Genomic DNA, 227,488 nt, shown 5'->3' on the forward strand with positions numbered 1-227,488 from the left:
ACTGTAAATCTGACGGCTCTGCCTTCGAAGGTTCGAATCCTTCTCCCTCCACCATCATTCAGAAAACCCGGCCTTGTGCCGGGTTTTCGCTTTTCTGGCCCGTCCAATCCGTTATTCCTCTGCACTCCCAACCTTTAGCGCCATTTGCCTGTTGGCGCGTACGCAATAAAAACGGGAGGCCAGCGCCTCCCGTTGTTCAGTTCTCACCGCCATCAGAGTGTGAAGCGATAGAAAATATCCACCGCCTGTGCCACCCCGCTCATCGCCTGCAGATAGAGGCGTGGCAGCAGTTCGTAGCGCAGCTTGAACTCGGCGATGGGGCTGAACACCCCGACCCCGTACTGGAACTGAAGGCCCGGCAGCAGATAGGCCGACAGGGTCACCTGGGTGTTGTCGCCACTGCCTGCCGTATCGAGGGAGACATCGCTCATCCCGAGCGACTCGCCAATGCTCGACACCACCCCATTGGCCTGACTGACCGCCCCCGCCACCAGCAGGCCGTTGAAGCCACCATCTTCCCCGGTAGTTTGCAACCCTTTACCGCGCAGCAGGTAGGAGAGCTGTTCCGACTGCGCCATCTGCGGCTCGGAGTAGACATTGATCGCCGGCTTGCTGGCCGGGCCGGTCACCCGCACCCCGACCGTCACCTGCCCCTCGATGGTATCAGGGTCACGGTACGCCTCGATATTGAGGAAGGGGCGATCGAGTGGACCGGAGAAGAGGATCCGCCCCTCCTTGATGATCAGGTTCTGGCCATAGGCCTTGAAGCGACCATTGGTGAGCACCAGCTGACCATTGCCTGCCAGCGGCTTGCCCGGATCCTGACGAATATTGAGGCCGCCCGATACATCGGTCTTGAGCCCCATCGCCTCCAGCTTCACATCGTTGCCAAGGCGGATTGCCACCTTCATCGCCAGCGGCAGGCTGGTCTGCTTGGGTGGTGGGGGCAGGTCGTCATAAACCACGGTGACATCGTCAGAGACGGCGACCGCAGAGTCAGGCAGGCTCTTGACCAGAATGCGCGCCCAGGGAATATCCACCTGACCGGTCACCCGGGTCTCATCACCCAGCGAGACGGCGATATCGGGGGAGACCTTCACCCGTCCCATCCCCGGATACTGCGCCTCCAGCTCCTTGCCCTGAATGGTGAGGCTGCCGGTCACCGGCATCTTGGCCCAGCTGAGCCAGCCCCCCAGTGCCAGCGGCCCCTTGCCAACCAGCATGGAACCATCCAGCTCGGCCCGGTTGCCTTCAATCTTGAGGCGAGTCACCAGCTTGGTCAGGGTCACCATGTCGGAGTGGGTCTGCACCTCGCCATCGCTCAGATTGAGTTGGCCAAACAGCAGCGGCGCCACCAGAGTGCCATCAAAACGGGCATTCGCCGAGATAACCCCATGCAGGGAGCGCACCTCAGGAATGAGCGGGGCGAAGGTGTCGAGCTTGAGATCATCAAACTTGAGCTGGCCGCCGAGCAGACCGCGACCGGCTGGATCCCTGATCAGCAGCTTGGTATCGATATTGCCGATCTGCCTGGAGGCAAAGTCGAGACGAATGGCCGCCTGCTGCCGCTCGAAATCAAGGCCCAGCGCCAGCTGCTGGTAGTCGGTCTTGAGATCATCGGTGACAAAGGTGCCCGGCGTGGTACGCACCACCGCATGGAGGGTCGGCTGATTGCCGCGCCAGCTGGCCCGGCCGTCAGCAGAGAGCACCGCCTGCCAGCTAAAGTTGTCCGGCAACCAGGGACGCAACCGCTTGAGGTCAAATCCGGCCAGAGCAAACTCCAGCGAGCCTTGCGCTGCCGACACCTGGCTTCGTTTCACGCAGAGGCTGGCCCCTTGCGAACCGAGGCAGAGATCCCCCATCGCCACGCGCTGGCGCGGCAGATCCACATCCAGATCCCAGGGCGAGGCGAGATCCCAACGACGCAGCGGAGTTTTGAGCTTGAGCTCGGAGAGCGCGCCACGCCAGTGATCCCCGCGCATGCCGCCCGCCAGTTTGAGGTTGGCCGCAACCGGGTCACCTTTCATGGTCAGGGTCAGCTGATGCTGGTTGAAATCACCGCTCAGATTGAGCAGCAGCTGGCTCAGCTTGGTGGCCCCCTGGGTCAACTCGGCAACCGAGAGTGTCAGCTCGCCTGCGGGCTTGGCCCCCAGCGCGCCGTTGCCCTTGAGGGTAATGCCACCGAGATTGGTTCCTGCGTAGTAGAGTCGGCCGGCGGTCAGATCGGCTGCCACTCTGGGGGTCTGCTGGTTACCGCTTACCTTAACCTGCCCCTTGATATCCCCCTTCAGACCGGGATAGATGCCGCCGAGCTGGGGCGCATCGAGTGCCGCATCCAGCTGCCAGCGAGCGGGGGCTATGCTCCCCTTGGCCTGCAGCTGGTTGGGGCCACTTTGTAGCGAGAGGGTCGGGATCTGCCACTCCATCTTGTTGTTGCCGCGCAGCTCACCCTTGAGTGCCAGCGGATACTGGTTGAGCTTGCCATCGATCTTGAGCTTGGGCAGGTTGAGCTCCCAGTGGCCCGCCTCGTTCATCGCAAACCGGCTCTCCAGCTCTCCCGCCAGAGTCCCCTTGAGCTCGGGCAACAATTCGGCCGGATTGATCCCCTTGAACAGGGTCGTTCCCTGCCATTCGATCCCCTTGTTCCATGCGAGCTTGCCATCAAGTTTGAGCTCCCCCTTGAGGGCGTTGAGCTGCAAGGCGATTTTGCTGAGCCGATCCAGATCCCCCTTCCCTTCCAGCGCAACCTTGAAGGGAGGCACGTCGGTACCCTTGCCAGCGGTATTGAGGGCAAATTGATAGCCGGAGAGCTTGCCCTTGGCGGTCAGGCTCCCTTTATCCAGCCGATAGTTCGGCTCATCTTTGGCAGGCTTGTGCAACGGCCAGCCGAGGCTCTTCCAGTCGAGGGCCAGATCGAAGGGCAGATCCGGGTCGAGCGCGGCCAGAGATCCCTTGAGGTTGGCAGCCACCGGCCCCTTGGCGATCAGCGTCAGTGCCAACTTGCCAACCGAGCCACCCAAGGTCAGGGTCGCCTGCTCCCCTTGCAGCTCACCATCGAGCAGCCCCTTGCGAGCCTTGGCATCCAGCGTCACCGCCAGCGGATAGTCATCTCCCAGCCGAATATTGCCCTTGAGCGCCAGATCCGCCATGGCGTGGCGCAGCGACAGCTCGCGCACCTCAATGCGATCGCCGACGGCACTGGCAGAGAGCTGCAACTTGTCGATCCCCTCGACCAGCTCGCCCTGCTTGTATTGCACCCGAGTCGCGCTCACTCCTTCAAGCTGGATGGGGAATGGCAGATGGATGGCGGGCAGCACTATGGGTTCTGCCTTCGCTGCCTTGTCGTTGCTAGCTTTCGCTGTCTTGGGCGCCTTATCGCTGTCACCCTTGGCTTCGCTCTTTGCTACCGGGGAACTTGCGACCTTGCCGCTAGCCTGAGCCGGCGCCTTGGCTGAGGTGCTGGCAGGGGCATCAGCAATGGTCACACTCAGCTTGTCGAGCACCGGCCCGCGCACGATCAACCCCTTGCGATTGAGGGTGGCGCCGATATCGAGTGATCCCAGCGTCACGGCAACACCGGGTACCGCCAGATCGAGGTCAGCCACCTTGAGGCTGTCGACCTGAATTTTGAGGGGGAGCGGATGCCAGACAAAAGGCTCCGATGGCTCTTCCGGGGCAGGCTCCGAGTCGGCCACCTTCACCACCGGATGGGTCACTTCAAGAGATTTGATCCAGAGTTTACCCTGCAGCAGTTTGCCAAGATCCCAGTCGAGCACGGCGCGATCGACGGTGACATCCACCAGCTCATCCTGCCAACCCGCCCCTTCCAGAGTCCAGCCATAGCCAAGCTGACCCGCCACCAGCTCCCCCTTGAGGGAGGGCAGCGCCGCCCTGGCCTGTTGCCACAACCACTTGTTGCCCTGATGGGTGAATCCCAGCAGGCTGACGCCGATGAGCAGCAGGAAAATCAGCCCCATCAGCCAGAGAAAGATGCGTTTTACCCAGATCATAATTCAGGCCCCAATGCGAAATGCAGCCGCAAGGGCTTGTCCTCTTCCGATACCCCGACCGCCAGATCCAGCCTGACCTGACCGATGGGGGTCACCCAGCGCACACCGACACCGGTACCAATCTTCCACGGCTCGCTGTAGTCGTTGGTGGCGGTACCGCCATCCACAAACAGCGCTCCCAGCCACTTGTCGCTGAAGCGGTAGTTGTACTCCATGCTGGCGACGCTGGTGTAGCGGCCACCGGTCAGCTTGCCGTCCGAGCCGGTCGGCGAGATGGTCTCGTAGCCAAAGCCGCGCACCGTCTGATCACCACCGGTAAAGAAACGCAACGATGGCGGCACCAGCGAGAAGCTGTCGCCTATGATGGCCCCCTGCTCGGCACGCATCAGGAATCTGTGGTTATCCCCCAGAGTACGCAGCCATTTGCTGCGCCCCCACACCCGCATAAAGCTGATGTCGGAGCCCCAGGTGGGGTCGGAGAACTCCAGCGTCAGCTGCTGGCGATCCCCCCAGTCGGGCACCAGACCGCCGCGCACCCGCAGCCGCGACCAGGAGACACCGGGGATCAGCAGCAAGCTGTTCCCCTCGTCGGCGCCCTGGGTATAGATCTCGTTTTCCAGTCGGATAAAGACGTCACGGTCCCAGCTCTCCGGTCGCCGCGTCCAGCGGTGCACACCGACGGTCGTCAGGTCGGAGCGGGTATCGTTGTTGTCCTTGTACTGGTAACCGGTCTGGATCGAGTAGTAGTCCCGCAGCGGGTTGCCCACCGGGATCTGGTAGTCGAAGCTGAGCTCGGCCTCCGGCTGGGAGACCTTGGCGGTGGCAAAGAGGCGGTGGCCATAGCGGTTGACCCAGGGCTTCTCCCAGGTGGCGCTCATCCGCGGCCCCACATCGGTGGCGTAGCCGATACCGGTCTCGATCTCGTGATCGACCCGGTTGTCCAGCGTCACCGAGATAGGCACCCGATAGTTGCTCGCCTCGCTCAGCACCGGCTTGATATCGACCTGACGGAACAGCTTGGTGGAGGAGACATCCTGCGACATCTCGGCCAGACGAATGGCGAGATAGGGGTCACCGCTCTTGATGTTGATAAGCGGCCGAATAAGATGGAGCGCCTCGGGGGTGGCGTCGTAGCGGATCTCGCCAAAGTGGTAGCGATGGCCTGACTGGAAGAGGATGTAGATCTCCGCCGTCCCCTTGTCCGGGAACACCTTGACCTGACTCTTGCCCAGCTTGGCATCGAAGTAACCGCGGGCCAGCCCGAGGCTGCCCAGATCCGCCTTGATCGACTCATATTTGGCATGGTTGAGGGGGTCACCCTCTTTGAGCGGCAACTGATCGAGCAGGGCGCTGTAGACCTCGTCGCTGCCGGCATCCCCCTCCAGCAGAATATCGAGGCGCGAGACGATGACCGGTTCCCCCTTGTCCACCTCAATCATCACTTTGGACGGGGCTTTCTTGTCGCGGCTCAGGGTGATCTTGGGCTGGTAGTAGCCATACACCTGCAGCGCCTTTTGCACGCTCTCGGTGATTTTGGCGCGAGCCGGGCGGTATTGCCGCTCCTGATAGACGGGCAAGGCGTTGAGGTAGGCTTCAACGTTATCCTTGTTCTCCCCTTTCAACCCCTTGACCTGATAGGTGAGCTTGGCAGCCAGTGCGGGGGTGGCCATCAGCGACAACATAAGGCCCAACCCGAGCACCAGGAGGCTACGTCGAAGGGCTGAGCCAAAGAGCGAACTCCCTGTCAGCAGGGACGGATTGCATCCTGTCAAAGGTCAATATTCCTGAAAATTGGTTAAGATGGCGGAGCGGCTCACGGCACATCGGAAGCAGAGAAACGGAGCACCCCAGCAATTGCGAGCCCTATCCTAACATAGGCACCGGCTGGCAACAGTGCGGCACCCGTGGCAAATTCACCATATCTTTTAAGATGTTGGATACAAACCAACCATAAAAGTCATTTCCATAAAGACAAAACAGTCGGCAGCAGGCTCCCCGTCCCGCATGACGCCATCCCCATAGGGACATAATCCAATTCATGCTCCATTCTCTGCGGCCACGATAAACCGCTTGAGACACGACAGAGGTTGTCGGAAGCGCAGATGCTGGTCACGATCCTCGGCTCCACGCCGACCTCCGCCACAACTGGGATTTATGCGTGGTTAAGAAATGCTCGTTCAGGGCAATCGAATTATCCCGCTCCCCTTGCCGCCCCCCCTGCCCCACACTTGAATTCAGCAATTTAAAGGAGACACATCATGCATGCACGTAGCGAACAGATGGCTGACTATATTGCCGATCGTCTCGAGTTCATCACCTTTCTCGCCTGTTGCAGCGCCCTGCTGGCCCTGCTGACCGGCATGAGTGGCCAGCAGGCGCTGGCCTTTACCGCCCTCAACCTGCCGTTTGGTCTCGGGATCTTGCTGGCCATGGCACTGCTGGCACCGCTGCCCGCTTACTGGCGCCTGCCGGGGATCACCCTGCTGCTGGCAGCCGGCGCCCTGATGACCCTGCAACTGGGCGGCGAGTGGCTCAATCCGCTGGCCATCTGGAGCCTCTACGCCCTGCTCGGGCTGGAGATAATCTGGCAGGCACGGCCCAAAGCTGCTCTGGCGGCTGACGGACGCGGCCAATTGAGGTAACCTTGCGCCCCCGATTTGCCAACCCCAATACCCGAGGAGCGCCCGATGAAAAAAGCCTGTGCCCAGCACATTCTGGTCAAGACCGAAAAACAGTGTCTGGAGATCAAGGAGAAGATCGAAAAGGGCGCCGACTTCGGCCAGATGGCCAAGCGTTTTTCCACCTGTGCCTCTGCCAAACGCTGCGGCGATCTGGGGGAGTTCAACAAGGGGGATATGGTCAAACCCTTTGACGATGCGGTATTCAAGGGCGAGCTGCTCAAGGTACTGGGGCCGGTGCGCACCAAGTTTGGCTTCCACCTTATCAAGGTGCTCTATCGCAACTGATCCATCCCGTCATAGCGACCCAATCCCCTTCCAGCGAGGCCCGTTTGCAACGGGCCTCGCGCTGTTTTACCGTCTCCCTTGACTCATGGGCCAAAAGCCCCCTGAGCCCATACGAATTTACTAACGTTATCAGGCTATTAAGTTTATTCTTCTCGGCACGTTCCGCACTTCGAGGATGGATCCCGCGCTATGCCCAGCTTATACAGGTGGCCACTGCTGGCCTGGTTGCTCCCTTTGGCAGGGGCTCTTGGCAGCCGCTTTCATCTCTGGCCCTGGTGGCTCGGGTTCACCCTCTGCCTGCTTGGCGCCATCATCTCTCTGGTGTTGCTGGTGCGCCTGCCCTGGTGCCGCAGCCGACACGCCAATGGCTGGGGCGCCGTGCCGCTGCTGTTGCCTCTGGCCTTTGTGATACAGGCGCTGCGCGTACCGCTGGTCAACGATGTCAGTACGGATCCTTACAACCCGCCCCTGTTGCGCTGGGCCAGCGAGCTCAGAACGGCGCAGGATCTGCCGATTAATCCGGCTCCGTTGAAAGCATTTGAGGGTAAACCCGGTCCTCTCTATACCAGGGCCTCCCCAGCCGAAGTGATCACCGAGGCCCACGCCCTGATGGAGCAGCTCGGCTGGCAGGTGCGGCCAAGCCCTGATGGCCTCGATGCAGTGGCCACCACCGGCTGGTTCGGTTTTCAAGATGATGTGGCACTGCGAGTCTTTGTCGGCCCCAGCGAAACCCGCATCGATATGCGCTCCGCCTCCCGTCAGGGGCAGAGCGACCTGGGTACCAACCGGGCACGGATCGAGGATTTTCTGATCCGCCTCAACGAGCGGTTGGGTCAGGCCTACAAACCCAATTTGAAGCAATAAGAAGGTCAGCAATGCGCGTCGAGGTGAAACCCGACCGGGAATATGCCTGGTTTATCCGCCCCTTTTTCTGGCTGCAACAACGCAACTACGGTCAGGTGCTCATCCCGGGCAAGTGCTGGGGCCGCTCGCCGCGCCTGTTTGCCGCCGTCGCCACCCTCTATGGCGTCATCAACCGCAAGCGCTCTCCCATCGATCCCGTACTGCGCTCTCTGGTGACGGTGCGGGTCTCCCAGCTCAACTGGTGCCGCTTTTGTGTCGACATCAACGCCATGACCCTCATCAAGCGCGCTGGCTCCAGCGAGAAGGTGGAGGCGCTAGCCAACTGGCGCGAAAGCCCGCTTTTCGACGAGCGGGAGCGCGCCGTGCTCGACTACACCGAGGCGATGACGGGTCTCGATGGGGTCAGCGATGAGCAGGCCGCCCGCCTCAAGCCCTGGTTTGACGACGACGCCATGGTGGAACTAACCGGTCTTATCGCCTTCCAGAACATGTCGGCCAAGTTCAACGCCGCCCTCGATATCGCCCCGCAGGGATTCTGCCAACTGCCTGTGCAGCCAGTGCGTCCGCAACCGGATAGCAAGGACGCCTGATGAGAGGCTCCCGCCTGCTGCTGGTGCTGGTGATGGGCTGCCTCATCGGCGCCTTTTTCGCCTTCGACCTTGGTCACTACCTGAGCCTGCCCCAGCTGCAGGCCCGCCAGGCCGAGCTGGCCGCCCTGGTCGATCGCCATTTCGTCAGCGCCGCCCTGCTGTTCGTCGCCGTCTATGTGGTAAGCACCGCCCTCTCCCTGCCCGGTGCCAGCCTGCTCACCCTGGCCGGCAGCGCCGTGTTCGGCGTTGTCTGGGGGCTGCTGCTGGTCTCCTTTGCCAGCAGCATTGGCGCGACCCTGGCCTTTCTCAGTGCCCGCTTTCTGCTGCGCGACTGGGTCGAACGGCGCTTTGGCGACATGCTGGCCAACTTGCAGGCCGGCATGCAGAAGGAAGGGGCGCTTTATCTGCTGAGCCTGCGCCTCATCCCCATCTTCCCCTTCTTTCTGGTCAACCTGCTGATGGGGCTCACCCCCATCAGAGTCAGCACCTACTACTGGGTGAGCCAGCTTGGCATGCTACCCGGCACCTTCGTCTACGTGCTGGCAGGCAGCGAGCTTGCCAACCTCACCAGCACCGGCAATATCCTCTCCCCCGGACTGATGGTGGCACTGACCCTGCTCGGTCTGATGCCGATGCTGCTCAAGGGCCTGCAGCGGCGCCTCGCCCTGCATCGGCTGCACGCCCCCTACCGCAAGCCGACCCGCTATGACTACAACCTGCTGGTGATTGGCGCCGGAGCCGGCGGTCTCGTGACCAGCTATATCGCCGCAGCGGTGAAGGCCAAGGTGGCGCTCATCGAGAAGCACAAGATGGGCGGCGATTGCCTCAACAACGGCTGCGTCCCCTCCAAGGCGCTGATCCGAAGTGCCCGCTTTGCCGCCGAACAGCGCCGGGCCAGTGAACTGGGCTTTGGCCCAAGCCAGACCTGCGCAGATTTCGCTGCCGTGATGGAGCGGGTCGCACGCGTCATCAAGGAGGTCGAACCCCACGACTCCATCGAGCGCTATCAGGGGCTGGGGGTGGAGTGTATCGAAGGGGAGGCTCGGCTGGTCTCCCCCTGGGAGGTGGAGGTGAACGGCCAACGCCTTGCCAGCCGTCATATCGTTATCGCCACCGGCGCCCGGCCGCTGGTGCCCAGGCTGCCGGGCCTTGAACAGGTACCTTGGCTCACCTCCGACACCCTCTGGCAACTGCGCACTGCGCCGTGCCAGTTGCTGGTGCTGGGCGGCGGCCCCATCGGCTGCGAGCTGGCCCAGAGTTTTGCCCTGCTTGGGGTGCCCGTGACCCTGGTAGAGCTCTCGGGTCAGCTGCTGCCCCGCGAAGAGCAGGAGGTGGCCGAGCTGCTGGCGGAACAGCTGGCCCACGACGGCGTACGGGTGCTCACCGGCTGGCGCGCCGAGCGAGCCGACTATCTGCCTGCGGCTGAGGGAGATCTCCCCATCCGGCTGCAACTGCGTCGGGGCGACGAGACACAGGTGGTGGAAGGGGATCAACTGCTGCTGGCGCTGGGTCGGGTCGCCAATGTGAGCGGCTTCGGGCTCGAGGAGTTGGGGGTCGAGCTTGCCCCGCGCGGCACGGTGGCGGTCGATGGCTTTCTTGCCACCAACTACCCCAGCATTCTGGCAGTGGGGGACGTAGCGGGCCCTTACCAGCTCACCCATGCCGCCGCCCATCAGGGCTGGTACGCCGCGGTCAATGCCCTGTTCAGCCCGTTCAAGCGTTTTCGGGCCGACTATCGGGTCATGCCGGCCGCCATCTACACCACGCCAGAAATCGCCCGGGTCGGCCTCAACCAGAAAGAGGCCAGGGCGCAGGGCATCCCCTTCGAACTGACCCGTTTCGCGCTGGCCGAGCTGGACAGAGCCATCGCCGATGGCGAGCGTCAGGGCTTTATCGAGGTGCTCACCGTACCCGGCAAGGATCAGATCCTGGGTGCCACCATAGTGGGCACTCACGCCGGCGAGCGGATCGCCGAGTTCGTACTCGCCATGCGCCACCGTCTGGGCCTTGGCAAGATCCTCGCCACCATTCACGCCTACCCCACCCTGATGGAGGGGAACAAGTATCTGGCGGGCGAGTGGCGACGGGCCCGTCAGCCCGCCACTCTGCTGGCGCTGCTGACCCGTTATCACCGCTGGCGCCGCGGCGCCTGACAATCAGGGAAACGTTTATGCTCAAGCCATTCTCACTGCTCGGCTCACACCTCAACTCGCACCGCAGCTCTCGGCTCAAACAGCGGCTTAACGCCCTGCTGTGCACCCTGCCCCTGCTGGCCAGCGGCCCGCTGTTAGCCACCCCTGATGACAACTGGCAACAGACCCTTGAGGAGGCGAAGGGGCAGACCGTCTACTTCAACGCCTGGGGCGGCAGCCCGGAGATCAACGCTTATCTGGTGTGGGCCGGGCAGGAGCTGGCACGCGACTATCAGGTCAAGCTGGTGCAGGTGAAGGTGGATGACATCGCCCAGAGCGTCAGCCAGCTGTTGGCCAACAAGCAGGCAGGCAAGCAAACTGGCGGCCCCATCGACCTGCTCTGGGTCAACGGCGAGAACTTCAAGGCGCTCAAGGAGCAGGGGCTGCTCGGTGCCCCCTTTACCCGGGAGCTCCCCAACATGGCGCGGGTAGACAACAACCTGCCGGTGAGTGAGGACTTCACCTTGCCGGTGGAAGGGCTGGAAGCCCCCTGGGGCATCGGCCAGCTCAATCTGATGGTCGACACCGAAGAGGTCACCAGCCCCCCCACATCAGCTGCAACCCTGCTTGCGTGGGCCAAGGCCCACCCCGGCCGCTTCACCTATCCCAAGCCGCCCCAGTTTCACGGCTCCAGCTTTCTCAAGCAGATCTTGCTGGAGCTGACGCCGGATCCCGCCCCTCTCTATCGGGAGGCGACCGATGCCGAGTTCATCAGGATTACAGCCCCGCTCTGGGCCTGGCTCGATGAGCTGCATCCGGCACTCTGGCGCAAGGGCAAGCTGTTTCCGGCCAGCGCCGCCGAAACCCGCCAGCTGCTCGATGATGGCGAGCTGGCGATGGCCATCAGCTTCAACCCGCAGGAGGCGCAGAGCGCCGCCCAGATTGGCGCCCTGCCCCCCAGCATCGAGGCGGTCGCCATGGCAAAGGGGTCGCTCACCAACAGCCACTTTCTCGCCATCCCCTTCAACGCCAACGCCCGTGCGGGGGCCAAGGTGGTCGCCAACTTCCTGCTAAGCCCTGCCGCTCAGGCGCGAAAGGCCGACCCGGCGTACTGGGGTGATCCCAGCGTGCTACGCAGCGATGCCCTGCCGGACCCCGCCAAGGGACAACCGGCTCTGCGCTTCAAGGCCGTGGCAGAGCCCCACCCCAGCTGGCAGCTCAAGCTCGAAGCCGCCTGGGCCGAGCGCTACGGCCACTGATGAGCCGGTTTGGCTACGCTCCCCTCGGTTGGCGCCCCCTGTTCACCGCAGGGTGTGCTCTGGTTTTTGGCCTTCCGCTGCTGGCGGGGGGCTGGCTGCTGCTGGCTGAGGGGCTGACCCGACCTCATCTGCAATTGCTGCTGGCCCAACCGGGCCTCTGGCACTCAGCACTGCTGAGCCTATGGATTGGCGCCGCCTCGACCCTGCTCAGCCTGCTGCTGACCGCCCTGCTGCTGGCCCACAGTGACAACCGGGCCTTCGGCTGGCTGCGTCGGTTGCTCTCGCCATTGCTGGCGCTGCCCCATGTCGCCTTTGCCATCGGCTTTGCCTTTCTGCTCGCCCCCTCCGGCTGGTTGCTGCGCCTGCTCTCGCCGACCCTCACCGGATTTGAACTGCCTCCCGACTGGCAGACCCTGCGCGATCCCGCCGGACTCGGGCTCATCCTCGCCTTGACCCTCAAGGAGACCCCCTTCCTGCTGCTGATGGCACTCGGTGCGCAAGACCCCGCCAGGGTGGCACGCCAGCAGTGGCTGGGGGCGAGCCTTGGCTTTAGCGCCCCACAGATCTGGTGGCGCCTGCTGCTGCCGGCGCTGTGGCCCGCCCTGCGCCTGCCCATCTATGCGGTGGCCGCCTACGGGGTGGCGGTGGTGGATCTGGCCCAACTGCTCGGGCCCGATGCCCCCGCCCCGCTGGCCGTTCGCCTGTGGCTCTGGTATCAGGACCCGGATCTGGTCTGGCGCGGCGCCACCGCCAGCGGCGCCCTGCTGCTGCTCGCCATCACGGCGCTGCTGCTGGCCCTGCTGCGACTGCTGGAGCTGGCCCATCGAACCCTTGGCAAACCCGGCTGGCTCGATGGCAGGCGAGCAAACCCAAGCGCTCTTGGCCGCACCCTTGCCACGGGTAGCGTGGTTACCCTGATCACCATCAATCTGGCGGTGCTGGGGGCGCTGCTGCTCTGGTCACTGGCACGGCGCTGGCCCTTTCCCGCCCTCTGGCCGAGCCAGTGGAGCGGCCGTTATTGGCTCGACCTATTGCCGACTCTGTCGCCGCTGCTGGCCAGCAGCATCCTGCTGGCGCTGGCGAGCGGGGCGATAGGGCTGGCGATGGCAGTGCTGAGTCTGGAGGCACAGGCGGGCCGTCGCCCCTGGCCGCTCTGGCTCATCTGCCTGCCGCTGCTGCTGCCGCAGGCCAGCCTGCTGTTCGGCATCCGGCTCGGGGTGGACTGGTTCAGTCTCGGATGGGGGGGCGATGGCATCGGCTGGAGCTGGGTGCTCTGGAGCCAGCTGCTGTTTGTCTCTCCCTATGTCTATCTCTGCCTGCACGGCCCCTATCGCCAGTTCGATCCGCGGATCACCCAAAGCGCCCTGCTGCTGGGGGCAACCCCGTGGCGAGCCTGGTGGCAGGTCAAAGCGCCGCTGCTGGCGCGTCCGCTGCTGTTTGCCTTTGCGGTGGGGGCTGCGGTGAGCCTCGCCCAATACCTGCCGACCCTGCTGTTTGGCGCAGGCCGGGTGGTCACCATCACCACCGAGGCAGTGGCCATCGGCAGCGGCCTCAACCGGCGGCTGGCGGGCCTCTACGGCCTGCTGCAACTGCTGCTGCCGCTCGTTATCTATCTGCTGGCGCTCTGGTTGCCGGCGCAACTCAATCCGGCGCTCAAGGGGGCAGCTCACGATGAACTCTCATGATGGAAACAGCCATATGCTGAGCACCACGCCTCTTCGACTTTATCTTGATAAAAATCTGCTGCTCTCACTGCCCGCCCTGCAGGTGGCGCCGGGCGAGGTGTTGACCCTGATGGGGCCCAGCGGCTGTGGCAAGAGCTCGCTGTTGGCGGCGCTGGCGGGGGTACTGCCCGCAAGCGGCCCGATCCGGCTGGAGGGGGACGTGATCCTTGGCGAGCGCCGGCTCACCCATCTGCCGCCCCAGACGCGGCGCATCGGCATGCTGTTTCAGGATGATCTGCTGTTCGACCACCTGACGGTGGCGGAGAACCTGATGTTTGGCATGCCGGCCAGCGTGAAAGGGCACAGGGCACGGCGGGAAAAGGCGGTGGCTACGCTGGCGCAGGTGGATTTGACCAGTCAGGCGGACAAGCTGCCGGGGGCGCTCTCCGGCGGCCAGAAAGCACGCGTCAGCCTGCTGCGGGCGCTGCTGGCCGAGCCCGAGGCATTGCTGCTGGACGAGCCCTTCTCCCGCCTCGACAAGCCGCTGCGGGCCGCCTTTCGCGAACTGGTGTTCGCCCAGATCAAGGCACTGGCCATCCCCGCCATTCTGGTGACCCACGACGAAGAGGACGCGCCAGGCACCATACTCCAGCTCACCGAATCCCGTTTTTGACCGAGGAGTTCACCTTGTTTGACCGCCACCTGATCCCCGTTATCCGCAGCCCCCTCACTCGGCTCGCCAAACCGCTCTGCCGCGCCGGGGTCAGCGCCAACCAGATAAGCCTCACCGGCTTTGCCATCGGTATGCTGGCGCTGCCGCTGCTGGCCTTTGGCTGCTATCAGTGGGCGCTCGCGGCCATCCTGCTCAACCGGCTGCTGGACGGGCTCGACGGCGCCGTGGCGCGGGAGACCGGCATCACCGACTGCGGCGGCTTCCTCGACATCACGCTCGATTTCATCTTCTACGCCGCCGTGGTGCTGGGCTTTGCCCTAGCCACCCCCGCCAATGCGCTGCCCGCCGCCACCCTGCTGTTTGCCTTCATGGGCACAGGGTCGAGCTTTCTGGCGTTTGCCATCATGGCGGGCAAGCGGGGCATCGACAATCCGGTCTATCACCACAAGTCTCTCTACTATCTGGGCGGCCTCACCGAGGGGAGCGAGACCATCGCCCTGTTCGTGCTGATGTGCCTGTGGCCCGCCGCCTTCGCCCCGCTCGCCTACGGCTTTGCCCTGCTCTGCGCCATCACCACCCTGACCCGGCTCTGGAGCGGTTACCACACGCTGCGCCCCCACCAGCGCTAACCAGTGCAGCCCTCACCGAAGGGTTAATCCATCATGCGATGAATTGACGATGGGTGCAGCACACGGAACACTTGCGCCCGGATGACAATGTTTTACCATGGCGGCACTTTTATCAGTCTCCTTGAGAACCCTATGCGTCGCCTTGCCTCTCTTCTCACTCTGTCGTTGTTTCCTCTGCTCGGTGGCTGCAGCAGCACGCCGGCTGCCAAGCCCGTGGTCGTCCCCCAACCCAAGAGCGCCTTCATCAACCAGACGCCGTCGCGCAGCCCCGTTTACAGCCAGGGGGTGAGCAAAGGGGACTTCGCCAATCGCACCAATGTGGACAGATTCGTCCAGAAGATGGTCGAGAAGCACGGTTTTGACAGCGCCCAGCTGCATCAGGTACTGGCGCAGGCAGAGCGCTACGACTGGATCATCCGTCTGATGGATGCCCAGGCGCCGACCACCAGCAAACCGACCGGCCCGACCGGCGCCTGGAACCGCTACCGCGCCAAGTTCATCACTCCGGATAACGTACAGAACGGCGTCAACTTCTGGCGCGAATACGCGAGCGAACTCAATCGGGCGGAGCAGATCTACGGAGTGCCGCCCGAGATCATCGTCGGCATTATCGGGGTCGAGACCCGCTGGGGCCGGGTGATGGGCAAGACCCGCATTCTGGATGCGCTGGCCACCCTGGCGTTTGATTACCCGCGCCGCGCCGAGTTCTTCACCAGCGAACTGGAAGCCTTCCTGGTGATGACCCGCGATGAGGGAATGGACCCCACCGAACCCAAGGGCTCCTACGCCGGTGCCATGGGCTACGGCCAGTTCATGCCCTCCAGCTTCCAGCGCTATGCGGTGGACTTTGACGGCAACGGCCACACCAACCTGTGGGATCCGGTGGATGCCATCGGCAGCGTCGCCAACTACTTCAAGGCCCACGGCTGGGAGAAAGGGCAACCGGTGGCGGTGCGTGGTCAGGGCCAGCTGCCCGGCTATGAGCACGGCTTCCAGACCCGCTACCCGGTCGCCTCCCTGCGCCGCGCCGGGCTCACCCCCACCAGCAGCCTTGGCAACCACAGCGAGGCGAGCCTGCTGCGCCTCGATGTCGGCACCGGCTACCAATACTGGTACGGTCTGCCCAACTTCTACGCCATCACCCGCTACAACCACAGCACCCACTACGCCATGGCGGTGTGGCAGCTGGGGCTGGCGGTGAAGGCGGCGCGCTGACAAACCGCGATCAGCAGATAAAAAAAGGAGCCTTAACGGCTCCTTTTTTTATACCAATTACTTTATTTATTCACGGCAGATTGACCCGAAATCAGACCCCGGCCTTGGCCAGTGCCGCGGAGACGATCTGCTGGGCCTCCTGCTGGATGAGGTCGAGGTGCGCGTCGCCCTTGAAGCTCTCCATGTAGATCTTGTAGATGGACTCGGTGCCGGAGGGGCGCGCCGCGAACCAGCCGTTCTCGGTCACCACCTTGAGGCCACCAATGGCGGCATCGTTGCCCGGCGCCTTGGTCAGCTTGGCGATGATGGGCTCACCGGCCAGAGTGGAGGCTTCCACCAGCGCCGGATCCAGCTTGGAGAGCACCGCCTTCTGGGCACTGTTGGCCGGAGCGTCGATGCGGCGGTAGCTGGAGCGGCCGAACCTGGCTTCCAGCGCGTCGTAATGAGCCTGCGGATCCTTGCCGGTGACCGCCAGAATTTCCGCCGCCAGCAGCGCCAGAATGAAACCATCCTTATCGGTGGTCCAGACGGTGCCATCTTTGCGCAGGAAGGAGGCGCCTGCGCTCTCCTCGCCACCAAAGCCGAACTCGCCGCTGTAGAGGCCATCCACGAACCACTTGAAGCCGACCGGCACCTCTTTGAGGGTACGGCCAATCTCGCCGGCAACCCGGTCGATCATGGAGGAAGAGACCAGCGTCTTGCCGACGGCCGCATCGGCAGACCAGCCGGTGCGATGGGTAAACAGATACTGGATTGCCACCGCCAGATAGTGGTTCGGGTTCATCAGGCCGGACTTGGTGACGATGCCGTGACGGTCGTAGTCAGGGTCGTTGCCAAGGGCGATGTCGAACTTGTCCTTGAGCGCGATCAGGCTCGCCATGGCGAACGGGCTGGAGCAGTCCATCCGGATCTTGCCGTCTTTATCCAGGGTCATGAAGGAGAAGGTCGGGTCGACCTTGTAGTTCACCACCTCGATGTTCAGGCCGTAGGTCTTGGCGATGACGTCCCAGTAGGCGACACCGGAGCCGCCCAGCGGATCGACACCGATCTTGATACCCGCGTTCTTGATGGCATCCATGTCCAGCACGTTCTTCAGATCATCCACATAGGGGGTGACATAGTCGTGCAGGGCCACAAACGGGCTCTTGAGCGCCTCGGCGAACGGCATCCGTTTCACGCCAGCCAGACCCGCTTCCAGAATGGCGTTGGCACGGTCCTCGACCCACTTGGTGATCTCCCCTTCGGCGGGGCCACCGTGAGGCGGGTTGTACTTGAAGCCACCATCTTCCGGCGGGTTGTGGGACGGAGTGATCACCACGCCGTCAGCACGGGCAGCCGGTTTGCCTGCATTGTGGCGCAGGATGGCGTGCGAGATGACCGGGGTCGGGGTAAAGCCGAGGCCAGCCTGAATGCGGGTTTCAACGCCGTTGGCCGCCAGCACTTCGACGGCGCTGGCAAAGGCGGATTCGGACAGGGCGTGGGTATCCATGCCGACAAACAGCGGGCCAGTGATACCGGCCTGCTGGCGATACTCTACCAGGGCCTGAGTCACCGCCAGAATATGGGATTCGGTAAAGGCACTGTGCAGGGCGCTGCCGCGGTGGCCGGAGGTACCGAAGGCAACTCGCTGCTCGGGGCGGCTCATGTCCGGTTTGTTGAGGTAGTAGGCGCTGACCAGACGGGGAATGTTGGTCAGGTCGCTTAAACGGGCCGGCTGACCGGCGTGGGAATGCTGAGCCATGGCGTTTTCCTTGCGTAATGGCGGCCTTGCCTAGCAAGGCCTGAGTCTTGAAAAACCGTTAGATTGCGCCGCACACCTGAGCGATCACCTCGTCGCCGTAACCCATGCTGCTCATCAGCTGAGCCACCATGTTCTGCTTGCGACTGGTGTTGGTGTTGGTGATCACCCAGAACGGGGTTTCCGGTACCGGCTTGGGCTTGGTGGTGCTGCCACTGGCGCGCAGAGCCTCGGGATCCCGCGAGAAATAGACGCGCTTGCGCCCCTTGATTTCGGTGGCCTGGGTAAACCCGACCGGATCATCCCGGTAGAGGGTACTCAGCACCTGCATGAAACGGTTGATGGACTTCTCTTCCTGCTGCAGCTCGCCAGAATCGAGCAGGGCTTGCAGCCCCTGCGGCGCGGCAACGGCACGGGATGGTGCCGCCACGGCTGGCTCGGCAACGGCGGCTGACGCTGCCCCCTGAGCAGGCTGTTCCAGCAGACGGCGCAGGATGTCGGAGGCACTCTCACCGATGTGCCGGGTCTGGCTGGCGATATAGAAGTAGAGATCGTCATCAAGCTCGATGGTTTTCATAGGGATGCGCTGGACTCGTCGAAATTCGGATGCGGCGATTATACATAGGCAAACCCGACAGCCCAAGGGAGGGGCTGGCAGATGTACATGAATCTCATCGAGAATACGGCATAATAGCGGCCCAAGTGTGTGATCGGCCGCACTGATAGCCGATCTGAGAGGGATTTTTTAGAAAAAAAACCACACAAATTTTCCCTTCATCACACGAAATCCTTTTCTTTCCAGTGCGTTAAATCATATCGGCAACGCACTCATGACCGAACAAGGTGTCATTTTGCAACAAAAGAGCGTAGTGAACTTCAAAGAGCAGGGTCAGGGACCGGCCGTCATTCTGATCCACGGGCTGTTCGGCAGCCTCGATAACCTGGGCCTGCTGGCCCGCGCCCTCGGCGAGCACTATCGGGTCATCAGTGTCGATCTGCGCAACCACGGCGTCTCGTTTCGCAGCGACGACATGAGCTATCCGGCGCAGGCCGCCGATATACTCGCGCTGATGGATCACCTTGGGCTGGATCAGGCGGCGATAGTCGGCCACTCCATGGGGGGCAAGGTCGGGATGCAGCTTGCCAAACTGGCGCCCGCGCGGGTGAGCCGGCTGGTGGTGGCCGACATGGCGCCGGTCGCCTATCCCCACTCCCGCCACCAGAATGTGTTCGCCGGCCTCAACGCCACTCTGGCGGCTCAGCCCCAGAGCCGCAGCGACGCGGAGCGCATTCTGGCCGAACATATCGAGATCGCCGGGGTGCGCCAGTTTCTGCTCAAATCCTTCGCCAAAGGCGAGGATGGCTGGCAGTGGCGCTTCAATGTGCCTGCTCTTGAGGAGAACTACGCCAACATCATGGGCTGGCCCGAGGATGAGCGCTGCTTCGAGGGGCCAGTGCTCTTTATCAAGGGGGGGGATTCCGATTACATGCAGCCGCAATACAGCGAGGCGGCACTGGCCCAATTCCCGGCGGCAAAGGTGCGCATCATCGCCGGAACCGGCCACTGGCTACATGCGGAAAAACCGATGTTGTTCAACAAACTGGTTGTGGATTTCCTGTCCACAGGCGGTTAACAGTTCCAAATCCTTTGTGATATAGTGCGCCCGTCATAAGGAGTGTGCGCAATCCATGCTAAGTGAACATATCGACCTGATCGAAAGTTTGGGCCTCAAGTTATTCTTTGTGGCCATTTTCATATTGATTGGCCTGGCCATTCAGGACGTTCTCAAACGCGGCAACGTGCCCCGTTTCGGTCGTTTCATCGTCTGGTTGGTACTGTTTCTGGGTTGTGCAGGTTTTGTCGCCAAGGGGCTGATCGAACTGGGCTGGGAAGGCTCAGGACTAGGCTAACAATTTTCATCTGTGATGTATGGCCAAACAGCAAACTGATCGAACAACACTGGATCTGTTCGCAAACGAGAAGCGCCCCGGCAGGCCAAAGACCAACCCACTCCCCCGCGAGACCCAACTCAAGATCAACAAGCGTAACCAGCTTAAGCGCGATCGGGAGAATGGGCTGAAGCGGGTAGAGTTAAAGGTGGAGGCCGAGTTGCTGGAGCGCCTGAACCAACTTGCGTTGCAACAGAACATCAGCCGAGCCGAGCTGATCCAATCTATCCTGAAGCAACAGATTGATTCCGCCTTTGCGGTGGATATTGCAGTCTGAGCGTCAAGCATTAACACCAAATACGGGTAACTAAACACTATGGCAAGTGTAGGTCTGTTTTTTGGCAGCGATACCGGTAACACCGAAGCTGTCGCCAAGATGATCCAGAAAGAGCTGGGCAAAAATCTGATTGAAGTCCGTGACATCGCCAAGAGCAGCAAGGCCGACATCGAGAACTTCGATCTGCTGATGTTCGGCATCCCGACCTGGTACTACGGCGAAGCACAGGCCGACTGGGACGACTTCTTCCCCGATCTGGGCGAAATCGACTTCACCAACAAGCTGGTTGCCATCTTCGGTTGTGGCGACCAGGAAGACTACGCCGAGTACTTCCTCGACGCCATGGGTACCCTGCGCGACATCGTTGAAGCCAAAGGCGCCATCATCATCGGTCACTGGCCGACTGCCGGTTACGAATTCGAAGCCTCCAAGGCGCTGGTAGATGACAAGCATTTCGTCGGTCTGGGCATCGACGAAGATCGTCAGCCTGAATTGACCGCCGAGCGCGTCAAAGGCTGGTGCAAGCAGCTGCACGAAGAGATGTGCCTGGGCGAGCTGGAGTAATCTCCTCCCCCTGCTTGAAGCAACAAGGGCCCCGTCGGGGCCCTTGTTCTATCTGCAATTTGCACTTGTTCACTCTCCCCTGTGCTCGGGTTTGGCCCGTACATAGAGAGTACGTTTCACCTGCGCCACCAGCTCCCCCTGACCGTCCTGCACCGTCACCTCGAATTCGGGAAAGTACTTGATCCCCCCTTCGGTCGCCGCCACGATCTCGGCCAGCTTGCCGTCGCTCAGGTTGAATTCCGCCACCAGCTTGCCCTTGCCCGGTTTGATGTAGTTGATGCTGCCCGCCTTGTCCCAGACGTAATAACGGTTCTTGAAGTAGCCCATCAGCATCAGCGGATAGATGGGATCTGTCATGGCAAACATGCTGCCGCCAAACTGGGTGCGGTTGGCGTTCTTGTTCCACCAGCGGGATTTCAGGGTCACCCGGCAGTAGCGAAAATCATCGCTCAGGGTCTCTATCTTGATGCCGGCGCCCCAGAAGGGGGGCCAGGCATTGAGGGCGCGGCGCACCCAGGCCGCGTTGTCAAAAAGCCAATCCATGGATCTCATCCGACCAGACATATGAAAGTTACATCTTATCAACATCTGCCATCCCGGCAAGTCGATCAAGGTGATTGATTATTTCAATCCAGACCCGGATGAGTGACTAAACCCTTTGAATTTGCGGGTTTATTTTTAGGGATACAACGACCTATAATGACAGGCCAAGCGAGTTGAAGGTTGCCATTCCCGCGGCAGTCCATCAGAATAAACCCCACCTTCGAGAATGCGAATAAGTAGAATATGGCAGACAACAACCAAGCGTTAAAAAAGGCCGGGCTCAAGATCACCTTGCCCCGGGTCAAGATCCTGGAAATCCTGCAACAGCCGGACTGCCAACACACCAGTGCCGAAGATCTCTATAAACGCCTGATCGATCTGGGTGAAGAGATTGGCCTCGCCACCGTCTACCGTGTTCTCAACCAGTTTGATGATGCCGGTATCGTGACCCGCCATCACTTCGAAGGGGGCAAATCGGTATTCGAGCTGGCGACTCAGGAGCACCACGACCATCTGGTTTGCCTGGACTGCGGCAAGGTGATCGAGTTCTCCGACGAGGTGATTGAGCAGCGCCAGAGCGAGATCGCCAAAAAGCACAATATCCGTCTCACCAACCACAGCCTCTACCTCTACGGTCACTGTGCCAGCGGTGAGTGCAAGCACGACGACTGAGTCGGCTGCAACATCAGATCACGGACAGTAAAAAAGCCAGCATTAGCTGGCTTTTTTATTGTCCGAAACAGGATAGAAGCACAATGGAGGGCAGAGTCTCCCCTGCCCCACTGTATCAGCCTTCTACCTTGCCCCAGGAGTCGCGCAGGGCAACGGTGCGGTTGAACACCAGATGCTCCGGGCTTGAGAGCTTGTTGTCGGCACAGAAGTAACCTTCGCGCTCGAACTGGTAAGCCTGCTCCGGCTTGGCGTTCTTGAGCGAAGCCTCGACACGGGCACCCTCGATGATCACCAGGGATTCCGGGTTCAGGGCCGCTTCGAAGTCCTCTTCGGCGCCCGGGTTCGGCACCTTGAACAGACGGTCATAGAGACGCACTTCTGCCGGCAGGGAGTGAGTGGCGCTGACCCAGTGGATCACCCCTTTCACCTTGCGGCCATCGGCCGGATCCTTGCCCAGGGTCTCGGGGTCATAGCTGCAGTAGATGCAGGTAACCTTGCCGTCGGCATCCTTCTCGATGCGCTCGGCCTTGATGACGTAGGCATTGCGCAGACGCACTTCCTTGCCCAGCACAAGACGCTTGAACTGCTTGTTGGCTTCCTCTTTGAAGTCGGCTTCGTCGATGAAGATTTCGCGGGTGAAGTTCAACTCGCGGGTCCCCATCTCGGTGTTGCTCGGGTGAGCCGGGGCGGTCAGCACTTCATCGGCAGCCAGGTTCTCGATCACCACCTTCACCGGGTGCAGCACGGCCATGGCGCGCGGCGCATTCTCGTTGAGGTCTTCACGGATGCAGGCTTCCAGCATGCTCATCTCGACGATGTTGTCCTGCTTGGTCACGCCGATGCGCTTGCAGAACTCGCGGATGGAGGCCGGAGTGTAACCACGGCGACGCAGACCGGAGACGGTCAGCATGCGCGGGTCGTCCCAGCCATCGACGTGCTTCTCGGTCACCAGCAGGTTCAGCTTGCGCTTGGACATGACGGTGTATTCGAGGTTCAGACGAGAGAACTCGTACTGACGCGGGTGGCAATCGATGGTGATGTTGTCCAGCACCCAGTCGTACAGACGACGGTTGTCCTGGAACTCCAGAGTACAGATGGAGTGGGTGATCCCTTCCAGGGCGTCCGAGATGCAGTGAGTGAAGTCATACATCGGGTAGATGCACCACTTGTCACCGGTCTGGTGGTGATGGGCAAACTTGATGCGATAGATAACCGGATCGCGCATCACCATGAAGGGAGAAGCCATGTCGATCTTGGCGCGCAGGCAGACAGAGCCCTCGGCAAACTCGCCGTTCTTCATCTTCTCGAACAGGGCCAGGTTCTCTGCCACGCTGCGGTCACGGAACGGGCTGTTCTTGCCCGGCTCGGTCAGGGTGCCGCGGTACTCGCGCATCTGCTCGGGGGAGAGCTCGTCCACATAGGCCAGACCCTTTTCGATCAGCTCAACGGCGTAGCCGTGCAGCTTGTCGAAATAGTCGGAGGAGTAGCAGATCTCGCCGTTCCACTGGAAGCCGAGCCACTGCACGTCCTGCTTGATGGACTCAACGTACTCGATATCTTCCTTCGCCGGGTTGGTATCGTCAAAGCGCAGGTTGCACTGGCCCTGATAGTCGCGGGCGATGCCGAAGTTCAGGCAGATGGATTTGGCGTGGCCGATATGGAGATAACCGTTCGGCTCGGGCGGAAAACGGGTATGCACGCTGCTGTGCTTACCGCTGGCCAGATCTTCATCAATGATCTGACGAATAAAGTTAGTTGGGCTGTTCGCCTGACTCATGGCTCACCTCAAAAAAGCGTCACTGGCGGAAGTTGTGCCGGCTGGCACCCTCATCCCCCCGCCGTCAAGCCGGATATGATCCCTCATTACGCGCCCTGCCTCAACCTGAATTTGGCAGTTCCGGGCTATTGGCGTGCTAAAAAGCGGGTCAAAGCAGCCTCGTCACGCCGGATGTATAAAAAAGCCCCGCACAAGGCGGGGCTGAAAGTGATGAAAAACAAAACAGACAATACACACACAACAAAGGCTCACACGCACAGTCAACCTTTCCCAAATCGATAGACCATCGCCCTTGGGAAAGGCGGGTCTTGCGACCCACCTTGCGTTACGACATGTGTACTATCAGTTCAGCTCAGTGACGCGGCTGGTACGCTTGCCATCGAAGCTGGTGGTACGCAGGTAGACCTTGCCATCAACGGTCGGCTTGGCCGCGGCGTCGTAGGCAGTCCAGGTCTTGCCGTCCAGGCTGTACTGGATAGGCAGCCCCGGCAGATCCACGTTCGCTTCCAGCACACCGTTCACCACTTTGGCACCCGGTACGGAGAGGCGGTATTCAACACCGGCCTGATCCAGTTTCGGCAGGACACGCTGACCCAGCACGTTGGCGAACTGGTTCCACTCTTTGTTCAGAATGGCCTTGTTGACATGCTTGGTCTCGCCGGAGAACTCGCGACCTTTCACATAGTTCAGCTCGAAGCCACCCTTGTGCCATGCGCGCTCGGCCATGGAGAAGATACGCGGGTAAACCATGTACTCGTACTGAGCGTCGGTACGTACGGTTTCACTCCACTGCTGACCGGAGAGCCCCTTGAACTTGACCGGATCCTGGTCACCCTTGGCCACGAAGGCGTTGCCATCGCGGTCAACCGAGGTCTCGGCGTTCTGCGGCAGGTTTTCCGGGGCAAAGGCGAACACCTTGCGGGTGTCGTTGAAACGGGTTGCCCAGTAGTAGCCACGCTCAGCCGGGTGCACCTCGTTCGGGAAGTCGAAGTAGAGGTAATCCGGGTTGGAGAGGACCACTTCGTAACCCTTGTGCGCCCACTTCATCGCTTCGTTGAAGCCACCCCAGTAGAGGGTTTCCCAGAAGTTGACACGGGTGTTGTCGGTGGCGAAGTCCTTGGCGCTGTTGGCGTACTTCAGACCATCTTCCCACGCCTGCAGGGTGGAGAAGCCGTGGCCCTTGACCATCTCGCCCACTTCCTTGGCGAAGTAAACCGGCAGCTCGGCTACGTCCTTGATCTTGCCATCGTCGATCATCTTCTGGCACATCGGGGACTTGCCAAACGGCTTGTCCTGCTTGCTGGAGTCGACGTTGCCTTTCCATGCCACCAGCTCTTCTTTCTTGGTGACAGCCGGATCCTGATAACCACCGCCCTGCATGATGTTCTTCGCTTCGTCACCACCGTAGTGCCATGCGGTCAACGGCTGGCCGGCGGCCTGATGCATCTGGGCAACTTCATCCATCACCTTGGCTACGAAGGTGGCAGCACCCGGCTGGCAAGGGTTGATGAAGGACATCTTGTCGTAGAACTGGACCGAGGTGACGTTGGACGTATCGTTCGGGTCAGTCAGGCGGAACTGGTTGGCTTCGGCTTCTTTGCCTTCAGCCATCAGACGCTTGTAACGCGCTTCCATGGAGACCACGGCTGCACGGGCGTGCGCCGGCATGTTGATCTCGGGGATAACGGTCACACCGCGCGCTCTGGCATAACGCACCAGGTCGATATAGTCGGACTTGCTATAGAAGCCGGAGCCCTGGTTGTCGCTGGTCGGGCCGGAGCCCAGTTGCGGCAGCAGGCACTTGGTTTCGGAGAGATCGTGGCAACGCTGGCTACCGACCTGAGTCAGTTCCGGCAGGCCCGGGATCTCGAGACGCCAGCCTTCATCGTTGGTCAATCCTAAGTGCAGCACGTTGAGCTTCATGGCAGACATCTGGTCAACCAACTTCTTCATGGTGTCCAGGCTGCGGAAGTGGCGAGCCACGTCGGTCTGCATACCGCGGTATTCAAAGCGCGGCGCATCTTCAACGGTCATCTGGCTAACCAGCTTGTCGTTGACCCCCAAGAGGGAGATCAGGGACTGAGCACCCCAGTAGGCGCCTTCGATGTCGTGACCCTGGATAACAGTGCCTTTCTTGCCGATGGTCATGTCATAACCTTCGGCCTGCTTGAGCTTGCTGCCCAGCTTGATGGTGACCGGGTAGCCGGTGTCGGAGAGGGTAACACCCAGCTTGGTCAGTTGTGCTTTCAGGGCTTCAGCGCGATCGCTCGGCAGATCCAGGGCATTGAGCTTGATGGTGGAGAAGTCAACCTGCGGGCCAGCCTTGACCACCTGCTTCATCGGGGTCGGCAGGATCTGGTTATCGACCTTGCCAGCCGGCAGCAGAGTGCTGGTCTGGTTGGCAGCAAAACGGGTCTCGCTGTTCATCAGGATGTTCTTGTCATCCTTGATGCGCTTCCAGCCATCAGCCGGCATCGGCTTCTCGTAGGTGGTGGCATCATCGATGTTGCTCATGCTGGCCAGCACTTTCGGCTCGGCACCTTCGCTGGCGACATACCAGTTCGGCATGATGTCAGATTCGAACAGTACCCAATATTCGACCACCAGCGGTACTTCGACGGTGGCATCCTTGGCGAACCCCTGGAACTTCTCGGTTGGCGTCAAACGATAGAGGTCGCCGGTCAGGTGAGTGATGGTGAACTGGTCGTTGTCCACCCGCTGGATGCGGCGGATGGAGGAGACATAGATGCTCCAGTCCTTGGAGGTGACGTCAGCACCTGTGTTGGTCAGGTGCAGCTTGGCAACGCCACAGCTCGCCCACTCGGAGCCCAGCGCCTGGCAATCGAGCCCGGCACCGGCCCCATCGTTGGTGACCACTTCATACTTGACCACCAGATTGTTGGCGAGGGAGTCGACCACGGCTTGCTTGGCGGCATCGGCTGCCTGGACCTGGCTGACGAAAACGGTAGACATGGCAATGGCTAACAGAGAATGTTTCAAGTTCATAACTGCTGCTCTCATTTGAAGTAAAGGTTGGATTTTCTTGGCTTTTTTTATATGGGGCCCCGAGGCGGGGCCCTTAGTTATGTCAACAATGGACTTAGACTTGAGGTGAGCGAGTCGCTCGATTAACGCAGGGCTTTCATCTCACCGGCGATGATTTCGGCCAATGGGCCCAGAATCACCTGCAGGTTCTGCTCGCCGAGCTTGACCACACCGGCCGCCCCCAGGGCTTTCAGCTTGCGCTCATCGACGATGCTGCGGTCTTTCAGGGTCAGACGCAGACGAGTGATGCAGGCATCGATGGTAACCAGGTTGTCCTGACCACCCAGCACTTCCAGATACTGCTTGGCCAGTTCGGTACGGTTGGTGGACTGGGCAACAGCCGGAGCAGCAGCTTCATCATCTTCACGACCCGGGGTTTTCAGGTTCAGCTTGGCAATGACTACGCGGAACACTGTGTAGTAGAGGCCGAAGAAGACCAGACCCTGAGGGATCAGCATGTACCAGTTGGTTGCCAGCGGGTTGCGGCTGGAGAGCACCATATCCACCAGACCGGCACTGAAACCGAAACCAGCCATCCAGTGCATGGAGGCAGCGATGAACACGGAGATACCGGTCAGCACGGCGTGGATGACATACAGTACCGGAGCTACGAACATGAAGGAGAATTCGAGCGGCTCGGTTACACCGGTGAAGAAGGAGGCAAAGGCAGCAGCGATCATGATGGACGCAACTTTCTCTTTGTTCTCTTTCTTGGCGGAGTGGTAGATGGCCAGAGCGGCACCCGGCAGACCGAACATCATGATGGGGAAGAAGCCAGCCTGGTACATACCGACCACGCCTTTCACCTGATCCAGGCTCTTGCCAGCGGCCAGAGCGGCATCGATGGTAGCCTGACCACCCAGGAAGTTCGGGATGTCGTTGATACCGGCCACGTTGAACCAGAACACGGAGTTCAGGGCGTGGTGCAGACCAATCGGGATCAGCAGACGGTTGAAGAAGGCGTAGATACCGGCGCCGGTGGAGCCCAGGCTCACGATGGACTCACCGAAGGAGACCAGACCACCGTAGATTGCCGGCCATACTGCCATCAGGATGAAAGATACGACGATCATCACGACGGAGGTTACGATCGGTACCAGACGACGACCGGAGAAGAAGGAGAGAGCCTTGTGCAGCTCGACGCTGCTGAAGCGGTTGTACAGCTCAGCGGCGATAACACCACACAGGATACCGACGAACTGGTTGCTGATCTTGGCAAACGCGGCAGGAACCTGCTCCACCGGGATGCTCTTGATCTGGGCCACAGCGCCCGGGCTCAGCAGGGTGGTAACGACCAGGAAGCCGACCAGACCTGCCAGAGCAGCAGAACCGTCTTTATCCTTGGACATACCGTAAGCAACACCGACTGCGAACAGTACGGACATATTATCGATAATGGCTGCGCCCGCCTTGATCAGGAAGGCAGCCAGCGCGCTCTCACCACCCCAACCATTCGGGTCAATCCAGTAGCCAACCCCCATCAGGATCGCGGCGGCAGGCAATACCGCTACCGGCACCATCAGGGCACGGCCGATCTTTTGCAAATAACCGAGAATGTTCACGGTTCCTCTCCTTAGTTAATGTTTTTCTAGAAATTAAGTGCTTATCACGTTTGACGCATAAGCCATCAAGGCTTGATTTGCAGTCTAGGGCTTTTATTTCGCTGCGCAAATTAATAAACCGATAATCGTGATCGTTATCACCCAAACAAGATAAAGGTGGTGGATAGATGTGGCTTAGTTCGCAATCTTTATTTACGCTATAAAACAACTTAAATTCGTCTTAGCCCATTGCCACCGTCAAGCCGGTCGCAACCCGACACAGAGGTATCCATATGCGCCTGATCCCGTTGAAGTCCGCCAGCCAAGTAGGCCTGTGGTCTGCCCGTTACATCGTTGACCGTATCAATGCCTTCAAGCCGACAGCAGACCGCCCCTTCGTACTGGGCCTGCCCACCGGTGGCACTCCGCTCAATACCTACAAGCGTCTGATCGAGTTGCACAAGGCTGGCGAAGTGAGCTTCCAGAACGTGGTCACCTTCAACATGGACGAGTACGTCGGCCTGCCGGAAGATCACCCGGAGAGCTACCACAGCTTCATGCACAACAACTTCTTCAGCCACATCGACATCCGTCCCGAGAACATCAACATTCTCAACGGCAATGCCGAAGATTTGGTGGCCGAGTGCAAGCGCTACGAAGACAAGATCAAGTCCTACGGCAAGATCCACCTGTTCATGGGTGGCGTGGGCAACGACGGCCACATCGCGTTCAACGAACCGGCCTCTTCCCTCTCCTCTCGTACCCGGGTCAAGACCCTGACCGAGGATACCCGCATCGCCAACTCCCGCTTCTTCGGTGGCGACATGGAGCAGGTGCCCAAGCTGGCGCTGACCGTGGGTGTCGGTACCCTGATGGATGCGGAAGAGATCATGATCCTGGTGACCGGCCACGGCAAGGCACTGGCTCTGCAGGCCGCCGTGGAAGGCAGCGTCAACCACATGTGGACCATCTCCACCCTGCAACTGCATCCGAAAGGAATGATGGTGTGCGACGAGCCCTCCACCATGGAGCTCAAGGTCAAGACCGTTCGCTACTTCCAGCAGCTGGAAGCCGCCAACATCGGCCGTCTGTAAGGAGCGCCCATGTACGCATTGACCAACTGCACTCTCTATACCGGCAGCTGCGTGCTGACCGGTTACGGGGTGCTTATCGAGGGCGACAAGATTGTCGCCATCTCCCGCGAGGCCGAGCTGCCTGCGGGTATCGAGCAGATTGACCTCAAAGGCGCCAATCTGACCGCCGGTTTCATCGACGTGCAGCTCAACGGCTGTGGCGGCGTGATGTTCAATACCGACATCACCACCGAGACCCTGGCCACCATGCAGGCGGCCAACCTGAAATCCGGTACCACCAGCTTCCTGCCGACCCTGATCACCAGCCCGGATGCGGACATGAAGCAGGCCGTCGCCGTCACCCGTGACTACATGGCCGCCCAGCCCAACGAAGTGCTGGGTGTCCATCTGGAAGGTCCCTACACCAACCTCAAGCGCAAGGGTATCCACCCTGCCGCGCAAATCCGCCAGCCAGCGGACGAGATGATCGACTTCTTCTGCGCCAACGCGGACGCCATCGCCAAGATCACTCTGGCACCGGAGCGCAACGATCCGGCCCACGTTCGCCGTCTGGTGGATGCGGGGATCCTGGTCTCTGCCGGCCATACCGCCGCCAGTTATGACCAGGCGATGGCTGGCTTTGACAACGGCATTCGCTTTGCCACCCACCTCTACAACGCCATGACCCCGACCCTCAACGGTCGCGAGCCGGGTGTGGTGGGCGCCATTTATGACCGCAAGGATGTCTACGCTGGCGTCATCGTCGATGGCCACCATGTGCACTGGGCCAACGTGCGTCTGGCACACAAGATCCTTGGTGAGCGACTGGTGCTGGTTACCGATGCCACTGCTGCGGCAGGGGCACCGGAAGGGTTTGAGAAATTTGATTTTTGTGGCACCACCGTCTTTTTGCGCGATGGTCAGTGCATTGACGAGAATGGTACACTCGGCGGTTCCTCCCTCACCATGATTGAAGGGGTGGAGAATCTGGTCAAGCAGGTCGGATTACCGCTCGATGAAGCACTGAGAATGGCCAGCCTCTATCCCGCGCGCGCCATTGGATGGGACTCACGTCTCGGTAGTATCCAGGTCGGTAAAGTAGCCAACCTCACTGTCTTCGATCAGGACTTCACGGTCCGTGGGACCGTGGTTAACGGACACTACACACAACAGTGACATCATGACTGGCGGACAAATAGCAAACGTAGATCTTATCAAGCAGGTTAACAGTGCAGCCGTATATCGGCTCATCGACCTGCAAGGCCCCATCTCGCGGGTCAAAATTGCCGAGTTGAGTCAGCTGGCCCCGGCCAGCGTGACCAAAATAACCCGGCAACTGATCGAGCATGGCCTGATCAAGGAGACCTCTCCGCAAGCCTCCACCGGCGGGCGGCGAGCCATCTCGCTGACCACCATCAAGCATCGCTTTCAGTTTGTCTCCGCCAAGCTGGGCCGTGGCTACCTGCAGCTGAGTCTCTATGATCTCGACGGCAAGGAGCTCGACCAGCATGTCATTCAGGTGACCGAGATCGACCAGCAGCCCGTGGTCGACATGCTGCTGCGGGAAATTGGCGCCTTCATCGACGCAAACGCCGAGCGCAGCCGCAATCTCATCAGCATCGCCCTCACCATGCCGGGTCTGGTCAATCCGGAATCCGGCATGGTCATCTATACCCCCAAGTATCAGATCCGCAATCTGGGACTGGCCAAGCTGCTTGAGAACCACTTTAACCTCCCCTGCTACGTGGGCAACGACACCCGCTCGCTGGCGCTGGCCGAACACTTCTTCGGCGAGTCCCGCGACTGCATGGACTCCATTCTGGTGAGCGTCCACCAGGGCACCGGTTCCGGGATCATCACCAAGGGTCAGGTGTTCCTCGGCCAGAACCGCAACGTCGGCGAGATCGGCCATATACAGGTCGAGCCGCTCGGCAAGCGCTGCCACTGCGGCAACTTTGGCTGCCTCGAGACCATCGCCTCCAACGAAGCGATCATCGACAAGGTGAAGGAGCTTATCAGCCGCGGCCACCAGAGCTCGCTGCAGGAGAAGCACATCACCATTCAGGAGGTGTGCAAGGCGGCGCTGGCGGGGGACGAACTGGCTCGCAGCGTCATCGAGAACGTCGGCGAACATCTGGGACGGGCGGTAGCCATCACGGTCAACCTGTTCAACCCGCAAAAGGTGCTGATCGCCGGCGAAATCACCGCAGCCGAAGAGATCCTCTTCCCGGCTATCCGCCGCTGCGTAGAGCACCAGTCCCTGCCGAGCTTCCACCGTGGCCTGCCCATCGTGAAAGCACGCTTCCAGAACCAGCCGACCTATGGCGGCTTTGCATTGGTCAAGCGTGCCTTGCTGGAGGGAGACCTGCTACAGATCATCATGGAGCAGAAGTAAGGTTTATCCTTTGCAATAAAAAACGGCAGCCAGTGGCTGCCGTTTTTTATTGGGCGAATCTCGACCCCTCATTACTGACTTCTGCAGGCTTTGAAAAGATCCAGCTCCCCGTCGTAGACCTTGGTCTGCACATCCATGATCCCCAGCATCGAGTGGAACAAGTTGTCGTGGGAGAAGCGCTTGCTGCTCGCCTCCCCGGCCAGGCAGCTCATATCCAGCTGACGGGCGGCCACCATTTGCGGAGAGAGCCAGGTCAGCAGGGGGACTTTGGTCTGATCGTCCGGCGCGAACTTGTAGGGCGTGCCGTGCAGGTAAAGTCCCATGGCACCCAGCGATTCGCCGTGATCCGAGAGGTAAAGCAGGCCGGTGTTGTACTTGCTCTCCAGAGCCTTGAGCTTGTCGATCAGCTGCGCCACCACCTTGTCGGTATAGCGGATGGTGTTGTCATAGGTGTTGACCAGCTCCTCGTCGCTGCAGTTTTCAATGTCGCTACGCGGGCAGTCGGGCACGAATACCCGATCACTGGCTGGATAGCGGCGATAGTAGGTCGGGCCGTGACTCCCCATCAGGTGAAAAACCACCAGCTTGTTGCCCTTCATTCGGGCGATCTGCTGATCCAGCCCCTCCAGCAGTACCTCGTCATAACAGGCCCCCCCCTTGCAGAAGGCCGGATAATCCTTTGGCGCTATATCGATGGTCGGCACATTGCGGCATACCCCCTTGCAACCGGCATCGTTGTCCTTCCAGAGCACCGAGATCCCGGCATGCTGCAACACATCGAGCAAGCCATCCTGAGCGTTCGCCTGCTGCTCGTCATAGCCACGACGGGTCAGGTTGGAGAACATGCAGGGCACCGAAACGGCGGTGGCGGTGCCGCAGGAGCGCACATCCCGAAACGAGACGATCCCCTCCTCTTTGTCGGTAAAGCTGTTGGTCGGTTTGCCATAACCGTTGAGGGAGTAGTTTTTGCTGCGCGCCGTCTCCCCCACCACCAGAAACATCAGGGTCGGTTTATCCCCTTTGGCGACGACTTTAGCATCCGTCCCCAACGGTTGATAAGGAATGGGGGTGGCAAATACCACATCGCGGGCATATTTGTAGATGCCGTTGACATAGTTGGCCGGCACTATCTGCTTGCCCAGGATCCGGTGATTGCGGCCGATCGAGACGTAATCCTGATAGTAAAGTGCGGCAACGCCTCCCACGAACAGCAGCGAGAGGGCCAGTGCCCCAGCCCTGATGACCAGCCCCTTGTACCAGTTTTCCGGATAGCGCACCTTCAGCGACCAGAGCACCACCATGGGCAACACGCCGGTCAGCAGGAACCAGAGCACGACCGGCACATTCAGGTAGGAGGTCGCCTCGCTGTTGTTGGTCTCCACTATGTTCTGGATCATGCTGGCATCGAAGATGACGCCGTATTTGAGCATGGCGTAACTGACGATGGAGCCTGTCAGGATCAACAACGAAAAGAAGGGCTTGAGCAACCAGCGGAAGGTAAAGGGGATAAAGACGGCGTTGAGTGCGGCAAGCAGCACCAGAGGAACCGAGATAACGAAACCGGCCCGGACATGTTCCAGACCACTGATAACAGAATAAAAACGAAGAAAGAAAGGCCAGTTCAGCACCAGTGCGAAAAAGAGCACCAGCAACAAATTCACCTTCATCACACCGAGCGTGATGCGCATAGAAGACTCCTGAATGCCGGACGACAAAATAAATGGCGGGGCAACACTACCAGAAACAGTGCCGCCAGCGTAGAAGGCAAAAATTAAGCTTGAATTAAGAGATAACGCAGCGCTCCGTGCGCATCATCACAGCCTCGCATCCAGTCAACCGTTACCTTGGTTTTTTTGTTGTCTATCCATCGGATTTTGCTAGCTTGTTGGGTAGGCATTCAAGAAATGCGAGTTCATCAATGGCACTGATCGAAGCCTCTATAGAACAGCTGAGGGTTGGCCACTTTATCCATCTTCCCACCGGATGGACAAACCATCCTTTTATGTTCAATGCCTTCAAAATCAAGGATCAGCAGCAGCTGGACATCATTCGCCACCTTGATCTGAACCTGATGATGGTGGACCCCGACAAGAGCGACCTGCCGATCGAGCCGCTGTTGCGCGGCGATGTGCCAGATGCCGGCCCCGACCTCGAAGAGCAGGAGGAGCGGATCACCTCTGCCCCCCCCCCTTTTGATGAGAAAGTATTTCGCCGCTCCATGCGTGCCGCCGACAAGGCATTTGGCCAGTCGATGAGCGAGCTGCGCGACGCATTAGGCTCCCTCAACCTGAAACCCGACGAGGGGCTAGCCAATACCGCCCAGATTGTTCGCAATGCAGCCTTCCAGCTCAGTCAGCATGAAGGGCCACTCGGGCTGCACCTGATCCGCAACCCCCACACCGACATTTTGCTGCAACACAGCCTCAACGTGGCCTTTATCGCCATGCTGATGGCACGCGAGCTGGGCATGAACCCCATTGAACTGGAAGAGACCGGTCTGGCCGGACTTATCCACGATATCGGCGAGCTCAAGATACCGAGCCAGATCATCCAGAAGCGTGGGGAGCTCAGCAAGGCAGAGCAGAATTTTCTCAATATGCACCCGCAATACGGTCTAGACATGCTGACCCAGCTCAATGCCTTCGAGCCCAAGATCCGTCAGGTGGCACATCTGCATCATGAACGGCTCGACGGCAGCGGCTATCCGCTGGGGATCAAGGGAGGAGAGATACCACCGCTGGCACGTCTGATCGGACTGGTGGACTTTTATGACGAGCTGCTGCATCCGCGCAGCAGCGCCAATCCGGCGGCGCCCAGCCAAGCCATCAGCCAGCTCTACAAACTCTCCCAGAAGAAGTTCGATCAGACGCTGGTCAAGCTGCTGGTCAAGGTGCTGGGGGTTTATCCACCGGGATCGCTGGTGAAACTCTCGGACGAAACGGTGGCTCTGGTGTTGTCCACCGAACCGACCATGCCGCTCAAACCGAAAATTCTCACCTATATCAAGGGACAGCGCCCGGAAGCCGTACCGATGATCGATCTGCGCGAGGACGAGCGCACCATCACCGCCTTTATCAAGCAGGAAGAGCTGGATGAGGGGCAACGGCTCTTCTTCAATCTGACTCGACGCTTCTGTTACTACTTTGCGTTTTGAGTTATCCCCAGAAGCTGGGGATAACTCATTGGACAAACCGGAATAATTGCTCGAAGACCCGCCGAAAGGTTGTCATCTGACCATGTATAAAAAACGCCCAGCCATTGGGCCGGGCGGAGCACGCCACCTCCGTGTGGCGTATCCAGCGGATACATTCATGCTCCATCCACCAATACCAACCCCGGTGCGCTTACACAAATATCAATTTAACTTGCTGATTTAATATGGTTTTATCCAGCCGTTCTGGCAAACTGGCAGACCGTGCCGCCCCGTTCGGCAGCCAGAACAAGATCCTGATCACACTTATGCACGGGCTGGCGATTATTTCACCCGACTTATGAGGAGCGTTTTTTATGCAGTTGGTCCTCTCCTTGCTGCAGCAGATGAGCGTCAGTCTGGTGATCGCCTACCTCTTTTCCAAAAGCCCGCTGCTGCGCCCGCTTGCCAACTATTCTGTCAGACTACCCCACAAGGTACTGATATACATTATTTTTTCCAGCTTTTGCATCCTTGGCACCTATGTCGGCCTCGACATTGATGACGCCATCGCCAACACCCGGGCCGTCGGTGCCGTACTGGGCGGCTTGCTGGGTGGTCCGCTGGTGGGATTTCTGGTGGGACTGACCGGAGGTTTGCATCGCTATACTCTGGGGGGATTTACCGATCTCGCCTGCGCCATCTCCACCACCTGCGAAGGGCTCTTGGGCGGCATAGTGCACTGGCGCCTGATGCGGGCCGGCAAGATGGATGCACTGTTCGAGCCGCGCATCGCCTTCTTTACCACCCTCTATGCCGAAATCCTGCAGATGGTCATCATCCTGCTGGTGGCGACCCCGTTCGACAAATCCCTGCTGCTGGTGCGCACCATCGCCACCCCGATGATTTTGGCCAACTCCTGCGGTGCAGCGCTCTTTATCAGCATGATCCGCGATCAGCAGCAGATGTATGAGAAGTTCTCCCGGGTCTTCTCCGCCAAGGCGCTCAATATCGCCAACCGCACCGTGGGGATCATGAGTCAGGGCTTTACCCCCGAGGCGAGCCACAAGATTGCCCGGATTATTCAGGAGGAGACCGGCGTCGGCGCCGTGGCCATTACGGATACCGACAAGATCCTCGCCTTTATCGGCACCGGCGAAGATCACCACTTGCCGGGCACGCCCATCACCTCGGCTATCACCATGCGCGCCATAGAGCGCAACAAGGTGTTGTTCGCCGATGGCAACAGCCAGCCCTATCGCTGCAGCCTTTCGCCTCAATGCCAGTTGGGCTCGGTGCTGGTGATCCCGCTGCAGGGGGACAAAGGAGTGATCGGCACCATCAAGCTCTACGAGCCCAAAAAGCGGCTCTTTCTCAAAATCAACCACACCTTGGGAGAAGGGATCGCCAACCTGCTGTCACAGCAGCTGCTGGCCGGTCGGCTGGAGCAGCAGCAGCGGCTGCTGGTGCAGTCCGAACTCAAACTGATCCAGGCCCAGATCAATCCCCATTTTCTGTTCAATACCCTCAACACCATCAGCGCCATCACCCGCCAGGATCCGGGCAAGGCGCGGGATCTGCTGCTGCATTTGTCACGCTTTTTCCGCAAGAATCTCAAGCGCCAGAGCGGCCTTACCACCCTGCAGGAGGAGCAGGAACACTGCCGCTCCTATCTGGAGATCGAGCTGGCCCGCTTTGGCGATCGACTGACGGTGCAAAACGATATTCCGGCCCATCTGGCCACGCTGCAGTTGCCAAGCTTCACCCTGCAGCCCCTTATCGAAAATGCCATCAAGCACGGCATCTCCACCCTGCTGGATAAGGGGTGCCTGCATCTCTACACGGAAGAGACACAGGAGACAGTAACCATCCATGTGGAGGACAACGCCGGTGCCTGGCAGCCACGACCGGCCGGGGATGGACTGGGAATGACCATAGTGGATCGGCGCCTCAAGAGCGCCTTTGGCGAGCGCTACGGGGTGACCGTCAGCTGCGAGCCGGAACAGTGGACCCGCATCTCCGTCACCTTGCCCAAGGAGCAACCATGATCCGGACCCTGATTGTCGATGATGAACACTACGCCCGCGAAGAGCTGAAACAGCACCTTGCCTGTGATCCCGCCATCGAGATAGTGGGGGAAGCGGGCAATGCCATCGAGGCGCTGCCGCTTATTCAGCGCCTCAAGCCAGACGTGGTCTTTCTCGATATCCAGATGCCCAAGCTGAGTGGCATGGAGCTGGTCGCCATGCTCGACCCCCTGCCCCGCATCGTCTTTGTCACCGCCTTTGACGAATATGCCATTCAGGCATTTGAAGAGAACGCCTTCGACTACCTGCTCAAGCCGGTGGAACCGGCGCGGCTGGCCAAGACCCTCACCCGTCTCAAGCAAGATATCTCCCCGCAACCGGTCGAAGCGCTGGCCCCCGCCATCCGCCATATTCCCGGCTATCTGCACAACCGGGTACGGCTGCTGCCCATCGAGCAGGTGGAGTATGCCTTCTCCGATCTGGGCGGCGTCCATGTCGCCTGTCAGGGCGAACTGTTCCACACCCAGCTCACCCTCAAATCCCTGGAGGAGAAGAGCCCGCTGCTGCGCTGCCACCGCCAGTATCTCATCGCCCCCGACGCCATCTTCGAGATCCGACTGCTCGATAACCAGCTGGCGGAGATAGTCACCCCGAGCGGTGCCCGGGTACCGGTCAGCCGCCGCTACCTGAAAGAGCTGAAGGAGCAACTGGGACTGGAGTGAACCGTGGAGTGTGCGCCTGATCACAGCCGCCGACCGTTCGGCACGCCATGGCGCCGCTCATCTTTTTTCACCTGCCATTAACAGCCCAACGTCCTAGAGTGGCTGCGCACACCTAAAAATAACAATGCAGGAGCGTAGCAATGATCTGGTTCTTCCTCTGTGTCGGCTTACTTGTGGCCGGCTACTTCATATACGGCAAATTCATCGAGCGGATATTCGGCCCGAAACCAGAGCTGAAAACCCCCGCCATCACCATGGCTGACGGGGTGGACTATGTCCCCATGTCGGACAAGAAAGTCTATCTGGTTCAACTGCTCAACATCGCCGGCGTCGGCCCCATCTTTGGCCCCATTCTGGGTGCCCTCTATGGCCCGGTCGCCATGCTCTGGATCGTCTTCGGCTGCATCTTCGCCGGTGCGGTTCACGACTACTTCTCCGGCATGCTGTCGGTGCGCGCCAGAGGCGCCTCGGTACCGACCGTAGTCGGTGAGCATCTGGGCAATGCTGCCAAACACTTCATGAACCTGTTCGCCGTGGTACTGCTGATGCTGGTCGGCGTGGTGTTCGTGCTGAGTCCGGCAGGGCTGCTCGCCAACCTCACCTCCACCGATCTGGTCTACTGGATCATGGCGATTTTTGCCTACTACATCCTCGCGACCATAGTCCCCATCGACAAGATCATCGGCCGTTTCTACCCCATCTTCGGCGCCCTGCTGGTCTTCATGTCGGTCGGCCTTATCATCGGTCTGATTGTCTCCGGCAAAGGCTTCTACAACACCGGGATGGACTTCTCCAACCTGCACCCGACCGAGCTACCGCTCTGGCCGCTGCTGTTCATCACCATCGCCTGTGGCGCGGTATCCGGCTTCCACGCCACCCAGTCACCACTGATGGCGCGCTGCATGCAGAACGAGAAGTCCGGCCGCTTCATCTTCTACGGCGCCATGATCGGTGAAGGGATTATCGCCCTTATCTGGTGCACCCTGGGTCTCTCCTTCTACGACAGCACCGAAGCGCTCAACGCCACCATGGCCAACGGCGGCCCGGCGGCCGTAGTACACGAAGTCTCCACCAGCCTGCTCGGCACCGTGGGCGGCATTCTGGCCATTCTCGGTGTGGTGATCCTGCCTATCACCTCGGGCGACACCGCGTTTCGCAGTGCCCGCCTCATCGTGGCGGACTTCCTGAAGCTGACCCAGAAGCCGATGGCCAAGCGCCTGCTGATCGCCATCCCCATGTTCATCCTTGGTTTCATCATCTCCAAGGCCGAGTTCGGGGTGATCTGGCGCTACTTCGGCTGGGCCAACCAGACCACCGCCGTCATCATGCTGTGGGCCGCTGCCGCCTTCCTCATCAAAGAGGGCAAGCTGCACTGGGTCTGCACCATCCCGGCCATGTTCATGACCGCCGTGGTGTTTACCTACCTGGCCAACGCCCCCATCGGGTTCGGGCTGGAGATGGGGATCTCGACCATCATAGGTCTGGCCGCCACCACCATGATTACCGTGGCCTTCCTGGTGAAATTCCGCCAACCGCTGGTCAGCAACCCCAGCGAAGGGTGATGCCGGTATCCGGTTGTAAAAAAGGGGGCCAACAGGCCCCTTTTACATTGACAAAAAAGCCAATAAAACAACCCGTTATTCCCTTAAGCTCCTATACAGCACAAGCCCTTAAGATTCCGTGCGGCCTGACGATAAATATGTGATTTTCAATTGCTTTCCCGAATATATGAATCAATGATAAAGCTGTGCTTGAAGCCAGTGGAGGTTATGCATGTTCCTTGATTACTTTGCCCTTGGCCTGCTCGTCTTTGTCGCGCTGGTCATCTTCTACGGAGTCATCGTGATCCACGATATTCCTTACGAAATCGCCAAACATCGGAATCACCCTCATCAGGATGCCATCCATGTTGCCGGCTGGGTCAGCCTGTTTACGCTGCACGTGTTGTGGCCGTTCCTCTGGATCTGGGCCACCCTCTACCGCCCTGATCGGGGCTGGGGCTTTAACCAGCGCCTGCAAAAAGATGAAGACGATATCGCGGCCCTCAGAGAGGAGCTGGCCGAGCTGAAAGGCCGTCTCAACCATATCGAACAGCAAGAGCAACAGGGATAAATCATGGACCTGCTACTGATCCTGACCTACACGGCACTCTGCGTGGCCATCTTCAAAATCTTTCGGATCCCGCTCAACAAGTGGACTGTTCCCACCGCAGCGCTGGGTGGCGTGATCCTCATCGGCACCCTCATCATGCTGATGAACTACAACCACCCCTACTCCGAGATGGCTCGTAACTACTACCTCTCAACCCCGATTGTGCCGCTGGTCAAGGGCCGGGTGGTTGAGGTGCCGGTACAAGCCAACCAGCCGGTGAAAAAGGGTGACGTACTGTTTCGCCTTGATGACGAGCCCTTCAAGCTGAAGGTGGAAAGCCTGACTGCACGGCTCAATGCCAACAAGGATCAACTCAAGTCGATCGATGCCAGACTGCGCTCCGCCAAGCTGGATCGGGATCGCGCCAGCGACCTGATGCGCCGTGGCGTCGGCAAGCAGCGCGACCTCGACGTCACTCAGGCGAGCGTGGACGAGATCGCCGCCCAGATGGATCAGCAACGTGCCATGCTGGAAGACCTGCAGGCTCAGCTCGATGAAGCCAAATACCAGCTGGCCCAGACCGTGGTCTATGCCCCGAGCGATGGCCATGTGGTGCAGCTCGCCCTGCGTCCCGGCATGATCGCCACCCCTTTCATGTATCGTCCGGTGATGACCTTCATCCACAAGGATGAGACCGCCTATGTCGGCTGGTTCTGGCAGAACAGCATGCAGCGTCTGGCTGTGGGTGACGAGGCAGAAGTGGTGATCGACGGCATCCCCGGCAAGATCTTCAAGGGCAAGGTGACCGCCGTGATCCCGGCCATCGCCGCCGGCAACGTGCAGGCCAACGCCATGCTGCTGGATCAGACCAGCGCTATCCGCCCGGGCCGCATGCCGGTGCTCATCTCCATCACCGACCCCGAGTGGGCCAAGTATCAGGTGATTGCCGGTGCCAGCGGACAGGCCGCCGTCTATACCGAGTACTTCCACCACGTCTCGGTGATGCGCAAGGTACTGCTGCGCATGGCAAGCTGGATGAACTACATCTTCCCCTTCCACTAAGCACACAATCTATTCAACGGGCCGGCATCATGCCGGCCCGCTGTTTTTGTGGCGCCAAGACCCCTATAATGGCGCCATCCTGCCCTGCCCCGCGCCAAACCTGCATGTTCGTTCTCAGACCCTACCAGACCGACGCCGTCAACGCCGTTATCAGCCACTTTCGCAAACACCCGGATCCCGCCGTGGTAGTGCTGCCAACCGGCGCCGGCAAGAGTCTGGTGATCGCCGAACTGGCCCGCAAGGCACGCGGTCGGGTGTTGGTACTGGCCCATGTCAAGGAGCTGGTGGAGCAGAACCACGCCAAGTACGAGGCGTGGGGGCTCAAGGCCGACATCTTCGCCGCAGGGCTGGATCGCAAGGAGGCAAGCGCACAGGTGGTGTTTGGCTCGGTGCAGTCGGTAGCGCGCAATCTGGCTGCCTTCGACGGGGCGTTTTCGCTGCTCATCATCGACGAATGCCACCGGGTCTCGCTCGATGACGACAGCCAGTACCATCAGGTGATCGACCATCTCAAGGCTGCCAATCCGGCCCTCAAGATCCTCGGCCTCACCGCCACCCCCTATCGGCTCGGGCTGGGCTGGATCTACCGGCGCCACTACCACGGCATGGTCAAAAGCCACGGCGAGCGGCTGTTTGGCGACTGCGTGTTCGAGCTGCAGCTGCGCTTTATGGTCAAAAACGGCTACCTGACGCCGCCGCGCATGGTGGATGCCCCCATCGTCCACTACGACTTCAGCAAGCTGGTGCCACGGGAGAATGGCCTCTTCAGCGAGGCGGAACTCAACGGCGAGCTCAAGCGGCAGGAGCGGGTCACCCCCCATATCCTGAGTCAGGTACTGGAGTATGCCGCCGACCGGCAGGGGGTGATGATCTTCGCCGCCACTGTCGAACACGCCCGTGAAATTCACGGCCTGCTTGGCGCCCGAGGCCAACAGGCAGCCCTTATCACCGGCGAAACGCCGGGGCCGGAGCGCGATGCCCTCATCAACGCCTTCAAAGCGCGCGAGCTCAAGTTTCTGGTCAACGTGGCGGTGCTCACCACCGGCTTCGACGCCCCCCATGTCGATCTTATCGTGATGCTCAGGCCCACCGAGTCGGTCTCGCTCTATCAGCAGATCGTCGGGCGGGGCCTGCGTCTCTCGCCGGGCAAGGAGGATTGTCTGGTGCTCGACTACGCCGGCAACAACTTCAACCTGTTTGCCCCCGAAGTGGGGGAACCTCGCCCCCACGCCGGTACCGAGCCGGTGCAGGTGCCCTGCCCCGCCTGCGGCTTTGCCAACACCTTCTGGGGCAAGACCGACGAGGATGGCAAGGTGATCGAGCATTATGGCCGCCGCTGTCAGGGGCTGTTTGAAGATGACGAGGGCAACCGCGAAGAGTGCGACTACCGCTTTCGCGCCAAGATCTGCCCCGCTTGCGGCAGCGATAATGACATCGCCGCCCGTCACTGCCAGAGCTGCGATCAGCTGCTGGTCGACCCTGACGACAAGCTTAAAGAGGCGCTCAATCTCAAGGATTGCATGGTGATCCGCTGCGCCGGTCTCACCTTCACCGCAGGGCGCGGCAAACAGGGGGAGCGGCTGGAGGTGATCTATCACGATGAGGATGGTCTCACCCTCAATGAGTACTTCGGATTTCACTCCGAGGGCGCACGGCGCTTGTTTCAACAGCACTTTGTGCGTCATCATTGGCCCGCCCCGGGTCTGGAGCCCGAATTTGCCACCCTGGCGAGCGTGCTGGCGGCAGAAAGCCAGTTTCGCCATCCCGATTTCGTCATCGCCCGCAAATCGGGGCGCTTCTGGCAGATAAAAGAGAAGATTTTTGATTATGAGGGTCGCTATCGCACCGCCAACTCGCTGGCGTGATGGCCAGTGGCGACCGGCATAAATCGTATGAATTGCTTTACCACGGCCGATCATGCATCGGCGGGTGAAACAAGGTTGAATTATCAGGGCCAGTGCTATCGGTCTGGCCCCTTCGTCACATTAGAGGATGTTATGCAGCGGCTGTTGTTTGGTTTTTGTGCTCTTTTCTCTCTGGCGGCTCACGCCGCCCCGCTGACGCCCCCTCAGGGTGGCCAGTACGCCATCATAGTGCAGGGCAACAACGGCGTTGAGTTTGCCCGTCATGCGGATCAGATGATCGCCCCCGCCTCCACCATGAAGGTGCTCACCGCGCTGGCGGCCCGCCTTGAGCTTGGCGCCGACTTCCGCTTTGCCACCGACATTCAGGCCCAGCCCGGCGCCAAGCAGGGCAACGTCATCAATGGCGATATCTGGATCAACTTCGTCGGCGACCCCACCCTGTCACGGATGGATCTGCTGGCCCTGTTCAAGCAACTTGGCGTCAACCAGATCAAGGGCAACGTCTACGTCAATACCGGCGCCTACAACGGCTACGAGCGCGGTAACGGCTGGTCATGGGGGGATCAGACCCTCTGCTTCGCCGCTCCCGTCTCCTCGGTCATCATCGACAAGAACTGTGCCTACGGCACCATCACCGCCACCCAGATTGGCAAACCGGCGGTCGGCAATGTGGCCACCGGCGTGCCCATCGGCATCGGTGCAGACAACGTGGAGGTGATGAGCTATGCCGACATGGCGCGCCAGTTCTGCGCACTGGAAGTAGATATGGCCAAGGGCAACTTCTACGAACTCAAGGGCTGCATCACCCCGAACAAGGATCCGCAGGGTCTGCGCTTCGCCATCCACGACGTGGAAGCCTGGGGCTGGGACAACATCCGCTGGGCGATGGACCGTGCCGGTATCAAGCATGACGGCCTGCTGCGGGTTACCCACAAGGCACCGGACAACGCCGAGACGCTCGGCACCCACTACTCGGTCTCCCTGCCGGTGATGCTGGCCAAAATGCTGAAGAAATCGGACAACCTCTATGCCGATACCTTCCTCAAAACCGTGGGTCGCCACTACTACAACAAGCCGGGCAGCTATCGCAGCGGCACCATGGCTGTGCGCGCCATCCTGACCAAGAACGGCATCGATCTGGGCAACGCCACCCTGGCCGACGGCTCCGGCCTCTCCGCTCACAATCTCATCAGCGCCCGCCAGATGCTGTCGGTGCTGAACTTCATCCAGAAAAATGATGCCGAGCTTGGCCTTATCAAGCTGCTGCCAAGCTCACAGGTGGATGGCACTCTGGCGTGGCGGCGCAGCGTCACCGCCCCCATGATGAAGAACAAGGTGCACGCCAAGACCGGCACCATCACCGGCACCTCCAACCTGGTGGGCTTTATCGATACCGCCGGTGGCCAGCGCAAGGCGTTCGTGATGTTCCAGCGCGGCCTGTCGCAAGACCCGGCGACCCACGATCGCTACCGTGCCAGCAAGGCCCCCTGGCCCTGGACTGTGTTCGAGAAGGGGGTGCTGGAGAGCATCTACCAGCAGCAGCCGATCCAGATTGCCGACGAGAACTGAGGCAATAGAATCGCTCGAATCACGGTATCGACAATTTCAACTTTAAGTCGTGACGAGGGGGGGATATGCTGTCCCCTGCCTCTTATCAATGGCCTGACCTGACGGTTTCACACAACGGCCTCACCAACGGAGAGAAAAGATGTTTGCAGTGATTTTTGGTCGCCCCGGCTGCCCCTATTGCGTTCGTGCCAAACAGATTGCCGAGCAGCTGGTTGAACAGCGCGATGATTTCAAATTCCGCTACGTCGATATCCACGCCGAAGGCATCACCAAAGAAGATCTGGCCAAGAGCGCCGGCAAGCCGGTCAACACAGTGCCCCAGATCTTCCTGGACGAACAGCACATCGGTGGCTGCACCGATTTTGAAGCCTACGCCAAAGAGCATCTGGGCCTCTATCAGCAGTAATGCCTCTGTCGCTGGCAACAGCGCAAAAAAATCCGGCGCCATTGGCGCCGGATTTTTTATGGGGCAATCACAGGATCACGGCGTCAGCGACTGGGCAGCAAAGCGCGCAATGATGGGGTTGTGATCGGAGCTGTCGGTCGCCGGTGAACTCACCTCGACCAGATCCAGATTACGGTAGTAGAGGTGATCCAGCGGACGACCGAAAGCGGTGCGGCGCAAGTCAGGCACCGGCACGGCCTCCTGCAGACCCAGCTCTTCAACCAGCTTGCTCAGCCAGAACTGGCGTTTGTCGCTCCAGGTGTTGAAATCACCGGCCAGGATCACCGGCCCCTGATGGCGGCGCACCAGCGCGGTCAAATCGTTGAGCTGCTCGCGGAAGGTGGCCATCCCCAGTTCGAAGTTGACCGCATGGAGGTTAATCACCAGCACGCCATCAGGATCGCCCTGCAGCGGATAGAGGCTCACCAGCCCGGATTTGGGGATGCGCAGCAAAGGCTCGGGGGAGCGCACGCCACAGACGAACGCCTGCGGGGTCTTGGCTACCGTCATCACCCCGAACGAGACGCCGCCCTGAGTGAAGGCCTGCAGCTGTTGCCACTGGAAATCACCGGCGCGCAGCCAGTCAAGCATCTCGGGACGGGTGGCCGACTCTTGCAGCAGCACCAGATCCTGCCCCTTGGCGTAGCTGTCCATCCCCTCGCGCCAGTTCTTGCGCTGTCCCTTGTAGAGGTTCCAGACCGTGATGCCGAATTCACGGGGCAGCGCCGTGGTCGCCAGCGCCACCAGCGGCGGACGCTGGCAGTCGATACCCGGCACAATCCCATCGGCCGTGACCAGATGGTTCTGATCCGGCACCTCGAAACAGCCTACCAACCCCAGGGTCAGCAGGGAGGTGCCAAGAATGCGATAACTATTTTTCATCGGCTAAACCGCCCGCCTTTGCTTTGTATCTTGACCATCACAAACGTCATCAACGCCGACTAAGCTGATAGTCCCTGTTCCACTCAACCAGAAGGACGCTGTCTCATGGCGAAAGAACTTCGGTACAACGTGACGTTTTATGATCAACAAGGAAACTGTCATCAAGTGGAGCTGGCCACCGTCTACCAGATAAGACGGGACCCTCAATGCGATCTCTGTCTGTTCGACACCCTTCAGTATGTAGGGTCAGAGGAGATGCTGGAACGCATGATACGGCAAAAAACCGGGCTTGAGCAGGAAATATCCATCATCAACGCCCGGCTTATTTGATCAGGCACTCACCGGAACCGGGCGGGATTTGCCGTGTTCGTCGATGGCGACATAGGTGAAGATCCCCTCGGTCACACAGTAGCGCTGGGCGTCGTTTTCCCGCAGTACCGGCTTGACCCACACCTCCAGCTTGAGCTTCATGGAGCTGCGGCCGATCTTCATGCAGCGGCCATAGCAGCAGACCACATCGCCCACCTTGACCGGACTGTGGAAGGTCATGCCTTCGACGGATACGGTACAAATACGTCCTTTTGCCAGCTCCTTGGCCATAATGCCCCCACCTATATCCATCTGGGACATGATCCAGCCACCAAAGATGTCGCCATTGGGGTTGGTATCGGCTGGCATTGCCAGGGTTCTCAGCAACAACTCCCCATCGGGGTGACGTTTTGTATCTACCATCATTACCGCCTCTCTCTCATGGATGGCGGCATGATAGGGGGCGATCACCCCCTTGGCAAACCTCAATTGCCCGAGGCGGCGAGCTCGGCAAACCAGTGGGCCGGATCGGGCCAGCGATAGTTGAATCCCATCTGCTGGCAAATCAGCTGACCGTCGATGGGCTGAAATTCACCGGCAGGCTCGATAAAGACCGGCACAGGCAGCCCCTGCTGGCGCGCCGCAAAGGGGTAGAACTGCTCGCGGCGCGGATGCACCGGCGCGCTCAGGTTGAAGACATCCCCGTCCTTGCCCCGCTCCAGCAGCAAGATGCAAGCCGCCACCACATCGTCCAGATGGACCAGATTGACCGACTGGGCGCCACCATCGAGAGTCTTGCCCGCGAGGAAACGGCCGGGATGGCGATCCGGGCCATAAAGGCCGGAGGGGCGCACTATCATCACCGTCTCGAAACCGGCCGCCAGCACCGCCTGCTCCGCCGCCAGCATCCGCTCGCCACGGGCATGGCGCGGTTTGGGCTGCTCACCCTCTTCTTGACCCGCCCCCCATACCGAGGTGGCGCTGACAAACAGCACCCGCCGGGTGCCATTCGCTTTGGCCAACGCGCAGGCCCTTGCCACCGCTTGCGGATAGTCATCGGTCTTGCTGGGAGGTACGCAGATCACCAGACTCTCGCAGGGGATGGGCCACGCATCCGACATATGGGCAGAAATCGTCAGCGGATGGGCAGCGATCCCCTCCCCCTGCAAACGGGCCGCTTTTTCGGCGCTGCTGACCGTCACCGCCACCTGCTTGCCAGCCGCCAACAGGGCTCGCGCCAGCGGCAGCCCCAGCCACCCCGCCCCCAGAATGCCGATCGTCCCGGCGATATGTTGTTCTGTCATCGTCCCTTCTCCTGCTTGACGCTATTTGCCTCGCAGCTTACCTGCCTTGGTCGGAAAAGGAAGCCTTGGCCAACTTTCCTACAGCCTACAGATAGACAAATGCCGCCAAGACGGCGGTATCTGTCTATCTGCTAGCGACACTAGGATTTATATTCTCCCCCCCACATTGCTTCCCTCGCTCGGTCAGCCTGAGGGACAGAGAAAAGAGCAAAAACTACACTCACAGCACTTAACTCAGAAAGTTGTTAGATATTATTTAATATCGGAGGCATACAAATTGCTCTTTTTTCTGCCAACTTTAATATTTCACGTTGCAATGGCTGCCGACCAGATAATACAACAGACTGCATACAAGATAAAATAGCTAATCCATTTGCATTTTTGAGCACATCATGAATTAACTTAACTGGATATCCTTCACTATGCCTTCGAATAGGATGGATACCTGCATGTACATAAGAGTTTAAAGCTTTCCATGAATGGTCTTTGAAGCGAGAAAGTGCCTTGAATGCTTCTATAGGTGCATCCTTTGCTAGTGCATCCATCATTTGTGACATTTGTGGAATGTTTTTCGCTGCTTGTTCCGACTCTAAAGTCAATTCAACACTCAGCTTTGCTAACTGAGCATCTGAAGCGCTATATAACAACCAAATGGAACGAACTATCGATTCAAATTGCGACCTGTGAACGACAAGAGCAGAAGGTAAATAACCAAGCTCTAAAGTTACTCTTATTGAATGCCAATGTTCCAATGATAAGCTACATGCTACATCACTAGTAATAATTCTATCGGAATTGTCAAAAAGTGGGCAATCAATCACTTTACTCAATTCTTCTGCCAGCCAAGCTGACTCAACAAAAACATCCATATATTAAACATCTCCTTAAAAACAGCACTGCATTAATTTTTAACGCTTGACAATAAAACATCCAGCTGAAACGCTGAGTCGTGCCTTTTAAAATAGAAGTCGTCACTTCAATACAAAGCCATCTATTTTAGAACACACAAAAATATTTCATCGCAACTTTAAAGATACCATTCCGCATATCCGACATGAGTGTAAATCATATTTTTGCAACTAACACTGAATGTATTATTAACACAGTAGCTGAGCTCGCTGTGATATAGATAGGAATTTTTTGCTCTATGAAATCAGTGTGATTCTATTCCAATTCAACCAAGCGGGCCAATGGCCCGCTTGGTTATATTTCACTTACTTCACCATCACACCGGCGGATGGAAATGGCTGGCTTCGCGGGTGGCCATCTCCTCGTAGGTGGCCCACTTCTGCCACGCCACTTTTTGCGCCACCTGCATCAGCCGCTCGGCCTCCTCCGGATGGCTCTGGGCCAGCACCCGATAACGGGTCTCCTCCTGCCGATATTCCGCAAGGGGGATGGAGGGGCGCAGGCTGTCGAGGCTGAAGGGGTTCTGCCCCGCACTGCGCAATACCGGGTTGTAGCGCATCAACGGCCAGTGACCGGAGGCCACGGCGCGTTTCTGCTGGGTCAGGCCAAACTCCATATCGATGCCATGAGCGATACAGTGGCTGTAGGCGATGATAAGCGACGGGCCCGGATAGGCCTCAGCCTCGCGCAAGGCCTGCAGCGCCTGCTGCGGGTTGGCACCAAAGGCGATGCGGGCAACATAGACGTTGCCGTAGGAGATGGCTTGCAAGGCTACATCCTTCTTGGCCAGCGTCTTGCCCCCCGCCGCGAACTTGGCGACGGCACCGAGCGGGGTCGATTTCGACATCTGGCCGCCGGTGTTGGAGTAGACCTCGGTATCCATCACCAGCACGTTCACATCGCGCCCGGAGGCGAGCACATGATCGAGCCCCGATGAGCCGATGTCATAGGCCCAGCCATCGCCGCCGATGATCCAGACCGAGCGGCGCACCAGCTGATCGATAAGCGACAGCAGCTCGCGGGCCTTGCCGGATTTCACCTCTTCCAGCCGCTCGCGCACTTGCGCTACCCGGGTGCGCTGGGCGCGGATCTCCGACTCCAGCCGCTGCGGGACGCTAATCAGGGTATCGACCAGCTCTGGGCCCAGCTCCCCCTTCATCGCCTCAAGGGCCGCCACCGCCTGACCGTGATGCTGATCGGCGGTGAGACGAAAACCAAAGCCAAACTCGGCGTTGTCCTCAAACAGGGAGTTCGACCAGGCCGGCCCCTTCCCTTCGCCGTTCTTGGCCCACGGCGTAGTCGGCAGGTTGCCGCCGTAGATGGAGGAGCAACCGGTGGCGTTGGCCACCAGCATGCGATCGCCAAACAGCTGGGTCAGCAGCTTGAGATAGGGGGTCTCGCCACAGCCGGCGCAGGCACCGGAGAACTCGAACAGGGGTTCGAGGAACTGGGTGCCGCGCACCGTGGAGAAGTCCACCCGCTCGCGGGCAGGCCACGGCAGGCTCTCGAACCAGCGCAGTGCCTGTTTCTGGCCAGCCAGATGGGGCGCCTTGTCCATCATGGCGATGGCGCGCTCGCCTTCATGGCTCTCATCCGCTCCGGCCCGCACCGGACAAGCCTGCACGCACTGGCCACAACCGGTGCAATCTTCCGGGTAGAGCTGCAAGGTGTAGCGGCTGTCGGGGAAGCCCTTGGCGGTGACGGGCACCGACTGCGCTGCCTCGGGGGCGGTCGCCAGCCAGTCCTGATGGTAGAACTTGGCCCGCAGCGCCGCGTGGGGGCAGACAAAAACGCAGTTGCCGCACTGGATGCAGATATCCGAATGCCAAATCGGGATCTCGCGGGCGATATCCCGCTTCTCGAAGCGGCTGGTGGCAGTGGGGTAAGTGCCATCCACCGGCAGCATGGAGACCGGAATAAGATCGCCGCGCCCCGCCAGCATCTCGCCAGTAACCCGCTGCACAAACTCGCTGCCACCCGGTGCCAGTGGCAGCGGATAGTCGCTGATCTGCTCTTCACCGGCCGGGATGGCCACCTGATGGAGATGGGCCAGGGTGTCGTCCACCGCCGCGAAGTTGCGCTCGACCACCTCGGGCCCCTTGCGGGCATAGCTCTTCTCGATGCTCTCCTTGATCAGCGCAATCGCCTCATCCCGCGGCAAGATGCCAGCCAACGCGAAGAAGCAGGTCTGCATGATGGTGTTGATGCGATTGCCCATGCCGTTGCGCTCGGCCACCCGATCCCCATCGATGCAGTAGAGGCGGATATCGAGGGCGCGGATGCGGGCACGCAGCCGCTCGGGCAGCTCGGCCCAGACCCGGTCAGGCTCATAGGGAGCATTGAGCAGCAGGGTCGCCCCTTCGGCAGCATGCTCCAGCAGGTCTACCGACTCGACAAAGCCCCACTGGTGGCAGCCGATAAAGCTCGCCTGCTCGATAAGCCAGGGGGCATCGATGGGCTCGGGGCCAAAGCGCAGGTGGGAGACGGTGCGCGAGCCAGACTTCTTGGAGTCGTAGACGAAGTAGCCCTGAGCGTGGAACCCCTCCAGCTCGCCGATGATCTTGATGCTGTTCTTGTTGGCGCCCACAGTGCCGTCGGCACCGAGGCCGAAGAAGAGCGCCCGCACCCGGCTGGCGGGCTCCAGATCGCCTATGGGGTGCCATGCCAGACTGAGGCCCGACACATCATCGACAATCCCCACGGTAAAGCGCGGGCGCGGCGCATCGGATGCCAGCTCCTCGAATACCGCCGCGCACATGGCGGGGGTGAACTCTTTGGAAGAGAGGCCGTAGCGACCGCCACTGAGCCAGGGTAGCCGCTTGATAAGGCCGCGCTGCAAGCCGTCGATCAGCGCGCTCTGCACATCCAGCAGCAGCGGCTCACCGCCCGCCCCCGGCTCCTTGGTGCGATCCAGCACCGCCATGCGCCGCACGCTCTGCGGTAGCGCATCGAGCAGCGCCTGTACCGGGAAGGGGCGATAGAGGCGAATGACCAGTACCCCGGTCTTGCGATCCTGCCGGTTGAGCCAATCCACGGTGGTGCGGGCGGTGGCCGCCCCCGAGCCCATCAGCACGATGACGTCGGTGGCATCCGGTGCACCGTGGTACTCCACCAACCGGTAGTGGCGGCCGGTCAGATCGCCCAAGTTGTCCATGCACTGCTGCACCCGTGCCAGTACCGCTTCGTAGAAGGGGTTGACGCTCTCGCGGGACTGGAAGTAGGTATCCGGGTTCTGGGCGGTGCCACGCATCACCGGATGATCCGGGTTGAGGGCCCGGGCACGGTGGGCGCGCACCCAATCGTTGTCGATAAGAGCGCGAATTTCATCCCGATGCAGGGCGGTGATCTTGTTCACTTCGTGGGAGGTACGGAACCCGTCGAAGAAGTGGATAAAGGGCACCCGGCACTGCAGGGTGACGCTGTGGGCAACCAAGGCCAAGTCCTGCGCCTCCTGCACCGAGCCGGAGGCGAGCATGGCAAAGCCGGTGCTACGTGCCGCCATCACGTCCTGATGGTCGCCAAAGATCGACAGCCCCTGCGCCGCCAGCGAGCGGGCCGCCACATGGAATACCGCCGAAGTCAGTTCACCGGCGATCTTGTACATGTTGGGCAGCATCAGCATCAGCCCCTGACTGGCGGTAAAGGTGGTGGCGAGCGCCCCCGCCTGCAGGGCGCCGTGTACCGTGCCAGCCGCCCCCCCCTCACTCTGCATCTCTACCACGGTGGGGATGTTGCCCCACAGGTTGGTCTGCCCTTCTGCCGCCCAGGCATCGGCCAGTTCGGCCATGGTCGAGCTCGGGGTGATGGGATAGATGGCACACACTTCGCTCAGCTGGTACGCCACCCGGGCTGCGGCTTCGTTGCCGTCAACCATGATCAGTTCATGTTTCATTGGGACTCCTCCGGTTGGCGCAGCTCGATGGCGTGACAAGGGCACTGGTCGTGACAGGCACCGCAGCCGGTGCAGCGCTCGGCATCCACCTGATACCCCAGACCCGGCCCCAGCTTGGCGATGGCCTGCTCGGGGCAGCTGCCATAGCAGCCGTCACACTCAAAGCAGTTGCCGCAGGAGTAGCAGCGCGCAGCCTCGTAGCGGGCGGCCACCTCATCCAGCCCGCCGATGATCTCGCCAAAGTCGTCCCGCGCCGAGGGCGGTTTGACCGGCTGGCTGCTGGCCGGGGCATGGGTCTGGAACCAGAGCTGCAACTGCTCGGGCCCCACCAGCGGGTAGGAGAGCGGTTTGTGGTAGTGGCGACCGCGCAGCCAGGCATCCATATGGCGCGCCGCCTTCTTGCCGTGACCGGTGGCGATGGTGACGGTGCGCTCGGAGGGCACCATGTCGCCACCAGCAAACAGGCCCGGCACGTCCGTCATCAGGTTCTCGCCAACCTGTACCACTCCCTCCTTGTTGACCCGCACGCCGGGAATGCTCTCCAGCACCGAAAGGTCGACCTCCTGACCGAGCGCCAGAATGAGGGAGTCCGCTTCGAGGGTTTCAAACTTGCCGGTGGGCACCGGTTTGCCCTCGGCATCCAGCGCCATCACCTCCACCTCGATATTGGTGTTGTCGAGCTGGCGGATGGTGCGCAGCCAGTTGATCTTGATCCCCTCCTCCTCGGCCTCATCGGCTTCGAAGGCGTGGGCCGGCATATGGTCGCGGTCGCGGCGGTAGATGATCATCGCCTCCTCGACCCCGAGGCGGCGGGCGGTACGGGCCGCGTCCATGGCGGTATTGCCGCCGCCGTAGATGGCTACCCGCCGCCCCAGTTTGGGCGGTGGCAAGCCCTGCTCTTCGGCCAGACTGGCCTGTTCGAGGAAGCTCACCGCATCGAGGATCTTGCCCGCTTCCCGGGCTGGGATATCGACGCGCTTGGCCAGATGGGCGCCGATGGCCATAAAGACGGCGTCAAAGCCTCCCTCGTCGCGCTCGCGCAGCACATCCTCCACCTTGTGGTTGAGAGTCAGCGTCACTCCGGCCGCCACGATGCGGGACACCTCCCGATCCAGCACATCGCGGGGCAGACGATAAGCGGGAATACCAAAGCGCAGCATGCCGCCCGCCAGTGGCCCGGCTTCGCGGATCTCCACCTGATGGCCAAGCCGGTTGAGGTGCCAGGCGCAGGAGAGGCCGGAGGGGCCGGCACCGATCACCAGCACCTTCTTGCCGCTGGCAGGGGCAGGTGGCGCAGGCTGCCAACCACGGGCCAGCGCCTCGTCGCCAAGGAAACGCTCGATGGCGTGGATGGAGACGGATTCATCCACCTGCCCGCGGTTGCAGGCGCTCTCGCAGGGGTGATAGCAGACCCGGCCATGAATGGCGGGCAAGGGGTTCTCTTCGATCAGGGTCTGCCAGGCCGCTTCAAAGCGACCGGCCTGCGCCAGAGAGAGCCAGGCCTGGATATTTTCTCCGGCCGGGCAGGCGTGATTGCAGGGTGGCAGGGCCGGCCGCCAGACAGGTAGCCGGGTACGCACCGGGCCTGTTCCCGTTTTCAGGGAGAGATCCGGCAATGGGGTCATGTCCAGTTGTTTGCTCATACATTGCTTTCTTCTTTTTGTGTGACAGGCCCCACCCGATGGCGCTTGATACCGTGTAGCCGAGGCGGACGGTGGCCGGATGAGGAAGAAGCGAAAGCGTTAGAAACTGGGAACTGAGTCGATAATGGCGGCTTTTTTGTACTGATTAGCGAATCAGGATCAAAAAATGTTGCATTTAATGGGTGGTTTTAAACAGAACGTGACCGGGATAACATCTTTCCCGCTTGACTCCACTCCTTATCTCGTCAAGGTTGCGGCCAAGCGTGCAAAAACCGGATAGCCCGGTTGCCCCTCTGCGATTTTTTGCAAAAAAAACTGCATCTATCGAACCCGCATCTCTGCGCCCCGTAAAGAGATTGCCCCTCGCAGTGGGAACCGTTATGTTCCCCTTTTTCCAGGCGACTGCGCCGCTTCACAAGGATACGAAGATGCCAAGGCTAGACAGCATTCACCTATACCCCATCAAATCGACCGCCGGCATGCCTCAGGCACGCGCCCAAGTCACCCAGGAGGGGCTCGCAGGGGATCGCCGCTACATGGTGGTCAAGCCTGATGGCACCTTCATCACCGCCCGTACCCACCCCCAATTGCAGCAGGTAGTTGCAACTCCAGTTGCAGGCGGCCTGCAACTGAACTATCCGGGGTTCGAGCCTCTCGCCCTGCAAGAGTCCGATTTCAGCCGTGCCCCGCAAGCGACAGGGGTCTGGGGCGACCGCTTCACCGCCCTGCATACCACCCCAATCGCCGACAGCTGGCTGAGCCGGGTCGCTGGCGAACCGGTAGCGCTGCTTTGGCTCGGTGCAGAGTCTGACCGCTTTCGCGAGAAGACCGGCACCCGGGTCAGCTTTGCCGATGGTTATCCGCTGCTGCTGATAAGCCAGGCTTCGCTGGATGATCTCAATCTGCGCTCCGATGCGCTGCACCAGATGAGCCAGTTTCGCACCAATCTGGTGGCGAGCGGCGCCCGCCCCTTCGAGGAGGACAGCTGGGTGCGCATCCGCATCGGCGAGGTGGAGTTTCAGGTCGCCAAGCCCTGCAGCCGCTGCATCATGACCACGGTGGAAGCGGGCACCGATCGCTTCAATGCCCTCAAAGAGCCGCTGGCGACCCTCACCCGTTACCGGCGAGGCGAGGATGGCGAGGTCTACTTCGGCCAGAACCTGATCGCCCTGAACGAGGGGTGGATTGAAGCGGGTAGCGAGATCGAGGTGCTGGAGCGCAAGCGCCCTGCCCCCTACCCTGACGGCGCACCGAAAAAGCGCGAGCTGATCTGCGTGGCCCGCGAACCGCTGGCGCGGGATCTGGAGACCTTCTGGTTCGAGGCAGCCGATGGCGAGCCGCTGCCCGACTACCTGCCGGGCCAGCATCTGCCCATCAGCCTCGATATCAAAAACGAGCGGGTTCAGCGCCGCTATACCCTGAGCTCCACACCGGCTCGGCCGGAGCGCTACAGCATCAGCGTCAAGAAGGTGGGGGGCGGCCGCATCTCCCACTGGCTGCACCAGCAGATGCAGGTGGGCAACACCCTGCTGGCCGCCAACCCCGTTGGCGAGTTTCACCTGGGCCACGAGCGCAACCTCCTGTTGCTCTCCGCAGGCTCCGGCGTCACCCCCATGCTGGCGATGGCCCGTACTCTGGCCCTGCGCGGCGAGCTTGGCGATCTCCACTTCATGCACCTGTGCCGCAGCGAAGCGGATATTCCCGCCGCCAGCGAGCTGCACGCCATGGCGCAGCAGGGGATGACCCTCACCATTATCCTGAGCCAGCCGGACAGTCACTGGCAGGGGCAGAAAGGGCGGCTCGGCGATGAGCATCTCGCACTGGTCAAGGGGTTGGCCGGACGGGAGGTGTTTATCTGCGGCCCCCACGGCTTTATGGCCGATGCGGCGGCAAAAGTGGCTGCGCGCGGCGTGCCTGCCGCACGTATCAGACAGGAGAGCTTTGGCGGCGCCATTCTCTCGGTTGCCCGTGCTCATCAGCCAGTGCAACTGCGCATCGGCGAGCGGGAGTTTGCCGGCAACAATCAGGGCACCATCCTCGATCAGGCCAGCAAGCAGGGGGTAGATCTCCCCTGGAGCTGCCGCGCCGGCATCTGCGGCAGCTGCAAGCAGACGCTGGTCTCGGGCGAGGTGGCGCATCCCGACGCCCCCGCCATCAGCGCCGCCGAGCGAGCCGAGGGCAAGATCCTCACCTGCTGCGCAGTGCCGCTGACCGACCTCGTCATCGAATAAGGTGATCGAGCCGCGATAATGCGCGGACAATAAAAAACGGCTGCCGAGGCAGCCGTTTTGCTTGGTAGCAACTGGCGAGATTAACCACGCAGGGCGGCGATACGCTGCTCGATGGGCGGGTGGCTCATAAACAGCTCGCTCATGGAGCGCTTGCCGTTGATGCCAAAGGCCATCATGGAGCCTTCCAGCTGCGGCTCGGCACCGCGAGAGAGGCGCTCAAGGGCGGCGATCATCTTGTCGCGACCGGCCAGCTTGGCGGCACCGGCATCGGCGCGGAACTCACGCTGACGGCTGAACCACATGACGATGATGGAGGCGAGTACGCCAAACACCATCTCCAGCACGAACACGGTGATCATGTAGGCAAAACCGCCGGTGCTGCTGCTCTCTTCATCGTTGTTGGAGCTGAAAAAGTTGCTGATGACCCCAGCCACGATGCGGGCGAAGAACATCACGAAGGTGTTCACCACCCCCTGGATCAGGGTCAGGGTCACCATGTCGCCGTTGGCTACGTGGCTCACCTCGTGGGCCAGCACCGCTTCCGCCTCGTCGCGGCTCATGCTGTAGAGCAGGCCGGAGGAGACGGCCACCAGCGAGTCATCGCGGCGGGCACCGGTAGCAAACGCGTTCATCTCGGGAGAGTCGTAGATCCCCACTTCCGGCATCTGGATCCCGGCTTCACGGGCCTGACGGGCCACAGTGCTCACCAGCCAGTGCTCGGTCTCGTTGCGGGGTTGCTCGATCACCTGGACGCCATAGCTGCGCTTGGCCATCCACTTGGACATCAGCAAGGAGATAAAGGAACCGCCAAAACCGAACACGGCACAGAAGACCAACAGGCCGGAAATACTGGACTTGTTGATACCCAGAACCGAGAACAGGATATTGAGTACCACCCCCAGCACCAGCATGACGGCCAGGTTGGTCACCAGGAATAGTATTATTCGCTTCATATTGACTCCTTGTGAGAATAACGGACATGGCCGGGGTTCATTGAACCTCCCTATCACCATGTTATGGATGGCATTTTAGGGAGATTCGATGAATGTTCGCTGAATATGCCGTCACAGCAGTGGCGAGATATCGAGTCGGCCCTGCAGGTTAGCTTCAAACGGATTGTTTATAAAGGGAATTTCCCCCAGAAATGGCGCAGGCAACAAGCCCCTGAGAGTGTCCAGATTTTCCTGATAGTGGCTCATCGAGCTGTGCAGCCGATTAATAACCCAGCCTGCCACCGGCAGCTGATCGTTGCGAATGGCGGCAAAGGTGAGCAGGGCATGGTTGAGGCAGCCAAGCTTGGCCCCCACCACCAGAATCACCGGCATGTTCTCCTGCTTCACCCAGTCCGACAGCAGGTGCTTGCGATCCAGCGGCAGATACCAGCCCCCCGCCCCCTCGACGATGGCAAGCTCGGCCCCCGCCTGCTCAATCTTGCGCAGCCCCTCGCTCAGCCCCTGCAGGCTGATGGGCTGGCGCGCCTCGCTGGCCGCGATGTGCGGCGCAATCGGCGGCTCGTAGGCGTAGGGGTTGACCGTCTCGTAGGGCAGCGGCAGGCTCGCCGCCTCCTGCAACAGGACGGCATCGAGGTTGCGTAGCCCCTCGGGCGTGCGGGCACATCCGGCCGAGACCGGCTTGTAACCCGCGCACTTGATTCCCTGTGCGCTGAATTCCCGCAGCAGGGTGCGCGCCACCAGCGTCTTGCCTGCGTCCGTGTCGGTGCCGGTGATAAAGAATGACTTCATAATGCTCTCTCCTTGGCAGGAGAGGGCCCAACGCGCCCCTCCCCCTCATACTCTGGCTGGTTCAGCAAGGTTTGCCGAGCCGGCCCAGACAGACCCGGTAACTGGCCACCAGCTGGCCATCGGCCTGACGAAATGCTTCATACGCCTGAGCCAGCCGCTGCAATCTGGCGCGGCCGCTCAGTCCGGCCGGTGCACTGCGGGCACACTCATCATTGATCTGATTTGCCCCGATCCCCTTGAGATCGCGCAACAACTGCGGCAATTCAAGATAGGCAAGATCCCAGTTTCTGCACTCAAGCCCCGGGGCAATGGCGCCCGCCGATAACAACGCCTGCTCCAATTGTGGCAGGCCAAGGAAGCGGTTGACATGGGCTCGGCCATCTACTTGCTGCCAGGCGGCGCGCAGTTGCCAGAGCGATTCATCGAGCAGGGTGGAAAAGAAGATCTGGCCACCGGGTTTGACCACTCGCAGCAGCTCGGCGAAGGCCTGCGCTGGTCGCTCGCACCACTGCAGCGCGAGGCTGGAGAAAACCCAGTCGAACACGTTATCGGCGAAAGGGAGCTGCTCGGCATCGCCGCACACCAGTCGGGCCCCGCTGCCACGCAAGGCCGCCTGCTCCAGCATGCCGGGAGCGAGATCCAGCCCGGTCAGCCCGGCGCAGCGGGTGGCAAGATGAGGCAGGAAAAAGCCGGTGCCGCAGCCCAAATCGAGCCCGCAGCCCCGACGCTCCTCACGTACACCAGCCGCGCTCATCAGCTCGAGCAGCGCCAGCCCCACCTCCTGCTGAAAACGGGCATGGGCGTCGTAGTGACGGGCCGCCGCCCCGAAACGACGAGCGAGCTGCGCCTTGTCCACCGTTTGAAAACGCTCAGCCATGGCAAGCCTCCCCAACCGTTGCCTCTGCAGGGCAAACCCCCAAGGCATCAAGCAGGCGATCCACATCCAGCTCGCGGTGGGCTGCACTCAAAGTAATGCGCAGCCGGGCCGTACCGACCGGCACCGTGGGCGGGCGGATGGCGCTCACCCAGACGCCGCGATCCCGCAGTTGCTCGGCCAGTTGCAAAGCAGCAGAGCTCTCCCCCACCAGCAGCGGCTGGATGGGGGTGGCGCTGGCACCGAGTTGCCAACCCAGCGCCTGCGCCCCTTGCCGGAAGCGGGCGATGAGCTGACCAAGATGGGCGCGGGCCTCATCGGCGGCACGTACCAATTCGATACTCTTGCTGACTGCGCAAGCCTGCGCCGCCGGCATATGGGTGCTGTAGACATAGTGGCGGGCGAAGTTGACCAGATACTCTACCAGCTCGCGACTACCGCCAACAAAGGCACCGGCGATGCCAAGCGCCTTGCCAAAGGTGCCCATCTGGATGTGTACGCTGGCCGTGTTAACTCCCTGCGCCGCCAGGGTGCCGCGCCCCTCTGGCCCCAGCACGCCGAGACCATGGGCATCGTCGATCATCAGCCAGTTGCCGCTCCGGGCTGCCAATACCGCGAGTTCCCCCCAGGGGGCCTGATCCCCGTCCATGCTGAACACCCCTTCCGAAACAATCAGTCCGCGATTTGGCTCAAGCTGCCGTTCAAGGGCAGCCATATCGTTGTGACCAAAGCGCTTCATCTTGCAGGGGAGCTGGCTGCCCATCTCCTGCAGGGAGGCGTGGTTGAGTTTGTCCTGCCACAGCAGGTGTTCCTTGCCGAGCAGCGCTTTAAGCACCGCCTGATTGGCCGAAAAACCGCAGTTGAACAGCAGCACCGCCTCCACCCCGAGCCAATCGGCCAGGGTCTCCTCAAGCTCTTGGTGGGCACGGCTGTAACCGGTCACCAGCGGCGAGGCGCCGGCGCCCGCGCCATAGCGCTCAATCCCCGCTTTGAAGGCAGTTTTGATGGCGGGATGATCCGCCAGACCCAGATAGTCGTTGGCGGAAAAGTTGAGGTAGTCGCGCCCCGCGACCCTGAGCCGCCCGCCACTCGCCCCATCGGTCGCGATGCGGTTGCGCAGCAGGCCCGCCTGCTCGCGCTCGGCCAGCGCTGCGCCCAATGCAAAAGGGCCTGTTACTGCTGGGCCAGTCATGACCGCGCAGTCTCTGCACGGGGGCGGGTAGCGTCATAAAACATCTCGGCAGGTTCGCTCTGGCGGCTCACCTCGGCCAGCAACTCCTCTTCTTGGACCTGATCCGGCTTCTGGGCCCGCTGGGCGGGACGAATGCCGAGCCGCTTGAACAGCTGCATATCGCTGTTTTCGTCCGGGTTGGGGGTGGTCAGCAGCTTGCAGCCATAGAAGATGGAGTTGGCCCCAGCCATAAAGCACATCGCCTGCATCTGCTCGTTCATCTTCTCCCGCCCGGCGGAGAGGCGTACATGGGAGGCCGGCATCATGATCCGCGCCACGGCGATGGTGCGGATAAATTCGAACGGATCGAGGTTCTCCTGATCCTCCAGCGGCGTCCCCTTCACCTTGACCAGCATGTTGATGGGCACACTCTCCGGGTGGCGCGGCAGGTTGGCCAGCGCCATCAAGAGGCCCGCCCGATCTTTCGCCTGCTCACCCATGCCGACGATGCCACCGGAGCAGACCTTCATGCCAGCACTGCGTACATGTTCCAGCGTATCGAGCCGGTCCTGATAGGTACGGGTCGAGATGATCTCGCCGTAAAACTCCGGCGAGGTGTCGAGGTTGTGGTTGTAGTAATCAAGCCCCGCAGCCCCCAGACGCGCCGCCTGATCGGCGGTGAGCATCCCCAGCGTCATGCAGGTCTCCATCCCCAGCCCGCGCACCTCCTCGATCATCCGGATGATGTAGGGCATGTCCTTCTCTTTGGGGTTGCGCCAGGCGGCCCCCATGCAGAAACGGGACGAGCCATTGGCCTTGGCTTCGCGGGCCCGCTCCAGCACCTTCTCCACCTCCATCAGCCGCTCGGCCTCAAGGCCGGTGTGATAGCGGGCGCTCTGGGGGCAGTATTTGCAATCCTCCGGGCAGGCACCGGTCTTGATGGAGAGCAGGGTGCTCACCTGCACTTCGTTCGGGTCGAAATGAGCGCGGTGGACACTCTGGGCCTGAAACAGCAGATCGTTGAATGGCAGGGCAAACAGGGCCTGAACCTCGGCGAGCGTCCAGTCATGACGAAGGGCGTGACCGCCCGTAGTGAGAGCATTCATACATGGCTTCCGGTTGTTATTGGTGGGATCCTGCGCCCGCCATCCTTGCAAAAGGTCTTTGCAAGAGGTCCTTGCAAGAGCGTGAGCGCAAAACCCGCTGCCGAGCTCGTGCGAATAGTGATCTGCGCAGAGCCAAGTGGCTGAAATTGTTGGCTAGTGTAGAGAGCCCGCGTAGACTGTCAACACCGACCAGATCAAACCAATTGACAACAGAAGAATAAATGACCAACCAAGAATTCGACCTGCACCATGTGTGGCACCCCTACACCTCTCTCACTCACCCCCTGCCCTGCTATGAAGTGGCCAGCGCCAAGGGGGTGAAGATCACCCTCAGCGATGGCCGTGAACTGGTGGATGGCATGAGCTCCTGGTGGGCTTGCGTGCACGGCTATCAGGTGCCGGAACTGGACGCCGCCGCCACCGCCCAGCTCGGCAAGATGTCCCACGTAATGTTTGGCGGCCTGACCCACGCCCCGGCGGTCGAGCTCTGCCGCAAGCTGGGGGAGATCACTCCGAAGGGGCTGGATCGGGTCTTTCTGGCGGATTCCGGCTCGGTAGCGGTAGAAGTGGCGCTCAAGATGGCGCAGCAGTACTGGCACGCCAAAGGGACGCCCAGAGCCAAATTTGTCGCCCTGCGCAGCGGTTATCACGGCGACACCTTCGGCGCCATGAGCGTCTGCGACCCGGATGGCGGCATGCACGAGCTCTACAAAGGCTTCCTGCCGGAGCACCATTTTGTCGAAGCGCCCAGCTGTCGCTTCCACGCCGAGTGGGACGAGCAGTGCGTGGTGGAGCTAGCCACACTCATGGCGGATCATCACGAAGAGATCGCCGCCATCGTGCTCGAACCCATCGTGCAAGGCGCTGGCGGCATGCGCTTCTATCACCCCCGCTACCTGCAGTGGGTGCGCGCCCTGTGCGACGAGTTCGGCGTACTGCTCATCGCCGACGAAATCGCCACCGGCTTTGGCCGCACCGGCCAGCTGTTTGCCTGCGACTGGGCCGGCATCACTCCCGACATCATGTGTCTGGGCAAGGCGCTCACCGGCGGCTATCTCACCCTCTCGGCGACCCTCACCACCGAGCATGTCGCCTGCACCATCTGTGACGGCAAGGCGGGGGTCTTTATGCACGGCCCCACCTTTATGGGCAATCCGCTTGCCTGCGCGGTGGCCAACGCCTCCATCGAGTTGCTGCTCGCCTCGCCGTGGCAGGAGCGGGTGCGCGCCATCGAACATCAACTGCGTACCGAGCTGGTGGAATTGACTCTCAACCCGGCGGTCGCGGATGTGCGGGTGCTCGGTGCCATCGGGGTGGTGGAGATGAAGGAGCGGGTGGACGTGGCGCGCATCCAGCGCAAGTTTGTCGAACTGGGCGCCTGGATCCGCCCCTTTGGCAAGCTGGTCTACCTGATGCCCCCCTTCGTGATCACCCCCGAAGAGCTGCGGGTGTTGACCGGTGCCATCAGCCAGGCGATTGCCGAGGGCGAGTTTTAAACATCATCGCGGGCGGCCTCACCGGTCGCCCGTCTGTGGCATCCCCATTTGATATATAAAGAGGGCGAGTTTATGCACCTCACCCCCGTTCACTTGCCGGAATGTGAGCAAAACACCAGACCTGAGGCGCCAAGAGGGGTAGACTGCTGCGGTTTTACCATAAAGAAAGATTGCTCATGCGCCTCTCCATTGCTGCCAAAATCAACTTTTTCCTGCTCTTCATCTTCTCCATGGTACTGGTCTTCTCCGCCGCCTATCAGGCGGTGCGCGAGCGCGATCTCATCCTGAGCCTCATCAAGGAGCAGAGTCAGGAGCAGACCGAAGCCTACTTCGACGGCCTCAACATGCTGATGCTGACCGGCAAGATGGATGCCCGCGACACCCTGCGCGCCAAGTTTCTCGAGCACGCTCATGTGGAGGATGCCCGCATCGTCCGTGGCGAGGCGGTGAGCAAACAGTTCGGGCCGGGGCGCCCCGCAGAGCAGGGCAAGGATGACTATGACCAGCTGGCGCTGGCGGGCAAAGGGAGCCTTGAGGTGGTGCACAACGGCATGCACAGCCGGCTAGTGGTGACCCGTCCGCTGCTGGCCAAGAAGGATTTTCGCGGCACCGACTGCACCAGCTGCCATCTGGTGCCGGAGAATACCGTGCTCGGCGCCGTCCGTTTCGATTACTCCCTCGACTCCCTCTTTACCCGGGTCGAGCAGAATATCCTCACCTCGGCGCTGATCCTCACCGGCATCTTCGGGCTGGGACTGCTGCTGACTCTCTGGGTCATCCGCACCTGGATCGTCCGCCCCCTCAACCAGCTGACCCGCTCGATGGAAGAAGCCACCGATATGCATGACTTCGGCCATCGGCTGGAGGGGGACGATGGCGACGAGATTGGCCGGCTGGCGCTCGCCTACAACCAGATGCTAGACAGCGTGGAGCGCCAGCTTGGCAAGCGTCCCGCTTGCAGCAAACGGGATCATGAACAGACCCGAACTACGGGCCAACAAGAAGACTAGAGATAGTAGAAGAGCAGGCTGGCGATAAGGATAAGCAGGAGGATCGCCAGATGGACGTGCCGGGCATCCTCCCGGCGGCGATGGCGCTTGCGGCCAACAAATAGCGCCACCAGGGTCAGCAGGCAGCACCCCCACAGCCCGTGCAGCAGCCAGGGGGTAAAAACCGGATCCCATCCGGCCCGCACGCTCTCGCCGCCATAGACCAGAAAACCGTAGGCTCGCTCGGGGCGGGCGTGGTGATAAATAGAGAGCAGCACGATAAAGCCACCCCAGCAGAGCAGTACCAGCCCCTGCAACAGCCGTGTCAGCCAATCGGGCCCCTGCCGCCGATCTTTCACTCGCCTCTCCTGCCCCGCGACCCCATATCGGGTGAACCATGCCGAAAACCCCACCAGAGTCCGACATTTTTGCTTGTTTATCAAACCCGCGCGGGTAAGATTAACGGCTTAGTCTGCCATGATGGGCCAATGATTGCCCGGGCCAGACCCATAGCGCTGCAAAGAACAAGCTGGAGACAATATTTCGATGACGCACGCATCCGTAGTTGATGTGCTGACCGGTAAACATGCGGTTGGCACCACCCTGACTGTACGAGGGTGGATCCGGACTCGCCGTGATTCCAAGGCGGGGATCTCATTTTTGGCCATTTCCGATGGCTCCTGTTTCCATCCGGTACAGGCCGTCGTCCCCAATACCCTGGCCAATTACGAGAATGAAGTGCAGCGTCTGACCACAGCTTGCTCCGTGGAAGTGACTGGCGTCGTGACCGAATCTCAGGGCAGCGGTCAGGCGTTCGAACTGCAGGCTACCGAAGTCAAGGTCGTCGGCTGGGTCGAAGATCCGGACACCTACCCGATGGCCGCCAAGCGCCACAGCATCGAGTACCTGCGTGAACAGGCTCACCTGCGCCCGCGCACCAACATCGTTGGCGCCGTGACCCGGGTTCGTCACTGCCTGGCTCAGGCCATCCACCGCTTCTTCCACGAAGAGGGTTTTGTCTGGGTAGCGACCCCGCTCATCACCGCCTCTGACACCGAAGGTGCAGGCGAGATGTTCCGCGTCTCTACCCTGGATATGGAAAACCTGCCGCGCACCGACGCCGGCAAGGTGGACTACAACGAAGATTTCTTCGGCAAAGAGGCCTTCCTGACCGTATCCGGCCAGCTGAACGCCGAAACCTATGCCTGTGCCCTCTCCAAGGTCTACACCTTCGGCCCGACCTTCCGCGCCGAAAACTCCAACACCAGCCGTCACCTGGCCGAGTTCTGGATGGTGGAGCCGGAAGTGGCTTTCAACAATCTGGAAGATAACGCCGCGCTGGCCGAAGCCATGCTGAAGTACGTCTTCAACGCCGTACTGACCGAGCGCCGCGACGATCTGGAGTTCTTTGCCCAGCACGTGGACAAGGATGCCATCGGCCGTCTGGAGCGTTTCGTCTCCTCCGACTTCGCCCAGATCGACTACACCGACGCCATCGAAGTGCTGCAGAACTGCGGCAAGAAGTTCGAGTTCCCGGTCTCCTGGGGTATCGACCTCTCCTCCGAGCACGAGCGCTATCTGGCCGAGGAGCACTTCAAGTCTCCGGTAGTCGTGAAGAACTACCCGAAAGATATCAAGGCCTTCTACATGCGCCTCAACGACGACGGCAAGACCGTTGCCGCGATGGACGTACTGGCTCCGGGGATCGGCGAGATCATCGGTGGCTCACAGCGTGAAGAGCGTCTGGAGGTGCTGGATGCCCGCCTGGCCGAGATGGGCCTGAAGCAGGAAGATTACTGGTGGTATCGCGACCTGCGTCGCTACGGCACCGTGCCGCACTCCGGTTTCGGTCTGGGCTTCGAGCGTCTGGTGGTCTACGTGACAGGTATGGGCAACGTCCGCGACGTGATCCCCTTCCCGCGTACCCCGCGTACCGCCGAGTTCTGATAACGACAACCTGTCGCACAGATCTGAAAAGCCGACCTTTGGGTCGGCTTTTTTATTGCCCGCTTTATGGCGATACTCAGGATCAATCGGCACAAGGGATCTGTAGCCCATGGGATATCGCCTGCTTCTGTTACTGTTACTGCTCTCTCCCCTGCGGCTAATGGCCGAAACCGTCCGTCTGACCACGCTGGAGTGGCCCCCGTTTACCACCCAGAGCCTGCCCGATGGCGGCCTCACCGGTCATATCGTCAAGCGCGTCTTTGCCGAGGCGGGGCTGGAGGTGGAGTTCGATTTTTTCTCCTGGCAGCGGACTGTGTGGCTCGCCTCCGATCCGGCCCACGGCTATATCGGCTACTTCCCCGAATACCTGGCCGACAACCAGAGCGACAAGTGGCGCATATCCGCCAGCGTGGGGGACAGCGTGCTGGGGCTGGCGCAGAAGGCGGGCAAGCCCATCCCCTGGCAACAGCTTGAGGATCTGGTGCCCTACCGGATCGGCGTGGTGGCGGGCTACGTCAACACCAGGGAATTTGACGCCATGATGGCGAGCCAGCAGCTCCACACCTTTGCCGTGGATGGCGATCACCTCAACCTGCGCAAGCTGCAGCGCGACCGGCTCGACCTCGCCGTCATCGACCGGGATGTCTTCTATTGGCTGATCCACCACGATGACAAGCTCCATCCCGAGCAGCTCCAGTTCAATCCGAAGATCCTCGAGCACAAGAGCCTGCACATCATGTTCCGCCCCGATCAGCAGGCGCTGCAGCAGCGGGTGGACAAGGCACTGGCCAGACTCGATATCCAGAAACTGAGCGAGGAGTACCAGCGCCGCTATCTGGCCGATAAATAAGGACTCTTTCGGAATGAGCGGCAAAAGGCCGCCACTGCCGAAAAAAACATCCGAAGAGCCCCCTTTTTACCCCTCTTGTCCTCCTGTCAACCGTCCGCAACAAGTTTTCATTTGTCTCCCTTCCTCCATGCTTTTGCACCATCCCATCGGGCAAGATGCCCCTGCTTAAGGGATGGCAACCGGATGAAAAAATGATGGATTTGTTATTAGGTGGTTTTTAAGTGGTTTAATCAAAAATTCATCGAGTTATTGAAGTAACTCAATTTTTTCACTTTTGCAGGGGAGCAAAATAATAACTAACCCTTTTGGGCTAATTAAAAACAGACAATGACAATTCATGGTTCAGGCTACCCGCGGCAACATGGGTTGAATCACACGAGGTAATGGAATGATCTTGATGGAATTTTTGGTGGTACTCGGCTGCTTGCTGCTCGGTACCCGCTTTGGTGGCATGGGGCTTGGTCTCATCAGTGGTATCGGTCTCTTCCTGCTGACCTTCGTTTTCGGTCTGGTGCCGGGCGAACCGCCGGTGCAGGTAATGCTGACCATTCTGGCGGTGATCGGTTGCGCCGCCACCCTGCAGACCGCCGGCGGTCTCAACCTGATGATGCAGGTAGCCGAGCGTCTGCTGCGCCGTCACCCGCAATACATCACTATCCTGGCACCGCTCACCACCTGGACCCTCACCTTCCTGTGCGGTACCGGCCACGTGGTCTACACCATGTTCCCCATCATCGCCGACATCGCGCTGCAGAAGAACATCCGTCCCGAGCGCCCGATGGCTGTCGCCTCCGTTGCCTCCCAGATGGCCATCTGCGCCTCGCCAGTATCGGTTGCCGTGGTCTCCATGGTCTCCATTCTGGCGGCCGGCCACGGTATCGGTCAGGCCTATGGTCTGCTCGACATCCTGATGGTCGCCATCCCCTCCTCCCTGACAGGTGTCATCGTGGCGGCCCTGTGGAGCCTGCGCCGCGGCAAGGATCTGGACAAGGACGAGGAGTTCCAGGCCAAGATCCAGGATCCGGAGCAGCGCGCCTTCATCTACGGTGGTGGCGAGACCCTGCTCAACACCAAGTTCCCGAAAGAGGCCTACTGGTCTACCTGGATCTTCTTCGCCGCCATCGCTGCCGTGGTACTGCTGGGTGCCGATGAGGCGCTGCGTCCCGTCTTCACCATCAAGGACAAGACTGGCCCGCTCTCCATGAACCTGGTGATCCAGATGATGATGCTGATCGCCGGTGCCATCATCCTGATGCGCTGCAAGGTCAAGCCGGGCGAGATCGCCAACGGCGCCGTCTTCAAGGCGGGCATGGTCGCCATCTTCTCCGTATTCGGGGTTGCCTGGATGAGCGAAACCTTCTTCCAGGCTCACATGCCGCTGCTCAAAGAGACCCTGGCCCACGTGGTACAGGCCCAGCCCTGGACCTACGCCCTGGTGCTGTTCCTCATCTCCAAGCTGGTAAACAGCCAGGCCGCCGCCCTCACCGCCATCGCCCCCATGGGTCTGGCGCTGGGCGTGGAGCCGAAGCTGCTGATCGCCTTCCTGCCGGCGAGCTACGGCTACTTCGTGCTGCCGACCTACCCGAGCGACCTGGCCTGTATCGGCTTTGACCGCTCCGGCACCACCCGCATCGGCAAGTTCATCATCAACCACAGCTTCATCATTCCGGGGCTGATCGGTGTGGTGACCTCCTGCTCGCTGGGCTTTATCCTGACCAGCATCCTGCTCTGACCGGCGCTCGCTGTTCAATCACTGCCACAGGCCCCCGCACGGGGGCCTGTGCTTTTGTGGCGCACACCATACTGCTTTGCCAACCGCCCGCACTCTGGGTAGCATGGCCCCTCTTTTCTTTGCGGAATCTTCCCCATGTCTCGCGTCATCGTACTCTGGAGCGGCGGCAAGGATGCCATGCAGGCCCTCTGCCATGCCCGTGAAGCGGGCCATCAGGTGGTGGCACTGGCTACCTTTGCCCCCCCTGCCCCCCGCTTTCTGGCCCATCCCCTGTCGCAAGTACGTCGGCAGGCGGCGGCCCTCGCGCTCCCCCATCTGCTGGTCACCATAGAGGCGCCGTTCGATCTCGGTTATGAGCGGGCGCTGGCCAAGCTTAAGGAGGAGTGGCAACTCGATGGGGTAGTCACCGGCGATATCGACAGCGTGGGTGGTGCGCCTAACTGGATCCGCGAGCGCTGCCGCCCGCTTGGTCTCACCGTGCATACGCCGCTCTGGCAACTCTCCCGCGAGGCGCAGCTGGCGGATCTGCTGGCGCGCGGCATCGTCGCCCACCTCTCCTGCGTCGATACCAAAGTGTTGGCCTCCGAGTGGGTGGGACGCACGCTGGATGCGGCCACCCTCGCCGAGTTGCAGCAGCTGGCGACAAGCCAGGGCTTTGACGCCTGCGGCGAGCAGGGGGAGTACCACACCATGGTGACCGACGGCCCGGGCTTTGCGGCGCCGCTGGTGCTCGGCCACTGGCAGCTTGCCCGTCAGGAACAGCTTGCCTATCTGCTGGAGGATGAGGGTTGAGGGTGCAAGAAAAACTGCTCTGCGGGATGAATCTTCGCAGGTACGGCAGATAAAAAAACGGGAGGCGATGGCCTCCCGTTTTGCTTGTCTTTGACGCCGACCTATTTGGCCAGCTTGCCCAGCACCCGCTGCAGCAGGCGGATGCGCGGCTCGATGCTATCGAGCAGCAGGAACTCCGCCTCCGAGTGGAAACCACCGCCCATGGGGCCGAAGCCATCCAGCGATGGCACACCCGCCGCTGCGGTAAAGTTGGCATCCGAGCCGCCACCGGCCTCCAGCCAGTTGAAGGTGATCCCCTCCTCCTTGGCTGCCGCCTCCACCAGCGCCATCACGGCCTCGGTGTCGCCACTCGGGCGCATCGCAGGCTTGAAGGTCTGGCGATCCACCTCGACCCGACAGCCCGCAAGGAAGGGGTTGTTGGCCATAAAGGTGAGCCGCTCGTGCACCGCTGCCGCCTCTTCGTTGCTCCAGAAGCGCAGATCGACGATCGCCTCGGCATAGTCGGGCACCACGTTGACGCCGGTGCCGCCCTGTACCACGCCGACGTTCATGGTGGTGCCGGTCTCCATATTGACCTGCTCATTGATGGCCAGCACCCAATGAGCGAGTTCGGTGATGGCAGAAACCCCTTCGGTCAGCGCCGAACCGGCGTGGGAGGCCTTGCCGTGGAAAGTAATACGGTACTTGGCATTGCCCTTGCGGGCGCTGATGAGATCGCCGCTCGGGCGCGCCGCTTCGGCCACCAGCACGCAGCCGCTCTGCCTGGCTTTTTCCACCAGCCAATCTTTGGACCAGGGGGAGCCAATCTCCTCGTCGCAGTTGCAGCAGACCAGCACCCTGAGCCTGGCCAGCTGCGCCGGATCCATCTCTTTCAGGGCATACCAAGTGGAGAGCAGGCCGCTCTTCATGTCCGAGACGCCCGGGCCAAAGGCCTGATTGCCTTCAATCTTGAGCGGGCGCTTGGCCGCCGTCCCCTCGGGGAAGACGGTGTCCATGTGGCCCACCAGCATCACGTCGTAGTGATCGGCCCCCGGGGCATTGGTTGCCTCGAGGCAGGGGCCACACTCGGCGGCGAACTGGTGACGAGTCACCTGCCAGCCGATAGCCTCATACTTCTCGGTCATGATGTCGGCCACTTTGGCCACCCCGGCCGGGGTGCGGGTGCCGCAATCGAGGTTGATGAGCGGGGCCAGATCGGCCAGATAGGTATCGAGGGAAAACGGGCGCGTGAGGTTGGTCATTATCTTCTCCATGAAACAATCTGCGAAAAAATCAGATTGTTTTTGCAACAATGCGGAACGGCGGGCTGTCACACCCGCCTTGCCAACAGCGGTCGACCAGCCCGAACCGGGTGGCCGACCGCCCTGTAAACCACAGCTTTTACATGAACAGCAGATAGTTGAGGGTCAGCGCCGTCACCAGCGCCCCTGCCATGGGCACGCAGGTGCGCTTGACCACCACGAAGGGGGAGACCTTGGCGATGCCCGCACAGGCGATCAGCACCGCCGCAATCGGGGATACGGTGCGGCCGATACTGGAGGCGAGCTGCATCGGCAGCAGCATGGTCACAGCAGGTACGCCGAACTTGGCTGCCACGGCAGGTGCCAGGGTCGAGAAGCTGAGGAACGCCGCGTTGCCGGAGCCCATGATCACCGCTGCCACCATGATGAGGCCCACCATCACCAGGGTCATCAGGCCGCTGCCGATACCGGCATTGCTGGCTGAGTGCAGCAGGGTATCGATGGCGCCGATGGCTTTGAGGGATTCGGCAAACAGCTCGGCACAGACGATCAGCGCCACTACCGGGCCAAACACCTTGCCCATGCCGTCGAGGAAGCTGGAGAGCCCGGCGAAGGCGGTGCGCACCGAGCGGGTCCGCAGCAGCTCGCACAACATGCCGATAAAGACCGACAGCAGCATGGCCACTTCCACGCTGACGCTGATGGTGGTCACCAGCAGTTTGGAGAAGGTCATCATCAGCACGAAGGGGATGATGGGCAGCAGGGCATACCAGGTGGGCGCCGCTACCGCGTCGGTGCCCTTCTCGTCCAGCTCGGCGTGTTCGCCGCGATGCCGGGCCGGATCCCAGCCATCCTTGCGGTCACAGTGCCGCTGCCAGAAGAAGTGCAGCACCATGGTCACCAGCAGCATGGGAGCCACCAGCCAGATCTGGTAGTCAACGAAATAGCTGGTCGGATCCATGCCGGATTGGCCGGCGGAGAAGATGGCGTTGGTCTGGGTCGGGCCAATCTCGAACGCCTGGGAGGTGGCGATGACGCCACAGGCGGAGGCCGGGCTGATCCCGAGATTGCGCATCACCGGATACATGGTGACCATCAACAGCAGACCAAGGCCGGTGGCGGATGTGACGAACAGGGAGACAAAGACCGCCACCAGATAGCAGATGGAGAGCATCAGGTAGCTGGACTGAATGCCTGCCACCGGTTTGACCGCCACCCGCACCAGCGCCTGGGAGGCACCGATATGGGACATGTAGGTAGCAAAGCCGGCCACCGCCATGATGGTGAGGCCGAGGCCCGCCGCACGGTAGGAGAAGATCCCCTTGAACACTTCGAACAGATCGAACAGGGCGAAGCCGGTGCTCTTGTCAGCGGGCAGAATGGGGTGCAATCCCAGCCAGTAGGCCAGGGTGAAAATGGCCATACCGGCCAATGCCAGCACCGCCTGCGGGTTGTAATCCTTGATGATGCCGTAGACCACGGCCACCAGTACGAGCAAGACGAAGACGAGTTCCAATATTCACTCCTGATAAATTTATCGAAGAGCGAAATCTAGTGATCTGACCAGAACTTGCCTTTGATCCCCATCAATAAAGGGGCCATCACCGTCATCAGACAGCATAATATGTCGAGCAGGTAACACTTTTTCATCATTCACACTACCGAGAACCGTTTTACACGGTTTAATCGGGAATTGTGTAACGCGACTCCCCTCTTTTTTGCGTTGGATCAACATAAGACGCCCCCGAAGCGGCCAAGATGCGCATCGACAAGAGCGACCATTTCGCGCCGGAGAGAGTTATGACAAACCAAGCCACCGCAGGTGTCTCGACCTGCGATTATCAGCTGTGGGATATCCTCGTCGAGTCTGCAAAGGAACGCACCACCATTCGTTACTCCAAACTGGCCAAACTGGCCGGACTGGAGCAGCGTCAGGACGAACTGCGCACCCTGCTGCAGCGCGTTCGCATGTACTGCACCGAAAACCACCTGCCAATCCTCTCCGCCATCGTGGTGGACGATGTGGGCAAATACAGCGGCCTCTCCTCCAGTCTGCCCGACGCCCCCTGGGAGCGCGCCCGGGTTTTTGATCACCCCTGGCATCCGCTGCACTGATCCCGGCTGCCCCCGGCAGCACAGAAGATACACTCTTCTGCCTCTCCAGAGCGCGCCACCCGGCGCGTTCTGGCTATCTGGCTCCCCGCGTTTCCTCCTCTCGACCCTCCCGACGGTGCCATCAGCGTTGCCATGGGATCGCCACAATGCCAGAATCGGGCCCTTGCACTCTGTTGATTCGGATTTTCGGGCGCGGCCACGGCCAGCGCCCACAAGAGAAGGACTCCCCATGGCCACCACCCTCTATGGCATCAAGAACTGCGACACCATCAAGAAAGCCCGCAAGTGGCTGGATGAGGCCGGCATCGACTACCGCTTTCACGACCATCGCGCCGATGGCCTGAGCCCGGACGATCTCGACCGCTGGCTGGCCAAGCTCGGCTGGGAAGCGCTGCTCAACAGCCGCGGCACCACCTTCCGCGCCCTGCCGGATGAGGCCAAACAGGGGCTCGACACCGCCAAGGCGCGCGCCCTGCTGCTGGAGCACCCGGCGATGATCAAGCGCCCGCTGCTGGATCGTGACGGCGAGCTGACCCTGGGTTTCAAGGCCGATCACTACCAATCCCTCTTCTCCCGTTAAGGACAACTAAGGACAACTGATGTCGGATGTCATCGCACTGGCCAAGGATCTGATCCGCCGCCCCTCCGTTACCCCGCTGGATGAAGGGTGCCAGACCCTGATGGCGGAGCGCCTCGCCCAACTCGGTTTTGTTATCGAGCCCATGGTATTTGAAGACACCACCAACCTCTGGGCCCGTCGCGGCAGCGAGGGGCCGCTGTTCTGCTTTGCCGGTCACACCGACGTGGTGCCCGCCGGACCGCTGGACAAATGGCACACCCCGCCGTTCGAGCCGGCCATCAGGGATGGCGTGCTCTACGGCCGTGGCGCCGCCGACATGAAGGGCTCGCTGGCTGCCATGGTGGTGGCGGTCGAGCGCTTTGTGGCCGAGCATCCGGATCACACCGGGTCGATCGCCTTTCTTATCACTTCCGATGAGGAGGGACCCTTTATCAATGGCACCACCCGGGTGATCGATACCCTGGAAGCGCGCAACGAGAAGATCACCTGGTGCATCGTCGGCGAGCCCTCCTCCACCGCCGTGGTCGGGGATGTGGTGAAAAATGGCCGCCGCGGCTCCATCACCGGCGATCTGCTGGTGCGCGGGGTGCAGGGCCATGTCGCCTACCCCCATCTGGCGGACAACCCCATTCATAAAGCAGCGCCAGCGCTGGCTGAACTTGCCGCCACCGTGTGGGATGAGGGCAACGCCTACTTCCCCCCCACCAGCTTCCAGATTGCCAACATTCAGGCGGGCACCGGCGCCTCCAACGTCATTCCCGGTGAACTGCACGTCCAGTTCAACTTCCGCTTCAGTACCCAACTGACCGACCTGGATATCCGCGAGCGGGTCGAGGCGCTGCTGGATAGACACGGTCTCGATTACCAGCTGAACTGGACCCTCTCCGGCCAGCCGTTCCTCACCGACACCGGCAAACTGCTGGCGGCGGCAGTCTCTGCCATCGAGGCGGTCAATGGCCAGCAGCCAGCCCTGCTCACCACCGGCGGCACCTCGGACGGGCGCTTTATCGCCCCCACCGGCGCCGAAGTGATCGAACTCGGCCCGGTCAACGCCACCATCCACAAGGTGAACGAGTGCGTGAAGGCGGACGATCTGGATCTGCTGGCCGACATGTACCAAGGGGTGCTGGAGCGACTGCTGGCATGACGCAGGAACAGCTGATGGGGCTCGACGAGAGCCACCTTATTGTGGTGGGGCGCGGCCCCCACCGCCTGACCCCGGCTGCGGCGGCCTCCTTCAACGACATGCAGGTGGCGGCCGCCCACGCCGGTTTCAACCTGCAACCGGCGTCCAGCTGGCGCGGTTTTGATCGCCAGCTCGCCATCTGGAATGGCAAGTGGCGCGGCGAGCGGCCGCTGCTCGATGCCAACTGCCAGCCCATCGATGCCCTGCAACTGAGCGAGATAGAGCGGCTGCACGCCATCCTGCGCTGGAGCGCCCTGCCCGGCACCAGTCGCCACCACTGGGGCACCGATCTCGACATCTACGACCCGGACTGCCTGCCCGCCGACACCAAACTGGCGCTGGAACCCTGGGAGTATGAAGCCGGGGGCTGGTTTGCCGACTTGAGCGGGTGGCTCACCGACCATATGGGGGATTTCGGTTTCTTCCTGCCCTATGCCAAACCGGTCGGCGCAGGCAGCGGCGTCTCCTACGAGCCGTGGCACATCAGCTTCGCCCCCGAAGCGGGCGAGCAGCAGCTCGACCCGGCGGCGCTGGCACTTTGCCTGCAACAGGCGGATATTGAAGGCAAGGCGACCATTCTGACCAATCTGGACAAGATCCTGGCCCGTTATGTCACCTTGCCATCCACTGAATTGCCCTGCGATGAAAGGAGTAGCACATGAATCTCTGGCTCTGGATAGGGCTGCCACTGCTCTTTCTGCTCGGGCTGTTTCTCAACGCCATCAAAGACATGAAACGGCTGGAGAAGCAGTTGCCCAAATACAAGGACAAGATCCGTGAAGTGAAGGACGATGACGACGACTGAGTCGTGCCATCCGGGGAGCACCAGTGTGCTCCCTTCTCTTTTTCTGCTGTTTATCTTCTCCCCTTGCCTCTACTCCCCCGGCGTCAGGTTTCCATCTGACCATCACTGCCAACATCCCCTCTCACCCACTCTGCGGGGTCAGAAGATGGCGCGCGAGTGGTGAAAAAATGTCAAAAGATGCAAATTAATGCACGATTAAACCACACAAGGGGGTCTTAACTGCATATAATGTGCCTACTTTTCCGTTAGTCAGAAAGGAGTTCGCCCTTGGATGCAGTGACCATCAACAGTTTCTTTTTTGTCGGTGCCCTGTTGGTTGGAGCCAGTGTCCTGCTAAGTGCGCTCTCTTCCCGTCTCGGTATTCCCATTCTGGTCATCTTCCTCGCCGTCGGTATGCTGGCGGGGGAAGATGGCCCCGGCGGCATCCACTTTGCCGACTACTCCATCGCCTATCTGGTGGGCAACCTGGCGCTCGCCATCATCCTGCTCGACGGCGGCATGCGCACCCGGGTCTCCTCATTCCGGGTGGCGCTCTGGCCAGCCCTGTCGCTGGCGACGGTCGGGGTAGCCATTACGACCGGCCTGACGGGACTCGCCGCCGCCTGGCTGTTTGACCTCAACCTGATGCAGGGGATGCTGATCGGCGCCATCGTCGGCTCCACCGATGCGGCGGCGGTCTTCTCCCTGCTCGGCGGGCGCAGCCTCAACGAGCGGGTGAGCGCGACGCTGGAGATCGAGTCGGGCAGCAACGACCCCATGGCGGTCTTTCTCACCGTCACCCTGATCGAGGTGCTGGCCAGCAGCCAGCAGGATCTCAACGCCGGTTTTCTGCTGCTGCAGCTCATCAAACAGTTCGGCCTTGGTGCCGGGATCGGCCTTGCCGGTGGCTGGCTGCTGTGGCGACTCATCAACACCGCCCGCCTGGCACCGGGGCTCTATCCGCTGCTCACCGTGAGCGGCGGCCTGCTCATCTTTGCCCTCACCACGGCGGTCGGTGGCAGCGGCATCCTCGCCATCTATCTCACAGGTCTCTTGCTCGGCAACCTCTCCCTGCGCAGTCGCAGCACCACCTTGTCGGTGCTGGACGGCCTGACCTGGCTCAGCCAGATCGGCATGTTTCTGGTGCTGGGGCTGCTCGCCTCGCCCCACAAGCTGCTGCCCATCGCCCTGCCGGCGCTGGCGCTGGCGATGTGGATGATCCTGTTTGCCCGCCCCATCTCGGTCTGGATCGGGCTGCTGCCGTTCAAGAACTTCGCTCCGCGCGAACGCTGGTTTATCTCCTGGGTTGGCCTGCGCGGCGCGGTGCCCATCATTCTGGCGGTGTTCCCCATGATGGCGGGACTGCCCAACGCCCAGCTCTACTTCAACGTCGCCTTCTTCGTGGTGCTGGTCTCGCTGATTTTGCAGGGCAGCTCGCTGCCGCTGGCCTCAAAACTGGCGCGGGTGGAAGTACCGGCACCGCCGTCCCCCATCAACCGCTCGGGGCTCGAGATCGATCTCGACAGCCAATGGGAGACCTTCGTCTACCAGCTGGGGGAAGAGAAGTGGTGCATCGGCTCGCCGCTGCGGGATCTGCGCATGCCTGCGGGCACCCGGGTCAGCGCCCTGTTTCGTGGCCGCGAGCTGCTCCACCCCTCGGGCAGTACCTGCCTGCAGGCGGACGATATCCTCTGCGTCATCGGCCATGAGCGCGATCTGCCCGCCCTTGGCCAGCTCTTTAGCCAGGCGCCGGAGCAGGATCTTGGCCCGCGCTTCTTCGGTGACTTCCAGCTGGATGCCGCGGCGCGACTGGTGGATCTCGCCCCTATCTACGGGCTGGATGTGAGCGAGGTGGCGGATCAGACACTGGGCGATTTTATTGCCAGCCAGCTTGGCGATAATCTGGTAGTCGGTGACAACATCGAGTGGCAGGGCATGATCTGGACCGTGGCCGAAATGGATGAGAGCATTCCCGTCAAGATCGGGGTTCGTTTTCAGGAAGAGGATCCGGTCTAGACGACCGGCCCGTATCAAGTCCCCCAGCAAGAAGGGAGAAGAGTTATGCCATATCAGAGTTTGCAGTCCGGTCTGCTGCCCCCCTCTGCCAATCTGGGGGTGATCGAGGGCTTTTTTGGCAAGGGATGGAGCTGGCAGGCCCGTGCCCGCTACGCCCAGTGGCTGCCACGCCACGGCTACGGCTTCTATATCTACGCCCCGAAAGAGGATGGCTATCTACGCAAGCACTGGGCCCTCCCCTGGCCCGAGCTGCAGCTGGCGGATCTCTCCGAACTGGCGCGCCAGTGCCGCGCCAACGGCCTAGCCTTCGGGGTGGGCTTGAGCCCCATGGGGGCGCATCACGACTATGAGCGCAAGCGCCCGGCGCTGCTCGAGAAGGTGCGCCTCATCGATGAAGTGCTGCAACCCGACATTCTGGCAGTGCTGTTTGACGACATGAAGGGGGATACCCCGGATCTGGCCCGACACCAGCTCACCATCGCCCACGACATTGCGGCCCACAGCAAGGCGAGCCGCCTCATCTTCTGCCCCAGCTACTACTCGACCGATCCGGTGCTGGAGAAGGTGTTCGGTGCAATGCCACCGCGCTATCTGGAGGAGATTGGCGAACAGCTAGACCGCCGCTTCGAGATCTTCTGGACCGGCCCCAAGGTCTGCTCGACCGAGTATCCTGCGGTACACCTCAAGCAGGTGACCGAGCTGCTCGGCCGCAAGCCCTTCCTGTGGGACAACTACCCGGTCAACGATGGCAGCAAGGCAAGCAGCTATCTCTATCTGCGTGCCTTCGAGAACCGCACCGCCGAGCTGGCGGAGCTGCTCTCCGGCCATGCGGTCAACCCGATGAAGCAGGCGGCACTCTCCGCCCTGCCACTCGCAACCTTGCCGATGAGCTACAAGCTCGGCAAGCAGTATGATCCCGACAAGGCGCTGCACGCCTCCCTCAACGCCACCTGCGGCCCGCAGATCTCGGCGATGATTGAGGCCGACCTGCCGCTGTTTCAGGATCTGGGGCTGGCCCGGCTCACTCCCGAGCAGATTGCCGCCCTCAAGACGCGCTACCTGCCGTTTCGCGATCAGGCTTGCGTCGATGAAATCGTGCGCTGGCTGGAGGGCGAGTATGTGTTCGACCCGGACTGCCTGACCGATTAAACCGCCCCGTGGGGCTGGAAGGAGGTTGTATGGATGCACACCTGCTTTACCAGAATCTGGCGGTGATCGCCGCCTTTTTACTGCTCTACAGCCTGATCGCGGGGCGTTTCGAGTCAAAACTGGTCAACGGCCCCCTGCTCTTTCTGCTGACCGGCTGGCTGCTGGGGCCGGGAGGGCTGGAGTTGCTCTCCCTCTCCATCGACAGCGCCGGCATCAAGCTGCTGGCAGAGCTGACTCTGGTTATCGTGTTGTTCAACGATGCCGCCAACACCAACTGGCAGGTGCTGCTGGCCAACCGCCAGCTCCCCATCCGGCTGCTGCTGATCGGCCTCCCCCTCACTCTGCTCTGTGGCGCTCTGTTTGGTCACTGGCTCTTCCCTGACCTGCCACTGCTGGAGATGGCGATCCTCTCCACCATTCTCGCCCCGACCGATGCGGCGCTCGGCAAGGCGGTGGTGAGCAACCCGGCGGTACCGGCACCGGTGCGCGAAGGGCTTAATCAGGAGAGTGGCCTCAATGACGGCATCTGCGTGCCCGTATTGCTCCTGCTGCTCGCTCTTATCGCCCCCACCGAGGAACACACCGGCACCGCAGCGCTGGCCATCACCCTGATGCTGGAGGAGATCGGTATCGGTCTTTTGGTCGCCTTCGTGCTGACCGCCCTCACCGTCCGGCTGCTGAAAGTCTCCTATCTCAACGGCTGGCAACTGCCGCTCTGGCGTCAGCTCACCATGCCCGGGCTGGCCCTGCTCTGCTTTGCGCTGGCCCAGACTCTCGGTGGCAGCGGTTTTATTGCGGCCTTCGTCGGTGGCCTGCTGATGGGACGGCGCCTTGGCGAGCACAAGCACGCCTATATGGATAGCTGCGAGGGGTATGGCGATCTGCTCTCGGTGGTGATCTGGATGGTGTTTGGCGCCACCCTGATGCCCATCCTGCCGGAGCTGCTGCACTGGCAGTTCTGGCTCTATGCCGCCGCCAGCCTCACCCTGCTGCGGATGGTGCCGGTCTGGCTGAGCCTCATCGGTACCGGCCTCAAGCCGGAGCTCAAGCTCTTTATCGGCTGGTTCGGGCCGCGGGGCCTTGCCAGCATCGTCTTTGCGGTGATGGTGCTGCAAAACGAGCCGGCCCTTATCGGCCAGCGCCCCATCATCGCCACCGTGCTCTGCACCATCATATTGAGCGTCATCCTGCACGGCCTCACCGCCAACCCCTGGGTCGAGCGTTTCAAGCCCCGCTGAGCTACTCGCCCATAAAAAATGCCACCTCGCGGTGGCATTTTTCTTTGGTGGCGTGTGCCGCTGACGGCCCTTACCCGATCGCCAGCCAGACCCCTACTCCCAGCATCAGGGTACCGGCGATGCGGTTCATCAGGGTGACGTTGCCGCTCTTGGCAAGGAAGTGGCGCAGAGTACGGCCGCCGCTGGCGTAAAGCAGCAGGCAGGAGAACTCGATGACCAAAATCAGCGCCACCAGCGCGGTGATCTGCGGCGCCATCGGTCGGCTGGCCGAGATAAAAGGAGGCAGCAGGGAGATCATGAAGGCCCACCCCTTGGGGTTGGCGATGGCGGTGACAAAGCCCTGCAGCGCCAGCCCCATGGGGCTGCTCTGCTGCCCGGCCGCGAGATCGGCCGGAATGGCCATCTTCCCCTTGGCCTGCCACATCTGGATGCCGAGCCAGATGAGATAGGCACCACCCACATATTTGAAGGCGGCGAAGATAGCCGGGTAGTTGAGCATGATGGCCGCCACCCCGATCACCGAGAGCACCGATACCAACCCGACGCCGATCAGCTCCCCCCACATCATGTGCAGGGTGCGGCGCACGCCAAGACTCATCCCCAGCGTCATCGCCAGGGTCATGCACATGCCCGGGGTGACGGAGACAAAAAAGAAGGTGGGGATAAAGAGCGCCAGAATGGCCGGATCAATCCAGCTGGACACGACAAACCTCCATGGCAAAACAGGGTAGCAAACGAGGATCTGGCAGCGGTAAACGGCGCCGGAATGTTATTTGAGCAAGCCTGTCATCTTGCCCATCCTGCGCTTTTCAGACAAGAAAAAACCTTTGCTTTCAACATATTTCAGCAAGAAAAGGCTGTGACACCCCCTGTCGCGGCTGTGTAAGATAGCGCCTCCTTCATTTTCGGGGTTACGTCTCATATGTCATTGAATAATCTATCAATAAGAATTCAGGTACTGATACCGCTGCTGCTGGCCAGTCTGCTGATGATGGTGATGATTGCCATCAGCAAACAGGGGCTGGACGAAGCCATTAGTGACATAGATGAGACGACCCAGAGCGTGGTGCGCAACAAGGACGACATTGCCAAGCTGATCCACGCCACCTACCGGCTGCGCACCAGCGCCATCTACGGTCTCTACGACGCGGCCCAGTTTGCCGCCCTGCCCGCCAACCTCAACAGTGCCGAGCAGGAGATCACCACCATCCTCGGCCGTCTGGTGATCCCGGGCGCTGAGCAGGATAACCGTCAGGTGGCGGCTGCCCTGCAGGCCTATCTTGGCCACACCCGCAACAACATGCTGCCGCTGCTGACCCAAAAGCATCAGGGGGGTGGCGATGCCGCGGCGTATGAGGCCGCCCGCCTCCAGTTCCGCGAACTGGGGGAACAGCTCATCAAAGAGATCGACACCATGTCGGCCCACATCAACCAGCTGACCCAGAGCGAGCTGGCGCAGGAGCAGGCCCACTACCATGCCACCCTGCTGCGCACCCTGCTGCTCACGGCCGTCGCCCTGCTGGCTGCACTGCTGTGTGGCTGGTGGCTCTCCGGCCGTATCGTCAGCCCCATCGGCCAGCTGCAGAGCGTGATGCACGCCGTCGCGCAGGGTCGCTTCAACGTCCGCGCCAGGGTCGAGGGTGACAACGAGCTGGCCCAACTGGCCAAGGATATCAACCTCACTCTGGGGCAGCTTGGCAGCACCATCGAAACCCTGACCGGCATCAGCAACAACGTCGCCTCCGCCGCCACCGAGCTGGCCGCGGTGATGACCCAGGCTGAAGCCAACGCTCAGCAGCAGCGCGGCGAGATTGAGCAGGTCGCCTCCGCGGTGACCGAGCTCTCCAGCACGGCCGACAACGTCAACCACAACGCCGCCGTGGCCGACGAGCTGGCCCGCGATGCCAACAGCCGGGTTGAGCAGGGGCTCGCCCTGTTTGGCGAGAGCATTGCTGCCAACAGCCGGATGGCAGGCAGTCTGGAAGATGCCGCCGCCATCGTCGCTCGCCTCAAGACCCAGTCCGAGCAGATCGGCAAGGTGATTGAAGTGATTCAGGGGATCTCCGAGCAGACCAACCTGCTGGCTCTCAACGCGGCCATCGAGGCGGCCCGTGCCGGCGAAACCGGGCGCGGTTTTGCCGTCGTCGCCGACGAGGTGCGGATGCTGGCAGCCCGAACCCAGGCCTCCACCAAGGAGATCCAGGCCATCATCGAGCAGTTGCAGAGCCAGTCCCAATCCGCCAATCAGGGGGTTCAGGAGACGCTGGAGATCCTCGAGAACAACCAGCGCCTCTCCGCGCAGGTACAGGATCTGCTGAGCGGTATCACGGGGGCGGTACGCCAGATCAACGATGCCAACGCCCAGGTGGCCACCGCCGCCGAGGAGCAGTCCTGCGTCACTGCCGACATCAACCGCAACATCACCAACATCCACGAGATCGTGAGCCAGAGCTCAGCTGGTATCAGCCAGAGCGCCAGCGCCAGCCACGAACTGTCGGAGCTGGCCGAGCAGCAGCGCAAGCAGCTCTCTCACTTCCAGCTCTGACACGCGGCCTGAAAGATAAAAAGAGGCCTGCGCAGGCCTCTGGATAGCAATAAAGCCCCTTATTTTATAAATAAGGGGCTTTATTTATTCGGCCACATATCCCTTCACACACTCCCCTTACGCCTCCATACAGTGTCAATCAACACGTTTTCCCCTCCTCCGGTAACCGTCCGAACAACGCATTGCGACAGGTTTAACCACGAAGCGTGGTGCAGGAGGCAGTTGTTTTAAACGCCATTTTTTGGCAGTTGGTGCCATAAGGGGCTGGGCTGTGGGGGCAAATGTGAGTATGGTAGAGGCACGTCACTCCCCCTCACGTGAGATCATCATGAGCCTGAGATTCAAGAAACCCGCTTTTATCGCCCTGGGGCTCATTGCCCTCGTTTCCGCCACCTGGCTCGACTACTACCTGCCGGAGCACACCATCGCCACCATTACCGGGGTGGAGGTGAAGCGCACCGACAAGGATGGCCCCATCAGCCAGAAGAACCCGGCTGACGGCCCGACTACCGATGTCTACTACATCTACACCGAGCGTCCCGGCGAGAAGATCCGGGTGTTCCGCAACGAGGATACCGAGTGGGGCTGGCCCTTCTACTTCAAGTTCAACGCCGCCGACGTACAGGCCAAGGCCAAGTCGATGGAGTTTGAAAAACGGCTCGCCATCATCACCTCCTACGGCTGGCGCATCAACATGTTCTCCATGTTCCCCAACGTCACCAAGATTGAGAGCACCGAGCCTGACGCCTCCACCTGGAGCTTCTTCCGCTGGTTCTGGTTCGGCCTCTGGGCACTGGTGATGGGCAAAGCCGCCATCGCAACCTGGCGCTACTTCGATCGTCTCGAGGACGAGCTATGAGCGAGCCGAGCAAGACCCGCACCAGCTTCTACCGTCGCCTCTACGTGGCCTGGCTTATCAGCCAGGGCACGGATACGGTGCCCGCCATCATGGAGGCGACCGGCATGCCGCGTCGCACCGCGCAAGATACCCTGACGGCGCTGGCCGAACTCGATATCAGTTGCGCCTTCGAGCAGACCGAGGGGGCTCGCCACCTGCAGGGGCACTACCGCATCAGCGACTGGGGACCCATCAATCCGGCATGGATCAAGGCCCAGCTGCCTCTTATCAAGGAGACGCTGAGCTACCCCTGATCCGGGCGCTGAGCAACAAGAAAAAAGAGGGGCCAGCCAGCAAGGCTGGCCCCTCTGTTTTCAGGCCGATGGCGTGACAGGTCGCCCTACTCGGGCATGGCCGAATCCTCAAGCTCCCCGTCAGACTCGCCGCGGGTGCAGTCGATGATGGAGCGCTTGGGGTTGTTGGGATCGCGCAAAAGCAGAGGGGCTGAGCCCTCGTTGTGCTTCTGCTCGTCGCTAAACTCGCTGCCGTAGGCGTTGTGGGTCAACCGGCGGGCGTTGGCGATGGGGGTATCGACAAAGAGGGCGTGCACTTCGAAGCTGGAGGCCGGCACGATAAAACCGACCACCGGCAAGCCGTGCAGCTCCTCGTGCACCTTGTACCAGGCAAAGCCGTCACTCACCTTGTAGGGGGTGTAGTTGTTGAGCTGCAGATTGGCTGGCCGCCCGGTCTCACCGTCGATGTAGAGATCGTTAAAATCACAGGTCGCCAGCCCCTGCCACATCCGCTCGAATGGCGTCGCGCAGCCCGTCAGTTGCAACCCGGCCAGCAGCGCCAACCCTGTCTTCCACATTCCCTGCCCCTTCTTGCAAAAAGTGAATCGGCGCTCAGCCAAAGGCCCGCAGCCGCTCGACCAGCAGATCGATAAAGCCTGCCCGATCCAGCCCCAGCAACACCAGCGCATTGGCTGGTTTGCCGGAGAGACCGTAGCGGTCCACCACCGTCATCCCCACGGTATGCTCGCCCCGGGTCTCGATATCGACCCGGCACTCCACGCCATGGAACAGGGCGGGATTGAGCAACCAGGCAATGGTACAGGGGTCGTGCAGCGGCGCGCCAGCAAATCCCCACTTGGGATCCCGATGGTAGATCATGAAAAAATCGAGCAGACCGGCCACACACTGGGCCACCGGATTGGTGATGGCGCGTACCCGTTCGATATCCTCGTCCATCACCTGCGCCTCGTGGGTCACATCGAGGCCGCACATGGTGATGGGAATGCCCGACTTGAAGACCATATCGGCCGCTTCCGGGTCCACATAAATATTGAATTCCGCCGCCGGTGTCCAGTTGCCGGCCCCTGCGGCGCCCCCCATCAGCACGATGCGGGCAATCTTGCTCTTTAGCTCGGGGTGAGCCGCCAGCAGCAGGGCGATATTGGTGAGCGGGCCGGTCGGCACCAGAGTCACGGGCTCCGCGCTCTCGCGCAGAGATCTGGCCATCAGCTCGATCCCCGTCATCGCTTGCGGGGCAAAGGCGGGATCCGGCAGTTTGGGGCCATCGAGACCCGATTCGCCATGGACGTTGTCGGCGATGATAAGCTCGCGGGCCAGCGGTTTCGGCGCCCCGGCCGCCACCGGAATATCGTCCCGCCCCAGCAAGGTGAGGATGCGCAGGGCATTGTTGAGGGTCTTGTCCGGGGTCTGGTTGCCCGCGCTGGTGGTGACCGCCAGCACCTTCAGTTCAGGACTGGCCAGCGCCAGAATCAGGGCGATGGCGTCGTCGTGGCCGGGATCACAATCGAGAATAACGGGCAGTGCCATGGAGAGACTCCTTACAACATCAAAGGGAGCCCTACCTTAGCAAGCTCCCGGCGGCTGAACTCGGGAGGGGGTCACAAAACGGTTCCTGATTTTTTTCAATCAGTTACCTTCGTACTGTCACAGCCGGCCAGCAGCAGGCCGCAATGAGGGGATGGTGTGGCGAGCGTATCCGCTACGCCGATTCGCGCCTTACCTGCCACTTGGGTATGATGGCCCCCCGTTTTCTACCCGTGCCCCCTATGTCCGTTATCGTCGACACCTTTATCGCCCCACCCTGCAAGGGCGCCATCGAGATCCTGTTCGAGGATGAACACCTGCTGCTCATCAACAAGCCAAGCGGCCTGCTGAGCCTCTCGGGCAAAAATCCGCAGAACCTCGACTCGGTGCATTATCGACTGGTGCAGGATTACCCCGGCTGCACCCTGGTGCACCGCCTCGATTTTGGTACCTCAGGTCTCATGGTGGTGGCCAAAAACAAGACCATCAATGCCCTGCTCTGCCAGCAGTTCAGCCAGCGGGCGGTGAGCAAGGCCTACAGCGCCCTGCTGTGTGGCCATCTGATTGACGACGAAGGGGTTATCGACGCCCCCATCGCCAAGGATCCGGCCCTCTTTCCGCTGATGAAGATCTGCGCCGCCAGTGGCAAACCCGCCCGCTCCCGCTATCAGGTGGTTGAACGGCTGGCGCAGCAAATGCAGGGACAAACCGTGCCTTTGACCCGGGTACGACTGGTGCCGGAGACCGGCCGCACCCATCAGCTGCGCATCCACAGCCAGCTGCTGGGCCACCCCATCCTCGGTTGCGATCTCTATGGTGGCCTGCTGCCGCCCGGCTGCGAACAAGCGCCGCGGCTGATGCTCCATGCCAGCGAGCTGGATTTTGCTCATCCGGTGAGCGGCAAGCCGATGCAGATCCGCTGCGCGCCTGCGTTTTAGAGGCAATCGGTAGAGACACCCAGCGCGAGTGCGACGGGAGCAGTGGAAGGCGTGACGGGAGAGGAAAAGCGGTAAACGGCGGATAAAGATAGGGGCCGCGCTTTCGCAACGGCCCCCACCCCCCACTCTTTGTGGTGCTATCAGATCAGCTTGCGGGCAGCGCCCAGTACGATCTTGATGGCATCAGATTCGGTCTTCGCCATGGTCTCGGCGTTCGGGATCTCTTGCTGGGTACGGTTGACGATAACGCCAGCCACCATACCGGCACGCAGACCCTGGCTGGAGCACATGGTCAGCAGGGTTGCAGACTCCATCTCATAGTTCAGCACGCCCATGGCTTGCCACTCTTTCATGGAACCCTGGAAACGGCTCACGACGCGGCCGGATACGGTATCGTAACGCTCCTGACCCGGGTAGAAGGTGTCGGAGGAGGCAGTTACACCGATGTGCAGCTTGGAGCCCATCTCTTTGGCGGTGTTGACCAGCGCGGTGGTGCAGTCGAAGTCGGCAACAGCCGGGAACTCCATCGGTGCGAAGTGCAGGCTGGCACCGTCGAGGCGCACGGAGCCGGTGGTCACGATCACGTCACCCACGTTCAGGTGCGGCTGGATGGCGCCGGTGGTGCCGATGCGCAGGAAGGTGCGGATACCCAGCTGGGCCAGCTCTTCTACTGCGATGGAGGTGGACGGGCCACCGATACCGGTAGAGCAGATGATCACGGCCTTGCCGTCCATCTCGCCACGCCAGGTAGTGAATTCACGATGGCTGGCCAGGTGTACCGGGTTATCCAACAGCTCTGCGATACGCTTTACACGCTCGGGGTCACCGGGGACGATCGCCAGGGTGGCGCCTTGCAGATCCGCTTTCTTCAAACCCAAGTGAAATACATCAGACATATTGGACTCCTGGTTGCCCCCTGCCAGCATGGTCAGGACGCAAATTAAGATGATTCTTTATGATACTTTCAAGCCTTTACCCCCCTCTTCGGGGAGGCGCCAACTATGGTCGAAAGCGCTTTCCAATTCCTTGAAGCGCCTCACACTTCCACGCATTGACAACATCAAAGAGCAGGCAAAACGTTTTCTAACCTGATGAATTAATTGAAAAACGTTTTTCATGAAATCGGGATGTAACAGGGAAAGTCAAGCCCGGTTCAACGCTTAATTAATGTCCCGTGATCGCCCCCGTAAAGTTGCAAAACAGATGCTTTTGCATCCCCCGCAAGATGGTAACGTGGCAGCCAATTACCACTTAATGGCTAACTATAGGGAGTCCATCATGGCTACATTCAAGTTCTATATTCCTGCAATCAACCTGATGGGTGCCGGCTGCCTGCAAGAGGCTGCCGCCGATATCAAGGGTTACGGCTACCGCAAGGCGCTGATCGTCACCGACAAAATTCTCAACCAGATCGGCGTGGTCGCCAAGCTCACCACCCTGCTGGCTGAACATGGCATTGAAAGCGCAGTTTTCGATGAGACCAAACCCAACCCCACCACCAGCAACGTCGAAGCGGGTCTGGCAATGATCAAGGCCAACGGCTGCGACTGCGTCATCTCGCTGGGTGGCGGCTCGCCCCACGACTGTGCCAAGGGCATCGCGCTGGTGGCCGCCAACGGTGGCAACATCAAGGATTACGAAGGGGTGGATCGCTCCGCCAAGCCGCAACTGCCGCTTATCGCCATCAACACCACCGCCGGTACCGCCTCCGAGATGACCCGCTTCTGCATCATCACCGACGAAGCGCGCCACGTGAAAATGGCCATCATCGACAAGCACGTTACTCCGCTGATGTCGGTCAACGATCCCGAACTGATGTTGGCCAAGCCGGCCGGTCTGACCGCCGCCACCGGTATGGATGCCCTGACCCATGCCATCGAGGCCTATGTCTCCACCATCGCCACCCCGGTGACCGATGCCAGCGCCGTGATGGCCATCGAGCTGATCGCCAAGCACCTGCGCACCGCCGTCAACCACGGCGATGACCTGCATGCCCGCGAGCAGATGGCCTATGCCCAGTTCCTGGCCGGCATGGCCTTCAACAACGCAAGCCTGGGCTACGTGCACGCCATGGCCCACCAGCTGGGCGGCTTCTATGACCTGCCCCATGGCGTCTGCAACGCCGTGCTGCTGCCCCACGTTCAGGCGTTCAACGCCCAGGTGAGCGCAGCTCGTCTGAAGGATGTGGCCCGCTACATGGGTGTTGACGTGAGCGCCATGAGCGACGAGCAGGGCGCTGCCGCGGCCATTGCCGCCATCAAGCAGCTGGCGCTGGATGTGAAGATCCCCGCCGGTCTGGAGCAGCTCGGCGTCAAGGCCGATGACTTCGATACCCTGGCCAGCAACGCCCTGAAAGATGCCTGCGGCTTCACCAACCCGAAACAGGCGAGCCACGAAGAGATCGTCGCCATCTTCCGCGCCGCCATGTAACGGCTGCCGGATTGCCAGAAAGGGTCGCAGTGCGGCCCTTTTTATTGGCTGATGGATCAATGGCTTTTTACTTCCGTGGAGGGAGTCGGTATGATTTGCCGAGCCAAAAAAGACTGTATGGATGATCTGAACTCGTTATGCGGATGAAACACCTGATTGCCGCGGCCCTGACCGCCCTCACCCTCTCCGGTTGCAGCCTGGTCTATCGTATCGATATTCCCCAAGGCAACTATGTGGAACAAAAACAGGTCGACAAACTGCGCCAGGGGATGACCCGCGAGCAGGTCAGCTATGTACTGGGGACCCCCATGCTGCGTGACGGCTTTGACCCCAACACCTGGTACTACCTCTATGAATTCCAGCCGGGCCACGGCGACAAGGAGCGCAAAGAGCTCACCGTCACCTTCGCCAACGACAGGCTCACCACGGTAACGGGTGATTTCCCGCTGCCAGCGGCATTCCACACCCCGCTCTGATATCTCGCAAAACCGGCCTCGCGCCGGTTTTGTTTTATCCCCCGGCAAACAAGTGCAGATTGCAGAGAGCAGCCATTTGCCCGATGCTGACACTTCCTACCGGAGCGACACAGGAAGAGAATCATGAGCCGGATCCTGATTGCCGGAGCCAGCGGCCTGATTGGCCGCGAGCTGATCAAACAGTTGCCCGCCGAACACGAGCTGACCCTGCTCTGTCGCAAGCCGGGCAAGGAGGCGCACCACTGGCTGCCGGTCGATTTTGATGATCTGGCCAGCGTCACCCTGCCCCGACCGGTGGATATCGCCTTCTGCGCCCTCGGCACCACCCGCAAGGAGGCCGGTTCAGCCGAGGCGTTTCGCCGGGTCGATCTCGACTATGTGATCGCCTTTGCCGAACTGGCCCGCCGCCACGGCTGTCAGCGCCTTATCGTGGTCTCGAGCATGGGGGCCAGTGCCCGCTCACCGGCCCTCTATCCACGTACCAAGGGGGAGATGGAACAGGCCCTGCAGGCCCAATCCTGGCCGCGGCTCGCCATCGTGCGCCCCGCCATGCTACTGGGGGATAGGCAACCGCCGCGCCGCTCGGAGCAGATCTTTCAGACCATCTACCCGCTGTTTCGGCCGCTGCTGGTTGGCAAGCTCGCCCGCTGGCGCGCCATCGAGGCCAGTCAGGTGGCCCACGCCATGATTACCCTCTCCCGGCAACCCGCCGGAAGCGAGATTGTCGAGAACGAGCAGCTGCTGCACCTCTGAACGAGTCATCCCGACCACTCATCAACAAAAAGGGCAAGCCGATCGGCTTGCCCTTTTGATGCCGGCCTGTCTGATATCGACTCAAGGCCCGTCAGCTCTAGATCCCACAGCCGTTAACCGCGAATATGGTCGATAAAGGCGTCGATCTGCTCGCGGGTGCAGGCCGGATTCATAAAGACCGCCTTCTCCCCGGCGATGTAGGAGTATTTGCCGCGGGCGTCATAGTCGGAGTGGGCCACCGCCTCCACCCAGTTGGTGTAGAGCCCCACCTTGCCGCGCCCCTTGAACAGGCTGCGGTGATAGTCGGTATTGCGCTGCAGCCGCGCCTTGTAGGCAGGATCGCTGGAGCGGGCCAGCTCGAAGGCGAACTCGGCCTCCGGATCGCTCACCCACTCGGGGTTGTAGATCTTGAAGCCGACGCTCGGCCCCTGATTCTCCTGCGCCACCAGCTTGACGTTGCCAAGCTGACTCAGGCGATAGCGGAAGTAGTTGGCATTTTGCAGGCAGTGGGCCAGCACGATGCGATACCCCTCCACTCCCATGTAGTTGAGCGCCGCATAGGCACCGAACAGGCCGCTCGCGCCGCGGGAGCACTCGATGGTGGATTGCAGGTGGGTCTGACCCTGAATGTCCCGCTCGAAGTAGGAGAAGTTCTCCGGGTCGTTCTCCATCGCCTTGAGGTCATCCTGCTCCTTGATCATCACCAGACTGGAGGTGTAGGGCACATAGCCCCACTTCTGGAAGTCGACGGTAAAGGAGTCGGCATATTTGAGCTCGGCAAAGCGTGCCACGTTGCGTTCGATCCCGGCCAGGGTCGCGGCATTGATGCCAAGCGGGTTGGCGGCAAAGTCGTAATCGAGGAAGAAGATCATCGACCAGCCGATGGCGGCATCGACGTGGATATGTGGTTTGACCGCCACCTCGAACTGCTCGCAGAGGCGATTGCGCAGCTCGAACACGGGTTTCACCTGATCCACCCCGAAGGTGTCGGTGGTACCCATGGTGAGCATGATGGCGGGCACCACGTGTTTCAGGGCAAAACAGGCGGTCAGGGTGCGTTCGAGGTGGTCGAGATCGATGTCGTTGTTCTCGCCGACCTGAATGCGGATGGTCTTGTTCTCGATGTCGACCCCGAGCAGGGAGAGGTTGGTGATGTTGGAGTAGTGACCGCCCTGGGAGTTGATGATGCGGTAATCCTGATAGTGGCCAAGTCCCTTGTGCTTGGCTTCCGGCAAGCTTTTGCGAATGCCAAGCAGATAGCCGTAGAGGTTACAAAAGGTCCCCCCCTGGGTGAAGATGCCGGTGGCGCGAGCCGGGTCATAACCCGCCAGCAGCGCAATCTGGCGCACCACCTTCTTCTCCAGCTCCTCAGCCACTCCGGCATATTCGGAGTAAACCAGATTGGGGTTGGCCAGAATACCCATCTGGGCGCCATAGATAGCGGGATCCGCCGACATGGTGATGACATTCTCGACGCTGGAGGGGTTCTCCCAATCCTTCGACAGCGCGGCGGCAAACAGCAGCTCGGCCATCGGCTCGCCCGGAGTGCGCATGGTGGCGGGCACCGGCATGGTCTCGCAGAGATCGGCCAGGCGGGCGCGGCCATCTGGCCAGGCATTCAAACGGGCATCGGGAGCCAGGCCACGGGCCCGAAATTCATTGAGGGAGGCGAATCCGGGCTCGCGAAACACCGGCCAGAGATCGGGATTACGTGAGAAAAAATTGGCTTTAACGCTGGCAAACCGGTTGGCAAACAGGGGGGAGACGGCGTTGACGCCTTGGTCTTGAAGGTAAACTAAGTCACTCATTTTTATACCATTAGTACAGCAAATGTGCGGCCCTTATACTCCCGGGTCTGGTGCATCAACAGAGACAATAACTAATGGTCTGCCATACTTTTTGTTATGTTTTAGCCATGGCAAGGGGCAGAAAAAAGGCGCTTTTTATGCGCCTCTTTATATTTCGTGATCCCGATCACTTCAGCAGTTGTGCCTTCAGCGCAGCGCCGCCAGCAGCCAGTCGGCAAACTCGCTCAACGCCTCGCGACTGGCCGGGAACTCCCCCTGCCACCCTTGCAAACAGCTGGCGATCGCATCAGAGCGATAGGGACAACTCACCAGCAGTTGGGCCAGCCGATCGAAGGGTGCCGGATCCAGGGTGTCACTGAAAATCTGCGCCCGCACTATGCTCCCCTTCTCCACATCAAAATGCAGCTCCACCCCGCCCCAGCCAAAGCGCTCTTCCAGCAGATGAGTGAAGGCGGGCGCGTGGCCAAAGTTCCACTCCCAGCTGCGCTGGCGAGCGAAGGTCTCGGCAAAACCGGGCAGATCGGGCATCTGCTCCGGGGAGATGTGCTCGGGCTGCACCCGCTCGCCATAGTGTTCAAAAAAGGCGGCAGCCAGCGCGTCGCTCACCTGATGGTGGTCAATCCCCGGCAGCAGTTCGCACAGATTGGCCACCCGACCGCGTACCGAGCTGATCCCCTTGGCCGCCAGCTTCTTGGGGTCGGGGTTGAGGTAGTTGGCGAGTCGACCGAGATCAGCGTCCAGTAGCAGGGTGCCGTGGTGAAACCCGCGATCCTGGGTCTCCCTGTAAGCCGACCCCGATACCTTGCGCTCCCCGTCCGGGGTCGCCACCAGCAGGTCGTTGCGACCGGAGGCAAAGGCCTCAATCCCCAGTCGCTTGAGCCCGTCCAGCACGATAGCGGTGGAGACGCTCTTGTCATACTCCGGCTTGCCCGCCATGAAGGTGAAGCAACTGTTGCCAAGGTCGTGAAACACGGCGCCACCACCGCTGCTGCGGCGAGCCAGCGTCACCCCGTCCTCTTCCATGCGGCGGGTATTGCACTCCTTCCACGGGTTCTGGGCACGGCCAATCACCACGGTATTGGCGTTGCGCCAGAGGAACAGCACCCGTTGACGGGGATCCATCTGGCGGAAGATGCACTCCTCGACAGCGAGGTTGAAGAGGGGGTCGTGAGAATCGGAGACAAGCAGACGCAAGCGGGACATGAAACAGCCTTATCCGGAACAGGGGGGAACATCATAACACCAGAGCTCGCCAACCGGGCGACGAGGCTGATTTAACCATCAACAAACAACCGGAATACATATTTCCCTCATGTAGAAAACATCGCAGAAGTATCGCGTGATATGACGACACAGGCTGACGCTTTCCCGACAAAAAGCGGCAATTTAAACGAAGATTAGGAGGAAAAAACGGCATGATAATGGCTAAAATGCAGCCATTTTCGCAAGCCATATGACTCCGGGACGGGGCAGGCAAGTTGTGAAAACAGAGTTCGCAGGCAATTAGTGTGATGAAAAACACAAAAACAAATTCTTATACCGCTACTGCCCTGCTCCGCTAGCCTTTTTCCCCTATTGCAGGTTACAAAAAATTGTTTGACTCTAGCTCTGATACCGCCTCCCGAGAGACACCCTGTATGACGGAGCTCGAACCCTCCCCACGCTGTACGCTCTGGTTCCTGCCCATGCTGGCCAGCTGGATGTTCTCTGCGCTTGCAAGCGTGCCGCTGAAGGCCGAAGAGCAAGTCACACTCCAGCTCTCTTGGCAGCATCAGTTCCAGTTTGCCGGTTACTACGCCGCCATCGCCAAGGGCTACTACCGAGAAGCCGGGCTCAACGTCACCCTGCGCGAAGCCACGCCCCGCACCGATGTGGTCAACGCAGTGACCAGTGGTCAGGCGCAGTTTGGCATCAGCGGCAGTGACTTGCTGCTGGCCCGCGCCGCCGGCAAGCCGGTGGTGGTGCTGGCAGCCATGTTGCAGCACTCTCCCCTGCTGCTGCTGACGCTCGATCGCCCCGATATCCGCAATGCCGCCGATCTCGCCGGCAAGCGGCTGATGCTGGAACCCGGCTCCGGCGAGCTGCTCACCTATCTCAGCAAACATATTCCCGCCCGGACGTGGCAGGTCCTCCCCTACGACAACGGCGTCGAGGCGCTGCTCTCAGGCAAGGTGGATGCCATCAGTGCCTATAGCACCACGGAGCCCTTCTACCTGCAGCAAAAGGAGATCCCCTATCGGGTCTTCAGTCCCCGCAGCGCCAACAACGACTTTTACGCCGACAACCTCTTTACCTCCGAACGGGAGCTGGCGACCCGCCCCGGCCGGGTCTTTGCCTTTCGTCAGGCGAGCCTGCGCGGCTGGCGCTATGCCATGGATAATCCGGAGGAGATGATCGACTGGATCATGGAGCACTACCCTAGCGGGGCTGGACGGGAGCAACTCACCTTTGAAGCGCGCGAGACCCGCTCGCTGATGCAGCCCGACTTTGTCGAGCCGGGATACATGCAGCCGGAGCGCTGGCAGCAGATCGCCAATATCTATCGGGAGGCGGGCCTGCTCGCCTCCGACATCAGCCTCGATCGCTTTCTCTACAATCCGGCCCAGGAGCGGCTGCGCCAGCAGCGGCAGCTGCTCGACAAGAGCGTGGCCATCGCCATGCTGATCACCTTTACCCTGTTGATCCTGCTCGGCATCTTCCTCCACCTCTACCTGCGTCTGCGTCAGGAGTCGCGCGACCGCCAGCGCCTCACCCGCGAGCTGGCCCAGAGCGAGCAGCACTACCGCTTCGTGGCGGAGAACAGCGCCGACGTGATCTGGACCATGGATACCGCCAGCCTGCGCTTTCGCTACATCAGCCCAGCCATCCAGCCGCTGAGCGGTTACAACGCGAGCGAGCTGTTCGCCCTGCCGTTCAAGAAGCTGCTGCCCGATGCCGCACGCATAAAACTCAAGGAGGAGATCACCGCCACCCTCGCCGCCTGGTATCGCGGTGAACATGAGCAGACCCGCAGCGTCATTCGCACCGATCTGCGCCACAAGGATGGCCATCTGGTCGCCACCGAGACCATCACCACCCTGCATGGCAACGAGCAGGGGGAACCGGAGGCCATTCTGGGGGTAACCCGCGACATCACCGAGCGGGCGGCCCGCGAGGAGATGATGCGCCGCCTCGCCTTCTACGATCCCCTGACCGGTCTACCCAACCGCCGCCTGCTGCAGCAACGGCTGAAAGAGGCGCTGGAGCACAACGCCGACCAGCCATTGGCACTGATGTTCATCGATCTCGATCACTTCAAGCCGATCAACGACACTTTCGGCCACGAGACCGGCGATGTGCTGCTCAATATGGTGGCCAAACGGATGCGTTACTGCGTGCGGGAGCATGATCTGGTGGCACGCCTTGGCGGCGATGAATTTGTTATCCTGCTGCCCGACACCAGCGACGAGGCGCTGACCATCGCCGACCACCTCCATCACAGCCTGCGCCATCCCTTCAGGATGAACGACGAGCAGGAGCTGCGCATCTCCAGCAGTATCGGGATTGCTCTCTATCCGGAGCACGGCGAGGATGCCAAAACCCTGATGCACCACGCGGACCAGGCTATGTATCAGGCGAAAAACCGCGGCCGTGGCCGGGTCTGCCTCTATACCGCCGGGCTCGACCCCGCGCAGGGCTCGCTGGTGTGGCAAGGCAGCCACGAGTGCGGCCATCCCCGCATTGATGCCGAACATCGCCAGCTCTTTGTGCTCACCAACCGGCTGCTGGAGCGGATGAAGGATCACGAGGCTCATCCCGCCCTCTATCTGGAGAGTCTGGAGAACCTGTTCGAGATGGCGCACCACCACTTCACCTTCGAGGAGAGCCTGCTGGCCGAGCTCGATTACGCCGAGCTAGAAACCCACCGTCAGGACCATCAGCAACTGCTGCAAAAAGCGGCACAGCTGATGAACGCCGCCCGCGCAGGCACCCTCGGCAACGACGAACTGCTCAACTTCATCATTCAGGAGCTGGTCGTCGGCCATATGAGTCAGGCTGACCGGCGCTACTTTCCACTGCTGAAGGGACGCTGACTCAGCGCCCCGGCCACCTGAACGTGTGAAACGAGAAGGGCCACCCAGGTGGCCCTTCTGTCATTGTGCGCCCGGCTCGTCTGCCGTGCTCACTACTCCACGGCGCGACATCAGGCTATAGTAGAGCAGCGGGATCACCACCAGAGTGAGCAAGGTGGAGACCAGGATCCCGAAAATCAGGCTGATGGCCAGTCCGTTGAAGATGGGATCATCGAGGATAAACAGAGCCCCGATCATCGCCGCCAGCGCCGTCAGCATGATGGGTTTGGCCCGCACCTGCGCCGCTTCGATCACCGCCTGCTCGAACGCCATGCCACTCGCCCGCTGCTGCTCGATAAAGTCCACAAGCAGGATGCTGTTGCGCACGATGATCCCGGCCAGCGCAATCATCCCGATCATCGAGGTGGCGGTAAACTGGGCCCCCAGCAGGGCGTGGCCCGGCATCACCCCGATGAGGGTGAGCGGAATGGGGGCCATGATGATGAACGGCACCAGATAGGAGCGGAACTGGGCCACCACCAGCAGGTAGATGAGGATCATCCCCACCCCGTAGGCTAACCCCATGTCGCGGAAGGTCTCGTAGGTGATCTTCCACTCACCGTCCCACAACAGCGCCACCTCTCCCAACTTGTCGGGCTGCTGCACGTAATATTGGGGCTGGTCGATGTCGGCACCGGCGGCAAACATGCCGTAGAGCGGACTGTCGGTATGGCCGCCCATGTCGGCCACCACCATCACCATGGGCTGCATGTTCTTGTGCATGATATAGCCGGGGGCCACCTCATCACGGCGACTCACCAGCTCGGAGACCCGCACCAGCTGGCCGCTCTGGCTGCGCACCTTGAGGGCCAGCACACCCGCCAGATCCCGTTTGTCACCGGGAGCCAGCTCGATGCGGATCGGCACCGGATACTTGGCGCCGTGCCCCTGCAGCCAGCTGGCATCCTGATAACCCACCCCGCCATTGAGGGTGTTCACCAGATCCCCGAGATCGACCCCGAGCAGGGCCGCCTTGCTGCGATCCACCACCAGCCGCCACTTGGGCTGCGGGTCGGTCAGATAGATATCCACATCCACCAGATCCGCGGTGGCTACAAAGCGGGCCTGTACGGCGCGAGCGGCTGCCTCACGGGCGGCCTGAGTCGGGCCATAAATTTCGGCAACGATGGGTGACCAGACCGGCGGGCCGGGCGGCACCTCTACCACCTTGAGATTGCCCCCCACCGCGCTGGCGATGGCCTGCAGCGGTGCCCGCACCGATTGTGCGATCTGGTGACTGCTGCGATAGCGATCATGCTTGTCCACCAGATTGACCTGAATATCCCCCACGTTGGCACCGCTGCGGATAAAGTAGTGGCGCACCAGCCCGTTGAAGTTGATGGGGGCCGCGGTACCGGCGTAGATCTGGTAATCCTTCACCTCGGGCACCCTGGCGAGCTCCCGCCCGACCGCCAGCAGAGTGCGCTCGGTCTGCTCCAGAGTCGCCCCCTCCGGCATGTCGAGTACCAGCTGGAATTCCGACTTGTTGTCGAAGGGGAGCATCTTGAGCACGACCCACTGCACCATGGGCATGGCGGCGGCGCCCGCCACCAGCAGCAGGATGACCAGCCAGAGTTTGTGTCTCGCTCTCCTGGCGCCAGCGCCAATCAGGAAAGGGGTCATCAACCGCTGGAAGAGGCCGGCCTTGGCCTCGCCGTCGGTACCGTGCACCGAATCCTTGAGCAAATGGCTCGCCAGCCAGGGGGAGAAGATAAAGGCCACCAGCAGGGAGATGAGCATCCCCATGCTGGCATTGATGGGGATGGGGCTCATGTAGGGGCCCATCAGGCCGCTGACAAAGGCCATCGGCAGCAGGGCCGCGATCACGGTCAGGGTCGCCAGTATGGTCGGTCCCCCCACCTCGTCCACCGCCCCCGGAATAAGCTCCTTGAGCGACCCCTTACCCAAACCGCGATGGCGGTGGATGTTCTCCACCACCACGATGGCGTCATCCACCAGAATGCCGATGGAGAAGATCAGCGCAAACAGCGATACCCGGTTGAGGGTAAAGCCCCATGCCCAAGAGGCGAACAGGGTCAGTGCCAGGGTGATGACGATGGCAACGCCTACCACCAGCGCCTCGCGCCAGCCCATGCTCACCAGCACCAGCAGCACCACCGCCGTGGTGGCAAAAATCAGCTTGCCGATCAGGGTGTTGGATTTTGTCTCGGCGGTGACGCCGTAGTCACGGGTCACCGTCACCTCGACCCCGGCAGGGATAAGCCGATTCTTGAGACTCTCCACCCGCGCCTCCACCCGCTTGGCCACCTCGACCGCGTTCTGGCCCGGCTGCTTGCCAATGGCCAGGGTCACCGCCGGATAACTGACCAGCCCCTGCCCCATCCAGCTGCGCTTGGTCGGGGTCTCCTGACCCAGAGAGACCTTGGCCACATCCCCCAGATAGACCGGCTTGCCGTCGTGCAGCCCCACCACCAGCTCGCTGGCCTCCTGCTCGCTTTGCAGGAACTGCCCCACCTGCACCTTGATCTCCCGGTTATCTTGCTCGATGGCCTGTGTCGGGCCCACCTGATTGGCGGCCGCCAGCCGCTGGTTCAGCTCGCCCCAGCTGATGCCGTGGGCGCTGAGGGCCGCCGGATCCGGCATCACCCGCAACACGGCACTCTGGCTGCCCAGCGTGTAGATATTGCGGGTACCGGGAATGCGCTTGAGTTCGGTTTCCAGCTCATGGGCGACCCGGGTCAGCTCGGGAGCCCCCAGTTGCTTGCCCCCCTCTTTGCTCCATAAGGTCAAACTGACGATGGGGACATCGTCGATCCCCCGGGGTTTCACCAGCGGCTGGCCGACCCCGATCCCCTGTGGCAACCAGTCACGGTGGGAGTCGAGCTGGTTGTTGAGATCGACGATGGCCTGCTCGCGGCTTACCCCTACCTTGAACACCACCACCAGCAGGGCGCCATCGGGTTGGGAAAAAGAGTAGAGGGTATCAATTCCCTTTATCTGGGAGACCACCTGCTCGGCAGGGGTAGTGACGAGAGACTCCACCTCTGCCGGAGTGGCTCCCGGGAAAGGGATATAAACATCGGCGAAGGTGACATCAATCTGCGGCTCCTCCTCCTTGGGGGTCACCAGCACAGCAAACAGGCCGAGCAACAGCCCCACTAGCGCCAGCAGCGGGGTGATGGCCGAGCCCTGAAACAGCGCCGCCAGCCGACCGGCAGGCCCCATCCTCTCCTTGCTGCCGTTCAGCTCGCTACTCATGGGCCACCTCCTGCTGCTGCGCCCAGCCATCGGGGGCCAGCTTGTCACCGGCTTGCAGCCCGGCCAGGATCTCGCACTGCCCTTCAAAGCAATGGCCTACCCGCACCGGCGTCAGTGCCCAGCCAGCGGGCTGCTGCAGATAGACGCCGTTGAACTCCCCTTGCCGCAGCAGAGCGCGATCCGGTACTTGCAGCACCTGACGTTCACCCTGTTTGAGCTGCACCTTGAGCCACATGCCGGGCAATACCCCGGTGGTTTGCGGCGGCAAGTCGAGGCGCAACCTGAAGGTATGGCTCTGGCTGTCGGCATAGTTGAAGCGGGTTAATTTGATCGGGGTAACAGGCTTGCCATCGGGCAGCAGCACCTGCACATCCGCTGGCTGACTGGCGAGGGCGAGCGCAGATTGGGGCAGATCTACCTCCACCCGCAGCGCATCAAGGGAGAAGCCGGAGAGCAGCGGGGTGCCGGGGGCAACTGTCTCCCCCAGCTCCACCAACCGCTTGGTCACCACCCCGGCGTAGGGGGCCAGAATGCGGGTATAGCCGTAGGCCTCGCGGGCCTGAGTGAGGGCCGCATCGGCCGCATTGACCTCGGCGCGGGCGGCGCGATCAGTCGCCTGGGCACTGTCGAGCTGGGCGCGGGTGATCACCCCTTTGGTAATCAGCGCCTGAAAACGGGCAAGCTGGCGCTCTGCCTCCACCTGCTGGGCCTTGGCTCTGGCCAGTCGCGCCTCGGCCCCCGTGACGGCGGCAAACTGCTCCTTGCCGCTGATCTCGAGCAGCGGCTGTCCCGCCTGCACCTGATCGTTCACATCCACCAGCATGCGGGAGACCCGGCCGCTGGTCTGGGCCGCCACCGTCCCCTGATTGATGGCACTGACAGTGCCATCCAGCGTCAGCCAGTCGGTCACCTGACGGGGAACCAGAGTCACGGTGGCATCACCATTCGCCTCGGCAGACCATGTCATCGGAGAGACAAGAGCGGAGGTCACGGCCAGCATGGCGGCACCCAGCAAGCGGATCTGTTCCATGATATTTCTCCTTCCCCGACACCAGGGGCAATCCATTCAGGCAGAGCGGGGGTGGCAGCGCTTCTCCCGCACCTTTACCAAGACCCGATCAACAAGCAAAATCCCGGCCACCATGGCCGCTATAAACAACATTATCATGGGCTGCCCGCTGGAAATGAGACTCAGAGCAGGCCCCGGGCAGATGCCCACCAATCCCCAGCCGATGCCAAACAGCGCCGCCCCGCCGATCAGCCGGCGATCCAGCCTGGGGGCCGGTACGGCAGCGATGGGCTCCCCCAGCACACTCTGGCGACGGGGTTTCACCAGCAGAAAGTAACCCGGCATAAAGACCAGCAGGGCGCCCCCCATCACAAAGGCGAGGCTGGGATCCCAGGCCCCGGCCAGATCGAGAAAACCGGTGACCCGGGCGGGATCCATCATGCCGGAGATGGCCATCCCCAGTCCGAACAACACACCCGCAAACAAACTTGTCAGCAACTTCATGGCAATCAGCCCCTTACAGCAGATGATGAGTGACGAAGACGGTGATAAAGCCAGCCGCCATAAAGGTGAGGGTGGCGACGATGGAGCGCAGGGAGAGCCGCCCCATGCCACAGATGCCGTGGCCGCTGGTGCAGCCATTGCCAAGACGGGTACCGATGCCGACCAGCAGACCGGCCAGCAGCACTACAAGCCAGCCGGGCAAGGTGGTGAATGCGGGCATGGTGGCCCAACCCAGAGTCAGCGCCAACCAGGCGCCCGCCCCGAGCCCCAGCAGAAACAGCACCCGCCACGGTGCACGGTGTTGCAGCGCACCGGCCAGAATGCCGCTGATCCCGGCCACCCTGCCGTTGAACAACATCAGGATCAGGGCCGACAGCCCCGCCAGCATGCCACCGCCCAAAGAGAGCAGCCATTGGCTTTCCATCATCAAGATTCCTTATTTTCTGAGCGACAAAAATGGGTTTGCAACGCCCCCAGCACATCGGCGGCCGCCTCGCTCACCAGCGAGTAGTAGATCTGCTGGGAGACCTTGCGCGAACGGATCAAGCCGTAGCGCTTCAACACCGACAATTGCTGGGAGAAGGCCGACTGCCCCAGCTGGCTGTGGGCCAGCAACTCCCCGACTCCCTTCTCCCCCTCCACCAGCTGGCAGAGCACCATCAGGCGTTCAGGGTGAGCCAACGCCTTGAGCAGGGAGGCGGCGGCTGTCGCATGTCTGTTCATCTCGTCGAATTGGCTCATAGAAGTAAATTAGCAATTGCTGATATTTGTTCTATTGTATAAAACAACACTAAATTAGCAACATCTAAAATAGATAGGGAGAAAGGTTATGACAGTAGATAACGGAGTCAGAATCGTCGCGGGTTGCATGTTGCTGCTTTCGCTGATCCTTACCGCCTGGGTACATCCGGGCTTTGTCTGGTTGAGCGCCTTTGTCGGGGTCAACCTGATCCAGAGCGCCTTCACCGGTTTCTGCCCGGCAGCCATCATCCTGAGGCGACTTGGGTTTAAGTAAGCGGCTTGGGCGAAGTAGGGGTATTCCGCCCCTGCAAGCTCCAGCGCAAGATCTGGCCAGCAGCATAAAGGCGGCTCGACAACCGCAAACGGCCGTCAAGCGGTCGCGGCGAAGTGAGAGCTCAAATTTGTTTCAGGATGTTTCCGCCACTGGCTCGGGGTTTACCCTCTGCGTCAGCTCGGCTATCATTCGAGCCTCTTATCAATAGCGGAGACCATCAGTGGGCAACTCATCAAGTGACAGTTGTAGACCGGCCCTGTCAGCCGGTACCAAGGTCGCGAGCTAGCCGCAGGTCTTTCTCTGCCGCATGCTCGCAGCCCTGCGAGAAGCGGAAATCCACTCCCCTCTTCTCTTTTTACACTTGACGTCTGGCGACCATTGGCCAAAAGCCGTGGCCGTCATGCCTGCATAGTTTCTGCTTCCCACAAGGAGGCTGCTATGCGTTTTGTATCAACCAAGTCCGTTGCCAACCCGATGATGGCAACACAGGCTCATCCCCTGCTGAGCAAGCTGGGTCGTGGCTGGCTGCCACTCTGGCTGCGCGGCAAACAGCGCCAGCACCACTACCGGCTGCAGATCCGCTGCGAGGATCGCGCCGATATGGAGCAGGTGCTGGAGATGGTGAACCACACGCTGCAACCCGCCGGCCTGCAACCCATGCAGTCGATGCGGCCGGGACGCAGCGGGGGCCGGGAGCTGGTGCTCAATGTGCACTGCACACCGCCCCAGCGCCGCTATCTGGTGCAGTTTGTCCATCAGGTGGGCGTTGCACATCCGGTGCGCTGGGAGTTGCGGCCACGCAGTGATGGCAATCCCCAGCTCAACTGAGCCAACCCGTTAACCTCGGGGCTTGCCAGCCCCGTTCAATCCGAGTGAAAAAGTGCCTGCTTCTCCGTGCAAACGGGAGAGGCAGGCCCATTTGACGTGCGTGCTCATCCCCTTTGTGATGGCTTTCACCACGCGCGTCCACTCATCTGCCCGGGTTATGCCAGCACCATCTGACAGCCCGCTCATCCCGAAGGCCATCGGCAACCAAGAAGGAACAGGCCATGAAAATGTGGCAACAACTTGATCTGATCTCCCTGATCGATACCCTCGCCAGCCTGCTGCTGGCATTCGTACTGGGGGCGCTGGTCGGGCTGGAGCGTCAGTACCGCCAGCGTACCGCCGGCCTGCGTACCAACGTGCTGGTCGCCGTGGGCGCCGCGCTGTTTGTCAATCTGGCCCAGCGTATCTATGACCTCCATGGCGGCAGCTACAGCGTAGTGCACGTGGTGGCCTATATCGTCTCCGGCATCGGCTTTCTCGGCGCCGGTGTCATCATGCGCGAGTCGGGCAATATCCGCGGCATCAACACCGCCGCCACCCTCTGGGGGGTGGCCGCCGTCGGTGCCGCCTGTGGTGCCGGTCTCGCCATAGAAGCGATTCTGGGCGCCCTGTTCGTGCTCGCCGCCAATACCCTGCTGCGGCCGCTGGTCAATCAGATCAACCGGCGTCCGGTAGATAATCTCGACACCGAGGTGACCTACAAGGTGACGGCGCTCACTCCGCGCGAGCACCAGAAAGAGGTGCTGCACTGGCTCGAAGAGATGCTGGAGCAGGCCAACTACCCCCTGAGCGAGCTCGACATCGAGCCCTTTGGCGAACGGGATCTGGAGATCTCGGCGGTGCTGCTCGCCACCTCTATCGATGGCGACGAGCTCGACGCACTGATGGGCAAACTGGGTATTCATCCCCATATCAAGCAGGTGTTCTGGCGCGCCAGCACCACGGATTGAGTTGTCGATCAGAGTCATGGCTCCATCCACCAACGGCAAAAAGCCCCGCCAGCAATGGCGGGGCTTTCTCATATGGGATGGGCGAAGAGTGGCTAGCGGCGACTGCGCCAGCGCACCTTGGGGGTGATCACCTGGGCGGTCTGTGCGGGAGGACTGCCCGCTATCAGTTGCTGCATCAGCTCGAAAGCGGCGAGGGCCAGCGCCGGACAATCCTGCGCCACCGAGTCGATGCGCATGGGGATGCAGTCGAGCAGGTCGTGATCGTCGAAGGTGCACAGGCGCATGCCTGTTTCCATCAGCCCTGCCTCGTTGAGGTAGCGCAGTACCCCTTCCAGCAGGGTAAAGGAAGCGGTAAAGAGCCCCTTGGGGGGCGCTCCCAGCTCGGCCACCAACTCGGCCATCAGCTGATAACCGGAGCTCGGCTGGTAGTCACGATGGCGCACCCGGGCGGCATCGGCTTCAAAACCGGCGCGATGGAGCCCCAGCTCATAGCCCGCCAGCCGGTGACGGCTGGGGGAGAGGTCCAGCAGGCCGCCGAAGTAGTAGATATCCTCACCGCACTCGCTGGCCATATCCCGCACCAGCTCGGCGGTGGCCTTGCAGGCATCGGAGATCACCATGGGCAGGCGCGACTCGCCAATATGGCGGTCGAGCTGTACCACCGGCAGGCGGTCGTGGATGCGGGCATAGATGTCATCGCTGTGGCCGCTGGAGGCAACAATCAGCCCGTCCACCTGACGGCTGATGAGGTTGTCCACCACCCGCTGCTCAAGGGCGGGATCATCCTCGGAGCAGGCGATCAGCAGCTGGATGCCCGCCTCCCGGCAGTGCGCCTCGAGGGCGCGGGCGATGCGGGCAAAACCGAAATTGGTGAGATCGGGGATCACCAGCCCCCAGGTGTAACTGCGGGTCTCGCGCAGGGAGCGGGCATGAAAGCTCGGCAGGTAGTGACACTCCTCCGCCACCGCCTGAATGCGCTTGCGGGTATCGTCGGCAATGCGGTACTCCGCACTCTTCCCGTTGAGCACCAGACTGGCGGTCGCCTTGGACACCCCCGCCAGTTCGGCGATCTGGGCAATCGTGATCCGTTTCTTCTTCTCCACCTGGCCTCCCGGCTGACTAGAACCGGGCTATTGTACTAGGCACGCCGACAGCGGCCAGTGATTGAGGCAAATTTTGCAGCCATCATCGCCGTTACCTGATGAAAGTTGCGGCTTTTCCCCGGGGAAGTAGCGCGCCGACAGGCTGTGACGCCCCTCATCGATGAAACACTCCAGACTGGAGCGATCGCACAGCACGGTGATCCGCCCGCCAGCCCATGGGCTGCTGCGGGTCTCCCACGCTCCGCTCTGCCAGTTCTGGCGCCGCAAGATGAGGCGCCCCGGCTGCCACACCAGCTCAGCCACGGCACCGAACCAGAGGCTCCCCTCACCGCACAGATCCAGATCGAGCCAGGCCGAGTCGATGGCCAGCCCCGGAAACTCGCCAAGTGTCCCCTCGAAGCTGGTCAGTTCTCCCTTGAGCGCCGCAAGCTCCGCCACCGGCCGCTGGCAGAGCCACTCATCCTGCCAGAACAACTCCCGCGGGCAGCTCATCTGGTGGATCCAACCGTGAGCGACCGTAGGTTGGCTCATCTCGTTCTCCTCCGGCAGCCCCAGCCAACCGAACAAGAGGCGGCGCCCCTGACTGTCTCGGGTGGTTTGCGGCGCATAGAACTCGAAGCCCCGATCCAGCTCGTGGAAAGCCCCGTGCTCGAAGCGCTCGCCGTCGAAGTCACCCGCCAGCCAGCCACACTGGTAGAGGTTGCGATAATCCTCACCCACCGGGGCAATCCCCTGCGGGCAGCTGATCAGCACATGGCGCTCCCCCAGCGGGAAGAGATCCGGGCACTCCCACATATAGCCAAACTCACCCAGCCCCCCTCGCCCGCTACCGGCGATGGGGCCCACCAGCTGCCAGCTTTGCAGGGTGTCGCCACGATAGAGCAGCACTTCCCCCTTGTCATCCAGGGTGCGCGCTCCCAGCACCATCAGCCACTGTTTGCCGTCGTGCCACACCTTGGGGTCGCGCACATGGCCGCTGTAGCCTTCGGGCAGATCCAGCACAGGCCCCAGCTTGGCAAAACCACCCTCACCGTCGGCGCGGGCCAGACACTGATAGGCGGTGCGGCTGCCATCCGGGTATTTGACATTGCCGGTGTAGATAAGGGTCAGACGCCCCTGCTCGTCGCTCACCGCCGAGCCCGAATAGCAGCCGTGGCTCTCATAGGTTTCGGTGGGCAACAGCGCCACCGGCTCGTGCTGCCAATGCAGCAGGTCGGTGGAGATAACGTGCCCCCAGCTCTTGTTGCGGTGCTCGCAGCCAAGCGGGTTCCACTGGTAGAAAAGGTGGTAGCGCCCGTCGTGCTCGATAAAGCCGTTGGGATCGTTAAGCAGCCCCACCGGGGCTGCCAGATGCCAGCGGGGCCGATGGGGATCGGCCGCCGCCTTGAGCTGTCCGGCCAGCAACGACCGGACAATCTGGTTGAGAAGATCGCTTTCCTTCATCACTCCACCTTGTACTTGAGCAGGTAGGAAGCGGCGAAGGCGGCACCAAAGGCGATCACCAGCCCGATGATGTAGTGAATAAGGCTCATGGGCTGGACGATGGCCATGCCGGGAATACCGGTCAGCCCTACCGCCGTCATCCCCACCTTGGCCGCCACCACGTAGGCGCCGCCGCAGGCCCCGCCAAACAGACCGGCGAGGAAGGGTTTGATGTAGCGCAGGTTGACGCCAAAGATGGCCGCTTCCGTGATACCCAGCAGGCAGGACATGGCAGCCGGCACGGTAATGGCCTTGATCTTCACATCACGAGTCTTGAAGTAGACCGCGAGGCAAGCCCCACCCTGTGCCACGTTGGCCATGGCCCAGATGGGCAGCAGGAAGTTGACGCCAATTTGCGGATTGGCCAGCAGCCCCGCCTCGATGGCGTGGAAGCTGTGATGGATGCCGGTGATGACGATAAGCGAGTAAGTGCCGCCAAACACCAGCCCCGCCAACCAGCCCGCCTGCTCATAGAGGGCACTCAGACCGAACGAGATGCCATCCCCCAACACCCGACCCGCCGGGCCGATAAAGAGCAGCGCCACGAAGCCGGTGATGATGACGGTGAGAAACGGCGTGAGGATCAGATCCAGCGCGTCCGGAATGCGCTTGCGCAGCTGTTTCTCCAGATGGGACATAAACCAGACCGCCAACAGTACCGGGAAGACGGTGCCCTGATAGCCGATCATCGCCACATCCAGCCCGAAGAAGTCCATGGTCTTGAAGCCACCGGCCACGCCCCAGGCGTTGGTCAACGCTGGGTGGGTTAGGATGCCGCCAAGGGTCGCCCCGAGGTACGGATTGCCGCCAAACTCACGCGCCGCCGTAAAGCCGATGAGGATCGGCAGTATGATAAAGGCAGCCGAGCTGAACATGTCGAGCATCACAAACAGGGCGCTGTCGGCATTGACCCAACCGTAGGTGCGCACCATGCCGAGCAGCCCCATCAGCAGACCCGAGGCGACGATGGCCGGAATGATCGGCACGAAGATGTTGGAGAGGGTTCGCGCCAACCGCTGGGCCACGTTGAGCTTGGCCACCGCCATGTCGGTCAGCTCCGCCTTGCTGGCGGTGCCGGTACCGGTCAGCGCCACAAACTCCGCATAGACCTTGTTGACCAGACCGGTGCCGAAGATAACCTGAATTTGGCCCGCGTTGCTAAAGCACCCTTTAACCCCCTCTAGCTTGTCGATGGCGGCCTTGTTTACCTTGCTGTCATCGGCCAGCACCAACCGCAGCCGGGTGGCGCAGTGGGCAGCGCTGACGATATTCTCCTTGCCCCCGAGCAGGGGCACCAGATCCTTGGCTATCGCACTGATATTCATATTCTTCCTCTTATGACCCGCCACGCTGGCGGGCCCTTGTCACATGAGAGTAGGGGCTGTCGAGCCGGGCTTCTAGCCTCAGCTCAACGGCCGCTTGTGTCTGATCGCAAAAAGGCATCCAGTTCGGAGCGGGTCGGCAGCGCCGTCATCGCCCCCTTGGCGGTGGTGGCGAGCGCCCCGCAGCCGTGAGCCTGCGCCAGAATGGTGGGCAACTCGGCCAGCGTCGGCAGCGACGAACGCCCGGCCAGCGCCGCCAGCAGCCCGGCGACGAAGGCATCCCCCGCCCCCGTGGTGTCGAGCGGGGTCACTTTCTGCCCCACCCACTCCAGCAACTCGCTATCAAGGCGAGCCACCACCCCGGCCGCCCCTCTGGTCACCAGCACCAGCGCCGGGCCAGAGAGAGTCGCAAGCCCGGAGACCAGCTCATCCTCGCCGCTCAGCAGTTGCAGCTCCTCGATGGAGAGCTTGACCACATTCGCTTGCGCAATGGCCTGACGCACCAGCGGCAGCATCTCGGCGGGGTTACCCCACACCTCGGGGCGCAGGTTGGGGTCGAAACAGACCCGCCCGCCTGCCGCCTTGATGGCCGCCATGGCCTGCAGGCAGCTGGTGCGCACCGGTTCGTTGGCGAGCGCGATGGAGCAGGTGAGCAGCCACTGACCGGCATCGAAGCGGGGCAACTCATCCGGGGTGAGGAACTGGTCGGCACTGGGGCGCACCATAAAGGTGAAGCTGCGCTCCCCCTCGTCATCCAGTGCCACCAACACGGTAGAGGTGCGATGGTCTGGATCGAGCCGCAGCGCACCGATATCCACCCCCTCCCCGCTCAGGGTCTCGGCCATAAAGCGGCCGAACGGATCGGCACCGACCCGGCCGATAAAGGCCGCATCGCCACCCAGCCGTGCCACGCCAACCGCCACATTGGCGGGCGCGCCACCCGGACACCTGAGGTAGTGCAACGCCCCTTCCGGGATCAAGTCCACCACCGCATCCCCCATTACCCACACACGATTCGTCACCTTGCTACTCCACTGCTGCATCGGATCCACGGTCAAACCCGAACTCTGTTCTGTTGGCTGGCATTATCAGCTAAACCGTTTTAGCCAACCAACAGATCTCGGCACCGGTTGCCATTTTTGTGATCGGGATAACGAACTAGAACCAGGTTTCCATCTGCACACCAAAGTTCCACTCGCCACCGGCGGTGAAGTTGCTCTGGCCCATGGCATCGTCGCTGGCGTAATTGTCGAGCTCGGAGGACCAGTCCATCCAGCTGGCGAACACCCGTAGTTCGGGCCGCTCGAAGAATCCGGCTGTCTGCGCCTTGAAGGTGGGGGCGAAGGTGAGCTTGGTGAAGTTGCCGTTCACCGCCTGGCGTCCCTTGTAACCCTTGGGATCGAGATCCATGTACTGCCAGGCCGCCTCGTAGACCAGCTCGACGTTCTGACTCAGCACCTGCGCCACCCGGGTATTGAAGGTGAGCCAGCGGTACTCGTCCCCTTTCACGTAGCGATCCTGACTCTGCTCGGCCAGCAGGGCCGGGGCAAAACGCCAGCGCGAGTTGAGATCGGTAGCGCCAAACACGGCGACCCGCACCGCATCGGCGTCCGGCAGCAGCTCGCTGTCAGAGCCCAGCCCCTTGACCTCGGCCCCCAGCCCATGGCCGTACAGCACCGCCGCCTTGGCAAAACCGGGGTTGATGCCAAAGAAGCTCTCGCCGTGGTAGGCCAGCAGGGTGTGTGCCCCCTTGTCCGCCGCCTCGCTGCCCACCCCCTTGTCATTGATGCGGGCGTCATTGTCCTTGGCCGAGAGACCGTTCACCATCCACTGCCAGTTGCCGACGCGGTTGTTCATGGTAAGGATGTAGCTCTCGATATCGGAGAGACCACTGGCGCTGATGTCGCCGTAATCGCGGCCATAGAGAGAGAAGTTGGCCTTCCAGCTGTCGGCCAGCTGCACGTCGTAGACACCGCCGCCGGTACCGGCCAGGAACACCACGTCGGAATCGAGCCAGTGGATGTCAAAGTTGTCCCGATCAAAGCGCTTGCCCGCCCACAATACTGCATTCTTGAAGGGGCCGTCGAAGCTCGCCAGATTGCCGATCTCGGCAAACACCTGACGGGTATTGAGGCTCGAATCGCTGGCGGTCCAGTCGTTGCTGGTCTCCACCCCGTCCGCCAGCATCAGCTTGTAGCGGGCCCAGCTGCCATCCTCGAAGGTCTGGGTTTTCAGCAGGTTGGCCTCCATGTAGGTGTCATCCTCGTTGCCAAGGCGACCGACAGCCCCACCCACGGATCCTGCCGGGGTGATGTAGGGGCCGCCGCGCCCACCGTTGCCATTGCTGTTTACCAACAGGCCCGAGCGAGCGTAACCGTGAAACTCGAAGCCCTGGGCACCAGCGGTCTTCTCATCCACCTTCTGGCTGCGGTTGTCGGCCACCTGCGCCTGCTCGCTGGCCGCGCTCGCCTTCACTTCCGCCTGACTGGCACGGCTCTCTGCTGCCTCGGCTCTCGCTTCAGCCGCCTGTACCCGTGCCTCCAGCGCCGCCAGTCTGGCCTCGACACTCTCACCTGCGATACTCGCCTGCGCCGCCCACAGCGGGCTGCTCATCCCCAATCCCAGCGCTACCGCCAGCGCCAACTTGCTCTTGAACATCATCATCTTCCTCACCTGTCATCTGTGGCCCGGACGGGCGCTGTTGTTATCGACAGACGGAGCATAGCTAAACCGCTTTAGCCAACTCAATATGACAACTAAACCGTTTCAGCAACAGTGTGAGCGGGATAACATTTGTACAGCAGGAATTGGCGGGAGTTGTGAGGAGGATCCCTCATCAGGATCCACTCAATAGGGTGGATCCTGGCTAAACGGCGGGCAAAAAAAGAGCCGGCACAAGGCCGGCTCTGTTTATTCGGGTGGCTGAAATCAGCTGGTCAGATCGTCGAAGAAGCGTTTCACCCCTTCGAAGAAGCCTTCCGATTTCGGCTTGTGGGTCTTGGCAGCGGCGCCGCTGAACGACTCGTCCAGCTGGCGCAGCAGCTCTTTCTGCTGCTCGGTGAGGTTGACCGGAGTCTCGATCACCACCTTGCACATCAGATCTCCCACCTGGCCGGAGCGCACGGACTTGACGCCCTTGCCCCGCATGCGGAACATCTTGCCGGTCTGGGTTTCCGGAGTGACCTTGAGCTTGACCCGGCCATCCAGGGTCGGCACTTCGATCTCGCCGCCCAAAGCCGCAGCGGTGAAGCTGATTGGCACTTCGCAGTAGAGGTTGTTGCCGTCACGCACGAAGATCTCGTGCTCCTTGACGTGCACCTGTACGTAGAGATCCCCTGCCGGTGCCCCTGCTTCCCCCGCTTCCCCTTCACCGGAGAGACGGATGCGATCGCCGGTATCGACGCCCGCCGGAATTTTCACCGACAGGGTCTTGGTACGCTGGTAGCGACCTTCACCGTGGCACTTGCGGCACGGATCCTTGATGATCTTGCCGCGACCGTGACAGTGCGGGCACGCCTGCTGCACCGCGAAGAAGCCCTGACGCATCTGCACCTGACCGGAGCCGTGGCAGGTCGGGCAGGTCTGGGCGCTGCTGCCGGTATGGGCACCGGAGCCGTTACAGACTTCACAGTGAACCAGGGTCGGCACCTTGATCTCCTTGGAGACCCCGCGTACCGCCTCTTCCAGCGTCAGCTCCATGGTGTAGCGCAGGTCGGAACCACGGGCCGGGCCACGACGGCCACCGCCACGGCTGCCACCGAAGATGTCACCGAACACATCGCCAAAGATGTCGCCAAAGTCGGCACCACCGCCAAAGCCACCGTGGCCACCGCCACCCTGGCTCGGGTCGACACCGGCATGACCGTACTGGTCATAACGGGCGCGCAGGTTGGCATCGGTCAGGATCTCGTAGGCTTCCTTGACCTCTTTGAACTTCTCTTCGGCACCGGCATCGCCCTGGTTGCGGTCAGGGTGATACTTCATGGCCAGACGCTTGTACGCCTTCTTGATCTCGCGCTCGTCGGCATCTTTCGATACCCCCAGCACCTCGTAGAAATCGCGCTTCGACATACTCATCCTGTGGTTACGCAGACGGGCGTTGGTCACCCAACGCCCGTGAATTCATAAACTAAACCGATGGGCGAAGCCTGCTTCGCCCATCTGGGTCGGGCTTACTTCTTGTCGTCTTTCACTTCTTCGAACTCGGCGTCGACTACGTCGTCGTCAGCCTTGGCAGAAGAGGAGGACTGACCGGCGTCAGCACCGGCGGCACCTTGTGCCTGAGCCTGCTGCTGGGCAATCTCCATCAGCTTCTGGGACGCTTCCAGCAGAGCCTGCTGTTTGGCTTCGATGGCAGCCTTGTCGTCACCCTTGATGGCGGTTTCCAGCTCGCTCAGAGCGGCTTCGATCTTGGTCTTGTCGTCGGCAGGCAGGGCTTCACCGGCTTCGGTGATCTGCTTGCGTACGGAGTGGACCAGACCATCAGCCTGGTTGCGGGCATGCACCAGCTCTTCAAACTTCTTGTCCTCGGCCGCGTTGGCTTCGGCTTCGCGTACCATGCGCTCGATCTCGTCATCAGACAGACCAGAGGAGGCCTGGATGGTGATCTTCTGCTCTTTGTTGGTCTCTTTGTCTTTCGCGGAGACGTGCAGGATACCGTTGGCATCGATGTCGAAGGTCACTTCGATCTGCGGCAGACCACGCGGAGCCGGACGGATGCCTTCCAGGTTGAACTGGCCCAGAGACTTGTTGTCGCTGGCGCGCTTGCGCTCACCCTGCAGCACGTGAATGGTCACGGCAGACTGGTTGTCTTCGGCAGTGGAGAACACCTGGGACTTCTTGGTCGGGATGGTGGTGTTCTTCTCGATCAGCGCAGTCATCACGCTGCCCATGGTTTCGATACCCAGAGAGAGCGGAGTAACGTCCAGCAGCAGAACGTCGGTCTTGTCACCGGACAGTACGGCACCCTGGATGGCAGCACCCATGGCCACGGCTTCGTCCGGGTTGACGTCTTTACGCGGCTCTTTGCCAAAGAACTCGGCAACGGTCTTCTGAACCAGCGGCATACGGGTCTGACCACCAACCAGAATCACGTCGTCGATCTCGCCAACTGCCAGACCGGAGTCTTTCAGGGCAACGCGAACCGGCTCCAGAGAGTCTTTCACCATGTCTTCCACCAAGGATTCCAGCTTGGCGCGGGTCACCTTGATATTCATGTGCTTCGGACCAGTGGCATCTGCAGTGATGTACGGCAGGTTGACGTCGGTCTGCTGGGCAGAAGAGAGCTCGATCTTGGCTTTCTCGGCGGCATCTTTCAGACGCTGCAGAGCCAGCTGGTCGTTGCGCAGGTCGATGCCCTGCTCACGCTTGAACTCATCTACCAGATAGTTGATGACGCGGTTGTCGAAGTCTTCACCACCCAGGTGGGTGTTACCGTTGGTCGCCAGTACTTCGAAGGTGGTTTCGCCTTCAACTTCGTCGATCTCGATGATGGAGATATCGAAAGTACCGCCACCCAGGTCATATACGGCAACCTTGCGCTCGCCCTTGACCTTGTTCACGCCGTAAGCGAAAGCTGCTGCAGTCGGTTCGTTGATGATGCGCTTAACATCCAGACCGGCGATACGACCGGCATCCTTGGTAGCCTGACGCTGGGCGTCGTTGAAGTAGGCCGGAACAGTGATAACTGCTTCGGTTACCGGCTCGCCCAAGTAGTCTTCGGCGGTCTTCTTCATCTTTTTCAGCACTTCGGCAGAGATCTGCGGCGGTGCCATTTTCTTGCCCTTCACCTCAACCCAGGCGTCACCGTTGTCGGCCTTGGCGATGGCGTACGGCATGATTTTCAGGTCACGCTGTACTTCGTCATCTTCAAAACGACGGCCGATCAGACGCTTGATGGCGAACAGGGTGTTTTTCGGGTTGGTGATGGCCTGACGCTTGGCCGGCTGACCAACCAGGATCTCGCCATCATCGGCATAGGCAATGATGGACGGAGTAGTACGATCGCCTTCTGCGTTCTCGATCACGCGAGCAGTGTCGCCGTCCAGAATGGCAACGCAGGAGTTGGTAGTACCCAGGTCAATACCGATGATTTTACCCATTTGAGAAATCTCCAAATACTTTGAATAAACTGGCGAGGAACTCGCCTTAATGCGTTAACGGCTAGGTGGGGCCTGCCAATCTGGCTTTCAAGCTCCCGGCATCAAAATTTTTGTGCCGCCGTGGCCTTGTATCCTATATGGGGTCGCAAGCGGCCACTTCAAGCCCTGCCCCGCAAAAACCCGACCTTTTGTCGTGATCAGTCCATGACAGACCAGACAGATAAACAAAAAGCCCGCCAAGCGGCGGGCCTGGGCATCAAGTGCCGACTCAGTCAGCGGCCTTGGATACCATGACCATGGCCGGACGGATCACGCGACCGTTCAGCTCATAGCCTTTCTGCATCACGGCAATCACGGTGTTCGGCGCCACATCGGCACTCGGTACCATGCTCATCGCCTGATGGGCATTGGGGTCAAACGGCTGGTTGGTCGGATCCAGCGCAACCAGACCGAACTTGGCCACACCGCTCTGCATGGATTTGAGGGTCAGCTCGACACCTTCCACCATCGGCTTGAGGGCATCGTTCTCCTTGTCGGCGAGCTCGATGGCGCGCTCCAGGTTGTCCAGCACCGGCAGCAGTTCGGCAGCGAACTTCTCCAGGGCGAACTTGTGCGCCTTCTCCACGTCCAGCTCGGTACGACGACGCAGGTTCTCCATCTCGGCAGCGGTACGCAGGGCGCGTTCGCGCTCTTCCGCCGCCTTCTGGATGGCAGTCTCCAGCTGCTCTTCCAGTTCGGCGATACGGGCCTGCTCGGCTGTCACTTCACTGTCTACATCGGTCGGCTCGACTGGCTGGGCTTCCACTTGCTCCATCGCTTCAACCTTTTGCTCTTCGTGGTTCATGACATCTCCAGATTCCGGGGTTACTTACGAGGGCCTTGACGTCTGGCTGAGCGACCAGTGACATCAGACCGACTATGTTGGCGCTATTATGGGGATGGATCCCTGTCTTTCAAGGGGAAAAAGGCCAATCCGGGTCACGCAAACAGGACTATTGGCACTTTCCTTGCTGCATCTCTGGCAATCCAGCTCAGCTTTTAACCTGCAGCGTCAAGGAGATAGCCCTCCCCCCTCAGCGAGGGAAGCGCACGGGAGGACGTCACAAGCGTGACAAACCGCTGTATACTGCCCCAATACTCACCCAGACCCGACAGACTATGGATTCTCCGTTCAAAACCATCGCCCTGATTGGCAAGCCTCACCATGAAGGGGCCAACCAGACGCTGACCGGCCTGCATCAATACCTGACCTCACGCGGTTTCAGGGTACTGGTGGAGAGCCGGGTTGCCCAGACCCTGAGCATCCTCGATGAAAACGTCATGGATCTGGTTCAGCTCGGCCAGCAGGCCGATCTGGCCATCGTGGTCGGCGGTGACGGCAACATGCTGGGGGCGGCGCGGGTACTGTCGCGTTTCGATGTGGCGGTGATCGGGGTCAACCGGGGCAACCTTGGCTTTCTGACCGATCTCTCGCCGCAAGATTACCTGCTGCCGCTGGAGCAGGTGCTCTCCGGTCACTACAAGAGCGAACACCGCTTCCTGCTGGAAGCCTCGGTCTATCGCCACGGCGAGCGCAAGTCGAGCAATCTGGCGGTCAACGAGGCGGTACTGCACCCGGGCAAGATCGCTCACATGATCGAGTTCGAGGTCTATATCGATGGCAGCTTTATGTATAGCCAGCGCTCGGACGGCATCATAGTCGCCACTCCGACCGGCTCAACTGCCTACTCCCTGTCGGCAGGTGGCGCCATCCTCACCCCCAAGCTCAACGCCATCACGCTGGTGCCCATGTTCCCGCATACCCTGAGCAGTCGCCCCATCGTACTCGATGCCGACAGCGAAGTGCGGCTGCTGGTCTCGCCGGACAATCAGGACGATGCCATGCAGGTGAGTTGTGACGGTCAGGTGACCCTGGCGGTCCACCCGGGGGACGAGATCCTCATCAAGAAGAGCCACCACCAGCTTCATCTGGTGCATCCGCTCGACTACAGCTACTTCCACGTGCTGCGCAACAAGCTCGGCTGGGGCAGCAAGCTGTTTTAATCGGCGCTGACCGACAACGGCATTGCCACAGAGGGCGCCTGAATTGGCGCCCTTCTCTTTTCTTTTGTGGCAACGTCCCCTGCACTCTCCTATCAGTACCGCGCGCCAATAGTCAGCACAGCATTCTCATAGCTATACCGCACTGGCGCGGCTTTCCTTTGTTAAAAATGGTGGCGCCCTCTTTACTGTATATAAGACCAGTATATACTGGATGCATACACAGTAATGTTGACCTATACAGGATGAGACCATGCTGACCCAGCTGACCGTCAACAACTTCGCCATCGTCAAGTTTCTCGAACTCGATCTGCAACCGGGCATGACCTGCATCACGGGGGAAACCGGTGCCGGTAAATCCATCGCCATCGACGCCCTCGGCCTCTGTCTGGGTGAGCGGGCCGAAGCCAGCATGGTGCGACCCGATAGCGACAAAAGCGAGGTCAGCGCCCGCTTCCTGCTCGACAACAACCCGGCCGCCCGTGCCTGGCTCGCGACCAACGAGCTGGAGAACGAAGGTGAGTGCATCGTGCGACGAGTCATATCTGCCGAAGGGCGTTCGCGCAGCTATATCAATGGCGTGCCCGTCCCTCTTACCCAGCTCAAGAATCTGGGCCAGCTGCTGGTCAACGTACACGGTCAGCATGCCCACCAGATGCTGCTCAAACCCGACTACCAGCTCGCCCTGCTCGACGGCTATGCCGGCCACCATCTGCTGCTGGACGAAGTACGCCAGCACTATCAGCTGTGGCGCCAGCTGCAAAACGAGCTCAACCGGCTCAAGGCCGAGCAGCAGCAGCGCGAGGCCCGTCGCCAGCTCATCGAGTATCAGGTGCAGGAGCTGGACGAATTTGCCCTGCAGCCGGGCGAGTTTGAGGAGATCGAGGAGGAGCACCAACGGCTGGCCAACGGCACCGAACTGATGCAGGAGTGCGGCTTCTGCCTCGATCTGCTCTACGACAACGAAGAGACCACCATTGCCGGTCTGCTGCAGACCGCCGTCGACCGGGCCGAGGGGCTGGTCAGCATGGACAGCCGCCTCACGCCGGTGCTCGAGATGCTGAACGAAGCCCTGATCGGGGTGCAGGAGAGCCACAGCGAACTGCGCAGCTACCTCGATCGGCTGGAACTGGATCCCGAGCGTTTCAACGAGCTGGAGGCCCGCCTCTCCAAGGCGATCAATCTGGCCCGAAAGCATCATGTCAAACCGGCAGATCTGGCCCCGTATCATCAGGAGCTGGCCTCCGATCTTGCCCGCCTCAACTCTGATGAAGAGCGGTTAGAGGGGATGGAAGATGAGCTGGCCGAGGCCCGTCAGGCGTTTGTTCAGGCCGCTGAGGCCCTGAGCCAGAGCCGCCAGCGTTACGCCCAGGAGTTGGGTGCCAAGGTGACCAGCAGCATGCACGAACTGGCGATGCCCGATGGTCGCTTTGCCATCGAGGTGCGCCCCGATGCCCAGAGCAGCCTCTCTCCGCTGGGTATAGATCGGGTCGAATTTATGGTCACCACCAACCCGGGTCAGCCCATCCAGCCGCTTGGCAAGGTAGCTTCGGGCGGTGAACTGTCGCGTATCAGCCTTGCCATCGTGGTGATCAGCGCTCGCAAGGTCTCCACTCCGACCCTGATTTTCGATGAAGTGGATGTAGGGATCAGCGGCCCGACCGCCGCCGTGGTGGGTCGCCTGCTACGTCAGCTTGGCGAGTCGACTCAGGTGATGGTGGTCACTCACTTGCCGCAGGTAGCGGGCAATGGCCACCAGCACATGGTGGTGAGCAAGCACACCGACGGCAAGACCACCGAAACCCGGATGGATGCGCTCGATCAGAGCGCCCGGCTCAACGAACTGGCTCGCCTGCTGGGAGGGGATCAGATCACCGACATTACCCTGGCCAACGCACGCGAGCTGCTGCACCATTAATGCCCTGGCCAGCCTGATGGCAACATAACCACCGGCTGGCTCTGGCTCTGGCTCTGGCTCTGGCTCTGGCTCTGGCTCTGGCTCTGGCTCTGAAAAAGCATCCTGATTCAGCAGGGCAAATACATCCCGGCCATTTGTCAGAGCGATGAGATCACCGACCCAGATCAATAAAATGGTTGATTTGGCCAAGCAGGCAGCAACATCTGCCGGGATCGGGTTGCCTTGACGAGGGGGATTTCGCATAGTGTTGCCCCCTTTATGGGTATCCAATTGTGAGGCTTTGTCTATGATCCACGTTTTTGGCCACAAGAATCCCGACAGTGACAGTATCTGCAGCGCTCTGGTGATCGCTGACTGGCTCAATGCACAAGGCCGTCAGGCCACCCCATGGCGCCTCGGCGATCTGCGTACCGAAACCCGCTTCATTCTGGAGCAGGCTGGTGTCGCCGAGCCCGAGCTGCTGACTCAGGATCTGACCGATAAAGATGTCTGGCTGGTCGACTTCAGTGATCTGGAGCAGGGCCCAGCCACCCTCTCCCAGGCCAATGTGCAGGGTCTGGTGGATCACCACCGCCTCGGCTCCCTGATCACCCAGTCTCCGCTGGATGCCTGGATCCGTGCCGTTGGCTGCACCTGCACCATCGCTTTTGATCTGCTGAGCCAACAAGGTACCGTGACCCGTAGCCAGGCTCGTCTGATGCTGGGTGCCATCATGAGCGACACCCTCTGTCTCACCTCGCCAACCACCACCGAGCAGGACAAGATCGCCTGCGAGCGTCTTGCGCCGCTGGCCGAGGTGTCGCTGGCCGAGTTTGGTCAACAGCTGCTGATGGCGAAAACCGATCTGAGCGGCCTCACTCCTGCGCAGTTGCTGCAGCAGGATGAGAAAGCATTCCAGGCCGAAGGTCTGAACTTCATCATGAGCCAGATTGAAGTGGGCAGCGAACAGCAGCTTGCCGACCAGATCGACACTCTGCAGCAAGAGATGGCACACCGTGTTGAAGCCGAAGGGCTCGACTTCTTCGTCCTGATGGTGACCGACCTGACCGCCGCCGCCAGCCGCATCTACTTTACCCGCCACGCCAAAGTACCGGCAGAGTCCAGCTACCACCCGGGCTTTGTGAGCCGCAAGAAGCAGGGTCTGCCTTGGGTGATGGAGTTGCTGGCCAAGGCTTAAGCACGCCTATCACCAAGCCTCAGCAAAAGCCCCGCCCCTGTGCGGGGCTTTTTTATTTCACCACCGCTCGAGTCGCGACTTGCCCCCAATTGACAGGTAACACCATAACTTTGCTTACATATTTTCGGCTGTTATTTGCCATGGCTTTGCTGCACGATTGTCGCCCTATAACCCTTTCGTGTTCTGATTTCATTCAGGTGTTCAATGAAAATAAGCTCCAAGCTGAGAACCCGAGCGATCTTCACTCTGCTCGGGCTGGCACTGATCGGCTGGCTGGTATGGCCAAGCGATCCTCCCAAAGCGATCCTCAAAGCGCCGGTTACCCGGGAAGATATTGCCCAAACCGTGCTGGCCAGCGGCGTGCTGCAAGCCGTTGAACAGGTTGATGTCGGCGCTCAGGTTTCCGGCCAGGTCACCAAGCTGGCGGTCGAAGCAGGCGATCGGGTCAAGAAGGGGGATTTGCTGGCGGAGATTGATCCGCTCATCGCTCAGAACAACCTGAAAACCGCCGAGGCCGAGCTGGCAAGCAACCGCGCCCAGCTCAAGATCAAGCAGGCTCAGCTCAAGCAGTATCAGCTGGCATGGCAGCGCCAGTCACAGATGTTCAGGCAGGAGGCGAGTTCGCGCGCCGATCTGGAGAGCGCCGAAGCGCAGCTGGCCGTCACCCGGGCTGATCTGCAAAGCAGTCAGGCCAACATCGACAACGCCATCATCAAGGTGGAGCGGGCCAAAACCGAGCTCGGCTACACCAAGATCCTGGCGCCGATGGATGGCACCGTGATTACCATTGTTACCCGCCAGGGCCAGACACTGGCAGCGAGCCAGACGGTACCAACCGTGCTCAAGCTGGCCGACCTCGATACCATGACGGTCAAGGCACAGATCTCCGAAGCGGATGTCACCAAGGTGAAGGCGGGCATGCCGGTCTACTTCACCCTGATTGGCGATCCGGACACCCGCTATCAGGGGAAATTGCGCGCCGTGGAGTTAGCGCCCACCAACATCAACGATCAGGCTGCAACCGGTACCACCACCAGCAATGCGGCCGTCTACTACTACGCCCTGTTCGATGTGCCCAACCCCGACCACACCCTGCGGGTGGCAATGACCACCCAGGTGACCATAGTGCTCGGTGAGCGCAAGCAGGTGCTCACTGTGCCGCAAACCGCCCTCGGCAAGTCGCTGGGAGAGAACGAGTATGAAGTCACCGTGATCAAGGACGATGAGACGACCGAAACCCGCCATATCAAGACCGGCATGAAAGATGAAATCCGGATCGAAGTCGTGAGCGGTCTGGACGAAAAAGAGCAGGTGCAGCTCAATCACGGCGCACCTGCCGCTCAGGATGATGTGGCGGTCATGCTATGAGTGAGCCCCTGATCCAGCTAAAAGGGATCGAGCGGCGCTACCAGAGCGGCGAGCAGGAGGTGACCGTCCTCCATCCCCTTGATCTGGTTATCGAAGCCGGAGAGATGATCGCCATCGTTGGCGCCTCCGGCTCCGGCAAATCGACCCTGATGAACCTGCTGGGCTGTCTCGATCGTCCGAGTGGTGGCCAGTATCTGTTCCGGGGAGAGGATACCGCGACGCTCGATGCGCTGGCGCTCGCCCGCCTGCGCTGCCACCACTTCGGCTTTATCTTCCAGCGCTATCACCTGCTGCCCCATCTCGATGCGGCCGCCAACGTCGAGATCCCGGCCATCTATGCCGGAACCAGCCGCCATGACCGACAAGCACGGGCACGTCAGCTGCTCGGTCGTCTCGGGCTCGCCGAGCGCAGTCACCATACACCGGGACAACTCTCCGGCGGCCAGCAGCAACGGGTCAGTATTGCCCGGGCGCTGGCCAATGGTGGCGAGGTGATCCTGGCGGACGAACCGACCGGCGCGCTGGACAGCCAGAGCGGCAAGGAGGTGATGGCGATCCTCAAAGAGCTCCATCAGCAGGGGCACACCATCATTCTGGTGACCCACGACATGGAGGTGGCCAGCCACGCCGACCGGATCATCACCCTCAAGGATGGTCGGGTGCAGGAGGATAGCGGACGCAAGGTTGCCGGCAATCAACCGGTGCTCAACGTACCACCAGCCGCTGGCGAAGGGGCCAGTTATGACTGGGATCGCTATCGGGAAGCGGGGCGTATGGCGGTTCACGCCATGCTGGCCCACCGGATGCGCACCTTCCTCACCATGCTCGGCATCATCATCGGCATCGCCGCAGTGGTGAGCGTGGTCGCGCTGGGACAAGGGGCGAGAACCAAGGTGATCGACCAGATCAATGCGATGGGCACCAACACCATCGAGATATTCCCGGGCAAGGGGTGGGGTGATGAGAAGATGGCGAGCATCCAGACCCTCAACAAGGGGGATCTCGATGCTCTGCTCGGGCAGCCCTATCTGGCCGGCGCCAGTCCCGAGATTGCCAGCCCGGGCCAGCTGCGTTACCGCAACAAGACCAGCAGTGGCAGCGTGACCGGAGTGAGCAACGACTACTTCAAGGTGAAAGGAATGACGCTGGTGAGCGGACGCCTGCTCGAGTGGCAAGACATCCAGCAGCGTGCTGCCGTCGCCGTGGTGGACAAGAAGAGTATTGGCAGCCTGCTTGGCAAGGATGATCCCGTTGGCAAGGTGGTGATGGTCGGCACGCTGCCGGTGCGCATCATCGGGGTTGTCTCGCAGGAGACAGGTTTTGGCCCCTCCAGCCAGTCGGTCAATGTCTGGCTCCCCTACAGTGCGGTGATGAGCCGCCTGATTTCGCAGCATCACTTCAGCCAGCTCACCATCCGGGTTAAGGATGGCATACAGCCGGCACTGGCGGAGCAGGCGGTGATCGAGCTGTTGACCAAACGCCACGGCGTGAAGGACTTCTTCACCTTCAGCAGCGACAGCATCATCAAGTCTGTGGAGAAAACGACCGCCACCATGACCCTGATGGTCTCGGCCATCGCGCTGATCTCGCTGATCGTCGGCGGCGTCGGGGTAATGAACATCATGCTGGTGTCAGTGGTGGAGCGAACCCGCGAGATCGGCATCCGCATGGCAGTCGGTGCCCGTCAGTCCGACATATTGCAGCAATTCCTGATTGAAGCGGTGATGGTGAGTCTGCTCGGCGGGATTTGCGGGGTTGGCCTCTCCCTCGGGATCGGCATGCTCTTCTCCCTGCTGGTCGACAGCATCAAGATGCAGTTCTCGCTCTTCTCTATCCTGATGGCGTTTGGCTGCTCGTCACTCATCGGGATCCTGTTTGGTTATCTGCCAGCGCGCAACGCGGCAAGGCTCGACCCCGTGGTCGCGCTGGCGAGGGAATAACATGTACAAATTATCCTGGCTGGCCCTCTGTATCGCCCTTGGTGGCTGCAGCCAGCAGAGTACCTATCACCGGCAAGATCTCGCCATCGCTCCTGTCTGGCAGCAGGCGAACAGCGAACAGCTTGCCACCCAGGCAGGCCCCTGGTGGCAAGCCTTTCACGACCCGCAGCTCAACCAGCTGGTCGAGGCGGTGCTGGCCGCCAACCCGGACATGCGCATTGCCGCCCTCAAGCTCAAGAGCGCCCGGCTGGGTGCTGATCAGGCCGATACCAATCTCACCCCCTCGGTCAATGGCAGCCTGGGCGCGAGTAGCAACAAGGATCTGAAGAGCGGTAAATCAACCAGCAGTATGGGGCCATCACTTGGCCTGAGCTATGAAGTGGATCTGTGGGGCAAGCTGGCATCGGCGCGGGATCAGGCAAGCTGGGAAGCGGCCGCCAGCGAGCAGGATCTGGCCAGCACACGTCTGATGCTTATCGGCAATAGCCTTGAGCAATATTGGCAGCTTGGCTATCTCGCCTCGGCCATTACCTTGAGCGAGCAACAGCTGGCCAACTTGGCCCGCACCGAGCAGCTGACCCAGGCCAAATACAAGGCCGGAGCCATCACTCGACTCGATCTGGCACAGGCCCGCCAGCAGCAAGCGGGCAAACAGGCTGAGCTCGCCTCTCTCAAGGCACAGCAGGAGCAGGCCCGTAATGCCTTGCGCCTGCTGCTTGGCCGCAGCCACGGACAGCTGGAGTATGCACCGACTTCGCTGACAACCCGGCCCATTCCTGAATTGGCTGTCGGCATTCCCGCCGATCTGCTGGCCCGTCGCCCCGATGTGAAAGCGGCGGAGCTGCGGCTGCGCAAAACCCTGGCCAGAGGGGATGAGATCCGCACCGGTTTTTATCCGAGCCTCACCCTGACCGGCAGTGCCAGCACGGCATCGGATAAATTGGCGCAAGTGCTGCAAAATCCGGTCGGCTCTCTGGGTGCAACCCTTGCCCTCCCCTTCCTTGAGTACAACCACACCCGTCTTGCTATTGCGAGTTCACAAGTTGATTACCAGATTGCCGAAACCGAGTTTCGCAAGCAGCTCTATACCGCGCTGGTCGAGGTGGAAGACAATCTGGCAGCACGAAGCTACGGCCAACAGCGGCTCAGCTACCTGCAGGAACAACTCGGGTATGCCAAAGAGTCTGAGCGATTGGCCAAGACGCGCTTTGAAGCTGGGGCTACCGGAGTTCAGGCCTGGCTCGACGAGCAGAACCGCCTGTGGGATGCCGAGCAGAGCCTGCTGGCTCAGCAGAAGGAACAGCTCAACACTACAGCGAAAATCTATCGTGCTATCGGCGGCAGCGATAAGCTGACCCAATAATCAACATGCCCCACCTCGTGAAAGCGGGTGGGGCCTTGTAGATTTCTCCCATTTTCTTCTTTCTTTTTACTCCCCCACTCCAAGGCTCTCCCTTGTCTAGAAATATGCAGGATGAGAGATAACGCTTGATGCACTTGTGTTTCTGTTGTCATATCCCCCTTCCCATCATTTTGAAGCAAATACATACAAGGTAAACAACCCTTGTCGGGATCGAGCCGCGCACTACCTGCATTTATCGCGGCTCATAAAATGCTAGAGATAAGGTTTACGGAGAACCAGTTTACAAAGAGGGACGAAAAATAGTGGTGAGCGGATTGAATAATCCAGTGAGAATATGCAGCAGGCAAAAATAATGCCGCACAGAGGCGGCATTATCGGATATCCAAACTGACAAAATCAGATCAGGAAATCGTTCAGGTCTTTGCCCAACGCTACCTGAGCAGCAATGGCTTTCGGCATACGGCCTTGACCGGTCCAGGTTTTTTCCTGACCATCTTCTTCGTACTTGTATTTAGCCGGACGCGGAGCACGCTTGCTCTTGGCAGCACCAGTCGCAGCAGCCGGAGCAGCGGCACTAGCCAGCAGCTCACGAGGATCAATACCAGCCTGCTGCAGCATTTCGGTGAATTCGCTCAGCTTGCGCTGACGCTCTTCCTGTTCAGCACGTTCCTGCTCAACAGAATCAGCGCGCTCTTGATAAACCAGATCAAACTTCTCTTTCGCTTCCAGCAATTGTTCAAACGGCAGCTCACGAATAGCCGCACGCAGACTACGAATGTTCAGCAGAACCTTCAGAAACTCGTTCATTATTTCCTCACAAAAAATCGGTCACAGAGATAACAGTTTTAGAATAGCATGGACAATTCACGACAACATACAGTTTTTATTTACTTCAAGCTTTTTATTCGCAGTTAAGTCAGTGGTGGTTGTCTGTGTTCGCAAAAGAGAACACAGATATAGATGAAACATGCTATGCCAAGCTGCCATTCTGAAAAAGGCTAAATAAACGACAAAGATAGACTCATAATTACCACATGGCGCCAATGAACCCACTCTGCACCACCAAGTCTATGCTAGATTGTTATGAGAAATATCTCAGTAAAAAACACAGCGCAACACAATCCACTATATCAAATCAGGAGGGTAGGTCTGCAAACTCAGTGGTTAATGATATACCCCTTCCCCAATTAAGCCCTCGAAGAAATTGCTATCAAACAATTATCTTATCCATATAAATCATAATGTTATGAGTTCCCGATAGCTGGTTCTGGATTTCTACAGCTGCAAAGGTAGTAACCAATAGGAAAAGCAGCACTATAAGAACTGGCTTTCCCGTGAGATTACTGCCCCTTGGCTTCCTTTGCTGCAGTATTGGCTCGCTGATCAACGCTATTGATCACTGAGGTGGCTACAGAGCCTGTCAATAAAGGCTCGGTTGGGTATAGCACCAATGCCTCACGGCGCAGTGCATTGGCCTCCTCAATCCGCCCCAGTGCATTAAGAGCTATGACCATATTGGCGTATATATTGGCTCTTGGCGTATGGCGAACAAACTCTTTGCCCCAATCAAGATAAGCTTCAAGTTCACCTTTGTTATGGGTCTGCAAACCCACCATAAGACGAACCGAGTTCACATCGAACTCAACTCTGGTCAACCATGCCATTGGATTGACTATATCCAGTAGCAAGGTCGGCTCCTTATAGCCACCTCGCTCATATTTGGTAACTACCAAGGCGGTATGGATCGCTGTCAGCATAAAAGGAACCACGACCAGAGGAATCGCAATTGCCATAAAACGCAATAACAACCAGGGGCGACACTCAAATTCCCACCATGTGGTACGCCCATCATAGGCAAGGTTGCCCTCTTCAATCTCTGCATCAATAATGTAAATAAACGTCAGAAGCAGCCACCACAATGCGATAGCATGATAGAAAGGATATTCAGTCTGGGTGTGCAACAAGACAGGTGTAACCAGCGCCAACAACGCCATCCCATGTCTCAATCTTGTCCTGCTTAGCCGCCACAATAGTGCACCTCCCATGATCACCATTCCGAGCATAGGGGCAATGCCACCTTCAACAGCCCAGTAGAGAAATTCATTATGTGGATGATCCAGGTTGTATTCGATCTGAACCATGCCAGGATTCAGTGCTTTATCCGCCATATAGTGATGCAGGAATACAGACTCAAAACTGCCATATCCCCATCCAGTCCAGGGTGCCTGCAATATCAGCTTTATTGCGTAGGGCCAATAAATGGATCGCATACCTCCAGATTGATAAATCTCTAGGCCACGCTTTGCTCCTGCCATCCAGTATTGTGATAGCAAGCCAATCACTACCGCTAACATAACCAGAGCCAATACACGCCAGAGCAATTGGTGACGATGGAGTTGCGGTAGCAATAAAAACAGGGCTAACAGGCCACCCATTTGCCCCACCCGGGATTGCAAAACAACCAGCAACAGTGCCGCAGATAGAATGACGCCATAACGCAGAGCCATCAGCAAGCGACCACCCTCTTTACGCAATTCCAGCCAGATGGCAAGGGCAATACCGGTCGCCATAAACGTTGCCATCACGTTTGGCTGTTGAAAGATCCCGTAAGGACGATTGGCCTTGGTGTCATAACCAATCCAGTTCCCCGGCGTCAACAGATAGAACTGCACCAGGCCGAGCACAGCCTCCATCGCGATCGCCATCAGAATGAGATAGAGCAAGCGCTCACGCTTCGGCCGATTAAAGCCCCATTGATATAGACTAAACAAAAACAGCAGACCAGCAAAAAGCCCCAGTAATCTGGGGATGGCATAATCCTTGAGTGAAAATCCTGGATAAAGCATAGGGAGCAGCAGTAAGAAAGCCCCTACCCATAACCCAGCCTGTAATGAAGAAAATACCAGACGCTGGCGTAACGTCACCTGCCACAATCCCAGCCCAATAGCCAACGAGGCAAACACCCATCCCCATGCGTTAAAGGGAAGATAAAGCCCTGCACCACCAGGGTTGTGCATAAAAAAGTGCATGCCCAATAGCCAATAAAGCACGCTTAAAGTCATCATGGTTCGCTTTAACGTCACAACCCAACTCCTTAAGCCAACCTAACATTGAAATGGCAACGAAGATATAGATAAAAGAAAGAGGGCTAACAGCCCCCTCTGCTAAACCACAAATATTATGAATCTTCTGGCCGACTAAAGGCGTGACGAACAAGAACAATCACTATACCCAACATACAGCCAAGTAAGGTGCCCAAAACAACAATCAGTGGCCGTTTCGGCTTGTCTCTGGTAAAGGGCTCCTCTGGTGAGTCGATGACATGAAATGATGTGAACTTCGAATGCGCCAAATTTAATGCTTTCAAGCTATTTAGCTGCTGACGAACGTTAGCCAGCTCAGGATTTAATATCTCAGGAACTTTTATTCCATTTAGAATTCGCAGTTTTTCTGCCAGGCCCTTACTGCCTAAATCAATGTTAAATATTGATTCTAAGCCAATACGTTCCAAAGGCCTATCCACTCCTGCCGCCTGACTAATTTGTAGACTGTATTTGGTCTTTAGAATTTCATCTTGGAGAGTTTTAAGAGCATCAGATTTTATATTTTCATACTGAACTGACAGCGCTTTTATACGACCATTCAAAATACTATTAAGCTCTTCATTTTTTTCTGCAATCTGCTGCTCCTGAATAAAATCCATATACCTTAATAAGCGCTGATTCGCCAATTCAGCACTTTCAGCAGAAAATCTCAAGGTAAAATCAGGGCTAGTTTTATCGAAAGGTATCGCTACTATATCTTTGCTGAGCTCATTCATTAATGCACGCTCACTGCGACTATCCTTGATCTCAGCTCGTTTAACTTCTTCAGCAAAAACACCTTCATTTATAAGGAATGCTTTTTTATTGCTCATGCTATTAAATGCTGCAATAAAGCTTTTATATATTTCAGGACGTTCCAAGGTCGAAAAATCGATCTGTTCAGCAGCCTTGAGAGGCATACTACCTTTGATCTGTGCAACCCCCAGCGCCAAAGCCTCCACCTGTTTAATTGATGGTTCGCTGATCAAGGCTTGACTTGTCCACACTTGACGAGCAAGAAAGGCATAAATAGAAGAAACACTTAAAAATATAAAAGAAAGTAACAGTATCAATAATTTATCGCGCCATAAAATAGAAATAATATCGCGAAGATCTATTTCATCTTCTGCTGAAGAAAAAGCGTTTGGCAAGACATTTTTTGATATCATTCAATCACCGATTATAAAATAACTTTCCAAAAAAAACCTCATTATACTATAAAACACCTCATTCCAATGAGGTCAGACTATAAAGTGCGGTCTTGCGTGACAACATCTGTCCACCATCACGAGTGAGCGGAACCCAACCGATAGAACCTTTAGTTGTTGTCGGGTGAATCAGCATCAGATCGAAGGGAATTGTGACATAAATGCCTTTGGTGAAACTACCTTCACCATACTCTTCAGAAGATACGTCTGTCAGTGTGGCATAAGCACCAAGCATAACCCCTGAGTCAAACCGTTTTGAAAAATCAAACGTCACCCCCTTATCACCAGCCAGATATCTCCCTACAGCAATTTTGGCCGTGATGTTGTCAAAATAGGGCAATTGTAAGTAACCAGTCAGGTGCCCAGTAACCACATCGTAATCTGCCATCTTGAGGGTGTTATACCAGTCCCTCTGTTTTACCCAGTTGGTATCAATACCAACCGCCCATGACTTTCCATAAGGACGATATAATGCTTCTCCTCCCACACCTGCATACATCATCTCAAGATAACCACCATACACTTGGCCATACCAGTCTGTAGATAACTGTTGTATATTAGTCAACTGCAAGTTGTTTAATAAAACATTTGATGAATCTACATACTCACGGATCCATGTTCTGACTCGTGGTAATGCCTCACCATCAGCAGGCGGAGTTTTATAATTAAACTTATCGTAATTATTAACAACATTAAGGAAAATAGTGCTATCCAATGATATCTGTTCAGACAAGTGCCAACTGGCATTACCATTTATTCCGAACTGATACATATAAAAAGACTCAGGCCCCCCAAAGGATTGATTCAAGTCAGGGTCAATTGAGTAGGATATTCTATCCTTTTCCTCTTGAAATACTTTCTTGCTACTCTCATAGTCTTTACTGATAGCGCTAGTATAGAACTGCGCTTCATGCTCCTGCCCTAAAGTCTGGGTCACATTAGCGGCTCGCACCGATGGCAGGTCGATCGTTGTTTCTTGTAGCTTGAAATCATCCTTGCTATCGAGAACATGGACCTTAAGTACCGATTCGGGTAAATAATTTGCCGCCAGCAAACCGGTTCGGAGTGTAGATTCGGCTCTATTTCTGTATTTAACCTGCTCGGCAATAATCGTTACCGCAGCATCATCTTGATATATAACAGTATCTTGCCAACCTGCATTGCTATTCAGGTCACTGGAAAATTGCTTCCAGTCTACATGTGCCACCGTATCAGGCACATTTACAGCCTGATACTTTTGGCGAGAGTCATCAATATGTGCGGGTTTAAGTTCATTGAAATTGGTTCGCATAGTAATCCCCCACATCAAGGTATTCCCTCGCTGCCAACTCAGATGCGTATCTATATTGTCAAATACACGATAAACAGCACCAACATTCCATGGCGATGTTTGCTTTAATGGACCATAACTCGCAGCAAACTCTCGGCTATAATCGTTACCATCATACTCCAGTTTCAATCGCAAAGGATGCCATGGTGTTTGATATTCAACGCCACCAAATAGAGCTGTTGTCCCATGGAAGAGGCTATTCCATTCAAATTTTCCGCCACTGCCTGAAACACCTTGGTTCCGCTGACACCAGCTATTTTTAATCTCACAGAATGGGTTATTGATATTGCCACTTTCGGCCATATTACCCCACCCCATGCCAAGAGTGAAATCGAAAGGCCCATAACGCTTACTCGCAACGACAAATTCACTATCAAACAACCCGGTACCCATCAAATCTCTGAAGCCTAAAGCAACGTTGGGGGTCCATTTAGACTCCTTCATCAGTCTGAATTTGAAGTCCATCCCTTTATCTTTATATGTTTGATCACCACTAAAATCTTCGCTTTGACTATAGAGTTGTGTTCTCACATCCGTATAACGCAGGGTAGCTTCAAACCAATCAAAGGGTTGGGCAGAAATAGACCAACGACGATATTGATCGTCATCAAAATAATTGGCGCTAAACTCCCCCTCTTTTGCCATTCTGGCAGTCGGCATCTGCATCAGTCCCACACCACCAAAGTCACTCTGCGATGGGCCATATGGGTCATTCGTGGGGCTTGTTGCATGCACAACACCACTTACGAAAAGCGCAATAAACGTTACTCTTGGCATCATCATTCAGGTATCCGGTTGGCAAGCAAATTAGCAATACGCAGATTTAGATTCTTATACTTGGCAGGTAACAAGTCTGTATCAAAACCGACAAATAATGTTGCACCTGCCATCGGCTCACGATGCAATTGATTCCAGACAGCTACAGGTACCAGCGAAACCTCGCCTGTTGGTTGAATCAGATAGGCTTGAGCCAGATCGGCCCCCGCTAACAGCGAATATGCCTGCCAGTAATCTGCCAAACCAGCACCTTCGCGTAAAAGTTGTCTGGAGGCTCCATTAATTAGGCCAGTAAAATAGATGAACTGGCTACGAGGAGATATGAACAGTGTGTAATCACCTGATAACAGAGGATTTTTATCTTCATGAGCACGATTGATAACAGGATCGATTACTATAGGTAATCGCCCTGTAACATTAAGGCGGTCAATCTCAATAAGAAGTTGCTGTGAAGATTGTACCCATGCGCCCATATTACCATCACGCATCCACTGTACTTGCAACGCCTTCAGGTCACTCAACAGATTCATTTTATCTGCTATTATTTTAGCGTGAGACTGAGGATGACTTATCTGGGCACTGCGCCAGTACGTGTCAGAGGGTAACTGTGAGGATAGTAAAAGATCAGCAAGCCTGGCCCCTGATAATAACTTCAACGTGGCAACAGAATGATTGGAGTAGACCACATTTACCTGACTAGCCTGTTCCGCACTATACACAGTGATGGCGGGCAATAAAAAAGCTAAAATAATTTTAAATTTCATGATAAGTATGGTTTCAAAATAGTCATTTTAATAACTGGCATATCAGGTCCCAGTTGCTGTTCTGTTCTGAGCAATTCACCATTATGTTGATCAACCCAATATTTGTTTGACCACTGTTGATTGAGTGATGGAATATCAATCAATTCTTCAAAGAGTAGGGTTTGATAAGATTTCCCGAGGATCACAAGCGTGTCTGCTTGAGGATGAGTCACATTTGCACGTACCTGATAGCCGCTTACGTAGTCTTTAGTCCATTCACCTCGATACGACCAAGGCTGGTAGACTTGCTGGCTTTTCTCATTAGTTAAAAATACCTTAATCAGACGCAAAGGATCAGAACTTGCTCCAATCTCACGAATACTATAGAGATCATTATCCAGACCAGCCGTCTTGATAATACGTCCATACTTGGTCACAAAAATATTTTTGTCTGCTCCAATCCAGGTAAGTGAGTTATCTGGATCAGCAAATGCTAATACTACAAATGCTTGTGGGTTATCACCTACTTGCAGATAGGCGCTAGCGTAGGGGATCTTGTTCACTTGTTCGGCAGTCAGCTCAACATCTGGATTACCCCAAGCGGCATATCGTAGTGTCGCAAATGTATCTGACCCAGTGGTCGAGCATCCACTTAATAAAAAGAATCCTAAAAATATCAATTGACGATTGAAAACCATATCAACAGAGCTCGGTTTGAAAAGAAGAACGCTAAAAAATAAGGCTACCAAAGGTAGCCTTATTTATTAAAAATAAATATACACAATTACTTGGTAGCAGTATTGGTATTGGTATTGGTACCAGTACCTGCATTGTCTTTGCTGGCTTCAGAAACAACCAGTGCAGTCAACGCAGCAACACCGACACCAATGGCAACTGCAGTGGTTGTGCCAATTGCAGCGCCAGTAGCAGCAACACCACCAGCAGTACCACCGGTGGTAGTAGTAGCAGCTGCAACTTCTTCGGCAGCAAACGCATTAGTTGACAGAGCCAGCAAAGCGGCCAAAGTCATAGCTGACTTTTTCATGCAAACATTCCTTATCATGAGTGAGTTAAGAACATATAGGATAATCCCAAATTGAGAATTTGACCAGCTATCACGTGGTACGTTTGAGTCAAACTCTCGCTTTGTATAGCTACCATACAAGCCGCAATTATACCACCTTACGACGCATAGCGTGACGCCCCAGCAGCAGCCCAACACCGAACAAACTGCCTAGTAAAGTACCAAGTACCACGATCAGCGCACGCTTGGGCTTTAATTTCTCTTCAGCCACAACCGCAGGGTCCAAGGTTTTGAACACATACTCCTGGTTGACTTCAGCCAGCATCAGCGTTTTGGTCTGATCTTCAATCAATTGATAAAAGACCTTCTGCATATCAGCTACTGACGTCTTCTCAAGCTGGGACTTAAGGTAGGTAATGTTACGGATAGCATCATTCTGATCGCGCGTTTTCATGGTGGAGTTGAGGTCTGACACTAACCAGTCAACCCACTGCTTAGCAAGTTGTGGGGAGTAGAAATCAACCGCAACAGTTACCAACCCGGACTTGTTATCCTGGCTGACACTAGCCAGCTTGCGAAATGCCTCGACCAGCTCCCAATCCGTAGGCTCCACAGACTTTCCATTCGGCACTTCGCGGACCCACTTTTTGCGGGTTAAGTCATAAATGTCTTCATCAATAATAAGCTCACCAGTTACTTTGTCTGCCCTTGAGGCTGCAATCAATGGCACCTCCAGTTGATGATCTCGGATAAAGTGGCTTAAAAACTGACGTGATTTACCTATTTCAACAGTAATCGCCGTTTTATCGGCCTTATCACTCTTCAAATTGATACCCGCTAAATTAGCCAGCCCGCCAAACTGGGCAGCCATAGCCGCAAGCCCACCACCTTGTTGTTCAGATGACGGAGCAAGTAATGCTTCTGCTCGATAAACATTAGGAAGTGATATGGCAATAACAATAGATATTACAGCGCCGAGCAAGGTTGTCAAAAATAGCCACAACTTTCCTTTCCACAGTGCCGTGAACCATTCACGCAAATCTATCTCATCATCTGCCACAGAGGGCATAGCCAGTGAAAATGAAGGCTGTTTTTTTATGTTTGTCATATAAAACCGGATGTTAAAGAGGCCAGGCATTGTGGTTCGTCACCTGGCCAAGTAGTTATCAAAAAGGAGTTAATATTACTTGACTGCACTCCAGGCAACACCCAGTTGATAGAGGACCTGGGTTGCAGAGGTCATGATACTCAGATTATCCAGATAGTCAGAATCCACAGGCACGATAATAGTGTCACCAGGTTCCAACCCTTTCCGACTACCAAACCAGCTATCACCAGGCAACATGACACTGCCATTTGCTTTTATAACATAGATACGATCAGTATCCGCTTGTTTCTTGGTCCCACCTGCACGGCTTAGATAATCCTTAATACTCAACTCACCGTCATAAATGTGAGTAGAGGGAAACTGCACCATCCCTTGAATTGATACCACATTCTGCAAGGCCGGTACGTAAACCTTATCGCCATCTTGTAGCATGACATCGGCATTCTTTTCACCGCTTAAAATAGCAGGCATATCAATCGTCATACGACCAATTGCCTTGGTATTTTCCAGCTGATTCACAACTGTCATAGCCTCAGCAGGAGAGCTATTGTAGTTTGCTATGCTGGATTGCCGACGCAACGTCATTGTTGCAATTTCTTGTTTCAATTCATCGCGCAACAACTCAAGACGTTCAGCTTCCTGCTTGCGCAGCGCTTCACGGGCAAATACTGTCCCATTTGGATTGGCATAGGGCGTAATACCACCGACCCGCTGAATCAAATCACGCAAACTTTCGCCACGACGAACCGTATAAGTCCCAGGGAATTTGACTTCGCCAAAGACTTGAACAGTTGCCTCCTCACGCCATTGAGGATGCGGTAATACATTCAGGCTATCTTTGGATTGAACCAATGGCGAACCGGTCACCCGATTTGCCGTAGCCAAATCCAGCCGTTGATTTTCAATCGAGATGTCATTGCCACGCTCGTTGACACGGGATAACTCAATTATGTTTGCCTTTTCATTAAAACCACCAGCAGCCAAGATCAAATCATGAGTGCGGCTATATCGCGTTAAAGGATAAATCCCCGGATATTTTACCTCGCCACGCACCTCGGCAATCTGGACCGGCTTACCTTGGGCAGCTTGTGCTTTCAAACGCTCCAGAACTGGGGATAGCAAAGCTTGACGAGAAGCACCGACCATTGCTTCGGTCTCTGTTGAACCGGACACCTTCGACAAAGTCATTTTGTCCTGTTTACTAATTTCACTAACTTTAACATCGGCACCAGTACTATTATCTACAGCGTCAGCTTGCTGCTGAATTCGTTGCTTGGTCAGCTGGTCAAGCCCCTCGGAAGAAGGGTGACTATTAGCCACTTGCTTCAATCTATCTGTTGCATCATTACTAAAAATCAACACCTGATCGCGCGGCTGTAAGCGGAGATCATCCTCCCCACCAGGCATTTGCAATGCACGCCCCAAATTGAATTGCAGCACCTCAATATTTCGTTGAGCATCCATTTCACGCACAACCAAGGCATAGTTGAGATCTGTCACCGAAGTCAGGTCGCGTTCAGCGCTCTGCAGCACACGACTAATCCGCATACCAGGCTCAAAACTAAAGACACCATCTCGGACTACTGCGCCTTTCACTACAACAGCCTGACTGTATTCTGTGGTGCTTGGCTTGACATTAATTTTATCGCCATCGCGAACGACAAACTGGCGGTCATGCTGATTTGACAAGTTCAGGTTGAAAACCCGCATACCACTCTCACCATAACGAGTGACTGACACCTCATTCAATGCCGAGGCTTTCATCCCTCCAGCCAATCCCAACACATTACTCAGAGCAGCTGGGCCACTCAGCTCGTAAATAGCAGGGCGTTTGACAAGACCATCAATACTCACCTCATTGCCCTTGGCTGGGACAAAGACCGTATCACCAGAGCGCAACCGAATATCCTGACTGGTGTCCCCCCAAACCAACATCTTGTAAAGATCAACATCAATGACTTTATTACCAGCACGCTTGACCTGGATCTTGCGCAATGAGCCAACGGTATCAATACCACCTGCAGCCTGCAGAGCCTGAGTCACAGTCGCCATACCATTAACATTATAAGCCCCGGGGCGATAAGCATCACCCATGACAAATACTTGCATGGTACGTAGAGCTCCGAAGCTGATAAAGGCTTCAACCCCAATCTTCTGCTCTTTAATTCGGCTCTCAAGCTCACTACGCAATTGCTGGAACGATTGCCCGGAAGCAGCTATTGGCCCCAGCGAGGGGAAATCGATAAACCCTTCCCGCCCTATTGCGAGGGTATAAGTCGCATTTTCCTTGCCATAAAGCTGAACCCGAATTTCATCACCTGGCCCCATAACATAATCATCTGCCACCGGCATATCGACCACAGGAGCATCGGTTAGAGGTTCACCGGCAAAAACATTGTAACCAAAAGGCTGTAACGTTCCCTCTTGCGCAACACCGGCCACCAAAGGCCGCTGGGAAGTTTGGCTATAATCAACCTCCCGAGGAGCGGCTACCGGCGCAGTCTTAACCGGAGTAACGCTACTTTTTTGTCCTGCCCCACCCAGCTGAGAGGTATCGACACCATACTGTGCAGCCAATGCCTGCTGCTGGGCAGGAGATAACTGCTTAAATTTCGCCATCATCTCTGGTGTTATTTGTGGTGCAGCGACTACCGTTCCAATCAAAGCTGCGGATGATAAACACAGTCCTTTCATTTTATTCATTATGTTTAATGCCTGCCGATATTAAAATTCAATCAAAGTCCGCGTATGGATTGCCGATAACAATCCAAGTGGATAGTTATTCGATGATAAAAAAGTATCATTAAAACAATTTTAACGGTGAAAATTCAACATGAAGTTGCCCAAGCTAAAACTCCACGTGAAAACGCACAACAACATTATTTATCACCGATTAGATCATAATATTCATTGCATAGGTAGTGATGAATCTGAATAAAGAAAATCTATATTAGTTGATGTCGGTTTATTTAACTGTCCATGACTTGTTATTCTCGCATGCCACACAAGATCACAAATACCGTCTGTTGGTGAAAAACCTGCTGGAATACCAAGTAAGAGTTCGCGAATTTTTTCGTGATCAAACTGATGACAAGCGATGTCGAGATCCACCAAAAATGCCCGAAGTTCAGACCAAGTGAGCATCTGCTCAGATGCTTTCATTATACGCGGATGTGCAGTCCCTTCGACTTGCTCACCAATTAACAACTCTTCATAAAGCTTCTCGCCAGGTCGTAACCCCGTAATCTTGATTTCGATATCACCGTCTGGAAATTGTTCATTTCTAACGCGCAAACCACTGAGGCGTATCATGCGATATGCTAAATCTATAATCTTGACTGATTTCCCCATGTCCAACACAAATACATCGCCCCCCTCTCCCATGGCTCCAGCCTGAATCACCAGCTGAGAAGCTTCAGGAATTGTCATAAAATATCGAGTGATATCAGGATGAGTGACTGTAAGCGGCCCACCAGAGCGGATTTGCTGTCGGAATAAAGGCACAACGGATCCGGAAGAACCTAGCACATTGCCAAAACGCACCATGCAAAAGCGAGTGTGAGACTGCGCAGCTGCAAGGGCTTGAAGCACCAACTCAGCCAACCGCTTGGTCGTTCCCATGGTGTTAGTTGGTCGTACTGCTTTATCAGTAGAAATTAAGACAAATGTCTCCACTCCTGCCGAGATAGCCGCTTGAGCACTGTACAAGGTACCAAAAACATTATTACGAACCCCCTCAACAACATTATATTCAACCAAAGGAACATGCTTATATGCCGCGGCATGATAAACTGTTTGAACTTGAAAATAACGCATCACGGCTTGTAAGCGATGCATTCTTTGTACAGAGCCCAACAAGGGGATGATTTCAACATCAAGGCTCTGAGCTATACATAACTCCCTTAGCTCTTTATCAATAGCGTACAATCCATACTCTGACAATTCAAAAAGGACCAATTTTTCAGGTCGGCAGCGAATGATTTGTCGACATAATTCCGAACCAATAGAGCCCCCCGCTCCGGTAACCATGACTTTCTTGCCAGATATGTTGGCGTTCATCAAATTAGGGATCGGATCAACAGGATCCCGACCTAGCAGATCTTCGATAGAGACTTCTTTCAATTCATCAATGTGAGCCTTTCCTTCGACCAAGTCCACCATGCCAGGGATAGAGAGTACCTCGCATGGAAAGTGCTCTAAATGATTGATAACCTCTTGACGGCGAGCTCGAGATGCACTGGGCATTGCTAACAATATTTTCTTAATTTCAAACTGGGAAATCAAATTAGCTATACTTTCAGAGCTATAGACGCTGACGCCTTGAATAACAGCTTTAACCAAGGAGTTATCGTCATCGACAAATGCAACAGGATAAAATTCTTGCCCTTGATTCAAGGCAATCTGTAATTGACGTCCAGATGCCCCGGCACCATATATTAGAACCGGAATACGGGTATGTTTTCCACGGTGAATGGCCATTCTGAAGAAAAGCCTAACCCCACCAACCAATAGCACTGCAAATGAAAAATAAATAAGAGAGACTGTTCTTGGCAAAGGTACGGCAAGAAAGAAAGCCAACATGACTAACATGACGGCAGACAAAGCTACCCCCAATGACACAGTCCATAGTACTTTAAATCCCACATACCGTAATACGGCACGATAAAGACCCAATTTCATAAATATGAAAATAGTCACAGGGAGAAGCAATGCCAGGACATGCCAATAGTTGACATCATCAAATGGCGCCTCTGCGTCAAGACGAACTCCAAACGCACCCCAGTATGCGATTGACAGTAATATCGAGTCAGCAAATACACTGATTAGTCGCTTATAGAAACGAGAGATACCTAAAAAAAGATCCAACATGATTTATCCCAGTATAAATACATATTTATTTATTTTTAATTGCATCACCACTGCCACGGCCTGTTGCGGTCATCAGTATGTAGCGAAAGTACTTTTCAATATTTAATGAATCAATCATTTCACGATCAGTTTTGGCTAACAAGGCTGGTGTAGACATATCAATATTCTGAATCTGAGCTAAACCTGTAATACCAGGCAATACATCATAAATACCCAAAGCATCACGCTCTTTGATTAGTTCTTCCTGATTAAATAGATTAGGTCGAGGCCCAACCAAGCTCATCTCACCTTTAAGTACATTAATGAGTTGTGGAAGTTCATCAATTTTAGTCTTGCGTAAAAAGGCCCCTAGCTTGGTGATCGAACTTGTGTTAGCCAAGTGGCTCGCCACCGACTGGGTATCGACCGACATGGTACGAAATTTAATCAGCCTGAATGGTTTTTTGTAACGCCCGACCCGTTCTTGTACAAAAATGGGCGAACCGGTATCAAACAGGCCGATCAAGGTGACGACCAACAAAATAGGCCAAAGCAATAACAAGCCAAAAAATGCTGCACAAAAATCAAGCGCTCGAATCAACATCCTTCTTTATCCTCAATAAAACAGCGTTTAATCCCTTCCTCCAGCGATATCGGTGGCTGCCAACCCAATGTTGTTTTGGTATGGTTGATATCGACCTGTAGATTACCACACAACCGCTCAATCACCGCCTGCTTACCCGTTAGCTTGCCTGCCAATCGTAACCAGCTCATTGGCACCGGCAATAAACGCGGAGATTTACCCGCAGCACGGCTCATCTTCTCAAGTAACTGAGTGGTTGATACATCCTGATCATCACTAACCAAAAAGGTCTGATTGGTAGCATGAGGGTGGGTAACACAGGTAATGATCAGATCGACCAGGTTATCAAGTGCGACAAAACTTCGCTGATTATGAATTGCGCCAAGCGGTAACCAACGACCATGCCTCACTGCATGAGTTAACTTACCAAAGTTACCTGGAGCCTTAGCCCCATAAATTAAAGGTGGACGGATAATAACTACTTCAAGCCCAGTCTGAGAGGCAAGTTCGCGCAATGCAAACTCTGCCAAACATTTAGACTCTGTATAATCATCCCAAGGTTGAGGTGTGTCATCAAAGCGAAATGGTTTTTGTTGATTGTGGCCCCCATTCACTCCGATGGAACTAATAAATATAAACCGTTTAACACCCTGCTCTACGGCCTGCTTGGCTAACTTTATAGTCGCAGCACAATTGACTCGATTAAACTCGGCTTTTTTATCTGTAGTATTTTTATAAACATGGGCCATCGCAGCACAATGGATTACAACATCCGAGCCGAGTAATGCATCGGTATAGTCCACATCTGCGCCAAGATTTCCATATACATGCTGAGTTAAATCAAGCTCAGAAAATGGTAATGCACGACCAAAAGTCCGAACAGAAAACATCGTACTTTTAATTAAATTCTTTAGAACAGACCTTCCAACAAATCCCGTTGCCCCAGTCAACAAGATCATAAATCCCCCTACAATAAGAAGCTATTATCTTATTTTAATGATAGCAAATTAATCAACCATGATGAAATGTCATATTTCTTACGAATTTCGCTGTTAATCGGCTGATATTCAGAATGTAAAAAAGAATTTTCTATATAGGGCTTTTCTCTATCAATCACGAGTATATTGTTAGGATTATAGAAATCATACTCCATTACACTCTTGTTAGTTGTAATTAATTTTTTTTGCATCCCTATCATTTCAATGGTTCGCATCGTTAATCCATTTTGACTAGGGTGCTCTATATCAATCACAACTTTTGTATTAGCCAATACAGAGATAATCTCTTTTGATGTCATGGAGTTAAAAGATATGTCTTTAAGAGACATTCCCTTTAGCTCACTAGTAAATAACTTCTTTAAAAGAAACACTAACCTACTGGGAGAATAATAAAATAAATAGCTACTTTTTTTATCAGCCCCTAGGCTATCAGCAATAGTAGTTACTAGATTGTAGCGACCACTATGAGCAGTTCCGATAAATGCAATTTGATAATGGTAATTATTTGACCTACTCAAATCTTTGGCATACCCATCGATATAAAATAATGGTAAAAACTCTATCCTAGAATCAATTAATGAGTCTTTTTTATCGAAGGTAACCACTTTATCAAAATACTCTATCAAATTGGAGGCATTTTTTTTATTTTTTATTGAATCCCAAAGATATAGAACTGTCTTTATTTTTGTATTGTTTAACTTTAGATTTTTTATAAAATCAGCAGTAATAGTTTCTGGAGCTACCACCAGGAGATAGTCATAATCCGTGACTACAGCATTTCTCAGGATATCAGAATAATAATCATTGATGCTTTTCTTAATTACAGCTTTAAAGTTAAGTCTATTCAATATTTTAGCAAAGGATGAATTAAATGGCCTTTCATCATAATAGTCAACCTGAGCACCCAATTTTGCCAAGCCACTCTTAATTTCATGCTCATATCCAAAAAAACGCGGACATATAAAAAGGACTTTTTTGCCAGCCAAATCGTTCATGTTATCTACCAATACCAAGAGAAGTGCCTTGATACTTAAGGTATCCAAGGCACAACATGAGAATAGTATTATTTATACAAGCCTTTCTTTTTCATTTCATCTATGGATTGCTCATAACGGTCACTTTGCACATCCTGCAAGTTAACCCAACTGGTAAACATCTTCATTCCCAGCTCAAAGTTGATGCGTGGCGCAAACCCAAGGTCTCTTTGAACCCTAGTCAAATCAGCATAGTTGTGACGAATATCGCCGACACGGTAATTACCGCTTACGTTAATCTTGGAATCACTCTGATAGATATCTTTAAGGGTTGTAGCGACTGTGAGTACATCCGTGCATATACCAGAGCCTACGTTGTAGGCCTTACCTGCAGCCTTATCACTTTGTATCGCTAAAATAATGGAGTTGACTACATCATCAATGTAGACGAAGTCTCGGCTCTCTTTACCATCTTCGAAAATATTAATATCATTTCCATTCTTTATTCGTGTAGAAAATATTGACAAAATACCAGTATACGGGTTAGACAGTGACTGTCCTGCCCCATATACATTCTGAAAGCGCAGTGCAACTGTATCAATACCCAAGCTCTTACCGGTGATTAAAAACATCTGTTCTTGAACTTGCTTGGTGACACCATAAATAGACGAGGGATGAATTTTACTTTCTTCATCTGTCGCCAACAATTCTACATCCGTATTGCATAAAGGACACTTGACATTGAAGTCCCCTTGCAGCATTGCTGCATCATCACGCGCAGTCGGATATACAATGCCATGTTCTTTACACTGGTACTTACCTTCTCCATAGATAGAGCGTGAAGAAGCAATTACCATCCTTTTAATACCGTGCTTTTGATTAGCTAATAAGTCGAGAAATATCGCGCTGCCACCAATATTTACATCACTATAGCGTTTTATTTGGTACATCGATTGCCCAGTGCCCGTCTCGGCAGCCAAGTGTACAACTGTATCTACCCCTTCTAACGCCCTTAACCAATCCTCTCTTGACTCAACAGAGCCTTTGATAAAGGTAACTTTATCTTTAATAGCAGAATAGAGTGGAGAAAGCTCTGGGTTATCACCATGAATCTGTGGTGACAAGTTATCCAGCACAGATACAGAATACCCAGCATCGATAAGCCGCAATGCCAAATTAGAACCAATAAAACCTGCGCCGCCAGTAATCAAAACATTTTTTTTCATAAAATAATCCAAGTTGGTTTTACTCTAAATCAGTTAAAAAGTTACCGTTACTGTCTGTTCTCTTCCAGCACTGCTCTACTATATCATAGCGTTTTATTATTTTCGCAGGCACACCAACGATAACGCAGAAGTCTGGAAAATTCCCCCTTACAACGGCATTAGCACCAACAATACATTGCTTTCCTAACACAGTACCAGCTTGTATCACAGCACCAAACCCAATAAAGCAGTTCTCTCCGATATCAGTATGACTAACTATATGAGGCTGTTCTAATATATGTTGACCAATCTTGGCATACTCATGATCAATGTTTGTTATCATAACATTCTGAAGAATTGTTGAATTATTTCCAATATTCAAATTTCCTGCTGAAGTAATGTGTACATTTTGAGCAATCGCCACATTATTTCCAATTGAAATCCGACCATTTTCACCAATAGCTTCCATTCTTGCATTAGGGAATATACGTACATTCTTGCCGATATATATATTTCTGAAACCACCAATGTATGTCGGTTTACCTATATATGATGGTAATAAAAATCTGCCAAAAAAAAATTTGTAAAATAGTCCCCTAAAGATCCAAAAAACCTTAAAAACCATGATGTGTCCTTATGAACCTGCCTAGAGCCATGTACACAAGCTGCACTCTGGATGCGATTTTTATATACATAGTTCTTTGTGAGCCATTAGGGTTGACAGTACTAGATACTGCATTTTGATGACGACGATATAAAAACGTAGGTTTGGGATCAAAGAAAACGTTGAATTTTATGTCCGCAATAAAGCCAATCCACCAATCATGATACATCATTAAATTTAATGGTATAGGCATAAAGCAATCATAAACCGCGCGATTAAAAGCAAGACTACATCCCAAATAACTACTACTAACAATGTTCTTTAAAAATCCTTTTTTTGAGTTTGTTTTATTGAAATATGAACCTATTATTACTTCTTTATTATGGTCGATGACACTACAATTCGAAACAACTAGATCATACTCATCTAAAAATGCCAACGTGCGTGATACTCTCCCCTCCAACCATATGTCATCTTGATCAGAGAGAAATATATAGTCACCTTTGGCATATGAAAGCGCATTATTAAAATTTGCAACAACTCCATGGCTAGTATTGTTGCTGACAAGAATCACTCTGGAATCATTTATAGCTTTGATAATGGATATTGTATTATCAGCGGAACCATCGTCAGAAATGATAACTTCGTCATTAGGTGAAAGCTGAATTAGAATGGATTCCAGCTGTTCTTTAATATAATTAGCTCCATTATAGGTCGCCATGCACACAGAGACAGTCATAAAATCCCATCACTAAAATAATACTTAGCCAATGTAGCTATGGGATTTAGAGTACGATATTTTACCATAAGCCTCACCATTCGTCTAATAACAGTGTAAAGGGTGTTTCTTTGTAAACTTGTTGCTAACTCTCTAGCGCCAACACAATAAAACTTAAAGCGATGCAGCTCTCTTTCTTTGTCATATCCCTCATCGCCAGATAGACTATGTATTATATTTATAGGCAGTAGTATTATATGGTCATTTATTTTTTTGTATCTTTCAACAAAATATACATCACTAAAGTCAAGCTTGATTTTTTCATTATATCCACCAACAGACTTGAATAATGGCAATGGGATCATTAATCCACTATTTATTACCGAATGCCGACTTAGACAGTACACTTGGTGAGTCCTAATGTCGTTATACGGTTGTGCTTTACCAACAAACCATCTTAGGCCAGAAGGTGAATACACTTTATTTTTGGCATCATTGCATACCATTGGTGCATAGATATACTTATCGCCATATTCTGTATAACTATTAAAATACATAGGCAAAAATGAGGTTTTGAAGGTTGTATCTTGATCCAATAGTAATACAACCTTTTTATTATTTCTTTCAGCATACTTAAAAGCACAATTATATGCAGCACTCACTCCTGAGTTTTGGCTATCATGGATATATTTTAAGTATGGAAAATCCTTTTCATTGATTAACTGAGGTAATGGGGAGTTATCATAAACCAACACATCTAACTTATGTACAGATGAATTTATTTCATTAAATAGCTGAATATCTTTAATTCTTCTTTTATAAGTCACAATGACTATTAATAAATCATCATACATTGTCTTTTCCATTTTTTAATAAAAAACCGCGGTTTAACCGAAAAAAGAATATGAGTAATATATATTAGATAAAAATGTCACTAACCATATTGCATATACATATGGTTTTGCAAAGTAACGCCTCAACCTAGCAATCAAAAGTATAAAAAACGGACCGGCGATTTCAACCACTCTCAAAGCTAATGAAGGTAAACTCACCGAAAACAGCATAATAATGATAAAGCAAGTGCACACAATTAAAATTATTTTATCTGTATATATCAATCTATCTATAGAATGCCATAACAAGACGATGACAAAGTAAAATATTAACAACCTGACGGATAATATATTTATATATTCATTCAAATAGCTTTGCATTTCGACATATAGATTGATTTTATATTGAAATGCACCTGGTAGTAAGCTAAAAAAATTTAAAGCATTAAAATTATCATTCAACGCTGCCACAAACGAAATTATTACAAGCATTGGCAAAATAAATAAAACCCGCTTGTTAGATACAAAAACAGAGAAGTAGAATATTATTGGAAATATTATTGCGGACACATGAAATAGTGCAGCAGAAAGTATTACTGCTGCACCACTTAGTGTCCTACCATGAAAATGAAGGTAACAGCCTAAAAATAGCATTGATATCGCAATACCAATGCGAATCTGGATGAACTCGTGTAATAACATATATGACGTTATATACAAAAGTGCAAACACATATCTTTCGCTATCTTTTCTTATTACATACGCCTTAATTGACAATGAAAAGAAAAAATATATAAATATGACAAATGGAAAACCACCCCCCGAAAGATAGGATATTTTTGACACTAAAACGTATGATGGTTCAACTATTATATCTGCACCACTAACAATGCCATAAAAATATTCTTTATATATTGACATGTCAGGCAATAAGTCAATCGGTTTAAATGCTGATATCGCCCCCAATAAAATTGAAAAAAACAATGACATGAGGAAAAATTTTGAGATAAAAAAACGTGTCATTGTGTTGTAACCCTATGATTATTTTATGCTTTGCAGGACGCTATTCATTTTTACACCTACCATATTCCATGCAAAAGTGCTCATAATAGCTTGATTTGATGATACTTCGTGCGCGATCTCATCAGGAGTCAGATTAAAAATTTTCATTAAGGCGTTATTTATCTCTATTTCAGAAAAAGTGGTCAATTTTAACGTACTAGATGTATCACATAATGGGGCATAGTTAGATATAACTAAACAACCTGCAGTCATTGCTTCTGCACATGGATAATGAAATGCACCATCCTCAACAAGACCAGTTGCAATAAATATATCATTAATCTTATAAAAGTTAGATAACTCAACATCATTACTTATTTTATAATGTCTAAGGCTATTAATTTTATGTTCTACTTCTGGCATATAGACAGCTACATTAACATTTATTCTCTCGTCTAGTTTATTATCAAGGATATATTTTGAAAGGATACCAAGAATTTCTTTTGTGCCTTTATAGTGTTCTTGTCTACCAATAATACCTAAATTTATTTTTCCAGAAATCGAAGGCATCTCTTCATCATAAAAAAGCTTATAATCAATCCCAGCAGGTATAACCGTCAAAAAACCATTATACTTATTTATCATTTTGGGCAATAAAGCTTCACTATTCACAATTATATTTAACGGGAGTAAATATGATATATATGCAATCATCTTCCTAAAAAGATTACTTGAGAAATTAACCTCATATGCTTGCACATAATAAAATCGCTGCTTTCTAGTTAACAACATTGATGCAATATATGCGGTCAGATGATAATTTGCAATTACAGCATCAGCATTGATATCTTTACACGCACGCCACAAATAGATAATATCCAAAAAAAACCTAATAACTTTTGACCTGCTGTCTGACTTTTTACTATATATGACTTTAGCAGTTGTTGAATAATAGGGTCCAGTGTTTGACATTGGAGTAACAAAAAACACCTCATTACCCAACCGAACAAGTTCAGATGCTAATTTTGATAAAACTCGCTCGCCACCAGCACGTCCCATACCTAAAACAGGAATTATTATTCTCACTTACATGTCCTTATAGACATTAATTTGTATGATTGTGTTATTTTGAAAATTTTTTCACATTTATATATACAACTAAAAAGTACAATATATAGTTGCTAAGATAAGATATGACGGTGCCTTCTATTCCCAGAATAGAAATAAACATATAACTGAACACTACAAATAATATTGAGAATGATATCTCAGTAGAAACAAACCATTTTGTTGCCCCACGAGACAACATAGGATATGCATAAAGCCATGCAGCTATTTTAATTACATCGCCAATTAATTGAATGGCAAACAATTCCCGGGCACCATGAAATTCATCGGTAAAGAGTAGTGATATAGCAATATCACGTAATAAATAAATTCCAAGAGCCATTGTCGCGACAATCGGGATGATCACACGAGCGGTTCTATTTATCTCATGCACTATATCATCAACTTTTTTTAATGAGGATAACTTAGGTAAATAATAGGTACTTAGCGCCATGGTAATTACCCCTAAATACACCTCTGATATTTTCCACACTGCTTGCCATTGACCAGCCGCATCCCAACCTAACTGATTAATTATTATATTACGAACAAGAATGAGAGATGTTGGTACAGTTAAGGCCGTCGTAATAGCCATAAGCATATAGCTACGAATATCTTTGCGAAATTTAGTATCACAATGTCCCCACCAACAGCATAACTTGGACCATGGCTGGCGGATATTCAGGCATAGCATAACAACGCCTATCAATGCAGATTGAGTTGCCGCAGCTAGTAGTGCTCCTTGAATATTATATACTGCGATCATCGCTAGCATAAGACTGCCTGATACCAAGGCAGAGATCATGCCAAGCCCGACATAACGGCGATACTGTTGCTGACCATTAATGATCGAGTTAAAAAAAGTGCCGATTGCCGATAATGGCAAAACAATTATGGTTGCCATCACAACCCATGATAATGACGTGTCTTGGAATAATAAAAAAGATATTTTTTTACTTAGAAGTAAACCTAATGGAATTATGATCGCAGAAAGAATCAACACCCATTGCCATGCAGCTCGCCACCATGGGGAGCAGGCTTCCATACCTTGCGCCTGATGTTCTGCGGTATAGCGAACAACGCCATTTCCCACTGGGGCATTAATAATCCCATTAAGGCTTGCCACCATACTCTGAACTTGGCCAAGCATGGCCAGGCCAGTGGGGCCAGTATAAATGGCCACCACCTTGGCAATCACAAACCCCATCGCCATTCTGAGCAAGGTCAATAACCCTGTCATAGCGGTGACTTTGAGCAAACGCTTCATGCATTAAATCCATTAACAGCCGCAATGACTTGTGCAACCGCCGCGTCACTCATCGTAGGGTCAAGCGGAAGAGAAAGAACTTGCTGATGGATCTCTTCCGTCAATGGCAGGGTTATAGTGTTCCACTGGCTATATGCCTGCTGTTTATGTGGCGCAACCGGATAGTGGATCAGGGTCTGAATACCTTGCTCGGCTAGACAAGCTTGCAATGCTTCACGCTTTTCACAGCGCACAACAAACAGGTGCCAAACATGTGCCAGCTCATCGATAACATTAGGCAATGTTACCAGTGGATTCGTGATCCCCGAACGATAAGTTTGAGCAATTTGCTGGCGACGAATGGTCTCTGCTTCCAGATACTGCAACTTTACACGCAACATGGCAGCCTGAATCTCATCAAGGCGACTATTCACCCCCTGATACAGGTTTTCATACTTCTTATGAGAACCATAATTGCGCAAGGCCTTCAGGGTCTGCGCAAGTTGATCGTCATTGGTCGTGATCGCACCTGCATCACCAAGGGCACCGAGATTTTTACCCGGGTAAAAGCTAAATCCAGCAGCATCGCCCCAGTTACCCGCTCGTTGGCCATTAATCTCGGCGCCATGCGCTTGGGCACAATCTTCCAGCACCAATAAATTATGCTGTTTAGCTATAGCCATAATTTCCGGCATTGGTGACAGCTGACCATATAAATGGACAGGCAAGATTGCTTTTGTTTTAGAAGTGATCGCAGCTGCAACAGTAGCAGGATCTAGGTTATAGGTAGCAGGATTCGGCTCAACCAAAACAGGAACCAAGTTATTCTCAGTGATTGCCAATACAGAAGCGATATAGGTATTAGCTTGGACAATCACCTCGTCACCGGCTTGCAGTTTGCCCATTTCTTTCCAAGCACGTAGGGTCAGAATTAACGCATCCAGTCCATTGGCCACACCAATGGCGTGCTTGGTACCGCAATAAATAGCAAACTCCGTTTCAAATTGGGTTAACTCATTGCCCATAATATACCAGCCTGAGTCAATCACCCGAGCACAAGCATCTTTCAGTTCTTGTTGGTATTGGTTGTTGATGGCTTTTAAATCGAGGAAGTTAATCATTTGCTTTAATCTCGTAAAAATCATGCACTACAGCTCTAGCACCAAAACCTTCCTTCTGGGAAATCAACCCCTCATTCAGGAAGCGACCTTGCTGTTCATTAGAAATACCAAAGTCAAAATATTCCTTATCAACGAATTCTTTTTTAACCAAATAATCAACTAATCCGTCTAACGCCCCAACGTCTCTGCCTGCAACGGTATTATAAAGATATTGCGTGTGCGCAACTGTATCAGTGATAAACATTACGGCTCCAGCTACTTGCTCGCCATCAAGTAATGCAGAGAAGACTTTTATATTTTCAGGAAATATTTTTTTAAGTGCCACTATTTCATCATAAGAGTGAACAGGTTTAGCCCCATGACCAGCCATCAACACGTCAGTTAAATTAGACCAAAACGCAGAAATATCATCAGACTCTTTATATATAATCCCGCAAGAGTTTGATTTTTTCACAATCCACTTCCGACCTTTTGAATATTTGATCTGATTATTCATCTTTATTGCTGATGACACATCTCGTCGAACAACATTAGAATTTAGTCTGAACAATGAGTACAAGTCTTCATCACAAGGAAAAGAGTGATAGATATAAGGGATCTTTTTATATATTAGACTAGAAAAACCATTATTTTTAAGATACTCAGGGATCGCATCAAAGATTCCATTTACTTCTTTTTGCTTTACTGATGACTTAGTGATAAGTCCGCCAAATGTCAACCCCTGATGAGAGTGTAACTTATCATCAGCATGATTTGCTGGCAAAATAGCAAGTAACTTTTGACTGTCATCAAAGAACATTAGTGAGTGATCATTGAATCTATCAGAATGATACTCCATAAAATCTCTAAAAAATAGAAAGTGCTTGTTTTTTGCAAGAAAGACAAACTCATCCCATATTTTTTTGTCAGCATTGCTGTATTTTTTAACTAGCATAACTGCTCACTTCCATCGACATGTAATTTTGCTCATCTGTGCATTTATCAGGCTCAATCACAAAACCATTTTTAATGTAAGATTTATTTGCCATATGGTTATCTACAGCCACACGTAAATAAACATAACTCACACTTAATTTTTTGCACTCACATATAACCAGAGCTAAAATTTTTGAGAATAGTCCCTTTCCCCATAAATTTTTTTCACCTATATAACCAAAATATTCTGCACTTACATTATCAATATTTTTCAAGCCTATTACACCGATAGGCTTGTTTTGATACATCAGCCCCCATACAAGGTAATTAGACCTTGGCAGGCTTACAAAAAATTCTTCTTGCTGCTGCCTTGTAAAGGTGGGTGTACCAGTCAGCTTTTTAATTTCAGGGTCATTTAACCAATACCAAGATAAATCTAAAAACTCGCGAGAATATGTAACTAGTTCTAACTGTTCACTAAACATTTGAACTCCTCATAATCACGGATATAGTCTGACTCATCATAAATCTGATCAGCCAACACCATTAGCACGCAATCATCAGAAAAATCGTACATTTCATGCCATTGCATTGCATCGATCAACAACCCTTTATCTGGTGTTGACAATATAACCTCTTCCTTATTGTCTCCATCATCCATGACAAAACGGCATGAGCCTTTAATGCAAACTGCGAGTTGTTTTAATTTTTTATGGGCATGGAAACCGCGAGCAACACCTGGCTTGGTACTGTATAAATAATACACTCTGTGGATATCGAAAGGTATTTGATTATTGGATTCCAGAGCAATCAACGATCCTCTTTCATCTCCAAGCACCCTGAAATCAACTAATTTAATCAACATCTATCAACCCTTTTTATATGCTGAAAAGCTCTGGGCAGTTTTATCCTTGTCCGAAAGCAACACCCCTTCTACAGGCCATTCAATGCTAATATCAGGGTCATTCCAGCTGATAGCACCTTCACTCTCACGATGATAATAGTCAGTTGTTTTATATAAAAATTCAGCACTCTCACTCAGTGTTACGAAACCATGTGCGAATCCTTCGGGGATCCACAATTGACGTTTATTTTCTGCTGAAAGATGAACACCCACCCATTGGCCGAAGGTCGGTGAGCTTTTACGGATATCTACCGCCACATCAAATACTTCACCAGCTACACAACGCACCAGCTTGCCTTGGGCATGAGGCGGCAACTGATAGTGCAAGCCGCGCAATACCCCTTTTGACGATTTGGAGTGATTATCCTGCACAAATGTCACCGGATATCCTACCGCCTCTTCAAACAACTTGTGGTTGAAACTCTCAAAGAAAAAACCACGCTCATCACCAAATACTTTTGGCTCAAAAATAAGTACATCAGGGATTGCTGTCTTGATTACATTCATCTGTCTATCCACATTAGATTCAATCTTTATGGGGGGCATCTTCCCGCCCCCCATATCACATCAGGCTTTGGCAACCATTTTTAGCAAATATTGTCCATACGCATTCTTTGCCAGTGGCGCGGCAAGTTCACGGACCTGATCGGCATTGATAAACTTCTGGCGATAGGCGATCTCTTCCGGGCAAGCGACTTTCAGCCCCTGACGAGTCTCGATGGTCTGAATAAAGTTGCTCGCTTCAATCAGGCTTTCATGGGTACCGGTATCCAGCCAGGCATATCCTCGGCCCATCATCGCCACCGACAGATTGCTTTGCTCCAGATAAATGCGGTTCACATCGGTAATTTCCAGCTCACCACGGGGCGATGGCTTCAGGCTCTTGGCGATCTCCACCACACTGTTGTCATAGAAATAGAGTCCGGTGACCGCATAGTTGCTCTTGGGCTCCAGTGGCTTCTCTTCCAGAGAGATAGCGGTACCCTCTTTATCAAATTCCACGACCCCATAACGCTCAGGGTCATGCACGTGGTAGGCAAAGACGGTAGCGCCACTCTCTTTGGCAGCAGCCGCTTCAAGCTGTTTCTGCAGGTCATGGCCGTAGAAGATGTTATCGCCCAGTACCAGTGCACAGGGGTCTGATCCGATAAAATCTTCACCCAGAATAAAGGCTTGGGCCAGACCGTCCGGGCTTGGTTGAACCTTGTATTGCAAGTTCAGGCCCCACTGGCTGCCATCACCCAACAATTGCTCAAAACGGGGGGTATCTTGCGGTGTGCTGATGATCAAGATATCGCGAATACCGGCCAGCATCAGGGTGCTGAGCGGATAGTAGATCATCGGCTTGTCATAGATGGGCAGCAGCTGCTTGCTCACCGCCATGGTCACAGGATAGAGACGGGTGCCTGAGCCACCGGCCAGAATAATGCCTTTACGTTTGGTCATGATGCTTGTTTCTTATTTTTAATTTGCAAAAGAAAAGGGTGGCTTACGGCCACACCTTTTAGGTTTTATCCCTGCCAGTCAGGGATGCAGTCACTACACCCCTGACCAGTGATTTATTTGCCCAGGATCTCGGTCAACATCCGCTCCACACCTACCGTCCAGTCTGGCAGCACCAGATCGAAGGTGCGCTGGAATTTGCCGGTATCAAGGCGGGAGTTACAGGGGCGTTTGGCCGGGGTCGGGAAGGCGCTGGTCGGCACAGCATTGAGTTGCGTCACCGCCAGTTCAACCCCGGCCTCTCTGGCTTTGGCAAACACCAGCTGGGCGTAGTCAAACCAGGTTGTGGTACCAGAGGCAATCAGATGATACAGCCCGGCGACCTCGGATTTGCGCTGCGCCACACGGATCGCATGGGCGGTGCAATCAGCCAGCAACTCGGCGCCAGTCGGGGCGCCGAACTGGTCATTGATAACCGACATCTCGCTACGCTCTTTGCCAAAACGCAACATGGTCTTGGCAAAGTTGGCGCCGCGGGCGGCGTAGACCCAGCTGGTACGGAAGATCAGATGACGAGCGCAGAGAGTGGCGCCTTGTTCACCCGCCAGCTTGGTTTCGCCATAGACGTTAAGCGGTGCCGTTGCATCGGTTTCTACCCAGGGGCGCTCACCGCTGCCATCGAACACATAGTCGGTGGAGTAATGTACCAACCAGGCACCCAATGCTTCCGCTTCTTTAGCGATAGCAGCCACACTGGTGGCATTGAGCAGTTCGGCAAACTCCCGCTCGCTCTCCGCCTTGTCGACTGCGGTATGGGCCGCGGCGTTGACAATCACGTCCGGTTTGACCAGACGTACCGTTTCGGCCACCCCTGCCGGGTTGCTGAAATCGCCACAATAGTCGGTGGAGTCAAAATCAACGGCAGTGATGTGCCCCAACGGCGCCAGTGCGCGCTGCAGCTCCCAGCCTACCTGGCCGTTTTTACCAAACAGCAGGATATGCATCAGGCACGCTCCCCATCGTTCTGTTCAATCGCGGAATAGTGCTGCTCAATCCAGGATTGGTAGGCGCCGCTCTTGACGTTGCTGACCCACTGCTGGTTATCCAGATACCACTGCACGGTTTTGCGAATGCCAGACTCGAACGTTTCTTGCGGTTGCCAAGCAAGCTCACAGCTCATCTTGGTCGCATCGATCGCATAGCGGCGATCGTGACCGGGACGATCCGCTACATAGGTGATTTGCTCACGGTAAGAGCCCGCCTTCGGTACCATCTCGTCCAGCAGATCGCAGATGGTGTGGACCACCTCCAGATTCTGCTTCTCGTTATGGCCGCCGATGTTGTAGGTCTCCCCGACCAAGCCTGTGGTCACCACCTTGTAGAGCGCGCGCGCATGATCTTCTACATAGAGCCAGTCACGGATCTGGTCGCCCTTGCCATAGACCGGCAGCGGCTTGCCATCCAGTGCATTGAGGATCACCAGCGGGATCAGCTTCTCGGGGAAGTGATAAGGGCCGTAGTTGTTGGAGCAGTTGGTGACAATGGTCGGCAGGCCGTAAGTACGGCGCCAGGCGCGTACCAGATGGTCGCTGGAAGCCTTGGAGGCAGAATAGGGGCTGCTGGGGGCGTAGGGAGTGGTTTCGGTAAAGAGCGGCAATGGCTCACCGGCGGCTACTTCATCCGGATGGGGCAGGTCGCCATACACCTCGTCGGTGGAGATATGGTGGAAGCGGAAAGCCGCCTTGCGTACTTCATCCAGACCGTTCCAGTAGGCGCGAGCCGCTTCCAGCAACATATAGGTACCGACAATATTGGTCTCGATAAAGTCGGCAGGCCCAGTGATGGAGCGGTCAACATGGCTCTCGGCAGCCAGGTGCATCACCGCATCCGGTTGGTGCTGGGCAAACACCCGATCCAGCTCGGCGCGATTACAGATATCCACCTGCTCAAACGCATAACGATCGCTTGTCGATACATCGGCCAGGGATTCCAGATTGCCGGCATAGGTGAGTTTATCGAGGTTGATAACGGCATCCTGAGTATCACGGATGATATGGCGCACCACGGCAGAGCCGATAAAGCCTGCGCCACCGGTAACGAGAATTTTCATAGATATGTGTTCTCTTGCGAAGAGTTGGTTTGGGAGAGGGTGCGGGCTAATGCAAAAACAAATGACAGCTCAGGGCTGTGGTCTTAAACATCAACATCACTACAAGGCATAGTGATAGGCGATGGGTAAAACCCAAACAAATCAGCAGTAAATTCATTGGCTACCGCCCCTGGGTTACAGCCCCCAGTTTGCTGCTTTTAACCTGATTGTGCTTGCTGTTGGTCATCGTGTCCTCCAGCATTATTTTGTCTTGATGGTGCTTTACCATGCGGCTACTTCGCATATTTCAGCAAGATAGCGCTCGTACATGGCAAGAACGACACACCGTACCAGCCCGATAGAGCGGAAGATTCTATCTCGATTACGACAAGAGTGCACACCAAAAAGTGTCTTAATCTCTCGTTTTTAATCAAGAGTCGATGGAGAACCAAAAGAGCTGTATGACCCCTCCATATAAAGTGGTGAAAGAGCAGCCAAGCATGAGCAATATGGAGAAAAATGGGGCAACCATTTTGGTTGCCCCATTAACAGGAATGGGACTCTAGCAAAACCAATTCTGGCACCTGCAGGTTAGTTCAGAGAACAATCGCCAGCCAGCCATTAGTCATGTTTTGACTCATGGGTATGGGTCAGGCGCTCTTCTTTGCTGCTGTGTTTGGTGAAGTAACGCATCACCAGCACGAAGAAAAGCGGCACGAAGAAGATGGCCAGCACGGTGGCGCTGATCATCCCCCCCATCACGCCGGTACCGATGGCATTACGGCTGCTGGCGCCGGCGCCGGAGCTGATCACCAGCGGCAGCACCCCGAGGATAAAGGCAAGCGAGGTCATCAGGATCGGACGCAGACGCAGACGCGCCGCCTCCACCACCGCCTCACCCAGCCCCATCCCTTTGTCATAGAGCTCTTTGGCAAATTCCACGATCAAAATCGCGTTCTTCGCCGACAAGCCTATGGTGGTGAGCAGGCCCACCTGGAAGTAGACGTCGTTCTCCAGCCCACGCAGGGTGGCAGCCAAAATGGCCCCCAGAACCCCGAGCGGCACCACCAGCATCACCGAGAAGGGGATGCTCCAGCTCTCGTAGAGGGCCGCCAGGCAGAGGAACACCACCAGCAGCGAGATCGCGTAGAGCGCGGGTGCCTGTGAACCGGCCTGCCGCTCCTGGAAGGAGAGCCCGGTCCACTCGATGCCCACCCCTTCCGGCAGCTTCTTCACCATCTGCTCGATGGCAGCCATGGCATCACCGGTACTCTTGCCGGGCGCAGCTTCCCCGACGATCTCCATCGCCGGCACGCCGTTGTAACGCTCCAGACGCGGCGAGCCGAAGCTCCACTCGGTGCTGGCAAACGCGGAGAAGGGCACCATCTGGCCAGCGCTGTTGCGCACATACCAGAGCTTCAGGTCTTCCGGGTTCATCCGGAAGGGAGCATCAGCCTGCATATAGACCTTCTTGATCCGGCCGCGGTCGATGAAGTCATTGACGTAGGCAGAACCCCAGGCGCTTGCCAGCGTGTTGTTGATCTCCGCAATGGAGAGCCCCTGCGCCAGCGCCTTCTCGTAGTCGATCTTGATATCGAGCTGCGGCGTATCTTCCATCCCGTTCGGGCGCACCCGCACCAGAGTGGGATCCTGCGCCGCCATACCGAGCAGCTGATTGCGCGCCGCCATCAGCTTCTCGTGACCGATACCGCCGCGATCCTGCAGGAAGAAGTCAAAACCGGTCGCCGTACCCAGCTCGGGGATGGGAGGCAGGTTAAAGGCGAAGACCTGCGCCTCCTTGATACTGAACAGATAACCCATGGCGCGACCGATGATGGCATTGGCACTGCGATCCGGGCTCTTGCGCTCACTCCAGTCCTTGAGCTTGATAAAGGCCATACCGCTGTTCTGACCGCTACCGGCGAAGCTGAAGCCCGCCACCGTCAGAACAGAATCGACGTTATCCTTCTCGTTTTTCAGGAAGTAGTCGCGCATGTCCGCCAGCACCACCTCAGTGCGCTGCTTGGTCGCACCCACCGGCAACTGAACCATGGACATGATGACCCCCTGATCCTCCTCCGGCAGGAAAGAGGTGGGCATCCGCATAAAGAGCACCGCCAGCACCGCCAGCATGGCACCGTAGATGAGGCTGTAGCGCACGCCCTGCTTGATCACCTTGCCTACCCCGCGCTGGTAGCGCTGGGTACCGGCATCAAAGGCGCGGTTGAACCAGCCAAAGAAGCCGCGCTGGGCACCGAACTCGCCATGTTTCATTGGCTTGAGCAGGGTTGCACAGAGGGCCGGCGTCAGGATCAATGCCACCAGCACCGACAAGGTCATGGCCGAAACGATGGTCAGCGAGAACTGGCGATAGATGGCGCCGGTCGAGCCGCCGAAGAAGGCCATCGGCACGAATACGGCGGAGAGCACCAAGGCAATCCCCACCAGCGCGCCGGTGATCTGGGTCATCGACTTGCGGGTCGCTTCCAGCGGGGAGAGATCCTCCTCGCTCATCAGCCGCTCCACGTTCTCCACCACCACGATGGCGTCATCCACCAGAAGGCCGATAGCCAGCACCATGCCGAACATGGTGAGGGTGTTGATGGAGAAGCCAAATGCGGCCATCACCCCGAAAGTCCCGAGCAGCACCACGGGCACCGCGATAGTCGGGATCAGGGTGGCGCGGAAGTTCTGCAGGAACAGATACATGACGCAGAACACCAGGAAGATCGCCTCGATCAGGGTCTGCACCACCTCCTCGATGGAGATCTTCACGAACGGCGTGGTGTCGTAGGGGTAGACGATCTTCATGTTGGCCGGGAAGTACTCTGACAGCTCGTTGAGCTTGGCACGCACCTTCTCGGAGGTATCCAGCGCGTTGGCACCGGTCGCCAACTTGATGGCTACCGCCGCGGTGGGTTGACCGTTGTAGAGCGCCTCGGCGTCGTAGCTCTCGCCAGCCAGCTCGACCCGGGCCACATCTTTCAGCCGCACCTTGGCGCCATCCTGAGTCACCCGCAGCAGGATATCGTTGAACTGCTCGACGGTGGAGAGACGGGTCTGGCCCATGATGGTAGCGGTGAACTGCTGATCGGCCACCGAGGGGGTTCCCCCCAGTTTGCCAAACGCCACCTGGGCGTTTTGCGCCTTGATCGCCAACTGCACATCACTCGGGGTCATCTGCACCCGGTTGAGCTTGTTGGGGTCGAGCCAGATCCGCATGGAGTACTGGCTGCCGAATAGAGTGATATCCCCTACCCCGTCCAGACGGCTCAGCGGCTCCTTGATGTTGGAGACCACATAGTCCGCCAGATCGTCGTTCTTCATGCTGCCATCGCTGGAGATGAAGGCGGCCACCATCAGGAAGCTGCTGGAGGTCTTCTGCACCCGAATGCCCTGCTGCTGCACCTCTTGCGGCAACAGCGACATCGCCTGCTGCAGCTTGTTCTGCACCTGCACCTGGGCGATATCGGGATCAGTCCCCGGCTGGAAGGTCAGGGTCACTGACACCCGGCCGGCAGAGTCGGACTGGGAGGACATGTAGAGCAGGTGATCCAGCCCCGTCATGTTCTGTTCGATGATCTGGGTCACCGAGTCCTCTACCGTCTTGGCAGATGCGCCCGGGTAGCTGGCGGAGATGCTCACCGCCGGCGGCGCAATGCTCGGATACTGGGCCACCGGCAGCTTGATGATGGCAAGGCTGCCCGCCAGCATGATCACCAACGCGATCACCCAGGCAAAAATGGGTCTGTCTATGAAAAATCGAGCCATGAAGCGACTACTCCATCCTACTTGTTGGCCGGGGTGGCAGCAGTTGCCGGCGCCGCAGCCTGTTCAGCCGGATTGACCACGGCCCCCGGACGCACTTTCTGCAAACCGGCCACGATCACCCGCTCGCCGGCATTGAGGCCGGACTCCACCACCCAGCTGGTATCGACAATGCGGCCCAGCTGGACGTTGCGCAGGTCCACCTTGTTGTCCGCCGTCACTACCAGCACGGTGGCGCCGCCGTTGGGGGTACGGGTCACCGCGGTTTGCGGCACCAGCAGCCCTTTGGCCCGCTCGCCCTCTTGCAGGGTGGCGCGCATGAACATGCCGGGCAGCAGCAGATGGGCTGGGTTGGGGACGATCACCCGCAGGGCCACCATGCCGGTGGTCTCATCCACGGTAACGTCAGAGAACTGCAGCGAGCCCTCTTCGCCATAAGTGGTGCCATCTTCCAGCTGGAAGCTCACCTTGGCGCCCTTGTGTTCGTCCTGCACCACCTTGCCCTCGGCCACCAGCCGCTTGAGACGCAGCAGATCGGCGGTGGACTGACGCACATCGACATACATGGGGTCGAGCTGCTGGATGACGGCGAGGCTGTCAGCCTGCTGGGCGGTTACCAGCGCCCCTTCGGTCACCGCGGAGGTGCCAATGCGGCCGCTGATGGGGGCCGTGATGCGGGTGTAACCCAGATTGATCTCGGCGGTGCGCAGGGCTGCCTTGCTCGCCATGATCTCCGCCTGCGCCTGCTTCCAGCTGGCGTCGGCATCATCATAGTCCTGACGGCTGATGGAGTTGACCTTGAGCAGCTCCTGATAGCGCTTGGCCTTGAGGCGGGCGCTCTGCTCGTTGGCCTGCGCCTTGGCCAGATTGGCCTTGGCGCTGGCGACGGCAGCCTGATAGACAGCCGGATCGATCTGATAGAGCAGATCGCCAGCCTTCACATCGCTCCCCTCGGTAAAGAGGCGCTTGAGGATGATGCCCCCCACCTGCGGGCGCACTTCGGCCACCCGCAGCGGGGCGCTGCGGCCGGTCAGCTCACTGGTCAACTTGAGCGGAGCACTCTGCAGGGTCACCACGTCAACCGCGACGGGAGGCATGCCCCCCTGTCCCTGCGGCGCGCCCTTGTCGCCACAACCTGCCAGCAAGCCTGTTGCCAGCAGGGCAAGACCTACCGAACGAGCAAGAATATGTTTATGCATGAAACACCTGAGCCTTTGCCAGTCAATGAACAATCAGGGCCACGTGGGCCCTGTTGGTAAAAATCGGAAAGATGAGGCAATATACATACATTCATAAATGTATGTAAGTGACTTTTTTTGCTGATTAAGGGGCGCAGAAGCAGATGGCCAGACGGACCAAAGAGGAGGCACAGCAAACCCGCTGCACCATCATGAAGACGGCGCTGGATCTCTTCTGCAGCCAGGGGCTGGCCAAGACCAGCCTGACCGACATCGCCAGAGCCGCTGACCTGACGCGCGGGGCCATCTACTGGCACTTCAAAAACAAGGAGGAGCTCTTCTTCTCCCTCTGGGAAGAGCTCTGCCAACCCCTCGCCCATCAGCTCGACGCCTGCGTCAATGAAGAGGAACCCGACCCCCTCGGCAAGCTGCGCGACTTCCTCAAAGAGGTGCTGACCCGCATCACCCGGGATCAGGCCCACCAGCAGATGTTCACCATCCTCTTCAATCTCGAATCGCTGGAGGGGGAAGCCATCTCCCTGCGCGAACATATCCGCAGCCAGTCCAGCAACTTCTTTCGGGACCTGGAGACCACCCTCACCAATGCCATCCGGCGCGGACAGCTGCCTGCCAATCTGGATCTGCGGCGAGCCTCCACCCTGCTTCACTGTACTCTTGATGGCTACATCATCAACTGGCTCCACTTTCCGGAGCGGATCGATCTGGCGGCCGAGTCGGAGTACCTGCTCGACTGCATGTTCACCATGCTGACCCAGCCTCGCAATCCGGCGGTTCGTTCCTAGTGTTCACCCTCTGCGCCAACTTGCGGCGGGACGCTTTGCCAGCGCAGCCCCCGATTTGCTAAGGTAGCGCCCCCTGTAGCCGCCTCGGCCCGAGACCATCGCTGTGACATCCACTGACGCCATCACCCCAGATAACGCCCATTCCGCCAGCCCGACTCCGGCGCACATCGCCTTTACGGCCCGGCTGGCCGCAGGCGCCCACCTGCTCAACCTCGACTGCGGCGACGGGGTGGATCTCTGCTGGCTGCGGGATGGCGGTTTTCGGGTCACCGCCTGCGAGCCCGAGCTGGCGCTGGCCCGCCGCGCATCGCGCCGCTCGGGTCAGGCGGTGCGGGTTTGCCCCATCGCGGGGATGCGCAGCGTGCTCCCCTATGACGGCATCTGGCTCAGTCGCTCCACCGACCTTGCAGGGCAGAGAACAACTGACACCCTGCGCCATCTTGCCACCCTGCTCAAACCGGGTGCGCCGCTGGCGTTGCCGGTTGCAACCGATCTCGCGGCAGCCATGACTCAGCTGGCCGAGCAGCTCGAACAGGATGAGATCCCGCTGGCGATCTGCGCGGAGCAGCCTGCCCAATCCGCGGCGGCGTCGAGTTATCTGCTGCTCACCCGCACGACAGCTTGATTGGCGGCACCGGTTAACCCCTTAACGGCGCTCGCTTTTATCCCTAGCAGGCTCTAACCCCGAGACCCTGCACGCCCTCTGTCAGCCCCCCCATGTGCAGTCCACCATGACGAACCTTGCGCGTTTAAATATGGGCGTTTTCCGGTCGGAAAAAACAGTCATTAACAATATTTAACTCGGCTTTAACCCATTCAAGACAGACATAATGCGGATTCTGTGTTAGAAAGTGTGATTAATATCAAAATTTAATAACAAATCAGACAATACAACCAACACCGGATTTCCTTATGAAACTTGTCCTCAAACTCATTGCTGGCATCCTGGCCGGTCTCTTGCTCGGTCTCTACGCCCCTGAGTGGGTGGCGCGCGTGCTGTTTACGGCCAAGACAGTCATAGGTCAGCTCATTACCTTCACCATTCCGCTCATCATCCTCTTCTTCATCATGAGCGGTATCGCCAGCCTGCCGAAAAACTCCGGCAAGCTGCTGGGCAAAACCGTGGCCCTCTCCTACTGCTCCACCATTCTGGCGGGCCTGTTCGCCTTTACCGTGGCGAGCCACCTGATCCCGCAGCTGACCACCGCCGCCGAGCCCACTACCGCCGAGGCGGTCAAGCTCGCCTCCTACGTCAATCTGGAGATCCCGCCGCTGTTTGGCGTGATGTCCGCGCTGGCCGCCGCCTTCGTGTTCGGTATCGGCATCAGCGCCACCCAGGCCACCGATCTGCGCCGAGTCGCCGATCAGGGCCGTGACATCATCGACCGCCTGCTGGCCAAGGTGATCATTCCGCTGCTGCCGTTCTACATCGCCGGCGTCTTTGTCGAGATGACGGTGGAAGGCACCGTGTTCGCCACCCTGAAAACCTTCGGCGTGGTGCTGGTGATGGCCATCCTGATGCACTGGGTATGGCTCTCCGTGCTGTTCGTCGGTACCGGTCTGGCCCTTGGCCGCTCACCGGCCCAGCTCATCAAGAACATGCTGCCGGCCTACTTCACCGCGCTGGGTACCATGTCGAGCGCCGCCACCATTCCGGTTGCCCTGCAGTCGAGCAAGAACAACGGGGTGAGCGACGGCATCGCCAACTTCACCGTGCCGCTGTGCGCCACCATTCACCTCTGCGGCTCCACCATTACCCTGGTGACCTGCGCCACCGCGGTGATGTTCCTCTCCGAACATCTGGCCATTCCGGGCATCGACACCATGCTGCCCTTCATCATGATGCTGGGTGTGATCATGATCGCCGCCCCGGGGGCTCCGGGCGGTGGCGTGATGTCGGCACTGGGTCTGCTCACCTCCATGCTCGGTTTCGGTGAAGCCTCCATCGCCCTGATGATCGCCCTCTATCTGGCGCAGGACAGCTTCGGCACCGCCTGCAACGTCACCGGTGACGGCGTGATTGCCCTCTGGGCCGATCGCTTCGCCAATGGCAGCGAGAGCGCTGCTCCCGTGCCCGAGGTCGAACAGGCGTAAGCTCACCGGGAAAGCACTCTGCAAAAACCACAGGCCCGAACCTCTGTTCGGGCCTGTGTCGTTTCTGCCTTAAGCCATCTGACCAGAGCCAGTCAGGCACCATCAGCGCAAGTCGGCACCCCACACCATCGAATCGGCATCATGGGGCCACCCGCTGCACTCGTCAGATTGTTACTCTAGCGAAACAGTAAACCGAAACACTGTTACACCGACGATAACAATCAAGCGCATCAACCGCCGCAGAGCCATACTTGCTGCCAGCATCACAGCCGCCCGCTCACCACGCTGGCGGCAGCCATCACCGCAGGAGAAGAGATCATGTCCATCTGGTTATTGAGTCTGCTCGCCTCGTTTGTGCTGATCCTCGCCATGACCACCCTCATCTGGTGGCGCCAGTATCGGCTGGCCCAGCAGCGACCGGACAAGCAGATCCGCCCCTGCGGCTGTTCGAGTGCCCGCGCTGACCACCTCGGCCAGTCAAACGAGCCGCCGCGCAAACCATAACGGGCTGCGGGCGATGAGCCAAAACACAGCGACCATTCAATCTGACAAATGCAAAGGGGACGCTCGCTGGCGTCCCCTTCTCTTGCTCTGCATCGTTGCCCCTCTTGCTTGCCCCTTGCCCCCCTTGCGCTGGCTTTGCCTCCCCCATCTCACTCTGCCGGTTTCGCCTCGTCCGTTTCAGGCGTAGTGGCCGGATCCTGATACTGCTGATAGATGGCATAAAACTCGGCCTTGTTGCGCAGGGCCGCGGCGACACAGGCGGGATCAAACTGGCTGCCGGCATGCTCCTCCAGATAGGCAAAGGCCGTCTCGAACGGCCAGGGCTGCTTGTAGGGGCGCTCGCTGGTCAGGGCATCAAACACATCGGCCACCGCCACGATGCGCGCCGCCAGCGGGATCTCCTCCCCCGCCAGCCCCAGCGGATAGCCGGTGCCGTCAAAGCGCTCGTGATGGCTGGCGATGATATTGGTCAGCATGTCGGTGTGGTGAATGCCGTCGAGGCCAAACTCGCTGATCATCAGGTTGATCATCTCCTGCCCCTTGCCGGGGTGACACTTCATGATCTCGAACTCTTCCGGGGTCAGCTTGCCCGGCTTGAGCAGGATACCGTCCGGCACCGCAATCTTGCCGATATCGTGCAGCCCGGAGAAGAGATAGACAAACTCCACCTCCTCATCGCTGAGGCCAGTGACAGGGGCCAGGGTTCTGGCGATCAGCCGGGAGTAGGCCGACATCCGGTGCAGATGGTTGGCGGTCTCCTCATCCCGATAGCGGCTGAACTCCCGCGCCGTGGTCAGCGCCCCGCCAAGGGTCTGAATGGAGAAAAACTCCACCGCAATGATGGCCGAGAGCATCTGGGCGTAGGCCGACAATTCGCTTCGGATCGGCTCGTTGAAATAGTCCGGCTCCATGGCATCGCAAAACAGAAAGCCAAACAGCTTGCTGTTGAACAGCAGCGGCTCGGTATAGCTGGAGGCATAGCCCGCCTCCAGCAGCTTGCGGCTGTGCTCCGACGCAGAGTCACGCAGGGCATCGAGATTGCCGAGCACGCGGGCGTGGTGGTGCTCCGCCAGATAGCGCAGGGAGGGCACATCGCTCAGCTTCACCTCGTACTGCACCAGCGGAGAGTGGCCTTCGGTGCTGTGGGCAAAGGTCTTGAGCTGATCGGTATGAGGGTCGTAGATTGCGATGGCCACCCGGCTCAGCTTGTCAAAACGCTCCCTGAGGGTGGCGTGTACGCTCTGCATCCTTTCGCCAAATGAACTCTCCATGACCTTCTCCACCGGATATCCGTGATGGGATTATAGTGACTCCCTCTGTCCCCCTCACCTCTGTTGACAGGAAAATCAACAAAGCGGGATCCCGATAACAACCCCGCTCTGCGGGGTCAATAGCCCCATTAATGGCAGGCCATTGGCGGCGATTCGCACCGCCCAATCCTGCCCACTCGGAGATATTGTTCGGTTCTCCCGGCTCCGCTGTATAGTTTTTGGTTAGCCATTTAGGTAAAATCCGCGCCCTTAAAGAGAAGCCACCTAAGAGTGATTGAGCGATGTCCAACACAAAACAGGCCCCCAAAGTAGGATTCGTCTCCCTGGGTTGCCCGAAAAACCTGGTCGATTCCGAGCGCATCCTGACCCAGCTGCGTACCGAAGGGTACGACGTGGTGCCCAGCTATGACGATGCCGAGCTGGTTGTCGTCAACACCTGTGGCTTTATCGACAGTGCCGTGCAGGAGTCGCTCGAAGCGATCGGTGAAGCGCTGGCCGAGAACGGCAAGGTGATCGTCACCGGCTGCCTTGGCGCCAAAGAGAATCAGATCCGCGAGATCCACCCCAAGGTGCTCGAGATCACCGGCCCCCACGCCTATGAAGAGGTGCTGGGTCACGTCCACAAATATGTGGAGAAGCCGCAGCACAACCCCTTCACCAGTCTGGTTCCGGCCCACGGCGTCAAGCTGACCCCGCGCCACTACGCCTATCTGAAGATTTCCGAAGGGTGCAACCACCGCTGCACCTTCTGCATCATCCCCTCCATGCGCGGGGATCTGGTGAGCCGCCCCATCGGCGACGTGCTGGCCGAAGCCAAGCGCCTGAAAGAGGCCGGCGTGAAGGAGCTGCTGGTGATCTCCCAGGACACCTCCGCCTACGGCGTCGATGTGAAGCACCGTACCGGTTTCTACGACGGCATGCCGGTCAAGACCAGCATGGTCGCCCTGTGCGAAGAGCTGGCCAAGCTCGATATCTGGGTACGTCTGCACTACGTCTACCCCTACCCGCACGTGGATGACGTCATCCCGCTGATGCGCGATGGCAAGATCCTGCCCTACCTCGACATCCCGCTGCAGCACGCCAGCCCGCGCATCCTCAAACTGATGAAGCGCCCGGGTTCGGTCGAGCGTACGCTGGAACGGATCCAGAAGTGGCGCGAGATCTGCCCGCAGATCACCCTGCGCTCCACCTTTATCGTCGGCTTCCCGGGCGAGACCGAGGAAGATTTCCAGATGCTGCTCGACTTCATCGACAAAGCGGAGCTGGATCGGGTCGGCTGCTTCAAATACAGCCCGGTCGAAGGGGCATTGGCCAACGAGTTGCCGGACCCGGTGCCGGAAGCCGTGCAGGAAGAGCGCTTCCAGCGCTTTATGGAGCTGCAACAGCAGGTCTCCATCCGCAAGCTGGCCCGTAAAGTGGGTCAGGAGATGACCGTCATCATCGACGAGGTGGATGAAGAGGGTGCCACTGGCCGCTCTTTTGCCGATGCACCGGAGATCGATGGTCTGGTCTACCTCAACGGCGAAACCGGCCTCAAGCCGGGCGACATGGTCAAGGTGCGGATCGACGAATCCGACGAATATGACCTGTGGGCCAGCCTGATTGGCTAATTCAGGCTTTACCAGCCAAATGAAAAAAGCGCCTGCGGGCGCTTTTTATTGGTTGAATATCACGCGCAAACAGGCTGGCCTAGGGGCTGTCGTCATAAGATTGAGGCCCACAGGTATGTGCAGCGGATCTGCGCTGCGGCCACAAACGAGCCCGTGTTTTTTGGCGGATCTTGTGGCAATGCCTCGCCATTGTTTCAGATGAATGAAGGCGTTTTCTACCAAATGCCTTGCCCGATAAAGCTTCCTGTCGTGCTCTCGTGGTTCCTTACGATTCCGTTTGGAAGGGATACATTTTATTGGCATTCCATGTCCGTCGACTGCCAAATGGATCTTGCTATTTAGCCCCCCTTAGTGATCCCCATTAACTCCTATTCCGACCGCTCATGAACCCTTTCTGGGGTAGACGGCATGATTGAACGCTTCTGACACACATTCATACTTACGAGACCAATCCAGCATCTGCCTGATGAGGTTATCTTTGACCAACCCTGGCGCCTTTCTGGTCTGTTGGTAAGTGGGTAATTTCTGATTCTCCGCATTAATTTCAGCTGTCAAATGCTCACTGAAAAGCCACACCTCCTCCGATATTGCCTCTGCAGCCGCTTGCTTCGTGGCATATTCCCCGACAGTTTTACTTTTCAACTGCCTGACTATCTCTTGCTTCACGCTGTCATAGCGTTCATTTTGTGCTTGTCCTCCCTTTTCCCTCGCCGTCATCTTCTTTTTTTCCTGTTTCTCCTGAATATGGGCAATCTCGAGCGCCTCCAACACCCCAATCAATTTCATCAATACACATATCGCCCCCCAGAGAGAATGCTGCGCTTCATCGGGTTGCGTGGTTTTATTTAGCTCACTCCACAGATAATAAAGCGCAGTGAGATGACTATATTCCGATATCCGTGAGGGAAAATCGTCCTTGACACGGCCACATACTCTGACGAATTCAAGAAGCTTAATTGTTTTCACGTCACTGACACCAAGCTGATAAATGTACGGACGCAATTTCTTCGCCAACACCTCATTAGTGTGATGCGTCAACAACAGATCCGTTGGGGCCAACCACGCCCTGTTCCGTGGCCACTGCGCGCCAGCACAAAGTTCCCTTAGGACGTCTACGCGTTCATTGTACTCAACGCTCAGCGCCTCAAATGAAAATTTACTCATAAATCAATCACTTATGGTTTGTTGTTTTTGTTGGTTAGCGCACGTATTTTCGATGCCATATGAAAACGCTAATCTTGGCCCCATCGAAAGTCAACCAAACAAGAGGAACCCAAGCCATGGTCACACAACCCAGTATTAAGGTGCTACGGATGCCTGCCGTCGAGCAAAAAATAGGGATGTCTCGCTCAACCTTCTATGACTGGCTTAACCCAAAATCCCCCCGATATGACCCAACCTTTCCCCGGCCCAAGCATTTGGGAAAACACTCCGTCGGGTGGAGTGAATCTGAACTTGATGAATGGTTACTGAGGCGTTAATAAATGCACTCTGAGCATTGAAATCACGTCAACCATTTCATGAAAAATGAAATTGTAAAATAAAAAGGATGATATATGCCTAAACGTATCACGTTCTAACAGATGGAATTAGACTATTTGCGAGATAGATAATTATTGTCGAGTTAACAATGCCTCTTACCCCAGGGGGCTTCAAACTTGTTAAGTGTATTGTCGAAATAACAAGCTAATTACGGAGTGATATATAACCATCAACCTTTGGTTATATATGGCACTTAGGTCACCCAGCATGTTGGATAGTTATTATATATAAATCTATTGTTTCTTATCTTTATAAAGGACAATCAACACGTCCATGTAGGCAGAGAGTCATATCACATGGGTACGATGGGCATGTTGCTTTATAAGCAAGATGCGTTATCAACCTATAGCGTTTAGCCCCTGTAAGGGGGCATCACTGACATATATAACAACGCCGATAATACAACCTGCACATTGTTCCCCCACTTAGGGGAACGAATACGCTCGTATAAAAAATGACAGCCATATAGGAATTAATACATGACATTTTATCAAACCATCTATGGTGACCATATCCTAAGTTACTACGAGAGGATTATCTTTACCCTCCGTGCTGCATCAAATAATTATACGAGAACATTAGTGCTACGTGTCGATTTACATGACCCTGCGATTATTGAGCATGGCGATACGGTAACCTGCTTCCATAATTACCACCCTGGTGTCATGAATCGTTTTATCAACTCCCTTAGTGCGAAGCTAATAGCGCACCGGCAGCGGACAGCACAATCCGGCAAACGGGTTTATCCCAATACACTCCGGTATGCGTGGGTACGTGAATTTAGCCAAACAGGAAAGCGCCATTTTCATGTGCTCTTGCTGTTTAACAAAGATGCATTCTTTCATCTCGGCGATTACGACATTGAAAACAGTACGCTTAGAACCATGATCACAACTGCATGGTGTACCGCATTAGGAGAGCCCCCAGAATTAGGACAACATTGGGTGCACTACCCTGACAACGGCAAATATACCCTGCATAAGCAGGACGTAGACCGAGGCATTTATCCTGAGGGTTTGATAGATAGGATCCACTACATGACCAAAGTAAAAAGCAAATCCTCCCATGATAGGCATCGTAATTTCGGATGTAGCCGCATCTAATCACCATATCGATTAAACGCGGTCACTCATATAACTCGCTGGGCGGCTATAGCTACCACCTTCAACGTTAAAATGTCGCCCCCATTTACATTTTTTCGTCAAGGAGAAGACCACGTAACGGCTCCAATAAGAGCCATTCAATGCGATTTATACAGACCAGCAATAGCTGATTGTCCTGGTTGATACTCCCACACACATACCGATGAGGTCAATTATCAACCAAACAATAAACACAACAAAATCAATAGACTATGGGATTTATTGTTCATTTGTGAGGTTTTGCATAAGTGTAAAATATCGCTATTACCTATGCTGACACGTTGGGCTACTGTCGCAGACAGTACCCCACGACCATCCACTCATTGAGGTCTCTGGATTGTCGTTCTCTCTGATGAGCCACGTAACGATGTGGGTACTAAGTAGTCAGCAGATGAAGTCAGGGCTGGGAAGAAAACTGAGGCGCACGATAGTGAACGGCATCTGCTCTCAAATGTGAGAAAGTGCTGCATCACCAACGTTTAATATCAAGAAAAGACATATCTGACGATGTTATCCCGTGGGAGGGGCTCATGACTGACATTAACATAGCGAAGATAATGTCAATTCGTTTCATCCACGTAGATGTAATTAGACTGCCGTCCAGCGGGACTCTTAAACCCAATGAATTAAATCCGTATATAGCTGCATTTTGGAGTAAATGTTGGTATGCCTAAGCAAACAACTGAGTATAATCGAATAAATGTAAACATCAGCACACCAGAGACATTGGATGCACTGGATAATTACAAAGAAACAAGAGGGATTTCCCGCTCAAAGGCGGTAAGTCAAATACTGGATGCTTGCGTGCACATCCTTAAAGATATAACCTACCATCATGTTTCTGCCAATGAATTAGAAAATCGTCTACTAAATAAGGTGTATAGGAGAGACACGCTACAAAAAAGAAGTGGCGTTGCGGCAGAGAAGCACTGCCTTCATATCTGGCATGATAAGCTCCAGTCAGCCAAATTATTTGATTTTGACAACTGCAAGAGCTTTAATGATGTTAAACAATTTAAACGCCACACGCGTAGAGATAATGGCTTCGGGAAAGTTGAGCATCGACACATAGAAAATATGTGTCAAAATATGATGGCGCGCAGTGGTGCAAATTACGCCATCTTCATCTGCTTTGAACGGGGCATCCGTAAATATAAAAACATAAAAGTGGCTACTGGAAATGGTATTGCATTATTGGCAAATGATTACTTTTATGATGAGTATAAATTTGATTTTGAAGGGGCGATGCTAATCAATGTGTATGACCTTATCCCTTCTGGCATCACAGGCATTGAAGAGGCCAACAAAAAATTAGGTGTGTTTTGCTGGGTCCCCATTATAACCTATAATAATAAAGTCGTTATTGTTCCCGTATACAAAGTCGCCCCAGGCACAATACCAACACAAAAGAAGCCACAAAGCATTACAATAGTTCACAGCGATGTAAACAGTCAAATTAGATGATAAAAATGGGTTCGCCGCCATGAAATATTGCACAATACAGATTGGACAACAAACGCTCACTCATCAGGACGTTCTGTCTGCATATTCTCTAGATAGGATTTCCTCTACATGCTTATCACGCCATTTGAAGGTGGACTCATTCCTCTTAACAGGTCTCATTACAATAATGTATGAGTATATATTATCTCCATGAACCCAACCAAGGGACTGCACCAAGCAGTCCCTTTTACTATTTATCTCACCGCTATGTCTCCCATGAAAACAGGTTTCGTTCTCAGGGATATAGGTGATTTAACCTTTGGCTAAGCGACAAACCAACCGCTCTACCGTGTCCAGTAACAAGGTCCGGTCGGCGTCATTGAGCCGGGCTAATTGCTGGCTCAGTACAATCCCTTGCTCAGTAGGCCGGTTACTGGTCTCACGCAGGAAGTCTGCCAGCTCACAGCCAAACAGCTGAGCAAGCTCCGCCAGCCGCACTACGGTCGGTACCACAATCCCCCGCTCCATTCGAGAGACAGCCTCCATCCCGATACTGAGGTGTTCAGCAACCTGCTCTTGGGTAAACCCAGCATGGTTACGCTGACGCCCAATGGCCTTACCCACGTTCTTGGCTAACTGCTCAAAATTGATATCTGTCATAAGTCCTCCTGTCAACCCTTATGGTTGAGGGCAGACCCGTTGACATGAAGGACCTCAAAAGGCGAATATCAACCCAGTGGGTTGTCGCTGGACATTTTTTGCCTATCTAACCGGTATAGAGTTACCCAATTCCCTACGACTTACTACCAACAGGAGTTCTCATGAAACAGCTCGTTCCATTGCTCACGCTGGCACTCACTGCACCGAGCGCCATGGCCAGTAGTCCCAATGACATCTGGTCCTATCAAGACAGTACAGGCACCAGCTTGGCTCAAGCGTGCAATAACAAAAGTACCTGTGAGCTGCTCTACAAAAACAGCCACTACACTGCCTTGGTAAACAACCGCTCCCAAACAGGCTGTGCCATTGGTGACCTGCTGGTTGCCGAACACGCCAGTCGCAGCTTTAAGAAACTGGATACCGGTACCTGCAGCGCTTCGGCCAGTATCAATGTCAATACCTACAATCGTCTGAACAACGTCGATATCATGCTTGGTGACCGACTCATCAAACGTTATCCGCTGGATGCCTGGAAATGGGAAGAAACAAGAAAGGAAGGTAAAAAACCATCTTGGAATAAAGCTGAAGAAAATACTGGCACACGAAAATCATATTGGCATTATGTTATAGACTATCTTAGTTCAGATGATGGTTTTGTTTATAATTATGATCTATTGGGAAACGATAACACCTTATCCATAAAGTGCGCCCAAAAAAACAACGGGAACCTAACTCACGGAAGAATATCGCTTTATCATGGTGCGCTTGAGATGAAAAGAGTCTCCACTTTAAATGTTGATGGCAAGGATATATCTATTAAAGCCAACAACAAAGCAGAATGGGATACGGCTATTAATGCATTATTTCAAGCATCTCAGATAATTTTTGAAGATGACTCGGAGAAAGTCACGATATATACAGACAAATCAACACGTCCTAAAAAATTCACGTGCAATTATTAATGCACAACAGCCATGATACATCCAAAGGATGTTAAAAATACGTCTATGAATCCAATCTGAATTAAGCATACACCAGTGGGAGGTCAGCACCTTAAATGAGAATAACCATGTATCACATGAGTAAATATTATTTATTACCACTGTTTGCTGGATTACTATGGGCTTCGACCTGTATCGCCCAAGAACAACGCTACCTCGTTATCCAGCACACCGACACCGTATACGCCAACCAAGGCGTCTGCGCATACCACTTCTCCTTAGATAGCGGTGGAGCCGGTGAATTTGGTCGGCTGTACATCACACTGCAATTCAATGACAAGAAAGGTAAACCCCTGACTGAATCGACGCTGGAGGTTGGCCCCTTCGGCGGGAGCTCCGCCACACGCTATGGCGGTGGTTTTACGGAAGTTGATTGTGGACAGGTTGAGCAAGCCAAGTCTATCACCATTATTCAGGCGACCGAGGTCTTTGCACATAACCAAGTTACCCAGCTCCCCATCTCCACCTTTACCCCCAAGTTTTACCAACCACTGAAGATCACCGTGAGCGGCAAGTAGCCCGCTCAGGAAAAACAAAGCCAAAGGGCGTCACCGTAATGGTGACGCCCTTCTTCATTTCCAATCCTTGATGAGGATCATCACTCTATGACACGACATTTCATTATCGGCGATCACTTGGTAACACCGCAGCCTGAAGGCCACCATCACGGGATCTTTGTTGGCGATGACAAGGTTATTCACTGCCTGCCATCGCCTGCTGGAGGTCACTCAGGCCAACTGGCGCTGACCTCGTTAGCTGAATTCAGTCAGCACTGCATCATTGAGGTCAAACCCCATGCCCAGCGCCTGTTCAGTCGAGAGGAGAGCCTGATACGGGCTTACGCACGGCTCAACGAAGGTGAACAAGGCCAGCCATTTGCTAGTGGCGAGCAATTTGTTAGCTGGTGCATCGAAGGACTTGCCCGTCCCCCCAAGTTGCTGCAGACCGCAGTTGCAACGGTAGTGGCTACCGAAGTAGCTCGCCATACGCTTGGCAAAGCGGCTACCAGTGCAACTGCAGGGCTTGCTGCCAGCACGCTGGCCACGACTGCTGGCGGTAGTGGCGCAGCAGCGACCGTGGTGTCCGTTACCGGTATTGCCGCTGCCCCTCTGTTAGCCCCCCTTGCTGTGGGTGCCGTCGCGGCCTATGGCATCAGCAAACTGTGGGATTGGCTCAGCGACTGAGTTATCCCCCGATCTGGATGAGAGGTGTTTCGCCTCTCTCTTTGAACTCCATGAGGAAAAGTTATGACTATTCCCTTTTTCCGGGACGGCTTTGCCCTGCCCGTTGACCAAGCATTGCTGATTCTGCTCAACCAGAAAGTCGCTAAAACCGAGCTCAATATCGAGCGCCTGACTCAACTCACCTTCAACTTTCGCAGTCCCACCTACAGCCCCGAGCAAGGAGGGGCTCACCCCGTTGAGATCCTTCTGATACGTGGTCTTGATGGCTGGCTGTTCGATTACGTCACCGACTTCAGCTATCAGGGAGTGGGTCAGGATGCCGAGCTCTGTAAGGAGCTCGATTTCAATTTCTTGGATGACGAGCACTATTTGCAAGGATGGGGTCCGATGCAACGCGCCGAGGCCCACGCGTTATTCACCCTGTGGCAGACCAACTTTGTTGCCTACTGCCGGATGGCGTACTTCACTGTTGAAGTTAGCGGGGAGTAGGAGGTGTGTGATGACTAACGAACTGCCGCTAACTCACTACTCACGCCAGTGGCTGGAGCTGGTCGCCGCCAACGCCAAACTACAGCCAACTGGCCAGGGCGAGCGCTGGTTGCTGCACCTGACTCCTGGTAACCCACACGCCCGCACCGTCACGTTGCACCTGCGTTGGTCCGGCATGCAGTGGCAACTGCTCTCCCTCACCAATGCCGAGGACTGGCGCACCATGAGCCAGCCCGTGGATGAAATCTGCGTTGACCCTACGCGTCGTTGTTTTTGGCGCGGCCAGGCAGGACCGGTGCCACTATCTGAGCAGCCCCGCGTGCTGAGTAGCTTTCTGAGTGACCTGCAACGTACCTGCATTCACCACGGCTATGGCGTGGAGAGTGACCCCTTACCCCACAAGGAGGCACACGATGCACAAACAACCGATAGCCGTTGAGCTGGAAGCGATTAATCGGGAAGGGGAGACGCAAGTAGTGCGGGACAGTGGCCTGACCGTGCAGGGCTACAGCGTCTACCTACGGGCGGTAGAGACCAGTGGCCTTGCCCTGGCCACCTGGGTGGCAGACTACGACACCATAGGACTGGCTTACCAACTGGCAGAACGGCTGAGTGGAGCACTCGCCAACCCACTCACCGTGCTGGTCCCCGAACCACTAATGCCGGTTCAGCAGGAACCCACCACCTGAGAAGGCGTCACCACTAAAGCCCACTGAACTACCCTCAAGATGAACCAACAACCTCTCTGCATTTAGCCCCGGCATGCCTCGCGCTGCCGGGGTTTTCTTTTTCAGGAGACCACCATGCGTTACCACAAACTGGAAGCCGGGCAATGCCCCGGCACTTATGTCGTCACCGAACCGGTGACCGAGCAAGACCTGCTGCGTATTGCCAATCAGATTGCCAGGAAGCGTTTGGCCAAAGGCACCGCCATCACCAGCACCACCGAGGCTGCAGAGCGACTGCAAACCCTGCTGCAGAACCGGGAGCATGAAGTGTTTGGTGCACTGTTCCTTGACACCCAGCATCGCGTGCTGGCCTTTGAGGAGCTGTTTCGCGGCACCCTCGACAGTGCCAGCATCTACCCACGGGAAGTGGTCAAGCGGGCCTTGTTACTCAACTGTGGGGCCATCATCGCGGTGCACAATCACCCCAGCGGTGACCCAGAACCCAGCCACTCAGACCGGGTCTTTACCCTGGCCCTCAAAGAGGCCTTGGCACTGGTCGATGTCCGCCTGCTCGACCACCTGGTGGTCGGCGCTGAGGGCGTGGTGTCGCTGGCCGAAAGAGGCCAACTATGAACCAGACCCCAAGCAAAACCCACCTCACCGCCCTCGACATTCTCCTCGAGCTGCGCTGCTGGCTTGCAGACAACGTCGAGATGCAGGCAGAGCCCGCCATCGTGGCTCATCTGCCCAACGGTTACCAACTTACCCAAGCCGACTGCATAGAGGCCATTGATGCGCTGCTGCATCAGTTGCGCCATTAGCCGCGCCAAGAAGGGACAAACACCATGCGATTACCCAATCCCTATTCCCTTGAGGAAACCCTCGAGAAGCTGCGCCATGGCCTGGCAGCCGCCAGCAACCAAGGGGCGCAGGCGTTGCTGGAGAAGGCCGTCACCAAGGCCCATGATGACCGGAGTTATGCCAAGCAGTTTGAAGAGACCTTGCTGCAAGGATCCACCATCGAGATCCGCGAGTGTCTCAGTTGCTTTGGCGACTACGTCGAGCGCTCCCGAGACGCGCCGCCCTATTACCCGCATCACGATGCCGTCAACGGCATTGATTGTGCGCTCTACACCATCCTGTTTGATGTGGCTCTCCCCGACACACGCCAGGCTCACCAATAACGAACCGTCGGTCGCCCAATAACAATAAGGCCGATCACGTTTCCACCCGATCACCCGGATCATCCGCGCCAACATCATGATCCGGATACTCCGATCCCCCCAACAAGGCCATCTCACTACAGGTGGCCTTTTGCATTTCAAGGAGCTACTCCCATGTCTGCCTTCATGATCGATCGCAAGGACTACCTTGCCTTTGCCGTACAGTTACACCGCTTTTGCAATGCCCCCATGCCACCGCACTACACCCTTGAGCTGCTGCGCTCCCTCTGGTGGAACCCGCCAATGGATGTCACAAGCACCTGGACGTGGCGGGTAGACCGGCTGGTACGATTGATGAGGCTCGCCAATCGGCGGGCAGTCTGGCATCGCTATCAGCTAGGGCGTCCACAGGACCGCAAGGAACCACGTCAGCACTGCTCGACCAAGCTGGGATCGCTCAAACCTGCGCACCGTTACCACCAGGCACCACTCACCGATGCCGAACTGGTGGCGCTGTACAAATTCACCTGCTGCGCCCTGTACCAGTCGAGTGAATGGAGTGGGAGCCCCGAGCAGGCACCTCGGTTGGTCAAGGTAATACAGCAGTTGCAGCAGGCGCTGGCGCAAGACGTGCTGACCCGGTTGTCACTGTGGGAACAAGCCCCTTGGGGAGAGATGTGATGAACCTTTCCATCATCCTGACGGTGACAAGCTCACCACCGAGCTCAACCGCCCAAATAGCACAACGTATCTCTGATGACATGGCACACCTGCATCATCGTCTGGGTGATGGGGTCAGTGATGAACTGGGCATCAGCATCAGTTACCTGGTCGAGCAGTTTGCGCTGCTGGCCGCGGCTTACCGTTCATCTGCAGAAAGAGAGAAACACCCATGATCGAATTCAACGATAGCTTCACTCAGGTCGCAGTCGCTCAGGCCATGAGCGCACATGGCGATTTGCATCGGCTCATTACCTATCAGCTCACCTTCCCGAAGTGGGCACACGACTATGACGAGACAGGCAAGCGCACTGGCCCCGACAAGATCAAGCCCGTGCCCACGATGCACAAGACCTCGTTGTTCGTGAGTCCACTGGACATGGTGGACAACCTGCCCCGCGAGATTAACTTTGCGTGGTGGGAGCGTGAGTGCAACGACCTCGGCTATCCCGTTGGGGAGTGGCGACGCACCATTGTGGGTGCCTACTTCAACCACGGCACCAACGACAACCCAAACTGGAGCAGCCACACATGAGCATCTTCGAGCACATGACATGGGGACTGGGCACCCCGAACCTGCCCAAGCTGGGGGCTCGAGCCATTCTGCAACGTGGTTATGTTGATTTCCTCGGCGACCGTGCCGGTATGTACGGCGAGCCAGACGAGGCGTGGCGGGCAGAGTGCAACACGGTGCTGCCGCACTTTCTGCGTGAGTTAACCAAGATGGCCAAGGCATACCAGATATGCACCGACATGGACGAGGTGTTTCGCCTGGAACACAAGGGCTGGGTGTGTGAAGCCAGTCCGAGGCGCAGCTACGGCTACCTCTACCTCGACATCTACCACCCCGCTAACTAGCGGGGTGTTTGTTTCAAGGATAAATATCATGAACAAGTTCTATGACCTGGGCAAACTGGCCCGCCGTGAAGTCACCGCCCTGCTGCACACGCTGACGCACAATACAGCCGCCAATGCTGAGGGGATCCTCAACTACGTGGGCAGCAAGCTGAACCCCTACGACCCGCGCAAAGAGAAGGCCAAGGCACGGCACACATTGCGCCGGGTCAAGAAGGCTCTGAAGGTAGGGCGTATCCCGCTTGAGCTTACTGTGACAGGTTGCCGTATCGACCGGGGGAGCCATCAGGCTGACCGTTACTACTACGACAGGACGCTACTGGCCCAGGGCTGGCAACAATACGATACCGAGGAAGACGCCTGGTATTTCGGCATATGGATTCACACAGAGAAGCTCGAGACCTTTACCTACGCCGAGGGGGATACCAGCCATGTGATTGCGTCGAACGTCGAGGCGTTTCGCGCTGAACTGGCGCGACTCTACCAGTACTACCCGCAAGCCCCGGCATTTATCAGTATCGACCCGCAAGCGGGCGTTGTGACCCGTCACTTTGAAGCCAAACCGGAGGTGTGAGATGGCTAAACACATCACTATCAAGGTGCCCGGCAAACATCCGCGAACCGGCGAGCTCACCACCTTTGAACTCAAAGGCCAGCGCATGGATATCGACATCGGTGGGCAAGCTGTGCCCTTCCTCATTCACGGGAGGGGGGTAGGAACGTCGCTCACCCATATCCCGAGTGGCTACCGCATTGCCCTGCTCGGCGGTTGGCTCACCGCGCGTTACGCCATACCTGAGAATAAGCCCAGCAGAGCGGCCTGCGCCCAGATGGCCATAGACCGACTGGTAGCCCAGTACGGTTCGCTGCATCTGCTGGACCGACTCAATTGCAAACCGGTTATCAATCAGATGTAACGCACAGCCCAGACAACAAGGAGCGATGCAATGACCAACACCATCCCTGCAACGCCTGACCCACTGGCAGGCCATTCGGTGATGCAGATGCTGGATGTCGCCATGAGTTCCATCATCGGCGATTACGATGACGCAGATCTGGTGCCGGAATGGCAATGGGTCAAGCAAAGGGCCTCCCATGAACATGTCGGTGTGAAGGATGACTCTGCCTATGAGTACACCCTGAACCTAGCTATGGAGCTCGATGCCATCCCGCCAGCACTACAACCCTTGCTCACTGCCGCCCAGCAGGCCGGTGTGAACTACATCCTGTTTTACAACGGCTAGCCACCACCTGGTCGCTGTCAACAGCCACAACCACCCAGCTCCGCTCATCCACAAACAACATAAAGGGCCAGCCTTCACAGGCTGGCCCTTGGCATCGTAGGTATAACCCAACATGACCCGTCTTATCACCGGGCTCGAATTGAATCGCTATGCCCCCGAGCTCAACACACTGCATCTGCGCCACCAACAAACGTTACCCGCTCCCGGCATCCCCACCATCAAAGAGGCCAAAGCCCACCTGTTTAGCCGCTGGCAACCAGGACATCAGGTGACCATCACCGTGAGCCATCCCGACTACATCAATCTCTCCCGCTTTATCGGGGGAGACTAGCAAGCCTGACAGATCTTCCAGAGCATCTGACTAGACTACGCCAACGCCACAATGTGCCTGGCACCCACATCAACATTCACCTCACAGGTTGCCTGCCTTGTTCCGTCAACAGTTGGGTCTGCTACAGGATTATCTGGACCACCTGTTCAAGATAACTGCGACACTCGACAAGCAAATCGAGCAATGTCATCAGCAGAACGCCTTGTGCCAATGCATCGGTAAGATCCCCGGCATCGGTCCCATCACCGCCAGTGCGTTGGTTGCGACCATTGGCAATGCCAACAATTTCGAAAATGGCAGGCAACTGGCCGCTTGGCTCGGGTTTGTGCCACGCCAGCACTCCAGCGGCGGCAAACAAACCTTGCTGGGGATCAGCAAACGGGGGGATACCTATTTGAGAACTTTGCTAATCCACGGTGCCAGGGCAATTTTGCAGTCGGTGAGGCGTAAACACGATGTCGTCTCGTGCTGGGCAAGCCGGTTATTAGAGCGTAGGAATAGCAATATTGCAGCCGTAGCGTTGGCCAACAAGAATGCCCGCACGGTCTGGGCGCTCTTGACCAAAAACCAAGAATATTGCCCCCGGCAATAAGCATGTAAGTTCCAAAAGGAAATGAGCAAATAGTACCACCGATTGTTCAGGCAGTATGAAGTGATGGCGAAACAGGTCAGACCGTGATGGGGAAAACCCATGGATTACAGGGCTTTGCAAGAGCGTACAGCTGATAGAGGTCCCCATCAGCGAATTCCATCAGGGATAGAGGCGGTAGCCTCGATTGAAATCCGGATCTATGGCTGCAATCTCCACCTGACTCACTTTCATGGATTGAGGGCTTGGCAAACCGAGGCGACCATCTATGTAGTCCGGCGCGCACAGGGGTACATTCATCAACTCGAACAAGGAGTCGAGTAGTCCCTGGGTGGCCCGCAGAGTGAGACTAAAAATCCCCTTGAGCATCAGTAAGTTGCAGATGGTCTGGTCGGTGTTGAGCTGGCTGCGGCCCCGTCGCCCGTGATGGTCGTGGTGGAACCAGTTGTTCATGACTTCAGCATCAATCCAGAAGGCGAGAGAGCCACGGTTAATCAAAGACTTGTTGTATTGAGGCCAGTTGGTGATGGGGTGAAGCGACGTGCCCATGATGCAGACTTGAAGGGAATAGCAGTGATCAGATCACTGCGTCCTCAGTTAGTTCCATTCAAGCTGCATCGATTTGGTCCACAACGCCGTTCAAGCCACCAAAAACGCTCTTAACCGGGCAAACTCCGTTGGCAAATTAACGGAGAGCAGCGGCAGCTCGGCGTGCTTGGCGAGCGGGCCGGGCAGCGGTACATCGAGATGCAAGATCTCGTCCACCGACTCCTTGAACTTGGCAGGATGGGCGGTGCAGAGGAACACACCCACTTCGTCCTCGGCCAGCTGTTCCCCCAGCAGATCCCAGGCAATGGCGCCGTGGGGTTCGCACAGGTAATCCAGCTGATGCAGCCGTTTCAGGGCAGCGCGGGTCTGGACGTCGTCACGCATACCGGAGCCCAGAGTCTCCAGCGCCCAGCCTTTGCGACGGCAGAGCTCTTCTACCCGCGGCCAGTTGTTGGGGCGGCTGACATCCATGGCGTTCGACAGGGTTGCCACTGTCTGGTGCGGCTCCCACTGACCGGTTTTCAGGTAGCGCGGCACGGTATCGTTGGCGTTAGTGGCGGCGATAAAGCGCTTCACCGGCAGCCCCAGCGCCTTGGCGATGAGGCCCGCAGTGAGGTTGCCAAAGTTGCCGGACGGCACGCTGATCACCGCCTTGGCGCGATCGGCTTTCGGCAGCTGGGCCACCGCTTCGAAGTAGTAGCAAACCTGCGCCAGCAGACGGCTGATATTGATGGAGTTGGCGGAGTTGAGGCCAATGGCCTTTTTCAGCGCTTCGTCGTCAAAGGCCTGTTTTACCAGCGCCTGACAGGCATCGAAGTCGCCGTCGATGGCGATGGTGCGGATATTGCCGCCAAGGGTGCAGAAGAGCTTCTCCTGCAAGGGGCTGATCTTGCCCTTGGGATAGAGGATCACCACCTCGATCCCCTCCAGCCCGTAGAAGGCGTGGGCTACGGCGGCGCCGGTGTCGCCGGAGGTGGCGGTGAGGATGGTGATCTTGTCGTTGGTTCTAAAGGCTGCGAGGCACTGGGCCATAAAGCGGCCGCCGAAATCCTTGAACGCCAGGGTCGGGCCGTGGAACAGCTCAAGGGCATAGGTGCCATCTTTCAATTTGACCAGCGGCGCCGGGAAGGTGAAGGCGGCGTTAACAAGCTCACTCACCTTGGCTGCGGGCACTTCGTCCCCCAGCAGGTGGCTCAGGATGCGGGCAGAGCGTTCGGCCAGCGGCAGATCGATCAGGGCATCCACATCGGCGAGCGGTTCGAGTTGTTCGGGGAAGAAGAGCCCCTGTTCGCGACCCAAGCCCTGACGCACCGCCTGCGCGAAGCTCACCTGTTCGCTGTTGTCCTTGATGTTGTAGAGATTCATAGCTCGCTTCCTGTTACCCGTGCCCCGGCCATGTCCAGTTTGCAGACCCGGGCAAATCCATATTCGTTCTGCACGAAATGTGCTTCCATCCAATCCTTCATCCGCTCGGCCTGCGCCAGCTCCTTCATCACCACAAACACGGTGGGGCCGGAGCCGGAGATGCCGGTGGCCAGCGCCCCGTTCTGGGCCGCCTGCGCCCGCACCTCGGCAAAGCCTTCGATCAGCGCCGCGCGGTAGGGCTCGGCAATCACGTCTTTCAAGACGCTCGCCGCCAGCGGCTCCTGCCCGGTGTAGCTGGCGTGGACAAAGGCAGCCAGACGGCGGCCGTAGGTGAGGCAATCCTGACGGCGATATTGGGCCGGCAGAATGGCGCGGGCCGCGGCGGTGGAGACCACAGTGCCCGGGTAGCAGACCACCCAGTACCACTCGTCAAACACCGGAATGCCCTGGCTGATAACGCCCGCCTCCTCCACCACCAGCTGCATGCCACCGAGATAACAGGGGGCGACGTTGTCGTAGTGAACGGAGCCGGAGATCTTGCCTTCCATCTCACCCATCAGCAGCAGCAGGGCGTGCTCGTCGAGAGGCTCGCCGTGAAAGGCGTTGAGCCCCTCCAGCGCCGCCACCACGCTGCAGGCGCTGGAACCCAGACCCGAGCCCACCGGCAGGTTCTTCTCCAGCACCATTTCGAGGGGCTGGAGTTTCAGGCCGCGCTTCTCCAGCGCCTCGCCATAGGCGACCCAGCAGTCGTAGAGGATATTCTTTTTCGGATCATCCGGCAGCTTGTGGGCGTAGCTGCCCACGGCGGAGAGGGCGAACGGCACGTCAGCCGCTTTTACCTGCACCCGATCGCCGAGCAGAGAGCCATCCACGGGGGCGAGCGCCGCCCCCAGTACATCGAAACCCACGCTCAGGTTGGCGCTGGAGGCGGGTGCATAGGCGACCACACTTCTGTCATTACCCATGGCGCCTTCCGTCATATAAGAGGGGTACATGTCTGAACTCATACTTATAGCTCCTGCTTCCAGTTCTGGGTGCGCAGCACGTCGGCAAAGACGCCCGCCGCAGTCACTTCGGTACCGGCGCCATAGCCGCGCAGCACCAGCGGGATCGGCTGGTAGTAGGTGGAGAAGAAGGCGAGCGCGTTCTCCCCGTCTTTGACCTTGAACAGCGGCTCGTCGGCACCGACCGCCTTGATGGCGACCTTGCACTTGCCACCCTCGATGGAGCCCACATAGCGCAGCACCTTGCCTTCACGCTGGGCCGCGGCGAACTGGTTGCGGAACCAGCCGTCAGCCTCCGGCAGGCGGGCCATAAAGGCTTCCACGTCGCCGCTGGCGTCAAAGCCGGGCGGCAGCGCCTGCTCCACTTCGACATCAGAAAGCTCCAGCGCCATACCCGCCTCGCGGGCCAGAATGAGCAGCTTGCGCGCCACATCCATGCCGTTGAGATCATCGCGGGGATCCGGCTCGGTAAAGCCGTTGCCGCGGGCGATCTTGGTCGCCTCGGAGAAAGCCATCCCCTCGTCCAGCTTGCCGAAGATAAAGGAGAGGGAACCGGAGAGGATGCCGTCAAACGCGCGCAGCTTGTCACCGGCCATGATGAGGTTCTGCAGGTTCTCGATAACCGGCAGACCGGCGCCGACGTTGGTCTCGTACAGGAACTTGCGACGGGTCTGGCGGGCAGTGCGGCGCAGCGCCTTGTAGTAATCGAGCGAGCCGGTGTTGGCCTTCTTGTTCGGGGTAACTACATGGAAACCGGCGGCGAGGAAGTCGGCGTACTGGACGGCCACAGCCTCGGAGGAGGTGCAGTCAACGATCACCGGGTTGATGATGTGGCTCTCTTCCACCAGCTTTTTCACCCCGTCCAGCGAGAAGCTGTCGCGAGCTTCCACCAGCTGTTCGCGCCAGTTGGCGAGGTTCAGGCCATCCTTGTTGACCGCCATCTGGCGGCTGTTGGCGATGCCGACCACCCGCAAACCGGTGCCCTGCTCGGCCAGTACCGGCTGCTGGCGGGCAATCTGATCCACCAGTGCGGCGCCGACGCCGCCCACCCCGACCACGAACAGGTCGATAAAGTGCTGGCTGCCAAAGAAGTTCTGGTGACACGCCTTGATCGCTTCCGCCACCTTGCCGGAGCGTACCACCGCCGAGATGGAGCGCTCGCTGGAGCCCTGCGCGATGGCGACGATATTGATGGAGGCCTGCGCAAGCGAGGTGAAGAAGCGTGCAGCCATCCCCTTGGCAGTGCGCATGCCGTCACCGATCAGGGAGATGATGGCCAGATCGTTCATGATCTCGAGCGGGTCGAGCAGCTGGTTCTTGAACTCCAGCTCGAACTCGCGCTCCAGCACCTTGCGGGTCTTGTCGCTGTCGTAGCTGTGGATACAGAAGCTGACGCTGTATTCGGAAGATGACTGGGTGATCAGCACAATGCTGACCCCGGCGCGGGAGACGGCAGAGAAGATGCGACCGGCCATGCCAACCATCCCCTTCATGCCGGGGCCGGAGACGTTGAACATGCACATGCCGGCCAGATCGGAGATGGCCTTCACTTTCAGATCATCGTCGCCGCTCTCGGGGCCGATCAGGGTGCCCGGCCCCTGCGGGTTGAAGCTGTTCTTGATAAGGCAGGGAATGTGGAACTGGGCCACCGGTGCGATGGTTTTCGGGTGCAGCACCTTGGCACCGAAGTAGGAGAGCTCCATCGCCTCCTTGTAGGAGAGGGTTTTCAGTAAGTAAGCATCCGGCACCAGACGGGGGTCACAGCTGTAGCAGCCCTCGACATCGGTCCAGATCTCGCAGCACTCGGCATCGACACAGGCTGCCAAGACGGCGGCGGAGTAGTCGGAGCCGTTGCGGCCCAGCAGCACGGTTTCACCCTTGTCACTACCGCCGGTAAAGCCCGGCATCAGATAGAGGCATTGCTGCTTTTCTGCCACAACAGGACGCAAGCCCTTTGCGGCAAAGCGCACCCGGGAGGCTTCGATATCGACGTGGGCTTCCAGATAACCGCCATCGGTCACCAGCAGCTCTTCCGGCACGATAAGACCCAGTTCGAGGCCACGCACCCGCAACAGCTCGTGCATAAAGGCGATGGAGAGGTTCTCGCCACGGCTCAGGATGCGCGCCTGCACGTTGTCCGGGCAGAGCCCCAGCAGGCGGATGCCCTGCATCAGCCGCTCCACCTGATCCAGTTCGCTGGTCAGGCGTGCCTGCAGCGCTTTGTCATTGAGCGCCGGATAAGCCGCCTTCAACCCGGCCAGCAGGCGGGAGAAGATACCGTTCACTTCAAACAGGGTACTGCTGGCATCCATGCCACGGCTGGTCTGCTCGACCAGCGCCACCAGATGGTTGGTTACCTTGGCAGGAGCAGACAGCACCAGGGCTACCTGAGACTGGCCATGGGTATTCACCGCAATGTCGGCAACCCGTAAAAAACGCTCTGCGTCGGCCAGAGATGACCCGCCAAACTTCAACACTCTCATCGCTTTCTCTCCCTGTAATCCCTGCTGTATAACCGAAAAACCGGTCTGAAAATCATCCAACAAAAAGGCCCGTACTGGGTGGGTACGGGCCTTTTCTGATTTCTGTGCTTGTTCGTCAGCGCATCAACCGGCCCCAGTGCCACCTGTGGTGGTACCGGTAATAATGGTGGTGGTGATGATGTTGGTGAATAGCTGCATGACGAACACTCGTGAACGAAACTGGCTTTTAGCAATACCGCGCCGGGCGCAGGGCTGTCAACTTAAACCTCTTTGCCAAGTTTGCGGGCAAGGTCCTTGCAGAGCAGGTGGAGCATGTTCAAATCCCGCTGCGGCAGCATGGGCACCCGGTCCATCACCCACTGATGCAGTTTTTCATCCTGCGAAACTCCGATTCCACCCAAAATTTCTGCTGTTTTGCTTTTGAGCACGCGAACCTGTCCACTGTTATCAATATTTTCTGCTGCGACACTTGCCTCATCGAGCAGCGGGCTCAGCTCGTAGGCGTAGAGCATGATCGCCTGCCCCAGATTGAGGGACGGGTAGCTCACCTTGAGCGGCAGATAGCTGATGAGGTCGACCTCGGCCAGCTGCTCGTTGGAGAGGCCAGACTCTTCGCAGCCAAAGACGATGGCGACCTTGTTGAGGGAAGGCTTGGCGCGGATCTGGTCGCGAATTTCAGCTGGCGTGAGGTAGTGCTGGTAGCGGCCACGCTGGCGGGCGGTGGTGGCGATCACCAGATCCATGTCGGCCAGCGCCTCGGGCAGGGTATCGAACGCCTCGGCCTGAGCCAGGATCTCCTGCGCGCCGTGGGCTACCCAGCTCGCTTCATCCTCTTCGTGCACCCGGCTTGCCACCAGTCGCATGGCATCAAAGCCCATGGTTTTCATGGCGCGGGCGGCGGCGCCGACGTTGGCGGGGCGGGCAGGTGCCACCAGGACAAAATAGAGCTTCATCGGGTTTCCTCACAGGCCGGACGGCCTCTCAAACAGACGGCAAACAGTCGCTAAACCATCGCCAAAACAGGGGCGCAATCTACCGTTTATCCGCGAAAATTGCCACTTGAACAGATGTTTCAATGTTGCCATAGTGGCCTGACGCACGCCTTTTTTGCGCCCGTTTTCCGGTGCATTCGGCCCGAAAAATCACAAGGAAGAGAGAGATGCAGCAGCCATTGGAACAGGCCGTCGCCGAGACCATCTTGCAACGGTTCGAGTCGTTTTACAGCCGGTTTCTCGAGATCACCCGCGGCAGCAAGAGCCGCTTCGAGAACAGTGACTGGCTGGGAGTGCAGCTGGCGGGGCGCGAGCGCATTCGCCTCTACGACCACCATGTGGGGGCCACCGCCAGCTCCATCCGCCAGATGATGGGAGAGCACCACGCCACTCAGGAGCTGCTCAAGCGGGTCAAGGGGGCCTTCAGCGATCTGCTGCCCAAGTGCGAGAACTTCGAGGTGGCGGAGTCCTTCTTCAACTCCGTCTATCGCCGCATCTTTCGCCATCGCAATATCCGCGACGAGAACCTCTATATCCACCCCTTCGTCAGCCGCGGCGACAAGCCCGATCTCGGCGCATTGCTGCGCATCTATCGCACCGATCTGGCCCATCTGCCGCAGACCCTGAGCCAGCTTTTGGGGGATTACAGTTTCACCCTCCCCTATGAGGACAAGCAGCGGGATATTGTCGACATCCACCGCCATCTTGCCGAGAATGGCCCGCAAATCCTTCATGATGAGCCGTTTGCCATCGAGCTATTGAAAGAGGTGTTCTACCGCAACAAGGGGGCCTATCTGGTGGGGCTTATTCGGGTAAAGGATCAGGTGTTCCCCTTTATCCTGCCTCTGCTCAGCACCGGCCAGAGCATCTATGTGGATACCGTCATCTTCGAGCCGGATCTCGCCTCCATCGTCTTTGGCTTCGCCCGCGCCTACTTTATGGTCTATGCCCGCGAACCGGCGCTGTTTGTCGCCTTTCTGCGCCAGATCATGCCCCACAAGCCCGATTACGAGATCTACAACGCCATCGGCTGCCAGAAGCACGGCAAGACCGAGCTCTATCGCCACTACCGCCACCATCTGGCCCAGAGTCGGGATCAGTTCATCATCGCGCCGGGCATCAAGGGGATGGTGATGAGCGTGTTTACCCTCCCCTCCTACGACGTGGTGTTCAAGGTGATCAAGGACGAGTTCACCCCGCCCAAGGAGGTGAGCCACGAGCAGGTCAAAGAGAAGTACCGGCTGGTCAAACAGCACGATCGGGTGGGCCGCATGGCCGATACCCAGGAGTTCACCAACTTCGAGTTTCCACTGGATCGCATCTCACCGGAGCTCCTTGCCGAGCTCAAAACGGTGGCGCCGTCGGCCCTCACCATCACCGACGACAAGCTGGTGATCAAGCACCTCTACACCGAGCGCAAGATGATCCCGCTCAACCTCTATCTGGACAAGGCGGACGAGCAGCAGACCCGGCTAGCGCTGGAGGAGTACGGCAACGCCATCAAGCAGCTGGCGGCGGCCAACATCTTCCCGGGGGACATGCTGTTCAAGAACTTCGGCGTCACCCGCCACGGCCGGGTGGTCTTCTACGACTACGACGAGATCTGCTACATGACGGAGTGCAACTTCCGCCAGATCCCGCCGCCGCGCTACCCCGAGGATGAGTGGAGCGCCGAGCCCTGGTATTCGGTGGCCCCCAACGACATCTTCCCCGAGGAGTTCGCCACCTTCCTGCTGCAAAAAAAGCCGCAGGTGCGGGAGATCATGCTGCAGCTGCACAAGGAGATGTTCGACGCCAACTACTGGAAGATGCTGCAGAGCAATATCAAGGTGGGGGTGTTCGAGGATGTCTATCCCTACCGGCGCAAGAAGCGCTTCAAATACCAGCGCGGCGGCTGATCCCGCAGCGCCCGCGCACATCGCAGCAACGAAAACGGGGTGGCCCAAGCCACCCCGTTTTGCTATCCGCTTTGCGCCTTAACTGCCGCGACGGCGGATCACCCCCTCCTGCATGGTGCTCGCCACCAGCACACCATCGCGGGTGAAGAACTGACCGCGTACCAGACCGCGACCACTGCTGGCGCTCGGGCTGTCTACCACGTAGAGCAGCCAGTCGTCGAAGCGGAAATCCCGGTGGAACCACATGGAGTGATCGATGGTGGCCACCTGCATATCCGGCTCCCAGTACGACACCCCGTGCGGCTGCAGCGAGGTGAGCAGGAAGTTGAAGTCGGAGGCGTAGGCCAGCAGGTATTTGTGCACCCGCAGATCGTCCGGCATCTGGCCATTGGCCTTGAACCAGACGTGACGCACCGGATCCTGCACCGTCGGCCGAATAGGGTCGACCAGGGTCACCGGGCGCATCTCGATGGGCTGCTCGCAGAGGATCTTGTCCCGCAGGGAGGCCGGGATCAGGTTCTCGTAGGGGCGCACCAGCTCCAGCTCGCTCTTGAGCTCCTCCGGCGGAGTGATGCCGGTGGGCATCTGCGCCTGATGCTCGAAGCCATCGGCCGGCACCTGAAACGAGGCGTTGAGATAGAAGATGGGCTTGCCGCCCTGAATCGCCTTGACCCGGCGGGTGGAGACGGTCTGGCCGTCACGGATATTCTCCACGTCATAGACGATGGGACGGGTCACATCCCCCGGACGCAGGAAGTAGGAGTGAAAACTGTGAACCTGACGGCCGGTCTCGACCGTCTGCTTGGCGGCTGACAAGGCCTGCCCCATTACCTGTCCGCCAAACACGGCCCGCAGACCGAGATCCTGGCTCTGGCCCCGAAACAGGCCCTCCTCGATTTTTTCCAGCGCCAGCAACGCCAGCAGCCCATCAAGTACCTTGCTCATTGTTCACTCCTCTGTCAGAGCCGCACAGGCTAACAAGCTCACCGGAGCAGAGCAACCGCCACGCGTCCGTTCATGTCGCCCAACAACCGCAGAAACAGTGCGCTTCGAATCTGTTTTTTCCCCGGTGAAACCGTTAATCTGAAAAAGTCGATAGAGGCGAGGTCACCAGCCATGCACGTTCGTTATCCACTCACCCTCTCTGTCGCTCACCCCTCTTTTTTTCGCCTGCGCCATCCGCTGCTTGCCCCTCTCCTTGCGCTCTCGCTGCTCCCTGCCAGCGCGGTGCAGAGCGCGGTGATCATCACCGGCGAACTGCCCCCCTACTCCTCTGCGGAGCTGGCCAACGGCGGCGAGCTGGCAAGCAAGGTGCTCACCATTCTCAAAGAGGCTGGCCACCCGGATCTGCAGATCTCCTATCAGCCCTGGCCACGCGGACTTAAAAACATCGAGCTGGGCAACGCCATCGCGGCATTCCCCTTTACCTGGACCAACGAGCGCAGCAACAGCCTGCTGTTCAGCACCCCCATCGCCTTCGATATCCAGTCCTGGTACACCACGCCCGACAAGAAGGGGTTGGAATCCCCGTCCTGGCAGCAAAAAACCGCCTGCGTGCCCAAGGGGTGGTTCTCCGACGCCATCGAGCGGGTCATCAACGATCAGGGGCTGATCGTCAGAACCACCAACCGCCTCAACCAGTGCGTCGAGCTGCTGAAAAAGGGCAAAGTCGATCTGGTGCCCATCAACGACACCTCGAAAAAGAACCTCTCGGAGGAGGACAGCGCCGCCCTCTACCGCCTCTCGCTGTTTCGCCAGAACGTCACCTTCTATCTGGTCACCTCTCGCAACGAAGAGGGGGAGAAGTTTATCCACGACTTCAACGACAAATGGAACGCTCAGGCCTACTGACCCGACTGCCCCTCCGGCTCGCAGAGACCGCAACAACTTCCTCCCCTTGGCCCAAGAACACAGCCTGGCCGCATCAGCACCATAAATACCGCAGGATCGGAAGCAGTTGCCACCCCGCTATTTGGTGACTCACTCTGCAACCACTTATGGGATTATTTCACTGGTGATACAGCGAGCCTGTAACTCGTTACATGGATGCAAAAATCATCGAATTGGACGGGATCTGCCTGGATGACCTGCTTGCCACCATGGCTGGCCGACAACACCAAACCGCGGCTCGACTTTTTCTCTGCGAAAGATACAATCCATGCACTGGAGATGGCATTCCTCCACATGCATACGCACACAAACCGCCGTTGTGGCTAATGATGCCTACGTTTCAGTCCAGGTCAGGGCTGCGTAGCATATGCACCACTGTCCTGGAGTCTCTGCACTAAAGGACGATTTATATGCTTAATTCGATTCTTGCCATCAGCGTTGGCGCCTCGTGCGGTGCCATATTTCGCTGGCTACTGGGCACATCCCTGAACGCTATCTTTCCTACCCTCCCGCTGGGCACTCTCGTGGCAAACTTGCTGGGAGGCTACCTGATCGGGATCGCTATCGCTTTCTTTTCCGCAAACCCCAATCTCCCCCCTGAATGGCGGCTGCTGGTGATCACCGGTTTTCTCGGCGGGTTAACGACCTTTTCAACATTCTCTGCTGAAGTCACTTCATTACTGCAGGCCGGTCGATTGGCTTGGGCAGGGGGGGCGATTTGTGTCCATGTACTGGGTTCGCTGGCTATGACTCTTGCCGGCATGTGGTCAATGTCAATGCTGCAACGGATGTGACAGGAGTATCTATGCAAGGCTATCAATTAACATTTTACACTCGCCAGGATCGCTCAATCGAGGGTCAACCATTGGCACAATGGCTGGTCGAGCAGGCTAAAGAGCTCGGTATTCAGGGTGCCACCCTGTTGGCTGCCAATGAAGGACTTGGGCATGACCGGCGTCTGCACTCGGCTCACTTTTTCGAACTGTCAGACCAGCCATTGGAAGTGACGTTTTCAGTCACTGACAACGAGGTAAACCTCATATTCGACCTGCTAAATAAGCACAACACGAGTGTGTTTTATACCTTGATGCCCATAGAGTTCGGGATGTCTGGCGATCGCTAATCTGGTAATCAAATCGCTATATCGCCTCTTGTCTGGCATAAGAGGCGATATAGCTTTAGCACACGACTTTACTCTTTCACTGCCTGTTCCTGCGCTACAGCAACCTAGGCGCCAACCATCCGATGGTTGCGTTAGATAAAAAAAGCCCGCTCCAGTTGGTGCGGGCTTTTTGGCAAGATTGCACACCTATTCGGCGTGCGTCACGGACAAACGGCGCTTATTTGCTGCCGGTGCCGGAGTTGCGGGTAGAGGCTTGCGGCTTGCGACGGGCGGTGGTGGCGCGAGCACGGGGCTCCTTGCCTTGCAGCTCCTTGTGGCGCTTGACGGCGCGACGGATCTGGGCAGCCTGCTTGTGGCGGCTGCTCTTGCCATCCTGCTGCAGATCAACCTTGGATTCGGTCTCCGGCGGCAGGTTGACCAGACCGCGCAGGTAGTTCACTTCCGGCAGTTTCAGCTCTTGCCAGCCGCCGCGCGGGATAGCACGATCCAGCTTGACGTCGCCGTAGCGGATCCGCATCAGGCGGCTCACCTGCACTTCCTGGGATTCCCACAGTCGGCGCACTTCACGGTTGCGACCTTCGGTCAGGGTGACGTTGAACCACTGGTTCAGACCCTCGCCGCCAGCCGGCTTGATCTTGTTGAACTTGGCCATGCCGTCTTCCAGCTGCACGCCCTTGCGCAGGCGCTGCAGCATGGCTTCGGTGATCTCGCCAAACACGCGCACCGCGTATTCACGCTCCACTTCGTGGCTCGGGTGCATCAGGCGGTTGGCCAGCTCACCGTCGGTGGTGAACAGCAGCAGACCTGAGGTGTTGACGTCGAGGCGACCGACCGCAATCCAGCGGGCCCCTTCCATCTTGGGCAGGCGATCAAACACGGTAGGACGACCTTCCGGATCGTGACGGGTACACATCTCCCCTTCCGGCTTGTGGTAAGCCAGCACGCGGCAGATCACTTCCTCTGCGGCACGGGTCTTGACCTGGTGACCATCCACCCGGATCACGGCGTTCACTTCGACGCGATCCCCCAGCGTGGCGACCTTGCCATCCACACTGACCCGACCTGCGGTGATCAGGGCCTCCATCTCACGACGGGAGCCGTGACCCGCGCGGGCCAACACTTTTTGCAGTTTTTCACTCATCGGGGTTACCTGATTGTTGATCGCTGCCCGTAAACATGGCGGACAACGGGGGTTGCAGCTCGGGATCCAGCTCGGGGAGCTGCTCCAGACTCTGCAGATTAAAGTAATCCAGAAATGCTCTGGTGGTGGCGAGCAGCTCGGGGCGACCCGCCACCTCTTTGTGGCCTATGCTGCGCACCCAGCCACGATCTTTCAAGGTATTCACTATCTGGCTCGAGACCGCGACCCCGCGGATCGCTTCGATCTCGGCCCGGGTGATGGGTTGACGATAGGCGATCAGCGTCAGCGTCTCCATCACGGCGCGCGAGTAGCGGGGCGCCCGCTCGCTCCAGAGCCGCGAAAGCTCTTCGGCATAATCCTGACGAGCCTGAAAGCGCCAGCCGGAGGCGACTTCCTTGAGCTCGACGCCCCGCTCGCTGTAATCCTGTTTGAGCTCCGCCAGCAGCAGTTGCACGTAGCGGGTGGTGACCGGATAGTCGGCCAGCACGCTGCCTTTGAGCTCGCTGACGTTGAGCGGACGCCCGGCGACAAAGAGGGCCGCCTCGATCAGCGTCTTTAATCGTTCAGCTGGCAGCGCCATTGGGCGTTCCTCGCAAAAGCCATCTCAATGGGCAAGACCACGCTCCCCCTCCTCGTTCTGGCTGGCCAGGGCAAAATGGATCGGACCCAGAGGCTCGGCCTGCAAAATCCAGATCAGCTGCTCCTTGCACAGCTCCAGCAGCGCCAGAAAGGTCACCAGCACGCCCATGCGCCCCTCTTCGGCACGCAGCACCTGCTCAAGACGCAGAGTCTGGCCCAGCGAGAGCATGGCGAGGATCTCCGCCATGCGCACCCGGGTCGGGATCTGTTCGCGGCGGATCTGGTGATGCTCAAAATGAGTCGCGCGTTTTACCACACTTTGCATGTAAAGGGCGAGCTCAACCAGCGAAACATCGGGCGCCAGCGGCTTGAGATCGCCAAAATCGGGCGGCAGGGCGGCCGCGATAAAGATCTCCCGCTCCACCCGCGGCAGCTCGCTGACCCGCTCCGCCCCCACCTTGTAGCGCTCGTACTCCTGCAGGCGGCGAATAAGGGTGACACGGGGATCTTCCCCCTCCTCTTCGTCCTCCAGCTCGGGCGCCTTGGGAAGCAGCAGGCGGGATTTGATCTCGGCCAGCCAGGCCGCCATCAGCAGATATTCGGCCGCCAGCTCCAGATTGAGCCCCTGCATCAGCTCCACGTACTCCATGTACTGGGCGGTGATCTGCAGGATCGGCAGGTTGAGGATATCGAGCTGCTGACGCCGGATGAGGTAGAGCAGCAGATCGAGCGGCCCCTCGAAGGTATCGAGGAACACCTCCAGCGCATCGGGCGGGATGAACAAGTCCTGGGGCAGCTCGTGGTAGGGCTGCCCCAGGACTTTCGCGATGGGAGGTGTGACGCCCGCGCCGTTATCGCCGGTGCTGGTCGTCACAGGATCTGCGGTATCACTCAAACGGGGTCGGGTCTCCGGCACCGCGACGGCGCACTACCGGGTCATCGTCGGAGAAGTCCACGACAGTAGTGGGCTGCTCGCCCAGATAACCACCGTTGACCACCAGATCGATCTGCTTGCCCAGCTTGTCGTAGATCTCCTCCGGGTCGAACTCCGCCATCTCGGAATCCGGCAGGATCAGCGAGGTGGAGAGCAGCGGCTCGCCGAGGGCTTCCAGCAGCGCCTGGGCAATCCTGTTGTCCGGCACCCGGATCCCGATGCTCTTCTTCTTCTCGTTCATCAGGCGGCGCGGCACCTCTTTGGTCGCCTTGAAGATGAAGGTGTAGGCACCCGGGGTGTTGTTCTTGATCAGGCGAAACGCGCCGTTGTCCACCTTGGCGTAGGTGGCGATCTCGGAAAGATCGCGGCACACCAGGGTGAAATCGTGGTTCGCGTCGAGACGACGGATGCGGCAGATGCGCTCCAGCGCCCCCTTGTCACCCATGTGGCAGCCCAGCGCATAGCCTGAGTCGGTCGGATAGACGATAACGCCGCCGTTCTGGATGATCTGCACCGCCTGGCTGATCAGACGCGCCTGCGGGTTTTCCGGATGTACGTAAAAGTGCTGACTCATACCTTGTTCTCGCAATGGGGGCAGCAACATCTGCCCGCTTGATGGCCATGGAGCCGGGCTCCACGGCACTCACTTACAATTTTGCTTTAAAATTCGTCTCTTGCCGCCGGTCAGCAGCTGGCCACCAGAGCCGCATGCTCTTCCTGACTCAGCCCGAAGTGATCGGGAGAGACCAGCCAGAGCGGCGTCCCCTCTTTGGGTAGCCAGAGGTGGCGACCCAGCTCGGTCCAGTTAGAGGGGAAGTGAAAATCGGACCCCACCGAAATGGCCAGACCATATTCGTTCGCCCACTGGCCCAGATTGGCCCGCTCCTGCGGGCTCTGCTGGGGCAGCGAGACCTCCATGGCATCGCCGCCTGCCGCCTTGAAGGCCACCAGCAAGCGCTTGATCCACTTGGCGGTGAGATCATAACGGCTGGGATGGGCCAACACCGCCAGCCCGCCCGCGGCGTGAATCGCAGTGATCGCGTCGCCCATCTCGGGCCACTGGGCAGGAGCATACCCCTTGTTGCCCCGGCTCAGGTACTTCTTGAATACCTTTTGCATGTTGTCGGCCACCCCGCGCGCCACCAGCACCCGGGCAAAGTGGGCCCGGGTCACGGCGGCATCACCGGCCAGCGCTTTGGCCTCTTCATAGGTGCCGGGGATGAGGCACTTCTCCAGACGGCGCCCGATCTCCTGCGCGCGCTCTTCACGGCGAGCCTGCTGGCCAGTTAAAAAGTCGGTCAGCTGCGGATTTTTTTCATCCACCCCGAGCGCCACGATATGGATCTCGTGATGCTCCCAGCCGGTGGAGATCTCGACCCCGTTCACCAGTCGCAGCGGCAGCTGCTCGGCGGCGATGGTGCTGCGAGCCTCATCAAGGCCGGCAAGGGTATCGTGGTCAGTGATCGCTAACACCTCGACCTCTTTCTCGGCGGCGCGGCGCACCAGTTCGGCGGGACGCAGCACGCCATCCGAAGCGGTAGTATGACAGTGAAGATCGAATCTCATCGGGTTATTCCGCTCTCGTGGTCAGGTCACCATTCATGAAAAATCGGTGAAAGAAGGCTAAAAAGCGACTTGACTTGGCCGCGGCTTTATCGTTTTCTGTAGGCACTTCATTGCAAACATCTTTTTACAGGACTTTATCATGCAAACGACTTCCATCCTGACCATTTGGTGGTGGCACACTCCCTGACATGCGGGCGTGTGGTCGTTGCTGTACCTGTAAACTGACAGCAAATTAAGAACCCAAAGAAAAAGCCCGCTGACCCCAGCGGGCTTTTTTATTATCCGGCAAATGGAGCTGTGATGAAACCGAGAATTCAGACAAGCGTAATGACCAGGCGATGGCGCCCCTGCTGAAACCGCCAGAACCCACCTCATTTTCAAGGCACTTTTTCAAGGTATTAGACGTCATGAACATCGGTAACACGCATCACACGCAAGGGAACGCACTATGACAGCCACGCACCGCCTTCCTCTGGGTGAATTCGATACCCTCAAACTCAACGCCCCCTATGTGGCCGATCCGCTGGCACTCTACAGCGAGTTTTGCCAGCAGCGTCCCAACACCCTGCTGCTGGAATCGGTCGAGATCGACTCCAAGGCAGGCAAACAGAGCCTGCTGCTGGTCGATGCCTGCCTGCGCATCGAGTGCCGCGGCCGCACCGTGCGGGTGCGCAGCCTGAACGACAACGGCGCCCAGTTGCAGAGCCTGCTGACCGAGCGCCTGCCCGCCGCCGTTATCCAGAGCCTGGTGGCCGGCGAGCTGCAGCTCGACTTCCCGGCCTCCGATCGGGAGCAGGACGAAGACAGCCGCCTCAAGGGGATCAGCGTGCTGGACGTGCTGCGCACCCTGCAACGGGAGCTTGATTGCCAGCTCGGTAAAGAGGCGCTGTTTATGGCGGGCAGTTTCGCCTACGACCTCATCGCCTCTTTTGAAGATCTGCCCGAAGTACCGGAGGGGAGCAACGACTGCCCCGACTACTGCTTCTACGTGGCCGAAACCCTGATCACCATCGACCATATCGAGCGCACCACCCAGCTGATTGCCTGCATCTTTGGCGGCGACAGCGACGAGAGCCGGGTTGAGGACAGATACCACCGCCTGAGCGAGCGTCTCGCCCGGTTCAAGCAAGCCTGCCAGCAGGCACCGCAACAGGAACCGGCAACCCCGGCCCTCACCGGCGGCATCAGCGTGGACAAGAGCGACAAGCAGTTCTGCGCCGAGGTGGAGAAGCTCAAGGGCTTTATCCGCCGCGGCGACATCTTCCAGGTGGTGCCGTCCCGCTGCTTCTCCCTGCCCTGCCCCAGCCCCATCGCCGCCTATCGCCGCCTCAAACAGACCAACCCCAGCCCCTACATGTTCTACGTGCAGGATGAGGGCTTCACCCTGTTTGGCGCCTCCCCCGAGAGCGCAGTGAAGTTCTGCGCCACCAGCCGCGACGTGGAGATGTATCCCATCGCCGGTACCCGCCGCCGCGGCTTCAACCCCGATGGCAGCATCAACCGCGATCTCGACGGCCGTATCGAGCTGGAACTGCGTCAGGACGAGAAAGAGGTGGCCGAGCACCTGATGCTGGTAGATCTGGGCCGCAACGACATCGCCCGCATCTCGGAGCCGGGCACCCGCTACGTCAAGGAGCTGCTGAAAGTGGATCGCTACAGCCACGTGATGCATCTGGTCTCCAAGGTGGTCGGTACCTTGCGCTCCGACCTTGACGCCCTGCACGCCTATCAGGCCTGCATGAACATGGGCACCCTCACCGGCGCCCCCAAAATTCGCGCCAGCGAACTTATTCGCATGGTGGAAGGCAAGCGCCGCGGCAGCTACGGCGGCGCGGTCGGCTACATCAACGGCGCTGGCGAAATGGATACCTGCATCGTCATCCGCTCGGCGTTTGTCAAAGATGGCGTGGCCCACGTACAGGCCGGTGCCGGGGTGGTCTATGACTCCAAGCCGCAAGCCGAAGCGGACGAAACCCGCGCCAAGGCGGCCGCCGTGCTGGCCGCCATCGCCGCCAGCCATGGCACCTCCCTGCAAGCCCTGAGCGCCCAGCAGGAGCAACATAAGGACGTGAGCCATGACTAACATCTTCCTGCTCGACAACTTCGACTCCTTTACCTACAACCTCGTCGACCAGTTCCGCTCCCTCGGTTATCCGGTGCGGATCTACCGCAACAGCCTGCCGGCGAGCCGCATCATGAGCGAGATCGCCGCCTGCGAAGGGGACGCCGTGCTGGTGCTCTCGCCGGGCCCGGGCGCCCCCCATGAGGCGGGTTGCCTCATCGACCTCATCAAGCTGGCCCGCGGTCAGGTGCCCATCCTCGGCATCTGCCTCGGTCATCAGGCCCTGTGCGAAGCCTACGGCGGCACCGTCGGTGCGGCGGGCGAGATCGTCCACGGCAAGCGCTCGCTGATTGAGCACAACGGCCACGGTGCCTTCGCCGGTCTGCCGAGCCCGCTGCCGGTAGCCCGCTACCACTCGCTGGTCGCTACCTATGTACCGGAAGAGCTGACGGTGATTGCCCACTATCAGGGCATGCCCATGGCCATCGAGCAGCAGGATGAGCGGGTGCTGGGTTTCCAGTTCCACCCGGAATCCATCATGACCTCGGAAGGGGCCCGCCTGCTGACTCAGGCGCTCGCCCATATCACCCGTCCAGAAAGCAGCGTGCGGTAAGGTAAGGAGACCAACATGCATCATCATCTCAACACCCTCTATCAGGGTCAGTCTCTGAGCCGTGAAAGTACCCGCGACGCCTTCGGCCAGGTGGTACGTGGCGAAGTGGATCCCATAGTTCTCGCCAGTTTATTGACCGCCCTCAAGATCAAGGGGGAGACCCCGGAGGAGATCGCCGGTGCCGCCGAGGCCCTCTTGGCAGAAGCGCGCGACTTCCCGCGTCCGGACTATGAATTTTGCGACATCGTCGGCACCGGTGGCGATGGCCTCAACACCATCAACGTTTCCACCACCTCGGCACTGGTCGCCGCCGCCTGCGGCCTGAAAGTGGCCAAGCACGGCAACCGCTCGGTCTCGAGCAAATCGGGTTCGAGTGATCTGCTCGACAAGATGGGCATCAAGCTCGACATGAGCCCGTCACAGGCGCGCCGCTGCCTGGATGAGCTCGGCATCTGCTTCCTGTTCGCCCCCCAGTACCACGCCGGGGTGCGCCACGCCATGCCGGTGCGCCAAGCCCTCAAGACCCGCACCCTGTTCAACGTGCTGGGGCCGCTTATCAACCCCGCTCGCCCCACCTATCAGCTGATGGGGGTCTATGCCCCCGAACTGGTGCGTCCCATTGCAGAAACCCTGCTGGCACTGGGGCTGAAAACCGGTATGGTGGTGCACGGTGCCGGGCTGGATGAAATCGCCATCCACGGCCCGACCCAGGTGGCCCAGATCCGTGACGGCGAGATCCGCGAATTTATGATCACCCCGGCTGACTTTGGCCTCGAGACCTATCCGGTCAGCGCCATTCAGGGCGGCGAACCGGAAGAGAACCGCGCCATCACCGCCGCCATTCTGGAAGGGCATGGCACCCCGGCCCACAACGCCGCCATCGCAGCCAATGTGGCGCCGCTGCTGCTGATGGCGGGCAAGGCGAAGGATCTCAAGAGCGCGGCGGCCGAGGTACTGGCGGTGCTGGCGAGTGGCAAGGCAGCGGATCTGGCCGCCCGGCTGGCCACTTTGAGCCATCAGAACGCGGGTCATCAGGAGGCATGATGTCAGCCACCATGCCGCACAGCAGTCATTCAGAACGCCCACAGGGCAAGAGCCAGTTTCGCAAGGATAACGAGATGTCAGACCTTATTGCCCCCCATGCTTTTCTGAACATGACCTCCATCAGCCAGACCATCCTAGGCAAGATCGTGGCGGCCAAACAGGAGTGGGTTGCCGCCCGCAAGCTGGCCCAGCCGCAGGAGAGCTTCCAGAGTGCGCTGACCCCCAGCGATCGGGATTTCGTCGGCGCGCTCAAGGCGGGCTCCACCCGCTTCATTCTGGAGTGCAAGAAGGCCTCCCCCTCCAAGGGCTTGATCCGCGACGATTTCAGCCCGGAGGCGATCGCCGACATCTATGGCAAATACGCCACCGCCATCTCGGTGCTGACCGACGAGAAGTTCTTTCAGGGGGATTTTGCCTTTTTGCCGCGGGTGCGCAGCCGCGTATCGCAGCCGGTGCTCTGCAAGGATTTCATGATTGACCCCTATCAGGTCTATCTGGCCCGCCACTATCAGGCAGACGCCATCCTCTTGATGCTCTCCGTGCTCACCGACGAGGGCTATCGCGCCCTGTTCGCGGTGGCCAAGGAGCTGGGCCTGGGCGTGCTCACCGAGGTGAGCAACGAGGAGGAGCTGACCCGCGCCATCGCGCTGGGGGCGCCGGTGATTGGCATCAACAACCGGGATCTGCGCGACTTGAGCGTCGATCTCAACCGCACCAAACAGCTGGCCAAAGACATTCCAAGCGATCGGGTGGTGATCAGCGAATCCGGCATCAACCACCGCGCTCAGGTGGCGGATCTGCGCCACCACGCCAAGGGCTTTCTGGTGGGCTCATCCCTGATGGCCGAGCCGGATCTGGAGGCTGCGGTGCGCAAGCTCACTCTGGGCCAGAACAAGGTGTGCGGCCTCACCCGCGCCGAGGATGCCGCCGCCGCCCATCAGGCGGGTGCGGTCTTCGGGGGTCTTATCTTTGTTGCCAAAAGCCCGCGCTATGTGGACATCCCCGCCGCCCGCGCCGTGATGGTGGGCGCGCCGCTCTCCTACGTCGGGGTATTTCGCAACGCCCAGCCCGCCACCATCGTCAAGACGGTGGAGGCGCTGGGGCTCGCCGCAGTGCAGCTGCACGGGGATGAAGATGCCGCCTATATCGAGGGACTGCGCGCGCTGCTGCCGGCTGGCTGCCAGATCTGGAAAGCAGTAGGTGTCACAAGTGGCGAGCCGCTGCCCGCCCTCGACTACCCGGCCGATCGGCTGCTGCTCGATACCAAAGTAGGCAGCCAGAGCGGTGGCACCGGTCAAGCATTTGACTGGGCCATGCTGGCCACGCTCGACAAGAGCAAACTGATGCTGGCGGGCGGCCTTAATCCCGACAACGCCCTGCAGGCGGCGCAAGTGGGCTGCCTCGGCCTTGATTTCAACTCCGGGGTAGAGAGTGCCCCGGGCCAGAAGGATGCGCACAAGATTGCAGCCGCCTTCGGCGCACTGCGCCAACTGTGAAAAAGCGCTGCGAACCAGCTAAACACATGCACCAAATGAATGAATCGCTTAAGCCTATAAATACAAGGAATAGTCTATGACCCTGCTCAACCCGTTTTTCGGTGAATTTGGTGGCATGTATGTGCCCCAAATCCTTATCCCGGCCCTGCTCCAGCTGGAAAAAGCCTTTGTCGACGCCAAGGATGATCCGGCCTTTATCGCGGAGTTTCAGTCGCTCTTGACCGAGTATGCCGGTCGCCCGACCCCGCTCACCCTGACCCGCAATCTGACCAAGGGCACCAAGACCCGTCTCTATCTGAAGCGTGAAGATCTGCTGCACGGCGGCGCCCACAAGACCAACCAGGTGCTGGGTCAGGCGCTGCTGGCCAAGCGGATGGGCAAGAACGAGATCATCGCCGAGACCGGCGCCGGTCAGCATGGCGTCGCCACTGCGCTGGCCTGTGCCCTGCTCGGCCTCAAGTGCCGGGTCTATATGGGGGCCAAGGACTGCGAGCGCCAAAAGCCCAACGTATTTCGCATGAAGCTGATGGGCGCCACCGTTATTCCGGTGCACTCCGGCTCGTCCACCCTGAAAGATGCCTGCAACGAGGCGCTGCGCGACTGGGCCGCCAACTACGAGTCGGCCCACTACCTGCTCGGGACCGCCGCCGGCCCGCACCCCTTCCCCACCATCGTGCGGGAGTTCCAGAAGATGATCGGCGAAGAGGCCAAGGCCCAGTGCTTCGAGAAGGAAGAGCGACTGCCCGATGCGGTGATCGCCTGTGTCGGCGGCGGCTCGAACGCCATCGGCATGTTTGCCGACTTTATCGATGAGCCGTCGGTGCGCCTTATTGGCGTCGAGCCGGGTGGTCACGGTATCGAGAGTGGCGAGCACGGCGCGCCGCTCGGTCACGGCAGCAAGGGGGTCTTCTTTGGCATGCACTCCTACCTGATGCAGGACACTCAGGGCCAGATCCAGGAGTCCTACTCCGTCTCGGCGGGGCTCGACTTCCCCTCCGTCGGCCCGCAGCACGCCCATCTGGCCGCCATCGGCCGCGCCGAGTACCCCTCGGTGACCGACAAGGAGGCGCTGGACGCCTTCCAGGAGCTGGCCAAATCCGAAGGCATCATCCCGGCGCTGGAGTCCTCCCACGCGCTGGCCCACGCCCTCAAGATGGCCCGCAGTGAACCGGAAAAAGAGCAGGTGCTCATCGTCAACCTCTCCGGCCGTGGCGACAAAGATATCTTCACCGTCGCTGACATCTTTGAAAAAGAAGGAACCTTGTCATGAACCGTTACGCACAACTCTTCTCCCGTCTGGACGACGCCAATCAGGGCGCCTTTGTGCCGTTCGTGATGCTGGGTGACCCCACTCCTGAACTCTCGCTAGCCATCGTCGATGCGCTGGTCGCAGGGGGCGCCGATGCCCTCGAACTTGGCATTCCCTTCTCCGATCCGGTAGCGGATGGCCCCACCATTCAGGGCGCCGCCCTGCGTGCCTTTGCCAGCCACACCACCCCGGATGACTGCTTCGAGCTGCTTGGCCGCATCCGCGCCAAGTACCCACAGTTGCCCATTGGCCTCTTGGTCTACGCCAACCTGGTCTATGTGCGCAAAATTGACGGCTTCTACGAGAAGTGCCAGCAGGCTGGCGTAGATTCAGTGCTGGTCGCCGACGTGCCGGTGCAGATGTGCACCCCCTACAAGGCGGCCGCCGACAAGTTCGGTATCGACAGCATCTTTATCGCCCCGCCCAATGGTGACGCCGAGACCCTGAAACAGGTGGCGGAGCTTGGCAATGGTTACACCTATCTGGTGAGCCGCGCGGGCGTCACCGGTGCCGAGACCAAGGCCGGCATGCCGGTGGAGGGGCTGATCAATACCCTGCGCGAGTTCAACGCTCCCCCCGCCCTGCTCGGCTTTGGCATCAGCGAACCTGCTCAGGTGCGTGAAGCCATTGCCGCTGGCGCCGCCGGTGCCATCTCCGGCTCCGCCGTGGTGAAGATAATCGAGACCCACCACCAGAACCCGGAGCATATGCTGACCCGCCTGAAAGAGTTTGTGGAAGGGATGAAGGCCGCGACCAATCGCTAAGGTCGGGTTGGGGTCAGATGTCCGTGGCCCTGAGTTATCAGTTCACATAACCACGCCATAACCATGAGAAAGGGAGCCAGACCGGCTCCCTTTTCTTTTTACCCCCTCTCCCTCTGGGAGAGGGCTGGGGTGAGGGAAGTCTACGTCAACCCTATTTGCTCACATTGAACACTACTAATGACTAATTTATTGATCCAACATAGATTCCTGCCAAAACACGCTTCTCAACGCGCTACCCTCCCCCTTAAGATACCCGAATGACAATCAACCTCTCGGAAGAACGCCATGACAGCGATTGTTGCTATCTCGCAGGTTAACAGCAGCAAACTGGGGGCTGTCACTCAGGGGCGGTAGCGTGGTTTTTACAGGTTGGCGCAGCGTGTAGCAAAGCCCAACTGGCGAGCATTATTGCGCCAACCGGATCGGGATAAAAAAGATGTGGTAGATCGGTAAAAAAAATTTACAGATATATTCTCGGTAAACGTTGGGCTTCACTTCGTTCAGCTCCAACCTACGATTTTTAGCCCAACATACGCGATGGTAATATTTTTATCGTCGTAACTATCAGAGCAGGACTGAGTTATACGGAAGGCTATGCTATTGAGTTAGTATCGTCTTACATCTAATCACCGTTATATTATTAAATAGAAGTATAAAATGAGTTTAGATTTGCACTTAAAAGAAGAAAAGAATAAGATTATTAAAAAAATCCAAGAAGCTAATTACCCTAAGCAACATCCATTCTTAGATGATAAATTTGAGGGGGATTTTTATCATCTTATTTTATCTATTTTTATGAAGTTCACTAATAGTGAAGTAATAGTAGATGATCTGATATTTAAAAAATTAAATGGGAAAGTCGCAGGAAAATATGACCACAATAGATTTCAAGAAGGGATTGGTGAGTTTAATGTTCTTTATTATCTTTTTTGTTGTTTTTTATTAAAAACTAACAATGATAATGTTGCACTGAAGGGCGTATACTATGAACCGCCAGCATTTGTAAAAGATAAAACTCTTGAGTATGCTCTTGACTTAAAGCTTGGAAATGGTTCTGCTTTAGTCGCTGTCGAAGTTAAAACTATTGAAACAGCACCTGAATATCGTGAAGAATCAAGTTTGAAAATCGGTTGCAAATATATAAAGCCATTTTTTAGCGGTGTTTCTCTAGATCATTTATCGGAAAGAGACGATTATAACAACCTAACTTTATTAAAGGCTTCTACTCACTATCGGCAATTATCTAAAAATATAAAAAAGATAAATAAAAAATTCCGTTATGATACAGCTGTTATAAATCTTGGAGTCGTTGTTTTTCAATATGCAACCAGTATGGATGAGTTGTTTTCATACTTATACCACCCTGTGAATGGCATTTATATAAAGAACCCAGAACACTTTGAAAACTTAGATGCATTAGTATTCTTTTCTTTAACCCCCACTCCTGATTTGATGTTTAGTGATCTATATGAAAAGAACCATGTATTAACTATGCGCCTCACAAATGAAGATTGGAAAATATATATGCTAGACTTTTTAAGATTAGATAATTATATTTTCAAAAATAATGTAGTGGAGGATTGGGTGCTACCATACGTTGAAAAAGAGTATGGAATTTTTGAGTATCGACTAGCCAATGGATTGCTATTCTTCATTAATGAAGAAGATGACATTGAAAAAGCTGATAAACATGCTGAAGAATTGAGTAAAAAAATGAAAGGGTTGTGATAACTAAAAAAGATAATGGTGATAAAATAAAAATATAACAAACATTAGGAACCCTGTCTTTTCGAGCAAGACATATCATAGCCAATACTCAAGAAGATGGAAGAATAATCTTTATGGCGGTAATTAAGGCTGACCTGAGCCGGTTGAATCACAACCACCGTCACCAACTTATCGTCGGTCAAAAGGATTTATATGATAGAACCTATAGTTTATATTAGTCCTGCATTTCGAGGAGGACTCATTCCTTCTGATTTATTTAGAACAGAAGCAACAATTATGTTTGATGTTTCTTGCGACATGGTCATACATGGCGGAATAATATTCCATATAGAATATGAAGAATTCATTCTCTCCCTAAGCTTTCAAAATAATTCAATCGTATTCCAAAGAAATGATACCGTTTCTGTTTTAGAACTTAACGAGTTTATTTATCTCTCTGCTGATATCCGAACATTTGTTATTTGGTCAACTTCAAGCATCACCCTTAACTGTGGAATAAATAGAGAGCCCCGCAAACATTATGAGATAAAAACAAAATCTGTCGCCCCACCTGTCGAACTTTTACGCTGGGCAAGAAAGAATAGTCTTTTAAATAAAGACATCTATCATTCAGAGGAGGAGTTTCGGAACAGGGTATATTCATCTTTATCATCTATCAACGATAAAATCAGCGAAGCTAATGCATATAAATCATTTTGGAATATCGAGTACAAAGGGCAAAAAATAATATCTAGAAAACCCAAAATAGAGGTTGACTTACAGCCAGTCATTCACTGTATGTTGTCTGATCAAATGCTATTAAGTAATATCGAAATCATTCCAGAATATGGTGCTGGCGTTGGTAATATCGATTTTGTTTTAATCGCATCAGTCAAAGATCGTGGAATGGTAAGGCTCTGCGTGGAATTCAAACTAGCTCACTCTAAAGATCTAGCTCATGGTCTCATTCAACAACTACCAGCATATATGGCTTCTACAAAATCTAAATATGGTGCTTACTGTATTTTGAGTTTCAAAGGTGAGTGGTTCGACAAGCCAAATATTGGCGATGATATAGACATCCAAGATCATGTAAATAAAATTAGCATTAGGGATAACAGCCCAGTTTTAGATAACATAAGAACATTTATTTTCGACATGACAAAACCTATAACAGCCAGCAAAATTTAATCATAAAAAAGGGCTCACATTTTTAAGATAAAATCAGGCCCCCACACCCGCCATCCCATCAATACCAGCATCAATACAACCCCCGGCAGCCAGACCCAGTAGAGCTCGGAGAGGATCACCGCTTCACCTCGAGCGGTGAGATAGGCCTCCTGCTTGAAGGGGGCGACCCGGATCACCTGCCAGGGGGCGAAGAAACGCTCGTCCCGCCACGGCCAGAGCCAGACAACCCCCTTGCCGCCGGTGGTGAGCGAATCGAGCAAGCTGTGGGAGAGCAGAGAGACCAGCAGAAACGACCAGACAGTGGCAGCGCGGGCCCTTAACTGGCGGTGAAACAGCATGGCCAGCGTGGGCAGGGCAAAGGCAAACAACAGGGAGTGGGTAAAGCCGCGGTGACCAAAGACATGGCCGTAGGCGACCCCCAGTTTGAAGGCGAGCACATCGGCATCGGGCAGCATGGCAATCGCAACCCCAGCGAGCAGCAGGCGCGGCGGAATGATCCGGCTACCAAACCCGAGCCCAAGGCAGAGAGGGACGGCGGCGTGAGTGACGATAGTGGGCATAGAATAAAGCTCCAACTGAAAACATGATCCTACCCTACCCCCGCTCGGTGAAGTGAAGGTGAAGTGCAATACTGCTCTGCAGACAGCCCTCTCACAACCCCTCTGCCATCTCCCAACTCCTCCCTAGCCACCTTTTCTGTTCTAAAAAGTGAATATCTCTACACTTTTATATCGCAAACAGCACAGAGATTATCAAAAGTGCACCATCGTACACTTTTGGTTGCTGTTTGCTCTTACCATGAGTTAAGGTGTAATAACCTACACTTTTTCCGTATTCATGATGACAGACGCACCATTGCCAACCGACCCGAAAGCACTGGATCCCGCCTCGCTGGGGCTGGCGATCCGCGAGAGACGCAAGGCCGCCAGGATGACACAGGAGGTAACAGCCTCACTGTGTGGCATCTCCAAGAAGACCCTAATCAAGATTGAAAAGGGGGGAGATGTCTACCTCTCGACCCTGCTGCAGGTGATGAACGCACTGGGACTGCGCTTGCAGCTGGTGCAGGAAGCAGGCTCACAGGTAACGAGCGATAACAGCCAACCAGAGGTCGCTGATGATGAGTGGTTCTGAGCGCCATCGGCTTGAGCTCAGGCTGGGTAGCCAGCTGATCGGTCATCTTGAATATGATTCCCAGCAGGATGTGTTTCAGCTCGGCTATACACCAGAGTGGCAAACGCATGGATTCCCACTATCGCCGCCGCTGGCGCTGGATGGCTCGGCCAGCAGCGCGCAGATCCGGGCGTATCTCGGCAACTTGCTGCCAGAGAATCGCGGGCTGGATCATCTGATTGAGGCACTATCCGTTTCGCGCAGCAATCTCTTTGCCCTGATCCACGGCATCGGTCGCGATGTCTCCGGGGCAGTCACCTTTGCCCTGCCCACAGAGCCCGACGTCCCCACCCGGTTTCGCCCCATTACCCCGGAGGAGCTGTTGCTGCGACTCGAACAGCCCGAGATCTGGCCGCTGGAGGTCTGGGATGGCCGCCCCCGACTCTCGGTTGCGGGTGTGCAAGCCAAGCTCAACTTGCTGCGAATCGAAGGGACGCTGGGATTTGGTGAGGGCGAGCTCTGTTCCACCCACCTCCTCAAGTTCGAGCATCACCCTCATCTGGTGATCAATGAATTCGTAACCATGCGGCTGGCGGCGTTGTTGGGCATGCCGGTAGCACAGGTCGAACTGCACAGGGTCGGCCAAGGCGATAAGTCCCACCGAGGTTTGCTTGTAGAACGGTTTGACCGGCGCCTCGATGAAGATGGCTTGAGGGTTCGCCGTCGCCACATGATCGATGCCTGTCAGGGGTTGGGGTTCCCCGTCACCCGAAAATATGAACGGAACTTCGGTGACAGTCGGGATGTGGCACATATTCGGGAAGGGGTGAGCCTGCCACGGCTGTTCAGCCTCAGCGCTCTCTGTGTCAATCCGGCGCAGGCCAGATTGAACATGCTGCAATGGCTGATCTTCAACCTCTGCGTCAACAATCACGATGCCCACGGCAAGAACTACAGCTTCTTCGTATCAAGAGCAGGGCTAACGCCGACCCCTTGGTACGATCTGGTCAATGTGGGGCTTTACCCCGAGTTCAACCAGCATTTGGCCATGGCCATCGGCGACGAGTTTTCCCCCGAGGCGGTCAACGCATGGCAGTTGCTGGATATGGCCGAAACGTGTGACCTGCCCAAACGTCTGTTGCAGCAGACCTTGCACAAGATGGCTAATGACATCCTCCTTCATCTGAATGCCGCCATCGCCATGGTTGAGACAGACAATCCCGCCGAGCAGGCTTATCTGGCACGCTACCGGGATAACGTTGAGCAGCGCTGCCACCATTTTCAGGAGCAGGCTGCGCAGTTACCCACTCTGGAGCTGTAACCAACTCAACAAAAAGACCCCCTCTTGCCAAGCGGCAAGAGGGGGTCTTTGTTTCTGCCGCATACTAACCGGCTATTGCCTCACGCCATCAGGCCAGCGAGACAAAGATCCCGGCCAAGGTGGCGCTCATCAGGTTGGCCAGGGTCGCCGCCAGCACCGCCTTGAAGCCCATATTGGCCACATCGTGACGGCGCTCCGGTGCCATGGTGCCAATGGAGCCAAGCTGCACTGCAATGGAGCCCAGATTGGCGAAACCACAGAGGGCGAAGGTGATGATGATCTGGGTGTGGGCACTCAGATCGGCCTTGATATTGGCAAAGTCCAGATAGGCGACGAACTCGTTCATGATCACCTTCTGACCAATCAGGGAGCCTGCCGCCATCATCTCGCTGGCGGGCACGCCAATCAGCCAGGCCACCGGAGCAAACAGATAGCCCAGCAACTGCTGCAGGGAGAGATCGGCCCAGCCGAACCACTCGCCAACGGTGGTGAGACCGGCGTTGATCATGGTGATGACGCTGACAAAGGCGAGCAGGATAGTGCCGATGGCTACGGCGATCTTCATGCCGCCCATGGCACCGCCCGCCAGCGCGTCAATGGCGTTGCTGTAGTCACTCTTGTCGAGGGTGATCTCGGTCTGATCGCTCACCTGCTGCTGCTCCGGCACCAGCAGTTTGGCCATCAGCAGGCCACCCGGCGCAGCCATAAAGGAGGCGGCAATGAGGTATTTAAGATCCACACCCAGACCGGCGTAACCGCCCAGCACCGAGCCCGCCACCGAAGCCATGCCACAGGTCATCACCGCAAAGAGCTCGGAGCGGGTCATACCGGCGAGGAAGGGACGGATCAGCAGCGGCGACTCCCCTTGCGACAGGAAGATATTGCCGGTGGCCACCAGGGATTCGGCGCGGCTGGTGCCGAGCAGGCGATGAATAGCGCCGCCCAGTACCCGGATCACCCACTGCATGATGCCGAAGTGGTAGAGCACGGCGATCAGCGCGCTGATAAAGATCACCAGCGGCAGCACCCGCACGGCGAAGATAAAGCCGTTGCTGGCGAGATCGCCAAACACGAAACGGATGCCGCTGTCGGCAAAGCCGAGCAGGGCGGAGACGCCATTGCTCATGGCACCGAGCATGATTTGTCCGGGGGGGAAATAGAGCACCAGCGCAGCAAAACCGGTTTGCAGGGCGAGCGCACCCAGCACGGTTCGCCAGCGGATGGCTCGGCGGTTTTCACTCGCCAGCCAGGCGATAAACATCAGGGCCAGCATACCGACCAGACTCAATAACAGTGTCATCTTGCACCTATGAAGAGAGGAGTTTCATATGGCAAGTCTGCAGACAGGCGTCGCGGGCGATCCGGCGGGAGAGGTGCCGACCCACGCGACACGCAGACCACAAACCTACAGGTTAGTGGCGGGTCCCATCCTGGGGTCATTCACGTTCCGGGTGACAGCATGTATCGGGTGACGCCAGCGCCGTCGCAGGGGGAGATGCGGCCGGGTGGCAGGTCGGGCGGCGATGGTACAGTGATCATCGTCACAGAAAAAGCGGTAAAACGATTGGCTGGAGTAACTTTTTCAACTTGTTCACACAACGAAACAGGGCCAGCGTGACGCTGGCCCTGTTTCAATCCGTACTTGAGTACTCAGATGATTACTTGAGGCGCTTGCCGCTCGCATCCACCACCTGCTCGCCATCCTCCTTGGCGAAGGCCCCTTTTTGCTGATCGGGCAATATATCGAGCACCACTTCCGACGGACGGCACAGTTTGGTGCCAAGCGGCGTGACGACGATGGGACGGTTGATGAGGATGGGATGAGCCAGCATGGCATCGACCAGCTCATCATCGCTGAAACGATCTTCCGCCAGCCCGAGCGCCTCGTAGGGGGGCACGTTCTTGCGCAGCAGAGCCCGCACCGGCATGGCCATGGCGGCGATCAGCGCCACCAGCTGGTCACGGGAGGGGGGCGTCTCCAGATAGTGGATGACCGTGGGTTCCACGCCGCTGTTGCGGATCAGCTCCAGGGTGTTGCGGGAGGTACCACATTCCGGGTTGTGATAGATGGTGATTGCACTCATTTGCGTGTCTCTCATGAATCAAGTGAATAGAAAATGGATAGCATCAGTTGACGGCCAGCTGTTAGTGGCCATCAGTTAACGGCTCAGCCCCGCTTCGTACCAGGGTTTGCTGGCGTTAACCACCCGCACCACCAGCAGCATGACCGGCACCTCGATCAGCACGCCAACCACGGTGGCGAGCGCCGCGCCGGAGTGAAAGCCGAACAGGCTGATGGCGGCGGCCACCGCCAACTCGAAGAAGTTGGAGGCGCCGATCAGGGCTGAAGGACAGGCGACCGAGTGCTTTTCCCCCACCTTGCGATTAAGCCAGTAAGCCAAGCCAGAGTTGAACAGCACCTGGATCAGGATCGGCACCGCCAACAGGGCGATAACCAGCGGCTGCTCAATGATGGCGTTGCCCTGAAAGGCAAACAGCAGCACCAGAGTGAGCAGCAGGGCCGCCACCGACCAAGGCTGGATGCGGGTCATAACGCCGTCAAAATGGGCCTCTCCCTTTTTCAGCAAAGCCTTGCGCAGCAGTTGGGCGATGATCACCGGGATGACGATATAGAGCACCACAGAGGTGAGCAGGGTATCCCACGGCACTATGATGCTGGAGACTCCGAGCAGCAGCGCCACCAGCGGCGCGAAGGCAAACACCATGATGAGGTCATTCACCGCCACCTGCGACAGGGTGAAGTAGGGATCGCCGTTGGTGAGGCGACTCCAGACAAACACCATGGCGGTGCAGGGTGCCGCCGCCAGCAGGATCAGCCCCGCCACATAGCTGTCGAGTTGATCAGCCGGCAGCCAGTCAGCAAACAGCACGCGGATAAAGAGCCAGCCGAGGAAGGCCATGGAGAAGGGCTTGACCAGCCAGTTGATAAAGAGGGTGACGCCAATTCCCTTGAGGTGTCCCTTCACCTGATGCAGGGCGCCGAAGTCGATCTTGAGCAGCATGGGGATGATCATCACCCAGATGAGCAGCCCCACCGGCAGGTTGACCTTGGCCACCTCCATGGCACCGATCGCCTTGAAGAGATCCGGCAACCCCTGCCCGAGGCCAATTCCCACCAGAATGCAGAGGGCGACCCAGGCTGTCAGATAACGTTCAAAAAAGCCGATGGCAGGCACGGCCTTGGCATCACATGTTGCAGACATGACAGCTCCCGATGCGGCGCAATCCCGCATCTTCTAAAGATTCAAAAATGGTGTAATTCAAGCCGCCCCGGCAGCGGGCCGGGCGGCGATTCAATGGTGCCGGCAGAGGCGGCGCAGGGCATCGGGCCCCACCGGCTCCTCGGCGAGTAGCGGTACCACGGCGTAGCGGCTGGCATGTTGCTGCTCGACCGCCTCGATATGGGGCAACTGGCGCTCGGCCCGCAGTTGCAGCAGCGGCGAGCTGACCGCGGCTTGCTGCAAGCTGTGGTTGATAAGCCAGCCCCAGGGCTCGATGCCCGCGCGGCGCAGATCGGATTGCAGATTGGCTGCCTCCTGCACTGGCGTCGGCTCGGGCAGCGTCCCAATCAACACCTTGGTCTGTTTGGGATCCTGCAACTGCATCATGGGGGTGTTGAAGTGCAGCCCCTTGTTTCCCATCTGGCGAGCGATCTCCCTGTGGTAAGCGCCGGTGGCGTCGAGCAGCAGCAGGGTGTGGCCGGTGGGGGCGGTATCCATCACCACGAAGCGCTTGCCCGCCTCGCGAATGATGCGCGAGAAGGCCTGAAACACGGCGATCTCCTCGTTACAGGGGGAGCGCAAGTCCTCCTCCAGCAGCGCCCGCCCCTGCTCGTCCAGCGCAGCCCCCTTGGTGGCCAGCACCTGAGCACGGTAACGCTCGGTCTCGGCGTGGGGGTCGATGCGGCTCACCTCCAAATGGGGCAAGCTACCTGCCAGCGTCTCGCCGAGGTGCGCGGCGGGATCCGAGGTGGTGAGGTGCACTGGCAGGCCACGACTGGCTAGTTCCACCGCCACGGCGGCCGCCAGCGTGGTTTTGCCCACCCCGCCCTTGCCCATCAGCATGATGAGGCCGTGACCGTCGGCGGCCAGCTCGTCCACCAGCGAACTCAACTCGGGCTGGGCTGGCAGATGAGCTGACGTTGCCAGTGATACATGCGCACCAGCATCCTGTGGTTGCAGCAGCTGGCGCAAACTGTCGAGCCCCACCAGGTTGGTGGCCAGCAGCGGGATATGATCCTGCGCCAGCCCCTTTATCCCCTGCGGCATCTGGGCGAGAGCCCGTTGTTCACGCAGCCAGAGCGCCATTGCCAACGGATCTCCGGCAATGGCCCCCTCAGGGAAGAGGCCATTGATCACCAGTTGCTGATTCAGCAAGCCGATGGTGGCCAGCTCCTCGTGGGTGCGAGCCACTTCTCTCAAAGTGGATTGCTGGGCGCGCGCCACCAGCACCAACCGGGTGCGAGCAGCATCGGCCAGCGCGGCGACCGCCTCGCCATACTGGCTGCGCTGTTTCTCCAGCCCCGCCAGCGGGCCAAGGCAGGAGGCATCCCCCTTGCCCTGCTCCAGAAATTCGCTCCAGGCTCCCGGCAGTTGCAGCAGCCGGATGGTGTGGCCGGTTGGGGCCGTATCAAAGACGATATGGTCATACTCGGCCAGCAACGTTTGATCGGTCAGCAGCGCGGTGAACTCGTCAAAGGCGGCGATCTCGGTGGTGCAGGCGCCGGAGAGCTGCTCCTCGATACTGCGCACCACGCTCTCGGGCAACTTGCCGCGCACCGGCCCGACAATCCACTCCCGATAGGCTTTGGCTGCCGCGGGGGGATCTATCTCCAGCGCAGACAAACCGGGCACAGCGTCGATGGCGGTGACGCGATTGCCGATCTCGGTTGCAAACACCTGCCCCACATTGGAGGCGGGGTCAGTGCTCACCAGCAGCACCCGCTTACCGGCATCGCAGAGGGCCACCGCACTGGCGCAGGCCAGCGAGGTCTTGCCTACCCCGCCCTTGTCGGTGAAGAAGAGAAACGGCGGTGGATTGGTCAGAAAATGGTACATAGCCTCTCCCGAATGGTGCGTCACAACTCAGCAGCAACCGCTGCCAGAGCAGCTGTCGCCCTTGACGATCCCCTTGATGGCCGCTTGCGGCGCAGGCAGCCCGGCATAACGGGCCAGCTCACTGCGGCTCGGGTAACGGCCGGTCAACACCACCTGCCCCTCCACCAGCACCAGCGGCAACCCCTCCTCCCCGGCGTGGGTCAGAAAAGCGCTGACGGCAGGTGTCTTGGCAAATTGCATCGGCTGCTGGGCCAGATTGAAACGCTCGATGGCAACTCCCTGATCCTTGGCCCAGGCTAGGTCGGCAGCGAAGGTGACCAGTGCCTGATCAACCTCGGAGCCACAAACACCGCTGGAGCAGCAGAGGGCGGGATCAAAAATCTGAATGGAGGACATGGCATTACTCCTTGTTGCAGCAGGGCTGCGCAGGCAGAACATGGGGGGAGCAGGCTGACTCGGCACGCATCAGGCCGCACGCCTCGGGATGACCGGCACAGCACTCCTCGGTGAGGTAGGCGATCACATCCAGCATCAGGGGGATATTGGCGCGGTAGCGCAGAAAGCGCCCCTCCTGCTCCACTGACAACAGACCGGCATTGAGCATCGCCTTGAGGTGAAACGAGAGGGTATTGGGGGCAATATCGAGTTCGCTGGCCAGTTCGCCCGCGACCCGCCCCTCCAGCCCGGCCTTCACCAACAGCCGCCATACATCGAGCCGGATGCCGGATGCCAGCGATTCAAAGACCTTGGTGGCCGTCTCTTTGTTCATAGTTGCCTCTCGTTGGATGCTCTTTTATTTCAACTATACAAGAATTATTGAAATGATCAATTTGCAGACTCTCATTTCGCCATGATGCGAGGGAAGAGCAAGGAATCGGGAGGAGAAGCAGGGAGGGGATTGCTGTGGGTAAAACAGAGACGCCCTCCGGCAGGGAGGGCGTCAACCAAGGGTCTGCAACAGACTCTTACTTGGTCACGGGAACAGCGTTGAAGGTGAGCAGGGACGCCTTGTTGGCGTCGCTCAGAATCAACTGGTTGCCGTTGATGGTGTAGGTGGCCACCTTCTCCAGCTTTTGCAGGAACTCGGTCTCTTTGTTCATGGCATCGCCGATGCACATCATGCGAGTGGAGCCCATGGCCCCCAGCGTCAAGACACCGTCACCCTGCTTGGTGATACCGCCAAAATAGCGGTTGCAGCCGCCCTTGCCCGCCACCTTGCCGTCAACAACTTGCAGGGTAAAGGTATCGCCGGTGGCACCTTGCAGTTGCCAGCCGGATGCCTGCAGTTGAGTCATGGTAGAACCGGTCGCCATGGCGCAGCCTCCCAGTGCCAGCGCGGCCAGCAGAGTCAGTTTCTTGTTCATGGATTCACCTCTTAATGATTGGACTCATCAATACGGCAGCCTGTTTAACATGCTCAGCGCCTCAGCCAAAGCGATTTATTGTGATCAAAGTTCACTTAACTCCGCTCTGGCATGTGCCATGCTTGTGCCATGCTTAAGCTCAGTTCCGGACCCAGGGAGGGGAAAAGAATGACCAAGGCGCTTCTCATCACACTGCTCGCATCCTGCACCAGCGTGGCCGCTCAGGCTGCCGACTGGGATCTCTTCAAGCAGCCAGCCGATCCCTCACTCTATGTCAAAAGTTACTCCGGGGTACTGCTCAACAGTCAGAGCCATCACAGCGACAGTTTTGATCTCTGGCTGGTCAACAGCGGCTATCAATATCCGGTGATGGATGATGTCAGCCTCTTTATGGAAGCGGGGCCGGCGGTCGCGGATCAGAACCGCCAATCAGGTTTCAACATGAGCTCAGGAGTACGCTATCAGCTCTCCCCCGCCTTCAATGTCGGCAGCCAGATCCGCCATCTGGAGCTCAATCAGGGCAGCACCCTGCTGGAGCTCAACTCCAGCCTGCTGCTGACCCCCAGACTCTCCCTTACCGCCAATTACGGCGTCAGCACCTTTAAAGCCGATCAGGCGCTGAGCCTGGGTGTTGGTTTCAACTTCTGAATCAGATCAGCGGCGTGGCACTCACCACCACGCCGTTGCGATCCGCGTAGATGTAATCCCCTTCATGAATGGTCACGCCGGCAAAGTTCACTACGGCGCCAAGCTCGCCCTGCCCGCGCTTCTCGGTCTTGACCGGACAGGCCGCCAGCGCCTTGACCCCGAGCGCCAGTGTCGCCAGAGTGCCCACATCCCGCGCCGCACCGTGGATCAGGATCCCCTCCCACCCCTGCTCCACCGCCTTGATGGCCAGTTGATCACCAAGCAGAGCCCGGCGCAGTGACCCCCCCCCGTCGATCACCATCACCTTGCCCTGGCCGGGACGATTCACCAGCTCCCGCACCAGACTGTTGTCCTCGTAGCAGGAGAGGGTCACGGCGCGACCATAGAAGATGGCCTTGCCACCGAAATCGTGAAAACAGGGTTCAGCCACTTGCAGCATATCGCCGTGCTGATCGCAGAGGTCGGGCAGAAGATCCAGCATGATTTGATTCCTTTCAGATGCATGAAGATGTTCATTCTTTCATCAACAATCGGCTCTGACAATCCAGAAAGCAGCGATATCTCCCAGACAAACTGCTGATTTATCGCTTAATACCGGCACCAGCCAGAGCTGTCCCTTTTCGATCCAGTAGATGGCGTTCTGGCCAAAGCGGGCAGCCAGTGCGCAAGCCTCTGGCAGGGGCAGCGCCACGGCGAGCGAGGACTCGCGCCAGCTTTCGTCCGGTGCCGCTCCCCACACAGGGCCAGCCATATTGACGCCCGGCATGGACTCCAGATGACGCCAAAGTGCCCGCTCGCGACGCCGGTTGCGACGCTCTCCGACCCATTGACTGGCAGGATTCCAGGCTGTAACGATGGCAAATTCGGGCCAGGAAGGCATTCCAAATGGCGCTAAAAAGCAAATTTTCTTGTAGTTTTCCCACAAAATCATGTCAATCACATGTTACATTCCATTACATTTTATAGGGGCGAAAACCCGGTTAAGGCCAAGTATGATGCTGTTGTGCCACGGTTTGACCTATATCAAAACAGAGTTAAAAAGTTGCTATCTGACGGCAAAGGGTGTTGTTATGCTCCTGTTAACTGATAAAATGCGGCAACTTCGTAATGGATGACCTTTCCAGGCTTTGCTCGAGTAGTCTTCTCGGGAACCTATAAGTGGCACAGGGATATTTGCCGATACTGATGCCAAATTCACACTATGCCGACCTGACCTTCATACCCAGGATGACGTAATTAATTTTCAGGATCAGTCAGGAAATCGGCTTGAAACGCCAAGAAGTGTTAAATTTAAGATAATTAACTGATAAGAATCTGGGAATACTCATGCAAACACCACACATTCTGATCGTCGAAGACGAACTGGTCACTCGTAATACCCTGAAAAGCATTTTCGAGGCAGAAGGCTACATCGTACTCGAGGCCAACAACGGCGACGAGATGCATCAGGCCCTCACCTCTCACACCATCAATCTGGTGATCATGGACATCAACCTGCCGGGTAAAAACGGCCTGTTGCTGGCCCGCGAGCTGCGCGAGAACGACAACATCGCCCTGATGTTCCTGACCGGTCGCGACAACGAAGTGGACAAGATCCTGGGTCTGGAGATCGGCGCCGATGATTACATCACCAAGCCGTTCAACCCCCGTGAACTGACCATCCGTGCCCGCAACCTGCTGAGCCGCACCATGAATGTGGCTGCCGGTGGCGAAGAGAAGAAGCTGGTCGAACGTTACCTGTTCAACGGCTGGGCGCTGGATATCAACAGCCGCGCACTGGTCAGCCCCACCGGCGACATGTTCAAGCTGCCGCGCTCCGAGTTCCGTGCCATGCTGCACTTCTGCGAAAACCCGGGCCAGATCCAGACCCGTGCCGAATTGCTGAAGAAGATGACCGGCCGCGAGCTCAAGCCCCACGACCGTACCGTCGATGTGACCATCCGTCGTATCCGCAAGCACTTCGAAAGCGTCAACGATACCCCGGAGATCATCGCCACCATCCACGGCGAAGGTTACCGTTTCTGCGGCGAGCTGGAGCAGGAGTAATTCCGCACCGCTTACCCATCCGAAGAGGCGCCTGTGGCGCCTTTTCTTTTTTCCGGCTCCCGATGCGCCATGAAGAGTGGCAAAGAGAAGCAAATAGCGGACAAACAAAAAGCCCACTCGCAGGAGTGGGCTTTTTGCGTTGAAGCTGGAGCGGGCAGCGGGAATCGAACCCGCATCATCAGCTTGGAAGGCTGAGGTAATAGCCATTATACGATGCCCGCTTGGCATCTGAAATTTGGAGCGGGTGATGGGAATCGAACCCACGTATGCAGCTTGGGAAGCTACCGTTCTACCATTGAACTACACCCGCGTCAGGGCTCCTACTATATGCATTTTGCCGGTGAGCGCAATGCCGTCCTTGCCACTTTTTTCAATAAATCAATCTGTTCGGACAAGGATTGAACAGTCGGTTGCTTTTTCAAGCAAACATTTTCAACACAGATAATTTACAAGGTTGCCAAGGCCAAACGGCGAGGATAGTCTTGCGCCACTCGACGCGAGGATGGTGGTAATGGATAAAAAAACGCAAAAACGTCTCTATGGCTGGTTGCGCACGCAATCGAGTCACGGTCGCCGCTGGATCACGATTTCCATCGCCTTTGGCCTGGGTCAAGGCATTCTGATGGTGGCGCAAGCCTGGCTGCTGGCGACCCTGTTGCACGGCTTCATCATTGAGGGCAAACAACCGGAACAGTCCATCCCCTTATTTATTACCCTGCTGCTGGTAACCCTCGGCAAGGCGGCACTCGCCTATGGCCGCGAAGTGGCCAGCTTCAAGGCCGGCAGCGCGGTGCGCCAGACCATCCGCCAGCTGGTACTCACTCGCTTAAGCCGTCTCGGCCCTGCCTATATCCAGCGTCGCCCGGCCGGCAGCTGGGCCAGCCTGCTGCTGGAACAGATTGAAAACATGCAGGATTTCTTCTCCCGCTATCTGCCGCAGATGGCCATCGCGGTCTTTATTCCGGTAGTCATTCTGGTAGCCGTATTCCCGGTCAACTGGGCGGCGGGCTTGATCCTGCTGGGTACCGCCCCTCTGATCCCCATCTTTATGATCCTGGTTGGTGTTGGCGCCGCCGATGCCAACCGCCGCAACTTTCAGGCGCTGGCTCGTCTCTCCGGCCACTTCCTCGATCGCCTGAAGGGGCTGCGAACCTTGCAACTCTTTATGCGTACCCAGGCTGAAGGTGACGCCATTCGCGACGCCTCGGAAGATTTTCGCGAACGCACCATGGAAGTGCTGCGCCTAGCGTTTTTGAGCACCGCCGTATTGGAGTTCTTTGCCGCCATCTCGGTCGCGCTGGTCGCCGTTTACTTCGGCTTCTCCTATATCGATCACCTCGATTTTGGCCACTATGGCAGCAAAGTTACTCTCTTTACCGGCCTGTTCGTGCTCTTTCTTGCCCCCGAGTTCTACGCACCGCTGCGCGAACTGGGTGCCCACTACCATGCCAAGGCACAGGCCATCGGCGCTGCCGAACAGCTGCTCGAATTCCTCGAAGCCGAGGTGAGCGAGCCAGCCGCAGGCAGCACCCCTTTCCACGCCGACAGCCCCATCAAGGTTGAGGCCAAAGGTCTGGAAGTGCTAAGCGCCGAGGGCAAGGTGCTGGTCGGCCCCATCGACTTCACTCTTGCAGCCGGTTCACGCACCGCCCTGGTCGGTATCAGTGGCGCCGGCAAAAGCTCGCTGGTCAACGCCCTGCTCGGCTTTGCCCCCTATCGCGGCGAGCTCAAGGTGAATGGGCAGGAGCTCGCCACCCTCGATATGAGTCAGTGGCGCCTGCAACTGGGCTGGCTCTCGCAAAACCCGCAACTGTTCCACGCCTCTCTTCGCGACAACCTGCTGCTGGCCAAGCCAACAGCCAGCGATGCCGAGCTGGAGGATGCCCTGAAACGGGCGCAGGCATGGGAGTTTGCCATGGAGAAGGGGTTTGACTATCCGGTTGGCGATCAGGCAGGCGGCCTCTCGGTCGGTCAGGCCCAGCGCCTCGCACTGGCGCGTACCCTGCTCAAGTCAACCCAGCTGATGGTGCTCGATGAACCGACCGCCAGTCTGGATCGCCACTCGGAGCGGGCCATCATGACCACCCTTGAAGAGGCGATGGCCAACCAGACCCTGCTGATGATCACCCACCGCCTCGACCAGCTCGGCCAGATGGATCAGATCCTGGTGCTGGAGCGCGGTCAGCTGGTGGAACAGGGCAACTTCCAGCAACTTTGTCAGGCAGAGGGGCCATTCGCCCGGCTGCTCTCCCAACGTTCCGAGGGCTCTCTCGATGACTGATCTCTTGCCGTTTCTGCGCCTCTACCGTCAGCACTGGCTCAGCCTCTCCCTCGGCCTGCTGCTGGCACTGGTCACCCTGATTGCCGGGATGGGGCTGCTGTCCCTCTCCGGCTGGTTCCTCTCTGCCGCCGCCGTTGCCGGGATGGCAGTCGCCAGTCGCGACAGCTTCAACTACATGACGCCGGCTGGCGGGGTGCGCTTCTTCTCCATCATCCGCACCGCAGGTCGCTGGGGTGAGCGAGTAGTGAGCCACGATGCCACCTTCCGGGTTCTGACCCGGCTGCGGGTCTGGTTCTGGCAAAAGCTCTCGCCACTCTCCACCGGTACGCTGGCAGGCTTTCGTCAGGCGGATCTGCTCAACCGGCTGGTGGCCGACATCGATGCGATGGATCACGTCTACCTGCGCCTGCTCACCCCCATCGGTGCCGCGCTGCTGGGCACGGGCGCCATGGTGCTGTTCCTCTCCCTGTTCGATAGCCGCCTCGCCCTGACCCTTGGCGCCATTCTGCTGTTTGGCATGATCGCCCTGCCGCTGGTGTTCTACTTCCTCGGCCGTCGCCCCGGTCAGGCACTGATCGCCGAAAAGGCCAGCCTGCGCACCCGCATGGTGGACTATCTGGATGGTCAGGCCGAGTTGCAGATGTTTGCCGCCGCCCCCAAGGCGCTGGGTGAACTGCAACAGGCCGAGCAGGCACTGCTCGCCGCCCAGGCCCGCATGGCCAAAGTGAGCGGGCTGGCCAACTTCTCGGTGCAACTGCTGAGCGGCTGGACCCTGACCCTGATGCTCTGGATGGCAGGCCACGGCGTTGCGGGCGCGGCTCCCGATCCCGTTACCGCCCTGATGGTATTTGCCACGCTGGCGAGCTTCGAAGCGCTGATGCCGCTGGCAGGCTCCTTCCAGCACCTCTCCACCAGCCTCACCTCGGCACGCCGCCTGAACGAGATCCTGCAGGAAGCCAAAGCCCCCGAGTGGGGCAGCGAGCAGGCTCACGCCAGCCAGGGTGCCCTGCAGATCAATGACCTCTACTTCGGTTATCCCGGCAATCCGCAACCGGTGCTGCGCGGCTGTACCCTGCAACTGCACGCAGGCGAGAAGCTGGCGCTGCTGGGCCAGACCGGCTGTGGCAAATCGACCCTGATGGGCCTGCTGACCCGTGAGTGGAGCCCTCAGGCGGGCAAGATCCTGCTGGGTGGCAAGCCGCTGACCGACTACAGCGAAGGGGCGCTGCGCGCCTCCATCTCGGTGGTGAGTCAACGGGTACACCTGTTTGCCGATACCCTGCGCGGCAACATGAAGCTGGCAGCACCGACTGCCACTGACGAACAGCTGGTCGAGGTACTGACCCGGGTTGGCCTTGCCACCCTGCTGGAAGATGAGGCGGGTCTGGATGCCTGGCTCGGCGATGGTGGCCGCCCGCTCTCCGGTGGCGAGCGCCGCCGCATCGGCATCGCCCGCGCCCTGCTGCACGATGCGCCGCTCTGGCTGCTCGATGAGCCGACCGAGGGGCTCGACAGCCAGACCGAACGGGAGATCATGGCGCTGCTGTTCACCCTGGGGGCCGACCGCTCCATGCTGCTCATCTCCCACCGTCTGCTGGGACTGGAGCAGATGGATCGCATCGCCCTGATGGAAGAGGGGCAGATCCGCCTCTGCGCTCCCCATCAGGAGTTGCTGGCAGATGAGTACTATCGCAGCCTGCATCAGCGGCTGGCACCGGTCTGATATCCGCCTGATGGCGGTCACACCCTGACATTCGGGGTCAAAACGGGGCTGGCCGCCACAGGCGACTGGCCCCTATAATGGCCCCTCATTATTCAACAAGATGCCGACATGGAGCGCCTGCGCCTTTCTACTGTCCTCATCACCGACACAAGATACGAGATGATGAAACGCCTGATCCTGATGATGCCCCTGATTGCCTCCGGCTGTGCCAACTACGCCTTCAACAGCAATCTGGATAAAGAGAACTTCGACGACTACTTCAAACCCGGTAGCGTGCGGATTTACGAGCAAGCTCAGCTGGCCGATCTCAACTACCTCTACCTCGGCACCGTCGAGGGGGAATCGTGCCAGGCCGATGCCAAGCAGCCGGTGCCCAACGCCGGTGAGGCGCGCACCCTGGCTCGCCGCCGCGCTGCCGACATGGGCGGCAACGGCGTCACCTTCGACAAGTGCAGCGAATTCAGCGATACCCCCGGCTGCCTGAAGCAGGTCATCTGCTACGGTCAGGCGCTGAAAGTGGCTGAAGAGAAGTAACGACTCATGGCGCTCGCCATCGTCCGTCTCGGCTCGCCCCGCCTCCCCGACGAGGGGCTGCGGATCGGCACGGTACGTCGCCCGCCCCGCGGCGTATCAAAGACCGAGTTTGCCAGCCAGAACTGGTATGACGTCTGGTTCCCCAACCTCGCCCCTAGCAGCGAAACCATGAAGCTGGGGCAGGCCGCGGAGACCCCGGCCCAGTGGGCTGCCTTTGGCAAGGCGTACAAGGCGGAGCTGGCAACCCCGGCAGCCAAACACGATCTGGCACTGCTGGCCGCCCTCTCCCACACCACCAACCTGTCGGTGGGTTGCTACTGCGAGCAGGAGTCCCGCTGCCACCGTGCCATTTTGCGGGAGTTGCTGGCGGCCGCAGGTGCGAACATCCGCTAACACTCACGTGCTTATGCCAGTAAAAACAAGAGGGCATCATTACGATGCCCTCCTGTTTTCAGGTATTGCATGGCGCGCCAGTTCGCTATGCGTTATCGCACCTGCTGGCGCAGCAGCATCTCTTGATCAATGGTCATCCCTTCGGCCACCGCCGCATCCGGCGTCCGTGCCAGCCACTCGGCCAGATCAGCGGCCGTCTCCTCCAGCGGCCGGAAGTTGAGACCGTGCACGATGGCCGCCTCGGCGCTGATGCGGCCATAACCGGCATACTCCGGCAACATATTGGGCAGCAGGGTCGGATAGCTCAGCCAGGGCTCGACCCCGGCCGCCAGCAGTGCTGGCCAGGGCACCCAATCAGCCTCTATGGGGGAGGCAACTCCCACTCTCGCCGCCAGCCGCTCGACCCAATCTGCCAGCGCAATGCCCGGCTTGACCAGATTGAAAACTCCCGTCAACTGCTGCTCGGCGGCCCGCAGCACAAACTCGGCGCAGTCGCGCACATCCAGATATTGCAGTCGATCCTGCCCCTCCCCCGGCAGCAGCCAGCGCCCGCCCTGCTGCACCCGCTTCACCCACCAGGCCATACGGCCGGTGTGATCATGGGGGCCGCACAATACGCCCGGGCGCAGAATGCAGAGTCGCTCGCCCCAGCGGGCGCGATACACCTCTTCGCACAACACCTTGAGCGGGCCATACTCCTCGGGCTGCTCTCCCCCACCGATGACATGCAGGGGCGCCGATTCGTCCATTCCGGGTTGGGCAAAGTCGCGATAGACGCTGATGGTGGAGATAAAGATGAGCCGCTCGCAGCGCCCGAGCAGGGCCGCCGACAGGCTCGCCGCCTGCTCTGGCCGATAGCAGCAGGTATCGATAACGAGATCCCACTGCCGCCCCTCTCCCTGCAGCGCACCCAGATCGCCATTGCGATCGCCGATGAGCTGTACCAGCTCCCACCAGTCAGGATGCTGGTGATGGCTGCGATTGAACAGGGTCACCTCGTGACCCCAATCGAGCGCCAGCGCAGTCAGGTGGCGCCCCAAAAATCCGGTGCCACCGATAATCAGCAGTTTCATCCCTCTCCCTCCCCATCCGGCTTACTGTTGCGGTCTTCGCACCGTGGCGAGCCAGCACCGCTCCTCCTGTTTGTCCCACCCTACGCAACTTGGCGCCAAGGCACAGCCCTCGATATACCGGGATGGGACGGGGATCACGGCAGCAGGCGGCGAGGGCGCCGCACGGGGAAGCCTGCGTTTTGGGGCCGCATGTGCTAAATTGCCAGGGTTTTCAGCCAGGATCCGCCATGAAGTTTGAAATCGACACCCTCGGGATTATCCGCTCTCCCTACAAGGAGAAGTTCGCCATTCCGCGCCAGCCCGGCCTGGTCAAATCGGCCCGTGCCCGCCTCGAGCTGCGCCCCCCCTACGATCAGCCGGACGTGCTGCGCGGCATCGAGCAGTTCTCCCATCTGTGGCTCAGCTTCGTCTTTCACCAGACCATGGAGCAGGGTTGGAATCCGACGGTGCGCCCGCCGCGCCTGGGCGGAAACGAGCGGGTCGGGGTCTTTGCTACCCGTTCCACCTTTCGCCCCAATCCGCTCGGCCTCTCGGTGGTCGAGCTGCACGGGGTGGGCCGCGAGCGCGGCAAACTCTGGCTGGAGCTGGGGGCCGTCGACCTGCTCGATGGCACTCCCATCGTCGATATCAAACCCTATATTCCCTATGCCGACAGCCTGCCGGAGGCCCGTGGCGGCTTTGCCCCCGATGCCCCGACCCCGCCGCTGGCGGTGAGCTTCAGCCCGGACGCCGAGTTGCAGCTGCAAACATGGAGCCAGCGCTACCCCGAACTGCGCCAGCTGGTGAGCGAAGTGCTGGCACAGGATCCGCGCCCTGCCTACAAGAAGGGCAAGCCGGACGAGAAGGAGTACGGCGTGCGGCTGTTCAACTGCAATGTGCGTTTCCGGATCTGCGAGCCAGCCTGTCTGGTCATTGCCATCGAACCGGCCTGACCATCAGGGTCAGGCAGATCTTTTCACGGGCGCTTCACACTGCTCACGGTTTAATTAACCTGTAAATTGTGTGGTATTGATCAGCTCCTCAACGAGCCGGCAGTGATACCATCTCCATGGCAGTATCATGCGGAAAATACAGACGATTTTCCTCTAACGGGCGCCCGCCCTGCACCTGTGTGTATCCGGCAGGCGTCGCCAATGGAACTGGCCTCCTCCGATCGTTTCGCTCATCGGGAGATGCCACACGGATGTGACTCTTTGACTGAAGGAAACCAACCATGCTGATGAACAGTGAACAACGCTACGGCACCCTGAGTCTCGGGCTGCACTGGCTGACCCTGTGGGCCATGATCGCCGTCTATGCCCTGATCGAATTTCGTGACATTTTTCCCAAAGGAGACCCGGGTCGGGATCTGATGAAGGAGTGGCACTTCATGCTGGGGCTGCTGATCTTCGCACTGGTCTTTGTCAGACTGGCCCTGCGCTGGATGAGCCCGACGCCCCGTATCGTGCCCGAGCTCTCCCCCCTGATGCACAAGCTGGCCAAGCTGGCCCATATCGCCCTCTACGGCTTCCTCATTCTGACCCCGCTGTGTGGCTGGCTGCTGCTGAGCGCCGCCGGCAAGCCCATCCCCTTCTTCGGGTTTGAATTGCCTGCGCTGATAGCGCCGAGCCCTGATGCCAAAGGGTTTATCAAGGAGGTGCACGAAACCTTGGGCAACCTGGGTTACGCCCTGATCGCCCTGCACACTGTGGCCGCCCTCTTCCATCACCATGTGCTCAAGGACAACACTCTGACCAATATGCTGCCGCCGCGCCGCAGCTAAGGCGTTGCAAACAGACAAAAGAGGGGGCCACCATGGCCCCCTCTTTGCATTCCGCTCAAACTCATATCAACCCCGGCATCAGCGTGATTCAGTCCCGATACAGGCGGGAGGCATTAGGATACGGATTGACTCCGCATAGCGAACATCTTCTAATTGACTGCTTGGATCCCTATGACCGCCGCACACACCATGAAAATTCTCCTGGTCGAAGACGACAAGCTGCTCAATCACCACCTCTCCTCTCTGCTGACCGAAGCAGACAATCAGGTCTACAGCACCGATCAGGCAGGGATTGCGCAGCACTATGCAACGGATTACCCCATCGACGTGGCCATCATCGATCTCGGTCTGCCCGATATGGATGGCCTGCAACTGATCCGCGAACTGCGCGAGAAGCAGATCCCCTTTCCCATCATCGTCCTCACCGCCCGTGGCAACTGGCAGGACAAGGTGGAAGGGCTGGAAGCGGGTGCCGATGACTATCTGGTCAAACCGTTTCAGAAGGATGAGCTGCTGGCTCGTCTCAACGCGCTGGTGCGCCGCAGTGCCGGCTTTATCTCTCCCCGGGTGAAAGCGGGTGACTACGAGCTCGATCTCTCCCGCAAGGAGCTGACCATCTCCGGTGAAGTGGCCGTGCTGACCAGCTTCGAATATCTCATTCTGGAGTACCTGATGCGCAACGCCCGTCAGGTGGTCTCCAAGCAGCAGCTGCTCGACCAGCTCTACGGCGATGGCGAAGGGGATCCCAACACCATCGAGGTCATGGTCAGCCGCCTGCGCAAGAAACTGGATCCGGAGGGGACAATTCAACCCATCTCCACCATCCGCCGTCAGGGTTACATCTTCAACCTGTCGTGCAACTGATGCGATTCTGCCCGCTACTGCGGATGGTGCGGGTGCTGCGCCGCTCGCTGCACATCAAGCTGCTGCTCAGCTCCCTGCTGGTGATCGCCCTCAGCATGGGCTTTGCCGTCTATGCCCTCTACCTCGGCCATGTCGAGGAGCAGACCCAGAAGGCGAGTGCCCGGATGCAGGAGAACCTGGCCAAGCTCTTCTCCTCGACCGAGCCGAGCAATGGCGGCCCGACCGATCTCAGCCACATCTCCCGCAATGCCGGGGATGCCGACCTCGATACCCTCATTTGCCGCGCCGATGGTGAACGGATCTGGTCGAGCCTGCACATGCCGGAGGTGATCAAGGCCAAAGAGAGTATCTGTGGCGACCTGATGCAGTATCTGGGGGGGATGGATCTCGACTACTTCTTCAAGAAGCACACCATCAAGAACGGCGAAAGCTACTTCGTCTACAGCCTGCGTTTTATCCGCAACCCAGGCACTGGCACCACCGCCTACTACGTGGTGATGATCGATTCGGCCAAGCGCTATCACGCAGAATCCCTCGCCTATCTCGGCCATATCGCCCGGCAGGCGGTGCTCGCCTACATGCTGCTGGCCAGCCTGCTGCTGCTCACCACCTACTGGAGCCTCGGCTCCCTGCGCACCATAGCCCGCCAGATCGATGACATTCGCTCCGGCAAGCTCGACTCTCTCTCCAGCGATTTTGAACAGGAGCTCACCCCGCTCACCGAGTCGGTCAACCAGCTGCTGGAGAACGAACGGCAGCAAACCCAGCGCTACCAGCACGCCCTGAACGATCTCGCCCACAGCCTGAAAACCCGGCTGGCGCTGATCCAGATGACCACCCGCGAGCTGGAGCTGGGCCGGGAGATCCACGACAACATCAACGAACAGATCCTCACCATGGATCAGATGATCCAGTACCAGCTCAGACGCGCCGTCACCGGCCGTCAGCGCCTTGCCAGCAAGGGCACCGAGCCGGTGCCGCTCATCGAGAAGCTGCTCGCCAGTCTGACCAAGGTCTACCGTCACAAGAAGCTGCAAACCCACTTCACGTTCGATGATGATGCCCTGTTCCATGGCGAACAGGGGGACTTGATGGAGTTGATGGGCAACCTGCTCGACAACGCCTGCAAGTTTGCCATCAGCGAGGTGCGGGTGACCCTGCGTCGCCATCTCGAGCGCCTGCGCATCGAGGTGGAAGATGATGGCCCCGGCATCGACGAGGCCAAATCCGAACAGATCTTCCAGCGCGGCGTGCGCGCCGACAGCTCCCCCGGTCAAGGCATCGGTCTGGCGGTAGTGACCGAAATCGTCCACAGCTACGGCGGCCAGATCCGGGTGGATGAATCTCCTCTTGGCGGTGCCCGTTTTACCCTGGATCTCCCCTGACAGCACGCCTGTCTCCCCCCATGAAATCTCTCCGTTGCGGGCCCTTTAGCGGCCCGCAACCCTTTGCTCATCAGACCACATATTGGTCGCATTCATGTCCCTCGATGTTACAATCCGGTCACAAAAATCGGGAAAGGTAATGAAAACATGAAGATCCGAATGCTATTGCTGGCCGCCCTGCTCTGCCACGGCGCCGTACAGGCGCAAGAGAAGGCCCCCGATGGCTGGCAAGATGGCCCCATAACCCGCCTCAAGGCACAGGCCCTGCTGCAAACCCTCAACGCCACCTTGCTGAGCAACCCGAGTGCTACCGTCACCCTGCAAAACTGGTGCGCCGACCACAAGATGGCGGGCGAACCGCGCATTCGCGCCCTGCGTGACCAGACAACACGCAAACCAGCCGATGCCGCCACCCGCGAGCTGTTCAAGATCGGCTCCGATGAGCCGGTGGGCTATCGCCGGGTGCAGCTAACTTGCGGTGATCATATCTTCTCGGAAGCGGACAACTGGTATGTCAAAAGCCGCCTCACTCCGGAGATGAACCAGCTGCTCGACAGCAGCGACACCCCGTTCGGGCTTGCGGTCAAGGCGCTCAACTTCAGCCGCAAGACCCTCTCCTCCACCCTGCTCTGGTCGCCCCTGCCGGCTGGCTGGGAGATGAAGATGCCCGTCATTGCCACCAGCAAGGCACCGCTGACCATCCCCGAGCAGGTATTGCAGCACCGCGCCCTGCTTTCACGGGAGGATGGCACGCCGTTCAGTCTGGTGGTCGAGACCTACCGCCGGGATCTGTTCGCCTTCCCGCTGGATGCGAGCAACGGTCAATGATCCAGCGCTGGTAAGCGGCCAATAAAAGAGGCCGGACTATCTCATTTCGTCCGGCCTGCTTGCTACACGGGAGAGCTTTCTGTCGGTGTTTAGTCAGATAAAAGGGACGGCACCATAGCGATTTGAATAGGGATTACCGCGCTTTGCCTTGAAAAAAAGCACCATCAGCGGGCCGATAATCGGGATTAATCCCAGCAGCAAAAACCAGCCATTGCGACCAATGTCGTGCAGACGGCGCACGCTCAATGCCCAGCAGGGCACAATAATAAAGAGACCATATACGCCCATCAGTTTGTAGCCATAATCCAGCTGTTTGGTGAGCAGCGAGAGGATGACACAAATAACGGTATTGATAAGAACGAACATCCAATATTCTTTGCGCGAGGCCCGTCCTTTGAAATCAGCAAATTTCTGAAATGCACGAAAATACCAGTTCATAAAAACTCCAGCTTCTGCGTCTATGTTGTTTTTGCACGAAGGAGACAGAAATAAGCGATAGCAAAACCATCAGTATTGGTGTTGGTCGCTTGTCATAACCTGCTGCGGCCAGACAAAGATAATTGGACATTGTGATATTCAGCAAGGCAATTTGGATTATAAAATATAAAAGAGAATACCCCGTTAATCACCGATATGGCCAATGAGCGGTGCCAGCTCTGGCTTTGCGCAGTGTGACAGGCCCCAAGTTTTAAAGATTTTTGATAATTTTTGATAACTTTTCATCGTGCAAACACGCACAATAAGGGCTTTGCAGCAGAGCCATAGGCGGTGTTTACGGCCAATGCAGGCCCCGAAAGCCGCAAAGGGAGCCCGGGTAACGAGTGGCAGCGGAAGAATCGAAGCTGGATAACGGCAGCCAACAGTGCGGTAACTGGATAAACGCTACGTTGGCAGGCCAGGCTCAATAACAGCGCATGGATATCAGGGATGACCAGATGAACAAGACAGCGGCTATATTCTCCATTCTCTTTAGCATGAATCTCCATGCTGGCCAGAACCTTACGACCATTAACAGCGATGCTCATCCGGTTATCGGGGTATGGCGCCTCAATTTTGCCGATACCAGCTGTTATGAAGAGTACGACTTCAGGGCGGATGGTCGTCTCTATACCTCGTCAAATCAACAGCAGATCGAATCATCCTATATTATTGAGCGCGAGCCATCCGCTTCCGGATTTTACAAGCTGGAAGAACATATTCTCAAAGAAAATGGTGGAAAAGACTGCCTGGATATGTCCCAGAATGAGGATACTGACTACGTCTACTATCTGAAATTTTCGCCGTCTGAAGATCAGTTTTTAATCTGTCTCGATGAAAGCGATGAAGAGTGCATTGGCTATTTTATTCGTCAGCCCAGTCCGCACCAACAAAAACTACAGCAGATATCGGCAACCACCATGTAGCCCTGTCTTTATGGATTCCATTTATTTTTTGCTGGCCAGATATTTACAATATAAAGAGAGCCTGGATGATTTCACAATAAATAAAAAATCCGACCTTGATTCGATAATAAATCTAACAATGTTGCCCACCAAAGAGATAAATATGGTTGTGCTAACCGGTTATATCATTGTGCCCGCCTCCGATTTATCAGCCGTCATGGGGGAGCTTGATAACCATATCCACCTGACCCGACAGGAACATGGCTGCCTGCAGTTCGAGGTGACGCAAAGCAGACTCAACCCCTGCCGCTTCGAGGTCTGCGAGACCTTCCGCGATCCGGCCGCCTTTGCCGCCCATCAAGCCCGGGTCAACGCCTCCCGCTGGGGGGAGATCACGGTCAATGTCGAGAGACACTATACCGTGACGGGACTTGGCGAATAGCCGTAGCCCCTCGCCTATTTTCCACCTTCAATGATTGAGAGACTTATGATCCGCCCATTATCCAAATCCGATCTCGATGCCGCAGTCGAGCTCTGGTATCAGGCATCGGTCAAGGCACACGGCTTTATTCCCGCCGACTTCTGGCATGCGCAGCGTGCAGCGATGCGGGATATCTATCTGCCTGCCAGCGAGAGCTGGGTTTATGAGGAGCAGGGGCTGCTGGCGGGGTTTATCTCCTGGCATCAGGGCTCGGTTGCCGCCCTCTTTATCACCCCGAGCTTGCAATCACAGGGGCTGGGTCGCCAGCTGCTAGACCACCTCAAGTCACGGCATGAGCGACTTGAGCTCACCGTCTACGCCGAGAATGAGCAGGCGCGGCACTTTTACACCCGCAACGGCTTTCACGAGGGGGAGCTGAGAATATGCGAGCATAGCGGCCACGCCGAGATCATGATGCATTGGCAGCGGGGCATCTGAAGTCAAAAACACTCGCTGATTGCTGACATGCTGCAGCAGGGCGGGCAGGCGTTGCCTTGAATGCCATGACGCCATTCTCTACAATGCCCCACTTTATATCCATTTCGGGTCATAGCCATGAGCGATACCAGCACCAAGCCGGCACTGCCGGATCACCTCTCCTGCAATCCCCGCAGCCCCCACTATGTGGCGGCCTGCTTCGAGCATCCGATCGGTATTCGCCTGAACGGCAAAGAGCGCACCGACGTCGAAGAGTACTGCATCAGCGAAGGCTGGGTGAAGATCCCCTCCCCCAAGGCGCTGGATCGCCGTGGTCAGCCCATCCTGATCAAGCTCAAGGGCACCGTCGAAGCCTATTACAGCTAATTGCAGCTGCCCGCTTCGGTTAAAAACAAGGCCACCCTCGCGGTGGCCTTGTGGTTTGCGTCGATCAGCCCCGACAACAGGCTGAACCGGTTTATACCCCCAGCCGATCGCGCAGGGTGTACCAGGCGGCGCCCGCGGCGGTGAAGGGGATGCGGAACAACCGGCCACCCGGGAAGGGGTAGTGGGGCAGTTTGGCAAAGGCATCGAAGCGCTCCGCCTGACCGCTCAGCACCTCGGAGAGCAACTTGCCCGCCAGATGGGTACAGGTGACACCATGGCCGCTGTAGCCCTGCATGTAGTAGATGTTGGGGCCGATGCGGCCAAACTGCGGCAGGCGCGACAGGGTGAGCAGGAAGTTGCCGGTCCAGGTGTACTCCACCTTGACGTCGGCCAGCTGCGGGAAGGTCTTGAGCATCTTGGGGATGATCAGCCGCTCGATATCCGCCGGATCCCGCGCGCCATAGACCACACCGCCGCCATAGATCAGCCGGTGATCGCCGGAGGTACGGTAGTAATCGAGCAGGTAGTTGCAATCCTCCAGACAGTAGTTCTGCGGCAAGAGTGAACGGGCCCGCTCCTCTCCCAGCACTTCGGTGGCGATCACCTGGGTGCCGCAAGGCATGCTCTTGCTGGCCAGTTCCGGCACCAGATTGCCGAGGTAGGCGTTGCCCGCCACCACGATAAAGCGCGCCTTCACCGCTCCTTTGGCAGTCTTGACCAACGCCGGCTGACCCGGGGTAATGCTGGTGACGGCGGACTGCTCGAAGATCTGCCCCCCCTGGATGCGGATCGCTTCCGCCTCCCCCAGCGCCAGATTGAGAGGGTGAATATGG

The 227,488-nt window shown here is 57.6% G+C and carries 212 protein-coding genes, 2 tRNA genes, 3 pseudogenes and 1 riboswitch (1 of these 218 cut by a window edge); of the genes and pseudogenes, 115 read left to right on the forward strand and 102 right to left on the reverse strand.

Translation table 11 applies throughout. From position 1 onward, the window contains the following. Positions 1-212 precede the first annotated feature (212 nt). Together tamB and tamA are read right to left on the reverse strand one after the other, a co-directional pair. The gene (gene tamB / locus AAHA39_RS03855) at positions 213-4,010 is read right to left on the reverse strand and encodes an autotransporter assembly complex protein TamB (RefSeq protein ID WP_320657048.1); all 3,798 of its coding nucleotides are present in this window, start codon (positions 4,008-4,010) and stop codon (positions 213-215) included. Beyond that, complete coding sequence (gene tamA / locus AAHA39_RS03860) at positions 4,007-5,782, reverse strand: autotransporter assembly complex protein TamA (RefSeq protein ID WP_156852130.1); 1,776 nt, start codon at positions 5,780-5,782, stop codon at positions 4,007-4,009. Before tamA ends, tamB begins: the two co-directional genes overlap by 4 nt. A gap of 486 nt (positions 5,783-6,268) precedes the next feature. Between tamA and AAHA39_RS03865 the strand changes: the two genes are divergently transcribed. The 10 genes from AAHA39_RS03865 (at position 6,269) to mltB (ending at position 16,002) form a co-directional block, all read left to right on the forward strand. Further along, on the forward strand, positions 6,269-6,652 hold the full coding sequence (locus AAHA39_RS03865; RefSeq protein ID WP_041208422.1) for a hypothetical protein: 384 nt from the start codon (positions 6,269-6,271) through the stop codon (positions 6,650-6,652). A 45-nt stretch (positions 6,653-6,697) separates the two neighbouring features. Beyond that, positions 6,698-6,976: a peptidylprolyl isomerase gene (locus AAHA39_RS03870; protein WP_042032429.1), complete on the forward strand. Its 279-nt coding sequence runs from the start codon at positions 6,698-6,700 to the stop codon at positions 6,974-6,976. 189 nt (positions 6,977-7,165) lie between these two features. After that, the gene (locus AAHA39_RS03875) at positions 7,166-7,840 is read left to right on the forward strand and encodes a DUF1499 domain-containing protein (protein ID WP_203131176.1); all 675 of its coding nucleotides are present in this window, start codon (positions 7,166-7,168) and stop codon (positions 7,838-7,840) included. An 11-nt stretch (positions 7,841-7,851) separates the two neighbouring features. Continuing rightward, positions 7,852-8,430 carry a carboxymuconolactone decarboxylase family protein gene (locus AAHA39_RS03880; RefSeq protein ID WP_255936506.1) on the forward strand — a complete coding sequence of 193 codons (579 nt, stop codon included), beginning with the start codon at positions 7,852-7,854 and terminating at the stop codon, positions 8,428-8,430. Then, positions 8,430-10,583, forward strand: a complete 2,154-nt coding sequence (locus AAHA39_RS03885) for an FAD-dependent oxidoreductase (RefSeq protein WP_320657049.1) — start codon at positions 8,430-8,432, stop codon at positions 10,581-10,583. The genes AAHA39_RS03880 and AAHA39_RS03885 overlap by 1 nt, the downstream gene beginning before the upstream one ends. Before the next feature lie 17 nt (positions 10,584-10,600). After that, entirely contained in the window at positions 10,601-11,821 is a 1,221-nt protein-coding gene (locus tag AAHA39_RS03890) for an ABC transporter substrate-binding protein (protein ID WP_320657050.1), read from the forward strand. Next, positions 11,821-13,506 (forward strand): ABC transporter permease, encoded by a 1,686-nt coding sequence (locus AAHA39_RS03895; protein ID WP_320657051.1) that lies wholly within the window; start codon positions 11,821-11,823, stop codon positions 13,504-13,506. The genes AAHA39_RS03890 and AAHA39_RS03895 overlap by 1 nt, the downstream gene beginning before the upstream one ends. A 13-nt stretch (positions 13,507-13,519) precedes the next feature. Then, the gene (locus tag AAHA39_RS03900) at positions 13,520-14,158 is read left to right on the forward strand and encodes an ATP-binding cassette domain-containing protein (RefSeq protein WP_320657052.1); all 639 of its coding nucleotides are present in this window, start codon (positions 13,520-13,522) and stop codon (positions 14,156-14,158) included. A 14-nt stretch (positions 14,159-14,172) separates the two neighbouring features. Further along, complete coding sequence (locus AAHA39_RS03905) at positions 14,173-14,787, forward strand: CDP-alcohol phosphatidyltransferase family protein (RefSeq protein WP_320657053.1); 615 nt, start codon at positions 14,173-14,175, stop codon at positions 14,785-14,787. A 132-nt stretch (positions 14,788-14,919) separates the two neighbouring features. Beyond that, complete coding sequence (gene mltB / locus AAHA39_RS03910; protein ID WP_033113474.1) at positions 14,920-16,002, forward strand: lytic murein transglycosylase B; 1,083 nt, start codon at positions 14,920-14,922, stop codon at positions 16,000-16,002. Between the two features lie 91 nt (positions 16,003-16,093). On the opposite strand, the gene pgm is transcribed toward mltB, so the two are convergent. After that, positions 16,094-17,743, reverse strand: a complete 1,650-nt coding sequence (pgm, locus tag AAHA39_RS03915; protein ID WP_320657054.1) for a phosphoglucomutase (alpha-D-glucose-1,6-bisphosphate-dependent) — start codon at positions 17,741-17,743, stop codon at positions 16,094-16,096. A 58-nt stretch (positions 17,744-17,801) separates the two neighbouring features. Continuing rightward, positions 17,802-18,317 (reverse strand): replication initiation negative regulator SeqA, encoded by a 516-nt coding sequence (gene seqA / locus AAHA39_RS03920; protein WP_162516824.1) that lies wholly within the window; start codon positions 18,315-18,317, stop codon positions 17,802-17,804. A 292-nt stretch (positions 18,318-18,609) separates the two neighbouring features. Here seqA and AAHA39_RS03925 point away from each other — a divergent pair, with 292 nt between their 5' ends. From AAHA39_RS03925 to fldA, 4 genes are read left to right on the forward strand one after another with little or no spacing between them, the layout of a single operon-like run. Then, positions 18,610-19,374, forward strand: coding sequence for an alpha/beta fold hydrolase (locus AAHA39_RS03925; protein WP_320657066.1), 765 nt, complete (start codon positions 18,610-18,612; stop codon positions 19,372-19,374). Between the two features lie 55 nt (positions 19,375-19,429). Next, a complete protein-coding gene (locus AAHA39_RS03930; RefSeq protein ID WP_005334296.1) occupies positions 19,430-19,651 on the forward strand; it encodes a DUF2788 domain-containing protein in 222 nt (73 codons plus the stop codon). Positions 19,652-19,670: 19 nt separating this feature from the next. Beyond that, positions 19,671-19,967: a LexA regulated protein gene (gene ybfE, locus AAHA39_RS03935; RefSeq protein ID WP_041208410.1), complete on the forward strand. Its 297-nt coding sequence runs from the start codon at positions 19,671-19,673 to the stop codon at positions 19,965-19,967. Positions 19,968-20,006: 39 nt separating this feature from the next. After that, a complete protein-coding gene (gene fldA / locus AAHA39_RS03940; RefSeq protein WP_033113451.1) occupies positions 20,007-20,531 on the forward strand; it encodes a flavodoxin FldA in 525 nt (174 codons plus the stop codon). A gap of 69 nt (positions 20,532-20,600) precedes the next feature. Here fldA and AAHA39_RS03945 read toward each other — a convergent pair whose 3' ends face one another. Beyond that, the gene (locus tag AAHA39_RS03945) at positions 20,601-21,074 is read right to left on the reverse strand and encodes a DUF4442 domain-containing protein (protein WP_033113452.1); all 474 of its coding nucleotides are present in this window, start codon (positions 21,072-21,074) and stop codon (positions 20,601-20,603) included. 243 nt (positions 21,075-21,317) lie between these two features. Here AAHA39_RS03945 and fur point away from each other — a divergent pair, with 243 nt between their 5' ends. After that, on the forward strand, positions 21,318-21,746 hold the full coding sequence (fur, locus tag AAHA39_RS03950; protein ID WP_033113453.1) for a ferric iron uptake transcriptional regulator: 429 nt from the start codon (positions 21,318-21,320) through the stop codon (positions 21,744-21,746). 115 nt (positions 21,747-21,861) lie between these two features. On the opposite strand, the gene glnS is transcribed toward fur, so the two are convergent. From glnS to nagE, 3 genes are all read right to left on the reverse strand, one after another. Then, complete coding sequence (gene glnS, locus AAHA39_RS03955) at positions 21,862-23,523, reverse strand: glutamine--tRNA ligase (protein WP_320657055.1); 1,662 nt, start codon at positions 23,521-23,523, stop codon at positions 21,862-21,864. Positions 23,524-23,865: 342 nt separating this feature from the next. Further along, positions 23,866-26,529, reverse strand: coding sequence for a beta-N-acetylhexosaminidase (locus AAHA39_RS03960; RefSeq protein WP_320657056.1), 2,664 nt, complete (start codon positions 26,527-26,529; stop codon positions 23,866-23,868). A 122-nt stretch (positions 26,530-26,651) separates the two neighbouring features. After that, positions 26,652-28,130: an N-acetylglucosamine-specific PTS transporter subunit IIBC gene (gene nagE, locus AAHA39_RS03965; protein WP_033113456.1), complete on the reverse strand. Its 1,479-nt coding sequence runs from the start codon at positions 28,128-28,130 to the stop codon at positions 26,652-26,654. Between the two features lie 272 nt (positions 28,131-28,402). On the opposite strand from nagE, the gene nagB reads away from it, so the two are divergent. From nagB to nagC, 3 genes are read left to right on the forward strand one after another with little or no spacing between them, the layout of a single operon-like run. Beyond that, positions 28,403-29,203, forward strand: coding sequence for a glucosamine-6-phosphate deaminase (gene nagB, locus AAHA39_RS03970; protein WP_005344421.1), 801 nt, complete (start codon positions 28,403-28,405; stop codon positions 29,201-29,203). 9 nt (positions 29,204-29,212) lie between these two features. Further along, entirely contained in the window at positions 29,213-30,358 is a 1,146-nt protein-coding gene (gene nagA, locus AAHA39_RS03975) for an N-acetylglucosamine-6-phosphate deacetylase (protein WP_320657057.1), read from the forward strand. A 4-nt stretch (positions 30,359-30,362) separates the two neighbouring features. Beyond that, a complete protein-coding gene (nagC, locus tag AAHA39_RS03980; protein ID WP_033113459.1) occupies positions 30,363-31,577 on the forward strand; it encodes a DNA-binding transcriptional regulator NagC in 1,215 nt (404 codons plus the stop codon). Positions 31,578-31,648: 71 nt separating this feature from the next. Here the strand turns inward: nagC and AAHA39_RS03985 are convergent, their stop codons facing one another. After that, positions 31,649-33,265, reverse strand: coding sequence for a phosphoethanolamine transferase (locus tag AAHA39_RS03985; protein ID WP_320657058.1), 1,617 nt, complete (start codon positions 33,263-33,265; stop codon positions 31,649-31,651). 230 nt (positions 33,266-33,495) lie between these two features. Between AAHA39_RS03985 and AAHA39_RS03990 the strand changes: the two genes are divergently transcribed. The 9 genes from AAHA39_RS03990 (at position 33,496) to AAHA39_RS04030 (ending at position 44,449) form a co-directional block, all read left to right on the forward strand. Continuing rightward, positions 33,496-34,731, forward strand: a complete 1,236-nt coding sequence (locus AAHA39_RS03990) for an HD-GYP domain-containing protein (RefSeq protein WP_320657059.1) — start codon at positions 33,496-33,498, stop codon at positions 34,729-34,731. 353 nt (positions 34,732-35,084) lie between these two features. Next, positions 35,085-36,755 carry a sensor histidine kinase gene (locus tag AAHA39_RS03995; RefSeq protein WP_041208401.1) on the forward strand — a complete coding sequence of 557 codons (1,671 nt, stop codon included), beginning with the start codon at positions 35,085-35,087 and terminating at the stop codon, positions 36,753-36,755. Continuing rightward, entirely contained in the window at positions 36,752-37,456 is a 705-nt protein-coding gene (btsR, locus tag AAHA39_RS04000) for a two-component system response regulator BtsR (RefSeq protein ID WP_041208400.1), read from the forward strand. Before AAHA39_RS03995 ends, btsR begins: the two co-directional genes overlap by 4 nt. A gap of 140 nt (positions 37,457-37,596) precedes the next feature. Then, complete coding sequence (locus AAHA39_RS04005; protein WP_043851322.1) at positions 37,597-39,018, forward strand: carbon starvation CstA family protein; 1,422 nt, start codon at positions 37,597-37,599, stop codon at positions 39,016-39,018. 211 nt (positions 39,019-39,229) lie between these two features. Further along, positions 39,230-39,568, forward strand: a complete 339-nt coding sequence (locus AAHA39_RS04010) for a DUF3302 domain-containing protein (RefSeq protein WP_033113465.1) — start codon at positions 39,230-39,232, stop codon at positions 39,566-39,568. Between the two features lie 3 nt (positions 39,569-39,571). Next, entirely contained in the window at positions 39,572-40,609 is a 1,038-nt protein-coding gene (locus AAHA39_RS04015; protein WP_033113466.1) for an HlyD family secretion protein, read from the forward strand. Positions 40,610-40,713: 104 nt separating this feature from the next. Continuing rightward, complete coding sequence (locus AAHA39_RS04020; RefSeq protein ID WP_320657060.1) at positions 40,714-42,474, forward strand: DEAD/DEAH box helicase; 1,761 nt, start codon at positions 40,714-40,716, stop codon at positions 42,472-42,474. A gap of 132 nt (positions 42,475-42,606) precedes the next feature. Continuing rightward, on the forward strand, positions 42,607-44,043 hold the full coding sequence (dacB, locus tag AAHA39_RS04025; RefSeq protein ID WP_156852142.1) for a D-alanyl-D-alanine carboxypeptidase/D-alanyl-D-alanine endopeptidase: 1,437 nt from the start codon (positions 42,607-42,609) through the stop codon (positions 44,041-44,043). 139 nt (positions 44,044-44,182) lie between these two features. Beyond that, on the forward strand, positions 44,183-44,449 hold the full coding sequence (locus tag AAHA39_RS04030; protein ID WP_033113477.1) for a GrxA family glutaredoxin: 267 nt from the start codon (positions 44,183-44,185) through the stop codon (positions 44,447-44,449). Between the two features lie 75 nt (positions 44,450-44,524). On the opposite strand, the gene AAHA39_RS04035 is transcribed toward AAHA39_RS04030, so the two are convergent. Then, positions 44,525-45,370: an endonuclease/exonuclease/phosphatase family protein gene (locus AAHA39_RS04035; RefSeq protein ID WP_042032407.1), complete on the reverse strand. Its 846-nt coding sequence runs from the start codon at positions 45,368-45,370 to the stop codon at positions 44,525-44,527. Positions 45,371-45,475: 105 nt separating this feature from the next. Between AAHA39_RS04035 and AAHA39_RS04040 the strand changes: the two genes are divergently transcribed. After that, complete coding sequence (locus AAHA39_RS04040; RefSeq protein WP_005337874.1) at positions 45,476-45,700, forward strand: hypothetical protein; 225 nt, start codon at positions 45,476-45,478, stop codon at positions 45,698-45,700. On the opposite strand, the gene yciA is transcribed toward AAHA39_RS04040, so the two are convergent. The 5 genes from yciA to AAHA39_RS04065 form a co-directional block, all read right to left on the reverse strand. Beyond that, positions 45,701-46,105 (reverse strand): acyl-CoA thioester hydrolase YciA, encoded by a 405-nt coding sequence (yciA, locus tag AAHA39_RS04045; RefSeq protein ID WP_033113469.1) that lies wholly within the window; start codon positions 46,103-46,105, stop codon positions 45,701-45,703. A 59-nt stretch (positions 46,106-46,164) separates the two neighbouring features. Further along, entirely contained in the window at positions 46,165-46,983 is an 819-nt protein-coding gene (locus tag AAHA39_RS04050) for an NAD-dependent epimerase/dehydratase family protein (RefSeq protein ID WP_320657061.1), read from the reverse strand. Between the two features lie 245 nt (positions 46,984-47,228). Further along, on the reverse strand, positions 47,229-47,852 hold the full coding sequence (locus AAHA39_RS04055) for a DUF6988 family protein (RefSeq protein WP_320657062.1): 624 nt from the start codon (positions 47,850-47,852) through the stop codon (positions 47,229-47,231). Between the two features lie 356 nt (positions 47,853-48,208). Beyond that, positions 48,209-51,784, reverse strand: coding sequence for a pyruvate:ferredoxin (flavodoxin) oxidoreductase (nifJ, locus tag AAHA39_RS04060; protein ID WP_320657063.1), 3,576 nt, complete (start codon positions 51,782-51,784; stop codon positions 48,209-48,211). After that, entirely contained in the window at positions 51,781-53,427 is a 1,647-nt protein-coding gene (locus tag AAHA39_RS04065) for an NAD(P)-binding protein (protein ID WP_320657064.1), read from the reverse strand. The genes nifJ and AAHA39_RS04065 overlap by 4 nt, the downstream gene beginning before the upstream one ends. A gap of 428 nt (positions 53,428-53,855) precedes the next feature. Between AAHA39_RS04065 and AAHA39_RS04070 the strand changes: the two genes are divergently transcribed. Next, a complete protein-coding gene (locus AAHA39_RS04070; RefSeq protein ID WP_320657065.1) occupies positions 53,856-55,658 on the forward strand; it encodes an MOSC N-terminal beta barrel domain-containing protein in 1,803 nt (600 codons plus the stop codon). An 80-nt stretch (positions 55,659-55,738) separates the two neighbouring features. Here AAHA39_RS04070 and htpX read toward each other — a convergent pair whose 3' ends face one another. From htpX to bioB, 5 genes are all read right to left on the reverse strand, one after another. Then, positions 55,739-56,611, reverse strand: coding sequence for a protease HtpX (gene htpX, locus AAHA39_RS04075; RefSeq protein ID WP_041208392.1), 873 nt, complete (start codon positions 56,609-56,611; stop codon positions 55,739-55,741). A 111-nt stretch (positions 56,612-56,722) separates the two neighbouring features. Beyond that, complete coding sequence (gene bioD, locus AAHA39_RS04080) at positions 56,723-57,403, reverse strand: dethiobiotin synthase (RefSeq protein WP_043851316.1); 681 nt, start codon at positions 57,401-57,403, stop codon at positions 56,723-56,725. Between the two features lie 58 nt (positions 57,404-57,461). Beyond that, positions 57,462-58,277, reverse strand: coding sequence for a malonyl-ACP O-methyltransferase BioC (gene bioC / locus AAHA39_RS04085; RefSeq protein WP_320657397.1), 816 nt, complete (start codon positions 58,275-58,277; stop codon positions 57,462-57,464). Further along, entirely contained in the window at positions 58,270-59,466 is a 1,197-nt protein-coding gene (gene bioF, locus AAHA39_RS04090) for an 8-amino-7-oxononanoate synthase (protein ID WP_320657396.1), read from the reverse strand. Before bioF ends, bioC begins: the two co-directional genes overlap by 8 nt. After that, on the reverse strand, positions 59,463-60,551 hold the full coding sequence (bioB, locus tag AAHA39_RS04095; RefSeq protein WP_216954198.1) for a biotin synthase BioB: 1,089 nt from the start codon (positions 60,549-60,551) through the stop codon (positions 59,463-59,465). The genes bioF and bioB overlap by 4 nt, the downstream gene beginning before the upstream one ends. 221 nt (positions 60,552-60,772) lie before the next feature. Between bioB and bioA the strand changes: the two genes are divergently transcribed. Next, entirely contained in the window at positions 60,773-62,047 is a 1,275-nt protein-coding gene (gene bioA / locus AAHA39_RS04100; protein WP_320657395.1) for an adenosylmethionine--8-amino-7-oxononanoate transaminase, read from the forward strand. A 176-nt stretch (positions 62,048-62,223) separates the two neighbouring features. Then, complete coding sequence (locus AAHA39_RS04105) at positions 62,224-63,057, forward strand: HAMP domain-containing protein (protein WP_320657394.1); 834 nt, start codon at positions 62,224-62,226, stop codon at positions 63,055-63,057. Here AAHA39_RS04105 and AAHA39_RS04110 read toward each other — a convergent pair. Continuing rightward, a complete protein-coding gene (locus tag AAHA39_RS04110; RefSeq protein ID WP_043851311.1) occupies positions 63,054-63,395 on the reverse strand; it encodes a hypothetical protein in 342 nt (113 codons plus the stop codon). The genes AAHA39_RS04105 and AAHA39_RS04110 overlap by 4 nt on opposite strands. Positions 63,396-63,582: 187 nt before the next feature. Between AAHA39_RS04110 and asnS the strand changes: the two genes are divergently transcribed. The 4 genes from asnS to AAHA39_RS04130 all read left to right on the forward strand — a co-directional run bounded on the left by asnS (position 63,583) and on the right by AAHA39_RS04130 (position 68,357). Further along, complete coding sequence (gene asnS / locus AAHA39_RS04115) at positions 63,583-64,983, forward strand: asparagine--tRNA ligase (protein WP_042032530.1); 1,401 nt, start codon at positions 63,583-63,585, stop codon at positions 64,981-64,983. Between the two features lie 109 nt (positions 64,984-65,092). Next, complete coding sequence (locus AAHA39_RS04120; RefSeq protein ID WP_320657393.1) at positions 65,093-65,833, forward strand: substrate-binding periplasmic protein; 741 nt, start codon at positions 65,093-65,095, stop codon at positions 65,831-65,833. Between the two features lie 388 nt (positions 65,834-66,221). Continuing rightward, on the forward strand, positions 66,222-67,565 hold the full coding sequence (locus AAHA39_RS04125) for an anaerobic C4-dicarboxylate transporter (protein WP_041208381.1): 1,344 nt from the start codon (positions 66,222-66,224) through the stop codon (positions 67,563-67,565). A 135-nt stretch (positions 67,566-67,700) separates the two neighbouring features. Beyond that, complete coding sequence (locus AAHA39_RS04130; protein WP_342689996.1) at positions 67,701-68,357, forward strand: Dph6-related ATP pyrophosphatase; 657 nt, start codon at positions 67,701-67,703, stop codon at positions 68,355-68,357. Positions 68,358-68,458: 101 nt separating this feature from the next. Here the strand turns inward: AAHA39_RS04130 and AAHA39_RS04135 are convergent, their stop codons facing one another. Next, complete coding sequence (locus AAHA39_RS04135) at positions 68,459-69,598, reverse strand: M20 family metallopeptidase (protein WP_320657068.1); 1,140 nt, start codon at positions 69,596-69,598, stop codon at positions 68,459-68,461. Positions 69,599-69,737: 139 nt separating this feature from the next. Next, positions 69,738-71,114, reverse strand: coding sequence for a C4-dicarboxylate transporter DcuC (dcuC, locus tag AAHA39_RS04140; RefSeq protein ID WP_320657069.1), 1,377 nt, complete (start codon positions 71,112-71,114; stop codon positions 69,738-69,740). A gap of 284 nt (positions 71,115-71,398) precedes the next feature. On the opposite strand from dcuC, the gene AAHA39_RS04145 reads away from it, so the two are divergent. The 8 genes from AAHA39_RS04145 (at position 71,399) to AAHA39_RS04180 (ending at position 78,666) form a co-directional block, all read left to right on the forward strand. Further along, positions 71,399-71,713: a hypothetical protein gene (locus tag AAHA39_RS04145; protein ID WP_033112827.1), complete on the forward strand. Its 315-nt coding sequence runs from the start codon at positions 71,399-71,401 to the stop codon at positions 71,711-71,713. A gap of 229 nt (positions 71,714-71,942) precedes the next feature. Further along, positions 71,943-72,293 (forward strand): ArsC family reductase, encoded by a 351-nt coding sequence (locus tag AAHA39_RS04150; RefSeq protein ID WP_041208377.1) that lies wholly within the window; start codon positions 71,943-71,945, stop codon positions 72,291-72,293. Between the two features lie 19 nt (positions 72,294-72,312). After that, entirely contained in the window at positions 72,313-73,440 is a 1,128-nt protein-coding gene (gene dapE, locus AAHA39_RS04155) for a succinyl-diaminopimelate desuccinylase (RefSeq protein ID WP_320657070.1), read from the forward strand. Then, positions 73,437-74,141 (forward strand): M15 family metallopeptidase, encoded by a 705-nt coding sequence (locus AAHA39_RS04160; protein WP_320657071.1) that lies wholly within the window; start codon positions 73,437-73,439, stop codon positions 74,139-74,141. The genes dapE and AAHA39_RS04160 overlap by 4 nt, the downstream gene beginning before the upstream one ends. Then, the gene (locus AAHA39_RS04165) at positions 74,138-74,284 is read left to right on the forward strand and encodes a hypothetical protein (RefSeq protein ID WP_104015276.1); all 147 of its coding nucleotides are present in this window, start codon (positions 74,138-74,140) and stop codon (positions 74,282-74,284) included. The genes AAHA39_RS04160 and AAHA39_RS04165 overlap by 4 nt, the downstream gene beginning before the upstream one ends. A 267-nt stretch (positions 74,285-74,551) precedes the next feature. After that, complete coding sequence (locus AAHA39_RS04170; protein ID WP_320657072.1) at positions 74,552-76,279, forward strand: potassium/proton antiporter; 1,728 nt, start codon at positions 74,552-74,554, stop codon at positions 76,277-76,279. A 45-nt stretch (positions 76,280-76,324) separates the two neighbouring features. Further along, positions 76,325-77,428 (forward strand): beta-N-acetylglucosaminidase domain-containing protein, encoded by a 1,104-nt coding sequence (locus AAHA39_RS04175; RefSeq protein ID WP_320657073.1) that lies wholly within the window; start codon positions 76,325-76,327, stop codon positions 77,426-77,428. A gap of 29 nt (positions 77,429-77,457) precedes the next feature. Then, entirely contained in the window at positions 77,458-78,666 is a 1,209-nt protein-coding gene (locus tag AAHA39_RS04180; protein ID WP_320657074.1) for a cation:proton antiporter, read from the forward strand. Positions 78,667-78,736: 70 nt separating this feature from the next. Here AAHA39_RS04180 and AAHA39_RS04185 read toward each other — a convergent pair whose 3' ends face one another. After that, on the reverse strand, positions 78,737-79,369 hold the full coding sequence (locus AAHA39_RS04185) for a LysE family translocator (RefSeq protein WP_320657075.1): 633 nt from the start codon (positions 79,367-79,369) through the stop codon (positions 78,737-78,739). A gap of 219 nt (positions 79,370-79,588) precedes the next feature. Between AAHA39_RS04185 and AAHA39_RS04190 the strand changes: the two genes are divergently transcribed. The 3 genes from AAHA39_RS04190 to AAHA39_RS04200 all read left to right on the forward strand — a co-directional run bounded on the left by AAHA39_RS04190 (position 79,589) and on the right by AAHA39_RS04200 (position 82,363). Next, the gene (locus AAHA39_RS04190; RefSeq protein WP_263084177.1) at positions 79,589-81,211 is read left to right on the forward strand and encodes a methyl-accepting chemotaxis protein; all 1,623 of its coding nucleotides are present in this window, start codon (positions 79,589-79,591) and stop codon (positions 81,209-81,211) included. A gap of 328 nt (positions 81,212-81,539) precedes the next feature. Further along, on the forward strand, positions 81,540-82,070 hold the full coding sequence (locus AAHA39_RS04195; RefSeq protein WP_041208367.1) for a DUF1523 family protein: 531 nt from the start codon (positions 81,540-81,542) through the stop codon (positions 82,068-82,070). Continuing rightward, positions 82,067-82,363, forward strand: coding sequence for a winged helix-turn-helix domain-containing protein (locus AAHA39_RS04200; RefSeq protein WP_005337957.1), 297 nt, complete (start codon positions 82,067-82,069; stop codon positions 82,361-82,363). Before AAHA39_RS04195 ends, AAHA39_RS04200 begins: the two co-directional genes overlap by 4 nt. Positions 82,364-82,449: 86 nt before the next feature. Here AAHA39_RS04200 and AAHA39_RS04205 read toward each other — a convergent pair whose 3' ends face one another. Next, entirely contained in the window at positions 82,450-82,920 is a 471-nt protein-coding gene (locus tag AAHA39_RS04205; protein WP_033113507.1) for a hypothetical protein, read from the reverse strand. Positions 82,921-82,954: 34 nt separating this feature from the next. Next, a complete protein-coding gene (gene rihA / locus AAHA39_RS04210) occupies positions 82,955-83,890 on the reverse strand; it encodes a pyrimidine-specific ribonucleoside hydrolase RihA (RefSeq protein ID WP_255936394.1) in 936 nt (311 codons plus the stop codon). 239 nt (positions 83,891-84,129) lie between these two features. Here rihA and AAHA39_RS04215 point away from each other — a divergent pair, with 239 nt between their 5' ends. Continuing rightward, on the forward strand, positions 84,130-84,825 hold the full coding sequence (locus tag AAHA39_RS04215) for an RluA family pseudouridine synthase (protein WP_320657093.1): 696 nt from the start codon (positions 84,130-84,132) through the stop codon (positions 84,823-84,825). Positions 84,826-84,965: 140 nt separating this feature from the next. Here AAHA39_RS04215 and udp read toward each other — a convergent pair whose 3' ends face one another. Then, positions 84,966-85,721 carry a uridine phosphorylase gene (udp, locus tag AAHA39_RS04220; protein WP_005337975.1) on the reverse strand — a complete coding sequence of 252 codons (756 nt, stop codon included), beginning with the start codon at positions 85,719-85,721 and terminating at the stop codon, positions 84,966-84,968. A 382-nt stretch (positions 85,722-86,103) separates the two neighbouring features. Here udp and yiaY point away from each other — a divergent pair, with 382 nt between their 5' ends. From yiaY to AAHA39_RS04235, 3 genes are all read left to right on the forward strand, one after another. Next, positions 86,104-87,255, forward strand: a complete 1,152-nt coding sequence (yiaY, locus tag AAHA39_RS04225; protein ID WP_071911816.1) for an L-threonine dehydrogenase — start codon at positions 86,104-86,106, stop codon at positions 87,253-87,255. A 137-nt stretch (positions 87,256-87,392) separates the two neighbouring features. Then, positions 87,393-87,731 carry an outer membrane protein assembly factor BamE gene (gene bamE, locus AAHA39_RS04230; RefSeq protein ID WP_033113504.1) on the forward strand — a complete coding sequence of 113 codons (339 nt, stop codon included), beginning with the start codon at positions 87,393-87,395 and terminating at the stop codon, positions 87,729-87,731. A 123-nt stretch (positions 87,732-87,854) separates the two neighbouring features. Beyond that, positions 87,855-88,484, forward strand: a complete 630-nt coding sequence (locus AAHA39_RS04235) for an NAD(P)H-binding protein (protein ID WP_320657076.1) — start codon at positions 87,855-87,857, stop codon at positions 88,482-88,484. A 113-nt stretch (positions 88,485-88,597) separates the two neighbouring features. Here the strand turns inward: AAHA39_RS04235 and AAHA39_RS04240 are convergent, their stop codons facing one another. Further along, on the reverse strand, positions 88,598-90,292 hold the full coding sequence (locus AAHA39_RS04240) for a pyridoxal phosphate-dependent decarboxylase family protein (RefSeq protein ID WP_320657077.1): 1,695 nt from the start codon (positions 90,290-90,292) through the stop codon (positions 88,598-88,600). A gap of 186 nt (positions 90,293-90,478) precedes the next feature. Further along, positions 90,479-91,495, reverse strand: coding sequence for a lipoate--protein ligase A (locus tag AAHA39_RS04245; protein ID WP_320657078.1), 1,017 nt, complete (start codon positions 91,493-91,495; stop codon positions 90,479-90,481). A gap of 434 nt (positions 91,496-91,929) precedes the next feature. On the opposite strand from AAHA39_RS04245, the gene AAHA39_RS04250 reads away from it, so the two are divergent. Continuing rightward, complete coding sequence (locus AAHA39_RS04250; RefSeq protein ID WP_320657079.1) at positions 91,930-94,365, forward strand: diguanylate cyclase domain-containing protein; 2,436 nt, start codon at positions 91,930-91,932, stop codon at positions 94,363-94,365. Between the two features lie 60 nt (positions 94,366-94,425). Here AAHA39_RS04250 and AAHA39_RS04255 read toward each other — a convergent pair whose 3' ends face one another. The 5 genes from AAHA39_RS04255 to AAHA39_RS04275 are packed head-to-tail and all read right to left on the reverse strand — an operon-like array spanning position 94,426 to position 99,877. Then, positions 94,426-97,623: an efflux RND transporter permease subunit gene (locus AAHA39_RS04255; RefSeq protein ID WP_320657080.1), complete on the reverse strand. Its 3,198-nt coding sequence runs from the start codon at positions 97,621-97,623 to the stop codon at positions 94,426-94,428. Then, positions 97,616-98,653, reverse strand: coding sequence for an efflux RND transporter periplasmic adaptor subunit (locus tag AAHA39_RS04260; protein WP_320657081.1), 1,038 nt, complete (start codon positions 98,651-98,653; stop codon positions 97,616-97,618). Before AAHA39_RS04260 ends, AAHA39_RS04255 begins: the two co-directional genes overlap by 8 nt. A gap of 36 nt (positions 98,654-98,689) precedes the next feature. Then, entirely contained in the window at positions 98,690-99,136 is a 447-nt protein-coding gene (locus AAHA39_RS04265; protein ID WP_320657082.1) for a YeeE/YedE family protein, read from the reverse strand. A 13-nt stretch (positions 99,137-99,149) separates the two neighbouring features. After that, a complete protein-coding gene (locus tag AAHA39_RS04270; RefSeq protein WP_216954248.1) occupies positions 99,150-99,563 on the reverse strand; it encodes a YeeE/YedE family protein in 414 nt (137 codons plus the stop codon). Next, the gene (locus AAHA39_RS04275; RefSeq protein WP_320657083.1) at positions 99,563-99,877 is read right to left on the reverse strand and encodes an ArsR/SmtB family transcription factor; all 315 of its coding nucleotides are present in this window, start codon (positions 99,875-99,877) and stop codon (positions 99,563-99,565) included. Before AAHA39_RS04275 ends, AAHA39_RS04270 begins: the two co-directional genes overlap by 1 nt. 88 nt (positions 99,878-99,965) lie before the next feature. On the opposite strand from AAHA39_RS04275, the gene AAHA39_RS04280 reads away from it, so the two are divergent. The 3 genes from AAHA39_RS04280 (at position 99,966) to AAHA39_RS04290 (ending at position 101,929) form a co-directional block, all read left to right on the forward strand. Then, positions 99,966-100,151 (forward strand): YgaP family membrane protein, encoded by a 186-nt coding sequence (locus AAHA39_RS04280; RefSeq protein WP_033113494.1) that lies wholly within the window; start codon positions 99,966-99,968, stop codon positions 100,149-100,151. A gap of 438 nt (positions 100,152-100,589) precedes the next feature. Then, positions 100,590-100,979 carry a hypothetical protein gene (locus AAHA39_RS04285; protein ID WP_042032493.1) on the forward strand — a complete coding sequence of 130 codons (390 nt, stop codon included), beginning with the start codon at positions 100,590-100,592 and terminating at the stop codon, positions 100,977-100,979. Between the two features lie 221 nt (positions 100,980-101,200). Further along, positions 101,201-101,929: an MgtC/SapB family protein gene (locus tag AAHA39_RS04290; RefSeq protein ID WP_033113492.1), complete on the forward strand. Its 729-nt coding sequence runs from the start codon at positions 101,201-101,203 to the stop codon at positions 101,927-101,929. A 92-nt stretch (positions 101,930-102,021) separates the two neighbouring features. Here AAHA39_RS04290 and AAHA39_RS04295 read toward each other — a convergent pair whose 3' ends face one another. From AAHA39_RS04295 to grpE, 8 genes are all read right to left on the reverse strand, one after another. Then, positions 102,022-103,032, reverse strand: coding sequence for a substrate-binding domain-containing protein (locus tag AAHA39_RS04295; protein ID WP_320657084.1), 1,011 nt, complete (start codon positions 103,030-103,032; stop codon positions 102,022-102,024). A 27-nt stretch (positions 103,033-103,059) separates the two neighbouring features. Beyond that, positions 103,060-104,475 (reverse strand): glycoside hydrolase family 32 protein, encoded by a 1,416-nt coding sequence (locus AAHA39_RS04300; protein WP_320657085.1) that lies wholly within the window; start codon positions 104,473-104,475, stop codon positions 103,060-103,062. Continuing rightward, on the reverse strand, positions 104,475-105,839 hold the full coding sequence (locus AAHA39_RS04305) for a sucrose-specific PTS transporter subunit IIBC (protein WP_320657086.1): 1,365 nt from the start codon (positions 105,837-105,839) through the stop codon (positions 104,475-104,477). The genes AAHA39_RS04300 and AAHA39_RS04305 overlap by 1 nt, the downstream gene beginning before the upstream one ends. Positions 105,840-105,922: 83 nt before the next feature. Then, entirely contained in the window at positions 105,923-106,879 is a 957-nt protein-coding gene (locus AAHA39_RS04310) for an aminoimidazole riboside kinase (protein ID WP_320657087.1), read from the reverse strand. A gap of 115 nt (positions 106,880-106,994) precedes the next feature. Continuing rightward, the gene (locus AAHA39_RS04315) at positions 106,995-108,500 is read right to left on the reverse strand and encodes a carbohydrate porin (RefSeq protein WP_320657088.1); all 1,506 of its coding nucleotides are present in this window, start codon (positions 108,498-108,500) and stop codon (positions 106,995-106,997) included. 264 nt (positions 108,501-108,764) lie between these two features. Further along, positions 108,765-109,907: a molecular chaperone DnaJ gene (dnaJ, locus tag AAHA39_RS04320; protein ID WP_033113491.1), complete on the reverse strand. Its 1,143-nt coding sequence runs from the start codon at positions 109,905-109,907 to the stop codon at positions 108,765-108,767. Positions 109,908-110,008: 101 nt separating this feature from the next. Continuing rightward, positions 110,009-111,937: a molecular chaperone DnaK gene (gene dnaK, locus AAHA39_RS04325; protein ID WP_041208341.1), complete on the reverse strand. Its 1,929-nt coding sequence runs from the start codon at positions 111,935-111,937 to the stop codon at positions 110,009-110,011. Between the two features lie 268 nt (positions 111,938-112,205). Continuing rightward, entirely contained in the window at positions 112,206-112,781 is a 576-nt protein-coding gene (gene grpE / locus AAHA39_RS04330) for a nucleotide exchange factor GrpE (RefSeq protein WP_033113489.1), read from the reverse strand. 314 nt (positions 112,782-113,095) lie between these two features. On the opposite strand from grpE, the gene nadK reads away from it, so the two are divergent. From nadK to AAHA39_RS04360, 6 genes are all read left to right on the forward strand, one after another. Then, the gene (nadK, locus tag AAHA39_RS04335) at positions 113,096-113,980 is read left to right on the forward strand and encodes an NAD(+) kinase (protein WP_041208339.1); all 885 of its coding nucleotides are present in this window, start codon (positions 113,096-113,098) and stop codon (positions 113,978-113,980) included. Positions 113,981-114,230: 250 nt separating this feature from the next. Next, complete coding sequence (gene recN / locus AAHA39_RS04340) at positions 114,231-115,895, forward strand: DNA repair protein RecN (protein ID WP_320657089.1); 1,665 nt, start codon at positions 114,231-114,233, stop codon at positions 115,893-115,895. A gap of 286 nt (positions 115,896-116,181) precedes the next feature. Continuing rightward, a complete protein-coding gene (locus AAHA39_RS04345) occupies positions 116,182-117,072 on the forward strand; it encodes a manganese-dependent inorganic pyrophosphatase (protein ID WP_320657090.1) in 891 nt (296 codons plus the stop codon). 204 nt (positions 117,073-117,276) lie between these two features. Then, complete coding sequence (locus tag AAHA39_RS04350) at positions 117,277-118,440, forward strand: efflux RND transporter periplasmic adaptor subunit (RefSeq protein ID WP_201930114.1); 1,164 nt, start codon at positions 117,277-117,279, stop codon at positions 118,438-118,440. After that, entirely contained in the window at positions 118,437-120,380 is a 1,944-nt protein-coding gene (locus AAHA39_RS04355; RefSeq protein WP_156852181.1) for a MacB family efflux pump subunit, read from the forward strand. The genes AAHA39_RS04350 and AAHA39_RS04355 overlap by 4 nt, the downstream gene beginning before the upstream one ends. A 1-nt stretch (position 120,381) precedes the next feature. Continuing rightward, the gene (locus tag AAHA39_RS04360) at positions 120,382-121,743 is read left to right on the forward strand and encodes an efflux transporter outer membrane subunit (RefSeq protein WP_320657091.1); all 1,362 of its coding nucleotides are present in this window, start codon (positions 120,382-120,384) and stop codon (positions 121,741-121,743) included. 396 nt (positions 121,744-122,139) lie between these two features. Here AAHA39_RS04360 and AAHA39_RS04365 read toward each other — a convergent pair whose 3' ends face one another. From AAHA39_RS04365 to AAHA39_RS04510, 30 genes are all read right to left on the reverse strand, one after another. Continuing rightward, complete coding sequence (locus AAHA39_RS04365; protein WP_104015297.1) at positions 122,140-122,550, reverse strand: H-NS family histone-like protein; 411 nt, start codon at positions 122,548-122,550, stop codon at positions 122,140-122,142. 533 nt (positions 122,551-123,083) lie between these two features. Beyond that, complete coding sequence (locus tag AAHA39_RS04370) at positions 123,084-124,808, reverse strand: PglL family O-oligosaccharyltransferase (RefSeq protein ID WP_320657094.1); 1,725 nt, start codon at positions 124,806-124,808, stop codon at positions 123,084-123,086. 113 nt (positions 124,809-124,921) lie between these two features. Continuing rightward, complete coding sequence (locus tag AAHA39_RS04375; protein ID WP_342689997.1) at positions 124,922-125,995, reverse strand: LPS O-antigen chain length determinant protein WzzB; 1,074 nt, start codon at positions 125,993-125,995, stop codon at positions 124,922-124,924. A gap of 58 nt (positions 125,996-126,053) precedes the next feature. Continuing rightward, on the reverse strand, positions 126,054-128,147 hold the full coding sequence (locus AAHA39_RS04380; RefSeq protein ID WP_320657387.1) for a YjbH domain-containing protein: 2,094 nt from the start codon (positions 128,145-128,147) through the stop codon (positions 126,054-126,056). After that, on the reverse strand, positions 128,144-128,905 hold the full coding sequence (locus AAHA39_RS04385) for a capsule biosynthesis GfcC family protein (protein WP_320657386.1): 762 nt from the start codon (positions 128,903-128,905) through the stop codon (positions 128,144-128,146). The genes AAHA39_RS04380 and AAHA39_RS04385 overlap by 4 nt, the downstream gene beginning before the upstream one ends. After that, positions 128,902-129,633, reverse strand: coding sequence for a YjbF family lipoprotein (locus AAHA39_RS04390; protein ID WP_320657385.1), 732 nt, complete (start codon positions 129,631-129,633; stop codon positions 128,902-128,904). The genes AAHA39_RS04385 and AAHA39_RS04390 overlap by 4 nt, the downstream gene beginning before the upstream one ends. Before the next feature lie 35 nt (positions 129,634-129,668). After that, entirely contained in the window at positions 129,669-129,929 is a 261-nt protein-coding gene (locus AAHA39_RS04395) for a hypothetical protein (protein ID WP_320657384.1), read from the reverse strand. Between the two features lie 127 nt (positions 129,930-130,056). Then, the gene (locus AAHA39_RS04400) at positions 130,057-131,016 is read right to left on the reverse strand and encodes a Wzz/FepE/Etk N-terminal domain-containing protein (protein ID WP_320657383.1); all 960 of its coding nucleotides are present in this window, start codon (positions 131,014-131,016) and stop codon (positions 130,057-130,059) included. Positions 131,017-131,091: 75 nt separating this feature from the next. After that, positions 131,092-133,719, reverse strand: coding sequence for an SLBB domain-containing protein (locus AAHA39_RS04405; RefSeq protein ID WP_320657382.1), 2,628 nt, complete (start codon positions 133,717-133,719; stop codon positions 131,092-131,094). 204 nt (positions 133,720-133,923) lie between these two features. Continuing rightward, positions 133,924-135,885: a polysaccharide biosynthesis protein gene (locus AAHA39_RS04410; protein ID WP_320657381.1), complete on the reverse strand. Its 1,962-nt coding sequence runs from the start codon at positions 135,883-135,885 to the stop codon at positions 133,924-133,926. A gap of 25 nt (positions 135,886-135,910) precedes the next feature. Beyond that, entirely contained in the window at positions 135,911-136,468 is a 558-nt protein-coding gene (locus AAHA39_RS04415; protein ID WP_252615997.1) for a sugar transferase, read from the reverse strand. Beyond that, entirely contained in the window at positions 136,462-137,406 is a 945-nt protein-coding gene (locus AAHA39_RS04420) for a UDP-glucose 4-epimerase family protein (RefSeq protein WP_320657380.1), read from the reverse strand. The genes AAHA39_RS04415 and AAHA39_RS04420 overlap by 7 nt, the downstream gene beginning before the upstream one ends. A gap of 29 nt (positions 137,407-137,435) precedes the next feature. Then, positions 137,436-138,440, reverse strand: coding sequence for a hypothetical protein (locus tag AAHA39_RS04425; protein WP_342689998.1), 1,005 nt, complete (start codon positions 138,438-138,440; stop codon positions 137,436-137,438). Positions 138,441-138,508: 68 nt separating this feature from the next. Continuing rightward, the gene (locus tag AAHA39_RS04430; RefSeq protein WP_320657424.1) at positions 138,509-139,645 is read right to left on the reverse strand and encodes an NAD-dependent epimerase/dehydratase family protein; all 1,137 of its coding nucleotides are present in this window, start codon (positions 139,643-139,645) and stop codon (positions 138,509-138,511) included. A gap of 19 nt (positions 139,646-139,664) precedes the next feature. Further along, positions 139,665-140,249 carry an acyltransferase gene (locus tag AAHA39_RS04435; protein WP_320657423.1) on the reverse strand — a complete coding sequence of 195 codons (585 nt, stop codon included), beginning with the start codon at positions 140,247-140,249 and terminating at the stop codon, positions 139,665-139,667. Continuing rightward, entirely contained in the window at positions 140,239-140,967 is a 729-nt protein-coding gene (locus tag AAHA39_RS04440; protein ID WP_320657422.1) for a glycosyltransferase family 2 protein, read from the reverse strand. Before AAHA39_RS04440 ends, AAHA39_RS04435 begins: the two co-directional genes overlap by 11 nt. Beyond that, on the reverse strand, positions 140,964-141,800 hold the full coding sequence (locus tag AAHA39_RS04445; RefSeq protein WP_342689999.1) for a glycosyltransferase: 837 nt from the start codon (positions 141,798-141,800) through the stop codon (positions 140,964-140,966). The genes AAHA39_RS04440 and AAHA39_RS04445 overlap by 4 nt, the downstream gene beginning before the upstream one ends. Positions 141,801-141,833: 33 nt before the next feature. Further along, a complete protein-coding gene (locus AAHA39_RS04450; RefSeq protein ID WP_342690000.1) occupies positions 141,834-142,802 on the reverse strand; it encodes an EpsG family protein in 969 nt (322 codons plus the stop codon). Between the two features lie 18 nt (positions 142,803-142,820). Beyond that, a complete protein-coding gene (locus AAHA39_RS04455; RefSeq protein WP_342690001.1) occupies positions 142,821-143,867 on the reverse strand; it encodes a glycosyltransferase in 1,047 nt (348 codons plus the stop codon). 37 nt (positions 143,868-143,904) lie between these two features. Continuing rightward, the gene (locus tag AAHA39_RS04460) at positions 143,905-145,155 is read right to left on the reverse strand and encodes an O-antigen translocase (RefSeq protein WP_342690002.1); all 1,251 of its coding nucleotides are present in this window, start codon (positions 145,153-145,155) and stop codon (positions 143,905-143,907) included. Beyond that, positions 145,152-146,255: a DegT/DnrJ/EryC1/StrS family aminotransferase gene (locus AAHA39_RS04465; protein WP_320657097.1), complete on the reverse strand. Its 1,104-nt coding sequence runs from the start codon at positions 146,253-146,255 to the stop codon at positions 145,152-145,154. The genes AAHA39_RS04460 and AAHA39_RS04465 overlap by 4 nt, the downstream gene beginning before the upstream one ends. Further along, the gene (locus tag AAHA39_RS04470) at positions 146,248-147,189 is read right to left on the reverse strand and encodes a GNAT family N-acetyltransferase (RefSeq protein WP_080688755.1); all 942 of its coding nucleotides are present in this window, start codon (positions 147,187-147,189) and stop codon (positions 146,248-146,250) included. Before AAHA39_RS04470 ends, AAHA39_RS04465 begins: the two co-directional genes overlap by 8 nt. Continuing rightward, complete coding sequence (locus tag AAHA39_RS04475) at positions 147,179-147,655, reverse strand: GNAT family N-acetyltransferase (RefSeq protein WP_080688754.1); 477 nt, start codon at positions 147,653-147,655, stop codon at positions 147,179-147,181. The genes AAHA39_RS04470 and AAHA39_RS04475 overlap by 11 nt, the downstream gene beginning before the upstream one ends. Continuing rightward, positions 147,637-148,035 carry a sugar 3,4-ketoisomerase gene (locus tag AAHA39_RS04480; RefSeq protein WP_320657098.1) on the reverse strand — a complete coding sequence of 133 codons (399 nt, stop codon included), beginning with the start codon at positions 148,033-148,035 and terminating at the stop codon, positions 147,637-147,639. The genes AAHA39_RS04475 and AAHA39_RS04480 overlap by 19 nt, the downstream gene beginning before the upstream one ends. Before the next feature lie 3 nt (positions 148,036-148,038). Beyond that, the gene (rfbC, locus tag AAHA39_RS04485; RefSeq protein WP_320657099.1) at positions 148,039-148,581 is read right to left on the reverse strand and encodes a dTDP-4-dehydrorhamnose 3,5-epimerase; all 543 of its coding nucleotides are present in this window, start codon (positions 148,579-148,581) and stop codon (positions 148,039-148,041) included. A 60-nt stretch (positions 148,582-148,641) separates the two neighbouring features. After that, positions 148,642-149,520: a glucose-1-phosphate thymidylyltransferase RfbA gene (gene rfbA / locus AAHA39_RS04490; RefSeq protein WP_024944114.1), complete on the reverse strand. Its 879-nt coding sequence runs from the start codon at positions 149,518-149,520 to the stop codon at positions 148,642-148,644. 113 nt (positions 149,521-149,633) lie between these two features. Beyond that, positions 149,634-150,521, reverse strand: coding sequence for a dTDP-4-dehydrorhamnose reductase (gene rfbD, locus AAHA39_RS04495; RefSeq protein WP_320657100.1), 888 nt, complete (start codon positions 150,519-150,521; stop codon positions 149,634-149,636). Next, positions 150,521-151,627: a dTDP-glucose 4,6-dehydratase gene (gene rfbB / locus AAHA39_RS04500; protein ID WP_320657101.1), complete on the reverse strand. Its 1,107-nt coding sequence runs from the start codon at positions 151,625-151,627 to the stop codon at positions 150,521-150,523. Before rfbB ends, rfbD begins: the two co-directional genes overlap by 1 nt. Before the next feature lie 600 nt (positions 151,628-152,227). After that, complete coding sequence (locus AAHA39_RS04505) at positions 152,228-155,377, reverse strand: efflux RND transporter permease subunit (protein ID WP_320657102.1); 3,150 nt, start codon at positions 155,375-155,377, stop codon at positions 152,228-152,230. Between the two features lie 17 nt (positions 155,378-155,394). After that, entirely contained in the window at positions 155,395-156,573 is a 1,179-nt protein-coding gene (locus tag AAHA39_RS04510; RefSeq protein ID WP_033115833.1) for an efflux RND transporter periplasmic adaptor subunit, read from the reverse strand. Between the two features lie 143 nt (positions 156,574-156,716). On the opposite strand from AAHA39_RS04510, the gene AAHA39_RS04515 reads away from it, so the two are divergent. The 4 genes from AAHA39_RS04515 to AAHA39_RS04530 all read left to right on the forward strand — a co-directional run bounded on the left by AAHA39_RS04515 (position 156,717) and on the right by AAHA39_RS04530 (position 159,953). Then, complete coding sequence (locus AAHA39_RS04515; RefSeq protein ID WP_033115834.1) at positions 156,717-157,355, forward strand: TetR family transcriptional regulator; 639 nt, start codon at positions 156,717-156,719, stop codon at positions 157,353-157,355. 103 nt (positions 157,356-157,458) lie between these two features. Further along, positions 157,459-157,980: a hypothetical protein gene (locus tag AAHA39_RS04520; protein ID WP_320657103.1), complete on the forward strand. Its 522-nt coding sequence runs from the start codon at positions 157,459-157,461 to the stop codon at positions 157,978-157,980. A 287-nt stretch (positions 157,981-158,267) separates the two neighbouring features. Next, positions 158,268-159,449 carry a dicarboxylate/amino acid:cation symporter gene (locus AAHA39_RS04525; protein ID WP_320657104.1) on the forward strand — a complete coding sequence of 394 codons (1,182 nt, stop codon included), beginning with the start codon at positions 158,268-158,270 and terminating at the stop codon, positions 159,447-159,449. Between the two features lie 318 nt (positions 159,450-159,767). Then, on the forward strand, positions 159,768-159,953 hold the full coding sequence (locus tag AAHA39_RS04530; RefSeq protein ID WP_320657105.1) for a hypothetical protein: 186 nt from the start codon (positions 159,768-159,770) through the stop codon (positions 159,951-159,953). 149 nt (positions 159,954-160,102) lie between these two features. Here the strand turns inward: AAHA39_RS04530 and AAHA39_RS04535 are convergent, their stop codons facing one another. Then, on the reverse strand, positions 160,103-161,224 hold the full coding sequence (locus AAHA39_RS04535; protein WP_320657106.1) for an HD domain-containing phosphohydrolase: 1,122 nt from the start codon (positions 161,222-161,224) through the stop codon (positions 160,103-160,105). Positions 161,225-161,505: 281 nt separating this feature from the next. Here AAHA39_RS04535 and rimO point away from each other — a divergent pair, with 281 nt between their 5' ends. Then, a complete protein-coding gene (rimO, locus tag AAHA39_RS04540; protein ID WP_071911892.1) occupies positions 161,506-162,834 on the forward strand; it encodes a 30S ribosomal protein S12 methylthiotransferase RimO in 1,329 nt (442 codons plus the stop codon). A 92-nt stretch (positions 162,835-162,926) separates the two neighbouring features. On the opposite strand, the pseudogene AAHA39_RS04545 reads toward rimO, so the two are convergent. Together AAHA39_RS04545 and AAHA39_RS04550 are read right to left on the reverse strand one after the other, a co-directional pair. Then, positions 162,927-163,182, reverse strand: a pseudogene (locus tag AAHA39_RS04545) (IS5/IS1182 family transposase); the annotation flags it as partial. Between the two features lie 33 nt (positions 163,183-163,215). Then, a complete protein-coding gene (locus tag AAHA39_RS04550; protein WP_320657107.1) occupies positions 163,216-163,998 on the reverse strand; it encodes a hypothetical protein in 783 nt (260 codons plus the stop codon). 149 nt (positions 163,999-164,147) lie between these two features. On the opposite strand from AAHA39_RS04550, the gene AAHA39_RS04555 reads away from it, so the two are divergent. The 3 genes from AAHA39_RS04555 (at position 164,148) to AAHA39_RS04565 (ending at position 166,982) form a co-directional block, all read left to right on the forward strand. Beyond that, positions 164,148-164,315, forward strand: a complete 168-nt coding sequence (locus tag AAHA39_RS04555; protein WP_320657108.1) for an AlpA family phage regulatory protein — start codon at positions 164,148-164,150, stop codon at positions 164,313-164,315. Between the two features lie 540 nt (positions 164,316-164,855). Then, positions 164,856-165,479, forward strand: a complete 624-nt coding sequence (locus AAHA39_RS04560; protein WP_320657109.1) for an inovirus Gp2 family protein — start codon at positions 164,856-164,858, stop codon at positions 165,477-165,479. Positions 165,480-166,184: 705 nt separating this feature from the next. Further along, complete coding sequence (locus AAHA39_RS04565) at positions 166,185-166,982, forward strand: hypothetical protein (RefSeq protein WP_320657110.1); 798 nt, start codon at positions 166,185-166,187, stop codon at positions 166,980-166,982. 291 nt (positions 166,983-167,273) lie between these two features. Here AAHA39_RS04565 and AAHA39_RS04570 read toward each other — a convergent pair whose 3' ends face one another. Continuing rightward, on the reverse strand, positions 167,274-167,621 hold the full coding sequence (locus AAHA39_RS04570; protein WP_320657111.1) for a helix-turn-helix domain-containing protein: 348 nt from the start codon (positions 167,619-167,621) through the stop codon (positions 167,274-167,276). A 161-nt stretch (positions 167,622-167,782) separates the two neighbouring features. Between AAHA39_RS04570 and AAHA39_RS04575 the strand changes: the two genes are divergently transcribed. The 18 genes and pseudogenes from AAHA39_RS04575 to AAHA39_RS04660 form a co-directional block, all read left to right on the forward strand. Then, complete coding sequence (locus AAHA39_RS04575; RefSeq protein ID WP_320657112.1) at positions 167,783-168,583, forward strand: hypothetical protein; 801 nt, start codon at positions 167,783-167,785, stop codon at positions 168,581-168,583. A gap of 107 nt (positions 168,584-168,690) precedes the next feature. After that, positions 168,691-169,140, forward strand: a complete 450-nt coding sequence (locus AAHA39_RS04580; protein WP_320657113.1) for an IrmA family protein — start codon at positions 168,691-168,693, stop codon at positions 169,138-169,140. 87 nt (positions 169,141-169,227) lie between these two features. Then, entirely contained in the window at positions 169,228-169,806 is a 579-nt protein-coding gene (locus AAHA39_RS04585) for a lecithin retinol acyltransferase family protein (protein ID WP_320657114.1), read from the forward strand. A 63-nt stretch (positions 169,807-169,869) separates the two neighbouring features. Continuing rightward, complete coding sequence (locus AAHA39_RS04590; protein WP_320657115.1) at positions 169,870-170,295, forward strand: DUF2787 family protein; 426 nt, start codon at positions 169,870-169,872, stop codon at positions 170,293-170,295. A gap of 10 nt (positions 170,296-170,305) precedes the next feature. Then, the gene (locus AAHA39_RS04595; RefSeq protein WP_320657116.1) at positions 170,306-170,734 is read left to right on the forward strand and encodes a hypothetical protein; all 429 of its coding nucleotides are present in this window, start codon (positions 170,306-170,308) and stop codon (positions 170,732-170,734) included. Beyond that, positions 170,709-170,984, forward strand: coding sequence for a hypothetical protein (locus AAHA39_RS04600; RefSeq protein WP_320657117.1), 276 nt, complete (start codon positions 170,709-170,711; stop codon positions 170,982-170,984). Before AAHA39_RS04595 ends, AAHA39_RS04600 begins: the two co-directional genes overlap by 26 nt. Positions 170,985-171,098: 114 nt before the next feature. Then, complete coding sequence (gene radC, locus AAHA39_RS04605; RefSeq protein WP_320657118.1) at positions 171,099-171,596, forward strand: RadC family protein; 498 nt, start codon at positions 171,099-171,101, stop codon at positions 171,594-171,596. After that, complete coding sequence (locus AAHA39_RS04610; RefSeq protein WP_320657119.1) at positions 171,593-171,784, forward strand: hypothetical protein; 192 nt, start codon at positions 171,593-171,595, stop codon at positions 171,782-171,784. Before radC ends, AAHA39_RS04610 begins: the two co-directional genes overlap by 4 nt. A 24-nt stretch (positions 171,785-171,808) precedes the next feature. After that, on the forward strand, positions 171,809-172,147 hold the full coding sequence (locus AAHA39_RS04615; protein ID WP_320657120.1) for a hypothetical protein: 339 nt from the start codon (positions 171,809-171,811) through the stop codon (positions 172,145-172,147). 153 nt (positions 172,148-172,300) lie between these two features. Next, the gene (locus AAHA39_RS04620; RefSeq protein WP_320657121.1) at positions 172,301-172,807 is read left to right on the forward strand and encodes a hypothetical protein; all 507 of its coding nucleotides are present in this window, start codon (positions 172,301-172,303) and stop codon (positions 172,805-172,807) included. Beyond that, positions 172,807-173,022, forward strand: a complete 216-nt coding sequence (locus tag AAHA39_RS04625; RefSeq protein WP_320657122.1) for a hypothetical protein — start codon at positions 172,807-172,809, stop codon at positions 173,020-173,022. The genes AAHA39_RS04620 and AAHA39_RS04625 overlap by 1 nt, the downstream gene beginning before the upstream one ends. Continuing rightward, positions 173,019-173,381 (forward strand): hypothetical protein, encoded by a 363-nt coding sequence (locus tag AAHA39_RS04630; RefSeq protein WP_258119974.1) that lies wholly within the window; start codon positions 173,019-173,021, stop codon positions 173,379-173,381. The genes AAHA39_RS04625 and AAHA39_RS04630 overlap by 4 nt, the downstream gene beginning before the upstream one ends. Then, positions 173,378-173,704, forward strand: a complete 327-nt coding sequence (locus AAHA39_RS04635) for a type IV toxin-antitoxin system YeeU family antitoxin (protein WP_139395889.1) — start codon at positions 173,378-173,380, stop codon at positions 173,702-173,704. The genes AAHA39_RS04630 and AAHA39_RS04635 overlap by 4 nt, the downstream gene beginning before the upstream one ends. A 28-nt stretch (positions 173,705-173,732) precedes the next feature. After that, complete coding sequence (locus AAHA39_RS04640; protein WP_320657123.1) at positions 173,733-174,275, forward strand: hypothetical protein; 543 nt, start codon at positions 173,733-173,735, stop codon at positions 174,273-174,275. A gap of 1 nt (position 174,276) precedes the next feature. After that, the gene (locus tag AAHA39_RS04645; protein ID WP_320657124.1) at positions 174,277-174,618 is read left to right on the forward strand and encodes a hypothetical protein; all 342 of its coding nucleotides are present in this window, start codon (positions 174,277-174,279) and stop codon (positions 174,616-174,618) included. A 30-nt stretch (positions 174,619-174,648) separates the two neighbouring features. Beyond that, positions 174,649-174,945 carry a hypothetical protein gene (locus AAHA39_RS04650; protein ID WP_320657125.1) on the forward strand — a complete coding sequence of 99 codons (297 nt, stop codon included), beginning with the start codon at positions 174,649-174,651 and terminating at the stop codon, positions 174,943-174,945. A 112-nt stretch (positions 174,946-175,057) separates the two neighbouring features. Beyond that, positions 175,058-175,276: a hypothetical protein gene (locus AAHA39_RS04655; RefSeq protein WP_320657126.1), complete on the forward strand. Its 219-nt coding sequence runs from the start codon at positions 175,058-175,060 to the stop codon at positions 175,274-175,276. Between the two features lie 88 nt (positions 175,277-175,364). Next, positions 175,365-175,868 (forward strand): annotated as a pseudogene (locus AAHA39_RS04660) (IS110 family transposase); the annotation flags it as partial. Positions 175,869-176,135: 267 nt separating this feature from the next. On the opposite strand, the pseudogene AAHA39_RS04665 reads toward AAHA39_RS04660, so the two are convergent. From AAHA39_RS04665 to AAHA39_RS04685, 5 genes and pseudogenes are all read right to left on the reverse strand, one after another. Continuing rightward, a pseudogene (locus tag AAHA39_RS04665) lies at positions 176,136-176,414 on the reverse strand (transposase); the annotation flags it as partial. 90 nt (positions 176,415-176,504) lie between these two features. Continuing rightward, positions 176,505-177,779, reverse strand: a complete 1,275-nt coding sequence (thrC, locus tag AAHA39_RS04670) for a threonine synthase (protein WP_320657127.1) — start codon at positions 177,777-177,779, stop codon at positions 176,505-176,507. After that, positions 177,776-178,786: a homoserine kinase gene (gene thrB, locus AAHA39_RS04675; RefSeq protein WP_320657128.1), complete on the reverse strand. Its 1,011-nt coding sequence runs from the start codon at positions 178,784-178,786 to the stop codon at positions 177,776-177,778. Before thrB ends, thrC begins: the two co-directional genes overlap by 4 nt. A 2-nt stretch (positions 178,787-178,788) precedes the next feature. Then, entirely contained in the window at positions 178,789-181,266 is a 2,478-nt protein-coding gene (gene thrA / locus AAHA39_RS04680) for a bifunctional aspartate kinase/homoserine dehydrogenase I (protein WP_320657129.1), read from the reverse strand. A gap of 260 nt (positions 181,267-181,526) precedes the next feature. Further along, complete coding sequence (locus tag AAHA39_RS04685; RefSeq protein WP_320657130.1) at positions 181,527-182,219, reverse strand: tRNA/rRNA methyltransferase; 693 nt, start codon at positions 182,217-182,219, stop codon at positions 181,527-181,529. Positions 182,220-182,425: 206 nt separating this feature from the next. On the opposite strand from AAHA39_RS04685, the gene aceK reads away from it, so the two are divergent. Further along, positions 182,426-184,156, forward strand: a complete 1,731-nt coding sequence (aceK, locus tag AAHA39_RS04690) for a bifunctional isocitrate dehydrogenase kinase/phosphatase (protein WP_320657131.1) — start codon at positions 182,426-182,428, stop codon at positions 184,154-184,156. A 78-nt stretch (positions 184,157-184,234) separates the two neighbouring features. On the opposite strand, the gene tesB is transcribed toward aceK, so the two are convergent. Beyond that, positions 184,235-185,101 carry an acyl-CoA thioesterase II gene (gene tesB, locus AAHA39_RS04695; RefSeq protein WP_042032451.1) on the reverse strand — a complete coding sequence of 289 codons (867 nt, stop codon included), beginning with the start codon at positions 185,099-185,101 and terminating at the stop codon, positions 184,235-184,237. A 171-nt stretch (positions 185,102-185,272) separates the two neighbouring features. On the opposite strand from tesB, the gene AAHA39_RS04700 reads away from it, so the two are divergent. The 3 genes from AAHA39_RS04700 to AAHA39_RS04710 all read left to right on the forward strand — a co-directional run bounded on the left by AAHA39_RS04700 (position 185,273) and on the right by AAHA39_RS04710 (position 187,169). Beyond that, a complete protein-coding gene (locus tag AAHA39_RS04700) occupies positions 185,273-186,007 on the forward strand; it encodes a substrate-binding periplasmic protein (protein ID WP_182927538.1) in 735 nt (244 codons plus the stop codon). A 305-nt stretch (positions 186,008-186,312) separates the two neighbouring features. Continuing rightward, a riboswitch (Fluoride riboswitch) is annotated at positions 186,313-186,389 on the forward strand. A 67-nt stretch (positions 186,390-186,456) separates the two neighbouring features. Beyond that, positions 186,457-186,840, forward strand: coding sequence for a fluoride efflux transporter CrcB (crcB, locus tag AAHA39_RS04705; protein ID WP_182927537.1), 384 nt, complete (start codon positions 186,457-186,459; stop codon positions 186,838-186,840). An 11-nt stretch (positions 186,841-186,851) separates the two neighbouring features. Next, complete coding sequence (locus AAHA39_RS04710; protein WP_182927536.1) at positions 186,852-187,169, forward strand: DUF190 domain-containing protein; 318 nt, start codon at positions 186,852-186,854, stop codon at positions 187,167-187,169. Between the two features lie 217 nt (positions 187,170-187,386). Here the strand turns inward: AAHA39_RS04710 and rluB are convergent, their stop codons facing one another. The 5 genes from rluB to rnm all read right to left on the reverse strand — a co-directional run bounded on the left by rluB (position 187,387) and on the right by rnm (position 191,389). Beyond that, positions 187,387-188,310 carry a 23S rRNA pseudouridine(2605) synthase RluB gene (rluB, locus tag AAHA39_RS04715; RefSeq protein WP_042032448.1) on the reverse strand — a complete coding sequence of 308 codons (924 nt, stop codon included), beginning with the start codon at positions 188,308-188,310 and terminating at the stop codon, positions 187,387-187,389. Further along, positions 188,303-188,890, reverse strand: a complete 588-nt coding sequence (gene scpB, locus AAHA39_RS04720) for an SMC-Scp complex subunit ScpB (RefSeq protein ID WP_033113297.1) — start codon at positions 188,888-188,890, stop codon at positions 188,303-188,305. Before scpB ends, rluB begins: the two co-directional genes overlap by 8 nt. 24 nt (positions 188,891-188,914) lie before the next feature. Beyond that, on the reverse strand, positions 188,915-189,784 hold the full coding sequence (locus AAHA39_RS04725; RefSeq protein WP_182927535.1) for a segregation/condensation protein A: 870 nt from the start codon (positions 189,782-189,784) through the stop codon (positions 188,915-188,917). Beyond that, positions 189,777-190,397 carry an L-threonylcarbamoyladenylate synthase gene (locus tag AAHA39_RS04730; RefSeq protein WP_043851425.1) on the reverse strand — a complete coding sequence of 207 codons (621 nt, stop codon included), beginning with the start codon at positions 190,395-190,397 and terminating at the stop codon, positions 189,777-189,779. Before AAHA39_RS04730 ends, AAHA39_RS04725 begins: the two co-directional genes overlap by 8 nt. A gap of 110 nt (positions 190,398-190,507) precedes the next feature. After that, a complete protein-coding gene (rnm, locus tag AAHA39_RS04735) occupies positions 190,508-191,389 on the reverse strand; it encodes an RNase RNM (protein WP_182927534.1) in 882 nt (293 codons plus the stop codon). Positions 191,390-191,837: 448 nt separating this feature from the next. Between rnm and AAHA39_RS04740 the strand changes: the two genes are divergently transcribed. The 8 genes from AAHA39_RS04740 (at position 191,838) to AAHA39_RS04775 (ending at position 201,575) form a co-directional block, all read left to right on the forward strand. Next, entirely contained in the window at positions 191,838-193,472 is a 1,635-nt protein-coding gene (locus AAHA39_RS04740; protein ID WP_182927533.1) for an anthranilate synthase component 1, read from the forward strand. Next, on the forward strand, positions 193,465-194,064 hold the full coding sequence (locus AAHA39_RS04745; protein ID WP_005359135.1) for an aminodeoxychorismate/anthranilate synthase component II: 600 nt from the start codon (positions 193,465-193,467) through the stop codon (positions 194,062-194,064). The genes AAHA39_RS04740 and AAHA39_RS04745 overlap by 8 nt, the downstream gene beginning before the upstream one ends. 15 nt (positions 194,065-194,079) lie before the next feature. After that, positions 194,080-195,108 carry an anthranilate phosphoribosyltransferase gene (gene trpD / locus AAHA39_RS04750; RefSeq protein ID WP_182927532.1) on the forward strand — a complete coding sequence of 343 codons (1,029 nt, stop codon included), beginning with the start codon at positions 194,080-194,082 and terminating at the stop codon, positions 195,106-195,108. Further along, positions 195,108-196,604, forward strand: coding sequence for a bifunctional indole-3-glycerol-phosphate synthase TrpC/phosphoribosylanthranilate isomerase TrpF (trpCF, locus tag AAHA39_RS04755; protein ID WP_320657132.1), 1,497 nt, complete (start codon positions 195,108-195,110; stop codon positions 196,602-196,604). Before trpD ends, trpCF begins: the two co-directional genes overlap by 1 nt. A 76-nt stretch (positions 196,605-196,680) precedes the next feature. Beyond that, the gene (trpB, locus tag AAHA39_RS04760) at positions 196,681-197,874 is read left to right on the forward strand and encodes a tryptophan synthase subunit beta (RefSeq protein WP_150999066.1); all 1,194 of its coding nucleotides are present in this window, start codon (positions 196,681-196,683) and stop codon (positions 197,872-197,874) included. Further along, the gene (gene trpA, locus AAHA39_RS04765) at positions 197,871-198,677 is read left to right on the forward strand and encodes a tryptophan synthase subunit alpha (protein ID WP_182927531.1); all 807 of its coding nucleotides are present in this window, start codon (positions 197,871-197,873) and stop codon (positions 198,675-198,677) included. The genes trpB and trpA overlap by 4 nt, the downstream gene beginning before the upstream one ends. A gap of 657 nt (positions 198,678-199,334) precedes the next feature. Next, the gene (locus tag AAHA39_RS04770) at positions 199,335-200,405 is read left to right on the forward strand and encodes a hypothetical protein (RefSeq protein ID WP_182927530.1); all 1,071 of its coding nucleotides are present in this window, start codon (positions 199,335-199,337) and stop codon (positions 200,403-200,405) included. A 192-nt stretch (positions 200,406-200,597) separates the two neighbouring features. After that, positions 200,598-201,575 (forward strand): hypothetical protein, encoded by a 978-nt coding sequence (locus tag AAHA39_RS04775; RefSeq protein WP_182927529.1) that lies wholly within the window; start codon positions 200,598-200,600, stop codon positions 201,573-201,575. Between the two features lie 14 nt (positions 201,576-201,589). On the opposite strand, the gene AAHA39_RS04780 is transcribed toward AAHA39_RS04775, so the two are convergent. Then, positions 201,590-202,135: a metal-dependent hydrolase gene (locus AAHA39_RS04780; RefSeq protein WP_182927528.1), complete on the reverse strand. Its 546-nt coding sequence runs from the start codon at positions 202,133-202,135 to the stop codon at positions 201,590-201,592. A 277-nt stretch (positions 202,136-202,412) separates the two neighbouring features. On the opposite strand from AAHA39_RS04780, the gene AAHA39_RS04785 reads away from it, so the two are divergent. Further along, a complete protein-coding gene (locus AAHA39_RS04785; RefSeq protein ID WP_182927527.1) occupies positions 202,413-202,709 on the forward strand; it encodes a helix-turn-helix domain-containing protein in 297 nt (98 codons plus the stop codon). Then, positions 202,693-204,009, forward strand: coding sequence for a HipA domain-containing protein (locus tag AAHA39_RS04790; RefSeq protein WP_182927526.1), 1,317 nt, complete (start codon positions 202,693-202,695; stop codon positions 204,007-204,009). The genes AAHA39_RS04785 and AAHA39_RS04790 overlap by 17 nt, the downstream gene beginning before the upstream one ends. 88 nt (positions 204,010-204,097) lie before the next feature. On the opposite strand, the gene AAHA39_RS04795 is transcribed toward AAHA39_RS04790, so the two are convergent. From AAHA39_RS04795 to AAHA39_RS04825, 7 genes are all read right to left on the reverse strand, one after another. Further along, on the reverse strand, positions 204,098-205,309 hold the full coding sequence (locus tag AAHA39_RS04795; protein WP_071911985.1) for a NupC/NupG family nucleoside CNT transporter: 1,212 nt from the start codon (positions 205,307-205,309) through the stop codon (positions 204,098-204,100). 358 nt (positions 205,310-205,667) lie between these two features. Then, positions 205,668-206,093 carry a glutaredoxin-dependent arsenate reductase gene (gene arsC / locus AAHA39_RS04800; RefSeq protein ID WP_182927525.1) on the reverse strand — a complete coding sequence of 142 codons (426 nt, stop codon included), beginning with the start codon at positions 206,091-206,093 and terminating at the stop codon, positions 205,668-205,670. Between the two features lie 75 nt (positions 206,094-206,168). Further along, positions 206,169-207,233: an ACR3 family arsenite efflux transporter gene (gene arsB, locus AAHA39_RS04805; protein ID WP_042080992.1), complete on the reverse strand. Its 1,065-nt coding sequence runs from the start codon at positions 207,231-207,233 to the stop codon at positions 206,169-206,171. A 90-nt stretch (positions 207,234-207,323) separates the two neighbouring features. Continuing rightward, positions 207,324-209,087, reverse strand: coding sequence for an arsenical pump-driving ATPase (arsA, locus tag AAHA39_RS04810; protein ID WP_320657400.1), 1,764 nt, complete (start codon positions 209,085-209,087; stop codon positions 207,324-207,326). A 27-nt stretch (positions 209,088-209,114) separates the two neighbouring features. Further along, complete coding sequence (arsD, locus tag AAHA39_RS04815; protein ID WP_320657401.1) at positions 209,115-209,483, reverse strand: arsenite efflux transporter metallochaperone ArsD; 369 nt, start codon at positions 209,481-209,483, stop codon at positions 209,115-209,117. 4 nt (positions 209,484-209,487) lie between these two features. After that, entirely contained in the window at positions 209,488-209,856 is a 369-nt protein-coding gene (locus AAHA39_RS04820; RefSeq protein ID WP_182927522.1) for an ArsR/SmtB family transcription factor, read from the reverse strand. A gap of 196 nt (positions 209,857-210,052) precedes the next feature. Beyond that, the gene (locus AAHA39_RS04825) at positions 210,053-210,451 is read right to left on the reverse strand and encodes an META domain-containing protein (protein ID WP_182927521.1); all 399 of its coding nucleotides are present in this window, start codon (positions 210,449-210,451) and stop codon (positions 210,053-210,055) included. 168 nt (positions 210,452-210,619) lie between these two features. On the opposite strand from AAHA39_RS04825, the gene AAHA39_RS04830 reads away from it, so the two are divergent. Then, positions 210,620-211,099 carry a hypothetical protein gene (locus AAHA39_RS04830; RefSeq protein ID WP_182927520.1) on the forward strand — a complete coding sequence of 160 codons (480 nt, stop codon included), beginning with the start codon at positions 210,620-210,622 and terminating at the stop codon, positions 211,097-211,099. Position 211,100: 1 nt separating this feature from the next. Here the strand turns inward: AAHA39_RS04830 and AAHA39_RS04835 are convergent, their stop codons facing one another. Continuing rightward, positions 211,101-211,580, reverse strand: a complete 480-nt coding sequence (locus tag AAHA39_RS04835; protein WP_041208276.1) for a putative 4-hydroxy-4-methyl-2-oxoglutarate aldolase — start codon at positions 211,578-211,580, stop codon at positions 211,101-211,103. A gap of 42 nt (positions 211,581-211,622) precedes the next feature. Then, positions 211,623-212,030: a DUF3293 domain-containing protein gene (locus AAHA39_RS04840; RefSeq protein ID WP_082035435.1), complete on the reverse strand. Its 408-nt coding sequence runs from the start codon at positions 212,028-212,030 to the stop codon at positions 211,623-211,625. A gap of 395 nt (positions 212,031-212,425) precedes the next feature. Here AAHA39_RS04840 and arcA point away from each other — a divergent pair, with 395 nt between their 5' ends. Then, complete coding sequence (gene arcA, locus AAHA39_RS04845; protein ID WP_005338193.1) at positions 212,426-213,145, forward strand: two-component system response regulator ArcA; 720 nt, start codon at positions 212,426-212,428, stop codon at positions 213,143-213,145. A 146-nt stretch (positions 213,146-213,291) separates the two neighbouring features. On the opposite strand, the gene AAHA39_RS04850 is transcribed toward arcA, so the two are convergent. Both AAHA39_RS04850 and AAHA39_RS04855 read right to left on the reverse strand, forming a co-directional pair. Beyond that, a tRNA-Gly gene (locus AAHA39_RS04850) sits at positions 213,292-213,366 on the reverse strand. Positions 213,367-213,381: 15 nt separating this feature from the next. After that, positions 213,382-213,455, reverse strand: a tRNA-Gly gene (locus AAHA39_RS04855). 201 nt (positions 213,456-213,656) lie between these two features. On the opposite strand from AAHA39_RS04855, the gene cydD reads away from it, so the two are divergent. The 4 genes from cydD to AAHA39_RS04875 all read left to right on the forward strand — a co-directional run bounded on the left by cydD (position 213,657) and on the right by AAHA39_RS04875 (position 218,076). Next, positions 213,657-215,426 (forward strand): heme ABC transporter permease/ATP-binding protein CydD, encoded by a 1,770-nt coding sequence (cydD, locus tag AAHA39_RS04860; protein ID WP_104015347.1) that lies wholly within the window; start codon positions 213,657-213,659, stop codon positions 215,424-215,426. Beyond that, positions 215,419-217,149 (forward strand): heme ABC transporter ATP-binding protein/permease CydC, encoded by a 1,731-nt coding sequence (gene cydC, locus AAHA39_RS04865; protein ID WP_320657193.1) that lies wholly within the window; start codon positions 215,419-215,421, stop codon positions 217,147-217,149. The genes cydD and cydC overlap by 8 nt, the downstream gene beginning before the upstream one ends. A 162-nt stretch (positions 217,150-217,311) precedes the next feature. Continuing rightward, on the forward strand, positions 217,312-217,683 hold the full coding sequence (gene rcsF / locus AAHA39_RS04870; RefSeq protein WP_033113362.1) for an Rcs stress response system protein RcsF: 372 nt from the start codon (positions 217,312-217,314) through the stop codon (positions 217,681-217,683). Between the two features lie 6 nt (positions 217,684-217,689). Then, a complete protein-coding gene (locus AAHA39_RS04875; protein WP_320657194.1) occupies positions 217,690-218,076 on the forward strand; it encodes a DUF488 domain-containing protein in 387 nt (128 codons plus the stop codon). A gap of 92 nt (positions 218,077-218,168) precedes the next feature. Here AAHA39_RS04875 and AAHA39_RS04880 read toward each other — a convergent pair whose 3' ends face one another. Then, positions 218,169-219,149, reverse strand: a complete 981-nt coding sequence (locus AAHA39_RS04880) for an NAD-dependent epimerase/dehydratase family protein (protein WP_320657195.1) — start codon at positions 219,147-219,149, stop codon at positions 218,169-218,171. A gap of 227 nt (positions 219,150-219,376) precedes the next feature. On the opposite strand from AAHA39_RS04880, the gene tsaA reads away from it, so the two are divergent. The 5 genes from tsaA (at position 219,377) to AAHA39_RS04905 (ending at position 223,988) form a co-directional block, all read left to right on the forward strand. Beyond that, positions 219,377-220,081, forward strand: a complete 705-nt coding sequence (gene tsaA, locus AAHA39_RS04885) for a tRNA (N6-threonylcarbamoyladenosine(37)-N6)-methyltransferase TrmO (RefSeq protein ID WP_320657196.1) — start codon at positions 219,377-219,379, stop codon at positions 220,079-220,081. A gap of 281 nt (positions 220,082-220,362) precedes the next feature. Then, the gene (locus AAHA39_RS04890; protein WP_033113337.1) at positions 220,363-220,911 is read left to right on the forward strand and encodes a cytochrome b; all 549 of its coding nucleotides are present in this window, start codon (positions 220,363-220,365) and stop codon (positions 220,909-220,911) included. A 189-nt stretch (positions 220,912-221,100) separates the two neighbouring features. Continuing rightward, on the forward strand, positions 221,101-221,775 hold the full coding sequence (locus tag AAHA39_RS04895) for a response regulator (protein ID WP_320657197.1): 675 nt from the start codon (positions 221,101-221,103) through the stop codon (positions 221,773-221,775). Beyond that, the gene (locus tag AAHA39_RS04900) at positions 221,775-223,160 is read left to right on the forward strand and encodes an ATP-binding protein (protein ID WP_041208266.1); all 1,386 of its coding nucleotides are present in this window, start codon (positions 221,775-221,777) and stop codon (positions 223,158-223,160) included. The genes AAHA39_RS04895 and AAHA39_RS04900 overlap by 1 nt, the downstream gene beginning before the upstream one ends. A 147-nt stretch (positions 223,161-223,307) precedes the next feature. Next, positions 223,308-223,988, forward strand: a complete 681-nt coding sequence (locus tag AAHA39_RS04905; protein ID WP_320657198.1) for a hypothetical protein — start codon at positions 223,308-223,310, stop codon at positions 223,986-223,988. A 93-nt stretch (positions 223,989-224,081) separates the two neighbouring features. On the opposite strand, the gene AAHA39_RS04910 is transcribed toward AAHA39_RS04905, so the two are convergent. Then, positions 224,082-224,426, reverse strand: a complete 345-nt coding sequence (locus tag AAHA39_RS04910) for a DUF805 domain-containing protein (protein ID WP_033113334.1) — start codon at positions 224,424-224,426, stop codon at positions 224,082-224,084. A 497-nt stretch (positions 224,427-224,923) separates the two neighbouring features. Here AAHA39_RS04910 and AAHA39_RS04915 point away from each other — a divergent pair, with 497 nt between their 5' ends. The 4 genes from AAHA39_RS04915 to AAHA39_RS04930 all read left to right on the forward strand — a co-directional run bounded on the left by AAHA39_RS04915 (position 224,924) and on the right by AAHA39_RS04930 (position 226,655). After that, the gene (locus tag AAHA39_RS04915; protein ID WP_050513406.1) at positions 224,924-225,391 is read left to right on the forward strand and encodes a hypothetical protein; all 468 of its coding nucleotides are present in this window, start codon (positions 224,924-224,926) and stop codon (positions 225,389-225,391) included. Positions 225,392-225,533: 142 nt separating this feature from the next. Next, positions 225,534-225,812 carry a putative quinol monooxygenase gene (locus AAHA39_RS04920; RefSeq protein WP_320657199.1) on the forward strand — a complete coding sequence of 93 codons (279 nt, stop codon included), beginning with the start codon at positions 225,534-225,536 and terminating at the stop codon, positions 225,810-225,812. 45 nt (positions 225,813-225,857) lie between these two features. Next, positions 225,858-226,289 carry an N-acetyltransferase gene (locus AAHA39_RS04925; RefSeq protein WP_320657200.1) on the forward strand — a complete coding sequence of 144 codons (432 nt, stop codon included), beginning with the start codon at positions 225,858-225,860 and terminating at the stop codon, positions 226,287-226,289. 117 nt (positions 226,290-226,406) lie between these two features. Beyond that, on the forward strand, positions 226,407-226,655 hold the full coding sequence (locus tag AAHA39_RS04930; RefSeq protein WP_005347440.1) for a DUF3297 family protein: 249 nt from the start codon (positions 226,407-226,409) through the stop codon (positions 226,653-226,655). Positions 226,656-226,746: 91 nt separating this feature from the next. Here AAHA39_RS04930 and AAHA39_RS04935 read toward each other — a convergent pair whose 3' ends face one another. Further along, positions 226,747-227,488 carry the 3' portion of an NAD(P)/FAD-dependent oxidoreductase gene (locus AAHA39_RS04935; protein WP_033113332.1) on the reverse strand. Its footprint extends 536 nt past the window's final position, so the window shows 742 of its 1,278 coding nt (coding positions 537-1,278); the start codon falls outside the window, past its right edge — the gene reads right to left on this strand; the stop codon is at positions 226,747-226,749.

Source organism: Aeromonas sp. SE22 (assembly GCF_038739755.1).
In the GTDB taxonomy this organism is placed as follows: Bacteria; Pseudomonadota; Gammaproteobacteria; order Enterobacterales; family Aeromonadaceae; genus Aeromonas; species Aeromonas jandaei.

What these genes read in the sequence shown, in the direction of transcription:
- tamB (WP_320657048.1), bottom strand. Translation starts at nt 4,010, where the DNA reads ATGATCTGGGTAAAACGCATCTTTCTCTGGCTGATGGGGCTGATTTTC.
- AAHA39_RS03865 (WP_041208422.1), top strand. Translation starts at nt 6,269, where the DNA reads ATGCATGCACGTAGCGAACAGATGGCTGACTATATTGCCGATCGTCTC.
- AAHA39_RS03870 (WP_042032429.1), top strand. Translation starts at nt 6,698, where the DNA reads ATGAAAAAAGCCTGTGCCCAGCACATTCTGGTCAAGACCGAAAAACAG.
- AAHA39_RS03875 (WP_203131176.1), top strand. Translation starts at nt 7,166, where the DNA reads ATGCCCAGCTTATACAGGTGGCCACTGCTGGCCTGGTTGCTCCCTTTG.
- AAHA39_RS03880 (WP_255936506.1), top strand. Translation starts at nt 7,852, where the DNA reads ATGCGCGTCGAGGTGAAACCCGACCGGGAATATGCCTGGTTTATCCGC.
- AAHA39_RS03885 (WP_320657049.1), top strand. Translation starts at nt 8,430, where the DNA reads ATGAGAGGCTCCCGCCTGCTGCTGGTGCTGGTGATGGGCTGCCTCATC.
- AAHA39_RS03890 (WP_320657050.1), top strand. Translation starts at nt 10,601, where the DNA reads ATGCTCAAGCCATTCTCACTGCTCGGCTCACACCTCAACTCGCACCGC.
- AAHA39_RS03895 (WP_320657051.1), top strand. Translation starts at nt 11,821, where the DNA reads ATGAGCCGGTTTGGCTACGCTCCCCTCGGTTGGCGCCCCCTGTTCACC.
- AAHA39_RS03900 (WP_320657052.1), top strand. Translation starts at nt 13,520, where the DNA reads ATGCTGAGCACCACGCCTCTTCGACTTTATCTTGATAAAAATCTGCTG.
- mltB (WP_033113474.1), top strand. Translation starts at nt 14,920, where the DNA reads ATGCGTCGCCTTGCCTCTCTTCTCACTCTGTCGTTGTTTCCTCTGCTC.
- pgm (WP_320657054.1), bottom strand. Translation starts at nt 17,743, where the DNA reads ATGGCTCAGCATTCCCACGCCGGTCAGCCGGCCCGTTTAAGCGACCTG.
- seqA (WP_162516824.1), bottom strand. Translation starts at nt 18,317, where the DNA reads ATGAAAACCATCGAGCTTGATGACGATCTCTACTTCTATATCGCCAGC.
- AAHA39_RS03930 (WP_005334296.1), top strand. Translation starts at nt 19,430, where the DNA reads ATGCTAAGTGAACATATCGACCTGATCGAAAGTTTGGGCCTCAAGTTA.
- ybfE (WP_041208410.1), top strand. Translation starts at nt 19,671, where the DNA reads ATGGCCAAACAGCAAACTGATCGAACAACACTGGATCTGTTCGCAAAC.
- fldA (WP_033113451.1), top strand. Translation starts at nt 20,007, where the DNA reads ATGGCAAGTGTAGGTCTGTTTTTTGGCAGCGATACCGGTAACACCGAA.
- AAHA39_RS03945 (WP_033113452.1), bottom strand. Translation starts at nt 21,074, where the DNA reads ATGGATTGGCTTTTTGACAACGCGGCCTGGGTGCGCCGCGCCCTCAAT.
- fur (WP_033113453.1), top strand. Translation starts at nt 21,318, where the DNA reads ATGGCAGACAACAACCAAGCGTTAAAAAAGGCCGGGCTCAAGATCACC.
- glnS (WP_320657055.1), bottom strand. Translation starts at nt 23,523, where the DNA reads ATGAGTCAGGCGAACAGCCCAACTAACTTTATTCGTCAGATCATTGAT.
- AAHA39_RS03960 (WP_320657056.1), bottom strand. Translation starts at nt 26,529, where the DNA reads ATGAACTTGAAACATTCTCTGTTAGCCATTGCCATGTCTACCGTTTTC.
- nagB (WP_005344421.1), top strand. Translation starts at nt 28,403, where the DNA reads ATGCGCCTGATCCCGTTGAAGTCCGCCAGCCAAGTAGGCCTGTGGTCT.
- nagA (WP_320657057.1), top strand. Translation starts at nt 29,213, where the DNA reads ATGTACGCATTGACCAACTGCACTCTCTATACCGGCAGCTGCGTGCTG.
- nagC (WP_033113459.1), top strand. Translation starts at nt 30,363, where the DNA reads ATGACTGGCGGACAAATAGCAAACGTAGATCTTATCAAGCAGGTTAAC.
- AAHA39_RS03985 (WP_320657058.1), bottom strand. Translation starts at nt 33,265, where the DNA reads ATGCGCATCACGCTCGGTGTGATGAAGGTGAATTTGTTGCTGGTGCTC.
- AAHA39_RS03990 (WP_320657059.1), top strand. Translation starts at nt 33,496, where the DNA reads ATGGCACTGATCGAAGCCTCTATAGAACAGCTGAGGGTTGGCCACTTT.
- AAHA39_RS03995 (WP_041208401.1), top strand. Translation starts at nt 35,085, where the DNA reads ATGCAGTTGGTCCTCTCCTTGCTGCAGCAGATGAGCGTCAGTCTGGTG.
- btsR (WP_041208400.1), top strand. Translation starts at nt 36,752, where the DNA reads ATGATCCGGACCCTGATTGTCGATGATGAACACTACGCCCGCGAAGAG.
- AAHA39_RS04005 (WP_043851322.1), top strand. Translation starts at nt 37,597, where the DNA reads ATGATCTGGTTCTTCCTCTGTGTCGGCTTACTTGTGGCCGGCTACTTC.
- AAHA39_RS04010 (WP_033113465.1), top strand. Translation starts at nt 39,230, where the DNA reads ATGTTCCTTGATTACTTTGCCCTTGGCCTGCTCGTCTTTGTCGCGCTG.
- AAHA39_RS04015 (WP_033113466.1), top strand. Translation starts at nt 39,572, where the DNA reads ATGGACCTGCTACTGATCCTGACCTACACGGCACTCTGCGTGGCCATC.
- AAHA39_RS04020 (WP_320657060.1), top strand. Translation starts at nt 40,714, where the DNA reads ATGTTCGTTCTCAGACCCTACCAGACCGACGCCGTCAACGCCGTTATC.
- dacB (WP_156852142.1), top strand. Translation starts at nt 42,607, where the DNA reads ATGCAGCGGCTGTTGTTTGGTTTTTGTGCTCTTTTCTCTCTGGCGGCT.
- AAHA39_RS04030 (WP_033113477.1), top strand. Translation starts at nt 44,183, where the DNA reads ATGTTTGCAGTGATTTTTGGTCGCCCCGGCTGCCCCTATTGCGTTCGT.
- AAHA39_RS04035 (WP_042032407.1), bottom strand. Translation starts at nt 45,370, where the DNA reads ATGAAAAATAGTTATCGCATTCTTGGCACCTCCCTGCTGACCCTGGGG.
- AAHA39_RS04040 (WP_005337874.1), top strand. Translation starts at nt 45,476, where the DNA reads ATGGCGAAAGAACTTCGGTACAACGTGACGTTTTATGATCAACAAGGA.
- yciA (WP_033113469.1), bottom strand. Translation starts at nt 46,105, where the DNA reads ATGATGGTAGATACAAAACGTCACCCCGATGGGGAGTTGTTGCTGAGA.
- AAHA39_RS04050 (WP_320657061.1), bottom strand. Translation starts at nt 46,983, where the DNA reads ATGACAGAACAACATATCGCCGGGACGATCGGCATTCTGGGGGCGGGG.
- AAHA39_RS04055 (WP_320657062.1), bottom strand. Translation starts at nt 47,852, where the DNA reads ATGGATGTTTTTGTTGAGTCAGCTTGGCTGGCAGAAGAATTGAGTAAA.
- nifJ (WP_320657063.1), bottom strand. Translation starts at nt 51,784, where the DNA reads ATGAAACATGAACTGATCATGGTTGACGGCAACGAAGCCGCAGCCCGG.
- AAHA39_RS04065 (WP_320657064.1), bottom strand. Translation starts at nt 53,427, where the DNA reads ATGAGCAAACAACTGGACATGACCCCATTGCCGGATCTCTCCCTGAAA.
- AAHA39_RS04070 (WP_320657065.1), top strand. Translation starts at nt 53,856, where the DNA reads ATGCCAAGGCTAGACAGCATTCACCTATACCCCATCAAATCGACCGCC.
- htpX (WP_041208392.1), bottom strand. Translation starts at nt 56,611, where the DNA reads ATGAAGCGAATAATACTATTCCTGGTGACCAACCTGGCCGTCATGCTG.
- bioC (WP_320657397.1), bottom strand. Translation starts at nt 58,277, where the DNA reads ATGGCTGAGCGTTTTCAAACGGTGGACAAGGCGCAGCTCGCTCGTCGT.
- bioF (WP_320657396.1), bottom strand. Translation starts at nt 59,466, where the DNA reads ATGACTGGCCCAGCAGTAACAGGCCCTTTTGCATTGGGCGCAGCGCTG.
- bioB (WP_216954198.1), bottom strand. Translation starts at nt 60,551, where the DNA reads ATGAATGCTCTCACTACGGGCGGTCACGCCCTTCGTCATGACTGGACG.
- bioA (WP_320657395.1), top strand. Translation starts at nt 60,773, where the DNA reads ATGACCAACCAAGAATTCGACCTGCACCATGTGTGGCACCCCTACACC.
- AAHA39_RS04105 (WP_320657394.1), top strand. Translation starts at nt 62,224, where the DNA reads ATGCGCCTCTCCATTGCTGCCAAAATCAACTTTTTCCTGCTCTTCATC.
- asnS (WP_042032530.1), top strand. Translation starts at nt 63,583, where the DNA reads ATGACGCACGCATCCGTAGTTGATGTGCTGACCGGTAAACATGCGGTT.
- AAHA39_RS04120 (WP_320657393.1), top strand. Translation starts at nt 65,093, where the DNA reads ATGGGATATCGCCTGCTTCTGTTACTGTTACTGCTCTCTCCCCTGCGG.
- AAHA39_RS04125 (WP_041208381.1), top strand. Translation starts at nt 66,222, where the DNA reads ATGATCTTGATGGAATTTTTGGTGGTACTCGGCTGCTTGCTGCTCGGT.
- AAHA39_RS04130 (WP_342689996.1), top strand. Translation starts at nt 67,701, where the DNA reads ATGTCTCGCGTCATCGTACTCTGGAGCGGCGGCAAGGATGCCATGCAG.
- AAHA39_RS04135 (WP_320657068.1), bottom strand. Translation starts at nt 69,598, where the DNA reads ATGACCAACCTCACGCGCCCGTTTTCCCTCGATACCTATCTGGCCGAT.
- AAHA39_RS04145 (WP_033112827.1), top strand. Translation starts at nt 71,399, where the DNA reads ATGACAAACCAAGCCACCGCAGGTGTCTCGACCTGCGATTATCAGCTG.
- AAHA39_RS04150 (WP_041208377.1), top strand. Translation starts at nt 71,943, where the DNA reads ATGGCCACCACCCTCTATGGCATCAAGAACTGCGACACCATCAAGAAA.
- dapE (WP_320657070.1), top strand. Translation starts at nt 72,313, where the DNA reads ATGTCGGATGTCATCGCACTGGCCAAGGATCTGATCCGCCGCCCCTCC.
- AAHA39_RS04160 (WP_320657071.1), top strand. Translation starts at nt 73,437, where the DNA reads ATGACGCAGGAACAGCTGATGGGGCTCGACGAGAGCCACCTTATTGTG.
- AAHA39_RS04165 (WP_104015276.1), top strand. Translation starts at nt 74,138, where the DNA reads ATGAATCTCTGGCTCTGGATAGGGCTGCCACTGCTCTTTCTGCTCGGG.
- AAHA39_RS04175 (WP_320657073.1), top strand. Translation starts at nt 76,325, where the DNA reads ATGCCATATCAGAGTTTGCAGTCCGGTCTGCTGCCCCCCTCTGCCAAT.
- AAHA39_RS04180 (WP_320657074.1), top strand. Translation starts at nt 77,458, where the DNA reads ATGGATGCACACCTGCTTTACCAGAATCTGGCGGTGATCGCCGCCTTT.
- AAHA39_RS04190 (WP_263084177.1), top strand. Translation starts at nt 79,589, where the DNA reads ATGTCATTGAATAATCTATCAATAAGAATTCAGGTACTGATACCGCTG.
- AAHA39_RS04195 (WP_041208367.1), top strand. Translation starts at nt 81,540, where the DNA reads ATGAGCCTGAGATTCAAGAAACCCGCTTTTATCGCCCTGGGGCTCATT.
- AAHA39_RS04200 (WP_005337957.1), top strand. Translation starts at nt 82,067, where the DNA reads ATGAGCGAGCCGAGCAAGACCCGCACCAGCTTCTACCGTCGCCTCTAC.
- AAHA39_RS04205 (WP_033113507.1), bottom strand. Translation starts at nt 82,920, where the DNA reads ATGTGGAAGACAGGGTTGGCGCTGCTGGCCGGGTTGCAACTGACGGGC.
- rihA (WP_255936394.1), bottom strand. Translation starts at nt 83,890, where the DNA reads ATGGCACTGCCCGTTATTCTCGATTGTGATCCCGGCCACGACGACGCC.
- AAHA39_RS04215 (WP_320657093.1), top strand. Translation starts at nt 84,130, where the DNA reads ATGTCCGTTATCGTCGACACCTTTATCGCCCCACCCTGCAAGGGCGCC.
- udp (WP_005337975.1), bottom strand. Translation starts at nt 85,721, where the DNA reads ATGTCTGATGTATTTCACTTGGGTTTGAAGAAAGCGGATCTGCAAGGC.
- yiaY (WP_071911816.1), top strand. Translation starts at nt 86,104, where the DNA reads ATGGCTACATTCAAGTTCTATATTCCTGCAATCAACCTGATGGGTGCC.
- bamE (WP_033113504.1), top strand. Translation starts at nt 87,393, where the DNA reads ATGCGGATGAAACACCTGATTGCCGCGGCCCTGACCGCCCTCACCCTC.
- AAHA39_RS04235 (WP_320657076.1), top strand. Translation starts at nt 87,855, where the DNA reads ATGAGCCGGATCCTGATTGCCGGAGCCAGCGGCCTGATTGGCCGCGAG.
- AAHA39_RS04240 (WP_320657077.1), bottom strand. Translation starts at nt 90,292, where the DNA reads ATGAGTGACTTAGTTTACCTTCAAGACCAAGGCGTCAACGCCGTCTCC.
- AAHA39_RS04245 (WP_320657078.1), bottom strand. Translation starts at nt 91,495, where the DNA reads ATGTCCCGCTTGCGTCTGCTTGTCTCCGATTCTCACGACCCCCTCTTC.
- AAHA39_RS04250 (WP_320657079.1), top strand. Translation starts at nt 91,930, where the DNA reads ATGACGGAGCTCGAACCCTCCCCACGCTGTACGCTCTGGTTCCTGCCC.
- AAHA39_RS04255 (WP_320657080.1), bottom strand. Translation starts at nt 97,623, where the DNA reads ATGAGTAGCGAGCTGAACGGCAGCAAGGAGAGGATGGGGCCTGCCGGT.
- AAHA39_RS04260 (WP_320657081.1), bottom strand. Translation starts at nt 98,653, where the DNA reads ATGGAACAGATCCGCTTGCTGGGTGCCGCCATGCTGGCCGTGACCTCC.
- AAHA39_RS04265 (WP_320657082.1), bottom strand. Translation starts at nt 99,136, where the DNA reads ATGAAGTTGCTGACAAGTTTGTTTGCGGGTGTGTTGTTCGGACTGGGG.
- AAHA39_RS04270 (WP_216954248.1), bottom strand. Translation starts at nt 99,563, where the DNA reads ATGATGGAAAGCCAATGGCTGCTCTCTTTGGGCGGTGGCATGCTGGCG.
- AAHA39_RS04275 (WP_320657083.1), bottom strand. Translation starts at nt 99,877, where the DNA reads ATGAGCCAATTCGACGAGATGAACAGACATGCGACAGCCGCCGCCTCC.
- AAHA39_RS04280 (WP_033113494.1), top strand. Translation starts at nt 99,966, where the DNA reads ATGACAGTAGATAACGGAGTCAGAATCGTCGCGGGTTGCATGTTGCTG.
- AAHA39_RS04285 (WP_042032493.1), top strand. Translation starts at nt 100,590, where the DNA reads ATGCGTTTTGTATCAACCAAGTCCGTTGCCAACCCGATGATGGCAACA.
- AAHA39_RS04290 (WP_033113492.1), top strand. Translation starts at nt 101,201, where the DNA reads ATGAAAATGTGGCAACAACTTGATCTGATCTCCCTGATCGATACCCTC.
- AAHA39_RS04300 (WP_320657085.1), bottom strand. Translation starts at nt 104,475, where the DNA reads ATGAAGGAAAGCGATCTTCTCAACCAGATTGTCCGGTCGTTGCTGGCC.
- AAHA39_RS04305 (WP_320657086.1), bottom strand. Translation starts at nt 105,839, where the DNA reads ATGAATATCAGTGCGATAGCCAAGGATCTGGTGCCCCTGCTCGGGGGC.
- AAHA39_RS04310 (WP_320657087.1), bottom strand. Translation starts at nt 106,879, where the DNA reads ATGCAGCAGTGGAGTAGCAAGGTGACGAATCGTGTGTGGGTAATGGGG.
- AAHA39_RS04315 (WP_320657088.1), bottom strand. Translation starts at nt 108,500, where the DNA reads ATGATGATGTTCAAGAGCAAGTTGGCGCTGGCGGTAGCGCTGGGATTG.
- dnaJ (WP_033113491.1), bottom strand. Translation starts at nt 109,907, where the DNA reads ATGTCGAAGCGCGATTTCTACGAGGTGCTGGGGGTATCGAAAGATGCC.
- dnaK (WP_041208341.1), bottom strand. Translation starts at nt 111,937, where the DNA reads ATGGGTAAAATCATCGGTATTGACCTGGGTACTACCAACTCCTGCGTT.
- grpE (WP_033113489.1), bottom strand. Translation starts at nt 112,781, where the DNA reads ATGAACCACGAAGAGCAAAAGGTTGAAGCGATGGAGCAAGTGGAAGCC.
- nadK (WP_041208339.1), top strand. Translation starts at nt 113,096, where the DNA reads ATGGATTCTCCGTTCAAAACCATCGCCCTGATTGGCAAGCCTCACCAT.
- recN (WP_320657089.1), top strand. Translation starts at nt 114,231, where the DNA reads ATGCTGACCCAGCTGACCGTCAACAACTTCGCCATCGTCAAGTTTCTC.
- AAHA39_RS04345 (WP_320657090.1), top strand. Translation starts at nt 116,182, where the DNA reads ATGATCCACGTTTTTGGCCACAAGAATCCCGACAGTGACAGTATCTGC.
- AAHA39_RS04350 (WP_201930114.1), top strand. Translation starts at nt 117,277, where the DNA reads ATGAAAATAAGCTCCAAGCTGAGAACCCGAGCGATCTTCACTCTGCTC.
- AAHA39_RS04355 (WP_156852181.1), top strand. Translation starts at nt 118,437, where the DNA reads ATGAGTGAGCCCCTGATCCAGCTAAAAGGGATCGAGCGGCGCTACCAG.
- AAHA39_RS04360 (WP_320657091.1), top strand. Translation starts at nt 120,382, where the DNA reads ATGTACAAATTATCCTGGCTGGCCCTCTGTATCGCCCTTGGTGGCTGC.
- AAHA39_RS04365 (WP_104015297.1), bottom strand. Translation starts at nt 122,550, where the DNA reads ATGAACGAGTTTCTGAAGGTTCTGCTGAACATTCGTAGTCTGCGTGCG.
- AAHA39_RS04370 (WP_320657094.1), bottom strand. Translation starts at nt 124,808, where the DNA reads ATGATGACTTTAAGCGTGCTTTATTGGCTATTGGGCATGCACTTTTTT.
- AAHA39_RS04375 (WP_342689997.1), bottom strand. Translation starts at nt 125,995, where the DNA reads ATGATATCAAAAAATGTCTTGCCAAACGCTTTTTCTTCAGCAGAAGAT.
- AAHA39_RS04380 (WP_320657387.1), bottom strand. Translation starts at nt 128,147, where the DNA reads ATGATGATGCCAAGAGTAACGTTTATTGCGCTTTTCGTAAGTGGTGTT.
- AAHA39_RS04385 (WP_320657386.1), bottom strand. Translation starts at nt 128,905, where the DNA reads ATGAAATTTAAAATTATTTTAGCTTTTTTATTGCCCGCCATCACTGTG.
- AAHA39_RS04395 (WP_320657384.1), bottom strand. Translation starts at nt 129,929, where the DNA reads ATGAAAAAGTCAGCTATGACTTTGGCCGCTTTGCTGGCTCTGTCAACT.
- AAHA39_RS04400 (WP_320657383.1), bottom strand. Translation starts at nt 131,016, where the DNA reads ATGACAAACATAAAAAAACAGCCTTCATTTTCACTGGCTATGCCCTCT.
- AAHA39_RS04405 (WP_320657382.1), bottom strand. Translation starts at nt 133,719, where the DNA reads ATGAATAAAATGAAAGGACTGTGTTTATCATCCGCAGCTTTGATTGGA.
- AAHA39_RS04410 (WP_320657381.1), bottom strand. Translation starts at nt 135,885, where the DNA reads ATGTTGGATCTTTTTTTAGGTATCTCTCGTTTCTATAAGCGACTAATC.
- AAHA39_RS04415 (WP_252615997.1), bottom strand. Translation starts at nt 136,468, where the DNA reads ATGTTGATTCGAGCGCTTGATTTTTGTGCAGCATTTTTTGGCTTGTTA.
- AAHA39_RS04420 (WP_320657380.1), bottom strand. Translation starts at nt 137,406, where the DNA reads ATGATCTTGTTGACTGGGGCAACGGGATTTGTTGGAAGGTCTGTTCTA.
- AAHA39_RS04425 (WP_342689998.1), bottom strand. Translation starts at nt 138,440, where the DNA reads ATGAACGATTTGGCTGGCAAAAAAGTCCTTTTTATATGTCCGCGTTTT.
- AAHA39_RS04430 (WP_320657424.1), bottom strand. Translation starts at nt 139,645, where the DNA reads ATGAAAAAAAATGTTTTGATTACTGGCGGCGCAGGTTTTATTGGTTCT.
- AAHA39_RS04435 (WP_320657423.1), bottom strand. Translation starts at nt 140,249, where the DNA reads ATGGTTTTTAAGGTTTTTTGGATCTTTAGGGGACTATTTTACAAATTT.
- AAHA39_RS04440 (WP_320657422.1), bottom strand. Translation starts at nt 140,967, where the DNA reads ATGACTGTCTCTGTGTGCATGGCGACCTATAATGGAGCTAATTATATT.
- AAHA39_RS04445 (WP_342689999.1), bottom strand. Translation starts at nt 141,800, where the DNA reads ATGTATGATGATTTATTAATAGTCATTGTGACTTATAAAAGAAGAATT.
- AAHA39_RS04450 (WP_342690000.1), bottom strand. Translation starts at nt 142,802, where the DNA reads ATGACACGTTTTTTTATCTCAAAATTTTTCCTCATGTCATTGTTTTTT.
- AAHA39_RS04460 (WP_342690002.1), bottom strand. Translation starts at nt 145,155, where the DNA reads ATGAAGCGTTTGCTCAAAGTCACCGCTATGACAGGGTTATTGACCTTG.
- AAHA39_RS04465 (WP_320657097.1), bottom strand. Translation starts at nt 146,255, where the DNA reads ATGATTAACTTCCTCGATTTAAAAGCCATCAACAACCAATACCAACAA.
- AAHA39_RS04470 (WP_080688755.1), bottom strand. Translation starts at nt 147,189, where the DNA reads ATGCTAGTTAAAAAATACAGCAATGCTGACAAAAAAATATGGGATGAG.
- AAHA39_RS04475 (WP_080688754.1), bottom strand. Translation starts at nt 147,655, where the DNA reads ATGTTTAGTGAACAGTTAGAACTAGTTACATATTCTCGCGAGTTTTTA.
- AAHA39_RS04480 (WP_320657098.1), bottom strand. Translation starts at nt 148,035, where the DNA reads ATGTTGATTAAATTAGTTGATTTCAGGGTGCTTGGAGATGAAAGAGGA.
- rfbC (WP_320657099.1), bottom strand. Translation starts at nt 148,581, where the DNA reads ATGAATGTAATCAAGACAGCAATCCCTGATGTACTTATTTTTGAGCCA.
- rfbA (WP_024944114.1), bottom strand. Translation starts at nt 149,520, where the DNA reads ATGACCAAACGTAAAGGCATTATTCTGGCCGGTGGCTCAGGCACCCGT.
- rfbD (WP_320657100.1), bottom strand. Translation starts at nt 150,521, where the DNA reads ATGCATATCCTGCTGTTTGGTAAAAACGGCCAGGTAGGCTGGGAGCTG.
- rfbB (WP_320657101.1), bottom strand. Translation starts at nt 151,627, where the DNA reads ATGAAAATTCTCGTTACCGGTGGCGCAGGCTTTATCGGCTCTGCCGTG.
- AAHA39_RS04505 (WP_320657102.1), bottom strand. Translation starts at nt 155,377, where the DNA reads ATGGCTCGATTTTTCATAGACAGACCCATTTTTGCCTGGGTGATCGCG.
- AAHA39_RS04510 (WP_033115833.1), bottom strand. Translation starts at nt 156,573, where the DNA reads ATGCATAAACATATTCTTGCTCGTTCGGTAGGTCTTGCCCTGCTGGCA.
- AAHA39_RS04515 (WP_033115834.1), top strand. Translation starts at nt 156,717, where the DNA reads ATGGCCAGACGGACCAAAGAGGAGGCACAGCAAACCCGCTGCACCATC.
- AAHA39_RS04525 (WP_320657104.1), top strand. Translation starts at nt 158,268, where the DNA reads ATGAAACTTGTCCTCAAACTCATTGCTGGCATCCTGGCCGGTCTCTTG.
- AAHA39_RS04530 (WP_320657105.1), top strand. Translation starts at nt 159,768, where the DNA reads ATGTCCATCTGGTTATTGAGTCTGCTCGCCTCGTTTGTGCTGATCCTC.
- AAHA39_RS04535 (WP_320657106.1), bottom strand. Translation starts at nt 161,224, where the DNA reads ATGGAGAGTTCATTTGGCGAAAGGATGCAGAGCGTACACGCCACCCTC.
- rimO (WP_071911892.1), top strand. Translation starts at nt 161,506, where the DNA reads ATGTCCAACACAAAACAGGCCCCCAAAGTAGGATTCGTCTCCCTGGGT.
- AAHA39_RS04550 (WP_320657107.1), bottom strand. Translation starts at nt 163,998, where the DNA reads ATGAGTAAATTTTCATTTGAGGCGCTGAGCGTTGAGTACAATGAACGC.
- AAHA39_RS04555 (WP_320657108.1), top strand. Translation starts at nt 164,148, where the DNA reads ATGCCTGCCGTCGAGCAAAAAATAGGGATGTCTCGCTCAACCTTCTAT.
- AAHA39_RS04560 (WP_320657109.1), top strand. Translation starts at nt 164,856, where the DNA reads ATGACATTTTATCAAACCATCTATGGTGACCATATCCTAAGTTACTAC.
- AAHA39_RS04565 (WP_320657110.1), top strand. Translation starts at nt 166,185, where the DNA reads ATGCCTAAGCAAACAACTGAGTATAATCGAATAAATGTAAACATCAGC.
- AAHA39_RS04570 (WP_320657111.1), bottom strand. Translation starts at nt 167,621, where the DNA reads ATGACAGATATCAATTTTGAGCAGTTAGCCAAGAACGTGGGTAAGGCC.
- AAHA39_RS04575 (WP_320657112.1), top strand. Translation starts at nt 167,783, where the DNA reads ATGAAACAGCTCGTTCCATTGCTCACGCTGGCACTCACTGCACCGAGC.
- AAHA39_RS04580 (WP_320657113.1), top strand. Translation starts at nt 168,691, where the DNA reads ATGTATCACATGAGTAAATATTATTTATTACCACTGTTTGCTGGATTA.
- AAHA39_RS04585 (WP_320657114.1), top strand. Translation starts at nt 169,228, where the DNA reads ATGACACGACATTTCATTATCGGCGATCACTTGGTAACACCGCAGCCT.
- AAHA39_RS04590 (WP_320657115.1), top strand. Translation starts at nt 169,870, where the DNA reads ATGACTATTCCCTTTTTCCGGGACGGCTTTGCCCTGCCCGTTGACCAA.
- AAHA39_RS04595 (WP_320657116.1), top strand. Translation starts at nt 170,306, where the DNA reads ATGACTAACGAACTGCCGCTAACTCACTACTCACGCCAGTGGCTGGAG.
- AAHA39_RS04600 (WP_320657117.1), top strand. Translation starts at nt 170,709, where the DNA reads ATGCACAAACAACCGATAGCCGTTGAGCTGGAAGCGATTAATCGGGAA.
- radC (WP_320657118.1), top strand. Translation starts at nt 171,099, where the DNA reads ATGCGTTACCACAAACTGGAAGCCGGGCAATGCCCCGGCACTTATGTC.
- AAHA39_RS04610 (WP_320657119.1), top strand. Translation starts at nt 171,593, where the DNA reads ATGAACCAGACCCCAAGCAAAACCCACCTCACCGCCCTCGACATTCTC.
- AAHA39_RS04615 (WP_320657120.1), top strand. Translation starts at nt 171,809, where the DNA reads ATGCGATTACCCAATCCCTATTCCCTTGAGGAAACCCTCGAGAAGCTG.
- AAHA39_RS04620 (WP_320657121.1), top strand. Translation starts at nt 172,301, where the DNA reads ATGTCTGCCTTCATGATCGATCGCAAGGACTACCTTGCCTTTGCCGTA.
- AAHA39_RS04625 (WP_320657122.1), top strand. Translation starts at nt 172,807, where the DNA reads ATGAACCTTTCCATCATCCTGACGGTGACAAGCTCACCACCGAGCTCA.
- AAHA39_RS04630 (WP_258119974.1), top strand. Translation starts at nt 173,019, where the DNA reads ATGATCGAATTCAACGATAGCTTCACTCAGGTCGCAGTCGCTCAGGCC.
- AAHA39_RS04635 (WP_139395889.1), top strand. Translation starts at nt 173,378, where the DNA reads ATGAGCATCTTCGAGCACATGACATGGGGACTGGGCACCCCGAACCTG.
- AAHA39_RS04640 (WP_320657123.1), top strand. Translation starts at nt 173,733, where the DNA reads ATGAACAAGTTCTATGACCTGGGCAAACTGGCCCGCCGTGAAGTCACC.
- AAHA39_RS04645 (WP_320657124.1), top strand. Translation starts at nt 174,277, where the DNA reads ATGGCTAAACACATCACTATCAAGGTGCCCGGCAAACATCCGCGAACC.
- AAHA39_RS04650 (WP_320657125.1), top strand. Translation starts at nt 174,649, where the DNA reads ATGACCAACACCATCCCTGCAACGCCTGACCCACTGGCAGGCCATTCG.
- AAHA39_RS04655 (WP_320657126.1), top strand. Translation starts at nt 175,058, where the DNA reads ATGACCCGTCTTATCACCGGGCTCGAATTGAATCGCTATGCCCCCGAG.
- thrC (WP_320657127.1), bottom strand. Translation starts at nt 177,779, where the DNA reads ATGAATCTCTACAACATCAAGGACAACAGCGAACAGGTGAGCTTCGCG.
- thrB (WP_320657128.1), bottom strand. Translation starts at nt 178,786, where the DNA reads ATGAGTTCAGACATGTACCCCTCTTATATGACGGAAGGCGCCATGGGT.
- thrA (WP_320657129.1), bottom strand. Translation starts at nt 181,266, where the DNA reads ATGAGAGTGTTGAAGTTTGGCGGGTCATCTCTGGCCGACGCAGAGCGT.
- AAHA39_RS04685 (WP_320657130.1), bottom strand. Translation starts at nt 182,219, where the DNA reads ATGAAGCTCTATTTTGTCCTGGTGGCACCTGCCCGCCCCGCCAACGTC.
- aceK (WP_320657131.1), top strand. Translation starts at nt 182,426, where the DNA reads ATGCAGCAGCCATTGGAACAGGCCGTCGCCGAGACCATCTTGCAACGG.
- tesB (WP_042032451.1), bottom strand. Translation starts at nt 185,101, where the DNA reads ATGAGCAAGGTACTTGATGGGCTGCTGGCGTTGCTGGCGCTGGAAAAA.
- AAHA39_RS04700 (WP_182927538.1), top strand. Translation starts at nt 185,273, where the DNA reads ATGCACGTTCGTTATCCACTCACCCTCTCTGTCGCTCACCCCTCTTTT.
- crcB (WP_182927537.1), top strand. Translation starts at nt 186,457, where the DNA reads ATGCTTAATTCGATTCTTGCCATCAGCGTTGGCGCCTCGTGCGGTGCC.
- AAHA39_RS04710 (WP_182927536.1), top strand. Translation starts at nt 186,852, where the DNA reads ATGCAAGGCTATCAATTAACATTTTACACTCGCCAGGATCGCTCAATC.
- rluB (WP_042032448.1), bottom strand. Translation starts at nt 188,310, where the DNA reads ATGAGTGAAAAACTGCAAAAAGTGTTGGCCCGCGCGGGTCACGGCTCC.
- scpB (WP_033113297.1), bottom strand. Translation starts at nt 188,890, where the DNA reads ATGGCGCTGCCAGCTGAACGATTAAAGACGCTGATCGAGGCGGCCCTC.
- AAHA39_RS04730 (WP_043851425.1), bottom strand. Translation starts at nt 190,397, where the DNA reads ATGAGTCAGCACTTTTACGTACATCCGGAAAACCCGCAGGCGCGTCTG.
- rnm (WP_182927534.1), bottom strand. Translation starts at nt 191,389, where the DNA reads ATGAGATTCGATCTTCACTGTCATACTACCGCTTCGGATGGCGTGCTG.
- AAHA39_RS04740 (WP_182927533.1), top strand. Translation starts at nt 191,838, where the DNA reads ATGACAGCCACGCACCGCCTTCCTCTGGGTGAATTCGATACCCTCAAA.
- AAHA39_RS04745 (WP_005359135.1), top strand. Translation starts at nt 193,465, where the DNA reads ATGACTAACATCTTCCTGCTCGACAACTTCGACTCCTTTACCTACAAC.
- trpD (WP_182927532.1), top strand. Translation starts at nt 194,080, where the DNA reads ATGCATCATCATCTCAACACCCTCTATCAGGGTCAGTCTCTGAGCCGT.
- trpCF (WP_320657132.1), top strand. Translation starts at nt 195,108, where the DNA reads ATGTCAGCCACCATGCCGCACAGCAGTCATTCAGAACGCCCACAGGGC.
- trpB (WP_150999066.1), top strand. Translation starts at nt 196,681, where the DNA reads ATGACCCTGCTCAACCCGTTTTTCGGTGAATTTGGTGGCATGTATGTG.
- trpA (WP_182927531.1), top strand. Translation starts at nt 197,871, where the DNA reads ATGAACCGTTACGCACAACTCTTCTCCCGTCTGGACGACGCCAATCAG.
- AAHA39_RS04770 (WP_182927530.1), top strand. Translation starts at nt 199,335, where the DNA reads ATGAGTTTAGATTTGCACTTAAAAGAAGAAAAGAATAAGATTATTAAA.
- AAHA39_RS04775 (WP_182927529.1), top strand. Translation starts at nt 200,598, where the DNA reads ATGATAGAACCTATAGTTTATATTAGTCCTGCATTTCGAGGAGGACTC.
- AAHA39_RS04780 (WP_182927528.1), bottom strand. Translation starts at nt 202,135, where the DNA reads ATGCCCACTATCGTCACTCACGCCGCCGTCCCTCTCTGCCTTGGGCTC.
- AAHA39_RS04785 (WP_182927527.1), top strand. Translation starts at nt 202,413, where the DNA reads ATGATGACAGACGCACCATTGCCAACCGACCCGAAAGCACTGGATCCC.
- AAHA39_RS04790 (WP_182927526.1), top strand. Translation starts at nt 202,693, where the DNA reads ATGATGAGTGGTTCTGAGCGCCATCGGCTTGAGCTCAGGCTGGGTAGC.
- AAHA39_RS04795 (WP_071911985.1), bottom strand. Translation starts at nt 205,309, where the DNA reads ATGACACTGTTATTGAGTCTGGTCGGTATGCTGGCCCTGATGTTTATC.
- arsC (WP_182927525.1), bottom strand. Translation starts at nt 206,093, where the DNA reads ATGAGTGCAATCACCATCTATCACAACCCGGAATGTGGTACCTCCCGC.
- arsB (WP_042080992.1), bottom strand. Translation starts at nt 207,233, where the DNA reads ATGTCTGCAACATGTGATGCCAAGGCCGTGCCTGCCATCGGCTTTTTT.
- arsA (WP_320657400.1), bottom strand. Translation starts at nt 209,087, where the DNA reads ATGTACCATTTTCTGACCAATCCACCGCCGTTTCTCTTCTTCACCGAC.
- arsD (WP_320657401.1), bottom strand. Translation starts at nt 209,483, where the DNA reads ATGTCCTCCATTCAGATTTTTGATCCCGCCCTCTGCTGCTCCAGCGGT.
- AAHA39_RS04820 (WP_182927522.1), bottom strand. Translation starts at nt 209,856, where the DNA reads ATGAACAAAGAGACGGCCACCAAGGTCTTTGAATCGCTGGCATCCGGC.
- AAHA39_RS04825 (WP_182927521.1), bottom strand. Translation starts at nt 210,451, where the DNA reads ATGAACAAGAAACTGACTCTGCTGGCCGCGCTGGCACTGGGAGGCTGC.
- AAHA39_RS04830 (WP_182927520.1), top strand. Translation starts at nt 210,620, where the DNA reads ATGACCAAGGCGCTTCTCATCACACTGCTCGCATCCTGCACCAGCGTG.
- AAHA39_RS04835 (WP_041208276.1), bottom strand. Translation starts at nt 211,580, where the DNA reads ATGCTGGATCTTCTGCCCGACCTCTGCGATCAGCACGGCGATATGCTG.
- AAHA39_RS04840 (WP_082035435.1), bottom strand. Translation starts at nt 212,030, where the DNA reads ATGATTTTGTGGGAAAACTACAAGAAAATTTGCTTTTTAGCGCCATTT.
- arcA (WP_005338193.1), top strand. Translation starts at nt 212,426, where the DNA reads ATGCAAACACCACACATTCTGATCGTCGAAGACGAACTGGTCACTCGT.
- cydD (WP_104015347.1), top strand. Translation starts at nt 213,657, where the DNA reads ATGGATAAAAAAACGCAAAAACGTCTCTATGGCTGGTTGCGCACGCAA.
- cydC (WP_320657193.1), top strand. Translation starts at nt 215,419, where the DNA reads ATGACTGATCTCTTGCCGTTTCTGCGCCTCTACCGTCAGCACTGGCTC.
- rcsF (WP_033113362.1), top strand. Translation starts at nt 217,312, where the DNA reads ATGAAACGCCTGATCCTGATGATGCCCCTGATTGCCTCCGGCTGTGCC.
- AAHA39_RS04875 (WP_320657194.1), top strand. Translation starts at nt 217,690, where the DNA reads ATGGCGCTCGCCATCGTCCGTCTCGGCTCGCCCCGCCTCCCCGACGAG.
- AAHA39_RS04880 (WP_320657195.1), bottom strand. Translation starts at nt 219,149, where the DNA reads ATGAAACTGCTGATTATCGGTGGCACCGGATTTTTGGGGCGCCACCTG.
- tsaA (WP_320657196.1), top strand. Translation starts at nt 219,377, where the DNA reads ATGAAGTTTGAAATCGACACCCTCGGGATTATCCGCTCTCCCTACAAG.
- AAHA39_RS04890 (WP_033113337.1), top strand. Translation starts at nt 220,363, where the DNA reads ATGCTGATGAACAGTGAACAACGCTACGGCACCCTGAGTCTCGGGCTG.
- AAHA39_RS04895 (WP_320657197.1), top strand. Translation starts at nt 221,101, where the DNA reads ATGAAAATTCTCCTGGTCGAAGACGACAAGCTGCTCAATCACCACCTC.
- AAHA39_RS04900 (WP_041208266.1), top strand. Translation starts at nt 221,775, where the DNA reads ATGCGATTCTGCCCGCTACTGCGGATGGTGCGGGTGCTGCGCCGCTCG.
- AAHA39_RS04905 (WP_320657198.1), top strand. Translation starts at nt 223,308, where the DNA reads ATGAAGATCCGAATGCTATTGCTGGCCGCCCTGCTCTGCCACGGCGCC.
- AAHA39_RS04910 (WP_033113334.1), bottom strand. Translation starts at nt 224,426, where the DNA reads ATGAACTGGTATTTTCGTGCATTTCAGAAATTTGCTGATTTCAAAGGA.
- AAHA39_RS04915 (WP_050513406.1), top strand. Translation starts at nt 224,924, where the DNA reads ATGAACAAGACAGCGGCTATATTCTCCATTCTCTTTAGCATGAATCTC.
- AAHA39_RS04920 (WP_320657199.1), top strand. Translation starts at nt 225,534, where the DNA reads ATGGTTGTGCTAACCGGTTATATCATTGTGCCCGCCTCCGATTTATCA.
- AAHA39_RS04925 (WP_320657200.1), top strand. Translation starts at nt 225,858, where the DNA reads ATGATCCGCCCATTATCCAAATCCGATCTCGATGCCGCAGTCGAGCTC.
- AAHA39_RS04930 (WP_005347440.1), top strand. Translation starts at nt 226,407, where the DNA reads ATGAGCGATACCAGCACCAAGCCGGCACTGCCGGATCACCTCTCCTGC.